Annotated in this window: 200 protein-coding genes, 1 tRNA gene and 1 pseudogene (2 of these 202 cut by a window edge); 93 read left to right on the plus strand and 109 right to left on the minus strand. The window is 36.3% G+C overall.

The window, feature by feature from the left end; all coding sequences use genetic code 11:
• The 11 genes from AC1RNE_RS04735 to AC1RNE_RS04785 form a co-directional block, all read right to left on the minus strand.
• Nucleotides 1-446, minus strand: partial view of an exo-alpha-sialidase gene (locus tag AC1RNE_RS04735; protein WP_492799881.1) — the 5' portion only. It extends 817 nt beyond the left edge of the window; 446 of the gene's 1,263 nt are visible here — the first part of the coding sequence; the start codon lies at nt 444-446; the stop codon falls past the left edge of the window.
• Between the two features lie 100 nt (nt 447-546).
• On the minus strand, nt 547-2,118 hold the full coding sequence (locus tag AC1RNE_RS04740) for an N-acetylneuraminate synthase family protein (protein WP_492799882.1): 1,572 nt from the start codon (nt 2,116-2,118) through the stop codon (nt 547-549).
• A 278-nt stretch (nt 2,119-2,396) separates the two neighbouring features.
• Nucleotides 2,397-3,452: an acyltransferase family protein gene (locus AC1RNE_RS04745; protein ID WP_492799883.1), complete on the minus strand. Its 1,056-nt coding sequence runs from the start codon at nt 3,450-3,452 to the stop codon at nt 2,397-2,399.
• 122 nt (nt 3,453-3,574) lie between these two features.
• Nucleotides 3,575-4,258 carry an inositol monophosphatase family protein gene (locus AC1RNE_RS04750; RefSeq protein WP_492799884.1) on the minus strand — a complete coding sequence of 228 codons (684 nt, stop codon included), beginning with the start codon at nt 4,256-4,258 and terminating at the stop codon, nt 3,575-3,577.
• A 13-nt stretch (nt 4,259-4,271) separates the two neighbouring features.
• The gene (locus AC1RNE_RS04755; protein ID WP_492799885.1) at nt 4,272-4,940 is read right to left on the minus strand and encodes an acylneuraminate cytidylyltransferase family protein; all 669 of its coding nucleotides are present in this window, start codon (nt 4,938-4,940) and stop codon (nt 4,272-4,274) included.
• 38 nt (nt 4,941-4,978) lie between these two features.
• Nucleotides 4,979-7,372 carry a GumC family protein gene (locus AC1RNE_RS04760; protein ID WP_492799886.1) on the minus strand — a complete coding sequence of 798 codons (2,394 nt, stop codon included), beginning with the start codon at nt 7,370-7,372 and terminating at the stop codon, nt 4,979-4,981.
• A gap of 41 nt (nt 7,373-7,413) precedes the next feature.
• Nucleotides 7,414-8,244, minus strand: a complete 831-nt coding sequence (locus tag AC1RNE_RS04765; protein ID WP_492799887.1) for a polysaccharide biosynthesis/export family protein — start codon at nt 8,242-8,244, stop codon at nt 7,414-7,416.
• Nucleotides 8,245-8,314: 70 nt separating this feature from the next.
• On the minus strand, nt 8,315-9,988 hold the full coding sequence (locus AC1RNE_RS04770; protein ID WP_492799888.1) for a capsule assembly Wzi family protein: 1,674 nt from the start codon (nt 9,986-9,988) through the stop codon (nt 8,315-8,317).
• Between the two features lie 206 nt (nt 9,989-10,194).
• A complete protein-coding gene (locus tag AC1RNE_RS04775) occupies nt 10,195-11,769 on the minus strand; it encodes a hypothetical protein (protein ID WP_492799889.1) in 1,575 nt (524 codons plus the stop codon).
• Between the two features lie 72 nt (nt 11,770-11,841).
• Nucleotides 11,842-12,537 carry a hypothetical protein gene (locus tag AC1RNE_RS04780; protein WP_492799890.1) on the minus strand — a complete coding sequence of 232 codons (696 nt, stop codon included), beginning with the start codon at nt 12,535-12,537 and terminating at the stop codon, nt 11,842-11,844.
• Nucleotides 12,538-13,289: 752 nt separating this feature from the next.
• Nucleotides 13,290-14,528 (minus strand): GWxTD domain-containing protein, encoded by a 1,239-nt coding sequence (locus AC1RNE_RS04785; protein WP_492799891.1) that lies wholly within the window; start codon nt 14,526-14,528, stop codon nt 13,290-13,292.
• 334 nt (nt 14,529-14,862) lie between these two features.
• On the opposite strand from AC1RNE_RS04785, the gene AC1RNE_RS04790 reads away from it, so the two are divergent.
• Both AC1RNE_RS04790 and AC1RNE_RS04795 read left to right on the plus strand, forming a co-directional pair.
• Nucleotides 14,863-15,633, plus strand: a complete 771-nt coding sequence (locus AC1RNE_RS04790; protein ID WP_492799892.1) for a class I SAM-dependent methyltransferase — start codon at nt 14,863-14,865, stop codon at nt 15,631-15,633.
• Nucleotides 15,634-15,775: 142 nt separating this feature from the next.
• Nucleotides 15,776-16,915 (plus strand): glucosaminidase domain-containing protein, encoded by a 1,140-nt coding sequence (locus AC1RNE_RS04795; RefSeq protein WP_492799893.1) that lies wholly within the window; start codon nt 15,776-15,778, stop codon nt 16,913-16,915.
• Nucleotides 16,916-16,966: 51 nt separating this feature from the next.
• Here the strand turns inward: AC1RNE_RS04795 and mtgA are convergent, their stop codons facing one another.
• The 3 genes from mtgA to AC1RNE_RS04810 form a co-directional block, all read right to left on the minus strand.
• Nucleotides 16,967-17,770, minus strand: a complete 804-nt coding sequence (gene mtgA / locus AC1RNE_RS04800) for a monofunctional biosynthetic peptidoglycan transglycosylase (RefSeq protein WP_492799894.1) — start codon at nt 17,768-17,770, stop codon at nt 16,967-16,969.
• A 140-nt stretch (nt 17,771-17,910) separates the two neighbouring features.
• Nucleotides 17,911-19,035 (minus strand): radical SAM family heme chaperone HemW, encoded by a 1,125-nt coding sequence (hemW, locus tag AC1RNE_RS04805; protein WP_492799895.1) that lies wholly within the window; start codon nt 19,033-19,035, stop codon nt 17,911-17,913.
• Between the two features lie 221 nt (nt 19,036-19,256).
• Nucleotides 19,257-20,489 (minus strand): M16 family metallopeptidase, encoded by a 1,233-nt coding sequence (locus tag AC1RNE_RS04810; protein ID WP_492803605.1) that lies wholly within the window; start codon nt 20,487-20,489, stop codon nt 19,257-19,259.
• Nucleotides 20,490-20,788: 299 nt separating this feature from the next.
• On the opposite strand from AC1RNE_RS04810, the gene AC1RNE_RS04815 reads away from it, so the two are divergent.
• A complete protein-coding gene (locus AC1RNE_RS04815; RefSeq protein ID WP_492799896.1) occupies nt 20,789-21,916 on the plus strand; it encodes a glycosyltransferase family 4 protein in 1,128 nt (375 codons plus the stop codon).
• Between the two features lie 21 nt (nt 21,917-21,937).
• A complete protein-coding gene (locus AC1RNE_RS04820) occupies nt 21,938-22,585 on the plus strand; it encodes an O-methyltransferase (RefSeq protein ID WP_492799897.1) in 648 nt (215 codons plus the stop codon).
• Nucleotides 22,586-22,767: 182 nt separating this feature from the next.
• Here the strand turns inward: AC1RNE_RS04820 and AC1RNE_RS04825 are convergent, their stop codons facing one another.
• Nucleotides 22,768-25,110, minus strand: coding sequence for a LysM peptidoglycan-binding domain-containing protein (locus AC1RNE_RS04825; protein ID WP_492799898.1), 2,343 nt, complete (start codon nt 25,108-25,110; stop codon nt 22,768-22,770).
• Nucleotides 25,111-25,439: 329 nt separating this feature from the next.
• Here AC1RNE_RS04825 and AC1RNE_RS04830 point away from each other — a divergent pair, with 329 nt between their 5' ends.
• Together AC1RNE_RS04830 and AC1RNE_RS04835 are read left to right on the plus strand one after the other, a co-directional pair.
• Nucleotides 25,440-26,012 carry a DUF3109 family protein gene (locus tag AC1RNE_RS04830; RefSeq protein WP_492799899.1) on the plus strand — a complete coding sequence of 191 codons (573 nt, stop codon included), beginning with the start codon at nt 25,440-25,442 and terminating at the stop codon, nt 26,010-26,012.
• 1 nt (nt 26,013) lies between these two features.
• A complete protein-coding gene (locus AC1RNE_RS04835) occupies nt 26,014-26,334 on the plus strand; it encodes an MGMT family protein (protein ID WP_492799900.1) in 321 nt (106 codons plus the stop codon).
• Between the two features lie 38 nt (nt 26,335-26,372).
• Here the strand turns inward: AC1RNE_RS04835 and AC1RNE_RS04840 are convergent, their stop codons facing one another.
• Nucleotides 26,373-26,960, minus strand: a complete 588-nt coding sequence (locus AC1RNE_RS04840; RefSeq protein ID WP_492799901.1) for a lipocalin family protein — start codon at nt 26,958-26,960, stop codon at nt 26,373-26,375.
• A gap of 533 nt (nt 26,961-27,493) precedes the next feature.
• On the opposite strand from AC1RNE_RS04840, the gene rlmB reads away from it, so the two are divergent.
• Complete coding sequence (gene rlmB, locus AC1RNE_RS04845) at nt 27,494-28,279, plus strand: 23S rRNA (guanosine(2251)-2'-O)-methyltransferase RlmB (protein ID WP_492799902.1); 786 nt, start codon at nt 27,494-27,496, stop codon at nt 28,277-28,279.
• Between the two features lie 858 nt (nt 28,280-29,137).
• Here rlmB and pth read toward each other — a convergent pair.
• A complete protein-coding gene (gene pth / locus AC1RNE_RS04850) occupies nt 29,138-29,698 on the minus strand; it encodes an aminoacyl-tRNA hydrolase (protein WP_492799903.1) in 561 nt (186 codons plus the stop codon).
• Between the two features lie 90 nt (nt 29,699-29,788).
• Between pth and AC1RNE_RS04855 the strand changes: the two genes are divergently transcribed.
• The 3 genes from AC1RNE_RS04855 to AC1RNE_RS04865 all read left to right on the plus strand — a co-directional run bounded on the left by AC1RNE_RS04855 (nt 29,789) and on the right by AC1RNE_RS04865 (nt 33,495).
• Nucleotides 29,789-31,867 carry an OmpA family protein gene (locus tag AC1RNE_RS04855; protein ID WP_492799904.1) on the plus strand — a complete coding sequence of 693 codons (2,079 nt, stop codon included), beginning with the start codon at nt 29,789-29,791 and terminating at the stop codon, nt 31,865-31,867.
• A gap of 69 nt (nt 31,868-31,936) precedes the next feature.
• Nucleotides 31,937-32,701 (plus strand): NIPSNAP family protein, encoded by a 765-nt coding sequence (locus tag AC1RNE_RS04860; protein WP_492799905.1) that lies wholly within the window; start codon nt 31,937-31,939, stop codon nt 32,699-32,701.
• A 32-nt stretch (nt 32,702-32,733) separates the two neighbouring features.
• The gene (locus AC1RNE_RS04865) at nt 32,734-33,495 is read left to right on the plus strand and encodes an SDR family NAD(P)-dependent oxidoreductase (protein WP_492799906.1); all 762 of its coding nucleotides are present in this window, start codon (nt 32,734-32,736) and stop codon (nt 33,493-33,495) included.
• A 390-nt stretch (nt 33,496-33,885) separates the two neighbouring features.
• On the opposite strand, the gene metG is transcribed toward AC1RNE_RS04865, so the two are convergent.
• Nucleotides 33,886-35,919: a methionine--tRNA ligase gene (metG, locus tag AC1RNE_RS04870; RefSeq protein WP_492799907.1), complete on the minus strand. Its 2,034-nt coding sequence runs from the start codon at nt 35,917-35,919 to the stop codon at nt 33,886-33,888.
• 355 nt (nt 35,920-36,274) lie between these two features.
• Nucleotides 36,275-37,885: a beta-N-acetylhexosaminidase gene (locus AC1RNE_RS04875; RefSeq protein WP_492799908.1), complete on the minus strand. Its 1,611-nt coding sequence runs from the start codon at nt 37,883-37,885 to the stop codon at nt 36,275-36,277.
• A 263-nt stretch (nt 37,886-38,148) separates the two neighbouring features.
• On the opposite strand from AC1RNE_RS04875, the gene AC1RNE_RS04880 reads away from it, so the two are divergent.
• From AC1RNE_RS04880 to AC1RNE_RS04920, 9 genes are all read left to right on the plus strand, one after another.
• Nucleotides 38,149-38,514, plus strand: coding sequence for a VanZ family protein (locus tag AC1RNE_RS04880; protein ID WP_492799909.1), 366 nt, complete (start codon nt 38,149-38,151; stop codon nt 38,512-38,514).
• Nucleotides 38,515-38,666: 152 nt separating this feature from the next.
• The gene (locus AC1RNE_RS04885; RefSeq protein ID WP_492799910.1) at nt 38,667-39,323 is read left to right on the plus strand and encodes an RNA polymerase sigma-70 factor; all 657 of its coding nucleotides are present in this window, start codon (nt 38,667-38,669) and stop codon (nt 39,321-39,323) included.
• A gap of 36 nt (nt 39,324-39,359) precedes the next feature.
• Nucleotides 39,360-40,385 carry a FecR family protein gene (locus tag AC1RNE_RS04890; RefSeq protein WP_492799911.1) on the plus strand — a complete coding sequence of 342 codons (1,026 nt, stop codon included), beginning with the start codon at nt 39,360-39,362 and terminating at the stop codon, nt 40,383-40,385.
• Nucleotides 40,386-40,731: 346 nt separating this feature from the next.
• Complete coding sequence (locus AC1RNE_RS04895) at nt 40,732-44,076, plus strand: SusC/RagA family TonB-linked outer membrane protein (RefSeq protein WP_492799912.1); 3,345 nt, start codon at nt 40,732-40,734, stop codon at nt 44,074-44,076.
• Between the two features lie 13 nt (nt 44,077-44,089).
• Complete coding sequence (locus AC1RNE_RS04900; RefSeq protein ID WP_492799913.1) at nt 44,090-45,634, plus strand: RagB/SusD family nutrient uptake outer membrane protein; 1,545 nt, start codon at nt 44,090-44,092, stop codon at nt 45,632-45,634.
• A gap of 103 nt (nt 45,635-45,737) precedes the next feature.
• The gene (locus tag AC1RNE_RS04905; protein WP_492799914.1) at nt 45,738-47,057 is read left to right on the plus strand and encodes a SusE domain-containing protein; all 1,320 of its coding nucleotides are present in this window, start codon (nt 45,738-45,740) and stop codon (nt 47,055-47,057) included.
• A gap of 79 nt (nt 47,058-47,136) precedes the next feature.
• A complete protein-coding gene (locus tag AC1RNE_RS04910) occupies nt 47,137-48,999 on the plus strand; it encodes a glycoside hydrolase family 13 protein (RefSeq protein ID WP_492799915.1) in 1,863 nt (620 codons plus the stop codon).
• A 450-nt stretch (nt 49,000-49,449) separates the two neighbouring features.
• Nucleotides 49,450-51,216, plus strand: a complete 1,767-nt coding sequence (locus tag AC1RNE_RS04915; RefSeq protein ID WP_492799916.1) for a tetratricopeptide repeat-containing sensor histidine kinase — start codon at nt 49,450-49,452, stop codon at nt 51,214-51,216.
• Nucleotides 51,209-52,951 (plus strand): OmpL47-type beta-barrel domain-containing protein, encoded by a 1,743-nt coding sequence (locus AC1RNE_RS04920; RefSeq protein WP_492799917.1) that lies wholly within the window; start codon nt 51,209-51,211, stop codon nt 52,949-52,951. The genes AC1RNE_RS04915 and AC1RNE_RS04920 overlap by 8 nt, the downstream gene beginning before the upstream one ends.
• Nucleotides 52,952-53,053: 102 nt before the next feature.
• Here the strand turns inward: AC1RNE_RS04920 and AC1RNE_RS04925 are convergent, their stop codons facing one another.
• The 5 genes from AC1RNE_RS04925 to thrA form a co-directional block, all read right to left on the minus strand.
• Entirely contained in the window at nt 53,054-53,656 is a 603-nt protein-coding gene (locus tag AC1RNE_RS04925; protein ID WP_492799918.1) for a Uma2 family endonuclease, read from the minus strand.
• Nucleotides 53,657-53,777: 121 nt separating this feature from the next.
• On the minus strand, nt 53,778-54,713 hold the full coding sequence (locus tag AC1RNE_RS04930; protein WP_492799919.1) for a homoserine kinase: 936 nt from the start codon (nt 54,711-54,713) through the stop codon (nt 53,778-53,780).
• A gap of 4 nt (nt 54,714-54,717) precedes the next feature.
• Complete coding sequence (locus AC1RNE_RS04935) at nt 54,718-54,951, minus strand: type II toxin-antitoxin system RelE/ParE family toxin (RefSeq protein WP_492799920.1); 234 nt, start codon at nt 54,949-54,951, stop codon at nt 54,718-54,720.
• An 88-nt stretch (nt 54,952-55,039) separates the two neighbouring features.
• The gene (locus AC1RNE_RS04940) at nt 55,040-55,288 is read right to left on the minus strand and encodes a hypothetical protein (protein WP_492799921.1); all 249 of its coding nucleotides are present in this window, start codon (nt 55,286-55,288) and stop codon (nt 55,040-55,042) included.
• A gap of 22 nt (nt 55,289-55,310) precedes the next feature.
• A complete protein-coding gene (gene thrA, locus AC1RNE_RS04945) occupies nt 55,311-57,767 on the minus strand; it encodes a bifunctional aspartate kinase/homoserine dehydrogenase I (RefSeq protein WP_492799922.1) in 2,457 nt (818 codons plus the stop codon).
• 327 nt (nt 57,768-58,094) lie between these two features.
• Here thrA and AC1RNE_RS04950 point away from each other — a divergent pair, with 327 nt between their 5' ends.
• The 5 genes from AC1RNE_RS04950 to AC1RNE_RS04970 all read left to right on the plus strand — a co-directional run bounded on the left by AC1RNE_RS04950 (nt 58,095) and on the right by AC1RNE_RS04970 (nt 63,600).
• Complete coding sequence (locus AC1RNE_RS04950) at nt 58,095-59,606, plus strand: choice-of-anchor I family protein (protein WP_492799923.1); 1,512 nt, start codon at nt 58,095-58,097, stop codon at nt 59,604-59,606.
• Between the two features lie 184 nt (nt 59,607-59,790).
• The gene (locus tag AC1RNE_RS04955; RefSeq protein ID WP_323248223.1) at nt 59,791-60,909 is read left to right on the plus strand and encodes a vWA domain-containing protein; all 1,119 of its coding nucleotides are present in this window, start codon (nt 59,791-59,793) and stop codon (nt 60,907-60,909) included.
• Nucleotides 60,910-61,043: 134 nt separating this feature from the next.
• Nucleotides 61,044-61,340 (plus strand): hypothetical protein, encoded by a 297-nt coding sequence (locus tag AC1RNE_RS04960; protein ID WP_492799924.1) that lies wholly within the window; start codon nt 61,044-61,046, stop codon nt 61,338-61,340.
• Between the two features lie 30 nt (nt 61,341-61,370).
• Nucleotides 61,371-62,906, plus strand: coding sequence for a P-loop NTPase family protein (locus tag AC1RNE_RS04965; protein ID WP_492799925.1), 1,536 nt, complete (start codon nt 61,371-61,373; stop codon nt 62,904-62,906).
• A 70-nt stretch (nt 62,907-62,976) separates the two neighbouring features.
• A complete protein-coding gene (locus tag AC1RNE_RS04970) occupies nt 62,977-63,600 on the plus strand; it encodes a Uma2 family endonuclease (protein WP_492799926.1) in 624 nt (207 codons plus the stop codon).
• Between the two features lie 48 nt (nt 63,601-63,648).
• Here AC1RNE_RS04970 and AC1RNE_RS04975 read toward each other — a convergent pair whose 3' ends face one another.
• Together AC1RNE_RS04975 and rpsU are read right to left on the minus strand one after the other, a co-directional pair.
• Nucleotides 63,649-64,533 (minus strand): phage lytic cycle repressor MrpR family protein, encoded by an 885-nt coding sequence (locus tag AC1RNE_RS04975; RefSeq protein ID WP_492799927.1) that lies wholly within the window; start codon nt 64,531-64,533, stop codon nt 63,649-63,651.
• Between the two features lie 214 nt (nt 64,534-64,747).
• Nucleotides 64,748-64,942, minus strand: a complete 195-nt coding sequence (gene rpsU / locus AC1RNE_RS04980) for a 30S ribosomal protein S21 (protein WP_309920232.1) — start codon at nt 64,940-64,942, stop codon at nt 64,748-64,750.
• Between the two features lie 428 nt (nt 64,943-65,370).
• On the opposite strand from rpsU, the gene AC1RNE_RS04985 reads away from it, so the two are divergent.
• Entirely contained in the window at nt 65,371-66,684 is a 1,314-nt protein-coding gene (locus AC1RNE_RS04985) for a gluconate:H+ symporter (RefSeq protein ID WP_492799928.1), read from the plus strand.
• A 48-nt stretch (nt 66,685-66,732) separates the two neighbouring features.
• Here the strand turns inward: AC1RNE_RS04985 and AC1RNE_RS04990 are convergent, their stop codons facing one another.
• From AC1RNE_RS04990 to AC1RNE_RS05010, 5 genes are all read right to left on the minus strand, one after another.
• Nucleotides 66,733-67,395 (minus strand): MgtC/SapB family protein, encoded by a 663-nt coding sequence (locus tag AC1RNE_RS04990; RefSeq protein ID WP_492799929.1) that lies wholly within the window; start codon nt 67,393-67,395, stop codon nt 66,733-66,735.
• Nucleotides 67,388-67,894 carry a DUF421 domain-containing protein gene (locus AC1RNE_RS04995; protein WP_492799930.1) on the minus strand — a complete coding sequence of 169 codons (507 nt, stop codon included), beginning with the start codon at nt 67,892-67,894 and terminating at the stop codon, nt 67,388-67,390. Before AC1RNE_RS04995 ends, AC1RNE_RS04990 begins: the two co-directional genes overlap by 8 nt.
• 83 nt (nt 67,895-67,977) lie before the next feature.
• Complete coding sequence (locus AC1RNE_RS05000; protein ID WP_309920244.1) at nt 67,978-68,376, minus strand: ExbD/TolR family protein; 399 nt, start codon at nt 68,374-68,376, stop codon at nt 67,978-67,980.
• A gap of 53 nt (nt 68,377-68,429) precedes the next feature.
• The gene (locus AC1RNE_RS05005; RefSeq protein ID WP_309920246.1) at nt 68,430-69,149 is read right to left on the minus strand and encodes a MotA/TolQ/ExbB proton channel family protein; all 720 of its coding nucleotides are present in this window, start codon (nt 69,147-69,149) and stop codon (nt 68,430-68,432) included.
• 234 nt (nt 69,150-69,383) lie between these two features.
• The gene (locus AC1RNE_RS05010; protein ID WP_492799931.1) at nt 69,384-70,319 is read right to left on the minus strand and encodes a Ppx/GppA phosphatase family protein; all 936 of its coding nucleotides are present in this window, start codon (nt 70,317-70,319) and stop codon (nt 69,384-69,386) included.
• A gap of 76 nt (nt 70,320-70,395) precedes the next feature.
• Here AC1RNE_RS05010 and AC1RNE_RS05015 point away from each other — a divergent pair, with 76 nt between their 5' ends.
• On the plus strand, nt 70,396-71,424 hold the full coding sequence (locus AC1RNE_RS05015) for an SDR family NAD(P)-dependent oxidoreductase (protein ID WP_492799932.1): 1,029 nt from the start codon (nt 70,396-70,398) through the stop codon (nt 71,422-71,424).
• A 257-nt stretch (nt 71,425-71,681) separates the two neighbouring features.
• Nucleotides 71,682-73,085, plus strand: a complete 1,404-nt coding sequence (locus AC1RNE_RS05020) for a tetratricopeptide repeat protein (protein WP_492799933.1) — start codon at nt 71,682-71,684, stop codon at nt 73,083-73,085.
• 70 nt (nt 73,086-73,155) lie between these two features.
• On the opposite strand, the gene AC1RNE_RS05025 is transcribed toward AC1RNE_RS05020, so the two are convergent.
• The 6 genes from AC1RNE_RS05025 to sufC form a co-directional block, all read right to left on the minus strand.
• On the minus strand, nt 73,156-73,572 hold the full coding sequence (locus AC1RNE_RS05025) for a BrxA/BrxB family bacilliredoxin (protein ID WP_309920256.1): 417 nt from the start codon (nt 73,570-73,572) through the stop codon (nt 73,156-73,158).
• Between the two features lie 143 nt (nt 73,573-73,715).
• Nucleotides 73,716-74,027: a DUF59 domain-containing protein gene (locus AC1RNE_RS05030; protein ID WP_309920258.1), complete on the minus strand. Its 312-nt coding sequence runs from the start codon at nt 74,025-74,027 to the stop codon at nt 73,716-73,718.
• Nucleotides 74,028-74,074: 47 nt separating this feature from the next.
• Nucleotides 74,075-74,494, minus strand: a complete 420-nt coding sequence (locus tag AC1RNE_RS05035; RefSeq protein ID WP_492799934.1) for a SufE family protein — start codon at nt 74,492-74,494, stop codon at nt 74,075-74,077.
• A gap of 46 nt (nt 74,495-74,540) precedes the next feature.
• Nucleotides 74,541-75,773 carry a SufS family cysteine desulfurase gene (locus tag AC1RNE_RS05040; protein WP_492799935.1) on the minus strand — a complete coding sequence of 411 codons (1,233 nt, stop codon included), beginning with the start codon at nt 75,771-75,773 and terminating at the stop codon, nt 74,541-74,543.
• A gap of 92 nt (nt 75,774-75,865) precedes the next feature.
• Nucleotides 75,866-77,182: a Fe-S cluster assembly protein SufD gene (gene sufD, locus AC1RNE_RS05045; RefSeq protein WP_492799936.1), complete on the minus strand. Its 1,317-nt coding sequence runs from the start codon at nt 77,180-77,182 to the stop codon at nt 75,866-75,868.
• Between the two features lie 61 nt (nt 77,183-77,243).
• Nucleotides 77,244-78,020 (minus strand): Fe-S cluster assembly ATPase SufC, encoded by a 777-nt coding sequence (gene sufC / locus AC1RNE_RS05050; protein ID WP_309920269.1) that lies wholly within the window; start codon nt 78,018-78,020, stop codon nt 77,244-77,246.
• Nucleotides 78,021-78,422: 402 nt separating this feature from the next.
• Between sufC and AC1RNE_RS05055 the strand changes: the two genes are divergently transcribed.
• The 4 genes from AC1RNE_RS05055 to AC1RNE_RS05070 all read left to right on the plus strand — a co-directional run bounded on the left by AC1RNE_RS05055 (nt 78,423) and on the right by AC1RNE_RS05070 (nt 82,415).
• Nucleotides 78,423-79,868, plus strand: coding sequence for an arginine deiminase family protein (locus AC1RNE_RS05055; RefSeq protein WP_492799937.1), 1,446 nt, complete (start codon nt 78,423-78,425; stop codon nt 79,866-79,868).
• 12 nt (nt 79,869-79,880) lie between these two features.
• Nucleotides 79,881-80,810: a citrulline utilization hydrolase CtlX gene (ctlX, locus tag AC1RNE_RS05060; protein ID WP_492799938.1), complete on the plus strand. Its 930-nt coding sequence runs from the start codon at nt 79,881-79,883 to the stop codon at nt 80,808-80,810.
• A 107-nt stretch (nt 80,811-80,917) separates the two neighbouring features.
• Nucleotides 80,918-81,244 carry a HesB/IscA family protein gene (locus tag AC1RNE_RS05065; protein WP_184131079.1) on the plus strand — a complete coding sequence of 109 codons (327 nt, stop codon included), beginning with the start codon at nt 80,918-80,920 and terminating at the stop codon, nt 81,242-81,244.
• 166 nt (nt 81,245-81,410) lie between these two features.
• A complete protein-coding gene (locus AC1RNE_RS05070; protein WP_492799939.1) occupies nt 81,411-82,415 on the plus strand; it encodes a beta-ketoacyl-ACP synthase III in 1,005 nt (334 codons plus the stop codon).
• 247 nt (nt 82,416-82,662) lie between these two features.
• On the opposite strand, the gene AC1RNE_RS05075 is transcribed toward AC1RNE_RS05070, so the two are convergent.
• The 4 genes from AC1RNE_RS05075 to AC1RNE_RS05090 form a co-directional block, all read right to left on the minus strand.
• Nucleotides 82,663-83,643 (minus strand): UDP-glucuronic acid decarboxylase family protein, encoded by a 981-nt coding sequence (locus AC1RNE_RS05075; RefSeq protein WP_492799940.1) that lies wholly within the window; start codon nt 83,641-83,643, stop codon nt 82,663-82,665.
• Between the two features lie 101 nt (nt 83,644-83,744).
• Nucleotides 83,745-85,058 (minus strand): UDP-glucose dehydrogenase family protein, encoded by a 1,314-nt coding sequence (locus AC1RNE_RS05080; RefSeq protein ID WP_492799941.1) that lies wholly within the window; start codon nt 85,056-85,058, stop codon nt 83,745-83,747.
• Nucleotides 85,059-85,161: 103 nt separating this feature from the next.
• Nucleotides 85,162-86,814: an alkaline phosphatase PafA gene (gene pafA, locus AC1RNE_RS05085; RefSeq protein WP_492799942.1), complete on the minus strand. Its 1,653-nt coding sequence runs from the start codon at nt 86,812-86,814 to the stop codon at nt 85,162-85,164.
• Between the two features lie 65 nt (nt 86,815-86,879).
• Nucleotides 86,880-87,230: a type I restriction enzyme HsdR N-terminal domain-containing protein gene (locus AC1RNE_RS05090; RefSeq protein WP_492799943.1), complete on the minus strand. Its 351-nt coding sequence runs from the start codon at nt 87,228-87,230 to the stop codon at nt 86,880-86,882.
• A 194-nt stretch (nt 87,231-87,424) separates the two neighbouring features.
• Here AC1RNE_RS05090 and AC1RNE_RS05095 point away from each other — a divergent pair, with 194 nt between their 5' ends.
• Nucleotides 87,425-88,198, plus strand: a complete 774-nt coding sequence (locus AC1RNE_RS05095; RefSeq protein ID WP_492799944.1) for an AMP nucleosidase — start codon at nt 87,425-87,427, stop codon at nt 88,196-88,198.
• 125 nt (nt 88,199-88,323) lie between these two features.
• Here AC1RNE_RS05095 and AC1RNE_RS05100 read toward each other — a convergent pair whose 3' ends face one another.
• The 9 genes from AC1RNE_RS05100 to AC1RNE_RS05140 form a co-directional block, all read right to left on the minus strand.
• Nucleotides 88,324-89,346, minus strand: a complete 1,023-nt coding sequence (locus AC1RNE_RS05100; RefSeq protein WP_492799945.1) for a quinone oxidoreductase family protein — start codon at nt 89,344-89,346, stop codon at nt 88,324-88,326.
• Nucleotides 89,347-89,519: 173 nt separating this feature from the next.
• On the minus strand, nt 89,520-89,741 hold the full coding sequence (locus AC1RNE_RS05105) for a hypothetical protein (protein ID WP_492799946.1): 222 nt from the start codon (nt 89,739-89,741) through the stop codon (nt 89,520-89,522).
• A gap of 16 nt (nt 89,742-89,757) precedes the next feature.
• On the minus strand, nt 89,758-90,171 hold the full coding sequence (locus AC1RNE_RS05110; protein WP_492799947.1) for a DUF1801 domain-containing protein: 414 nt from the start codon (nt 90,169-90,171) through the stop codon (nt 89,758-89,760).
• A 76-nt stretch (nt 90,172-90,247) separates the two neighbouring features.
• The gene (locus AC1RNE_RS05115; RefSeq protein ID WP_492799948.1) at nt 90,248-90,631 is read right to left on the minus strand and encodes an iron chaperone; all 384 of its coding nucleotides are present in this window, start codon (nt 90,629-90,631) and stop codon (nt 90,248-90,250) included.
• The gene (locus AC1RNE_RS05120; RefSeq protein WP_492799949.1) at nt 90,618-91,154 is read right to left on the minus strand and encodes an SRPBCC family protein; all 537 of its coding nucleotides are present in this window, start codon (nt 91,152-91,154) and stop codon (nt 90,618-90,620) included. The genes AC1RNE_RS05115 and AC1RNE_RS05120 overlap by 14 nt, the downstream gene beginning before the upstream one ends.
• Nucleotides 91,155-91,165: 11 nt before the next feature.
• A complete protein-coding gene (locus AC1RNE_RS05125; RefSeq protein WP_492799950.1) occupies nt 91,166-91,537 on the minus strand; it encodes a DoxX family protein in 372 nt (123 codons plus the stop codon).
• Between the two features lie 20 nt (nt 91,538-91,557).
• Complete coding sequence (locus tag AC1RNE_RS05130) at nt 91,558-91,968, minus strand: VOC family protein (protein ID WP_492799951.1); 411 nt, start codon at nt 91,966-91,968, stop codon at nt 91,558-91,560.
• A gap of 80 nt (nt 91,969-92,048) precedes the next feature.
• The gene (locus AC1RNE_RS05135) at nt 92,049-92,888 is read right to left on the minus strand and encodes a VOC family protein (protein WP_492799952.1); all 840 of its coding nucleotides are present in this window, start codon (nt 92,886-92,888) and stop codon (nt 92,049-92,051) included.
• An 11-nt stretch (nt 92,889-92,899) separates the two neighbouring features.
• Nucleotides 92,900-93,325, minus strand: a complete 426-nt coding sequence (locus AC1RNE_RS05140) for an SRPBCC family protein (protein WP_492799953.1) — start codon at nt 93,323-93,325, stop codon at nt 92,900-92,902.
• Between the two features lie 122 nt (nt 93,326-93,447).
• Between AC1RNE_RS05140 and AC1RNE_RS05145 the strand changes: the two genes are divergently transcribed.
• The 4 genes from AC1RNE_RS05145 (at nt 93,448) to AC1RNE_RS05160 (ending at nt 97,862) form a co-directional block, all read left to right on the plus strand.
• Nucleotides 93,448-94,425 carry a GlxA family transcriptional regulator gene (locus tag AC1RNE_RS05145; RefSeq protein ID WP_492799954.1) on the plus strand — a complete coding sequence of 326 codons (978 nt, stop codon included), beginning with the start codon at nt 93,448-93,450 and terminating at the stop codon, nt 94,423-94,425.
• A 27-nt stretch (nt 94,426-94,452) separates the two neighbouring features.
• A complete protein-coding gene (locus tag AC1RNE_RS05150) occupies nt 94,453-95,178 on the plus strand; it encodes a hypothetical protein (RefSeq protein ID WP_492799955.1) in 726 nt (241 codons plus the stop codon).
• 113 nt (nt 95,179-95,291) lie between these two features.
• On the plus strand, nt 95,292-95,609 hold the full coding sequence (locus tag AC1RNE_RS05155; RefSeq protein WP_492799956.1) for a DUF6660 family protein: 318 nt from the start codon (nt 95,292-95,294) through the stop codon (nt 95,607-95,609).
• An 81-nt stretch (nt 95,610-95,690) separates the two neighbouring features.
• A complete protein-coding gene (locus AC1RNE_RS05160; protein ID WP_492799957.1) occupies nt 95,691-97,862 on the plus strand; it encodes a TonB-dependent receptor in 2,172 nt (723 codons plus the stop codon).
• A 69-nt stretch (nt 97,863-97,931) separates the two neighbouring features.
• Here AC1RNE_RS05160 and AC1RNE_RS05165 read toward each other — a convergent pair whose 3' ends face one another.
• Nucleotides 97,932-99,446, minus strand: a complete 1,515-nt coding sequence (locus AC1RNE_RS05165; RefSeq protein WP_492799958.1) for a sulfatase family protein — start codon at nt 99,444-99,446, stop codon at nt 97,932-97,934.
• A gap of 412 nt (nt 99,447-99,858) precedes the next feature.
• Between AC1RNE_RS05165 and AC1RNE_RS05170 the strand changes: the two genes are divergently transcribed.
• Nucleotides 99,859-100,506, plus strand: coding sequence for an NAD-dependent epimerase/dehydratase family protein (locus tag AC1RNE_RS05170; RefSeq protein ID WP_492799959.1), 648 nt, complete (start codon nt 99,859-99,861; stop codon nt 100,504-100,506).
• A gap of 129 nt (nt 100,507-100,635) precedes the next feature.
• A pseudogene (locus tag AC1RNE_RS05175) lies at nt 100,636-100,794 on the plus strand (helix-turn-helix domain-containing protein); the annotation flags it as partial.
• A gap of 41 nt (nt 100,795-100,835) precedes the next feature.
• Here the strand turns inward: AC1RNE_RS05175 and AC1RNE_RS05180 are convergent.
• Complete coding sequence (locus AC1RNE_RS05180) at nt 100,836-101,909, minus strand: NAD(P)H-dependent flavin oxidoreductase (RefSeq protein WP_492799960.1); 1,074 nt, start codon at nt 101,907-101,909, stop codon at nt 100,836-100,838.
• A gap of 239 nt (nt 101,910-102,148) precedes the next feature.
• On the opposite strand from AC1RNE_RS05180, the gene AC1RNE_RS05185 reads away from it, so the two are divergent.
• A complete protein-coding gene (locus AC1RNE_RS05185; RefSeq protein ID WP_492799961.1) occupies nt 102,149-103,084 on the plus strand; it encodes a hypothetical protein in 936 nt (311 codons plus the stop codon).
• Nucleotides 103,085-103,141: 57 nt separating this feature from the next.
• Here the strand turns inward: AC1RNE_RS05185 and AC1RNE_RS05190 are convergent, their stop codons facing one another.
• From AC1RNE_RS05190 to AC1RNE_RS05215, 6 genes are all read right to left on the minus strand, one after another.
• Nucleotides 103,142-104,515 carry a PAS domain S-box protein gene (locus tag AC1RNE_RS05190; RefSeq protein WP_492799962.1) on the minus strand — a complete coding sequence of 458 codons (1,374 nt, stop codon included), beginning with the start codon at nt 104,513-104,515 and terminating at the stop codon, nt 103,142-103,144.
• 450 nt (nt 104,516-104,965) lie between these two features.
• Nucleotides 104,966-106,297 carry a tetratricopeptide repeat protein gene (locus AC1RNE_RS05195; RefSeq protein ID WP_492799963.1) on the minus strand — a complete coding sequence of 444 codons (1,332 nt, stop codon included), beginning with the start codon at nt 106,295-106,297 and terminating at the stop codon, nt 104,966-104,968.
• Nucleotides 106,298-106,436: 139 nt separating this feature from the next.
• Entirely contained in the window at nt 106,437-107,420 is a 984-nt protein-coding gene (locus AC1RNE_RS05200; RefSeq protein WP_492799964.1) for a 1,4-dihydroxy-2-naphthoate polyprenyltransferase, read from the minus strand.
• Nucleotides 107,421-107,574: 154 nt separating this feature from the next.
• Nucleotides 107,575-108,156 carry a glutathione peroxidase gene (locus tag AC1RNE_RS05205; protein ID WP_309920350.1) on the minus strand — a complete coding sequence of 194 codons (582 nt, stop codon included), beginning with the start codon at nt 108,154-108,156 and terminating at the stop codon, nt 107,575-107,577.
• A 61-nt stretch (nt 108,157-108,217) separates the two neighbouring features.
• Nucleotides 108,218-109,993 (minus strand): arginine--tRNA ligase, encoded by a 1,776-nt coding sequence (gene argS / locus AC1RNE_RS05210; protein ID WP_492799965.1) that lies wholly within the window; start codon nt 109,991-109,993, stop codon nt 108,218-108,220.
• 89 nt (nt 109,994-110,082) lie between these two features.
• Nucleotides 110,083-110,631 carry a hypothetical protein gene (locus AC1RNE_RS05215; RefSeq protein WP_492799966.1) on the minus strand — a complete coding sequence of 183 codons (549 nt, stop codon included), beginning with the start codon at nt 110,629-110,631 and terminating at the stop codon, nt 110,083-110,085.
• A gap of 169 nt (nt 110,632-110,800) precedes the next feature.
• Between AC1RNE_RS05215 and AC1RNE_RS05220 the strand changes: the two genes are divergently transcribed.
• The 5 genes from AC1RNE_RS05220 to AC1RNE_RS05240 all read left to right on the plus strand — a co-directional run bounded on the left by AC1RNE_RS05220 (nt 110,801) and on the right by AC1RNE_RS05240 (nt 116,439).
• The gene (locus tag AC1RNE_RS05220; RefSeq protein ID WP_492799967.1) at nt 110,801-112,381 is read left to right on the plus strand and encodes a hypothetical protein; all 1,581 of its coding nucleotides are present in this window, start codon (nt 110,801-110,803) and stop codon (nt 112,379-112,381) included.
• Between the two features lie 82 nt (nt 112,382-112,463).
• Nucleotides 112,464-113,018, plus strand: coding sequence for an L-threonylcarbamoyladenylate synthase (locus AC1RNE_RS05225; RefSeq protein ID WP_492799968.1), 555 nt, complete (start codon nt 112,464-112,466; stop codon nt 113,016-113,018).
• Between the two features lie 237 nt (nt 113,019-113,255).
• On the plus strand, nt 113,256-114,686 hold the full coding sequence (locus AC1RNE_RS05230) for a CCA tRNA nucleotidyltransferase (RefSeq protein ID WP_492799969.1): 1,431 nt from the start codon (nt 113,256-113,258) through the stop codon (nt 114,684-114,686).
• A 71-nt stretch (nt 114,687-114,757) separates the two neighbouring features.
• A complete protein-coding gene (locus AC1RNE_RS05235) occupies nt 114,758-115,666 on the plus strand; it encodes a sugar phosphate isomerase/epimerase family protein (RefSeq protein WP_492799970.1) in 909 nt (302 codons plus the stop codon).
• 236 nt (nt 115,667-115,902) lie between these two features.
• A complete protein-coding gene (locus AC1RNE_RS05240; protein ID WP_492799971.1) occupies nt 115,903-116,439 on the plus strand; it encodes a glycosyl-4,4'-diaponeurosporenoate acyltransferase CrtO family protein in 537 nt (178 codons plus the stop codon).
• Nucleotides 116,440-116,614: 175 nt separating this feature from the next.
• Here the strand turns inward: AC1RNE_RS05240 and AC1RNE_RS05245 are convergent, their stop codons facing one another.
• From AC1RNE_RS05245 to AC1RNE_RS05265, 5 genes are all read right to left on the minus strand, one after another.
• Complete coding sequence (locus AC1RNE_RS05245) at nt 116,615-117,505, minus strand: SDR family oxidoreductase (RefSeq protein WP_492799972.1); 891 nt, start codon at nt 117,503-117,505, stop codon at nt 116,615-116,617.
• 176 nt (nt 117,506-117,681) lie between these two features.
• Complete coding sequence (locus tag AC1RNE_RS05250) at nt 117,682-118,281, minus strand: YceI family protein (RefSeq protein WP_492799973.1); 600 nt, start codon at nt 118,279-118,281, stop codon at nt 117,682-117,684.
• A 37-nt stretch (nt 118,282-118,318) separates the two neighbouring features.
• Complete coding sequence (locus AC1RNE_RS05255) at nt 118,319-118,789, minus strand: MarR family winged helix-turn-helix transcriptional regulator (RefSeq protein WP_492799974.1); 471 nt, start codon at nt 118,787-118,789, stop codon at nt 118,319-118,321.
• A 113-nt stretch (nt 118,790-118,902) separates the two neighbouring features.
• Nucleotides 118,903-119,358, minus strand: a complete 456-nt coding sequence (locus AC1RNE_RS05260; protein ID WP_492799975.1) for a MarR family winged helix-turn-helix transcriptional regulator — start codon at nt 119,356-119,358, stop codon at nt 118,903-118,905.
• 112 nt (nt 119,359-119,470) lie between these two features.
• Nucleotides 119,471-121,384, minus strand: a complete 1,914-nt coding sequence (locus tag AC1RNE_RS05265; protein WP_492799976.1) for a hypothetical protein — start codon at nt 121,382-121,384, stop codon at nt 119,471-119,473.
• Between the two features lie 95 nt (nt 121,385-121,479).
• Between AC1RNE_RS05265 and AC1RNE_RS05270 the strand changes: the two genes are divergently transcribed.
• Together AC1RNE_RS05270 and AC1RNE_RS05275 are read left to right on the plus strand one after the other, a co-directional pair.
• Nucleotides 121,480-122,037: a Maf family protein gene (locus AC1RNE_RS05270; RefSeq protein WP_492799977.1), complete on the plus strand. Its 558-nt coding sequence runs from the start codon at nt 121,480-121,482 to the stop codon at nt 122,035-122,037.
• Between the two features lie 224 nt (nt 122,038-122,261).
• Nucleotides 122,262-125,042: an alpha-amylase family glycosyl hydrolase gene (locus AC1RNE_RS05275; RefSeq protein ID WP_492799978.1), complete on the plus strand. Its 2,781-nt coding sequence runs from the start codon at nt 122,262-122,264 to the stop codon at nt 125,040-125,042.
• A 94-nt stretch (nt 125,043-125,136) separates the two neighbouring features.
• Here the strand turns inward: AC1RNE_RS05275 and pssA are convergent, their stop codons facing one another.
• Genes pssA through AC1RNE_RS05295 form a run of 4 tightly spaced genes read right to left on the minus strand, consistent with a single transcriptional unit; the run spans nt 125,137 to nt 128,082 of the window.
• Nucleotides 125,137-125,862, minus strand: a complete 726-nt coding sequence (gene pssA / locus AC1RNE_RS05280) for a CDP-diacylglycerol--serine O-phosphatidyltransferase (protein WP_492799979.1) — start codon at nt 125,860-125,862, stop codon at nt 125,137-125,139.
• Nucleotides 125,863-125,887: 25 nt separating this feature from the next.
• On the minus strand, nt 125,888-126,529 hold the full coding sequence (locus tag AC1RNE_RS05285) for an MBL fold metallo-hydrolase (protein ID WP_323252045.1): 642 nt from the start codon (nt 126,527-126,529) through the stop codon (nt 125,888-125,890).
• 60 nt (nt 126,530-126,589) lie between these two features.
• Nucleotides 126,590-127,282, minus strand: coding sequence for an SAM-dependent methyltransferase (locus tag AC1RNE_RS05290; RefSeq protein ID WP_492799980.1), 693 nt, complete (start codon nt 127,280-127,282; stop codon nt 126,590-126,592).
• Between the two features lie 26 nt (nt 127,283-127,308).
• A complete protein-coding gene (locus AC1RNE_RS05295) occupies nt 127,309-128,082 on the minus strand; it encodes an alpha/beta fold hydrolase (protein WP_492799981.1) in 774 nt (257 codons plus the stop codon).
• 571 nt (nt 128,083-128,653) lie between these two features.
• Between AC1RNE_RS05295 and AC1RNE_RS05300 the strand changes: the two genes are divergently transcribed.
• A complete protein-coding gene (locus AC1RNE_RS05300; RefSeq protein ID WP_492799982.1) occupies nt 128,654-132,001 on the plus strand; it encodes a TonB-dependent receptor in 3,348 nt (1,115 codons plus the stop codon).
• Between the two features lie 62 nt (nt 132,002-132,063).
• Here AC1RNE_RS05300 and AC1RNE_RS05305 read toward each other — a convergent pair whose 3' ends face one another.
• Nucleotides 132,064-132,420: a CoA-binding protein gene (locus AC1RNE_RS05305; protein ID WP_492799983.1), complete on the minus strand. Its 357-nt coding sequence runs from the start codon at nt 132,418-132,420 to the stop codon at nt 132,064-132,066.
• A 103-nt stretch (nt 132,421-132,523) separates the two neighbouring features.
• Here AC1RNE_RS05305 and AC1RNE_RS05310 point away from each other — a divergent pair, with 103 nt between their 5' ends.
• Both AC1RNE_RS05310 and AC1RNE_RS05315 read left to right on the plus strand, forming a co-directional pair.
• A complete protein-coding gene (locus AC1RNE_RS05310; RefSeq protein ID WP_492799984.1) occupies nt 132,524-134,566 on the plus strand; it encodes a hypothetical protein in 2,043 nt (680 codons plus the stop codon).
• A 64-nt stretch (nt 134,567-134,630) separates the two neighbouring features.
• Nucleotides 134,631-135,221, plus strand: a complete 591-nt coding sequence (locus AC1RNE_RS05315) for an HNH endonuclease (protein ID WP_492799985.1) — start codon at nt 134,631-134,633, stop codon at nt 135,219-135,221.
• 89 nt (nt 135,222-135,310) lie between these two features.
• Here the strand turns inward: AC1RNE_RS05315 and AC1RNE_RS05320 are convergent, their stop codons facing one another.
• Nucleotides 135,311-136,666 (minus strand): amidohydrolase family protein, encoded by a 1,356-nt coding sequence (locus AC1RNE_RS05320; protein WP_492799986.1) that lies wholly within the window; start codon nt 136,664-136,666, stop codon nt 135,311-135,313.
• Nucleotides 136,667-137,065: 399 nt separating this feature from the next.
• On the opposite strand from AC1RNE_RS05320, the gene AC1RNE_RS05325 reads away from it, so the two are divergent.
• On the plus strand, nt 137,066-139,363 hold the full coding sequence (locus AC1RNE_RS05325; RefSeq protein ID WP_492799987.1) for a glycoside hydrolase family 3 protein: 2,298 nt from the start codon (nt 137,066-137,068) through the stop codon (nt 139,361-139,363).
• Nucleotides 139,364-139,589: 226 nt separating this feature from the next.
• Here the strand turns inward: AC1RNE_RS05325 and AC1RNE_RS05330 are convergent, their stop codons facing one another.
• The 7 genes from AC1RNE_RS05330 to AC1RNE_RS05360 form a co-directional block, all read right to left on the minus strand.
• The gene (locus AC1RNE_RS05330) at nt 139,590-140,648 is read right to left on the minus strand and encodes an XdhC family protein (RefSeq protein WP_492799988.1); all 1,059 of its coding nucleotides are present in this window, start codon (nt 140,646-140,648) and stop codon (nt 139,590-139,592) included.
• Between the two features lie 140 nt (nt 140,649-140,788).
• Nucleotides 140,789-141,496 carry a LytR/AlgR family response regulator transcription factor gene (locus AC1RNE_RS05335; RefSeq protein ID WP_492799989.1) on the minus strand — a complete coding sequence of 236 codons (708 nt, stop codon included), beginning with the start codon at nt 141,494-141,496 and terminating at the stop codon, nt 140,789-140,791.
• Nucleotides 141,493-142,527: a sensor histidine kinase gene (locus tag AC1RNE_RS05340; RefSeq protein WP_492799990.1), complete on the minus strand. Its 1,035-nt coding sequence runs from the start codon at nt 142,525-142,527 to the stop codon at nt 141,493-141,495. The genes AC1RNE_RS05335 and AC1RNE_RS05340 overlap by 4 nt, the downstream gene beginning before the upstream one ends.
• Before the next feature lie 459 nt (nt 142,528-142,986).
• Complete coding sequence (locus tag AC1RNE_RS05345) at nt 142,987-143,583, minus strand: flavodoxin family protein (RefSeq protein ID WP_492799991.1); 597 nt, start codon at nt 143,581-143,583, stop codon at nt 142,987-142,989.
• 126 nt (nt 143,584-143,709) lie between these two features.
• The gene (locus tag AC1RNE_RS05350) at nt 143,710-144,696 is read right to left on the minus strand and encodes an aldo/keto reductase (protein WP_492799992.1); all 987 of its coding nucleotides are present in this window, start codon (nt 144,694-144,696) and stop codon (nt 143,710-143,712) included.
• A 154-nt stretch (nt 144,697-144,850) separates the two neighbouring features.
• The gene (locus AC1RNE_RS05355) at nt 144,851-145,750 is read right to left on the minus strand and encodes a helix-turn-helix domain-containing protein (protein WP_492799994.1); all 900 of its coding nucleotides are present in this window, start codon (nt 145,748-145,750) and stop codon (nt 144,851-144,853) included.
• Nucleotides 145,751-146,009: 259 nt separating this feature from the next.
• The gene (locus tag AC1RNE_RS05360; protein ID WP_492799995.1) at nt 146,010-147,242 is read right to left on the minus strand and encodes a PQQ-dependent sugar dehydrogenase; all 1,233 of its coding nucleotides are present in this window, start codon (nt 147,240-147,242) and stop codon (nt 146,010-146,012) included.
• Between the two features lie 200 nt (nt 147,243-147,442).
• On the opposite strand from AC1RNE_RS05360, the gene AC1RNE_RS05365 reads away from it, so the two are divergent.
• Complete coding sequence (locus tag AC1RNE_RS05365) at nt 147,443-147,889, plus strand: DoxX family membrane protein (RefSeq protein ID WP_492799996.1); 447 nt, start codon at nt 147,443-147,445, stop codon at nt 147,887-147,889.
• 54 nt (nt 147,890-147,943) lie between these two features.
• Here AC1RNE_RS05365 and AC1RNE_RS05370 read toward each other — a convergent pair whose 3' ends face one another.
• Nucleotides 147,944-148,432 carry a hypothetical protein gene (locus AC1RNE_RS05370; RefSeq protein ID WP_492799997.1) on the minus strand — a complete coding sequence of 163 codons (489 nt, stop codon included), beginning with the start codon at nt 148,430-148,432 and terminating at the stop codon, nt 147,944-147,946.
• 243 nt (nt 148,433-148,675) lie between these two features.
• Between AC1RNE_RS05370 and AC1RNE_RS05375 the strand changes: the two genes are divergently transcribed.
• On the plus strand, nt 148,676-150,832 hold the full coding sequence (locus AC1RNE_RS05375) for a family 1 glycosylhydrolase (protein ID WP_492799998.1): 2,157 nt from the start codon (nt 148,676-148,678) through the stop codon (nt 150,830-150,832).
• Between the two features lie 54 nt (nt 150,833-150,886).
• Here AC1RNE_RS05375 and AC1RNE_RS05380 read toward each other — a convergent pair whose 3' ends face one another.
• A complete protein-coding gene (locus AC1RNE_RS05380) occupies nt 150,887-152,095 on the minus strand; it encodes a glycosyltransferase family 1 protein (protein ID WP_492799999.1) in 1,209 nt (402 codons plus the stop codon).
• 233 nt (nt 152,096-152,328) lie between these two features.
• Between AC1RNE_RS05380 and AC1RNE_RS05385 the strand changes: the two genes are divergently transcribed.
• From AC1RNE_RS05385 to AC1RNE_RS05425, 9 genes are all read left to right on the plus strand, one after another.
• Entirely contained in the window at nt 152,329-153,153 is an 825-nt protein-coding gene (locus tag AC1RNE_RS05385) for a CPBP family intramembrane glutamic endopeptidase (RefSeq protein ID WP_492800000.1), read from the plus strand.
• Nucleotides 153,154-153,674: 521 nt separating this feature from the next.
• A complete protein-coding gene (locus AC1RNE_RS05390) occupies nt 153,675-154,256 on the plus strand; it encodes a Crp/Fnr family transcriptional regulator (RefSeq protein WP_492800001.1) in 582 nt (193 codons plus the stop codon).
• Nucleotides 154,257-154,364: 108 nt separating this feature from the next.
• The gene (locus AC1RNE_RS05395; RefSeq protein WP_492800002.1) at nt 154,365-155,018 is read left to right on the plus strand and encodes an NADPH-dependent F420 reductase; all 654 of its coding nucleotides are present in this window, start codon (nt 154,365-154,367) and stop codon (nt 155,016-155,018) included.
• 133 nt (nt 155,019-155,151) lie between these two features.
• The gene (locus AC1RNE_RS05400; protein WP_492800003.1) at nt 155,152-155,826 is read left to right on the plus strand and encodes a hypothetical protein; all 675 of its coding nucleotides are present in this window, start codon (nt 155,152-155,154) and stop codon (nt 155,824-155,826) included.
• A gap of 28 nt (nt 155,827-155,854) precedes the next feature.
• A complete protein-coding gene (locus AC1RNE_RS05405) occupies nt 155,855-156,739 on the plus strand; it encodes an alpha/beta hydrolase (protein WP_492800004.1) in 885 nt (294 codons plus the stop codon).
• A 283-nt stretch (nt 156,740-157,022) separates the two neighbouring features.
• The gene (locus AC1RNE_RS05410; protein ID WP_323253638.1) at nt 157,023-157,253 is read left to right on the plus strand and encodes a 4a-hydroxytetrahydrobiopterin dehydratase; all 231 of its coding nucleotides are present in this window, start codon (nt 157,023-157,025) and stop codon (nt 157,251-157,253) included.
• A gap of 199 nt (nt 157,254-157,452) precedes the next feature.
• A complete protein-coding gene (rsmI, locus tag AC1RNE_RS05415; protein ID WP_492800005.1) occupies nt 157,453-158,127 on the plus strand; it encodes a 16S rRNA (cytidine(1402)-2'-O)-methyltransferase in 675 nt (224 codons plus the stop codon).
• 49 nt (nt 158,128-158,176) lie between these two features.
• Nucleotides 158,177-159,445, plus strand: coding sequence for a lipoprotein N-acyltransferase Lnb domain-containing protein (locus tag AC1RNE_RS05420; protein ID WP_492800006.1), 1,269 nt, complete (start codon nt 158,177-158,179; stop codon nt 159,443-159,445).
• Nucleotides 159,446-159,660: 215 nt separating this feature from the next.
• Complete coding sequence (locus tag AC1RNE_RS05425) at nt 159,661-161,256, plus strand: Na+/H+ antiporter (RefSeq protein WP_492800007.1); 1,596 nt, start codon at nt 159,661-159,663, stop codon at nt 161,254-161,256.
• An 884-nt stretch (nt 161,257-162,140) separates the two neighbouring features.
• On the opposite strand, the gene AC1RNE_RS05430 is transcribed toward AC1RNE_RS05425, so the two are convergent.
• Together AC1RNE_RS05430 and AC1RNE_RS05435 are read right to left on the minus strand one after the other, a co-directional pair.
• The gene (locus AC1RNE_RS05430; RefSeq protein WP_492800008.1) at nt 162,141-162,881 is read right to left on the minus strand and encodes a LytR/AlgR family response regulator transcription factor; all 741 of its coding nucleotides are present in this window, start codon (nt 162,879-162,881) and stop codon (nt 162,141-162,143) included.
• A 260-nt stretch (nt 162,882-163,141) separates the two neighbouring features.
• Nucleotides 163,142-164,230, minus strand: coding sequence for a sensor histidine kinase (locus AC1RNE_RS05435; RefSeq protein ID WP_492800009.1), 1,089 nt, complete (start codon nt 164,228-164,230; stop codon nt 163,142-163,144).
• A 452-nt stretch (nt 164,231-164,682) separates the two neighbouring features.
• On the opposite strand from AC1RNE_RS05435, the gene AC1RNE_RS05440 reads away from it, so the two are divergent.
• Nucleotides 164,683-166,941, plus strand: coding sequence for a carbohydrate binding family 9 domain-containing protein (locus AC1RNE_RS05440; protein WP_492800010.1), 2,259 nt, complete (start codon nt 164,683-164,685; stop codon nt 166,939-166,941).
• Between the two features lie 268 nt (nt 166,942-167,209).
• Here AC1RNE_RS05440 and AC1RNE_RS05445 read toward each other — a convergent pair whose 3' ends face one another.
• Nucleotides 167,210-167,977 (minus strand): hypothetical protein, encoded by a 768-nt coding sequence (locus AC1RNE_RS05445; protein WP_492800011.1) that lies wholly within the window; start codon nt 167,975-167,977, stop codon nt 167,210-167,212.
• A gap of 188 nt (nt 167,978-168,165) precedes the next feature.
• Between AC1RNE_RS05445 and AC1RNE_RS05450 the strand changes: the two genes are divergently transcribed.
• Together AC1RNE_RS05450 and AC1RNE_RS05455 are read left to right on the plus strand one after the other, a co-directional pair.
• A complete protein-coding gene (locus tag AC1RNE_RS05450; RefSeq protein ID WP_492800012.1) occupies nt 168,166-169,407 on the plus strand; it encodes an IS4 family transposase in 1,242 nt (413 codons plus the stop codon).
• Between the two features lie 400 nt (nt 169,408-169,807).
• Complete coding sequence (locus AC1RNE_RS05455) at nt 169,808-170,194, plus strand: glyoxalase (RefSeq protein WP_492800013.1); 387 nt, start codon at nt 169,808-169,810, stop codon at nt 170,192-170,194.
• On the opposite strand, the gene AC1RNE_RS05460 is transcribed toward AC1RNE_RS05455, so the two are convergent.
• Nucleotides 170,170-171,039 (minus strand): DMT family transporter, encoded by an 870-nt coding sequence (locus tag AC1RNE_RS05460; protein WP_492800014.1) that lies wholly within the window; start codon nt 171,037-171,039, stop codon nt 170,170-170,172. The genes AC1RNE_RS05455 and AC1RNE_RS05460 overlap by 25 nt on opposite strands.
• Before the next feature lie 74 nt (nt 171,040-171,113).
• Here AC1RNE_RS05460 and AC1RNE_RS05465 point away from each other — a divergent pair, with 74 nt between their 5' ends.
• From AC1RNE_RS05465 to AC1RNE_RS05475, 3 genes are all read left to right on the plus strand, one after another.
• On the plus strand, nt 171,114-171,755 hold the full coding sequence (locus tag AC1RNE_RS05465) for an AlbA family DNA-binding domain-containing protein (protein WP_492800015.1): 642 nt from the start codon (nt 171,114-171,116) through the stop codon (nt 171,753-171,755).
• Between the two features lie 191 nt (nt 171,756-171,946).
• Nucleotides 171,947-172,108: a hypothetical protein gene (locus tag AC1RNE_RS05470; RefSeq protein ID WP_492800016.1), complete on the plus strand. Its 162-nt coding sequence runs from the start codon at nt 171,947-171,949 to the stop codon at nt 172,106-172,108.
• Entirely contained in the window at nt 172,099-172,515 is a 417-nt protein-coding gene (locus AC1RNE_RS05475) for a type II toxin-antitoxin system VapC family toxin (RefSeq protein WP_323253694.1), read from the plus strand. The genes AC1RNE_RS05470 and AC1RNE_RS05475 overlap by 10 nt, the downstream gene beginning before the upstream one ends.
• A gap of 398 nt (nt 172,516-172,913) precedes the next feature.
• Here the strand turns inward: AC1RNE_RS05475 and AC1RNE_RS05480 are convergent, their stop codons facing one another.
• Nucleotides 172,914-173,924 carry a LacI family DNA-binding transcriptional regulator gene (locus AC1RNE_RS05480; RefSeq protein ID WP_492800017.1) on the minus strand — a complete coding sequence of 337 codons (1,011 nt, stop codon included), beginning with the start codon at nt 173,922-173,924 and terminating at the stop codon, nt 172,914-172,916.
• A gap of 199 nt (nt 173,925-174,123) precedes the next feature.
• Between AC1RNE_RS05480 and AC1RNE_RS05485 the strand changes: the two genes are divergently transcribed.
• The 7 genes from AC1RNE_RS05485 to AC1RNE_RS05515 all read left to right on the plus strand — a co-directional run bounded on the left by AC1RNE_RS05485 (nt 174,124) and on the right by AC1RNE_RS05515 (nt 181,307).
• Nucleotides 174,124-175,275, plus strand: a complete 1,152-nt coding sequence (locus AC1RNE_RS05485) for a galactokinase (protein WP_492800018.1) — start codon at nt 174,124-174,126, stop codon at nt 175,273-175,275.
• Nucleotides 175,276-175,545: 270 nt separating this feature from the next.
• Complete coding sequence (locus AC1RNE_RS05490; RefSeq protein ID WP_492800019.1) at nt 175,546-176,712, plus strand: UDP-glucose--hexose-1-phosphate uridylyltransferase; 1,167 nt, start codon at nt 175,546-175,548, stop codon at nt 176,710-176,712.
• 854 nt (nt 176,713-177,566) lie between these two features.
• Nucleotides 177,567-179,183, plus strand: a complete 1,617-nt coding sequence (locus AC1RNE_RS05495) for an ABC-F family ATP-binding cassette domain-containing protein (RefSeq protein WP_492800020.1) — start codon at nt 177,567-177,569, stop codon at nt 179,181-179,183.
• A gap of 346 nt (nt 179,184-179,529) precedes the next feature.
• Nucleotides 179,530-179,603: transfer RNA gene (locus AC1RNE_RS05500), tRNA-Arg, on the plus strand.
• A 305-nt stretch (nt 179,604-179,908) separates the two neighbouring features.
• Complete coding sequence (locus tag AC1RNE_RS05505) at nt 179,909-180,055, plus strand: hypothetical protein (protein WP_492800021.1); 147 nt, start codon at nt 179,909-179,911, stop codon at nt 180,053-180,055.
• A gap of 60 nt (nt 180,056-180,115) precedes the next feature.
• Nucleotides 180,116-180,745 carry a hypothetical protein gene (locus AC1RNE_RS05510; protein WP_492800022.1) on the plus strand — a complete coding sequence of 210 codons (630 nt, stop codon included), beginning with the start codon at nt 180,116-180,118 and terminating at the stop codon, nt 180,743-180,745.
• A 190-nt stretch (nt 180,746-180,935) separates the two neighbouring features.
• The gene (locus AC1RNE_RS05515) at nt 180,936-181,307 is read left to right on the plus strand and encodes a hypothetical protein (protein ID WP_492800023.1); all 372 of its coding nucleotides are present in this window, start codon (nt 180,936-180,938) and stop codon (nt 181,305-181,307) included.
• 264 nt (nt 181,308-181,571) lie between these two features.
• Here the strand turns inward: AC1RNE_RS05515 and AC1RNE_RS05520 are convergent, their stop codons facing one another.
• Together AC1RNE_RS05520 and AC1RNE_RS05525 are read right to left on the minus strand one after the other, a co-directional pair.
• Complete coding sequence (locus AC1RNE_RS05520; RefSeq protein WP_492800024.1) at nt 181,572-182,606, minus strand: hypothetical protein; 1,035 nt, start codon at nt 182,604-182,606, stop codon at nt 181,572-181,574.
• Nucleotides 182,607-182,710: 104 nt separating this feature from the next.
• Complete coding sequence (locus AC1RNE_RS05525) at nt 182,711-183,253, minus strand: helix-turn-helix domain-containing protein (RefSeq protein WP_492800025.1); 543 nt, start codon at nt 183,251-183,253, stop codon at nt 182,711-182,713.
• 10 nt (nt 183,254-183,263) lie between these two features.
• On the opposite strand from AC1RNE_RS05525, the gene AC1RNE_RS05530 reads away from it, so the two are divergent.
• From AC1RNE_RS05530 to AC1RNE_RS05540, 3 genes are all read left to right on the plus strand, one after another.
• On the plus strand, nt 183,264-183,554 hold the full coding sequence (locus AC1RNE_RS05530; RefSeq protein ID WP_492800026.1) for a hypothetical protein: 291 nt from the start codon (nt 183,264-183,266) through the stop codon (nt 183,552-183,554).
• A 585-nt stretch (nt 183,555-184,139) separates the two neighbouring features.
• Nucleotides 184,140-184,634, plus strand: coding sequence for a hypothetical protein (locus tag AC1RNE_RS05535; RefSeq protein ID WP_492800027.1), 495 nt, complete (start codon nt 184,140-184,142; stop codon nt 184,632-184,634).
• 12 nt (nt 184,635-184,646) lie between these two features.
• Nucleotides 184,647-184,946 (plus strand): helix-turn-helix domain-containing protein, encoded by a 300-nt coding sequence (locus tag AC1RNE_RS05540; RefSeq protein ID WP_492800028.1) that lies wholly within the window; start codon nt 184,647-184,649, stop codon nt 184,944-184,946.
• A gap of 254 nt (nt 184,947-185,200) precedes the next feature.
• Here the strand turns inward: AC1RNE_RS05540 and AC1RNE_RS05545 are convergent, their stop codons facing one another.
• The 16 genes from AC1RNE_RS05545 to AC1RNE_RS05620 all read right to left on the minus strand — a co-directional run bounded on the left by AC1RNE_RS05545 (nt 185,201) and on the right by AC1RNE_RS05620 (nt 205,546).
• Complete coding sequence (locus AC1RNE_RS05545; protein ID WP_492800029.1) at nt 185,201-187,090, minus strand: hypothetical protein; 1,890 nt, start codon at nt 187,088-187,090, stop codon at nt 185,201-185,203.
• Nucleotides 187,091-187,235: 145 nt separating this feature from the next.
• On the minus strand, nt 187,236-188,183 hold the full coding sequence (locus AC1RNE_RS05550; RefSeq protein ID WP_492800030.1) for a hypothetical protein: 948 nt from the start codon (nt 188,181-188,183) through the stop codon (nt 187,236-187,238).
• Nucleotides 188,184-188,606: 423 nt separating this feature from the next.
• Nucleotides 188,607-192,536 carry a hypothetical protein gene (locus AC1RNE_RS05555; protein ID WP_492800031.1) on the minus strand — a complete coding sequence of 1,310 codons (3,930 nt, stop codon included), beginning with the start codon at nt 192,534-192,536 and terminating at the stop codon, nt 188,607-188,609.
• A complete protein-coding gene (locus AC1RNE_RS05560) occupies nt 192,514-193,716 on the minus strand; it encodes a hypothetical protein (protein ID WP_492800032.1) in 1,203 nt (400 codons plus the stop codon). The genes AC1RNE_RS05555 and AC1RNE_RS05560 overlap by 23 nt, the downstream gene beginning before the upstream one ends.
• Nucleotides 193,717-193,874: 158 nt before the next feature.
• Complete coding sequence (locus AC1RNE_RS05565) at nt 193,875-198,092, minus strand: tape measure protein (protein ID WP_492800033.1); 4,218 nt, start codon at nt 198,090-198,092, stop codon at nt 193,875-193,877.
• A 201-nt stretch (nt 198,093-198,293) separates the two neighbouring features.
• Nucleotides 198,294-198,812: a hypothetical protein gene (locus AC1RNE_RS05570; RefSeq protein ID WP_492800034.1), complete on the minus strand. Its 519-nt coding sequence runs from the start codon at nt 198,810-198,812 to the stop codon at nt 198,294-198,296.
• 261 nt (nt 198,813-199,073) lie between these two features.
• Nucleotides 199,074-199,667, minus strand: a complete 594-nt coding sequence (locus tag AC1RNE_RS05575) for a DUF4468 domain-containing protein (protein ID WP_492800035.1) — start codon at nt 199,665-199,667, stop codon at nt 199,074-199,076.
• A 169-nt stretch (nt 199,668-199,836) separates the two neighbouring features.
• On the minus strand, nt 199,837-200,430 hold the full coding sequence (locus AC1RNE_RS05580; RefSeq protein WP_492800036.1) for a DUF4468 domain-containing protein: 594 nt from the start codon (nt 200,428-200,430) through the stop codon (nt 199,837-199,839).
• 207 nt (nt 200,431-200,637) lie between these two features.
• Nucleotides 200,638-201,129 carry a hypothetical protein gene (locus tag AC1RNE_RS05585; protein ID WP_492800037.1) on the minus strand — a complete coding sequence of 164 codons (492 nt, stop codon included), beginning with the start codon at nt 201,127-201,129 and terminating at the stop codon, nt 200,638-200,640.
• Between the two features lies 1 nt (nt 201,130).
• A complete protein-coding gene (locus AC1RNE_RS05590) occupies nt 201,131-201,538 on the minus strand; it encodes a hypothetical protein (protein ID WP_492800038.1) in 408 nt (135 codons plus the stop codon).
• Nucleotides 201,535-201,999: a hypothetical protein gene (locus AC1RNE_RS05595; protein WP_492800039.1), complete on the minus strand. Its 465-nt coding sequence runs from the start codon at nt 201,997-201,999 to the stop codon at nt 201,535-201,537. Before AC1RNE_RS05595 ends, AC1RNE_RS05590 begins: the two co-directional genes overlap by 4 nt.
• Nucleotides 201,990-202,319, minus strand: coding sequence for a hypothetical protein (locus AC1RNE_RS05600; RefSeq protein ID WP_492800040.1), 330 nt, complete (start codon nt 202,317-202,319; stop codon nt 201,990-201,992). Before AC1RNE_RS05600 ends, AC1RNE_RS05595 begins: the two co-directional genes overlap by 10 nt.
• Complete coding sequence (locus tag AC1RNE_RS05605; protein ID WP_492800041.1) at nt 202,313-202,639, minus strand: DUF6706 family protein; 327 nt, start codon at nt 202,637-202,639, stop codon at nt 202,313-202,315. The genes AC1RNE_RS05600 and AC1RNE_RS05605 overlap by 7 nt, the downstream gene beginning before the upstream one ends.
• 302 nt (nt 202,640-202,941) lie before the next feature.
• Nucleotides 202,942-204,021 (minus strand): major capsid protein, encoded by a 1,080-nt coding sequence (locus tag AC1RNE_RS05610; protein WP_492800042.1) that lies wholly within the window; start codon nt 204,019-204,021, stop codon nt 202,942-202,944.
• Nucleotides 204,022-204,426 (minus strand): hypothetical protein, encoded by a 405-nt coding sequence (locus tag AC1RNE_RS05615; RefSeq protein WP_492800043.1) that lies wholly within the window; start codon nt 204,424-204,426, stop codon nt 204,022-204,024.
• A gap of 490 nt (nt 204,427-204,916) precedes the next feature.
• Nucleotides 204,917-205,546 carry a hypothetical protein gene (locus AC1RNE_RS05620; protein WP_492800045.1) on the minus strand — a complete coding sequence of 210 codons (630 nt, stop codon included), beginning with the start codon at nt 205,544-205,546 and terminating at the stop codon, nt 204,917-204,919.
• Between the two features lie 218 nt (nt 205,547-205,764).
• Between AC1RNE_RS05620 and AC1RNE_RS05625 the strand changes: the two genes are divergently transcribed.
• From AC1RNE_RS05625 to AC1RNE_RS05660, 8 genes are all read left to right on the plus strand, one after another.
• Nucleotides 205,765-206,394, plus strand: a complete 630-nt coding sequence (locus AC1RNE_RS05625) for a glycosyl hydrolase 108 family protein (RefSeq protein WP_492800046.1) — start codon at nt 205,765-205,767, stop codon at nt 206,392-206,394.
• Nucleotides 206,395-206,533: 139 nt separating this feature from the next.
• Nucleotides 206,534-206,782, plus strand: a complete 249-nt coding sequence (locus tag AC1RNE_RS05630) for a hypothetical protein (protein WP_492800047.1) — start codon at nt 206,534-206,536, stop codon at nt 206,780-206,782.
• Complete coding sequence (locus tag AC1RNE_RS05635; RefSeq protein WP_492800048.1) at nt 206,748-207,050, plus strand: hypothetical protein; 303 nt, start codon at nt 206,748-206,750, stop codon at nt 207,048-207,050. The genes AC1RNE_RS05630 and AC1RNE_RS05635 overlap by 35 nt, the downstream gene beginning before the upstream one ends.
• A gap of 61 nt (nt 207,051-207,111) precedes the next feature.
• Nucleotides 207,112-207,360, plus strand: coding sequence for a hypothetical protein (locus AC1RNE_RS05640; RefSeq protein WP_492800050.1), 249 nt, complete (start codon nt 207,112-207,114; stop codon nt 207,358-207,360).
• A 91-nt stretch (nt 207,361-207,451) separates the two neighbouring features.
• Entirely contained in the window at nt 207,452-208,060 is a 609-nt protein-coding gene (locus AC1RNE_RS05645; RefSeq protein WP_492800051.1) for a hypothetical protein, read from the plus strand.
• A 595-nt stretch (nt 208,061-208,655) separates the two neighbouring features.
• Nucleotides 208,656-209,510 carry a hypothetical protein gene (locus tag AC1RNE_RS05650; protein WP_492800052.1) on the plus strand — a complete coding sequence of 285 codons (855 nt, stop codon included), beginning with the start codon at nt 208,656-208,658 and terminating at the stop codon, nt 209,508-209,510.
• Between the two features lie 4 nt (nt 209,511-209,514).
• Nucleotides 209,515-210,882 (plus strand): phage portal protein, encoded by a 1,368-nt coding sequence (locus tag AC1RNE_RS05655; RefSeq protein WP_492800053.1) that lies wholly within the window; start codon nt 209,515-209,517, stop codon nt 210,880-210,882.
• Between the two features lie 470 nt (nt 210,883-211,352).
• A complete protein-coding gene (locus AC1RNE_RS05660; RefSeq protein ID WP_492800054.1) occupies nt 211,353-213,308 on the plus strand; it encodes a DNA cytosine methyltransferase in 1,956 nt (651 codons plus the stop codon).
• A gap of 298 nt (nt 213,309-213,606) precedes the next feature.
• On the opposite strand, the gene AC1RNE_RS05665 is transcribed toward AC1RNE_RS05660, so the two are convergent.
• Nucleotides 213,607-213,738 carry a hypothetical protein gene (locus AC1RNE_RS05665; RefSeq protein ID WP_492800055.1) on the minus strand — a complete coding sequence of 44 codons (132 nt, stop codon included), beginning with the start codon at nt 213,736-213,738 and terminating at the stop codon, nt 213,607-213,609.
• Nucleotides 213,739-214,124: 386 nt separating this feature from the next.
• Between AC1RNE_RS05665 and AC1RNE_RS05670 the strand changes: the two genes are divergently transcribed.
• Complete coding sequence (locus AC1RNE_RS05670) at nt 214,125-214,496, plus strand: hypothetical protein (protein ID WP_492800056.1); 372 nt, start codon at nt 214,125-214,127, stop codon at nt 214,494-214,496.
• Nucleotides 214,497-214,516: 20 nt separating this feature from the next.
• Nucleotides 214,517-215,674 carry a hypothetical protein gene (locus AC1RNE_RS05675; protein ID WP_492800057.1) on the plus strand — a complete coding sequence of 386 codons (1,158 nt, stop codon included), beginning with the start codon at nt 214,517-214,519 and terminating at the stop codon, nt 215,672-215,674.
• Nucleotides 215,675-215,986: 312 nt separating this feature from the next.
• Here the strand turns inward: AC1RNE_RS05675 and AC1RNE_RS05680 are convergent, their stop codons facing one another.
• The 5 genes from AC1RNE_RS05680 to AC1RNE_RS05700 form a co-directional block, all read right to left on the minus strand.
• Nucleotides 215,987-216,277 (minus strand): hypothetical protein, encoded by a 291-nt coding sequence (locus AC1RNE_RS05680; protein WP_492800058.1) that lies wholly within the window; start codon nt 216,275-216,277, stop codon nt 215,987-215,989.
• A 118-nt stretch (nt 216,278-216,395) separates the two neighbouring features.
• Nucleotides 216,396-217,082 carry a hypothetical protein gene (locus AC1RNE_RS05685; protein WP_492800059.1) on the minus strand — a complete coding sequence of 229 codons (687 nt, stop codon included), beginning with the start codon at nt 217,080-217,082 and terminating at the stop codon, nt 216,396-216,398.
• A gap of 324 nt (nt 217,083-217,406) precedes the next feature.
• Complete coding sequence (locus AC1RNE_RS05690) at nt 217,407-218,228, minus strand: DUF7833 domain-containing protein (RefSeq protein WP_492800060.1); 822 nt, start codon at nt 218,226-218,228, stop codon at nt 217,407-217,409.
• Between the two features lie 567 nt (nt 218,229-218,795).
• A complete protein-coding gene (locus tag AC1RNE_RS05695; RefSeq protein ID WP_492800061.1) occupies nt 218,796-219,095 on the minus strand; it encodes an HU family DNA-binding protein in 300 nt (99 codons plus the stop codon).
• 275 nt (nt 219,096-219,370) lie between these two features.
• Nucleotides 219,371-220,246: a hypothetical protein gene (locus AC1RNE_RS05700; protein WP_492800062.1), complete on the minus strand. Its 876-nt coding sequence runs from the start codon at nt 220,244-220,246 to the stop codon at nt 219,371-219,373.
• Nucleotides 220,247-221,478: 1,232 nt separating this feature from the next.
• On the opposite strand from AC1RNE_RS05700, the gene AC1RNE_RS05705 reads away from it, so the two are divergent.
• From AC1RNE_RS05705 to AC1RNE_RS05720, 4 genes are all read left to right on the plus strand, one after another.
• Nucleotides 221,479-222,219, plus strand: coding sequence for a helix-turn-helix domain-containing protein (locus AC1RNE_RS05705; RefSeq protein WP_492800063.1), 741 nt, complete (start codon nt 221,479-221,481; stop codon nt 222,217-222,219).
• Nucleotides 222,220-222,786: 567 nt separating this feature from the next.
• Nucleotides 222,787-223,125 (plus strand): potassium transporter KefB, encoded by a 339-nt coding sequence (locus AC1RNE_RS05710; RefSeq protein ID WP_492800064.1) that lies wholly within the window; start codon nt 222,787-222,789, stop codon nt 223,123-223,125.
• Nucleotides 223,126-223,626: 501 nt separating this feature from the next.
• Complete coding sequence (locus tag AC1RNE_RS05715) at nt 223,627-223,776, plus strand: hypothetical protein (protein WP_492800065.1); 150 nt, start codon at nt 223,627-223,629, stop codon at nt 223,774-223,776.
• 468 nt (nt 223,777-224,244) lie between these two features.
• Complete coding sequence (locus tag AC1RNE_RS05720; protein ID WP_492800066.1) at nt 224,245-225,228, plus strand: pyruvate dehydrogenase complex E1 component subunit beta; 984 nt, start codon at nt 224,245-224,247, stop codon at nt 225,226-225,228.
• Nucleotides 225,229-225,800: 572 nt separating this feature from the next.
• Here the strand turns inward: AC1RNE_RS05720 and AC1RNE_RS05725 are convergent.
• Complete coding sequence (locus tag AC1RNE_RS05725) at nt 225,801-227,060, minus strand: Fic family protein (RefSeq protein ID WP_492800067.1); 1,260 nt, start codon at nt 227,058-227,060, stop codon at nt 225,801-225,803.
• A 293-nt stretch (nt 227,061-227,353) separates the two neighbouring features.
• Nucleotides 227,354-227,614: a hypothetical protein gene (locus AC1RNE_RS05730; RefSeq protein ID WP_492800068.1), complete on the minus strand. Its 261-nt coding sequence runs from the start codon at nt 227,612-227,614 to the stop codon at nt 227,354-227,356.
• A 723-nt stretch (nt 227,615-228,337) separates the two neighbouring features.
• Here AC1RNE_RS05730 and AC1RNE_RS05735 point away from each other — a divergent pair.
• Together AC1RNE_RS05735 and AC1RNE_RS05740 are read left to right on the plus strand one after the other, a co-directional pair.
• Complete coding sequence (locus AC1RNE_RS05735) at nt 228,338-229,549, plus strand: trans-sulfuration enzyme family protein (protein ID WP_492800069.1); 1,212 nt, start codon at nt 228,338-228,340, stop codon at nt 229,547-229,549.
• 180 nt (nt 229,550-229,729) lie between these two features.
• Nucleotides 229,730-230,686: the 5' portion of a complex I subunit 1/NuoH family protein gene (locus AC1RNE_RS05740; protein WP_492800070.1), read on the plus strand. It continues 132 nt past the right edge of the window; 957 of the gene's 1,089 nt are visible here — the first part of the coding sequence; its start codon is at nt 229,730-229,732; its stop codon lies beyond the right edge, outside the window.

The following is a 230,686-nucleotide window of genomic DNA, read 5'->3' on the forward strand; positions in this document are numbered from 1 at the left end:
ACATATATTTTAGATAAAATACGAATTTTGCCATCTGCTGTTTTAAACAAAACAGGTGTATAACAAGGTCTATTTTTATCTAATTTTACAGTAGAATATACGTGGCTTTCTTGAAATACATCATATATTTTTTTACTAGCACTAGGGTTATTAATATCAAAAACGGATAGTCTAACTGATTGGTTACCTGATCCTTCTTGAGTATTTGAATCATTGCTATAATACGCACAATAACCCACTCCATTGTGAATCAAAAGCTTGGAATCATGGGCATATACCTCTGTTTCAAGTTTCGAAATAGTCTTTTGGCTTTTGATTATTTCATTACCAATGTAGATAGCCATGCTTGGCTCTACCTTAGTATCCAAAAGAGATTGACTTAGTAATAAATCTTCAGTACAGCTTAGTAATAAGGCACTGGTTAGGATTACAAATAAAAATTTCATATATAATATTTAATTAGCAGTTAGTAAGATTAATAAATGTATAGATTGCTATCAATCTATACATCTATGTTATTTGAAATAAAGAGAACCCTCTTTATGTTTAATTACTTTTATCATTAGGGACATATTTGTGGTGTTCTTTAGCATGAACTTTCTTTTCTTTTTCTCCACATATAATAGTCGCTTTTTTAACATCTTCAACAAATTGTCTTAACTCTCCTTTAGTAATATCCAATGCAACGCTATCAAAGTGTACCCAATCAAGGTTCCCTAATTTAACGTGTTTTTCAATCATCAAAGCCCCAGCACTTATTGCCATCTGAGAAGCCAATGCTCCCACATCATGACTAGAGTAACCTGGAATAATGTTAGGGAAACGTTCGTGACGTATTTCGTTATAATGACGAATTACCGCAATATTACAAGCATCTGGTGGTGCAGGATAAGAAGAAGTACATTGCAAAAGATAAAGCAATCTGTTGTTTGTAGTAAATTCATTTAATACAAATTCCTCATATTCTTTATCCGTAAACCCTGTTGATACAACAATATCACCATCAAAAGTATCTGCCACGTGCTTAAGGTAATTTCTATGGTTAGAAATTGTACTTGGAAGCTTGATTAACGGTAGATTATACTGCAATATATATTCGTAAGAATTTTTATCTAAAACAGATGTAAACCAGAAAATCTCATTCTTTCTACATTCATCAATCAGTACCTTAAATAAATCATCTGTTAATTCAACTGATCTACGATAATGACCTAATGTATTACCAAAAGGAGATTTATAAGGTTTTGCCAATTCAGCTTCACTGTAAAACGAATCAACATCTCTTCTTTGTACTTTAATAATGTCTGCTCCTTCATCCTTCGCCATTCTAATCATTGTTCTCAGACGCTTCTCATCACCAATATGATTATTAGTAAGCTCAGCCACAACCATTGGAATACCAGCAAAAATCTTTTCTTTTACGCCTAAATAAAGGTCATTGTTACTTTTATGTTCAGCGAAATCACTAAAGTTTCCTTGGTTAAACAATCCTATAGAAATATCACTATAAGGTTTTCTTCCAACATGAAGAAGATTGATTGAAGGAACATCAGTCTCTATATAAGATTTGATTCTGATAAAAGTATCTTCTTGTGTACGAAGAACCGCATCTCTGAATTGCTGACTATGCCCTGAATAATCTTCAATTAGCGTAGTGTTAGAATCGTTACCAAAATCAAAACCTAGGAAATATATGTCAAGTTTTTTATTCAATTCTTTTGCCATCACCACTCCTAGACGGATAGCTGAAAGGAACAAGAAATCTGAAATAAAAAGCTCTTCGCCATGTGCTGAAAACAAATAACTTTCTGTTGTTTCATAAGTATCTGGGAAATAAGACACTTGCATACTAGCTACAGAATCTGGCATTTGCTTATCAGAGATATAATAAGAAGCCTTAAAGCCATTTTCTTTGATACTTTGATAAGCCCATAAACTATGTACTAAAGCGATATCTCCTGCATAAAAACGCTCTGAATCATTAATATTGATAACAACTCCATCTTCTAATTGAGATTTGGCAATTTTTCCTAAACTTGCTCCTTTACCAAGTACATAAACTCTATCGGTCTTAGATTTTGAAAATATATTTCTGATTTGGGTCGAGAATGCCTCCATAATTTTACTTTTTGAAGAATTTATAATTTGTTATAATGTGTTATATCGTACGTCTATTACTTCTTTTGCCAAATCGCATGAATTAAATTATCATCTTATTGGCAATTCTTATGATTGAATCATAGTTATAGAAGTAATAAAATCTTACCTATTTTTTTAAACAATAGTTAAAAATGAATGTTAACTAAACGGTACACAATTCCTTCTGCATATCTCTAGCAAAATTAGTACCATAATTTCAAAATAAATTTATACCGATATTTATACTATCTCCGAGCTTACTTCTTTGAAAGATAAGCTAGTACCTTTTTTTCCACAAAAAAATGGAATAAGAAACCTGCGAAAACAGTTAAAATAAAAATAATCAAGAACAACATATTATTAATTGCAGAAGAATACGCTGTTTGAAATTTAAATTTTGCAAACACTCTGCATAATGTAGAAAGGACAATTGGATGTATTAAATACAATGAATAGGAAGCATCACCTATAATGACTAACAATTTAATTTTGGCTGCATTATATATTTTTTGATAATCTATAGATGCACATGCCCAAATTATTAACGCTGATAATGACCCTAAAAACAATTTTGATATCAACATATTCGAGCTCAAATCAAAATAGTTTAAATAAAGAACGAATAGTAATAAAATCACACCGAACGCTATTAAGGCTTTTGTGACACTTATAAATTGTTTTTTATAAAAAAGATATCCTACTACACATCCTAGTAAAAATTCATAATTAGCAGGTGAGAACACAAAACTAGAAAATATGGGTGCATTAGTAATAGATTTTAAAGCTATCGTAATAATCCATATTGCAACAATATATTTAGCTATTCTGAGTCCTAAAAAAATACACAAAGCAAATATTAAATAGAATAATATTTCATAAGTCAATGACCAAGCAACAGAAACGAAATATGTTTTTTGATAAACCAATAAATATTGTTTAACTAAATATATCCAATGGTCAACAGAATGAATATTGAAGATAAATTCATCTCTCATATTCCCATGCATTAAAAGCATATACATGGCAAAGGTTATTGTAGCTACTATCCAATAAATCGGGTAAACTCTAATAGCTCGTTTCTTTAGAAAAAGAAGCCAATTGCCTTTGTTAGCAATATCACCGTAGTGAATAAACATGATAATAAACCCGCTTAACACAAAAAAAAAATCGACTCCAACCCAACCAAATTCAAAGAAACCATTAAAAGGCTTTGTAGAAAAATATTTTTCACCAGTAGATACTAAGTGATATAATACAACTAACATTGCAGCTAAGCCTCTAAAAACTTGAATTAAGTCTAACCTTTTTTTCATAATAATGTGTGTTAGTAACTAATATTTGTAATTAATATTAAATTTTTCACGAGTAAACTATCTTAATATTATGCTTTTATAACTGTAGTATATCTCTTTGAGCAAACAGGTAATTTATATCCCTATTTGTTGTTTAAGATTTTGAAAATATATTTCTCGTTTGGACTAAGAAGTTCGCCTTTATATTCTTTGTTATTGACTACTACTGATAACCCATTTTCTAAAGCTAAGTTCAAGCCAGGGATAATATCCCAAACTTTTGCTCCTTTAGGGTTTTCAAAACTAAAAAATGAGCCCGTTACTACATTATACATATTGTATACAGCACATCCAATAATTCTATATTCAAAGCCAGGAACAAGTTTTAATATATCTTCTTTGGTCAAACTAGATGAAATCCCACAGATTCTTGATTCAAATCTCTCAAAAGTATCTCCTGTTTTTAGATGACTATTAAGCTCAGGAAGTGCTAGCATAGATTCTTTATGAACTCCATACTCATAAACACAAATTGCTACTCCCCACTCTTTTAATCCTGAAGTAAAATTCTCTGTTCCATCAATTGGATCTAAAATAATTACTTTGTCTTTTGTAGAATTAATTAAGTTTTCTTCTGGTGACTCTTCTGAAACTAAGAAATAATCAGGAAAATTTTCTTTAATAAAATCTTTAACTATTTTCTCACAAAGAATATCTCCCTCAGTAACATAACTATCATCTTCTTTTAAAATTCTAGTATTCCTTTTAGATAAAATCTCAGGTAAATAAAGATTGATTTCATTCAATATTAAACTACATATAGACATATTAAAATTTGTTTTAAAACAACGTTGAATCTTCCTTCATTTTACTATAAACCTGTTCCGCAATGAAAAAATCCAGCGGTGTATCAATATCTAAACCCTCTACATGAGAAACAGTATATATTTGAGGGTTTGGTCCGATTATAGTTCTGTATTTTACAAGCGTTTCTCTACGAAGTAAGCATAAACCAAAATTAATAGCTTGAACATCTGTCAATTCTTGGCTCTTAGGATGTTTATCAAGAGAGAAATTCAAAGGCTTATCTCCTCTCCATAAAAATTCTTTAACAATACTAGCCGTAACGATACTTCTATTAGGAGCATCATCAAATTGATTAATACATTTACTAAAAGTCTCTGGTTTAATAAATGGAGAAGTAACAGGCGTATAGGCAACAATATCACACTCCGTATGTTCCCCTAAGTACCAAAAATAGTCATTAGCAGGACATTCTGATGATGCATAAAATGCCTCTCTTTGATGAAAACCTACGCCATGTTTGATCGCCATTTCTATAGCAGCCTCTGAATCGGTGTTTACTATTATTTCATCTATTTCCTTAACTTGTTTTAGCGCATTTATTTTAAATTCAAGTAAAGAAGTATCTCCTCCAAATGGTTTAACATTTTTATCTTTTACTCTTTCAGATCCTTTTCTAATTGGTATTACGGCAGTTATCTTCATTTTATCTGTGTTCCTTATTTAAATATTTTCAATAAACCCTAGCTTTTAAAGCTATCCTTAATTCTAGCCCAGAACGTTGGTTTTTTTGTATCTCCATGATAGCCATAACCGTAGCCATAACCATAACCATAGCCATAACCGTAGCCATAACCATATTCTTTAGAGTTACGATAATCGACTCCGTTAAAGATAATATTTAGCGATTTGAACTTACCTTTATCTTTTAAGTCTTTTAAAACTCTTAAATATGACTTAGGAGTATGTTGGTATCTCATCAAATAGAATACTGCATCTACATATTCTGCCAATATGGTAGAATCTGTTACTAGCCCTACTGGTGGAGTATCCAATACTACATAATCAAACTTTTTACGAAGCTCTTCAATCAAGATTGCCATTTTTCCATTTGACAATAATTCTGAAGGGTTAGGAGGAATAGGACCCGAAGGCAAAACAAACATATTAGGATGCAATGAACTTTGCTTTATAATATCTTCAATATTCGCCTGACCAATTAAATAATTTGATATACCTACTTCACGGGATACTCCTAAATACTCAGAAACTTTTGGTTTACGTAAATCTAGTTCAAGTACGATAACCTTTTTATCCAGTAAGGCAATACTTGACGTTAGGTTAATACTCACAAAAGATTTACCTTCTCCACCAATTGATGAAGTCAATAATATTGCTTTCCCTCTACCATCAATATTAACACCCCCAGCTGCATATTGTAAATTGGTACGAAGTGTTCTGAATTGTTCTGCTAAGAAACTCGTACTCTTCATATCAACAATATTGTCTTTCATTTCTTTTGGCTTCTTACCAATTTCACCAAAAACTGAAATGCCTGTTGTACTTTCAATCTCGCCCTTCGACTGAATCTTATCATTGAAAGATTCTTTTAGATTAATTGCACCTGCTGGTATGATGATACCTATTAATAATGCAATAAGGTATATAAAATTACCTTTGGGTTTTATCGGTCTTGGGTCACTATAAGGTTCATCCACTAAACGGCTATCCGTCACAGTTGATGCATAAGAAATTGCGGTCTCTTCTTTCTTTTGTAAAAGCATCAAGAAAAGACTTTCTTTGATTCCTTGCTGTCTTTTAATGTTTACAAACTCTCTTTCTTTTTTAGGAATCGTACGGATTGAAGATTCAAAACGATTGTTCAATCCTTTCAAACTACTACGAGTAACTGACAATCCTTGTTTCTGGTTAGAAATACTTTCTCTAATTGCGGCTTTAGTATTAGCAATTTGAGTATTAATAGTTCCTAACAAAGGGTTGGCTGCTTCTGTAGTTCTTGCATATTTTTCTCTTTGAATCTCTAATTCATTTAATTTACCTAGTAATCCAATCAATACAGGGTCATTTACCATCAAAGTTGCTGGAGCAGTACCAGTTTGGCTACTTCTTAAATAGTTTTCAACACCGTCTAATACTTTTAATTGAATATCTACTTCATTCATTTTAGTATCATTCTCTTTCACTTTCTCTAAAAACAAATTAGCCTCAACGCTCAAGTCAGTGATACCTTGTGAACTTTTATAAGTTTCTACATCTTTCTCTACATCCCCTAATTCTCCTGTAATTAATCTTAATCTTTGGTCAATAAACTGTAAGGTAGCCGTAGCCTCCATATTCTTATCAGCCAATGCAGAGAAGGTATATGCTTCAATTAGTTTTGATAATACAGCTTTTCCTTTTGTCGGTGAAGCATCTTCCAACGACAATTTTAAAACTGTACTTTTCAAGTTCAATAACTCTACTTTGATATTGTTCTGATACTGTTCAACTAAATAATTTTTATCATAAAAATTAATTTTAATTAAATCATTATCAGTACGATAAAGAGAATCATTCAAGAAAACACGAAAAGCACCATACTTGCTTCTAATATTCTGGCTATAAGCAAACGTTCCTATTGGTTCGCCTGCCTTATTTTGCAACTCAAATTTTTGTCTATTAAGAATTTTAATAAACAATGGCTCTTGATAAGCTAGCTTAGTCAATTCGCCATGCTGTACCCATAATGGAGAGTTCTTGAAAATCTGATCGTAAGGTCTAATTTCTCCTTTTTGGTAGTAAGCTACCGTTAGGTTTAAGTCATCAACTACTTTTTCAATAAGCGTACGAGACTTTAAGACTTCCATCTCATTTTCAACAATTTTGTTGCCAGAAAACATCTCTAGCTCCTTTAACATATCATTGCCACCTATCCCTTTTTTCTCATCTTTAATCAACAACACTGCACCAACTCTGTAAATAGGCACAGTATAACGAAGATAAAAATACGCACCAGCTAATGCAATCAAACAAGAAAACACGAACCAGTACCAATACCTGATATACATTAAAAAGAACTTTCTTATATCGAAACTGCTTTCATTACTCTCAATAAAATCATTTGAATTATCCATCATAATTTCAAAACTTTAATTATCCTTATTAAAAAAATCTCCTATTATTTAAACAATAAATTTAATAACAATACTAATGTAGTGGTTACTCCAGTAGCAATAGGAATCAACTGCAAAGTCCTGTCTGATGAAGTAATTTTACCTTTAGTTGCTTCTATATACAATACATCACCACTTCTTAGATAAAAGTATGGCGTTTCTAAAACGTCACGTTTCGTCAAATCTAGCTTAATGATTTCTCTTTTACCATCTGTAGTACGCATTAGCATTACATTATCTCTTCTACCAAAAATGGTTAAATCTCCAGCCACCCCTAGTGCTTCAGGTAATGATGTGTGATTATCGAGAAGGTTATAAATACCAGGACGGTTTACTTCACCTATAATCGTAAACTTTTGATTTAAATATCTTACACTCGCTGTAGGCTCTTTCAGATACTTCGTTAATTCACGCTTTATTTTCACGCCAGCTTCTTCTAAGGGCAAATCAGCAACGTGTATTTTTCCGATTAAAGCCATTTCAATATTCCCCGCTGGATCTACTAGATATCCGAGTGGCTGATTTCTGACCATACCATTACTAAGACCTCCTGGGAAGTTAGAAGTAATTAATGGCGTAACATTTTGAAAATTGAATACTTCATTTGATTCTGCACTTAGTGAACTAACCGTAATTGCTAAAATATCATCTGGTTGAATTTTAGGAATCAAGGGCGTAATATCTTTCAATGTTGAATAGCGTACTGAATCTAGAGGATCAGTCCCTTGAAAATAGGTAACGTTCTTTGTGGAAACACAAGAAGCGAAAAATAGCGAAAAGCCAACTGCTGCTAAGAGTAGTTTAAAGTTTTTAACTTTTTTTGTTTTAATAAACATATTCATCATAGAATTGATAGTGAAGATGATATTTTGAAAATTATTATAAGATTGTTTAATTGGATTTGTGCTAGAAACTATAATTTATAGCCATTGATATACTACTATTTTTTTCTGTAGTGGTAACGCTTGGGTTATTGTCACTTTGATAATTTACTCTAAAAAATAAATCATGTATAAATTCATATTGAAGCTGTGCTTGTATATAGCTATACTTATTACCAGTGCCCCATAAAAAAGGGTAACTTGTCTTAAAATCTACCTGCTGTGCTCCTGTTCCTATGGCTCCTTTTCTGATATAGTTATAAATAAACTTAACATCTAATCCTCTTATGACTCTATAATGCAACTGAGCAAAAAGTTGGTCAGCATTAGGTCCAATCCAATGTCCTAAGTTATAATTACTGCTTTCAAAAGTCTGTGCCTGTATAAAGTGGATATACGTAAAAGGCTGTATTTTAGAATATTCAAGTGTTAAGTGTAAATTATTGATAGGGAAATCTGCTACACTTGCTCCTATTTGATAGGCCGTATGGTTTCTATTATTACGTTCTATAGCATTTCCTCCAGTTAATGAAAATTCTATTTCATCAACAAAAAAACTAGCATATAGATGTGTTTTAGGAATATGATTTCTTGAACTAAATTGTAAAAAAAACTGAGAGTTAGATATTGTATTGCTGGCATTTTGTCCACTAGTTGCTTCTCCCAGATAATGATTCATGCCTTGAAATAAAGCAATTGGTATTAAATACCCAATTTTAACATTATCATTATAAATAGCCGATTCTCCTATTGAAAGACTTAATCCTTTTAGTGGTTTAAATGTTAAGGCATGAAAAGCCAAATATTTACCACGATATTCAAATTGATTGCTTCCTTTAACAGATGTTTTGTAAATTGACGATGAGTCAATCAAATTAGAGTTTAACCAAGCATGTGCATAAGTAAACGATAGCCATTTTACTGGATTAATATCTAATCGCACCTGTGGGTATGAGGGAGCTTTATCCGACAAAATTATCTTTCCACCCACTCCATAACCAAAATTCAAAGCGGTTTTACCGAAAGTAGCACTTCCCCATTTCCATTTTGCTGTAATAGCTGCATTAATGGTACTGTAATCGAATCTTTTCCCTCCCACTAATAAATCACCTATTCTACCCGGCTCTGCATTAAAGTTTCTTAGGTAGTCATATCCAGCAAATAAATTATTCAATTGGTTATTACGAAAATCAACACTATAACCAATACTCTTTCCTAAATAACCATACATCCAAGCACCTATCCAACGCTGGTTAATAGTCGTACTATTGATGTTTTCTAATTGATAACCAACAATTGGTTGAAGATTAAATGAGAATTGCTTGTCTTGATAAGCCGCGACCCTAAATCTATCGTTTTCATTCGTATGAAAAATACTTTTAAAGGCTTTATCTGCTTCTATTTCTTTGGTCAGATTGCGTTCAATAGTATATTCTTTCAGATAAAAGACTAATTCTTCTTTTTCCAAACTTGTCAATAACTCATGATGATTATTTAGAGAGTCCAACTTGCCACTAATATAAGTTCTAGGCAAGGGTAGCGTGACGTCGTTTAAATCTATTACTCCTTTTTGAGCCAATCTGGATAGATACCCATAAACTGTTTTATAATTAGGTTCATATACTATCTGTGCTTTTGCTTGAAAAGCAAAAAAGAGTACTAATAACCAGAAGATTGACAGTTTAGTAAAAATTTTCATCAAATCGGATATTTTTTAGAATTGTAAGCGAATTATTTGTATGCTAAATTAATCTTGATTAAATGCTTATTTTATGTAAAAGTACGTATAACTGTATTCAATTAACAATTTGCAAAACCTCTTTTAATAAAACAAATTATTATATTATATAAAATTATATAGATATATTTTATTTTCAATCAAAATACTTAATCCAGCTACCCACACTACTTACAAAATTCTTTGTTATCAATATAGAAACGATAATTTACATCTTTAATCAATGTATCTCTTTTGTAAAATATCCAGCCTTGTGCTGGGTTTGGTGAGGCTCTAATAGAATAAGTACCGCCTACTTTTAATTTATAAGTACTACCAGAGCGTTGAGTTCTGGTTAAGGTCATCAAATCTCTCCAATCATTCGCTGCTGCTCCTTGAGGCTGAAATTGAATATCAATTTTAACTGGTACTGCTGGTTCGTTTACAACTTGTCCTTTAGGGCATTCTATAATCAATTCTACATTGACTGGCTGTGGCGGAGGAGCAACAATGTTAACTGGTATTGTTTTCTCGTCACACAAATCAAATGGCTGAGACTGAAAAATTGGTTTAGATAAATCGCCTCCAAATTGATTATTAAAGTTAAATACTTGCAAATATACTGTATTCTTTCTTCTACCTGCCAAAGGATATACAGCACCATTGTTCAAACTAATATATAAATCTCCAATATTCTTTCCTGAACTAACTTCAATTAAACGACAATAATGATAAATATCTAATCCATTATTGGAACTAGTAACTTTAATTGTTGGTCCTTTAACACAAACTGGAATCATTTCACCTAGTGCATAGTACGTCAAAGCTGTTACGTTTGCACTAACATATAATTTACCATTGCTATTTTTTTTAATGGCTGGATTACCTAACATTCTCCAGACATTATTGATATAACCCCAAAATGGTATGACATCTCCTTCTTTTAGGGCTTGCCCATTAGTATGATAACTATTATTGCTAATCTCAATACTTACGCTAGTACTCTTTGAAAGGTTGCTTCCTTCATCAAACTTTTCGTTCATGGCTTTTAAAGAAAAGAAGCCATAAGGAACTAACTCAAAAGGTGATATCTCTTTATTATCAAGACCAACTGCCTGATAGATAGTGTAATTAGAAGGTACAAAATCTCTTGCTATATTTTCAAAATGGGTTAATGTATACGTTAATTGCCCTGATAATTTTTCAGTATTTGGGGCTAGCAAATTTGTACCTGCATTTAAAACAAGACTAACTTGCTCATTTTTCCCATTCGTTTTTAAAGTAGTGGTAGTAGATTCAACGCTTGAACTTTCTATTTTTTTAATATCAACACTCATCCCTTTAGGTAAGTTACTGATATTGAACATTCTGATAGTTCTATTAATATTAGCTGTATTAGTTAAGGTTATATAATTAATATCGGTTAGATAACCCTCTAAACTAGCAACTACTTTAATATTGGCTGGTCTTTTTGCATAATCTGGTGCAATAGCAATACCTAATAAACCCTCGCGACTAATATTAATTTTTTTATTCCCCACCGAACTCACTATTCCTTCTGCATCGTCACCTAAAAAAGTAAATTTTATTTGTTTAGGTATCAATGTAGTATCAGTCGATACGGCATTTTTATAGGTTAAATTAATAGCAGATGATGTAAGCGGATCTTTTATTTTTATAGACACGTCTTCCAAAGGGTTATTACAAGCATATAATGAGCTTATAATAAAAATCAACATTATGGAATATCCAAAGATTTTCATTTTTGATTTTAGGACTTTGTTTCTATTTCTAAAAGATGAATAAGATGCTTAAAAAGTATAAAATCTGTTAATCTATTGTTTGGTCTTGTTAATTCTGAACTTCAACTTAAAATTAATAAAAGGTAAAAAAGAATAATCTTTTATATTTCTTTCGATAATTGGGATGAGTTCATCAGCATTCGTAGTATCAAGCACACCAAAATAATTGCTAACGATTTTTGGTTTTCCCATGTAATAACACCCCAATTCGAAATTAAATCCAACTCTTCTTCTAGGTACTACTCTACCAATGCCTAATCCTACAAAGGGTACAATTTTATTCCAATCGATTCGTAAATTGATTTCTCCAAAATCCTCCGCATTTACTTCTACGCCATCAATATTAATACCCGTGTCAGTATCTATAAAAGACGATACATTAAACTTGTATATATAACTAGTTCCAAGAAATAGGTGGAAACTACTCTTTTTGAAAGGGTAATAGTCAGCCGCTAAGAAAATTTGGTTGAATTTTAAATCAGGTTCAACATTAATAGTTGATTTACTATTAAGATCTACTTTGAAAAGATTCTGGTATTGTAAATAACTAGTACCAAGCCTACCAAAAAAACGATTATTTTTTGAAATATTAGTAGCGACTTCAATACTAGGACCAATAGTACCTACTGATAATCCTATTGAAACATTATGTTTATGAACGTTTGTTGAATCGTCTATAGCATAAACACCTTCACTCCTGCATAGATAAAATGCAAAAAGAAATAGCATGAAAGTTAGATAGCGTTTAGACATATTAAAGAATTAAAATTACAAGTAATTAGATGAAACTTAGAATTTTTGCATTCTTCTAAGTCAAAAGTAAGAACAAATTTCGATTTTCATATAAAAAAATTATTAAGCGGTATATTTTATCTGAATTATATTATTCAATATCAAAATAGTAATATAAATATTATCTATAACGCACCAAAATAGTCCTATTCGAAATATTATTCGCTATTTTCTATTTAAAACAAAACTTATGCATTGCCTTTAATCAAAATACCTTTAATAAAGTACTCAACTATACAAAAGGTATTCATTAGATTTTGTATAAAACATAAAGTGTTTCATTTAAGACATCCATTTAGATAACATCTATTCGCAAGGGCATTCTCCTTAATCTTAAGTAGCTTTATCAATATTTGTAAAAATTGTACTTCTTCAAGATTCCTTCTAAAGGAGGAGGAACTCTAATGGCAAGCTAAAAAAAATGATTTAGAAAATGAATTTCTATAATTACTGTTAATAATTATAAAATATACGGAGGGGATTTATTCTAGGTAACATTTGGAAGAATATACGGCAGAAACAAAAAGGGAAATGGGTAAATCAAAGAATGTAAAATAAACTAACGAAGAGAAACAATAAACCCACCCAAGGAATAACTTTAGGTGGGGTCATGATAGTATATTAATTGAAGAACTGCATTACTTTACCATTGAAATGATAATTGAGCATTCCTCAAAATGGTTTTATGCTTAAATTTTATCTCCATTTCGCCATTGTTCAACTGTTGGAAACCAGATGGATTGGTACTCTGCATAACGTTGTAGTTCGTAATGGTCGTCAGCAAATTGATTAGCCCTTTTTGTAAAAGTAAAATTTACTTCCGAGTATTGGCTATTACGTGTATATGTCCATACTTCTTTGTCTTTAGTGCGCGTAATTCTGGTTGGGTCGCCCATTACGATATATACCATCCCTTTATCCGTTTTCCAGCCTTCTTTATAGCTTGTAAAAAGCCTATTGGCTTGTTCTACTCTTTGATAAAAAGACTTAATCGTTCTTTTGGCTGTTCCTTGGTTTCCTTGCATGATATTTAACCAATAATTATCTAACGAACGCTTAGGGTCTTTAGAATTATACAAATCGCTTGTTTCAGCATTAGTACTTACATAAATCAAAGGTCTCACTAACTTCTCTGGACGAGTAACTTTCGGGAAACGCTTATCTGACACTACCATCCCTATTCCATAAGATTCTGTGGTATCTCTCGTAAAATAATAAAGTGCATCACTCTTTAGGGTGATGGGCTGATTACTTGCCACCGTAAAAGAAGAATCTACATAAAGGCTTTTGGTAGCCGCTCTTGGTGTAGTAGACATCGGTGAAATGGCCGCCTCAAATTCATAACGATATTTAAAAACCTTAAATGTTTGCTGTTTGCCTGAAAGGCTTTTTAGCATGACAGTATCTTGGACTGTGAAGTAATTTCTTGCAATGGGCGTTTTTCCATTTTTATTGAAAAACATAAAATAATCACTTGATTTTCCCGATTGAAATCTTAGGAAACAATCATTTAAGATTTTATTCCCTGTTCTCAAATCTCTTATTTCAGTAAGAGCCAAGCCTGTTAGTAAATCTTTAGGTTTAGGAATATCAAACCAAACTGTTAATAGCCCTCCTTCCTGACTAGCATTCTCTGTAGTAATAGCTACGTTACCATTCCCCAAACTTGTTTGTTTTGAATTATAGTCTGGATAAAGATTATAGGCAATGGCAAAATCTTTGGTTGCTTCAGCCAACGTAAATGTTCTATCAATATCAATACTTAAAAAAATCCTTACTGAAGTACCATTATCTAAAAATCTACTTTTACTTAGAAATCTCTGTAAAAGCACTTTATTATCACTTTGTTCTTTGCCTTTTTTAGGTGAAGTAGGACTACAACCTGCCAAAAACATTATAATCGGTATAATAAGAAGTATTTTTTTCATCAGTTTAAATGAATAGCTACTAGCTTGAGAGCTAATTGCATTGATAAATATTAGAAATGTTGACACAAATAAAAACGTCAATTAATTAGATGCTATAACGAAGTTTTGAGTTTATAACGAATTCAATTTAACAAGTATTTTCCTCATGTCAAGCAAATGCCTTAAATTTGGAATAAAATTAAAAATTATTTTTAATTAAAAGATTTACAATCGGAAAAGTCATTCACTAAAAACTATTAGTGAGCTATGTAAACAATTGATTACAAGCTTATTATTACTAAAACATAAAAAATTCAAAGATTTTAAAGTACAAATTCCTTTTTTACTCAATATCATGTATAAAACAACCGAGATTGCTTCTTCAGAAATTATTTCAGATAATCCTGTTCATCAACGATTATTATTTCCCTACATTGAAGCCGCTAAAATTGTTTCTGGAAACTTGTTAGAAATTGGCTGTGGAACAGGAAGAGGAGTAGCTGTTTTAGCTCCGTCTGTTTCAAACTATACAGGCGTTGATAAAAATGAGCCTTTGATGAATCAATTGACGGCACAATATCCTTCGTTCAAATTTATTGATATGTTTTTACCCCCATTAAAAGGACTAGCTGACAATACTTTTGATTATATCGTTACTTTTCAGGTAATCGAGCATATTGAAGACGATAATGAATTTATCAAGGAAGCTCATAGAGTATTGAAACCGGGTGGAAAGCTTATTTTGACAACTGTTAATAAGAAGTACTCTCTTTCAAGAAACCCTTGGCATGTTAGAGAATACCTAGCATCGGAACTTAAAAATCTTATTCTTAAGCATTTTGCTAGTATCAAAACACAAGGAGTGCATGGTAATGAGAAGGTAATGAGCTATTATGAAGAAAATAAACGCTCTGTAGAAAAAATTACCCGATTTGATATTTTTAATTTACAGTATCGTCTGCCTAGATGGATGTTGCAGATACCCTATGATATTGCTAACAGAATGAGTAGAAATCTTATTCAACAATCAGATAATCAATTAGTAACAGGTATTACTTATCAAGATTATTTTTTATCTGATGATGCAGAGGAATGTTTTGACTTTTTTTATATCGCAACTAAGTAAAATTTTAAACAAAAGTTTCTATATTGCGTTGTGCTTAATGAGATAAAAAGTTAGGCACAATTCTTTTTTGTTAAGATTAACAAAAGGATTATTCTTATCCGCCGCTGAGTTAAAATCCAAAAAATCTAACAAATCATTAACAATGGTAAAAACCAGTTTTATTAACCAAGTAATAGGCATCTTATTACTGGGTTTTATTTTATTTGCATTTACTCCATCAAATAAAATTAATCGATTTGTATTTAATGTTGACTATGAAAAAAAAGTACAAGTTGGCGATGATGTAAGCTTTATCTTCCGTGTTGGAGATAATGTACATAGAGTAAAAGTATATTCTGATAATAAAAGTTTAGGCACAGCCATGGTTGAATCGAATAAGGCTGTATTCAGGTTCCTTTTCGGCTACCCAGGTGTTAAACAATTAAAATTTGTCGGAATATCTGCTAGGCATGATACGGTCAATGTATCATACGGACAAATCGTAGTCTCTGGTAAAACATTTGATAACAATGTTACCATTCTAGAACGCACTAATACAGGTAGAAATAACAAGTTATATGCCTCGATTGATGAAAATCTATCACGTGATAGAATGCTACCGAAATATCAATATTCAGACAATTTTACTACTTCGTTCAAGTTCCCTCCTACTCCAAATGAAGACCCTCTGGGAACAAACCAAAATGTTTATACGACAGCCATCGGACATCCTACGGCTGACGAAGCTCGTAATTTCATTTCGGACATCAGTCAAGATGCTCAGTATTTATCTCAAAAATATCAAGTTCCTGCCAGCATAATCATTGCGATGTCTGCCTTAGAAAGCGGTTATGGCTTTAGCAGGAATGCAGTATATGCTAACAACTTCTTAGGCATCAAACAATGGTGGGGAAATCCTTCAAATGCATATCAGCTGAAAGGTCAGCCTGATGAACATCAAGGAAAAGTTGGAATTATAAGAGTTACTGACATTGGTCAATATATCTACGATGAAGAGAATCGTCCTGATAACTGGTACAAACGCTTTAATTCTAGAAGAGATTGTATGACTTTTTTGGTAGAAGAAATCTTCTTACACAAAACAGGTCAATGGAAACGTGATTACAGCGATATACCTAAATTTTACAGAGGGCAATTAGCAGCAGGCGTAGAAAAATATTCAGCAGCCTATACTTTTGTTTATTCAATTGGTGAGAAAGGGTATTCTCATAAAGGGGGTAAGTATTATGCCGATAGAGTGATGAAGTTAGTTGATAAATATAATTTAATCGCTTATGATTAATTTAGAAAGTATTTTAAAAATCGACTCTCTAAATTAACCATTTGCTTATCTCTACAACTCAGCGATGTAAGCTTTCCCTCCTAGTCCTCTCATTTGGCGAGTGATAAAGTTAGTTCTTCGTTGAACATACTTTGAAGGATTCGTAATAGAAAACCTATTAGGGCTTGGCAAGACGGCTGCGATTCTGGCAGCTTCTGCTCTGGTGATTGACTTAGCATTGTGCCCATAATATCGCAAAGATGCGGCTTCAACCCCAAAAGTCATTTTCCCCATTTCAGCCACATTCAAATACACTTCTAAAATTCTTTGTTTGCCCCATACGATTTCGATTAGAAATGTAAAATACACTTCTAATACTTTTCTGACATAGCTGCGTCCTTGCCAAAGAAAAACGTTTTTAGCTACTTGTTGCGAAATAGTACTTGCTCCTTTTATTTTTTTTCCCTTTAAATTATAGCGAAAGGCACCCCACATCGCATTGAAATCAAAGCCAAAATGCTGAGGGAATAGCTGGTCTTCAGAAGCTACTACAGCCAAGGCTGCCTCTTTAGAAATATTTTCATAAGGTTCCCAATCTGAATGAATTTCCGAATCTCTTCCATCAAACAATGCTGTTACTTTACGGTCTATCATAGTTGGGGTTACCCAAATCGGAACAAACTTTAATACCAATACCCACGCTAGGGTGATAGAGATAAAGTAAATCAAGAACTTAATAAAAAGGGAAGCTATATATTGAAAAATGGGATGGCGTCTATTAAATATCCCAAAGGTCTTCCATGAAGATTGGAATAAATTGGGGTTTAAATTTGAGTTCTCTTCTGGCGGAGGAGTTCTGAACGTATTTTTTGCCATGTAATATCACGATTAATTTTTATTGACTATTAATTCTTTTCTATTTACGCTTCAATAAACAGTACAAAGAAAGAATTATAATACAAATTTACGATGTTTCGTAGAAACGTATTTCTGATTAATAAAAAAGAGTTAAAAATTTAAGCGATAAATAAATCTGAGGCAATTCTATCTACAAACAATTTTCCTTTTTCTGTAATCAGCAGCGTATCGTCTTTAAGGTAAATCAGTTTTTCAACAAACTGACTTTCAAGAATCTCTTTTTGATAATCAAGGAAATCATTTCCTAACAATTGATTGAGCTTATCTACATCACATCCCCACTTTGTTCTTAGTCCTGTGAGTAAATATTCATTGATTCTATCTTCGTTGGTCAGTAACTCAATGGTCGTTGGAACGAGACCTTTCTCCAATGATTTTAAATATTGAGTGTTATTAGCAATATTATATTGGCGACTTTGATGATTGAAGCTATGAGCCGAAGGCCCAACTCCTAAATATTCTTCCTGTTTCCAATAACTGGTATTATGTCTTGCGTATTGGTCATTTCGAGCGAAATTAGAAATTTCATATTGTTCAAAACCATTATCAGCTAAATGTTTGACTAATATCTCGAATTGTTGACTAGCAAATTCATCATTGATTACTTCAATTTTCCCTTGTTTCAGCCATTTTCCAAAAACAGTTTTGGGTTCTATCGTCAAACAATAAGCAGAAATATGATTAAGCCCAAGGTTAGTAGCTTTCAATAAGTCATTTTCAAAAATAGCGTGACTTTCCGAAGGAATAGCATAGATTAAATCGACCGTCAAATTATGAATACCACTATCTTGAGACAACTTAACACAGGTTTCAGCTTCCTGAGCAGTATGAATCCTATTGATTTTCTTCAGATGATTTTCGTTAAATGATTGAATCCCAATACTCATTCGATTAATACCAAATTGTTGAAAAAGTATTATTTTTCCCTTTGTCAAATCATCTGGATTGGCTTCTAAAGTAATCTCTGCACCTTCATTTACGCTAAAACATTGATAAATTGTTTCAAAAATCAAGGCTAAATCATGCTCATCCAACAATGAAGGCGTACCTCCACCAAAGTAAATAGTGTCTAATTGCTTGTGTTGAAGATAATCCCTTTGAAGTTTTATTTCTTGGCAAATCGCTATGATGATTTCCCTTTTTAACTTTAGCGAAGTGCTAAAATGAAAATCACAATAATGACAAGCTTGTCTGCAAAAAGGAATGTGGATATATAAATGCAAGTGTCTACAGCTTTAAAGATAACAACTTTAAGGCAATTAAATTTTTATATAATATTGAAGCTGTTTAAACTTTCCCTTTCGGGTTAAACTAAGTCTTTTAGAATAGCTTGTTCCAAAATTTACTCTACGTAGCGATGCTATGCTTCCCAAATTTTGAAAAAATCAATTCAAAAATACAATACTTTCACCTAAGAAACGGAAAGTTTAAACAGCTTCATTAATTACTCGGGCAAAAATGTCAAATAGCTCAAGTCTTTTTCTTGAAACATTTCGTTGGCTAAATCTTGTAATTGACTAGCCGATACTTTCTTGATTTGCTCAAATAAATAATCAAGACTATCTATTCTATCAATGTCTAAAAGACTTTTGGCCATCATCAACATGAAACTCATATTCCCTTCTTCCGACATCGCCATTTGCCCCATTAACTGGTCTTTGGTATTTTGTAGTTGCGTTTTAGTCAAGGTAATATCTCTCAACTTTTTCAACTCTTTCAAAATCAAATCGTTTACTTTATTCAATCGTTTTACTTCGGTAGCAAAATAAATTCCCCAATATCCCGTATCAATAAAAGGCGTGTAGCCAGCATCAATGGCATACACCAAGCCATTGCGTTCGCGTACAGCCAGATTCAACCTTGAATTCATCCCAAACCCTCCTAATAAATTGACCAACATAAAGAAGGGTAATCGCTTATCGTCTGCCAATGCGAATGATGTTCTTCCGATAGCAACATGGGCTTGCGTAATACTTCTTGTAATGCTGATATTCTGAGGTTTGTAATCTGCTGGAGGAATCCTGATTAAATTAGAAGATTTAGCAGGAATATCTTTTAAAAACTTCTCAACCAACTGTATTACTTTTTTAAAAGGCAAATTACCGATAGACGAAAAAATAATTCTTTCAGTATCAAGATTCTCAGCGATAAAGTCAAATAAATCTTTTTTATTGAAATTTGAAACGCTTTCCTGATTTCCCAATGTATTTTTTCCCAATTGATGATTAGCAAAGACAATTTCATCAAAATCATCTTGAATAGCATCTTCTGGTGAGTCATAATACATCGCCATTTCTTCTAAAATCACTCCACGCTCACGCTCCACTTGTTTATCTGGAAAACTAGAATGAAAGGTAATATCTGCTAATAATTCTAATGCACGTTCATAATGAGGAGTCAGAATAGAAGCATGAAAACAGATTTTCTCTTTCGTAGTATAGGCATTCAACTCTCCTCCAACTATTTCTAATCGGTTGATAATCTGCAATGACGTACGCTTTTTAGTACCTTTAAAAGCCATGTGTTCCCAAAAGTGAGCCAAGCCTTGCTGATGAGCTTTCTCATCACGGCTCCCCATATCCAACATGATTCCAATGTGTGAAATCGCTGTATGCGTTACTTGTCGATGTACTACTCTAATGCCATTCGATAATCTATATTCTTCTATTTCTAACATGCTTATCATTTACGAGCAATTTTATCAATAATATATTGCTCGTTTTTTATAAAATATAATCTAATTTAAATACAAAGTTAAGTAATTTTAAGCCTTGTTATATCATAAAACAAATAGTGTTAAAATATTCGTCACTAGCATTCTGTGCTAGTGATATTTTCCTATTATTTACGATAACAAATCATTCTCATTTTTATTTAACCCAATTCAAGGTAATTTTGTGCAGAAATCTCTGAAATTTATTTTCATTTGATTCAAAAGTTAAAAACAAATCACTATCCACCAATTATTTAATAAAAATGAAAATCGGGTTTGATGCCAAAAGAGCTTTTAACAATAATACGGGTTTAGGAAATTATAGCCGATTTATCATTGATGCTCTTTTAAAATATAGCGCTGAAAATACTTATTTTGCCTACACTCCTAAGGTAAGCACAGCTCCCTTTACTGAAAAATACCTAACGACACCTTCTCTTAATTTCAATCTCAGAATGCCGACTTTCAAAAAACTGAAATCTTTCTGGAGAAGTTTTTTGATTACTACTGATTTAAAAAAAGATGGTATCGAGGTATTTCATGGACTTAGTAATGAATTGCCTATTGGTTTAAAAAGAAACAACATCAAGGCTATTGTAACCATCCACGATTTGATTTTTGAGCGTTACCCAAACCTATACCCAGCCTTCGATAGGTTTATTTACCAGTTGAAATTCAAGAAAGCTTGTCAATATGCAGATTTGGTTATCGCTATTAGTGAACAAACCAAACGGGATATTATTGAATACTACCAAATTAATCCAGAAAAGATTGCCGTAGTTTATCAAGATTCCGATGATGTTTTTAAGGAAAAACTTAGTGAGGAAGACATTGAAGCGGGTAAAGCTAAATACAATATTCATAAAAAATACCTGCTTTGTGTAGCTACTATTACCGAACGAAAAAATCAGTTATTACTTGTAAAAGCATTTCATAAATTACATCTTTCAGACTATGAATTAATATTAGTAGGAGGAAAATCAGTCTATCAAAAACAGCTTGAGGAGTATATATTGGAACATTCACTTAGCAATATCAAAATATTTAACAAAGTGCCTTTTGCAGACTTACCAGCTTTGTATCAAGGCGCATCCTTGTTTGTTTATCCTTCGCTATTCGAAGGCTTTGGCATTCCTATTCTAGAAGCCCTCCATTCGGGGATTCCTGTTATTGGGGCAACTGGTTCATGCTTGGAAGAAGCAGGTGGAAAAGGTGCTTTATATGCAAACCCAGCAGATGTAAACGATTTGTCGAGCAAGATTTTACAAGTTTTATCCAACAAAACAATGCAGAAACAAATGGTTTTAGATGGACAACAACACGTTGCTCAGTTTTCGGCTGAAAATATTGCCTTACAATTACAATCACTTTATCAGCGAGTTTTATCATAATAATCTTTTAAAATTATCACAATGGACTTTTTACCTAAAAATATCAATGATTATTCGGAAAGTCATACTTCTCCAGAAAGTGAATTATTAGCTAATCTTAACAGAGAAACACACGCTAAAATACTTCAATCTAGAATGCTTTCAGGGCATCTACAGGGAAGAGTGTTATCAATGTTTTCCCATATGTTGCAAGCTAAAACTATCTTGGAGATTGGTACTTATACAGGTTATTCTGCATTATGTTTGGCTGAAGGATTAGTTGAAGGTGGGAAAATTATAACGATTGATATCAATGAAGAATTGGAGAGCTTTACAAAACAATTTTTCTTGTCATCCGACTATTCGGAAAAGATAGATTACAGAATTGGAGATGCGGCTGAAATCATTCCTATGCTTTATGAAACATTTGATCTTGTCTTTATTGATGCTGATAAAATGAGTTATCAAAAATATTACGATTTGGTATTTGATAAAGTACGAAAGGGTGGTTATATCATTGCTGACAATGTACTTTGGAGTGGAAAAGTCGCTAATATTGAGCCTAATAAAAAGATTGATAGGGATACTCAAAACTTATTGGATTTCAATAAGATGTGTCATGAAGACCCGAGAACTGAAAACATCCTGATGCCTATCAGAGATGGATTGATGATTTGTAGGAAGAGATGAGGAGACTTTAGGACTGGAGGACTTTAGGATTTTTAGACTTAAGACGCTAGACAAAAGACAAAAGATGTGCTTGCATATTATATCTTATGTCTAACATCTTAAAGTACTTAGTGTTAAAGTCTAACGTCTCAAAGTCTTGTATCTAGCGTCTTAAAGTCCAGAGTCCTAAAGTCTCCTCCTCCTCACTTCTTAATCAATATCCTCTGCCCTACGCTTACTGAGAAATTCTTGAGGTTATTCCATTTTACAATTTGCTCTACAGTAACACCATATATTTGTGAAACCTTGAATACCGTTTCCCCTACCTTCATAGTATGGTATATATTATTTTCACTAGGCTTTATTACCTTCTTGATAGGCTTAGGCGTAACAGACCCATAATCACTTGTTTCAACGAATTTACTACTATTTTTAGAAAACCATAATTGCTGGTCTATTTCTACAGTGTTAGTAGTTAAATCATTCCATGCTTTAAGGTCGGCAACAGTAACTCCATGTAGTTTAGCAATACTATAAAGTGTCTCTCCAGCATTTACAGTGTGGATATTTCTAGAAGAATTCTTAATTGCTTCTAAATTTTTTCTGTCTACTTCTTCTTTTGTAATTATTCTAGGGATTTCAGTCTTGGTATTTGCGGGGTCATCGTTTGTCAACACCTTACTAGGATTATTGATAATAGTTGGCGTTCTATCAGTCGCTTCTTTAACCTTTACATCCGCAACTTTCTCATCCTTTTTACCATCCAATTTCTTTTCACTTTCATAAGCTCCAGAAATAGGTGTACTCCTCACCTTATACACTTTGATAACTTGTCCTACACGTAGCTTTTCATCAAGCCTTAAATCATTCAAGGTTAAAAGTTCACCTATCTTCATATCATATAGTTGAGCTATTGAAAAATAAGTGTCCTTTGCCAATACTGTATGATTTTTTAACTCTTTAGTTACTATTTTTTCTTCTATAATAATTTTCGGAGGGCCTGCTGGGTCAGTAAAAATTGGTCTTGTTTTATCACTGACCTGAGTATTATCTTTTACTACAGGCACTGTACCCTCTTTGGTAGTAACTTTATTATCAATTACGCCCGACCCTGAAGGCTTATTATCTTTAATAGGAACTTCAGTTGGCTTCTCCTCCTTTGGTTTATCCAGAATTACGACAGATTTAGTCGTATCTACTTGTTTTGGAGGTGTCGATACGATAACTGTTTTTTCAACAGGGTTCACTTTAGGCATCTCCACATATTGAATCGGCGTATCTGGTCTCGTATCAATCAACCATAATAGCCTTCCTTTTTGTAAACGCTGTAAGGATGCTATTCTATTTTTTGCCATTAAGTCTTCTAGATAAATGCCATACATCTGCGAAATAGACCAAAGTGTTTCTATATCCTGAACAGTATGATAAGCCACCATTGCCTTGCGGTCTTTTTTCTTTAGATAATAAACTTCGTTAGGAATAATTCTGCTATCAATATCCAAATCATTGTATTTTAAAAACCTATGCAGATTAACATCTGCTCGGCGTGCTATACTTTCTGGTGTATCCCCTTCGATAGCCATTATTCCCTTTTTCCCATTAATCTCAAAATAAATAGGCTCTGTTTTACTATTCCCTTGTGTGAGACGCACCAATACAGGAAAACCTAAATCATTTGTATTATTTTTATTACCATCATTTTTTTGATTGGCATTGTTCTGACTCAATTCTTTAAACTTCTGTGTAGTCATCGGTACATACACAATATAGTCTTTGTCTTTAGGCACTGATGAGCTTTTTAACCAAACATTATTCACGGCTATCACCGAAGGAGCTACCGATAATTCATTCGCTATTTCAGTAATGCTCTTGCCTCTACTATTACTATACTCATATAAAAAATCACTTTTAGCATTATTTTTTACTTTGTTGTATTCAATCTCTAATAGATAGCGATGAGCCAAAAAACGAAGTAAATACCAATCTGTAGTATTTGTAACCGTAATTTCCTTTTTATTTGCCCAATCTGTAGCAGGGTGGTTTTTGATAGCTCCCTGCCCGATACGATAAGAAAGCACTGTAGTCATCCAATTGTTTAACAACGAATTACTTCTGTTCAGATAAATAGCTGCTGCTTTAGTAGATGCCGCAAGGTGTTTTCTTTCATCTACTATCCCATCTACCCTTAAGCCTATTTCTTTGGCAGTTTCACTTTTAAATTGCCAGTAACCTACTGCCCCAGAAATAGAGATGGCATCTGGGTCAAAAACACTTTCTTGTACACACAAATACTTTATTTCATCGGGGATACCAGCATCAGCTAAAATCTTTTCTATGACTGGAAAATGTATCGCCATTTTATCCACCAGTACATCAAGGTATTTACGGTTATTGTTTAAACTCTGTATTTCTTTTTCAATAATACCCTTAGCATAACTATCATATTTTACGTTGATAGACCCAACTTTAATACTACGAGGCAAAGACTGACCTCTAGATAAAGTGTAAGAAAAAAGCATTAAAACCACCAAAAAATACTTGTTCATAATTTAGAAATTCTAAGAGAAATAACATGAAAAGAGTAAGCTTCCATCCTATTTACCACATAATTGATTTATTTCCTTGAGTTGTAATCCAATAAAAGATTAATAGCTTATATTAAATTAATGAAGATAAAAAATTTACCTAAAGTAATATTAAACCTTCAATATTTAATTATCTCAATAAAGATATCTAAAAATACCTTGTCTTAAATTAGTGGAGTATTAAGGGTTAATTATTGTAATTTCAGTCATTACATTAAAATTTACTGTAATTTTGCGTTATCTAAGGTGCTAAATGCATGCTAAGATATAAACGAAAATAAAAATTTATTATGATATTGATAGAAGACACAGTCATTAGCGACGACATTATCGAAAAGTTCTTCGTTTGTGATCTTATCAAATGTAAGGGCGCTTGTTGTGTGGAAGGTGATTTGGGAGCTCCACTTAATGATGATGAGCTATCTATTATGAATCAAGTCTATCAAGAAGTAAAGCCTTATCTTTCACAAGAAGGAATTAAAACGATTGAAGAAGAAGGCATTTATGTAAAAGATTGGGAAGGCGACTATTCAACACCTGTAATCAAAGGTAGAGAATGTGCCTATGCTATTTATGATGATAGAAATACGTTGAAGTGCGGGATAGAACAGGCTTATTTCGATGGAAAGATTTCATGGAGAAAACCTATTTCTTGCCATTTATACCCTATCAGGATTACGAAGTACGAGCATTATGAAGCCCTCAACTACGACCGCTGGCACATTTGTTCTGATGCTTGTTCTCATGGCGAACAACTGGGCGTTGAACTATATAAGTTTTTGAAAGAACCATTAATCAGAAAATATGGCGAAGCTTGGTATCAAGAGCTTTTGAACGAAGCAAGAGACAGAGAACAATTATAAGATGGAAAACAATTTTGATGATATTTATCAAGTGGTTAAGCTAATTCCATTTGGCAGAGTAAGTTCGTATGGAGCCATTGCTGAATACTTGGGGGGAAAAAGGGGTGCTAGAATAGTGGGTTGGGCAATGAATGCTGCTCATACAGACGATTCAATACCAGCCCATCGGGTAGTAAATCGTAATGGTGTATTAACTGGCAAAGCCTTTTTTGGTGGCAACAAAATGCAAGAGTTACTAGAAGCCGAGGGAATTATTGTAAAAAATGATAAAATCCAACATTTTAAAGAACTCTTCTGGTCTCCTACGAAAGAATTGTTATAAAAAAAGAGCCATTTCTCATGCGAAAAATGGCTCTTTTTTTAGCTTCTCGGCATCATCCGATAGGTTACATTTACTTTCTGGGTATCTTCATCTACAATTCCAGCATAAAAGCCAGCAAAGACAACCGCAGTTGGAATATCAATTTGACTTAAGTCTTGAATATTCCATTTTACTTTTTTGGCATCAATGGCAAGATGTAAATCCAAATGGTTTTTATCGGTTGTAATGATATCCCATTGTATTTCTTCTCCATCTTCAAAAGACATCAATAGTTTGGAATCATCATCCTTCAATGTCCAAGTACCATGGTGAATTTTACCAGCGCCATCCGTATAATCTACTTCTTCATCACTTGTTAATCTGAAAGCCTCCTTTGAATAGTCATGTAAATTAGCGGCGACACCTCGTTCATATAATACATTTCTACGAGCGTCAGCTTGATAATTCACTACATTTATTATCCAACTTTTGGCTAACATTTTTGTAAGTAAAGCATTGCTTTTGTGGGGGAGTACCGCTTGTTGTATTTCGTGTGAAAGGCTACTCTGTTGCTGTTTCACCTTACAAGCATAAAGTACAGAACCCAGTAAAAGAACGGTTACTGTCGATTTAATCAATTTTTTCATATCCTTGATTTGGGATTTAAGTAAACCTCTTTTGGCTTACGTGAACAATAATTAAAGAGTGACTCGAAAAAAGACGAAACTTTAACAAAAAAAAATAATGTTTGAATATTTAAGTAATTAGGATTTTTTCTGTGGAAATTGTTTCCTGGTATTTATCAGGATAATGAAATAACGATAAGTAAGCTACTGAAATACAGCAGTTAAAGAAAGGATTATATTAATGTAAATTCAAAGAACGATTTTGTATATTTCCACAGATACAATGCAAAGATAAGACATTTTTTTGGAAAAATACAACCGTTTAATAAATAAGCACCACTACGGCTAGGTTTAGGGCACAGGCAGAAGCTTATTTTCTGGTAGTAAATCTGTTAAAAGGTTTATCTTAAACTGTACTTATTTACGTAAAAAAGTAGCACTTATTGTGTTTCTTCATCAAAAATTAAAAATAGAATGAAAAGTTTCCGAACTTTACAAAAAATAAGAGGAACTATCGCTCGATAAGAATTAATAATCAATTAAATACAACAACAATGGAAAACCATTCAGATGGACAAAAAAAGCCCTTCAAATATTTCAACCAAGCAAAACCTGAAAATAAAGATATAGTATTTGGTATTCAATCAGTTTTAGAAACAATTCGTTCTGGCAAAGAAATTGACAAAATACTGGTTCAAAGAGAATTAGGCAGCTTAGAAGTACTAGAGTTTGCGCGTTTGAAAGGAATTCCTGTTCAAAAAGTACCAAGTGAAAAACTAGATAGAATTACGCGTAAAAATCACCAAGGCGTTATTGCTTTTGTCTCGGCCATCAATTATGCTAAACTTGAAAATGTAGTAGCAGATGTGTACGAAAAAGGCGAAGTACCATTGATTTTGGTATTAGATAGAATTACTGATGTAAGAAACTTCGGAGCGATTGCTCGTACTGCCGAATGTACTGGGGTTCATGCTATCGTGATTCCAACCAAAGGTGCTGCTCAGATTAATGCTGATGCCATGAAAACATCATCAGGAGCATTAAACTTTTTACCTGTTTGCAGAGAAGATAATTTATTTCACACTGTCAGGTATTTACAAAATTCTGGTATTCAAGTAGTCGCTTGTTCTGAAAAAGTATCAAAAAATATTTATGATATTGATTTTTCGGTTCCTACAGCCATCATCATGGGGTCTGAGGAAGACGGTATTTCAGACGATTTAATGCGCTCTGTAGATGAATTGGCTACGATTCCTTTAGTAGGCCGTGTGGGTTCTTTAAATGTATCCGTAGCAACTGGCGTAATTCTCTATGAGGCAATCCGTAAGCGTTTGGGATAAACTAAGCGTCAGCAATAGCATAATAGTAACTAAGAAAGCCCTTTGTAGATGATACAAAGGGCTTTCTGCATAAAAAAAGGACATAACCAATGGCTATGTCCTTTATTGTCTTACCTCTAAACCTATTTAACTATGAAAAATAACTGCACTTTAATATTTAAAAATTAGAAGAATACTACTCAATCTCTCTCACTACCTCGATTCTCTAATTGTTTTTTAAAAAGAGGCGTCTCTAGAAGAAACGCCCTTTCCCGTCTTACCTCTAAACCTATTTAACTATGAAAAATAACTATTCAAATCAATAAACTAAGTTTTTTCAACTCCTCAATCAACTTCACAAAAAGCTTAGCTTTTTAAAAAGTGGCGTCTCTAGAAGAAACGCCCTTTCCATCTTACCTCTAAACCTATTTAACTATGAAAAATTTTTAATTATATATACTAATCGTTGCTATCAAAATAAATCTTATAAGCAACTAATAATTTTCTCATTTAAAATGATAATCTGTGTATCAGCTTTATCATTGTCTTGTTAGTTATAATACAAATTCTTTGCCAAAAAAGTTCGTTTTTGAAATTATTTTAAAAAAATAATAAAAAAATAATTCGTGGTTTTGTACAAAGACTCATTTTTATAAATAACGTTGCAAAGTTGTGCAATATTATATAAATATACAAATATCATTGCCTATTCCTTGCACAAAATTTAGTAGTAACTACCTAAAAATCAATCAAAAAACACTTAATAGCAAAACTAAACTAAAAATAATCAGAATATTATTCTGCATGCATAACAAAAACATTGCAAATATTTTGTTCTAAATTATTTTAATTTATTTTGAAAATATTAGAATAATACAACTACTGGTTAAACGAGTTCATCGTCTTATCTATTCCTTGTAAACAAAAACTAAAAATAATGTCTATGGCGCGGTCTAGATGTTCTGGCAATTCTGCCAACTGACTTCCATCAAATTTTCCTAAAACATATTCTACTTGTCTTCCTTTACCAAAATCATCTCCAACACCAAATCTTAAACGAGCGTATTGGGAACTACCCAACACTTCCTCAATATTCCTCAATCCGTTGTGTCCACCGTGCGAACCTTTACTTTTTGTTCTTAGCTTTCCATAAGGTAAAGCTATATCATCAGTAATGATTAAAACATTCTCTTTTTCAATTTTCAACTCCTTCATCCAATAGTTAACAGCCTTTCCGCTTAAATTCATGTAGGTGGTAGGCTTTATTAAATGAATTTGTTTTCCTTTATGTTTTATTTCGGTGTGATAGGCCAATCGCTCCATCGAAAATTTCGCTTCTACACTCGCCGCAAGCTTATCTAACACCATAAAACCAACATTATGTCTTGTAAGCAAATATTCTGGTCCAATATTTCCGAGACCAACAATTAGGTATTTCATCTGTAAAATATATTTGAAATTAACTTTGTATTCTTTTTTTCATGAATCAATCATCAAAATTAAGTAATTTTGTATAGTATGTATCCAATCATGAAAAACAAAGCTACTATTAGGATAAGTCCAGCCCTCCTCGCATTAACATTATGCTTGATAAAGGAAGCCGCCTTTTCGAAAAATCCAAGTACTTATCCTACCCTGTTAAATTCAACTAATTTATTGACATCGACAGATATAAATGGAATTAATTATAAACACTCAATTTCAAAGAACAATTTACCTAGTTTATTAAGTAATAAAAATCGTGCCTATTCTATAATATCTACGACTTTTATTGAAAAAAAGTTGATAGATACTTTAAAAAATAATCAAGAAAAACCACAAGTACCTCAAAATCAGATAAATAAATCAAATATTCAGCTTAAAAATATTACTATAAATTTTACGGCTATCAATAAAACTACTAAAGAAAGCATTCTAGCAGACTTTACAGTTACTTCTGAAAGAACGGGAGAAGTATTCAAAGGTAGCACTGACAATAAGAACACTTTTTTCTCATTTTCTTTATCACAACAAGACAATTTGGCAGTATTGGTGCGTGCAGACGGCTATGCAGATGCTCATTCTAATATCTCTATTAAGGATTTAACCTCTACAACGCATCATGATTTTGCGATACCCCTAGTCTTTGAACGTTATCCACTATCCATCAAAGTATTGGATGCAGATACTAAGGAATCTATCAAAAATGCTCAGGTAAAAATTGTTGATTTGAATGCCTCTGAAATTAAAAATGCTTCAAAAAAAGCAAATTCAGAAGAATATGCCGCCAATTTGAAACTTTCAAGCAAATATGAGTTTATCATCAATGCCGAAGATTATATTGAACTAAAAGAGAAAGTAGTAAAAGCCCCTCAGGGAAATTCTGTCAACTTTTTACTGTATAAAAATAGCCTTCCTGTAAATTTTGAGGTAGTAGATGCCGAAACAGAAAAGCCTATTAAATCGCTTATCAATATTAAACTTGAGCGATTAAAAAGGAATATAGTATTTAGAAATGAATCTAAAGCAAGTGTGAGGGTAACAACTCAAGAGATTTTTACGATTGAAACTGCTGCCGAACATTATATTTCTAAGCAAAGTACTTTTAACATGGCAGATTTTAACCCTACCAAAAAGTATAATTACACCATTCGGTTAGAGAAAAACTTGGTACACTTAACTATCAAGGCAAAAAATAAGCTCAACGGAGAAGTAGTTATTGCTGACAAAGTAGAAGTTGTAAATCTTAGTAATAAAGCAAATCACCCGAAAATAGAACGACTGAAAAATGGCGATGCTTTAGTAAGCTTGGCTCCTGACGATACTTATCAGTTAGAAATCAATACGAATGGGTTTGAAAAGTATCAACAGGAGTTATCAAAAATTAAACAAACTGACTTAGAGTGTTTTTTAATGCCTAAACAAAAAATAAAAGGTTTGGTGTTATCGGCAATTGATTCTACAAGTGGGAAAGTATTGCGTGCTACGTTTAAGGTAACTGCTAACAAAAGTAAAAAATCATTTACTGTCAATACCTCAGATGACATTACCGAATATTACTTAGCGTTAGCAGACAAAGACCTGTATCAGATTGAGACCTTTGCGAAAGACTATGAGCTGAAAGTAGAACAGGTAAAATATGCATCTTCTAAAAAAGCCGTTTTTTATACTGTTTTATTAAAAAAGATACCTTCGTTAAATAATACAAAGAATACTCCTCCTTCTAGCGTAGCTACCACGAAAGCTCCTATTGAAAGTTCAAAAATTAAAGATTTGGCTAACATAGAAACTGGGCAAGCAATTACCCTTGATAATGTGTATTTTGAACAAAGTAGTTTTGTGTTGCAATCAATTTCGTATGAAGAGCTTAATAAAATGGCGGAACTCTTGAAGAGTGCCCCACAAGTCAAGATTGAAATTAGTGGACATACTGATAATATTGGAGATACAAGACTAAACCTTGCTCTTTCAGAAAACCGAGCACGCGTTGTTTATAATTATTTAGTAAGCAAAGGAATTGAAGAAAGGAGATTGCATTACAAAGGTTATGGAAGCAACAGACCGCTTTTCCCGAATGATTCAGAAGAAAATAAAAAGAAAAATAGACGAGTAGAACTAACAATTTTATAAGTTTTAGTATCTTACTTATCGTTAAAAATCATAAATTACAGGACTCAAAAATTAACCATTTAAAAAACTATGAAAAGCCCAATTTTAGCCTTCCTTGTGTGTTTGTTAACAAGTTTTTCGATATTAGCTGCCAACAAAGGTGATGATGCCAATACCCGTGTGTATGAATTAAGAGTATATTATGCAAGCGAGGGCAAATTTGATGTGTTGATGAATAGGTTTAAGGAACATACTTTACACTATTTTAAAAAACATAAAATGCGCTTAGAAGGTTTTTGGTTGCCTTTGGATAACAAAGACAATAAAATGGTGTATGTGCTATCATATCCATCACGTGAAGCCCGTGAGAAATCATGGAAAGACTTTTCTAATGATAAAGGTTGGATAAAAGTAGCGAAAGAAACCAATGCCAATGGTGAAATAGTAGCCAAAGTAGAAAGCACCTTTTTGAAAACTACTGATTTTTCACCCAATAATTTAAAAAGTGTGGGTGACAGAGTGTTTGAATTGAGAACCTACAAAACTACTCCCAATAATTTATCGGGTTTGTTAGAAAGATTCAGAAACCATACCTTGAAATTATTTGAAAAGCATGGCATGACTAATATCATTTATTGGACGCCTACAGACAAAGAACAAGGTGCTGATGATATTTTAATTTACTTCTTAGCCCATAAAACCAAAGAGGCAGGCTTGGCTTCATTCAAATCGTTTGGAGCAGACCCAGAGTGGCAAGCTGTTAGAAAGGCTTCCGAAGAGAAAGCTGGAAGTTCTCTAACGTTAACAGTCACCTCTGAATATTTAACGCCTGTAGACTTTTCTCCGCTAAAATAATCAGCGACTTTACTTCATTCAAATAAATAAAAATGTCAAAATTAGCCCTTATTACTGGCGCAAGCTCTGGTATTGGTAAAGCAACTGCCGAAGCGCTTGCGGAATTAGGAATCAATTTAATTATATGTGGAAGGCGTATCGAAAAGCTTGAAGCTTTAAAAGAAAGTCTTTCAGGAAAAGTTGACGTACAAATACTAACTTTTGATGTAAGAAATAAAGAACAAGTAGAAAATGCGTTGAACTCGCTTTCTGAATCAGCAAAGAATATAGATATTCTTGTGAACAATGCGGGTAATGCCCATGGCATGGGGCCTATTCAAGATGGTTCAACAGACGACTGGGATGCCATGATTGATGGTAATGTAAAAGGCTTACTATACGTTTCGAGGGTAATTATGCCTTGGATGAAAGCTAGGAAGCAAGGACACATCGTCAACCTAAGTTCTATTGCAGGCAAAAGTACTTATCCAAACGGAAACGTATATTGTGCTTCTAAAGCAGCAGTAGAGGCTATCTCTGAAGGGATGCGGCTGGACTTAAATCCATTTGGTATCAAAGTAACCAACGTAGCACCGGGGGCTGTTGAAACTGAATTTTCAATGGTTCGTTTTAAAGGAGATGAACAAAAAGCAGATGCTATTTATAAAGGGTTTGAACCCTTGAAGGCCGAAGACATCGCAGATATTATTGCCTTTGCAGTCACTCGACCTCCGCATGTAGTAATGGCAGACATTACCTTATTTCCAGTAGCGCAAGCATCCGCTACGGTCATCAATCGTGAGGCTTTAAAATAGAAATTATCATTCTGATACATTAAAAAGTGAATACTTAAAACTTAAAAATGTCTGTATGTACATCGATTTTCAAGTTTTATCACTTAAAATGCTTTTTTGTCAAAAAATAGTAAAAATTCATGGGACATTTAATGTTTAAATAACCAGAATTTAGCTTATATTTGTATTAATTTTCATAGTTAAATAGGTTTAGAGGTTAAACAGATAAGGGCGGGGGTTTCTCCTGTCCTTATTTTATTTTTAAGTATTTCCTAAATTTATTTTAAATTTAAGAAAGATTAAGTGAGTATATTTCTCTATCAAGTTGCTATAGCATACTTAATAACTCTTCAAAAAAATAGCCCCGATTCAAGAATCGAGGCTAAGTAATATTAAGGTATAAATTTGGGGTTAGGCTACTGTTCCTCCATCCCAAACTTTTTTACTAGGTTGTACAAAAGCCAAAGAACCATCTTTGTCTTCTGCCATCAGAATCATTCCTTCCGATTCCATCCCCATCATTTTTCTAGGCGCAAGGTTTGCCAAAAAGCTTACTTGTTGACCAATGATGTTCTCTGGTTGGAAATGTTCGCCGATACCGCTCAAAATAGTTCTTTGTTTGATACCATCTTCGATTTTCAATTTCAATAACTTTTTACTTTTAGCCACTTTCTCTGCTTCAATGATGGTACCGATACGAATATCCATTTTGGCAAAATCATCGTATTGAATTTCCTCTTTCAAAGCAGTTACTTCTTTGCCTGCTAAAAGATTCAGTTGTTTGGCATCCTCTAATTTTTGTACTTGTGCGGCTACCGTAGCATCTTCTACTTTTTCAAACAAAAGTCCTACGTTGGTTACAGTTTGTCCTTCCGCCAATAAATCTGCACGACCTGCTTCACTCCAAGCAAAGGCTTCGGTATTTAAAATCGTACGAATTTTTTCAGCAGTGAATGGTAAGAAAGGTTCTGCTACAATAGAAAGGTTGGCTGCAATCTGTAAACCAATATTCAATATCGTTCCTGTACGTTCCACATCTGTTTTAATTACCTTCCAAGGTTCTGTATCTGCCAAGTATTTGTTTCCTAAGCGCGCTACATCCATCATCAAAGCCAAAGCCTCACGGAAACGATAATTAGCGATAGAATCACCAATCTTTGCAGGCATCTCCGCTAAAGTGGCTAAGACTTGCTTATCGTAATCATTCAACGCTCCTTGCTTAGGTACTTTACCTTCAAAATTCTTTTCAGTAAGCACTACTGCACGGTTGATGAAGTTCCCAAAAATACCCACTAATTCAGAATTATTACGAATTTGGAAATCGCTCCAAGTAAAATCTGAATCTTTGGTTTCGGGTGCAGACGCTGCCAAAACATAACGAAGAATATCTTGTTTGCCTTCAAACTCACGCAAATATTCATGTAACCAAACTGCCCAGTTGCGTGATGTCGAGATTTTATCGCCTTCCAGATTCATAAATTCATTGGCAGGAACATTGTCGGCTAAAATAAATCTACCATCTGCCATACACATAGCAGGGAAAATTAAACAATGGAATACGATATTATCTTTCCCGATAAAATGTACTAAGCGAGTATCTTCATCTTTCCAATATTTCTCCCAATCTTCTGTTAATTCCTTGGTCATGGAAATATAGCCAATCGGGGCATCAAACCAAACGTACATTACTTTTCCTTCCGTATCTGGCAATGGCACTTTGATACCCCAATCCAAGTCACGAGTCATCGCACGTGGCTTTAAGCCATCATTTAACCATGACTTTACTTGCCCCATTACGTTGGTTTTCCATTCTGGATGACTTTCGACATACTTTTCCAAAGCAGGTTGCATGGCATCCAAAGGCAAATACCAGTTTTTGGTTTCTTTCATGACGGGTTTTTCACCACTTAATGCCGAACGAGGATTGATTAATTCTGTAGGCGAAAGCGTTGAACCACAACGTTCACATTGGTCACCATAAGCATTTTCGTTCCCACATTTAGGACAAGTACCAATGATATAACGGTCAGCTAAGAAAGTCTGTGCCTTTTCGTCATAATATTGTTCTGTCGTTTCCTCCACGAACTGCCCTTTATCATAGATATTTTTAAAAATATCTTGCGACATATCATGGTGTACTTTGTTGGAAGTCCTAGAATAAATATCAAACGAAATCCCAAATTCTTCAAATGAATCTTTGATGATACCGTAATATTTATCGACTACTTCCTGAGGGGTAACGCCTTCTTTTTTGGCTTTAATCGTAATAGGTACTCCATGTTCGTCAGTTCCTGAAATAAACTTTACGTCTTGTCCAGTAGCACGCAAGTAACGCACATAAATATCTGCTGGCAGATAGCAACCAGCGATGTGTCCGATATGAATAGGGCCGTTAGCATAAATTAACGCTGCTGTAACGGTGGTTCTTTTGAATGGTTTGCTCATAAAATTTGTATCAGGTGAACGAAATCGCTCTTTGAAGTTTCATTGTATCTGCTGAAACTTATATTAATATACTAACATTTCTTGTTTGCAATCGCAAAGTTATAAAAATAGCTGTGGGCGTACTAATTTTAGTAAGCGGATTTTGGATGTGGGTAAGAGCTTTCGGACTTCAGCTGTCGACTATCATTTCAAATCGATTTACAAAAATAAATCCGATTATTAAAAGCCAAGGCTAATAACAATCGGATTAGTAATAATCTATGATAAATAAAATTGGATAATATACTCTCTATTATAGTTTTCTAATCAAAAATCTAAACGTCAAATCCGACATCTGAAATCCGATGTCCGAAAGCTATTTTACACTCAAGAATCCTTTAGCATAATTCACTTTTAGTTTACCAAGGCGCTCAACGTGTGTCTTCAAACGTTTTGTAAAATCAGCATAATTTTTTGAAGCACTTGGCGACCATGCTACTTCTGCTACAGCACAAGCTCTTGGGAAAACCATATATTCAATATAATTAGATGTTTCCATGTACTCCGTCCAAACATTTGCCTGAATACCCAAAATAAACTTTTGCTGTTCAGCTGTTAGTTCTTTTGGTGCTGGTTCATAACTATATACCTTTTCTAATGGTAAGAAACCACCAATCGCTAAAGGCTCTGTTTTAGGGTCAGCCTGATAATGATCTAAGTATAAATAAGAACCTGGGGTCATAATTACATCGTGATTTTCTTTAGCAGCAGCAATCCCACCTTCTTCGCCTCTCCAAGACATTACCGTAGCATTTGGCGACAAACCACCTTCCAGAATTTCATCCCAACCAATCATCTTTCTACCTTTCGAAGTAATAAATTTATCAATTCTACGGATGAAATAGCTTTGTAGTTCGTGCTCATCTTTCAAGCCTTCACGTTTCATTAAATCCTGACAAAAACGGCTTACTTTCCATTGCTCTTTCGGGCATTCATCACCCCCTATATGAATATACTGACCCGGAAATAAGGCCATTACTTCTGTAAGTACATTTTCTAAGAAAGTAAATGTTTCTTCTCTTGGTGCAAAAACATCTTCAGAAACACCCCAAGTGGTGTGTACTTGATAAATTTTATCTGGATTACAGCCTAATTCTGGATAAGCAGCCAAAGCAGCTTGTGCATGACCTGGCATTTCAATTTCAGGCACAATGTTAACATACTTAGTTTTAGCGTAAGCTACTACTTCTTTTATCTCTTCTTGTGTATAAAATCCTCCATAAGATTTACCATCGTATTTACCAGAGCCATAACGACCTACTAACGTTTGTTTTCTAACCGAACCAATTTGTGTTAGTTTAGGGTATTTTTTAATTTCTATTCTCCAACCTTGGTCTTCTGTTAAGTGCCAGTGGAATGTATTGAATTTATGCAAAGCAATTAAATCAATGTATTTCTTCACAAAAGAAACAGGGAAAAAATGACGACCTACATCTAAATGCAATCCACGGTAAACATAACGTGGTGCATCTTCAATAGTACAGTTTGGAACGGCTAATTTTATTCCTTCAACCTTCACTTCACTGAAAACTTGTGTTGGTAATAATTGTAATAAAGTTTGTACACCATAGAAGGCACCTTTAGCCGTTTTTGCTGTAATGATTACTTGTTTAGCACTAGCCTTTAAAGTATATGCTTCATCTCCTAATTGGGCATTTTTTACAAATTGAATAGCCGAACTAGCTAACCCACTTTCTTTAATAACTACTTTCTTATTAGAACCAGCTACCAAATTCAATTGCTCATTCAAGAAATTAGCGACATCTTTGAATTCCGTAGTTGAAACAATGCTTGTATTTTTGCCTACTACAAACTCTCCTGTTTGAGGAGTTAGCTTTTGAGGAATAGGAATGATATTGTACTGATTTTGGGCAAAAGTCGTCAATGAGAAAGTCAAAAGCGACAGGTAAATAAAGAGCTTTTTCATCATTAAATTTTATGAGTAAATTTTAAAATCTTATTTCTTTTCAAAAGTAAAGTAAAAAATGACAAAAATAAAAGTATCTATAGGCTAATTGGTTAATTATTTTATTAAAAAAAGTAATATATTTCCGATTTAATGAAAAATATTACATTTTTAATCCTTTCTATTAGCTGGTGACTTAAGTCACCAGCTAATAGAAAGGATTTTTTAAATTTTAAATAGCTCTCCTAAAAAGACCGCAAACGATAGTTTTTGTAAATTTGTGTATGAAAACTATTACAACACTCCTAAATTATAAAGCTTTGCCCATTATCTGGACAATCATCATTTTAATACTTTGCTCGTTACCAAGTAAAAACATTCCGACAGATGTTGTAATGGTAAACGATAAAGCCAATCATTTTATCGCTTTTGCAGGTTTTACTTTTTTCTGGATTTTCCCTACTAAACAATCTTGGAAAGTAATTCTAGTAGCCATTGCTTATGGAATTATCATTGAGTTTTGGCAAGCTATTTTACCAAAAGAATTTAATAGAAGTTTTGATTGGTACGATGTAGTAGCTGATGGAATTGGCGGAATTATTGGATATTTTATTTGGCTGATTTTCAACAAATTAAGCTCAATAAAATAATTTATTTGCAGAATATTAATTTTTTTTTGAATTTAACTAAGGGTATCTACCCTTTTTTTTGTCTATGCTCTTAAATTGAATTATTCTGATAGAATATTATACATTTAAAATACACTTCATCAACAATCTCAAGGAAATTTCCTTTTAAAATTATGCTAGAAAATATATCATCTGAATCAACAAATAATTTTCTCAAAACTCAGGCTTTTCAAGCACCTGAGACTGGGAAAATTATGGATGATGAATTCTTTATCAAACAAGCCTTCAACCAAGACCCTAAAAAAGGGTTTGAGTTGTTATACAATCGTTATTACAAACCGCTTTGTAGCCATGCAGTAAGGTTTGTTTATTCAAAAGATGTGGCGGAGGATATTATTGCAGAAATCTTTTACAACATCTGGAAAAACCAAGTTTTCTTACACATCAGCACTTCTTTTCGTGCCTATTTGTTTACGGCCGTCAGAAATCGCTGTTTTTTATATTTACAACAAGAACAAGGCAATAAATCTTTTGCCTTTGATAATTCCGATTTACAATTTCCAGAGTCGAACGTCTCGCCAGACCAAATGCTCTTTTATGATGACTTGCAAAAACAAATCGAGCAAGCCATCGCACAATTACCGCCACAATGCCAAAAAGTATTTTTGATGAACCGTTTTGAAGGCAAAAAGTACAAAGAAATTGCTGATGAACTACAATTGGCAACGAAGACCATTGAGGCACATATCAACAAAGCACTTGTACATTTAAGAGATGTCGTACTGAATAATCCTTCATTATTCGGACTGATTTTGACATTTTTTATCTAAGAGCCTCAAAACACTACCTTACAAATCATCAACGATATGACAACGCTTAGCAAAAATATTTTATTTGAACACTTCGCAGGAAGAACGAGTCCTTTGCAAAAGAAAATGATTGCAGATTGGCTTAGCAATCCTGAAAATAAAGAGGTGTATTATAAATGGTTAGAAGAATACGAAAACGAATACCCACAAATACTGGCTGATAAAGACAAGGCTAAGGCATTTTTTTTTCAAAAAATATACAGTGACTCAGACATTGATGTTCAAGAAGCCTTAGAAAGCGAATATGATGCGATAGAAGAAAAAAGTATTTGGCAAATGGCTTGGTTTAAATGGGCAAGTGCTGCCGTGATTCTAATGTTTTCGGGTTTGACTTTGTATTTCCAACGTGACCATCTGATTTACCAAGTATACCAAACTGCTTATGGTGAAACGCAATCTATTAGCTTGCCAGATGGTAGCAACGTTACGTTGAATGCGAATTCAACCTTAAAACTAAAACGATTTAGTTTTGAAAATGAGGCCATCAGGGAAGTGTTTTTAGATGGAGAAGCTGAGTTTTCGGTAAAACATACCATCAATAATCAAAAGTTTATCGTAAAGACTTCTCAGAAATTAGAAGTAGAGGTACTAGGAACAGAATTTAGTGTTTTTGCTAGAAATCGTGGTTCAAAAGTAGTTTTGAGCAAAGGTAAAGTAAAAGTGAACTTTTTGAATGGCACTGAAAAACGTTATATCATGATGAAGCCCGGTGACTTGGTGTCATTAGATAAAATGGGGAAGTCGGAAATAAAGGCTGTAAAAAATGTAAATTCTTATACTGCTTGGAAAGTTCACCGCTTTGTTTTTGATGATACTTCTCTGGAAGAAATCTCTTATCAAATCGCTGAAATGTTTGGTGTACAAATTAAAATGAACTCTCAGGAGTTAGCGAATCGTACGGTAACAGGCACTTTTAGTGCCGACAAGGCGGATGATTTAATCTCTATTCTACAAGAATTACTCAATTTACAATATCAGAAAAACAACGACGGAACAGTGGTGCTTTCTGAGATTAATGAGTAAAGGGAGACTTTAGGACTTTAAGACACAAGATTTTTAGACTTTAGACGCAAGACTTAGGACTTTAAGATTGGAGGACTTTAGGACTGGAAGACACAAGACTTTTGACTTGAGGATTGAAAATATAAAAATCAGCGAAAATCAGCGTATTAAATCTCCATAAATCAGCGGGTAAAAAAAGACAAAAGATTTAAAAGAATTTTAAAAGAACATAAACAAAAATCAAAACTATTGAATTGTGGATTAGATAAAAAAACAATCACTAAATCACAATTCCCAACTCACTAAATCACAACTAAAAAACAGTCTTACAAAAGTAATTTCCATTAACCAACATTTTTAAAAACACATGAAAAAACGAGTATTTCGATTAGTGATAATCGGAGGAATGGTAACTGCATTTAGTTACCTACCCCATCCATTATCTGCGCAAGCTTTGGCATACGCCCAAAACAAGCCTAAAGTTGAAAGAAGCCCTGAGACTTCGTCAACAATGAAATTACGTGATGCTATTCTTTCTCTAAAGAATCAATTTAATGTTGATATTCTTTTTGAAGAAAAAACACTTTCGGGCATTTCGGTTTTGCAAGAAAATGTACGTGCCAGTAAAAGTCTGGAGAAATCATTAGAAGCTTTATTAGCTCCCAATGGTTTAGCGTTCAAAAAAGTACGCAAAAATACTTACTTGATTTTTGGAAAAAAGTCAGAGGGCAGTACGCAGACAAAAATCGCTTCAAATGAAAAAAATCTACCTTCCAATATGGAAGGAAATGATTTGAAAGAGAATACCTCCATTTCAGAAGTAAATCTATCTGCTACGGCCGAACAAACAGTTACGGGTAAAGTAGTAGATGACAAAGGTAGTCCGCTTCCAGGAGCATCTGTAGCCATTAAAGGTACAACCAGAGGTGTGACAACCAATACCAATGGCGAGTTTAGTATCACCGTTCCAAACGACCAAGCTGTTTTAGTAGTAAGCTTTATCGGTTTTTTACCTCAAGAAGTTACCGTTGGCAACAAAACGGCTATCAATGTAACGTTGAAAGAAGACCTGAAAACATTGACAGAAGTAGTGGTAGTAGGTTATGGTAGTCAAAAGAAAAAGGATTTAACAGGTTCAATCACCAGCATCACTTCTGCTGATTTTGTAAAAGGAAACATTGCCACCCCTGAACAATTAATTACAGGTAAATTAGCAGGTGTGCAGATTACATCCAACGGTGGAGCGCCAGGTTCAGCTAGTCAGATTCGTATTCGTGGAGGTTCATCTCTAAGTGCTAGTAACGACCCATTAATTGTAATTGATGGTGTACCATTAGACAACGCCGAAGTAAAAGGTTCAGCCAATCCATTGAGTTTTATCAATCCAAATGATATTGAATCATTCAACGTATTGAAGGATGCGTCAGCTACTGCTATTTATGGTTCACGTGCTTCAAACGGTGTAATTATCATTACAACCAAAAAGGGAACGAAGAAAGATAAATTCAATGTGAATTTTAGTTCGATGTTCTCAGCAGGGATAAAAACTAAAAATGTAGACGTACTTACTGCCGATCAATTCAGAGAAGTGGTGAATGCCAGAGGGACAGAATCACAGAAAGCTTTACTGGGAACAGCCAATACTAACTGGCAAGATTTAATCTATCGTACTGCCTTGAGCAACGATAATAATTTAAGTATTACAGGGGTTTTGAAAGATATTCCTTACCGAGTATCAGTGGGGCATACCAATCAAAATGGTATCCTACTTACTTCTGGGTTAGAAAGAACTTCAGGTTCATTTGGTATCAGTCCGATGTTGTTCAATAACAGCTTGAAGATTGATGTAAACGTAAAGGCTTCGTCAACAAAAAGCAATTTCGCTGATGAAGGCGCCATTGGTTCAGCCATTGGTTTTGACCCAACTCAACCTGCTTACGTAGAAAATCAGAAATATGGTGGCTATTTTAACTGGTTGGAAAGCAATGGCAATATTGTGTCGTTAGCACCCTCTAACCCATTGTCTTTATTAAATTTAAAAAGTAATAAAGCTACGGTAAATCGTATTATTGCCAATATCCAGTTTGACTACAAATTCCCATTCTTGCCTGAATTAAAAGCCAATTGGAACTTAGGTTTAGACCGCTCGAATACGGATGGTAAAGAATCAGCGTCAAACTTGGTATCTGCTAACTTATATACCAATAATGGCTCAACGGGTTATTATACCCAAAGCCGTAATAACTTTACTAACCAGTTTTATTTGAACTATGTGAAAGAGTTTACAGACCAGACTGTCAACGTAATGGCGGGGGTTGAAAACCAAGGTTTTGTAAGAGAAGAGGAAAATGGCACAACATTCGGAAACCCTGATGTAACAAGTACTAAGTCATACTTCAAAACAGACTATGCCTTGTTATCATACTTTGGTCGTGTAAATTATGCTTTGGCTAACAAGTATTTAGCAACGTTTACACTTCGTCGTGATGGATCCTCTCGTTTTGCGGAAAATAACCGTTGGGGAACATTCCCGTCGGCTGCTTTAGCTTGGAAAATCAATAACGAATTTAAAGACAGTCAGACTTTCACAGATTTAAAACTTCGTTTAGGTTGGGGTATTACTGGTCAGCAAGATATTTCTTCTGGCGACTATCCGTACTTAAATGCCTATACGCCAAGTCAGGGTATTCAATATCAATTGGGTAATACTTTTTATACATTACTACGCCCGAATGCTTATGACCCTAATATCAAATGGGAACAAACAGAATCTACTAACATTGGGTTAGATTTTGGTTTGAAAAAATCACGTCTTTCTGGTAGCATTGATTTGTACAAAAAAGTTACTTCAGATTTGATTAATGAAATTGATGTAGCGGCTGGAACCAACTTTAGTAATAAAGTAGTGACCAACGTAGGGTCACTAGAAACCAAAGGGATTGAAGTAATTTTAAACTATACGCCTGTGTTGACTGAGAATTTCAATTGGGATATTAGTGCCAACTTTACTTATAATCAGAGAAAAATCACCGCTTTGACTAAAGTAGATAACCCTAGTTATGTAGGTGTATTAGTGGGTGGTATTGAAGGCGGTACGGGAAATACCATACAGGTACATTCTACTGGCTATGTGCCTAATGCTTTCTTTGTTTACAAACAAGTATATGATGCTAACGGCAAACCCTTAGAAGGCGTTTTTGAAGATTTAAACGGAGATGGCAAAATCACAGATTTAGACCGTTATCGTTATAAAGGGGCGTCACCAAACTATTTATTTGGCTTTACATCGCAGATGACCTACAAAAAAGCAAGCTTTGGTTTTGTGTTACGTTCAAATGTAGGCAATTATGCCTACAATAACATTTTCTCAAACAGAGGTATCTATTCTAACCTATTCAATACTGGTTTCAATAGCAATTTATCTACCAATGTATTAGAAACTGGCTTCAAGACTGGTACGGTAGAAACCCGTATGTCTGATTATTACATTCAAAATGCTTCATTCTTGAGAATGGATAATGTCAACTTAGGTTACAATTTAAGTGATATTATCAAAATCAAAAATGTAAGAGCGCAATTATCATTTATCGTACAAAATGTATTTGTTATCACAAATTACAAAGGATTGGATCCAGAATTAAGAGACGGAATTGGCAACCAAGTATATCCAAGACCGCGTACTTATTCTTTGGGCTTAAATGTTAATTTTTAATTAGAAAATCATCATGAAACATATATTTAAAAACGTATTAACCGCAGCAATTCTTTGTTTTTCATTGAATTCTTGCAAAGAGTTGGATACTGTTCCGTATGTAGGACAGGTATCAGAATTAGTATATAAAGACCCTGCCAACTATAAACTTATCTTAGCTAAAATGTACGCTGGTTTAGCGGCATCAGGGTTGAAAAATGGCGATAACGATGTTGATTTAAAAGGATATGACGGCGGTTCGCAAAGTTATATGCGTGCCTATTGGTATTTACAGGAATTTACGACTGACGAATTGGTTTGTAGATGGAATGACCCTGGTGTACCTGATTTACATGCTATGAACTGGACGGCGGCTAACTCTTTTTCTGCTGCATTCTATTCTCGTATTTTGTTTCAAGTAGCCGTTTCTAATGAATTCTTGCGTGAAACTACTGATGCTAAATTGAGTAGCCGTGGCGTAACCAATACACAAGATATTAAGAACTATCGTGCTGAAGCTCGTTTCCTTCGTGCATTGGCTTATTCACATGCGATTGATTTATACGGTAATGTTCCATTGATTACCGAAAATGAGCAAGTGGGTGCTACGTTACCAAAACAAGCTACCCGTGCTGAATTGTTTGCTTACCTAGAATCAGAATTATTGGCTTTAGATAGCGAATTGCCTGCGCCAAAAACCAATGAATATGGTAGAGCCGACAAAGCTGCTGCATGGATGACCCTAGCAAAATTATATTTGAATGCTGACGTATATATCGGTCAAAAGAAATATACAGAGGCGGCTGCTGTTGCCAAAAAAGTAATTGATGCTGGTTATACGCTTGCTAGTAATTACAGAACTAATTTCTTGGCAGATAATAATACTTCTAAAGAGATTATTTTCAGTATCAATTTTGATGGTAACGAAACCCAAACGTATGGCGTAACTACTTTGGCGATTAATGGCTCGATAGGTGGAGGTATGAATCCTGCTGACTATGGTACTGAGCAAAAATGGGCTGGTTTCCGTACTACCAAACAATTGGTGAATCTATTTGATGACAAAGCCGATAAGAGAGCGCTTTTCTATACAAATGGTCAACAATTAGAAATTGATGAGTTCAGTACTTTTGAAAATGGTTATGCGGTAGTGAAGTTTTCAAATTTAACAAGTACAGGGGTAAAAGGTAAAAATGCACTATATGCAGATACTGATTTTCCATTGTTCCGCTTGGCAGATGCCTATTTAATCTATGCAGAGGCTGTTACGCGTGGAGGAACGGGGGATAATTCATTGGCATTGAATTTAGTGAACGAACTTCGTAAACGTGCTGGTGCTGGTAATCTTTCAACTTTAACGGTAAATGACTTATTGAATGAAAGAGGTCGTGAATTATTCTGGGAAGGACATCGTCGTACAGATTTAATTCGTTTCGGAAAATTCACTTCTGGGTATAACTGGGCATGGAAAGGTGGTGTAAAAGAAGGTAAAGATGTGGAGGCGTTCCGTACGTTATTCCCTTTGGCTTCAGGCGATATTATTGCTAACCCAACTTTAAAGCAAAATACTGGATATTAAAAAAGCCATAAGTAGTGAGCTATAAGCTATAAACACATTAACAAAGTTTATAGCCTATGTCTTATAGCCTACAGCACAACATTTAGACAAATAACATCAAACGATGAAAACGATACAAAAATTATTCCTAATGAGCCTTGTTTTTGTACTGGCTTGGGGATGTAAAAAAGACGAAGAGATAGCGGTATTAGATGCCAATGCTATTCCCGTTGTCACTTTATCATCAAGCAATCTTGTCTTGGATAAAGATAAAGCAGATACCGAAGTATTAACTGTTTCATGGGCTAATCCCAACTATGGTTTTAAAGCGGCTCCATCTTATACCATATTAATTGATAAAAAAGGTGGTGACTTTACAAAGGCGGTTTCTGTGGTAACAGGGTCTGATTTGAAAAAAGTGTTCAAAGCTTCTGAATTAAATGCCATATTATTGGGCTTTGGCTTTTTGCCAGGAGCAGCTAGTGATATTGACATTAAAGTACAGTCGTCTTTAGGAGCATCTACAGTATTGAGCTCTACTACGGGCAGCTTGAAAGCTACTCCTTATTCTGCCAAGCTTGACTTGAGTACGACTTGGGGCGTGGTAGGTAGTGCTGCTAACAATTGGGGAGCAACACCAGATTTGCCTTTCTATAAAACGGATGTTGCTAATGTATTAGTGGCGTATGTTACTTTGATTGATGGAGAAATTAAGTTCCGTCAGAATAATGATTGGACTGTTAACTTAGGTGGAAGTGCGGGTGTTTTGAGTGCAGGTGGCGACAATATTGCCGTAAAAGCAGGTACTTATAAAATAACGTTGAACCCAACAGCACTTACTTATAAAATCGAGAAATATTCTTGGGGTATTGCAGGAAGTGCGGCTAATGATTGGGGGGCAACACCAGATTTACCTTTAAGTTATGACCCAACCGTTGACCTATGGACGGGCGTTGTGAATCTAATTGACGGAGAAATTAAAATCCGTAAAGACAGTGACTGGGGAACAAATTACGGTGGTGCAGGTGGTGTATTGAAAGAAGGTGGTGATAATATCGCAGTAAAAAAAGGTACTTACCTTATTACCGTTGATTTCAAAAAATTAACCTATACTATTACGAAATATGCTCCTTGGGGAATTGTGGGTGCTGCTACGGCTACTGGCTGGGGTGATAAACCAGACCAGAAATTCACGTATGATTTGAGCACTGAAACTTGGATATTGAAAGGCGTAGTATTGAAAGCTGACCAATTCAAATTCAGATTAAATGATGATTGGGGTACAAATTATGGTACCACAGCGGCGGCAGCTCAATTAATTGGCACTAGTGGTGCTTTAAAATTGGGTGGAGAGAACTTCATTGCAGTGACTGGTACGTATGATTTTGAGCTTAATCTGAAAGATGCTTCAAATCCTACTTATAAGGCAACTAAAGTAAAATAATTCATAATAAATTTAATACTTAAATCTGCATAGCTTTGCTCATGCAGATTTTTTTTAGCTATTAAATCATACAAATACTATGAAAAAGACATTTCAACTATTTATCTGTTTATGCTTGATGCAAAACGGAGTTTTTGCTCAAGAAAAAATTCAACATATCGAACCCTTGAACTGGTGGGTAGGCATGAAAAATCCTGCTTTGCAATTATTAGTTCATGGAAAAAACATAGCTGAATTTACGCCTCACATCAACTATAAAGGGGTAACTATCAAAAAAGTTAATAAAGTAGAAAACCCAAATTATCTATTTATTGACCTTTTGATTGCCCCTGAAACAGTAGCAGGCAACGTGAAAATCATTTTTAAAAACAGTAAAAAAGAATCATTTACGTATAACTATCAATTGTTGAAGAGACAGAGTAAGTCTGCTGAAAGAATAGGGTTTAATAGTAGTGATGTGATGTACATGATTACGCCTGATAGGTTTGCTAATGGAAATCCGCTGAACGATAATATGCCCTCATTCAAAGATAGTCTAAATCGCAAAAATTTAACAGGCAGGCATGGTGGTGATATTGAGGGAATCATTCAGCATTTAGACTATATTCAAAACTTAGGAATGACAGCCCTTTGGATAAATCCGTTGGTAGAGAATAATCAACCTAAAACTTCGTATCATGGCTATGCCATTACTAATTTCAGTAAAATAGATGCCCGATTCGGAACAAATGAGGATTATGTTCGTCTATCAAAAGAAGCTAAAAAACATGGCATTAAGTTAGTAATGGATATGGTGCTGAATCATTGTGGGTCTGAGCATTGGTGGATGAAAGATTTTCCTGCGAAAGATTGGGTAAATTTTCAAGACTCACCAAAGGTCATCTATTCTAGTCACCGACGTGAAAGTCTTCATGACCCTTATGCCGCTCAATACGACATCACCTCGCACAGCGACGGTTGGTTTGACTCAACCATGCCTGATTTGAATCAAAGAAATTCTTATATGGCAAATTACTTAATCCAAAACTCAATTTGGTGGGTAGAATATGCCGACTTGGGCGGTATCAGAATGGATACTTGGCCTTATCCAGACAAGAATTTTATGAGTATTTGGAGCAAAAGAATGGGCGAAGAATATCCAAATTTTAATATTGTGGGTGAAGAATGGTCATTGAACCCAAGTATTGTGTCAGCATGGCAAAAAGGTAAAGTCAACAAAAATGGATATGTATCGTATCTCAGAAGTTTGATGGATTTTCCGACAAATGCGGCTTTGATTGAAGCCTTGAATACTGACGAAAAAGTTTGGAATCAAGGTTTGGTGAGGCTCTATCAAACCGTTGCTAACGATTTTGTATACGCTAACCCGAATGATTTAGTCATTTTCCCTGATAATCATGACATGAGTCGTTTCTTCACCCAACTTCACGAAGATTATAATAAATTCAAAAATGGAATGGTATTTCTGCTGACTACTAGAGGAATCCCTCAGATTTATTATGGCACAGAAATCTTAATGACCAATCCAAAAAGTGATGAACACGGAGAAATCAGAAGTGATATGCCTGGTGGTTGGGATGGTGACAAAAAAAATGTATTCACCAACACGAATATGAGTACTACTGAAACAAATGCGAAAAACTTTGTCAGTACTTTATTAAAATGGCGTAAAAATACACCCGTGATACATTCAGGAAAATTGAAGCACTTTGCTCCTGAAAATGGATTTTATGTGCAATTCAGGTATAATAATAAGCAAAAAATCATGATTATTCTGAATAAAAATAATGAAGCAAAGACATTAGACATGAGTAAATTCAAAGAAATTATTCAGCCAATATTCCAAGCAAAAGATGTTCTTAATAATCAAACTATTGAAGTAAATAATAGCTTAAGTATTGCCCCGAACAGTCCGATGATTCTAGAAATCATTGAAAAATAATACCCTTCTTTAGTACCTATTATTGTTTAGAACAGCCATTTTAAACAATAATAGGTACCCTTTCAAACGCTCCTCTATTTTTATTATAATTGCTATCGCTAGTACTTATGGCATAAAATTTGCTACTTATTTCAACGTATAAACAATTATAGTATCATCGTTAACTCATGTTATTTTTAATTCAAAAAAACAGGGTGATTATTTGAATTAATTTACATTATCTTTGCAGTTATCAAATATTTTACCAACTAGCCACTATAAGGGTTTTACACTTTGATTTTCAAGAGATTAAGTACAGTCTAATCAATATTTACAACGTTTATTTTTATAATAATAACCTAAAATATAATCCATTTAAACTAATAAAAATTGAATGACTTACTACTCTTTTTTGCTGTATTGAAAGGGCGTTGTTTATTTTAACTTCCCATTAATGACTATTGTTCGAGTATGTATCCACTAAAAATATATTATTGCCTCCTTTCAATTATACTTCTTTCTTTTGGTTTTCAATCGAAGGCGCAAGTATTGCCTTTAAGTCGTTCAGATTCTGGACGTGTTATACAATTCCAAGCTCAATACGAAAATTTTATTGATGTAAATAATTACAAAGAAGCATCAAGAATGATGAATGAAATAGGGTTCATTTATTGGAATTATAACCAATACAAAAGAGCCATTCCTTTCTATGAAAAAAGCTTAAATCTAAATATAAAAATTGAAAACAAAAATGGTAGTGCTATGATTCATAACAACTTGGGTATGCTGTATGCAGATGCCGAAGAATATGACAAAGCGTTGTACCATTTTACCCAAACACTGGCTGCTAGAAGAGTTCAGAAAGAACCTTTCAGTATTATCTCGTCATTAATCAATCGCTCTGTTGTTTATAATAATATAAAAAAATATAATCTTGCCCTAAATGACCTTGACGAAGCACTGAATTTAGCGAGGGAATTGAACGATATTAAACAAATGGCAAGCACTTATGCCATGCTGAGCGAGACTTATGAAAAAGCAGGTAATGTAGATGAATCGCTTAAATATTTCAGTCTCTATAAATCCTTTCATGACCAATTACAAAAAAAGGAAGTAACCAAATTAGCTAGTGATTTAGAAGCCGAAAGTTTGAAAAAACAATTAGCCGAGTCTATGGCTAAAACCAAAGAACTAGAATTAGAAAAAAACGAGATTAAGCTCAAAGAAAGTGGAGAGCAACTTCAGAATGTAAAGACAAAAAACAATAATCTTTATCAAAACCTTACCCGTGCAGAAATTGTAGTTGAATTACAAAAACAACGTTTGAAAGCCGAACAAGCGAATGCCGAAGTAGCACAAGCCCAAAATACTGTACTGGAAAAAGAGAATAAATACATTTTTATTATTACCAGTATTATTATTTTATTTGTGCTTGCTATCGCTACAATTGTATATCTGAATAGTGTAAAAATTAAAAAGCAAAATGAACAGCTCTCTCAGCAAAATCAAGAAATAGCTGAACAAAAAGAGCAATTGACGATTTCAAACGATGTAAAGAACAAGATTTTCTCTATCATCGCGCATGACCTTCGTGGACCGATTGCTTCTTTACAAAGCTTCTTTGTGATTATAGAAGAGGATTATTATGACGATATTCCTGAAGATTTAAGAGAGATTTTGAATCAGTTAAAAACCGATAATGCACAGGTTTCAACCATTTTAGACAATCTTTTGAACTGGGCAAAAACACAAATGGCTGAACTTAAACCAAAAATTCAGACAGTAAATATTCATGATATAGTTGAGGAAAATATTAATTTGCTTCAACGCATTGCTGAAGTAAAAGAGATAATCCTTATTAATGAAGTACCCGCTGAATTAGAGGCTAGTTCAGATATTGAAATGACCAAGATTGTCCTTCGCAACCTGATTCAAAATGCCATCAAATTCACAAAAGCAAAAGGAACTATTAAAGTACAAGCAAAGGATAGCGGTGAACATGTAGAAATAGTAGTGATTGATAGCGGCGTTGGAATGAATGAAGATAAACTAAAAACATTATTTAATCTTAAAAGTAATAAATCAACCTATGGAACTAATAAAGAAAAAGGAACTGGCTTAGGGTTAGTACTTTGTAATGACTTTATTAAGATTTGTGGAGGTAAACTTAAAGTTGAAAGTGAATTAAATGTAGGCACTACTATTACCGTAACCTTGAATAAAACAAAAAATGCGTAAACACATACTAAACACAATTATTTTGATAGTAATGGCTTTTGGTGCCGTTGCTCAGACTAGCAAGCCTAAACATTATACTGATAGTACTTCAGGTAAATTGTATTGGAACAAGAAGTTACCCGTTTATATCTGGGTATCCACCACCCCCGACCATGCCGAAAAGTTATTGAACAAATCTCCTAATCAAAAATATTCATTTCCTTTCTATTTGGATACCGAAGGGGTAAATTATATTCGTTCAAAAAATGCCATTGATCCAGAAACAAGAGCAGTTGTTGAGCCACCACAAGAAGTAAGATTAGAAATCTATGCTGATGGAATTGCACCTGAAACGGGTATTTCTTTATTCAATGGGTCTAAGAAATATGTTAATGCCGAAGGAAAGATTTTCTATGGTCCTTTTGTGAACTTTAGCTTGTCAGCTAACGATAAAACAAGTGGTGTAGAGACAGTTTTTTATGCCATCAACAATACTTCTTTTGAAGCATATAAATCTGAAAAGAAAATAGCGACACAAGGTAACTATGTGTTGAAATACTACGCAACCGATAATGTAGGAAATGCTAGTACAATGCAGCAGGAAACGTTTACAGTTGATAATACGCCTCCTTTTACAAATTTGACGGTAAATGGTGTTACTGATGATAAAGTAATTTCATTCACCAGTAGACTATATTTCAATACTGAAGATAGTATTTCGGGGCTAAAAGGTACTTATTACAAATTCGATGATGGTGCCATCCAGCCTTATGATGGAAAAAGTATTCCTTTTTCAGTTCTATCTGAAGGAAAACATACTCTGTATTACTATTCAACAGATAATGTAAATAACCAAGAGAAAGAAAGAAAATTCGAATTCTTCCTAGATAAAAGCTCTCCTTTGATGGCTACAGATATATTAGGAGATAGATTTATTGCTAACAATACTGTTTATTTCTCTGGAAAAACAAAACTGAAATTAACAGCTATAGATAACAAAGTAGGTATTAAGGAAGTAAAATATTCAATTGATAATCAGCCATTTGTTAATTATACTAATCCATTCTATTTACCAAGTATCTCTGGTATGCACAATATCAGGTATTATTCTGTTGATAATTTAAACAATCAAACTACAAGTTTAAATGGAGCTGGCTATGAAGAATTTAAGCATAATATCAGCAAAGTGTATGTAGATTTAACGGGGCCAAATCTTCAACATGAAGTCATTGGTGATATTGTTACAAGAAGAGATACGATGTTACTTGGACCTAATAATTTTATCCAGTTGAAAGCAAATGACCCTGAGTCTGGTTTACAAAAAATCACGTATAATTTTGATGGCAAGTTAATTGAAAATGATTATATCAAGCCAATCAAAATGACTGAAAAAGGTGTTCATAAATTTGAGTACTATGGCTATGATAATGTAAACAATAGAAATTCTGCTTCATTTGTCTTTGTAAGTGATATTGAAGGCCCAGAGCTTTTCACCTTCTGGACAGTTGGTAGTATTAATACTACTAAACAAGGCCTTGATATTTATCCATCAACAGTGGGCTTTACACTAGCAGGAACCGACGTACTCGCAGGGTTAAAATCGATTACTTATAGTATTAACGGACAAGCGCCAAAAATCTATCTTAATACGATTGGTGGTTTCAAAGCCAATACTAAATACACTGTTAAGATAACAGGTACTGATTATTTGGGTAATCAATCATTTAAGGAAGTAACCTTTATGACAGGGAAATAATTATTATCAAAAATATTAACACAAAAATGCCCTTATCTTAATTGATAAGGGCATTTTTTGTATTCTTCAAACAAATATTTTACCTTTAAAATTGATTTCAATCTATGCTTGAGGGACATTCTCTTCCTCACTAACAAACTGAATACCATCATATATATCATCTAAAGTAATTGATGTTTCTAATGTTGGGAATTGAATTGCATCTGTCAATTTATCAAAAAAGTTAAATTCAAACGTTTGGGAATTTTCTTTTCGTTGATAGCATTCTACCAAAGCAGTATTTTGATGCACCATTAAATAATATTGTAGCGAAGGCAAAGCAGTATATTGTCTGAATTTTTTATTTCTATCTACCTCCTCTGTAATTTCAGAAAGTACTTCAACAATCAGTACGGGTTTTGTTACATGTCGAATATCTTTGATAGTGTCAGAAGCTGTAATCACTAAATCAGGATAACGGTAAATTCTTCTTTCATGAACAATTGTCCGAACATCATGAGTAAAGATACGAAAACCCTTTTTTCGTAACTCTTTTCGTAGAGTTGCTGAAATGTTTCCAGCAATTTCATTGGCATCTAAGGTTTCTCCAGGCATAGGTATTAATATTCCATCTTCATATTCATGACGGATTTCTGAGTGATTTTCGATTTCGAAATACTCTTCAACGCTATATATTCGTGCTGAAACTTCTATTAAATCGCTCATTGTAGATGTTAATTAATGTTTTTAAAACATAAAAAGTTTATGAATAATAAGAATGAGTGAAATTACCTCAAAACTTATCACTCATAAACTAAATTAATACTTTTTATCTATAAAGTCAATATTAGCCCAAAACCACTGGACCAGCTTGATTAATGCCCGACACATAACATTCAGAACCAATGCCTACTTTAGCAAACCCGTCTTGCATGGCTTTGCCTACCCTATTTGCCGTAAATAAATCCTTCGACAATGCAAACATCGAAGGTCCTGAACCAGAAATGGAACAACCTAATGCTCCGTTTTCTAAAGCTGCATTCTTCACGTCGTCAAACTGAGGAATCAAGATAGAACGAATTGGTTCAATAATAACATCTACCAAACTTCTCGAAATTAAGTCATAATCTGGCAACATAAAACCTGCTACTAAACCTGCTACATTTCCCATTTGTGTAATCGTATTTTTCAGAGAAATCTCGCGTTTTAAAATATTACGGGCGTCTTTCGTATTAACTTCTATGTGTGGATGAACAATGGTAGCGTATAATTCTTTTGGCGTACGCAATTGGATAATATCCAATGGGTCATAAGAGCGAATAACAACAAAACCACCCATCAAACTCGGACCAACATTATCAGCATGAGCAGACCCACAGGCGATGAATTCGCCTTCCATGGCGAAGGGCAATAAATCTTTTTGGGCTAAAGGTTTACCAAGTAATTCATTCGCAGCAAAAACACCTGCCACTGCCGAAGCCGCAGAAGAACCTAAGCCAGAACCTAAAGGCATAAGCTTTTTAAGCTCCATCTCAAAACCCTGCCCTTCTTCACCAATCGCTTCTAAGAATTTAATAATAGCAATACCTGCCGTATTTTTTTCAGCCGCTAAAGGCAAACGTCCATCATCACCTTCAATCTTTAAAATTTTGACACCCTTTGTATCAGATTTTCTTAATATAATTTCGTCGCCCGGATTATCTACGGCAAAACCGAAAATATCAAAACCACAGGCCACATTCGCCACCGTAGCAGGGGCAAAAACTTTTATTGAATTTGTCATATAATCAAAGACCTACTTGTGTTAAAAGTTGATCTAATTCTTTTTCATTAATATTCTCTTGCTCACTTTTGTCATAAATCGTCAAGAGATAAATAGTTTCATTTACAATTTTCACACAAGTAATTACTCTTGCTCCACCCGATTTTCCTTTTCTTTTAGCCGAATTGCCATTCTTACTTTGTAGCAATCTCTCCCAATCGAGACGCCTTGAAAAGCATTCTCTTCTAAAGAGTCTCATAGCTTTTCAAAGTCTATATCAATTGATTTGTACTTTTTGAAAAGAGGCTTAAATGCTTTTTTAAACGAAAGTAGAATAACGACTTTCATCAGGCTTCATTTCTAATTTCAGTTAAAAAATCACGAGCAGTCTGCAACTCAATCTTCCCCTGCTGATGCAAATCCACCTGAACCAATGCCTCTTTTAAGTCTTCAACAAATTCTCTTTGTTCAGCAGTAAGTAGCTTTTTGGTTTTCTTAGTACTACTATCTTCCTTTACTTGGAAGTGCAAAGTCTTCGCCAATTCCTGAATTAACGAAATATGTTTGGGCTGAACATTTTCTAAAATAAGGTTCATAATCGTAAAATTTTAACTGTAATTAAGCTAAATAACTCCCAATCGCAACAATATCTGCAAATACGCCTGACGCCGTTACTTCTGCTCCTGCTCCTGGTCCTTTGATAACCAATGGGCGGTCATGATAACGTTTTGTAGTGAATGAAATCACATTGTCAGCACCATCCATCATATAAAATGGATGTGTTTTTCCGATACTTCTTACACCAATCGTAATCTTATTATTTTCTAAAGTAGCGATAAATCTCAATACTTCTCCTTTTGCTTCCGCTTCGTTTACCATTCCTTCAAAATAGCTATTAGATACTTCTAGCTGTTTGAAGAAATCCTCTACGGTAGGTGCCGTTTCACAGTTCTCTGGTAATAATTTCAAGATTTCAACATCTTCTGGTTCAAGACGTAAACCTATTTCTCTACCTAAAATCAAAATCTTACGGGCTACGTCCATTCCACTTAAATCTTCTCGTGGGTCTGGTTCTGTATAACCTTTTACTTTAGCCTCGCGAACGATGTCTGCAAATTTTACACCTGCTTTGAAATTATTGAAGATATAAGATAAAGTACCCGACAATACGCCTTCTATTTTCTCAAATCTATCTCCTGACGAAATCAAGCCTTGTAAAGTATTGATAACGGGTAAACCTGCCCCTACGTTAGTTTCATACAAGAACTTCACTCCTTTTTTCAAGGCTGTTCTATGCAATAATGCATAGTCTTCATAACGACCAGAATTGGCTACTTTATTAGGCGTTACTACTGAAATATTGGCTTCGAATAATCCTAAATAATAATTATGAATCTCTTTATTGGCTGTACAATCTGCAAAGATTGAATTAGGTAAATTTAATCTTTTTGCTTCTTCTACAAATGCCCAAATCTCAGCAGGTTTCCCTTTTCCATCTCGTTCTTCTTCCCAGTTTTCCATCGGAATTCCTTGTGCATCAATCAGCATTTTCTTAGAATTCATTACTCCTACTAAATTAACCTTCAAGGCTTTGTATTTAGAAAGATAATTTTCTTGTCCTTGTATTTGTTCCAAGAGTGCTTTTCCTATCAAACCTGTTCCTACTAAGAAAAGGTTCAATGTTTTTGCTTGCGAGAAGAAGAAAGAATCATGGATAACATTCAATGCTTTTGAAATATCTTTCTTCTCAATTACTACTGAAATATTTAATTCTGAAGACCCTTGGGCTGTCGCTACGATATTAATACCGTTCTTTCCTAATACAGAAAACAGTTTACCGCTTACGCCCGTATGGCGACGCATTCCCTCTCCTACCACAGCTATTACGGAAAGGTTTTCTTGAATATCAATGCCTTCTACATCGCCATCAGCAATTTCTGTTTTGAATTCATCTTCTAATAAAGCTTTTACTGCTACTGATGCAGATGGTTCTATGGCAAAACAGATAGAGTGTTCAGAAGATGCTTGAGAAATCAGGATAACCGAAATTTTGTGTTTTGCTAATACTGTAAATAGCTTAGCAGAAACCCCCGCAACACCAATCATCCCTGAGCCTTGTAGGTTGACCAAAGCCAGATTATCAATCGAGCTGATACCCGTGATGATGTATTCAGACGATTCGGCGGTACGGTTAACAACCGTTCCGATAAAGTCTGTATTAAATGTATTTAAAACCCTGATGGGGATATTTTTTGTAAAAGCAGGTTGCAATGATGGTGGATAAATTACCTTTGCCCCAAAGTGTGTCAATTCCATTGCCTCCGCATAAGTAATGGTTGGAATGGTAAAGGCATTTTTCACCTTTCTTGGGTCAGCAGTCATCATGCCATCTACATCAGTCCAAATTTCAATTTCAGAAGCATTCAATGCCGCTCCGAAAATAGAACCTGTGTAATCAGAACCTCCACGACCTAATGTCGTTGTTTCTCCTTTTTCGGTTGAACCAATAAAGCCCGTAATTAACTGAAGAGACCTTGTTTTTGAAAAATGTTCCTGAATTAGGCGATTGGTAACTTCAAAATTCACAGTTGCCATGCCAAAATTGGCATCAGTTCTTATTACCTTACGGGCATCTAAAAACTGACAGTCAACACCTTGAGCATGAAGAATTTCATGAATTAAGGTGGTTGAAAGTCGCTCTCCAAAACTTACAATCAAGTCGGATGTTCGGGTAGAGATTTCACGAATCAAAGAAACCCCTTTCAGTAAGTCTTCTAATTCATTAATAATGGTACGAATGTTAGCAAATACTTTCGACTGAGATTTTACGTCAATTAATGCACGTACAACTGTGAAATGACGGTCTTCAATTCCCTTTACAATGTCGAAGTAAGATGTATCATTCGTAGAAGCTAAGTCTCCCGCTTTCAACAATTGGTTGGTTACCCCTCCCATTGCCGAAAATACGGCTGCAATTCTTTCCTCTTTAGCTTGCTTGCTTTTAATAATCCCTAATACTGCTTGGATACTTTCAGTAGTACCACAAGAAGTTCCTCCAAATTTTAAAACTTTCATAATGATTTAATTGATTGAGTGATATTGGGTTGAATATTTTTCTCCTATAATCACTCCGACTGCTTTACAACAGCAGGTTTTTTATTTGATAATTTTATGAGCGACAAATATACCAATACTCTACTAGTTTTAAAGAATAAAGGATAGATTCTTACTTAGATTTATTGCTAAAACGCATAATTATTTTTACTATCCCTCAGAAAGCCTTCGTATAAGTAATGCTACAATGCGTTTTTGGGTTAGGAGGAAAAGATAAATTAACTCAGAGTTAACCATTTATTAACAAGCCTCTTTGCTGTCCTACATAGTTTTGCAGAAAAAAAAGAAATGAAAAGAACATTCCTATCCCTTTCCCTTTTACTAACAACCCTATTGATAAGTTGCAGCAAAGATGAAGCAGAGTTTTTTGTAAATGAAGACGCTGCTACTTTTGCAGAAATAGGAAGCATCGATATTGGTGATGTTGGTGCGGCTGAAATTTCAGCCTATGACCCTCAGACAAAACGTTTATTTGTAGTAAATAATGGCACAGTCAATAAAATTGATGTGATTGATTTTGCTGACCCAACCAACATGAAAGTCATCAGCTCAATTAGCATGGCACCTTATGGTGGAGCAGTAAATAGCGTTGCGGTTTCAAACGGTAAATTAGCAGCAGCGATTGAGTCGTTGAATAAGCAAGAAAATGGTAAAGTAGCGGTATTCAATACTGCTGACTATAAAGAAGTAAAAGTAATTACGGTAGGTGCTTTGCCAGATATGATTACTTATTCACCAGATGGTAACCTTATCCTTACAGCCAACGAAGGGGAACCAGATGCTACTTATAAAAATGACCCTGTTGGTTCTATTTCAATTATTTCGGTAAACGATAATTATTCGGTAACGACATTAGATTTTTCTGGTTTTGCAAGTCAGCAAACTGCTTTAATGGCTAAAGGATTAAGAATATTTGGCTTAAATGCTACTTTTGCGAAAGACATCGAGCCTGAATATATCGCAGTAGCTGACGATTCAAAAACGGCTTGGGTGACGCTTCAAGAAAATAATGCAATTGCAAAACTGAATCTTGAAACTAAAACGATTACTACTATCCTTCCTTTAGGTTTCAAAGACTATGGTCTGGATGCTAATGCTATTGACGTTAGTGATAAAGATAATGCCGTAGCACTTAGTAAATGGACTAATATAAAAGGAATGTATCAGCCTGATGCTATCGCTTTTATGCAACATGCAGGAATTCCTTATTTATTTACTGCCAACGAAGGTGATGCTAGAGAGTATGATGCTTTTTCTGAAATCAAAAGAGTAAGTGCTTTAAAGTTGGATGCTACTGCTTTCCCAAATGCTGCTGACCTTATTAAAGCAGAAAAAGCGGGTAGATTAAATGTAACAACTACTTTAGGTGATACAGATGGCGATGGAGACTACGATTTTCTTTATTCTTTAGGCGCTCGTTCTTTCAGTGTTTGGAATGGTAATGACGGAACCTTGGTGTTTGATAGCAAAAACGAACTTGATACTAAAGTAATTGCTGTTCCTAATCTATATGATGATACCAGAAGTGACGATAAATCTGTAGAGCCAGAAGGCATTACAGTGGGAACTGTTGGTAACAAAAAAATTGCCTTTGTAGGGATGGAACGTGTTGATGCAGTAGCGGTTTATGATGTTACGATTCCAACAAGTCCTGTATTTTTACAAATTTTGAAATGTGGAGATGCTCCAGAAGGCGTATTATTTATTCCTGCGAAGAATAGCCCTACCCAAAAAAGTTTGTTAGTTGTAAGTAGCGAAAACGATGGTGTAATCAAGGTTTATAAGCCAAATACCCTATAATTTTACTGAGTCTCTAAATATTTTTTATTAAAACCATACATTTAGTCAAGGCTAAAAGTATGGTTTTTTTTATTTATTATCATTAATATCAACGATAATTAAACCCATTCGCTAAAGTTTTTGTTTTATATTTATACTGTGCAAAAAAAATAGCACTCCATTTTCATCAATCCTATATATAAATATGCTTGGCTATCGTTTTTCAGAATATATTCCTCAGGAAGCCGAAGACGGCAAAAAAGCCAAATTCGACCAACTTTTAGACATTTTTAATCAACTGGTTACCATGACTGCCGGCAATGTTTCGGAGGCTTTAACATGGCTAACTTCGTTAGATAAACAATATAACCTTACTGATAATTCTTATGGAATAGCCGATTTTATTGACGATTTGAAATCAAAGGGCTATATCAAAGAAGAAAAAAATGAAGAAGGTGAAGAAGAACCAATCCTTACGTCAAAGGGGGAGCAAAGTATCAGAAAGCAGTCGCTGGATGAGATTTTTGGTAAATTAAAGAAAACAGGCTCAAACGGAAATCACAGAACGCCGTATCAAGGCACTGGAGACGAAAACAATACCGACCGCCGAGAGTTTCAATTTGGAGATGCGATGGACCAAATCGCGATGACAGAATCTATCAGAAATGCGCAAATCAATAATGGTGTAGAAAACTTTATGTTGACAGAAAACGACCTAGAAATCGTTGATAAGGAATATAAAGCCCAAACTTCTACCGTTTTGATGATTGATATTTCACATTCGATGATTTTGTATGGCGAAGACAGAATTACTCCTGCCAAAAAAGTTGCGATGGCTATGGCAGAGTTGATTATGACAAAATATCCAAAAGACACTTTGGATGTTATTGTTTTTGGGAATGATGCTTGGCAGATTCAAGTAAGAGATTTACCTTATTTAGAAGTTGGCCCATATCATACCAATACCGTAGCAGGTTTGGAACTTGCCATGGATTTATTGAGAAGAAGAAAGAATAAAAACAAACAGATTTTTATGATAACCGACGGCAAACCTACTTGTTTAAAAGAAGGGATTCGCTATTATAAAAATTCATTTGGTTTGGATAAAAAAATACTAAATAAAACGTTAACCTTAGCGGCGCAGTGTCGTCGTTTAAAAATTCCAGTAACAACTTTTATGATTGCTCGTGACCAATATCTAAAGGAATTCGTACAAGAATTCACTAAGATTAATAACGGGCGGGCGTATTATTCTTCATTAAAAGGACTCGGAGAGTTTATTTTTGAAGATTATGAAAAAAACAGAAAGAAAGATGTGAGGTAATTTAGCTATTAGCTTTGAGCGGTAAGCTTTGAGATTGGTTGTCAACTAGTTTGGAAGAGAAGTATTTTCAAATTAGCATATCTTCAAATTTTCAAATCACTAACACGTCCTTAAACCCCAAAACTTCAGAAATCATGAATTTAAAACCTATTTATATAGCCGCTGAAAAGCACGAATCATACCTTCAATGCATAGACCATGAGGCGAAAGCTAAAATTTTGCCCTATAGGGCACAAGGAGAGGCATTTTCAAGAGAATCGTCTGTCGCAAAATCGTATGATGACGAGAATTATGCAGAAGCGTATTCAGAAGTTATTAAATTAAAATTGAAAGGACAAAATATACAAAATAGAGATGTTCTGGGTTTTATTGCTAATCGCAGTTATGGTTCAGCAATTTTAAATAAAAAGAACCTTTCTCACTTAAAATAAATCTCATTTTTCATAAGATACAATAGCATAATGTCATACAAAACAATCGATTCAACAGCACTGTTAAATATTCACACACTCGGTCAATTAAAAGCATCAGGCTACCAACCAAAATCAATAAAAGATGAATTAAGGGATAACTTAATCGTTAAAATTAAAAATAAAGAGAATGTTTTTGAAGGAATCTGGGGCTATGAAGATACCGTGATTCCTGATATTGAAAGAGCTATACTTTCGCAACACCATATTAATTTATTGGGTTTACGTGGACAAGCCAAAACACGTATTGCTAGATTGATGGTGAATTTATTGGACGAGTATATTCCTGTAGTAAAAGGTTCGGAGCTAAATGACGACCCTTTACAGCCACTTTCTCGTTTTGCGAAAGATTTAATCGAAGAACATGGTGATTTAACACCTGTTTCTTGGATGCACAGAAGTGACCGTTATACAGAAAAATTAGCTACGCCAGATGTATCGGTGGCCGATTTGATTGGAGATGCCGACCCAATCAAAGCTGCAACATTGCGTTTGCCGTACTCTGATGAAAGAGTAGTGCATTTTGGGCTAATTCCACGTTCACATCGTTGTATTTTTGTAATTAACGAATTGCCCGATTTACAAGCTCGTATTCAGGTATCGCTTTTTAATATTTTACAAGAAGGAGATATTCAAATTCGTGGTTTCAAAATTCGGTTACCACTTGATTTACAGTTTGTATTTACAGCTAATCCAGAAGATTATACCAATCGTGGTTCAATTGTAACGCCACTAAAAGACCGTATCGATTCTCAGATTGTTACCCATTATCCAAAAACGTTGGAAATTGGCAAAAAGATTACGTTACAAGAAGCAAAATTAAAAGGCGAGCAAGAGGAATTAGTAACGACTAATCATATCATGGACGATTTGATTGAGCAAATTGCCATTGAAGCTCGTTCATCTGAATTCGTTGATGCTAAATCTGGTGTTTCAGCCCGTATGACTATTTCTGCTTATGAAAACTTGATTTCTGCCGCCGAAAGACGTGCATTGCTGAATGATGAAGACAAAACTTATGTGCGTGTAGCCGATTTGGTTGGGGTTATACCTGCTGTTTGTGGCAAAGTTGAGTTGGTGTATGAAGGCGAAGTAGAAGGTCCAGTAATTGTAGCACAAAACCTGATTGGGAAAGCTATCAGAACACAATTCCTGAATTTCTTCCCAGACCCTGAGAAAATCAAGAAAGCTGCTAAAGATAAAGCTGGTAAAAACCCTTATAAACCAATTATTGATTGGTTTATGGATGGTAATGTCATGGATATTTTAAATGATTGCTCTGACAAAGACTATTCAGCTCGTTTACGCACAATAGAAGGTTTGGATGAACTTATCGAAAAAGTATATCCAGCCATGCAAGGCAGAGAAAAACTATTCATGATGGAATTTGTACTCCACGGACTATCAGAGTTTTCTATTATTTCTAAAAAGAGCCTTGAAAAAGGACTTCAATTCAAAGATTTAACAGATTCTCTGTTCGACTTAGACAAGTTCAAATTTGATGATGACGAAGAAGATTATAAATAAGTAACGATAAAAAGACTTGGCAAAATTGTTAAGTCTTTTTAAATTGCATTAATTAAACAAATTGCTATTTATGGTCATAGCAGATAAAATCCCTCAAAAAATAGCGCGCGTACGCAAGCCTAAAGAGATTCCAGACGCTCTCGTTTATGAAATTATAGACGGGCGAAAACTCTATTATAAAGGTTACAAAGAAGTTCTATCCAAAAAGAAAAAAATCGAAGATATTATGGGCAGTAGTACTCTACAAGGTTTTATTATCTTTTACTTATTAAAAATATGTTATCGTTTTTTAGACGATAATCAATATATATTCTTAACAAATGAGTCAGGCTTACATCTCGAAAAATCTAATAACCTTTCTACCGATATCAGTATTTTTGAAAAGGATGTTTTAACATCTAAAGAAATAAATTTAAAATATGCTGATGTATGTCCTAAAGTCGTATTGGAAATAGATATCAGAATTGACCTTTCTGATGAAAAAGACTTTGATTATACTTTTACAAAAACCAATAAACTTTTAGAGTTTGGCACAGAAAAAGTAATCTGGATTTTTACCAAAACACAGAAAGTAGTTATCGCTACCAAAGATGAAGATTGGATTGTTAGAGATTGGAATAAAGACGTTGAATTATTAGACGGACACCTTTTCAACATCGGAAATTACCTTAAAGAACAAGGGGTAACATTATAAAAGATTGATTTTCACTAATCACCAATCACTTATTATCTAATCACTCCATTATGCCTTTGGATGTGCTTGCTCGTAAATCTTCTTAATTTTCTCCATAGAATTATGGGTGTACACTTGTGTAGCTGAAAGCGACGAATGTCCCAATAAATCCTTAATAGCATTCAAATCGGCACCATTATTCAACAGGTGTGTAGCATAGGAATGGCGTAAAATGTGTGGGGACTTCTTGGCAAGGGTAGTAACCAATGACAAATACTTTTTAGTAATCCGCTGAATCATTACAGGGTAACTCTGTTGTCCTTTATCAGTTACAATCAAAAAATCGTTGCCTAAACATTCTGAATTTTTATACGATTGATAAGCTTGTATCAATGATACCAATTGCTGATTAATCGGTATTATCCTTTGCTTGTTCCGTTTCCCTAATACTGTTAGGGTTCTGTTATAAAAATCAATATCTCGGTCTTTTAAATCAATCATTTCTGACAAACGCATTCCTGTGCCATACAATAGCTCTAAAACCAGTTTATCACGTACACCAGCGAAATCTTCTGTAAAGTCCACATCATCCAGCAATGTATCTAATTCTGTTTCACGGACAAAAGAAGGAATTGTTTTCTGGGTTTTCATGGCTGAAACCTTAAACATGGGGTCTTTTTCGATGATTTTCTTCTGCAAAAGAAATTTGTAGAAGGTTCTGAGTGTAGCTATCTTTCTATTAATTGAACGGTTCTCCACTTTTGCCTCCACCAGTGAAACGATCCACGAACGAATCATCTGAAAATCTGCCAATTGAGGATGCTGAAAATCATAAGATTTACTTAAATATTCAGTAAACTGCTTCATATCTGTTCTATAAGCCGTAACTGTATGTTCGCTACTGCGTTTTTCAAACTGAATGTATTTAATGAAAAAATCTATAATTTCTGGCATTGGTTTTCTTGGAGGTTAATAGATTAAAAGCAATTCTTCGTTAGCGATTGCTTTGAGTGAATAATTTACAACAAAGCTAGTCTAAAAACAAAAGCGTCTGAACAAACATTGTTTATTCAGACGCTTTTTTATAATGCTGACGGTTATCGGCTTAATTCACGATTAAATTGATAACAAAATACTTCTGTTATTTGGAAATAAATCAATCTATGAACTATGCTTCTTCGTTACCGTACATTCTTTGTTTGTATGAAGCACGAATGATTTCAGTACGACGACCAACTGATGGTTTTTCGAATGCCGCACGTTTACGAAGTTGCTTTACAACGCCAGTTTTTTCAAATTTTTTCTTGAATCTTTTTAACGCTTTGTCGATTGACTCGTTTTCTTTAATATTGATAATCAGCATATTATTTGTTTGTTTAAAATCTTTTTTTGTAATAGAGGTGCAAAGATAAAACTTACTTCTTTAAATGTCAAGTTATTTAAGCAATAATTGCCTGATTGACGAATAGTTGAATACCCTTTTTGTACTCAAAATACTACTCAATCTTAAAATTTTCACAATTCATTATTTTGTTTTAATTATATTTACCTTATTCATAAAGGTTATATCTTTAAAACACTAAGTATAGAAAACAGCAAATATCCTTTTGATAAAAATGTTTTAGCCTACTTACATAGGGCGTTTAAGGAAAAAAGAGTCTTAGTTTTAATTTTCTAAGTGAGAATATAACCAAATACTGATTTTAAAAAAATTATCTCAAAAAAGGATAAACCATACATGGCAAATGTTTAGGTTTAACCTATTATTTATCTTATCCAATTAATCAAACTATGACATTATTTATTATTTTCTTGTGTATCGGACTTTTGGTACTTCTCATTACTTGGGGAAAACTCAATCCCTTTCTCGCTTTCTTAATTGTTTCTATTATTGCAGGCATCACAACTGGTATTCCACTAAGTAGTATCGGAAAATCTTTACAAAAAGGTGTGGGCGATATGCTAGGCTCATTGATTATGGTCATTGCTTTAGGGGCAATGTTAGGAAAAATTGTTGCCGAAAGTGGCGCCGCTCAGAAAATTGCTTCCGTAATGATGAATATTTTCGGAAGAAAATATATTCAATGGGGGTTGGTTTGTACAGGCTTCATTATCGGGATTCCATTATTTTATAATGTAGGCTTTGTATTGATGATTCCCTTAATCTTTTCTGTGGTTAATCAATATAAGTTACCTGCGGTGTATATTGGTTTACCGATGTTAGCTTCATTATCGGTTGCTCATGGCTTTTTACCTCCACACCCCTCTCCTGCTGCCTTGGTTGCTCAGTTTAATGCAGATATGGGGCTTACCTTGGTTTACGGTATCATCATCGCCATTCCAACGATTATTATTGCAGGGCCTATTTTCTCTTTGACATTGAAAAAAATCCCTTCAACACCTTTAGAGACTTTCCAAAGCAAAACCCTTCCTGAAGACCAATTACCAAGTACTTTAAATAGCTTTTTGACTTCACTTTTACCAGTAATCTTATTAGCCTCTACAACATTGCTATCTACCTTCTGGCAAGGTAGTGAATCAATGAAAGCATTCGGTGTATTTATTGCCGACCCTTCTATCGTAATGCTTATTTCAGTTTTGGTAGCCACTTTTACCTTGGGTAGAAAAATGGGGACTTCTATGAAGACCATTATGTTTATCTATACAGAAGCCGTAAAAGATGTATCGATGATTGTACTGATTATTGGCGGAGCTGGTGCTTTAAAGCAAATTTTGATAGATGGTGGGGTAAGTAATGAAATTGCCGTTATTCTAAAAACATTGCCATTGAATCCATTGATTTTAGGTTGGTTAGTAGCAGCTATCATTAGGGTTTGTTTAGGCTCTGCAACCGTAGCAGGACTAACAACTGCGGGAATTATGGCTCCTTTGGTGGCTCAATCAGGTGTAAACCCTAATCTAATGGTGTTATCAATTGGTGTGGGTAGTTTGATGTTCTCGCACGTTAATGACCCAGGCTTCTGGTTATTTAAAGAATATTTCAACTTGAGCATCAAAAATACAATTAAGTCTTGGTCTATGATGGAAAGTATCGTTGCCGTTGTAGGCTTGGTTGGTGTATTAATTCTCAATGCTATCATTTAATTATCTCCTTACTGGTATTAACAATAAAACTTGTTGATACCAGTAACATTAAAATTCCAGTTCTTTAATCGAAGCATCAGCCATCAACCTTTTTACCAACTTAGCGTGCTTAGTAGAACGCCCTCTGACAGACCAATTACTGATTAAAATATTGTTGCGGATAATCTGTTTTTCTCTTTTAGCAATCAAGTCACAATCTTCAAAAATAGTTTCTAATCTGTTAAAAGCATCAGGGGTATAATCGCAAATGATTCGATAAGCGTGTGTGCGACCATATCTTTCCATGATGACTTCTAACTTCACGAAAAGTCCAAGTACTACATATACTACACTGGTTCCTAAGAAAGACAACAATATGTGTCCATCGCCAATAGCCATTCCTAAAGAGGCAGTTACCCAAATGATTGTTGCCGTAGTAAGACCTTTTACACGGTCGTCCATTTTAAAAATGACTCCCGCTCCCAAAAAACCTATCCCTGTTACTACATTGGCAGCAATACGGTCTGGAGAAGCACCTATGCCCATTTTCTCTGATAAAATTGTAAAAATGGTACAGCCTACCGAAATCAAGGTAAAAGTTCTTAATCCAGCAGATTTACTTCTATATTCTCGTTCAAGACCAATCAAAGCTCCTACTCCAGTAGAGGCTAATATCTTAATGAAATCATCATTGTAAAAAATGTGTTGAAGTAAAATTTCTATATCATTCATTTTTTGATAACATTTTATGCCCTTTCCTTTTTTTAGAGGTCTTATTTTTATAGTCGTTTGATAACACACTAATATTCCCATCTACTTCTAGGATGGCTAAATCTACCTTGTCTATATGTTCGACACCATGTTCACGAATAGCAGCATTCAGTTCGTCTAAAGACAGACCCGACTTATCTAAAGACTCTTCTTTTATCTTTCCCTGATAAACTAACATTAGTGGTTCACCCTGAATTAATCTGCTGATAGCCTCGTGTTTGAACATTACTTTTTTCAAGACAAAGTTCATCACAAATAGGCCTCCTGCGGCAGCAAAGCCTCCTAGCAGAGAGGTATCGTCTCCGACCATCGCATTTTGAACGGCATTAGAAATTAGCAAGATAAAGACTAAATCAATTACGGATAATTGAGAAAGTTCTTTTTTACCAAACAAACGAATAGCCGCTACGATAAACACGTAAACGGCTATTGATTTTAAGGAAATAATAAGAAAATTCATTGTGAAATAGGGCAAGCTGTCAGCTTTGAGCCTTTAATTAATATCATCTAGTACAATAAATATCTCTTAATAAGTTGTTTCATTTATAACTTATCGGTTGCCATTACCATTCCAAGGTTCAAGCGGGCTACAATATCATGGATTTTTGTCAAATCCTGAACTGTTCTATCTTTGGCAATCCTTAAAATTACGGTTTCAGAGCCTTTCTTTTTGGCTTCGTCACCAAGGTATGTTTCCAGTTCTTCAAAAGGAACGGGGTTATCATCTACAAAATAATTGTTGTTTTCATCAACTGTCAATCTGATATTTTCTTTCGTTGCCGTTTGTTGGGCGGTTGACGATTCTGGCAATAACAACTTGATGGCATCTGGACTAGCCAAGGTTGAAATCATCAAGAAGAACATCATCAAGAAAAAAAGTATATCTGCTAATGCGCCAGTTTCTACTTCAGATTGTTCACGAGTACGTTTTCTTATATTCATATATTTTCAACAATGAAGAATGAATGCTTAATTTTTGCAATCAGCCATTAAAATTATTTAGTTGATGCTGGTTTATGCAAAATGTCTAAGAAATCAATCGCTGTAACTTCCATTTTATTCACAGCACGATCAATCATCGTAGTAAGAATGGTATAGAAAAAGTAAGCGATAATACCCACCATCAAACCTGTTGCTGAAGTAACCATTTTCTCGTAAATACCACTTGCAATCGTGCTAATGTCAATTTTGTTGGCTACTGAAATATTATGGAAAGTACGAATCATCCCTGAAACAGTACCTAAGAAACCAAACATAGGGGCGATTTTAGCAATGGCTGAAAGAAATCCAAGGTTTTTTTCCATGTTATAAATCTCTACTCTTGCCGTATTTTCAATGGCTGTTTCTATATCACGAATAGGCGAGCCTAAACGGTTCAATCCTTTTTCTAATAATCTTGCAATCGGGAATTGTGAGTTTTTACAATAAGCAATAGCCCCTTGTACATTACCTACATACAACATTTCACGGATTGAAAACAAAAAGTTATTATCAAGTTTGGCAGTTTTACGGATATAGAAATATCTTTCCAAAAATAAAAATAAGGCAATAGCAAACAATATAAAAATTGGAATCATTACCCAACCTCCTTTTTCCAAGAGGTTCAAAATATTCATTTCTTGGTCAGCTTTTGTCGCTCCATTAGCAAGCGAAGTAGTTACAGAGTCTGGAGAAATAACGTTAGTTTGCAATAGGATACTTAGAAAGATCTGCATAGCTTTTACGGATTACGAAGAGTCAAGTTTAAAATTTGAGCTTGAATCGTTGAAAAAAAATGTTGGAGATTAATTAATTTTTAACAAGTTTAACGAAAAAAAATGATTTATGTGATATGCCTTATCTGAAAATTATTGGCTGTTCGATAGCTTATAAAAACCTAAAATTCTCAGTATTAAAACATTATACAACTGTATATTAGCTGGTAGCTGTCTCAGATTTTTTCTTTAAAATTAGTGAAGTGCAAGCTGTTTGCTCAGTATTCCCTCCTTTAACGCAAAGTTCGATACTTTTATTTGATGAATATCATAACGTTTTAATACAAACTCTATCAAACAAACTGCCACTACAATCATATCTACCCGAAGCTCAATCATTCCAGCCAGTGCCATTCTTTCGGCATGATTAGCCGAAACTATTTTCAAGAATGAATCGTAAAATTCGGCAATGGGCAATTCAAAAGAAACCTGTTCTGTGGGTGGCAAATGCCCAAAGGTCTTCATGAAATATAAGTCAACGAGGGTTTCAAACGACCCTGCCGAGCCAATGACACAAATCGGAGCGTATTGATGCACAGCATTGGTCAATGGCAATAATTTTTCTTCTAAATATTGCTTCAATAATTGTACTGAACGCGGTGTGATAGGGTCTGAAAGGAAAAACTTATCCATCAATCTTTGTCCGCCTATTTCAAAACTCTGTTTCCAAAAAACCCTGTCATGATTACAAATAATAAATTCAACCGAACCACCGCCAATATCCATAATCAAGGAAGTTTCCTTCCCAATTTGAATCCCTAACTTTACTCCTTCATAAATCAAGGCGGCCTCTTCTTCTCCAGAAATCACATTGATGCTGATGCCAGTTTCTGTAAATATTTCTTTGCAAAACTCTTCTCCATTCCTAGCATTACGAACAGCGCTAGTAGCCGTAGCAAAAATATTTTCAGTTGTTACTTCTTCATGTGTTAGTTTTTCTTGAAAATACTTTAATGCTACGATGGCTCTTTCAATACCTTCTGGTGTAATGATACCTGATGAAATACCTCCTAAGCCAATTTTAGCAGCATAACTGTCTTCATGTATTTTTTGGTAAGAACTGCCTTCTTGGGCTACAATCAGTAGCTGAAAAGTATTTGTCCCTAAATCTATAAACGCTTTCTTTATCACTTTGTAATTGATTCTGATGATTTGGATTTACCTTTGTAACACAAATGTACATGAATGTTTTTATGTTAAAATTATTGTGATTCAAGAACCTAAAAATATCCTAATCACTGGCATTACTGGCTTGGTGGGTAGTTTTGTAGCTAAGCGATTCTTAGAAGCTGGCTATCAAGTAATTGGCTTAAAAAGAAGTACAAGCGACTTATCACTCATCAAAGAAATAGCTTCTAAAATCACTTGGAAAGATGGTGATATTTTGGATGTAATGTTTTTGGATGAATTAATGCGAGAAGTTGATTTGGTTGTACATGCGGCGGCTATTGTATCTTTTGCACCCAAAGACCGCGACATTATGTTTAAAACCAATATTGAAGGTACGGCCAATATTGTGAATAGTTGTATTACGCATGGTGTAGCAAAAATATGTTTCGTTAGTTCAGTAGCAGCTTTAGGCAGAAAAATACCCGTTGAAGCCAAGCATGAGTCTATCATCACGATTGATGAAAAAGCAACTTGGGAAGAAAGTCCGCTGAATTCTAATTATGCTAAATCTAAATACTTGGCTGAGATGGAAGTCTGGCGAGGTTTTTCGGAAGGTTTGGCATCAGTGATTGTAAATCCTTCACTGATTTTAGGAGAAGCCGACTGGGGTAAAAGTAGTACGCAATTATTCAAATATGCGCATGAAGAACACTCTTTCTATCCTAAAGGTACCCTAAATTACGTAGATATAGTAGATGTAACAGAGAGTATTTTTCAGTTGATGACTTCAGATATTTCTGGAGAAAGGTTTATTTTAAACAGTGGTTATGTTTCCTACAAAGATTTCTTTGAAAAAGTAGCCACATTACTCAATAAAAAGCCTCCTAGAAAGTTAATAAGTAAATTTTTAACTGCTATTATTTGGCGGGTAGAAGCAGTAAGAAGCTATTTTACAGGAAAGGCTCCGTTAATTACCAAAGAAACGGTTTTGACGTCAAGTCATCACTTTTATTATGCCAATGATAAAGTAAAAAATCAATTAGGTTTGAAATTCAATGACTTGGATGAAACCTTAAACCGTATTTGTTTTGTTTTAAAAGCTAAATACATAGATAATACTAAATAGTTGTTTAATTAATAGTGTAGTAACAATGCTAGAAAGTATCATAAAAATGTTTTATAAAAAGCTAAAATTATCCTAGGATACATGCTGGCTAAATATTGAAACTGAGATGAATGTTACTATTTCAATTTTGGTAAATTAAAAGTTTTTTTATTATCTTAGCAATAAAGAGAGTTTGGCATAACCTAAAACATTTATCAATAATGTTGATAAATATTTTTCCAGCCACTGATAAACATCACCTCACCCCCTGCAATCAAATGATGGAACAAGATTTTGAAGACCGCCAAGAAGAGACACTGCATTCAGTGAGGCGTTTTGAGTCTATGCTCAAACGTAGGGAGAATTCTTTCTTTGACCTTGATACTTACGAGCAAATCGTAGAGCATTATATGGAAGAAGGTAAGATAGAAGATGCCATGCAAGCCTGTGACATTGCCCTTGAACAATATCCATATTCCTTAGAATTGATGCTCTGTAAGGCAGAACTACTAGCCAACCAAGGCAAGCATGATGAGGCCTTGGAAGTAATAACGCAAGCTGAGATTTTCAATCCTTCGGATAGCGATACCATTTACCTGAAGAGTACTATTTATAACCTGAAAGGTGATTACCAAACTGCCATAGAACTCTTAACTGAGATTTTGGACATTGCCGAAGAGCGAGACGAAGTATATTTCCATATCGGCTTGGCTTATCAAAGCTGGGGTAAACATCATAATGCTGTAGCAGCTTTTAAGCAAGCTATTGAAGCCAACATCAAGAATGAAAATGCGCTATATGAACTAGCCAATAGTTTGGACGAGATTGGTAAATTAGAAGAATCGCTACCTTACTATCAGCAGTTTATTGATACAGACCCATTCTCTGAAAATGCTTGGTACAATATCGGAATCGCTTATTCTAAGCTTGCTAAGTTTGAAGAAGCAGCCGATGCTTATGAATATGCTATTGCAATCAATGACAAATTTTCATCTGCTTATTTCAATCTAGGAAATTCGTACATGAATTTGAGCAATTGGCAAAAAGCTGAAGAGAATTATCGTTATTGTCTGGAACATGAAGACATCAGTCCCGAAGTGTATTGTTGCTTAGGGGCTAGTATTGAACGTCAGGAACGATTTTCAGAAGCCATACACTATTACAAATATGCTATCCAGCTTGATGCTGAATGGGATGATGGGTATTTTGGTGTAGGCATTTGCTTGTGCGAAATGAAAAGATGGATAGAGGCTATTCATTTTATCAAAAAAGCATTGAGCCTTGATGACCAAAATGCTTATTACTGGTTAGCTTTGGCTGATGCTGAGACAAACTTAGGAAATATAACTTCTGGGATGGAAGCCTATCAAAAATCAGCTGAGTTAGAGCCTATTAATCCAGAAGCATGGATTAAATGGTCGGCATTGGTTCATGAACAAGGTGATTTTGATTTAGCGGCTGAACTAATGGTATCTGCTATTGATATTATGCCCGAAGAAGCCGAATTGTATTATAGAGCATCCATCTATTTAATTAAGGCAGGAAAATATCAAGAAGCCTTTAATTATTTAGAAACAGCTTTGGTACTTAGCTATGAAGGGCATGAATTAATGTTTGAATATTTCAAAAGTTTAGAAACGCAAAAAACAATATTCAGGATTATTGAGCAATACAAAAAATAAACAGCTAATCAACAAAAAAGCAGGCTTTCAATAGTTGAAAGCCTGCTTTTTTGTTGGAAAGTATCTGATACTATGCACAAAATTCGTCAAAAACCATTTCCAAATGTCCTGCAATCATTTCAGCTGAACGACCTTCGATGTGATGACGTTCTACAAAATGAACCAATTCGCCATCTTTAAACAATGCTACTGATGGAGAAGATGGAGGATAAGGTAAATGATACTCACGAACTTTTTGAGTTGCTTCTTGGTCAACACCTGCAAAAACAGTCACTAAATGTTCTGGTTTTTTAGCAGAGTTCCAAACAGCTTCTTTTACACCTGGACGAGCAGTACGAGCTGAACAACCACAAACCGAGTTGATAAACACCAACGTCGTTCCTTTTTCAGCCAATACTTGATCAACTTCTGTAGCTGATTTTAATTCTGTAAATCCTCCTTCTACGATGTCAGCACGCATTGGAGCTACTAAATGTTCTGGGTACATAATATAAAGTTTGAAAATTTGAAAAATAGTCAATTTGAAAATTGTCCTTCAAAGAAACACTTCAAATATGATTTTGTCTTGTAATAAAAAAATATACCTAATGATTAATAATCATTAGTGGGGCAATCTGATTCAAAACACAATTACATAAAACCGAGTTCCAATTTGGCCGACTCAGACATCATGTCTTGTGAATATGGGGGGTCAAAAGTTAATTCAACACTTACATCTGTTACCCCTTCAATCTCACGAATTTTCTGCTCGATTTCAACAGGAATCGCTTCAGCCGATGGGCATGAAGGTGATGTTAAAGTCATCAAAATATAAATGTTGTTTACTGGAAAAATTTTAATATCGTAAATCAATCCTAGTTCATATACATCCACAGGAATTTCTGGGTCATATACGCCCTTTAATGCTCTGATTACCTCTTCTTTTAAATCTACTTCCGACATGATTTCTATCAATGATTATGAATTTCTACTATTTATTTTCTGAAAAACTAAGCCTTCAATCCGTAGGCAATAGCATAATTTTTCATTTGCTTTACCATTGAAGCCAACCCATTTGAACGGGTTTGAGCTAAATGCGAAGTCATTCCAATTTTATCAATAAAATACAAATTAGCAGCAGTAATTTCTTCGGGGGTATGGCCAGATAATACTCTGATTAACATATTCACCAACCCTTTTACGATAATTGCTTCAGAATCTGCTTCAAACAATAATTTATTATCTTCAAGTTTAGCATTCAGCCAAACCCTACTTTGGCAACCCTTGATGATATTATCTTCTGTTTTTTGCTCTTCTGGCAAACCTTTTAACTTTTTACCCAAATCAATGATGTATTCGTATTTATCTGCCCAATCGTCAAAAAGTGCAAACTCATCAATGATTTCGTCTTGTGTTTCGTTGATAGTCATAAATTATTTTGAATAATTTGTAAATCAGCTAATCCTCGTTTACAAACTACAATAACATTTTCTTTACTCGATGAATACCTGCCACTAATCTATCAATCTCCTCTATCGTGTTATAAACGGCAAAAGAGGCTCTTGAAGTTCCAAGTAAATTAAATCTTTGCATCAAAGGTTGTGTACAGTGATGTCCCGTTCTTACGGCTATTCCTTGGTTATCAAGCAATACACCGATATCTTGGTGATGTATGCCATCAATCACAAAGCTCAATACAGATACTTTTTTCTTAGCTTGACCGATGATTCTCAATCCTTCAATCTCAGATAATTGCTCGGTTGCATAGCTCAACAGCATATCTTCATGTGCTGCGATGTTCTCTCTTCCAAGCGCATTTGCATATTCTAATGCTGTTTTTAACGCTACTACATCTGCAATATTAGGCGTACCAGCTTCAAACTTATAAGGCAATTCGTTATAAGTAGTTTTTTCGAAGGTAACATCCTTTATCATTTCACCACCACCCATGTATGGAGGCATAGCATTCAACAATTCTTTTTTGCCATACAAAGCACCCATACCAGTTGGCCCGTATAATTTATGCGCCGAAAACGCATAAAAATCAGCATCCAAATCCTGCACATCTATGTTAAAGTGTGAGGTAGCCTGAGCGCCATCAATTAATACTTTAGCACCATATTCGTGGGCTAAAGCAATAATTTCTTTTACAGGATTGATTGTTCCCAATGAATTAGACACGTGGTTTACCGCTACTAATTTTACTTTCTCTGAAAGTAAGTTTTCATAGGCTTCCATATCTAATTCACCTTGTTCTGTTACAGGAATTACTTTTAGTATTATTCCTTTTTCTTCACAAAGCATCTGCCAAGGCACAATATTGGAATGATGTTCCATGCCCGACACAATAATTTCATCGCCTTCTTTGATAAATTTCCTACCAAAAGTACTTGCTACCAAATTGATTCCTTGAGTAGTACCAGACGTAAAAATAATCTCTTCAGTAGAAGACGCACCCAAAAATTCACGAACGGCTTCTCTCGAAGCTTCAAAGTCACGCGTAGCTCTTTCTGCTAGTGTGTGAATCCCTCTGTGAATATTGGCATTATCAAAATTATAATAATGAGCAATGGCATCAATAACGGCTGTTGGCTTTTGCGTAGTAGCGGCGTTATCAAAATAAACCAATTTCTTCCCGTTGATTTCTTGTTCAAGAATAGGGAAATCAGCTCTTATTTTTTGTATATCTAAAATATCGGTCGTTATCATGGTTTCAATGGTGCTTTTTTTGCTTTAGCAAATCATCTTTCTAGCATTTTACATCAACAAGGTTGTCGTAAAATACTGCTCTACTGCGTATATTATCCCTGATAAATCTTATCAATAATCAATTCCTGTAAATACTCTTTAATCGCAGGAATTTGCATTTTATCAATCACTTCCTGAGCAAAAGCCAACATCAATAATGCTCTTGCTGAATCTTTTGAAATACCACGTGCTTGCATATAGAACAAAGCATCTTCGTTCAATTGACCAGTGGTAGTACCATGCGAACATTTTACATCATCAGCCCAGATTTCCAATTGTGGCTTAGTGTTCATCGAAGCATTTTCAGACATTAATACGTTTTTACAAGATTGAAAAGCGTTTGTTTTCTGTGCATCTTCACGAACAAATATTTTACCGTTGAAAACGCCCACTGAATTGTCTTTTAAAATACCTTTATACAATTCGTGCGATTCTGAATTTGGCTTAGCGTGGTCTACAACAGTATGATTATCAATATGCTGTTTTTTGTTTGGAATGTATAAGCCAAACATATTTGCTTCAGCGTATTCACCATCAATTTTAATATTCAAGTTATTACGTACAAAACCACCATTGGCAGTTACTGTATTGGCCGTAAAAACTGATTTACCAGCTTGAAGTACCGATGTAGTACCGATGTGATAAGCTTTATCAGATTCGTTCTGAACTTTGTAATAATGAACGTTTGCTTCTTCTTCTACCACAAATTCAGTTACAGCATTTGTAAACGAAGAATTATCACCTAATGAACGATAAGCTTCTGCAATTTGTACTTGTGAACGTTTGCCTACAACAATCAAATTTCTTGGTTGCGATGCCACATTTACATTACGGGCATCAGCGATGAATCTTAAAATGACAGGTTGTTCTACTATTTTATTAGCAGGAACATGCACAAAAATTCCGTTGTGAGCAAAAGCAGTATTCAATGCCGTGAAAGCATTGCTTGCTGAATCAGAATATTTATTAAAATACTGTTCTACTAATGCAGGCTCTTGTTTAACAGCTTCTGCAAAAGTTAAAATTTGTAATTCTGAACTTGGACTTACAATTGACGAAAGTTCGGCATTGTAAACACCATTTACAAAGTAAAGTATATTACCTTCAAGATTAGGAATAGAAGAATCCGCTACATCTTGCGCTGAAAAATCAGAAGGAGCATTGAATTCAAATGCTTGATTAATCAAGTTTTTGACATTAGAATACTTCCATTCTTCGTGTTTTATCGTCGGAAAACCCAAGGTTTCAAACGTTTTCAAGGCTTCTTGACGAACCTGATGAACAGGAGATTTTGCTTCTCCGTTCATGCGTCCTTCAATGGCTTGAAAGTCTGAAATCAATTGAGCCTTTAATGAATCTTTATTATCCATGTTAATAATTGATATTGATGCAGTATCAGTTGCCCAATACGCAATAAAAATCTCTACTCAATTAAGCGATTGTTTCACCCAATTCTTCAGCATCTACTTCTGCCTTAATCCAGTCGTAACCTCTTTCTTCTAGTTCTAAAGCTAATTCTTTAGTGCCAGACTTCACGATACGTCCTTTGTATAATACGTGAACAAAATCAGGAACGATATAATCTAACAAACGCTGATAGTGAGTAACTACGATAACAGCATTGTCTGGAGATTTCAATTTGTTTACTCCTTCTGCTACGATACGAAGTGCATCAATATCAAGTCCTGAATCTGTTTCATCCAAAATGGCTAATTTAGGTTCAAGTACCGCCATTTGGAAAATTTCATTTTTCTTTTTCTCACCACCAGAAAAACCTTCGTTCAAAGCACGGTTCAACAAAGATTGGTCAATATTTACATAAGCCATTTTCTGTTTGAACATCTTTAAAAACTGTACGGCATCCATTGGTTCTTCACCACGATATTTACGAATTTCGTTAACAGCCGTTTTCAAAAAGTTGGTTGTTGAAACCCCAGGAATTTCAACTGGATATTGGAAAGCCAAGAAAACACCTTCTGCTGCACGTTCTTCAGCTGCTAATTCTAATAAATCTGTTCCGTTAAAATCTACGCTTCCAGCAGTTACTTCGTAATCTTCGCGTCCTGCTAATACTGAAGCTAAAGTACTTTTACCAGAACCGTTTGGTCCCATGATTGCGTGTACTTCTCCCGCTTTAACTTCAAGATTAATTCCTCTGAGGATTTGCTTCTCCCCAATTTTCGCCTGTAAATTGTCTATTTTGAGCATTTTATCTATTAATTTCTAAACCTTGATTGATGGGATACAATTGTTTAGTTAGTTGAATAATTCCTAAATGGAGAAATCAAACACAATTTTCCCAATCACGATACAAAATTAAATATTGTATTTTTTAAATACTACACTTTATTTAGAACAACTCTAAGTAATTGAAAAAAGTTTGGTTAATACTATATTTTTAGCCTCTTATTAAGAATAAAATCTCAAGATGAACTTTAAAATCAAGATGAAGGCTTCAAAACCCATATTATTTTCTAAAAAAATTATTGATTAAAAACAGGGTTTAAATTCAATACGGTATGTTTTCAAAATTACCTTTCAAAACAGGCTTGACATTGCTGAAAAATTATAAGTACTTGCGAGAAATCAGATTTTATTAATCATTTTTTTATGGAAAATCTCATCCAAGTTTCTTCTGAAGTAGGCACACTTAGGCGATTGCTCATTCATAGTCCAGACAGCGGTTTAGGGAAAGTCGTGCCTTCAAAAGCACAAGACTGGCTTTTTGAAGACATTGTGCATTTAGATACGATGCGTCGTCAGGAATATGATTTTTATGTAAAAACCCTACTCTATTTTCTTGACCCTGATAAAATTAAAGGAAAGTTAGCTACTATTGATGCAGATAAAGACCGTAATTTCTTCAAACCCGACCATCCTGATTATTTCAATTCAGATAAAGTAATAGAACTTCAAAAATTATTATCTGATATTTTAGAGGATGACTTAGTAAGGATGAAACTGGTAGCGGCGGCCTGTGCGATAGAGAAAGAATGGTATAGTACGCATGATGAGCTTTACAACCTCCCTCCTATCGAATTAGCGAAAACTTTGATTTCGGGTAGTACGCCATCTGGAGAAATGCTTTTCCCACCTATTCCTAATTTTATTTTTACACGCGATATTGGCATTACCATCAACAATCATATTTTACTGAATCGTCCCAAAAAACAAGCGCGTACCCGCGAGGCCTTACTGGTTCAGTATATCTTTTTCAATCATCCTATTTTTGAGACTGTTCGTAAAAATCTGATAGAAATACCCGATAACGAAACGCTTTTCTTGTTACCTGAATATGAAGCCAACGAAGCACAAACGACGTTGGAAGGTGGCGATGTAATGATGGTCGCAAAAAACCATTTATTGATTGGTATTTCTGAAAGAACGACTGTAAATGCAGCCAAACAAGTCATTAAAATTCTGTTTGAAAAGAAAATAGTCGATAAAATCACATTAGTAAAAATCCCGAACAAACGTGATTATATGCACATTGATACGGTTTTTACGCAAGTAAAACGCAATATGTGGGTATTGTTGGGTTCGTTGGCAAAACCACAATTACAAGCAGAAGATGAGGTGTTGATTAAAGCAGGCTTGTTACCTTCCAAGAAAGCAGAACAAGTACATATTGTTCAGTTCCGTCGTGGAGAGGCACATGAACCTCGTGAAATAGCTAGTTTAGAAGAATTACTCACCGAAATTTCTATTTACGACCTTGGCGTTCAACCATTAGATGTGAAATTTATCTATTCTGGTAATAATGAATTTCCTTTTGGTGCCCGAGAACAATGGACAGACTCTTGTAATTTACTCGCGGTGAAAGAAGGGGTGGTCATTGGTTATGACAGGAATGATAAAACCCTTGAGGCTTTCAGAGAAATGGGGTTTGAAACCATCAAAATGGAGGATTTATTAAATGATTTTGAATCAGGTAAGCGTTTGCCTGAAACGGTTCAAAATACCTTTATTATGCTTCCGTCAGCCGAGTTATCTAGAGCAAGGGGTGGCTCACATTGTATGTCGATGCCCATTTTAAGAAGTGAACTATCATCGTAAATTTATTAAGCCATGCAAAATCAGACTACCGCTCATATTTTAATGATTCGTCCTGTTCGTTTTGGTTTTAATGAACAAACTGCCACATCCAATGCTTTTCAAAACCAAGCTTTTGGCAAAGAAACGCAAGCAACTTCACAAGCAATTGCCCTGAAAGAATTTGACGAAATGGTGGCACAGCTCCGAAAAGCTGGTGTAGATATTATCGTTGTGGAGGATACATCAACCCCACATACGCCTGATTCAATTTTCCCTAATAATTGGATTTCATTTCATAGCGACGGTACGGTTATTTTGTATCCCATGCAGGCTGAAAACAGACGTTTAGAACGCAGAGAGGATATTATCGATAGCCTTCAAGAGAAATTTTATGTAAACAAAAGAATCGATTTATCTTCTTTTGAAGAGGATGATAAATTCTTGGAAGGAACAGGTTCAATGGTACTCGACCGCAAGAATAAGATTGCTTATGCCTGTATTTCGCCGAGAACTAATCAGGATGTATTGTCAGAATTTAGTGCTAAAACGAATTATAAAATAGTGTCCTTTGAGGCTGTAGATGGCAATGGAAAGCAAATTTATCATACCAATGTATTGATGTGTGTAGGCGATATGTTTTCGGTGGTGTGTTTAGATGCTGTCAAAAATTTAGATGAGCGACTTACTTTACGAAATGCCTTGGAGCAACACGGTAAAAGAATGATAGAAATATCGTTGGAACAGATGAACAACTTCGCTGGTAATATGTTGGAAATAAGGAGCGTACAAGGTGATAAAATCTTAGTAATGTCTGACGCAGCTTATTATTCATTAACGCCTAAGCAAATTGCTACACTCGAAGATTACACCACCATTCACCATTTTGACTTATCGATGATAGAAGGGAATGGCGGAGGGTCTGCTCGTTGTATGATGGCAGAAGTACATTTGCCTTTGAAATAAATTGTATTTTATCTAAATATTGGATTCAATACAGCATGCTTTCTATGAACTTTCCGATTAACTTTGCCGTTATAAAGATTAAAATAGGATATAATTTTCATAAAGATATGGTAACCATCACAGAAATAGCAGCCAACAAAATCATAGAATTGCGTCAGAAAGAAGGACTTACGAGCGACTTTAACGTTAGAGTTGCTGTGGAAGGCGGAGGGTGTTCTGGATTAATGTATAATCTTGATTTTGCATCTCAACCGCAAACAACTGATATGGTGTTTGAAGACAAAGGTGTAAAAATCATGGTTGATAAAAAATCAATTTTATACTTAGCAGGTACAGAACTTGACTTTTCAGACGGCTTGAACGGTAAAGGTTTTCAATTCAAAAACCCGAATGCTACCCGTACTTGTGGATGTGGCGAAAGTTTTTCAGTATAATTCTTGTTTAGACTTTTATAACAGAGTGTCATTTAAGGAAAACTTAGGTGACACTTTTTTGTTGGGCATCATATTTGCTTTTATTAAAACATCAATTCATTTTCTGGAAATAATCTAACATTTTCACGAAAATTCATAATTTTGCCTTGCATTTAAAAATTTGTTTATGATTTACTCAAGAATCGTAGGTATCGGACATTACGTACCTGAAAATATTATCAGCAATCAATATTTAGAAACTTTAATGGATACCTCCGACGCTTGGATTACCGAACGCACTGGCATTAAAGAACGTAGATATTTTACAGCTGGCAAAGATACCAATGCTTCAATGGCCACTGAAGCGGCCAAAATAGCCATAGAACGGGCTGGAATTACGCCAGAAGAGATTGATTTTATCGTGTATGCTACCATCACGCCCGATTATTATTTCCCAGGCCCAGGGTTTGTGATGCAAAGAGAATTAGGGATACAAAGTGTGGGAGTGCTGGACATCCGCGACCAATGTTCTGGTTTTATTTATGCCTTATCGACTGCTGATCAATTCATTCGTTCAGGAATGTATAAAAATATCTTGGTGATTGGTGCTGAGGTGCAATCTACTTTCTTGAACCCAACTAATGAAGGCAGAGGAGTTGCTGTAATTTTTGGTGATGGAGCGGGTGCGGTAGTATTACAAGCCACAGAGGATGAAAACCATAGAATACTTTCAACGCATTTGCACGCAGATGGCAGATATGCGGAGGATTTATATGTAAAAGAACCAAGCAGTAGTAGCAGTGGTGGCAGATTTTTTGACAATCTAGTGAATGACAAAAACTCAGGTGATGTTATCATGAACGGCAATGCTGTTTTCAAGCACGCCATTGTGCGTTTTCCAGAAGTAATTCGTGAGACCTTAGATAAAAACGGACTTCAACCAAACGAGATAGATTTATTAGTACCGCATCAAGCTAATTTAAGAATTTCAGAATATGTTCGCCAACAGATGGGTCTTTCGGAAGATAAAGTAATGAACAATATCCAAAAATATGGCAATACTACGGCAGCTTCTATTCCAATAGCCCTTTGTGAGGCATGGGAAACTGGGCGGGTAAAGGATGGAGACTTAATTTGTCTGGCTGCCTTTGGTAGTGGCTTTACTTGGGGTTCAGCTTTAATCAGATGGTAATAAACATGAGTGATCCCAAATTTTCTGATAAAATAGTGAATTTTGGAGGCTTTATAAGTATTATTGTCTTGTCCTTACTTTTCTTTTCTTGATAAAAGAAAAGTAACAAAAGAAAATCAAGAATTCCTAAACTCGCTCCGCTCAAACAGTAGGAATTCGTTGCCTATCAATCATAAAAAAGCGGTCGAAAAATTAATTTCGACCGCTTTTTTATGATTTTAAAATTCGGAATGACTCATGTTTATGCTTATTTCTTTTCGAATTCTCTGTGATTTGCCATTTTGAATAAATCCTCTTTAGATAAAGATTTGAAATATTCATAGGTAATCTTCAAGCCTTCTGAACGACTCACTTTTGGTTCCCAACCTAAGATAGCCTTTGCTTTTGTAATATCTGGTTTACGTTGCTTAGGGTCATCAGTTGGCAATGGTAAAGAGATTAATTTCTGTTCAGTACCTGTCAATTTGATGATTTCTTCACCAAATTCTTTGATAGTGATTTCATCTGGATTACCAATGTTTACTGGCTGTGCATAACTGCTTAGCAACAAACGGTAAATTCCTTCTACTAAATCATCTACGTAACAGAATGCTCTAGTTTGCGAACCATCTCCAAACATTGTCAAATCTTCTCCTCTTAAAGCTTGTCCAATGAATGCAGGCAATACACGTCCATCATTCAGACGCATTCTTGGTCCATAAGTATTGAATATACGTACAATTCTGGTTTCTAAACCATGAAAAGTATGGTATGCCATCGTCATTGCTTCTTGGAAACGCTTAGCTTCGTCATAAACACCACGAGGGCCTACTGGATTCACATTTCCCCAGTATTCTTCTGGTTGTGGGTGAACTGTAGGGTCGCCGTATACTTCCGAAGTAGAAGCAATCAAGACTCTTGCATTCTTTACTCTGGCTAATCCTAAGCAATTATGAATACCCAATGAACCAACTTTTAATGTTTGGATAGGGATTTTCAAATAGTCAATCGGAGAGGCTGGAGAAGCAAAGTGAAGGATATAATCTAATTCACCCGGAACATGGATAAATTTAGAAACATCATGGTGATAAAATTCAAAATTCGGCAATTTGAACAAGTGTTCGATATTCTTCAAATCACCTGTAATCAAATTATCCATGGCTATTACATGGAATCCTTCTTTGATAAATCTATCACAAAGGTGTGAACCCAAAAACCCTGCTCCACCTGTTATTAATACTCGTTTCATATTTTTATATAGTTAGTGATTTGTGAATTAGTGATTGAGTGATTTTATACAAAGCATTAATTTTCTAAAAAATCACTCAATCACAACTCACTCAATCACAATTATTTTACTGTATCTCTACCAATTGAATAGTAAGTATATCCTAATTCTTTCATCTGGTCTAATTCATACAAATTACGACCATCGAAGATTACTTTATCCTTCAACAACACTTCCATTATTTCAAATTCTGGCGTACGGAACTGCGGCCATTCTGTCATAATCAATAACGCATCTACATCTTTGATAGCTTCATAAGGACCTTTGGTGTAAGTAATCGTATCACCAATTACTCCCTTCACATTCTCCATCGCTTCTGGGTCAAAAGCTTTGATGATGGCTCCTTCTGCTAGCAATTCTTTGATATTATACAACGCTGGTGCTTCACGAATATCATCAGTATATGGTTTAAAGGCTAAGCCCCACATCCCAAATACTTTTCCTTTCAAATCTCCACCAAAATGTGCTTTGATATGCGGTATCAATCTTGTCTTTTGGTCTTCATTTACGGTCATTACGGCTTTTAAGATTTGGAAGTCATAGCCCGAGTCTTTTGAAGTTTTCTCTAAAGCCTGAACATCTTTAGGAAAACAGCTTCCGCCATAACCAATTCCTGCGAATAAGAAACGCTTACCAATTCTTGAATCCGTACCGATTCCTCTACGAATATCATCTACGTTTGCTCCTACCATTTCGCATAGGTTAGCAATTTCATTCATAAACGTAATCTTAGTTGCCAAGAATGCATTCGCAGCATATTTGGTCATTTCCGCTGAACGTTCGTCCATGAAAATAACAGGGTTACCTTGGCGTACTAACGGAGCATATAATTTTGTCATTACTGCTTTAGCCTTTTCTGAACTCGTACCGATTACTACACGGTCAGGCTTCATAAAGTCTTCTACAGCAACACCTTCACGTAAGAATTCTGGATTTGACACTACATCAAACAAATCTGCTGAAGCATTTTTAGCAATAGCAGCATGTACTTTCTCTGCTGTTCCTACAGGTACTGTACTTTTATCAATTACAACTACGTATTGGTCTAAAATCGGACCTAAATCATTAGCAACTTTTAAAATGTACTTTAAATCGGCAGAACCATCTTCACCTGGAGGTGTTGGTAATGCTAAGAAAATCACTTTGGCATCTTTGATTCCTTCGGCTAAATCAGTCGTGAATTTCAAACGACCTTCTGCTGTATTCCTATTAAACAAAACATCAAGACCTGGCTCATAAATAGGAATGATACCATTTTTCATCTTTTCAATTTTCTTTGCATCTATGTCTACGCAAACAACCTGATTTCCTGTCTCTGCAAAACAAGTGCCTGTTACTAAGCCTACATATCCAGTTCCGACTACTGCTATCTTCATACGTTTTTGTATTTTTTATTTAGATTGGTAATTTAGTTTATTTTCATCAAATTCTACAAACTAAACTAACTAAAAGTGTGCCATTTTTGTTCAAAAACATTTTTTATTGTTTTACACCCAAAATTACACCTCCAACACTGCCATTAGGTTCAAGAATGCTTAGTATATCTGCTACGGTTGGTGCAATATCAGAAATATTGGTTCTTGTAGTGGTTTCTCCAGCCTTTACACCCCAGCCAAAAAACAATAATGGTACGTGTGTATCGTATCGATAAGGGGTGCCGTGTGTCGTGCCTGTTTTATAGCCACTAAACCAACTTGGGTTTAACACGACTGAAATATCACCACTACGTTTGGTATTGTAGCCATTCTTAATGAATTTCAGCTGATAGTCTGGCAATGTGCTATTCCCGATGTTATGGAAGTCAACAACATCAGCTACTTCATCATGCTTCAACAAAGTTTCTCTTACTACTTCATATACTTGTGAAAATGATAATTTCTTTTCGCTTAATAAAGCATGATTCAAATATAATTGAGAATTGTCCTCTGCTTTTATAAAATCGCCTTCGCCAAAAGCCACTTTCAATGCCGCTTTTATTTCAGTTGTTGCTTTTGAACGCTCATATATCCCCGCAGGTAATTTATTGGCTTGCCAAAACCCCGGAATATCTGCTACACCATGATCTGCACTTAAAAATACTAAATAATTGTTCTTACCAAGTGTTTTATCTAAAGTCGTTAAGATTTCAGCAATATCCTTGTCTAATCTCAAATAAGTATCTTCTGCTTCTATCGAATTGGGTCCGAATGAATGCCCTACGTAATCTGTTGACGAAAAACTAACTGTTAAGAAGTCGGTTTTAGCACCTTTCCCTAGGTTTTCGTTTGCTAACGCTGCCAAAGCAAAATCTTTCGTCAGGGTATTTCCAAAAGGCGTTGTTCTAAGCACTTCTAATAGATTTACACCTGCTCTACCTACTAATTCATGTGGGAAAACTGGACTAGTTTCACCAGCCAATTTACTTTCAAAAGGCTGATTATCGATTGAACTCTCTGTATATTGCTCAATTGGCAAAAGTGTTTTCCAGCCCTCAGCCATGTATTTTAATGGCATTTTTTTAGCATTAAAATCTTTCGCCCATTGTGGTAAATCATTCATATAGAAGGTAGATGTAATCCATGAACCGTCTTTAGAATCAAACCAATAAGCAGCATTGGCTGTATGTCCAGCTGGTAAGATTGCCCCTCTGTCTTTCAATGAAACACCTATCGTTTTTGATTGATATGCATTGGCAATTTTTAATTGGTCGGTAATGGTTGAAACTAATAAGTTTTTCGGAGACATCAATCCTGCTTTAGAGTCCGCTCCTACTGTTTTTACCGTTGAGTCCTCCACGCAATATACTGTACGATTATATTTTTGGTCATACCATTCATTCCCTACGATACCATCAACTGCTGGAACAGAACCTGTAAAAATAGCTGCATGACCTGCCGCTGTAACGGTCGGAGCATAGTCGTAATGGTTGTTTCGACAGTTAAACCCTTCATTCATTAATCTTTTGAAACCACCCGCAGAATATTTATCATAATAGCGATATAAATAGTCATAACGCATCTGGTCTACTACAATACCTACTACTAATTTGGGTTTTGCTAAAGTTGCTGACGTTGTTTGAGTTTTTGGTTTCTGAGCAAAAGAAGCTGTCAGAGCGAAGAAAAGTACAATGGACAAGATATTTTTTGATGCCATGATGAAGGTTTTTTTCACAAAGGTAGTGATGTGAATGATGAATGAAATTATAGAAACATGAAATTTTAGACAAATAAGGGTAAATCTTTTAGAAACTCAAGATTCATATTTTCCCAATCTGTTTTACAACAATGATACACCATTCCGTTAGTAATTGTTAAAAACTCTGCTTTTAATACTTGGTTATACTGCGCTACCTGACTAAAAACTTGTTGACTAAGCGGAATATAGGGCGCTTTGCACTCGATAATCATCTTTAATTTACCGTCTCTTCCAAACACTTGGATATCTGTTCGTTTGAGTAGCGTATTATATTTTAAAGAACTTTCTAATTTGATTAAACTTTTAGGATACTGATAATGGTTGATTAAGAAATGAACGAAGTGCTGGCGAACCCATTCTTCGGGTGTTAGCATAATATATTTGCGTCTGAGGATATCATATATATAGATTTTTTCATCAACTTTCCTTAATTTGTAATCGTATGATGGGATGTTTAGATTTTCCAAGACTGTTGACTGATTTTTTATTTAAAAAAAATAAGGATAATGCAATGCTACAAATAAATTGACTAACCGCTCATTTTTAATCACAAATTAAAACCAAATTTATGAAAACAAAACAAGAAATAGTAGAAAATTGGCTTCCTCGGTATACAGGAATGAAACTGAATGAATTTGGTCAGTATATTTTATTGACTAATTTCAGTAATTATGTAACGATGTTTTCGGAACAATTTTCTGTGGAAATCAGAGGGAAAGATAGACCAATGTTAACTGCTACTGCTAATAACATTACAATTATCAATTTTGGAATGGGTTCACCGATGGCGGCTACCGTGATGGATTTACTTTCAGCCATTGAGCCTAAAGCCGTTTTGTTTTTAGGGAAATGCGGAGGTTTAAAGAAAAACCTTGGCTTGGGAGATTTAATTTTGCCTATCGCTGCTGTACGCGGAGAGGGAACATCTGACGAATATATGCCTAAAGAAGTGCCCGCTTTGCCATCTTTCCGTTTGCAACGTTCAGTTTCATCGATGATTAAAAAACATGAACTAGATTACTGGACAGGCTTGGTATATACTACCAACAGGCGCGTATGGGAACACGATGAAGCTTTTAAACAGTACCTGACTGATATTCGTGCTATGGCAATTGATATGGAAACCGCTACTATTTTTACGGCTGGTTTTGCCAACAAAATTCCTCATGGAGCATTATTATTAGTTTCGGACAATCCAATGACACCCGAAGGTGTAAAAACGGAAGAAAGTGATAAAAAAGTAACTACCAATTTTGTAGAAAAACACTTACAAATTGGCATAGATTCTTTGGTAGAATTAGCAGTCTCTGGTGAATCAGTAAAACATTTAAGGTTTGAGTAAAGGTTTGAGTTTTTGCTGTTGATACAGAAAAATTACCTCCACAAGCGTTTAAAACGCTTGCGGAGATTCTTGACTCAAATCCCCTAAATTTGACAGCCTACTTAATATGCTTTTATTGTGGTTGATTAAGCATTCCACTCATTAATCATTACTAATTTCTTTCCTCTAGTTTCATTCCTCTCCATCATTTCATGTCCTTTTTGAACAGTTTCTACACTCAAATTACCTATGATATTAATATCTATGGGTGAAATAATTTTATCGGTTATTTTATTAAATATTTCCTTTAGTGCATTGCCATAAAATACCGTATCATCGCTATTTCCTGTTAAACTATACGCAAAGTTAGCAACATTAATGATAGTGGTGGCTTTGTCAAATAATGTTTCTCTAGCTTGTTCAGTAGCCAAAAATGTCACATCAACGTATACACCATGAACTTTCAAAAGGTTGGCACATACTTCCGACATTTTGCCTCCTACTAAATCGATGCAATACTCAAATTTACCATTAACGCCCTTTGATTGTATTTTTTTTAAAAAATCTGGCTCATGATAATTGATAATATTATCAGGGTTCAGTCCCAATGAGATTAATTGGTTTTTACTATCTTCATTTCCTGCGGTTGTAATCAATTCATTATTCCCATTTGCTAAAAGAAGTTTTATCAATAGCGTACCTACTCCACCCGCACCGCCACTGATAAACACAGGTTTTTCTTTGGGAATATTTGCTCGCTGAAAACATTGCAGGGCTGTCATACTTATCATTGGCAGGGCAGTTGCTTGAGCAAATGACAATAAGATTGGAGTTTTAGCAACCAACTGTTGAGGAATACTGATAAACTCGGCATAAGTACCATTTGAGGCTAAACTTCCAACATAAGCAGTTACACTATCCCCAATGGCAAATCCAGTGACTTGCTCGCCTATTTGGCTAACAATTCCTGATAATTCACGTCCTAGAATGGCAGATTTCAGCAATTTACTTTCTGTTGCTCCTTGACGCATCTGATAATCAATTGGATTAAACGCTGTAGCCTTAATCTTTACCAAGATATCATTTGAAGTAACTATTGGGGTATCAACCTCGGACAATTCAAAATTATCAATACTTCCAAAACCTTTTAAAACGATTGCTTTCATCATCCAAAGTCAATATTTTCAATGTAATTTAATAATAGATAGTAGTTAAACGGCAATCTTAATTTTGGCGTTCCATGATGATAAAATCCTCAATACATTTTTAAATCAAAAAAGCAACAGAATTAGTTTCTCGGTCGCTTTTTTATGATATTAAAGTTCGGTCAGCACGCAAAAGTTTATTCAATACGCTCGCAGTGATGCCCCATATTGCTTAATATCTCTATGATACTGGTTGAACAAAAACTATGTCCTTGAATTCTTAAAATCTTGTCGCAATCGTCAAGGTCAAAATTAATTTTCAGATGAGGAAATGATATATTCAATAAGTTTAATATCTCCTCTGATGCTCGCTGATTGCTCACACTGGTTTTGAATATTTCTATTGAAATGTAGGTCATCCTTAATAAAAGTTTATTAATCAATTTGGTTTAGCCACGCTTTTATGACTGTTTTCAAAGCGTTTTCTTTCTTTTTTACTTCTTCAATCGTTGTGAATTTAGCAATTTTTCTAGTATCAGCAAACTTTCCTTCCAGTAATGCTGATGAATCATTAATCGTTGAACCCGTCGGAAATACTAATAATACACTATCATTTTTATGCAGATTAAACACCACGATATCTCTTTTATATTCCTTAGGGTCAAACGGTTGCATCTTTCCCGAATAATAAAAGCTTGGTGAGTTCCATTTTATTTGTTCAGCAATTTCCTTGTCGGTCGACAAAACGATTGTTCTTAATAGTTGAACTACTTCTTTCAAAGGATGTTCAAGTGCCTCAAAATATGCTATTACTAGTTCAGCCTCTGAAAGCTTTGGTCTTTTTGCCATCGTCTTACTTAAAGTTTAGCCCTTGTTGATAGAAGCATTCCGTATCGATTATGCCTGCTATTACAACCCTGTAGACTCATTTCTTCGTTACTTTTTCCAGATTTTCTTTTACCCTGAATTGAACAATTTTAGTAATCAAATCATTGGGCAAAGGTTGGTCAAGGGGAAACTGCACTGCTCCTTTTGAGCTTTTATAACCTGCAATTTCTTCTTGAAAATTGCTAATGCCCGAAGATGCCGGATAAAACCCTATGTGATTTTTATAGCCTGCAAAATGCACTACATTCCCTTTCAAATAAAAAGTAGGCATGGCATAACTAATTTTTTCTGTAGCTTCAGGAGCAGCCATGCTGATTGTTTGGCGGATTTCCCTTAAAAGTGCTTGGGTTTCTTCAGGGAAATCCGCAATGTATTCATCAATGTTGTTTACGGCTTTCATGGATGTTTTATTTACTTTCAAGAATCCTTTTTAAGTTACCAAGACTTATGTCAATATCTTTCTCGAGGTTCTTTTCTATACCTATTAATAAAAAAATATTCATAGGATATTTCATTTCGCTACTCGCTCCCCATGTTACTTTTGTTTCATTGGCATCTATCGCCTCAGTAACGAAGGGAGTATTAGCAATTGCTTCAAATGGCTTTTTAAAGCGTACTTCTAAATCCAACCTTTGGTTTTCCTCAATACTCGTTATTTCCTGTTCACCCATTCCCGCTTTTTTGTTCCCTTCCCAAGCATAGATAAAACCAACGGTTCCATCAATTCCAGTAAAGGTTTTTTTCATATTAGGGTCTGTCATTACCCATTTACTGAAAAAGTCTTGGTTTTTGATATGCCTCAAGTAATAAAATACTTCGTCGATGGGTCTATTAATAACAATGGTTCTACTTATTGCATAACCCTTTTTAGTAAATAAGCCGATAATCAACAATAAAGCGATGAAGCCAAAAATGATATACAGAATAATAAACAATATGCTCATGGGGCTATAGGTTAAAGTTGTGGACTTTGTAATTTATGGTAGCTGAAATACGACACAAGCAATATTACCATTACAACTACTGGCATCAAAAGCATACCACTAACGCCATCAACAGCCCATAAGCTAATAGCAGCAAAAATAATATCGAACACAAAACCTGCATAAGCCCATTCTTTAAGTGTTTTAGGAACCTGAGGAATTATTAATATCAATGAACCTATTATTTTAAAGATATTCAAGGCCACTCCGAAATATTGCGGGTACCCTAAATGCTTTATGCCTTCTTTTGCCATTTCAGTGTGGCCAGTCAAAGCAGGCATCACGCCAAAAAACAAGAATATTAGTGCTGTACTAATCCAAAAGGTAATTTTTGTGCTTTTCATAATGTTAGTATGTTTAATTGTTAGTTCTTTTTGTAATGTAGTAACCATTGGTTACCAAACTTATCTGTTAAATCACCAAATAATGTACCCCAAAAACTTTGGGCGATGGGGTAAGTTTGTGCACCTCCTCGAGAGAGCTTTTGATAACATTCCTTCATTTCTGTTTCACTATCACAATGCAACATTAATGACACGGCATTGCCTTTTTTTAATCCTTCTTCCCCCAACATATCAGACCCCATAATGACCAACCCATTTCTTGTAAGGGTACCATGTAGAATACAAGCCTTCATACGGTCGGGCATTTTTTCAGCATTAGGGTGCTCACCTAATGTTTGAAAAAAAAGTTCTCCACCCAAACAGCGCTGATAAAAAGTCATGGCTTCCCTACAATTACCGTTAAAACTTAAATAAACACTAATCGTTGACATTTAAGATACTTCATTTAAAAAATGGAAGTTGTGCTAATATAATAACAAACAGCCCAAAACACAACATAATCAACTACATATCAAGCATTTAATAATACATCAATATCAAGTTTTCGCATTTTGAACACTTCTTGCATTACTCTTTGTCCTTTTTCGGGGTCACTCATCAATTTCCCAATCATTGAAGGAACTACTTGCCACGACACCCCGAACTGGTCTTTCAACCAACCACACATGCTTTCTTCTCCTCCTTTGGTAAGGTTGTTCCAATAGTAATCAATTTCACTTTGTGTATCACAGTTAATCACCAAGGACACTCCTTCATTAAAGGTATATTGATGATCGCCCGGTCCATCCATCGCAATCATTGGACTTTTTCCGAGAGTAAACTCCGAATACAATACTTTCCCTGCATTAGCATCTTGCTCTCCATAAGGCAAAAGTAGGTCTATCGTCCCCCCTTCAAAAACTGAAGTATAAAACTTAATGGCCTCCTCGGCTTTACCAAACTGTTTATTAGTAAATAAAAACGATGGTCTTATTGTCTGCTCAGTTTGTCCTCCATTTCCCATACTCACTTGCCATGTTACACCAAATTTGTCTTGCAACCAACCATATCGTTGACTCCAAGGATAAGTATCAATAGGCATCAGTGCTTTGCCTCCTTCTATCAATTTACTCCATACTTCATCTACTTCTTCAATAGTCGTACAAGTCACAAAAAATGAAATAGAGGGGTTAATCTTAAACATTGGTCCACCGTTTAGACCCATGAATTTTGTTCCATCCAACTCAAAAGTCACCACCATCGGATTTTCAGCCGTGATTTTGCTACTTTTAAAAATTGAACTATAAAAAGTTGCGGCAGCTTTAGCTTGTCCGTCAAACCATAAGCATGAAATAAGAGCGTCAGTGTACATTATAATGCTGTTTAGTTTTGTTCAACATATTTTTTAAAGTTATCAAGAATCGCTTGCCATCCGCCTTTTTGCATTTCTACAGGATTTTGATTTTCAGGGTCAAACGTTTCTGTTACTTTTACTCCTTCTGCCGTTTCTTCAAATTGTACACTTACTTCTCTACCATCTCCCAAAGCATATTCTACGGTTTCTAAGTCTTTTATTTTTGTATAAATCCATTCAAAATCAAACGAAAAGCTACCATCTTTTGCAGCCATTACGGTTTTGCTTTTGCCACCTTCTCTAAAATCACTTTCAGCAGCTGGTGCATGCCAATCGTCTGAAGCAAAACACCAATTGATTACATGCTTAGGGTCATTAAATGCTACCCACACTTTTTCTAATGGAGCATTTACGGTAACTTCTACGGTGATTTTTGCTTTTGTTGCACTTTCCATGTTACGAGGTTTTTATGTGAAATATTTATGATACAAATGTGCAAAAGCTTTTTCTAAATTAACTATACAAAAACGACAAATGAAGGGTAATTTACGACAAACTATTTTTCTATATTTGTGTTATGAAAAAAGTCGCCATTTTAGTTCCTGATCATGCCGCTATTCATGTAATAGCTATTTCACGCTTTATGTTTGAAACTGTAAATCAGTTTCTTATCAGTTCGGGCAAAGACAAACTGTTTGACGTTAAGCTGGTAGGTCAACGCAAACAAATGAAATTAATTGATGGGCCTTTTATGGTTGACCCTGACTTGCTCATGAAAGATGTCAGTGAGACAGATTTAATCATTATTCCACCCCTATCAGGGAGTATACATGAAGGTATTTCGGCTAATCAAAACACGATAAACTGGATTATCTCCCAACATCAAAAAGGCTCTGAAGTAGCTTCGCTTTGTGTGGGTGCTTTTTTGTTAGCGGCTACGGGCTTGGTAGATGGCAAAAAATGTTCTACGCACTGGGGATTTACAGATGAATTTAGGAATATGTTTCCGTCAGTCATTTTGCAGGACGGCAAAATTGTGACGGACGAAGATGGTATTTATTCAAGCGGAGGTGCGAATTCTTGTTGGAATTTATTACTGTATCTTATTGAAAAATATACTGACCGTGAAACAGCCATTCTTACTTCAAAGTTTTTTGCGATAGATATTGACCGCACCAGTCAATCATCCTTTGCGATGTTCAAAGGGCAAAAAGGACATAATGATGATGCTATCAGAACAGTGCAAGAGTATATCGAACAGAATATTGAAGAAAAACTTACGGTAGAAGAATTAGCCGAGAAAGTATCCATGGGAAGGAGAAGTTTTGAGCGAAGATTTAAATTGGCTACTAATAATTCTGTACTGGAATATATCCAAAGGGTTAAGATTGAAGCGGCCAAAAGAAGCATAGAAAGTAGCCGTAAAAATATTAATGAAGTAATGTTTGACGTTGGGTATACAGATACTAAAGCATTTAGAACTACCTTTAAAAAAATAACGGGGCTTAGTCCTGTTGAATACAAGAATAAATATAATAAAATTGGGGTAGATTAACACCCGTAAACCTTTAACCGATAAGTAATGAATAGATTTATTAAAATAGTGCCAATTGCTACTATTCTCACTGGTGCATTATTCACCATGCAAAGTTGTAATTACGCAAAGTCTAACCAACAAGTGGTAGTCTCTGATGACTGCGGTATGAATTGGAGCCTTATTAAAGCAGGCGACGCTGTGCCAAAAGGGGGATTAAATGCCTGTTATATGAAAGTAGTTATTCCGAACTATCCCATGCAGGGCGAGAGCAAATTCATCAGTAATTTAAAAGACAGGGTGCGTGCTTCTATCCACATTGATTATGATTACTCGATTATTAACCCCCTTGCATTTATCAAACAAGCAAAATATTTGGGGAAAGCCAATTCGGATGCTGACGACGATGATGCCTTGAATAATTCTGCATTTGAGGGTGCCGAAAATATGGTCATTGACAAAAGAATAAAGGATGTAGCTAAGGATATTTTTTTAGACCAAGATATTGTAGAACTTGACCAAGCTGAAATAGAAAATCAATTATTGATTGCGAGTAATAAAGTACTAGAACCTTTAGGCGTTCATTTGAACTTTATTACGTTGACATTTGATTTAGACGAGCAGACACGCCAAGCCATTGATGTATCAACAGCCATGAAAATTTATGAAAGCAAGTCTTTACAAGAACTTGGCAAACAAGTAATGATTCAACGAGCGGGAGCAACCAAAATAACGATTGAAAATAAATCTGATATTCCTCCAGTAAAAGAATAAAATATTTGCTTAGAGCTTTTCTCGGTTATAAAGGATAACCGAGAAAAGTTTAAGTTATTAAACCAAGCAGGTTAAATCTTGGTAATTCAGTGACGTTAATTAACTTTGCATGGATGAAAATACTCTGTTTTATATTATCCATGTATGTGCTTCTGCTTTCTACAGTCCCTTGCTGTACAGAAGACAAATGCGAGGATGATATAGCAACAGCGCAATTAACCAATCAATCTCAGGAAAAACATGACGATTGTGAGGGCTGTTCGCCCTTTATGACTTGTGGTTCTTGTACAGGATTTACTTTTTCAACGCAAGTTTTTAGTTTCGAGCCTACTACAAAGTTTATTGAAAACAATAGCTTAACTCCTTCTTTCAAAGTCCTTTTTGTAGACTACTTCATCGCTACCATTTGGCAACCACCAAAAATAAGTTAATGTAACGTTAAGACGAATTCCTTATTAAAAACAAGGAATCAATCCCTCTTTTACCATTCATTCACTTAAAAATTTATCAAAATGCAAAAATTAATTTTGCCTTTCTTGGCAATCTTATGCCCCTATATAGCCATTAGTCAAAATAGCTTCAAAGCCACGATAAAAGATGCTGAAACCAAAGAACCTTTGTTTGGTGCAACAGCCACTTTGCAAGGCACCACAAACGGAGCAAGTTCAGACGAAAGTGGGCTTATTACTATCAAAAATATTCCTAATGGCAAGCAAGTAGTTAGGTTTTACTTTGTAGGTTATCAAGAAAGAATAGACACGTTAAACTTCCCCTATTCTCAAACCGAGCCTTTAGAGGTTTTATTAATGACAGAAAATGAAGAAATGGAAGAAGTAATCGTTACTTCAACACGTTCTAACAAAAATATTGAAGATATTCCGACAAGAATAGAAACCATTTCAGGAGAAGAATTAGAGGAGAAAGGCAACATGAAGCCGGGGGATATTAGGATGATGCTCAATGAAACGACAGGTATCCAAACGCAACAGACCTCCGCTACTTCGTATAATTCTAGTATCAGGATTCAAGGGCTCGACGGGAAATATACACAGATTTTAAGAGATGGATTTCCTTTATACGCAGGTTTTTCAGGAGGATTAGGTTTATTGCAGATAGCCCCACTTGATTTATCGCAAGTAGAGGTTATCAAAGGAGCCTCCTCGACCCTCTATGGTGGAGGAGCCATTGCGGGCTTGGTGAATTTGATTTCCAAAAAACCACAAGAAAAAAGAGAATTGAGCTTTTTGTTTAATGGAACATCAGCATTAGGGCTGGATGCAAGCGGATTTTATAGTCAAAAGTTTAAAAAAGTGGGAACAACGGTATTTATTTCATACAATGCTGGAACACCTTACGACCCTGCCAATATTGGATTGACAGCGATTCCGAAGTTCAAAAGATACACTGTCAATCCTAAATTATTTGTGTATTTCAACGATAAAACAACGTTAAATATTGGCGTAAATACTACCATTGAAGACCGTATAGGTGGAGATATAGCCTATATCAAGCACAACAGCAATAAGGCAAACAGCTTTTTTGAAATCAATAAAACCAATCGTGTTAGTACCCAACTTGGACTTGATCATCAATTGAATGAAAAATCAAAAATTTCATTCAAAAATAGCATAAGCTATTACGATAGAAGTATAGAAATTCCAACGTTTAAATTTTCAGGGGTACAAATTGCTTCATTTAGTGAGGCAACGTATAGTCATAGACAAGAAAAACAAGAATGGATTACGGGGCTAAACCTTTGGACAGATAAATTTAGCCAACATAAATTTGACACCCAACAATTAGTTGATTATCAACACACAACCTTAGCAGCATTTGTGCAAAACACTTGGAATGCTACTGAAAAATTGACCCTAGAAACAGGTCTGCGAGGTGATTATCAAACGGAATATGGCTTTTTCCTGTTACCAAGAATTTCGGCACTTTTAAAAGTTAATCCAAAGTTCACTATGCGTTTAGGCGGAGGAATGGGTTATAAAACGCCTACTGTTTTTACGGAAGATGCTGAACGAATACAATTTAAAAATGTGTTACCCATTGATGTTTCTAAAACAAAAGCGGAGGAATCTATCGGTGGTAATTTTGATTTTAATTACAAAACGCCCATTACAGAAGACTTATTCTTATCAATCAATACCTTGTTTTTTTATACACAAGTAAAAAGCCCGTTAGTGCTTGTGCCTACTACTACTGGCTTTTATGAATTTCAACAGCCGAACGGTTTTATCGATACGAAAGGAATAGAAACAAATGTAAAGTTGACGTATAATGACTTCAAGCTTTTTATAGGCTATACGTTGGCAGATGTAAAACAACATTACAACGGAAATACTACTCAATTTCCATTAGTCGCTCAACACCGTTTAAACAATGTGTTGATGTATGAGATAGAAGACAAATTGAAAATCGGGTTGGAAGGATATTATTTTAGTCCCCAAAAACTAAATGATGGAACAACAGGAAAAGCCTATTGGATTACTGGCTTAATGGTTGAAAAACTTTGGGAAAACTTCTCTGTTTTCGTGAATTTTGAAAACTTTTTAAATACCCGACAGACAAAGTTTGATACTATTTATACTGGCTCAATTAGCAACCCTACCTTTAGAGATATTTATGCTCCTGTAGATGGATTTGTAATCAATGGAGGATTAAAAATAAGGTTATAATTTTTTTTCTATTAGCCAGTGACTTAAGTCACTGGCTAATAGAAAAAAATAGTATTTAACAATCCTATCTCATTCAGAGAAAATCTTAAGTGCCTCATCATCTTTCAATTGGATAATCTGCTCTTTTAGCTTTTTCTTTAAATCGATTATTATTTTAGCATATTGCTTATCGTCATACAGGTTTTTTAAATTCTTAGGGTCATTTTTGATGTCATATAATTCCCAGAAGTTTTTCTCGCCATAGAATCTAGCCAATGTATAGCGTTCGGTACGAAGACCAAAATGAGGATACACATGATGCGGTTGTGGGTATTCATAATAATGGTAATACGATTCGCTTTTCCAACCGCTGGTTTTACCTGTCAGAAGTGGTAAAAACGAATGCCCTTGAAATTCATTTGGAATCTTCGTCTTCATGATATTTAACAAAGTTGGCGCCCAATCTACATTTGATACCACTTGGTTTACTTTCGTTCCTGCTTTCACTACCCCAGGATAGCGTATGACAAAGGGTGTTTTGAGCGATTCTTCATAAATAAAACGCTTATCAAACCAGCCGTGTTCGCCTAAATAAAAGCCTTGGTCTGACGTATAAATTACTACTGTATTTTTAGATAAACCTGTTTTATCAAGGTAATCGAGCAATTCACCAATATTACGGTCTAGCGATTTGCCAGTTGAAAGATAGTCACGCATATAGCGTTGATATTTCCATTCGGTTAAAGCCTTGCCTGTCAATTTTTTGGCTGCAAATTCAGCACCGATTTTATCATAGTATGCCTTGAACTGACTTTTTTGTTCAGGGGTAAAACGATTATACGACGACCACGCACCCTTACTATCATAATCAGCATCGACTTTTAAATCTTCTTTAAGCAACATCGTTTTCTCGATACTCATATCTTGGTCTTGTGCAGCAATACGTCCTTTGTAGGTATCATAAAAAGTACTTGGCACAGGGAAAGTTACGTTATCAAAAGCACCCAAATCTTGCAAAGAAGGCAACCACGAGCGATGTGTAGCTTTGTGACCAACCACCATAAAAAATGGTTTATTCTTATCTCTTCCCTCAAGCCATTGTTTTGAAAGTTGGGTTATTACATCCGTCACATAACCTTCGTGTCGGTGTGTTTCATTTTTTGAATTAACAAAATCTGAATTGTAATAACTGCCATGACCTGGTAAAATATTGAGATAGTCGAATCCATGGGGAAGGGTGCCAAGGTGCATTTTACCAATCCATGCAGTCTGATAACCATTTTTCTGAAGTTCTTCTGGGAAAACATGCTGACTAATATCAAATTGTTTTTCATTGAATTTATAACCGTTAATATGGCTATACTTACCTGTCAGCAAAGTAGCTCTGCTAGGACCACAGATTGAATTTGATACCACATTATTATACAGAATTGCACCTTCGCGCGCAATGCGGTCTATATTGGGTGTTTTTGCTAATTTACTCCCATACGCACTGATAGCCTGAGATGTATGGTCATCTGAAATAATAAATATTACATTGGGTTGATTTTGTGCCAATGCGACATTGGAAAAAAAACATATTATAACGAACAAAACAATTTTCATAATATTAAGATACAATATTGAACATAATTTAGATTTATTACGAATATACCATTTTTGTTTAGCACAATAATTATATCGTTAATTTTTCATGACCTGTTCAGTCTAGCCTATTGAACTTTTAACTCAATTTAATTTTTATACCACTGCAAGCAGACAATTGCTGAACTTTTCAGCAAAGTAATTTTGGACTTTTCAACAAAATAATCATGGTATTTTATTGAGAAATTTGTCTTGTAAATTTCAAATGCCATGACAAATCAACACAATAATAAATTAGTATTAGTAACGGGTGGAACAGGTTTGGTAGGAGTACATTGTATCTCCCAGCTTTAGTTAAACTGGAAACCCCAAAGCAATAAAGAAGCAGTATTATCAGCAGCAGAAAGTCTAATAAAATTTAATATCATATAATATGAAAATTATCATAACAGGTGCCACAGGCATGGTAGGTGAAGGTGTACTACTAGAATGTCTACAAAATCCTATCGTAGAAAAAATACTTATCGTCAATCGTAAGCATTATGAATTGAGTCATCCTAAACTTACAGAATTAATCGTTCCTGATTTTTTAAAACTAGATGCCTTTACTGACGAGTTGAAAGGTTATGATGCCTGTTTTTATTGTGCAGGAATCAGTTCTCTAGGAATGAGCGAAGAAAAATACACCGTTATTACCTACGACACTACTTTGCATTTTGCCAAAGCATTGCTTACTCAAAACCCTGAAATGGTGTTTAATTTTGTGTCGGGTAGCCATACAGATAGCTCTGAAAAAGGAAAAATAATGTGGGCAAGAGTAAAAGGTAAAACCGAAAACGACTTGATACAACTACCTTTTAAGGCAGTGTACAATTTCCGACCAGGCGGTATGAAAGAAATAGAGGGACAAAAAAACGGAAGGGCTATTTATAAATATATCGTGACTATCCTAGGTTGGTTTGTTCCTAAACAGATTATAACGCTTCAAGAACTTGGTGAAGCCATGATTAAAACAGTAACAAAAGGGTATGAAAAATCAATCTTAGAAATAGCAGACATCAAGAAATTAGCAAAATTGTAGCTGTGAAAGTAAATTCAATTACTACTTGTTATGTAGGGCCTGAAATATCTCCTGAACAATTTATTTCAGAGCATTTCTTTTTATATCTCATCAAAGGGAAAATAGAAGGTTATGATGGTTACAAACATAGCTTACTTTTTGATTGAAAAGAAAAACAAAAAGCCTTCAGATATTTACCTTGAATTAGGTTTTGAAGACCTCTCTCATTTCTCTTTTGCCTTTAAAAAACTATTTGGCAAAGCACCGACTGAGCTTTACCAAAGAAATACTAGTGTTAGTAATGCCTAAGAAATTCGTTATAGTATTAACAAAATAGCCAAACTTAACATTTAATAGTCTTTATCATACTTTTCTACTTTTGTGATTAGGTCTGATATTATATCAGTGGTAGAAGCGCCACTAAACGAATTGAGTGATTGCCCAACCCAAATACTGACAAAATCAGCATTGTTATTCATTTTTGCACTTTTTCTCAGTTCGGCTGTAAGTTTATTCTGGTATGGATACGGCAATATATATGCTGAATTGTCTAGCGCCTCGGTAAATAGGTTTTTAATACCCCTTGCATATCTCCCTGAAAAACTTTTGGTTAATATAATTTCACTTTCTTTCGTCTTTCTTAACCTTGATTTTTCAAAGGCTGTCAACTCGCTCTCAACCGACCCTAATAATAAACTGCCTATTTGAAAACCTTGAGCTCCCAAGGTTTTAGCAGCCAATAAAGTCTTAGCATCATAAATACCTCCTCCATAAATCAAAGGGGTTTTTACTTTATCATAGACTTGTGCCAACAAAGACATCCCACCTATTTTAGGAATATTCTCTGGTGCAAAACTTCCCCGATGTCCACCAGCTTCAATTCCTTGTACACATATTATATCAATTCCTAAGTTTTCTAATACAATTGCTTCTTCAATTGACGTACACGTACCTATCAAAATGACGTTGTTATCTTTCAATTTTTGTATGCTTTGTTCATCAGGAACTCCGAAGGTGAAACTTACAATTTTACATTTTTCTATAATAATGGCATCTATCTGGTCGTGGTAGTCAGTTAGCTTTATTACATCAAAATCTGATAATACAGTCTCTAATTGATGTTGTTTAGCAAGGTTTTCTATGAAAAGCTTTGTTTCGTTGTATTGGATTTTCAGTTCGTCAGAAATCGCTGGAATGGAATGAAGAAAAATATTGACAGCAAAAGGTCTGTTCGTTAGTGTTTTGGTGTTGCGAATGAGCTGAACGCATTTGTCATAAGATACATCCCCTAGCGCTAAACTACCCAAGGCATTTGCATTGTTAGCAGCCATAACCATTTCAGAAGTTGATACTCCAAACATAGGTGCCTGAATAATAGGATATTGAATAGTTAACAAACGGGTTATTTCATTTGTCCATTTCATCATCGTAATCTTTTAAGGGTCGAAACTTAATGATTTAACATACAAAAGTATGTTTATTTTTAAATCGATAAAACAAAATACTCATTCATCATTATTTATGATGAACAGTATACGTTTATCAAGAAAATTTATCACTTTTATATCTCTATTAATTGCTATTGTTAGCTTGTACTTATACGTAAGTATATACTATTTGAAATGTTTTTTAACTAAGATAACAACCTTTAAATTAAAGCATTATGAAAACTATTAAATTGTTATCGCGCTATTCATTCTTTTTGATATGCTTATTTTTTTATCGCTCAGAGGCTCAGGGCTTACCTACTAATACCGACATTACACTTGTTGCAAGTACACCTGGTGACGAACAAATTAAAGCAATATTAGGCATACCGAGCGAAACCAAAATTGATTTTATAAAGTGGAGCTTGGTTTTGAACTCTTTCACTCATCCCCAACATAAATTTTCTTTGAATATTGTTTTTGGAGAATCACAACCAAATACACTTGGCTTTAAAAAAGAGGGAGAAACAAAACTGGCTATTGAAGGAGAATACGTTGTTTCTCGAAAAAGTGGAAGTATAAATGGAGAAATCTATCATTTGAAAAGCAGTAAGCTTTCCAATGAAATACTCATGCTTAAATTGAGTGAAAATGTTTTTCATTTAATTACAGCAGAAACAAAACTTATGGTTGGCAACGGTGGCTGGAGCTATACCCTTAACAGAAAGGAACCCATTAAGGATATTCCTACAAACTTAACAACATTGCTAGTATCATCTGATTTACCATCAGATACTTCTAAACAAATTATATTTGATGGTAGAACCCCTTGTATGGGTTTTGCTGAAGAAAACGTTTTCGCTGTTGTAGCAGATTGTTTTAAACTAAAATGGAAATTAGTACTCAATAAAGACCCTAAAACATTATTACCAACCACTTATAGTCTTCGTAGAGTATTTGGTAAAGAAAGAGAAGTAGTGGGTAAATGGAGCATCATCAAAGGTATTACATCCAACAAAAATGCTATTATTTATCAGCTTGACCCTGACCAACCCCACAAATCAATTTCTTTATTATTGGGCGATGAAAATGTGGCTTTTTTCCTTAATAAAAACAATCAATTGTATACTGGTAATGAGCATTTTAGCTATACCCTCAATAAAAGAAAGTAATATAATAGATAATCAGTTTAGTTAGCTACTCTTGCATTGCTTGGCTACTTATATCATTTACTCTTGTTTAAATATTTTACTCTCACAAGTATAATTTACTATCCTATGAATTACTTGGTCTAATTCTTCTGTTGACTGAAAAAGTAAATCGATGTATTGTTCTTTTTCTTCTGGTGTAATATCTTTATCTGTTTTAAGCAAATGGCATATTCCTAAAATATTAGCCACTGGCTTTCTCACGCCATGCGACTGTTGCCAAGCAATGGCTTTTAAGCGACTTAATTGATCCAGAATTTGCTTTTCGTTATTTACTCTTTGGGTTACATCTTGAATAATAATGAGTACATGTTTTTTATCATCCAATTCAAAACTGTTCAGGCTAGTATCTACAATAATTTCACTTCCATCTTTCTTAATCGCAGGAGTAAACTTATTGTCTGCTATTTTTGAACAATCTTTCTGGTTACCGTCTTTCCCAAAGATTTCAGGTATCAACATCTGAATATTTTGTTTTTTCAACTCATCAAAGGTGTAGCCAAATACTTTCTCTACCTCAGGATTTGAAAGAATAATATTCATGTTTTCATCCACTATCAACATAGAAGTAGGTGCTGCTTCAACAATACTTCTAAATTTTGCCTCACTGTCTTGTAAAGATACTTCTGCCCTTTTTCTATCAGTAATATTCAAGGCAAAAAGCGATACTCCCATCAATTCACCATTGCGTTTATAAACAGGAAACATCCTAGACTGAAACCAATATTTCTCTTTTTGATTATCAATTACTAAAACCTCAACCTCATAATTCTTACCATTCATTGCTTCTTCAAACGATTTGAAAAATACTTCTTTCTGGTCTTGATAAATAAATTCCCTGAAATCATCGCCAATTTTCATCTCAAGACCAATGTTCCTCAAAATCCTCTCTTTAGCTGGCTTGTTAAATTGTATTATTTTATAATCGATTCCAAGTAGTATTACAGATTCAGTATTGTTTTCAATAATGGCCTCAAAAGTCTCAACCATATTTTCAAGTTCTAATTCTACTTTTTTCTGCTTATCTATATTTTTGGCAATAAGTGTTACACCCAATAAACCACCTGAGGAATTGTATACAGGTTTTATGGCATATTCAAACCACATAGATGCATTTTTTGATACTGTTTGATGTTGTACAATAACAGTTTCTCCATTTACAGCTCTCTCAAAAGTATCATTGTATAATTCCATAATACTTTCAAGTACAAACAACCTATAATCGTCTCCAACCTGTATTTGTCTTTCAAAATAAAGCATCAGAAGTTCTCCTATTGCTTTATTGAAAGCCAAAACTTTATGCTCGGGTGATATTAAGACAATGCTTACAGGGGCATTATCTAAAATTGCGCTTAAAGCCTCAGTAATATCCAAAGATTCTTCAAATTTATTCATCAGTAGCATTATTGGAAATTCAAAACATTCCACCATTTACAAAGCTAAATCTAAGTGTTATTTACTTCAAATTTATCTCTAAACTAACTATTTTTTTATACATTTATTACCCTATTCTGCATTGAATGTTTTTTATGTCCACTCACTGAAATTAATAATTTATATTTTTCCAGCATCTGTAAAAAAATTTATTAGCCATTTTAACCTACTGCATAAAAAAAGATTCAAAACTTAAACTTTGTCTCCAAAGCCCAAATCTTGAATCTCTTTATAAATTAAAGTTTAAAGTAGAAAGTGCTAAAGCCTTCAAATCCTAAAACCCAATATCCTAAAGTCTTAAATCTAATGTCTAAAGTACAAAGTCCTAAAGCCACCAAATCCTAAAACCCAACATCCTAAAGTCCTCTAGTCTAATGTCTTAAATCTAATGTCTTAAAGTCTCCAAAAATCCTAGTTACAATAATCACGAATAGCTGCATAAGCTGCCGTAAAACCTAATTCGCCCGCCTTACTCAAATCGTTACAGCCATCAGTATCACCTAGTGAATGACGAATGATACCTCTAACATAATAAGCCTCAGAATATTTAGGATTTAAAATAATAGCATTGTTACAATCCTGAATAGCACCTCTTTGGTCGCCCATTTGTGATTTAACCATTCCGCGAGTGAAATATGCTTCCGAATAAGTAGGGTTCAACGCAATAGCCTTGTTATAATCCTCAATAGCAGCTCTGCTATCGCCCGAACGAGCTTTCGCCAACCCTCTGTTATAATACACTTCAGAACGCTGTGCCGTAATTTCAGACATTTTCAAACGCTCTTGAACATTATTACGAAGTTCATCTAAAATCGTTTTTGTGATTGCCCCTACATGAACCACTTTCGTTCCTTCAGTATTGCCAATTGCAATTGCCTTGTTATAGTCTTCAATAGCACTTTTTGTATTTCCTAATCTGCTTTTCGCAAAACCTCTTCCGTAATAAGCACTTGCACTTTCAGGGTCTTGCGTAAGCGCTTGGTCAAAATCAACCAAAGCACCTTGAAAATCTTCTAGTTGACATTTGCTAAAACCTCTATAGTATAACGATTCAGCATCCTCTGGCACTAATTCTAATGCTTTTCCATAATCAGCAATGGCTCCTTTAAAGTCGCTCATCTTCATTTTACTATAAGCTCTTCCAGAATAAGAATTTGCTCTTTTAGGGCTAATCTCAATGGCCCTGGTAAAATCCTCTAAACTCCCTTTATAGTCTTCCAATCTTTGTTTAATAGTCCCACGAGAAGCAAGTCCTTGTGCATTATCAGGCGTTAAATCAAGTGTTTTATTGAAGTCAGATAACGCACCTCTGTAGTTTTCTAATTTTGCTTTACTGATACCACGGATAAAATACGCATTAGCATCTACTGGATTTAAATCGATGCTTCTGTTATAATCTTGTAGGGCTCCTTTATGGTCATCTTGGCGCGCTTTGCTTTGTCCTCTGCCACTATACGCCTCCGCATATTTTGGGTTTAATTCAATCGCTTTATCAAAATCGTTAATAGCCCCTCTGTTGTCTTTTAGGTTTGCCTTCGTTACTCCGCGGTCATAATAGGCAATAGCATCATCAGGCTTAATAGCAATCGCTTGTGAAAAATAGCTTTGAGCCGCAGCATGATTGCCAAGGCGACTTTGAGTAACCCCTAAATCCATCAATTCTTGGAAACTCTGACTCTGTGAATAACTAAAGTGGCTGTTTAGCAAAAAAGCTAAGGATAAAAAAAGTAGACTCTTCTTCATAAGTAAGAATGTATTATTTTGTGATAGTGATTTAAGCATACAATATTACAAATTTAACGGGATGTTTTTAAAGCTTATTATCTGTTCCTTCAAATTTGCAAAACAGCACTAATAAATTCACATAAAGGTAAATAGATTATTAAAGCAATTGACCAATACCAAAAGTAATGACAAATAAAAGCGTAGTTAATGCCATAACTTTTAAGAAAGGGTCTATTTGTGCAGGCGTTTTTCCTTTGGATACTCCTCTACAAATTCTGATTAAAAGCGGAATCGTTACTACAAAAAGCCAATTTAGCCATAGCAGATTGAAATTCTGTTCGCCCGTACCCAGCTTCATATGAAGGTCAGTATTTGTATAACTTAAGTTAAGATTAAACTGTGAGTGTTCTTTTAAAGTAATGACTGTTGCATAAATTACCGCACACAAAAAGCCTGTGCCTAATAAAAACCAATGATAGATAACGGCTTTCGCTTTGCCTAAACGTACTGGTATTGAATTTTTTCCCGTTTTGGTATCGGATTCTATGTCACGGATATTATTGATGTTCAATACTCCCACAGCAAACAATCCGCAAGAAGTAGCAGGTAACACATTTAGCCAAACGAATTCATGGGCAAACAAATAATAAGTACCCAATACGCCTACCCAACCAAAGAAAATCAATACAGAAATATCACCAAGCCCCATGTATCCGTAGGGACGTTTGCCAACAGTATAAGTAATAGAGGCAATAATAGCCAAAATTCCTAAGCCAAAAAAAGTAAGAATTGCTTGTGTAGAAGTATCTTTTAATCCTTCATAAATTAACCATGAGCCTGTAATGAAGGATAGCACTGACATGATAATCATGGCTTTTGTCATCTGTTCACGAGTAATAGCCCCTGTTTGTACGGCACGGGTAGCTACAGTTCTTTCTACCGTGTCAACTCCACTAACGGTATCACCATAATCGTTTGCAAAATTTGACAATACTTGCAAAAAAATGGTTGTAAGAACGGCTAAGATAAAGGTAGTCCAAGAGAAAGCATGAGCGCCCGCAGCTAAGAAACTTCCCATAAAGATGCTGGAAAGAGCTAGGGGTAAAGTACGAGGTCTGGCAGCAGAAATCCAGTGTTTCATATTGATTAGATTCTGAATGTTTTTTAAAAACCTCATCCCCCACCCCCTTCTCCTTCAGAGAAGGGGATCAAACCTTGGGGCTTAAAGCTCCCCTCTCTGAAGGAGAGCGAGACGCGTAGTCAGGTTGGGGGTGAGGTTTTGCTTAAAAAATCTATTATAATTTAATAGCTTCTAAAAACTCTGGACTATCAGGTTTGATTTTTGAAGCAAAGAAATGGGTAAGTTCTCCTTTTTCGTTGATAACGTATTTACAGAAGTTCCAAGATGGTTCTTTGTCATTCCAACCGTTCAACGACTTAGTAGTTAACCATTGATACAAGGGACATTTACCTTCTCCTTTGACCACTACTTTAGAAAACATTGGGAAAGAAACACCGTAGTTTTTCTTGCAAAAAGTAGAGATTTCTTCATCAGAACCAGGCTCTTGACCGCCAAATTCGTTGGCAGGGAAACCCAATACTACTACTTTACCTTTGTTTTCAGTATAAAATTTCTCCCAGTCTGCATATTGTGGCGTAAATCCACATTTTGAAGCTGTATTTAAAATAATTACTTTTTTGCCTTTATACATAGATAAGTCAACATTCTTTCCATCTAAAGATTTCACTTTGAAATCATACAGACTTTGTTTAGCAGGAGCTTCCATATTTTCTGGGCGACTAGCAACATCATTTTGAGTAAAAGGTAAGGCTAACGCACCTACCAAAGAGCCAATTTTCAATAGTTTGAGTAACATAATTGTTATGAAGATTAAGATGAAAGTTAAAATAATTTTCTTTTTCATGAAATTGAAAATGCTACATTCTGCTTGGAACATTTATCCCTAACAACGCCATTGCCTTCTTAATGGTTTCTCCTACTACACTAGAAAAAGCAATTCTAAATTGTTGGGCATCCAAATCTGTCTCATTAAAGATACTTACCTCATTATAAAAGCGATTATAAGCCTTGGCTAAATCATAAGCATATTGAGCAATTAATGATGGTGAGAGCTCTCTGCCAGCATCAGCAACTTTTTTTGGATACTCGCTTAATAAATATATTACTTCTTGTTCAGATTCCTGTAAGGCTTTATAATTACCCGCTACACCAATGATGCCTTGTTCGTGTGCTTTTCTTAGAATTGAACAAATACGTGCATGCGTATATTGAATAAAAGGCCCTGTGTTTCCTTGAAAATCAATTGATTCTTCAGGGTTGAACAGCATTCTTTTCTTAGGGTCAACTTTTAGTAAGAAGTATTTTAAAGCTCCCATCGCTAAGGTATGATAAAGTTCTTCTGCCTCCTCTTTCGAGAAACCATCTATTTTACCAAGCTCCAATGTGCGTTCGCGAGCTGTATCAGTCATTTCTTGCATCAAGTCGTCAGCATCCACGACTGTTCCTTCACGAGACTTCATTTTACCCGAAGGTAAATCCACCATTCCATAGCTTAAATGGTAAGTACCGTCTGCATAAGGGCGACCTAATTTTTTAAGAATCTTAAACAATACTTCAAAATGATAGTCTTGTTCGTTTCCCACTACATACACCGATTTCGACATTTTAAAGTCATTATACTTTAAATCTGCCGTGCCTATATCTTGGGTAATGTATACCGAAGTACCGTCTTTACGCAAAACCAATTTTTGGTCAAGTCCTTCGTCTGTTAAATCAATCCAAACCGATGAATCTTCTTTCTGGAAGAATACGCCTGATTTTAATCCTTCTTCAACTGACTTTTTACCTAACAAATAAGTATTTGATTCACGATAAATTTTATCAAAGCTTACCCCCATTTTCTGGTAAGTCTTATTAAAACCATCAAATACCCAATCGTTCATTTTGTTCCAAAGGGCTAGCGTTTCAGCGTCGCCTTCCTCCCATTTCAATAGCATTTCTTGGGCTTCTACCAAAAGTGGTGCTTGTTTTTTAGCATCATCTTCCGATAAGCCTTTTTCTTTCAATGCCTCAATTTCTACTTTATAATGCTTATCAAATTCAACGTAATACTTTCCAACCAAGTGGTCGCCTTTTATTCCTGTTGATTCAGGCGTTTCTCCTTGTCCAAATTTTTGATAAGCCAACATCGACTTACAAATATGAATACCACGGTCGTTTACCAAGTTAGCTTTCACTACGTCGTACCCATTGGCTAATAAAATCTGTGAAACCGAAAACCCTAGGAAATTATTACGAAGGTGTCCTAAATGTAAAGGTTTATTAGTATTTGGCGAAGAGTATTCTACCATTACCACTTCGTTTTTATCCGCTAATTGTCCGAATTTTTTATCTTTAAAAATTCCTCCAAACATCGTAAGCCAAGCTGTATCAGCAATGGAAAGATTCAAGAACCCTTGCACCACATTGAAACCTTTCACAACACCCGAGTTAGCCACTAAATAATTCCCGATAGCATTTCCAAGTTCTACAGGCGATTTACGTAAAGCTTTTACATAAGGGAATACCACAAAGGTAAAAGAGCCTTCAAAATCTTTACGAGTAGGTTGAAGGGCAATATTGGTTTCTTCTACGTCAAATTCAGCCTTTAATGCCGCTGCGATGTGGTCTTGTAATATTTTTTCTAAATTCATTATATATATTCTATAACTTAATTTTTAACTAGACTTTATTTAATAAAATCTGAAAACTTTGATTTATACTGGCTTAAATCCAGTTTCTATTATTTAATTATATACTCCCCATTAATATCTTTCTCAAATTCATGTTGTTGTATTGCAGAAAAAGCGGTTGATAAAAATGCAAATAAAGCAACAATCAGCAGGCTAAAGACAACATTAACTATTATTGGTGTTATATCTTCCTTATTTTTAGCTTCAAATAGCAGATGTACACATGACAATAAGATAATCTTGATAGCATTGCCATAGTCACTAACCCTAAATTTAAAAACAACATATGCAAAATAGATATTAAGCATGGGTATAAGAATAACAAATAGATACTCATGTAAATTCTGTGCAAATGCCGCTCCAAACCCTAATTTAAAAATTGCAGATAATACCAATAAGATAAAAAGGATATTATTCAATGTTCTATATTCATCTTTTTGTTCTTTAGTAAGTGTTTTTGCTATTAGTTTAGCTATTGCATCTTTATTAGTGTATGCTTTAGTTAATTCACCATAAATTTCCTGATTAGACTTTCCTTCGTTACGCCTTTTATCAATCCAAATAATAGCAGTATCAATATGTAGTTTTTTAAGAGCCATATGTAGAAAAAATTGGGTTAAAAGTTAGTATTGTCTTTACAATACTCTGCCAAAAAGGACAATCCTGCTTCAACAGATTCAAAATATTTTAATTTTCTACAAAGTTAGCCAATTTTATCTTGAGTAAACATCGGATTTTGTAACTTGTTATTCTAAATGTATTTAAGCTATGGAATATCTACTAACTAAACTTTCGTTACTGTTGAGTTTTAGAACAAAGCCCCGTTTTTGTTCAGTCCATAAAAACATTTCATTGGCAATAGTTTTGCCTTTGTTATTGCTTTCCCAAAACATTTTATGGGCGCAGTTAAAACAAGTTGCGGCCATCGAAATCCCTAAAAACAATAAATCAGAGGAATCTGTTTCGGTTTTGCCGCTTGGAAAAGACGGTCTGTTATTTACCATTGAAAAATATGGTATGTTCAATCGTGACGGTATGCAATGGACATTCCAGAAATATAATACCGACCTCCATTTAGAGTGGAATACCAATCTTAGTATCTCGCATGAGTATGAACTACAGATGAGTTTCCAGAACAAAGAATATCTATTTTGGCTTTTTACTGTTCCTGAGTCACCTAAAATAAATATTGTCCGTTTGGATATTGTCAGAGGAGAAATTGATGAATTCAAAGGCGAGCTACCAAGTATTATTGATGTTTCTTTTTTTAAGGTATTGAGCAATACAGCATTTGTAGGAGGTAATTATTTTGACAAACCTGTTGTTGCTTCATTCACTTTTTTCAACCAAAAATCTAAAGTTTTACATGGGTTGTATGACGACCGTCTAGAAATTAGTGCCTTGGAAATAGACGAAAAAAGAACCGAACTGAATGTTATTGTAAAAGAAAGACGCAAAGGGAAATGTGGATTAGTTATTCAAACATATTCGTATGAAGGAAAATCTTTGCGTACCATCCACGTACCAGACAAAGAAGGCAATAGCCTAAGTTTTATCAGTGGAAAAATGCTGTCTTTGAATGAAAAAGAATCGCTTTTAGTAGGGAATTTTTCCAATAATTGTAATGAATTTTCAAAAGGGTTATACCTCACACGCTTAGAAGAAGGCATTGAGAAGAATACTAATATTATCAAATTTGCCGATTTCAAAAACTTTTTCAGCTTTATGTCTCCTAAGCGACAAGAGAAATTGAAAGAAAAAATAGAGCAAAAAAAGAAAGAGGGAAAAGACCCTAATTTTAGCTATAAACTACTGGTCCATAATTTATTAGAAACAGACAAAGGGGCAGTGTTAGTCGCAGAAATATATTATACCTTACCCAAGAATTATAATGCTTTTAATACAGCGTTAAGAAGTAGGTTCAAAAATGGTGAAAACAAAGATGATTATCGTTTTACCCATGCTGTCATTTGTGAGTTTGATAAAGAGGGCAATCTGCTATGGGATAACGCCTTGGTTATGGATAATATAGAAAGTGGCGAATTGGTAGAACAAGTACAGGTATCTACTTTACAAGACCGCTGGCTGATGGCATATTTCAAAAAAGGCGAAGTGCATTTACAGCAAATAAAGGGCAATCAGACAATAAGCGAAATGGAAATTTTTGAAATCAAGAGTGATAGTACTTCTAAACCCGACGAAGATGCTAGTGTTGCTGCATGGTATAATCAGAATTTTTTGGTTTGGGGTACAAGAAGAATAGAGACTCGCTTTGAAGAAACTCCCCGAGAAGTTTTTTATATTCGCAAACTTAGTTATTCCTCTCAAAAAGACGAAAAAGGTCAGTAAAAAAACAAGTTCAAAGTTACATTCATGAGGCTTGTGAAGGCAGAGCGAAGCTTTTTTCTTACCTTTGCAAAAAATATTTAAAATGTATCACGACGCCCTTCAACATTTACGAAAAGGAGACACGCTTCTTTATCCATCTGATACCATTTGGGGTTTAGGATGCGATGCCCGCAACGAAAAAGCCGTTGAAAAACTGTATCAACTAAAACAACGACCTGATAATAAAGCTTTTATCATCTTGATTTCCAAAATAGAACAGCTCTCTGAATATGTGTTAGAAGTGCCTGAAATTGCTTGGAATCTGGTTGAGTTTGCAGAGAAACCCCTTACCGTAATTTACCCTCAAGGTAAAAATATTGCGCCTAATCTTTTAGGCGAGGATGGTTCTATTGCCATCAGATTGGTCAAAGATGAATTTTGCAAAGGACTGGTTTACAAGTTTGAAAGAGCCATTGTTTCTACTTCTGCCAATATTTCAGGAGAGCTTTCACCACAAAAATTTGAGGATATTTCTCCAAAAATTATCGAAAATGTAGATTTCATTTTGAAGAATCCTAAAGGAGAAAATAAAAATGTACAGCCTTCACAAATTGTGAAATTAGGGATTGGTGGTGACTTTAAATTCATCAGAAAATAAATTACATAGTGATTAGTCAATAGTGATGTTATAAGCTATAGGCATTAGGCAAAATATTTATTTAATTGAAAAAAGATAGTTTTATGCTTATTGCATACAGCTTAAAGCCTATAGCCCAAAGCAAGTAAAATCAAACAACATAATACAAAGGGTAATTTGTGAGCGGTCAGCCGCTGCGGTTTAAATGTAGTAATCACTAAATCACTCATTCATTAAATCGCTCAATTACTTAACAATATGAATTTCGCAGAAACTTTACATACAAATCCAATTTTTAAAATTGTGGCAGATGCCGCAAAAACCTTAAATGTACCAGCTTATGTAGTAGGTGGATTTGTGCGTGATTTGATATTAAACCGACCTTCCAAAGACATTGATATTGTTTGCGTAGGCTCGGGCATTGAATTAGCTGAATTGGTTGCCAAAAACTCTGGCAGAGAAGACACCTATCTTTCTGTTTTCAAGAATTTTGGCACAGCCATGATTAAATTAGACGATTGGGAAGTAGAATTTGTAGGAGCCAGAAGGGAATCCTATCAACGCGATTCACGCAAGCCCATCGTGGAAGATGGCACACTTGAGGACGACCAAAATCGCAGAGATTTTACCATCAATGCGATGGCAATTTCTTTGAATGAGAATAACTTCGGAGAATTAATCGACCCTTTTGATGGCTTGGCAGACATTCGCAGGAAAATCATCAAAACGCCTTTAGAGCCTAGCATTACTTTTTCAGATGACCCGCTCAGAATGATGCGTGCTATTCGTTTTGCAACGCAACTTAATTTCGATATTCATCCTGATACTTTTGATGCCCTTATCAAAGAAAAAGATAGAATAGATATTATCTCGAAAGAGCGTATTACGGATGAATTGAATAAAATTATTCTGGCTAAAAAACCGTCTTATGGCTTTTTACTATTAGATTCTTGCGGACTATTAGAGAAAATTTTCCCTGAGTTTGTCAAACTAAAAGGGGTAGAAACCGAAGAAGGCAAAGGACATAAAGATAATTTTTATCATACGCTTCAAGTGCTAGATAATGCTTCCACCAAAACGGATGATTTATGGATTCGTTGGGCAGCTATTTTGCACGATATAGCCAAACCTGCTACCAAACGTTTTGATAAAAAAAGAGGGTGGACTTTCCACGGGCATGAAGAGATGGGAGCAAAATGGGTAAAAGGTATTTTCACCGAAATGCGTTTACCGTTGAATGAGAAAATGCGTTATGTAAAAAAACTAGTGCGTTTGCATTTACGTCCGATTGCTCTTTCAAAAGAAGCCATTACTGATTCTGCTCTCAGACGGTTACTATACGAAGCAGGTGAAGATTTAGAAGGCTTAATGATATTGTGTAGAGCCGATATTACTTCTAAAAATGGTGAGAAAGTAAAAAAATACCTCCGCAATTTCGACATCGTTGAACAGAAGCTAAAAGAAGTAGAAGAAAGCGACAAACTTCGTCAGTTTCAACCCGTAGTCACTGGTGAAATCATCATGGAATTGTTTGGGATTAAGCCCTCTAAAGAAGTAGGCATTATCAAAATAGCCGTTCGTGAAGCCATTTTAGAAGGACAAATTGAAAATACATTAGCATCGGGTATTCCATTTGTGTTGGAAGAAGGTGCTAAGTTGGGATTGGTGGCTGTTGAGAAAGAACAATAGCCACACAGCACCTTATAAACAAAGATAGCACTCATTACAAATTCAGATATATTGTTGAAAAAAAATCAGCAATGAACCAATCACACTCTCGACGTAAATTTCTCCAAACAACTGCTGCTTTGGCTGGAACAGCTTTATTAGTGCCAGATACGCTTTGGGCTAGTAAACCTTCTAAAAAGAATATTGGCCTACAATTGTATTCCCTTCGTGATGACATGAAGAAAGACCCTCTTTCTACGCTTGAAGCGGTGAAAGAAATGGGTTATAAAAATGTAGAACATGCCAATTATGTTGACCATAAGTTTTATGGATTTGAAGCCAAAGAATTTCGTAAAATTCTTGATGAATTAGATTTATCTATGCGAAGTGGTCACGTAGTGATGAAAGGGGAAGATTGGGATGCTTCAAAGCAAGATTTTACTGATTCTTGGAAACAAACGGTAGAGGATGCGGCTATTTTGGGACAAAAATATTTAATTAGTCCTTGGCTAGATATTAGCCTCCGCCGAAACTTTGAAGATTGTAAACGCTTTATGGAGGTATTTAATAAAGCAGGCGAGCTTTGTCAGAAATCGGGTGTGAAGTTTGGGTATCATAATCATGACTTTGAATTTAGCCTTCGTTTAACGAGTGTAAAAGTGTACGATATCATTATGCAGTACACCGACCCTAAATTGGTTTGTCAACAATTAGATATTGGTAATATGTATGGCGGAGGTGCTCGTCCGATGGAATTATTAAAACAATATCCAGGACGTTTTGAACTCCTACACGTAAAAGATGAAGTAAAAGGCGAAAAAGAACCTTGGGAAAGCTCGATGCTTGGCAAAGGCGTAATGAATGTAGCCGAAGTATTAAAGTTAGCTGCTAAAATCGGTGGAACGACTGAATATATTATAGAACAAGAATCCTATCAAGGGCATACTCCACTGGAATCTATGAAATATGATTTGGACTGGATTAAGAAAGTGCAGTTTTAATAGAACTTATGAGTTAAAAGTTGATGAGTTTAGGGTTTATGAGTTAAAACAGTATTTGTTTGCTCATAAATGCTAAACTCATATTTTTTTGGTATTATCAAAACAATACATTTAAGTATTTGACAATTAGGCAAAGTAATAATTGGTTTATTTACTTTAATATTAAAGGAAAAAACACAAACATGTCTATATTTACGAGTTATATAACCTCTCAAAAACCAAAACAAAATTAATCAATGAAAAGAATCTTAATGTTAGTTTTTATTACAATCGTTACAATTGGCTTAGTTTATGCCTTAGTGTATTATACGGGGATGAAGGGCTTTTCGTTCGCATTTGCGCTAAACTTCTTGTTGATGGCATGTGTACTTTCTTTTACTGAAGCATTGAAAAGCGAACTAAATTATCCGTATTTTAATGAAAAGTCTTGGGAAAAGAGAGGGAAAATATATGAGTCTCTTGGAGTAAATTTTTATAGAAAATTATTAGTTTGGATTGGTTGGGAAAAACTGAACAAAAAAACCAAACCTGTAGAAAAGAATACAAAAGCGCTAATGAATCTACATTATCGAACAAAACAAGATGAATTAGGACACACAATCATTATGTTGATAGTATTAGGATTTAATATTTTCGTAGCATTCAAATTTGGGTTTCTCAAATCGTTGTCACTACTAATATTAAATATCTTACTGAATATATACCCAATTTTTCTTCAACGATACAACCGACCAAGAATAGCAAGAGCCATTAAATTAATTAACCGCAGATAATAAGTTTATGACTTGAAGGTTTATGAGAAAATATATACACTTTTGACTCATAAACTTTCAACTCATAACCTTTATTATTTTTTACATCCGTGGCTGGGCTTCCGAACAGCAATGGTCAGGAGACCAGCCACGGAAACAAACCTTCAACTCATAAACTTTCAACTCATACCCACTATTACTTTTTCCCTCGAACTGCCTGAGCAATGGCTATCCATTTTTCCTCAGACACTTCGTTTAAATCTGAAAATTCCCCTGCTCCCATTAACCATTCTCCGCCATCAATCGTGATTACTTCACCATTGATATAGGCCGAAAATTCTGACATTAAATAGGCAGCCAAATTAGCTAGCTCTTGGTGTTCTCCTACCCTTTTTAATGGAATCCTATTTTCGGGTGCTAACTTGCTTGCCAATTCTTCTCCCATGGCTTCAGCAGGAAAAAGTCGTTCCCAAGCTCCTTGGGTAGGAAATGGCCCTGGGGCAATTGCATTAAAACGAATACCATACTTTGCTCCCCACTCTACTGCCAAAGAACGTGTTAATGCCAAAACACCTGCTTTTGCTGTTGCCGATGGCACTACGTAAGCCGAGCCCGTCCATGCATAAGTAGTCACAATTGACATCACTGTGCCTTTTATTTTTTGCTCAATCCAATATTTCCCGACTGCTAAACTAAAATTATAAGAACCTTTCAATACAATATCCACAACAATATCAAATGCTTTATGCGATAGCTTTTCGGTAGGACTAATAAAATTACCCGCAGCATTATTCACCAAGCCATGTACTGCACCAAAGTATTCTACCGAGGTTTTCAGTACATTTTCTACTTCTTCATAATTACGTGCATCACAGGCTATGGCTAATACTTTGCCTCCTGTTTCAGCTATTAGTTCTGCTGCGGTTTCATCCAATACTGCTTTCTTGCGTGAAGCAATCACCACATTGGCGCCAAGTTCTAAAAAATATTTCGACATCGACCGCCCCAGCCCTGTTCCTCCTCCTGTTACAATAATCGTTTTTCCTCTCAGGGCTCCATCCCTTAGCATTGGTTCATTAAAATTCATAACAATAGATTTTATACAATTTCAAGATAAAATATAATGCAATATGAATTAAATAATATTATTATGCAAGCATACCATTTTAATTTAGCATGATAAATAAAAAAAGCTTCCCAAGCATTCTTGAATAGAATACTTGGGAAGCTTTTAATAGTCCTTTAGTAAAAGGCTTGGAAAGATTATTTTCCAGCTACTAAAGTAACGTCTAAGTTGAATACATCGTCGATAGCTTTGTCACCGATTGATTCAAAGAATTTTTTAGAACCATATTTCACGTTGAAATCTGTTCTGTCAACTGGAATAGAAGCCGTTGCAGTAACTTTTCCACCAGCAGAAGTAATTTTTGCAGGGAAAGTGATAGATTTTGTTACACCGTGTAAAGTTAAATCACCTGTGATGTTCGCACCAGCAACTTTAGTGATTTTGAAAGTAGAAGTTGGGAATTTTTCTACTTCGAAGAAATCACCAGTTGTAATGTGACCAATGAATTTTTTGTTGTATTCAGCATCTGTAATATCAGTACATACGATAGATTTCATATCGATTACAAAAGTACCACCAGTTACTTTAGCACCTGAAGTTAATAATGAACCTGAAGAGATACCTACAGTTCCTTCGTGCTGACCTGTTACTTTTTTAGCTAACCAGTGAATTTTGCTAGCTTTAGTGTCTACTGGTAAAGCTGTTTCTTTTTTACCGTTGTTTGGAGTACCTGCAACTGCTACATTTACAAATAAAGCTGCTGCGAAAATGCTAAGAATAGATTTGATAGATTTCATTACTTTGATTTTTATTTAATTATTATTTATTACTTTTTTATTGTTCTGATTCTGGTGGCGATTGTCTTAATTTATCTAATAAATCGCTTAATTGTAGGGCTTCGCTTTCGGTTAAACCATACATTTGTTGCTCCCATTGTTTTTGCAAAATATCTAATTCTGCCAATAGGTCTAAACCTTTTTGAGTGATAAGAATATCAACCGCACGACGGTCATTCGGGCATTCACGCCTTATTACCATCTCTTTTAATAAAAGCTTATCAACTAACCTAGAAGCATTAGACATCTTATCAAGCATTCTTTCTATAATGCCTATTACGGTGATAGGCTCTGGATAGTGCCCCCTCAAAATTCTAAGCACATTATACTGCTGAAGTGTTAAATCATAAGGTTTAAAAACTTCCATTTGCAGCGTTGACAGCCAATTGTTCGTATAAACAATATTGACCATTGCTTTGGCATGGGCTGATTTAAAGCTTGCTTGTTTTATGTCTTTTTCGATGCTCATAATTTTAATACGCTACAAATTTAATGTAAAAACATTTAATGTTAATACATTTATTTGTTAATTTTTTGTTAATATATTTAAATTGCTGAATTTCAACCAATTAAAAAATACTATTACGCCGATTTTCTCATTTTATTAAGTAAATCGTGTAGATTATTAATCTCATCTTTGCTTAGTCTGGAATAATTCCCCTCCCATTCAGCTACCTTTTGGTCTAATTCGTCTATCAATAATAAGCCTTTATCCGTAATCGCTACATCCATCGACCGTTTATCCGTTTTAGAACGTACTTTTAAAACCAATCCTTTTTCAATTAATTTATCTACCAAACGAGAACCGTTCGACATTTTATTTAGCATTCGCTCGATGATAAAATTTACTGAAACAGGATTTGGCGAACTTTCAAGAAGGATTTTTAACACAAAATATTGTTTGTCTGATAAATTATATGACTTTAAAAGTTGTGAATAGTGATTAAGCAACCAACTATCTGTGTACATCAAATTCACAGCAACTTTTTCATAAACATTCTTAAACGACTTCTGTTTAATGTCTTTTTCAATGGACATAGGCAAATGTATTATTTTAATTTATAGGATATTTTTTCATTGTTTAAAAAAACGTAAGCTAACTTGATATTGTTTCAACAATACGTTAAAAGTTAGTTAACGGTCATTTTTATTATTTAAATGGAACTATCTCGGGTGCAGAAATATCAAAATCTTTCAATCTGAGGTTATAAGTCGTATTAAACGACGCATCTAATAAATTAACATTCGGCAAATTGGGGAAGTATGAAAACTTTATTTGGAACGTATTAAATGTTAGATTTTCATTCCTTAATCGTATCCCAATGCCAATACTGGTATAAGGCGTTTTGTTAAGCAAAAACTGGTTTTTAGGATTAATAAAAGCAAAATCTGTTTGGAAAAAAGGAGCAATCCTAAATCCAACAAAGTTTAGCCTTGAAAAAAATACTATTTGATAACCTATCCCCAGTTTTTTAGTTCCCCATAGCTTATCACTATTTACATCCAAAATACCATTTTCACGGTTAATATTGACGAACTCACCTGTATATCGGTCTGTACCAAATGCATATTTTATGTTGACAAAATGCCTAATCTGAGTACGTCTTCTAAAGGCATGAAGGGTACTAAAATAGTTAGATTCTATACTCAAACCTGTTGTGCCATTAGAATATCCACCAAAATTCACTAATCCATAAAGATAACCCGCCTTACCAATGTATTCTCCTTTGGCTAATTTCAAGCCCGCATACATCCTACTCCCGTATGCGTCTGAATTTTCTAAGCCAGTTACAAAAGTGGCTAAGGATCCATAAGGGACGTCTTCTGTTAATCCAAAACCATAAATCAAAATATCTCTTTTATATTTTCTGTTTGAAAAACCTATGCCAATTAAATAATCAGTATGATTTCTAAATAACTGATTGGTATCGGCGGTTACTATGGGGCGTTTATCAAACCTGACATCACTAAATCGAAGTCCGACTACAAACCTAGAACGATTGTCTTTCCCTTTGTTCAAAAAATTAACTTTGAAGGCCCTGGCTAGCCAAAAATCTACAAAATTCTTTTGTATCGGAAAAGTGTAATAGGTGGTATCGTTAAGTAGATAAGTTGTGCCATCATACCCTCTGAAGGTGGTCAAATCATTATCGTCTTTACTTACTACAAAACCACCAGCCACTTTCATTTCTGGAGTAAGAAAAGGACGGTAGAATCGAAGGGCATAATGAGCAACATCCCTTTTTAGCTCGAGTTCGGCCTGACCAGTAATAAACGAACGACCAATATATGGAATAGTATAAGTGCTGGCATATTCCAAAGCAGGACGCCGCTGGGTATTCAAAAAAAATGTATTGCTCCATGAATGCCCTATTCCTCTAAAATTAACCTGACGTACTCTGAGTGTATAATTTTGAAAACCATTTATCTCTCCGTCAGCCAAAAATGACCAAACATCTTGGGTAAGCACCAGTAAATCTACTAAATTAGGAAACTCAGGGTCAGGAATAATCAATATTCTGGCATCATGCAAAATAGCACTTTGACGCATTACCCTTTCGTTGTCTCGTAGTCTATCTGCATCAATAATATCGCCCACATTAAACATCAAAAACGATTTCCTGATGACACTCTCCTGCGTGTTGACATGTAATGAACTCAGAAATTTATCTAACCCTTGGGCTTTTCTAGCAGTATCGGCGATACTTTCTCCAAAAACTTTCAAACGCTTCACATATATTTTGCGAATTACCCTTCCTTCATATTGTGTATAAGGGTCTTCGTCAATTTTTACTACTTCTTGCCCTTGGTTGTTTACATTATAAACATCTCTAAACAAAAACCCGTGGATTTCTCTGAGTATTTTATTTTTTGAAAATCTTTTTTTCAGATTGGCATACGTGATGCTATCCTTAGCAGACTTCATACTGACAGAAACTGGTATTATTTTAGCGGGTACGGGTATCTCTGGAGGAGCTTGTTTCAGAAGTGAGTCTAGGTTTTGTGCAATTAGATTGATGGGAGTAATAAAAAGCAAAAGCATCATGAAGAAAAGAAACTTCATGAATTGATTCACTGAATTTAAGTAAATTTGTCGAGCTTTATTCATTACTTTTTAATTTCCCAAAAGAAAAAATGCTTCAATTAACTAAACCACTTATGCTGGCATCAAACTCGCCACGTCGCCAACAATTATTACGTGACGCTGGTTTTGAGTTTACAGTAAGGGTAAAAGATACCAACGAGGATTTCCCAGCTACCATGCCTGCTACTGAAGTTCCTGCTTTTTTAGCCTTAAAAAAAGCGGAGGCTTTCAGACAAGAACTTGATAATCAGATTATCCTTACAGCCGATACTATCGTTGTTGTGGATGATGAAATCCTAAATAAACCTCAAGATGCTACCGAAGCAAGCTTGATGCTTAAAAAATTATCTGGTCGCCAGCACCAAGTAATTACTGGCGTTTGTGTAATGACAAAGGAAAGTACACAAAATTTCATTGATGTTGCTAATGTTTTCTTCCGTGAGTTAACGAACCAAGAAATTGAATATTACATTAAAACCTGTAAGCCTTTCGATAAAGCAGGTGCCTATGGTGTTCAAGATTTTATTGGTATGGTTGGTATTCCGCGCATGGAAGGCTCATATTTTACCGTAATGGGCTTACCTGTCCATCGTGTTTATGATGCCCTTAAACCTTTCTTTGTAATTGACTAAAATTTCGTACCAGCATTTACCTAGTTTCTGATTCTACAAAACGCTTTTTTGATAGAATCAGAAGCTAAAAGCTTATACAATAGCACATTCCCTTGCTGACCTTCGCAACATAATACTATTTATCAAAAAAATATTTCTACAATATACCTGTATAGCACTCTTCCCGACTACTCATCTATTTCTATTACCTTAGCATTTCCATTAACCAATCTTTTGTAAATATCATGAAAAAAATAATTTTACTATTCACCTTATGCTGGGTGACTAACCTTTGCTCGTTGGCACAGGTCGTCACCACAACGCCAGCATTACCTAATGGAGACCAAGACGTTACACTCATCTTCGACCTCAAACTAGCTAAAGATTCACGTGCAAAAGCATTATTAGGAAAAACATCCGACGTTTATTTATGGTCGGGTGCAGGTACAACCGATACGGGCGATGCCTTCCAGTATCAACCTAGTGGACAAACCAATTTTGCACTTCCTTTTGAAAAAGGCAAAATGACATCACTAGGGAATGATGTGTGGAGTATCAAACTAAAACCTAGAGATTATTTTGCTGTACCCGCTGCTTTAACCATCAAACGCTTAGGAGTACTTTTAAAAAGTGGTGACGGTAAAGCTCAAACAGAAGATTTAATTGTAACGATGTACGATACAAAGCTAAATGTAGCTTTTATTAAACCCCAAGAAAAATCATTTTTTGCTACTGCTGGAAGCTCAATTCCAATTTTAGCGGTAGCCTCTAAAAAAGCCACTTTGAATTTAAGTATTAATAATACGAATGTTTTAACAATGATTGACAAAGATTCTTTAACGTATTCGCTTAATGTTGGTAATGTTTCGGGCGAAAGTCAAACAGTAAAATTTACAGCTACTACTACAAGTGAAACTTCAACCACTGAATTTACCATTACAGTAAAACCAACTCCTAAGACTGAAATCCTACCTACAGGGTTTAAAAATGGTATTAATTATATTTCCGATACAAAGGTTGCTTTAGTACTTTTTGCGCCTAAAAAAGATTTTGTTTATCTCATCGGTGATTTTAACCAATGGAAAACTGATGCTAAATACCTAATGAAACGTACTCCCGATGGGAATACTTATTGGCTAGAAGTTGAAGGTTTAAACAAAGGTGAAGAATATGCTTTTCAGTATTTGGTAAACGGTACACTAGCAGTGGGTGACCCTTATGCTGAAAAAATACTTGACCCAAACAACGACCAATATATTTCAAGTACTACTTATCCTAATCTGAAAAAACTTCCTGATGCTGTAAAAAGTATCGCTTCTATTTTTCAGACTGGACAAAGTGCCTATCCGTGGAAAACTACTACCTTCAAACGTCCTTCACAGGATAATCTAATCGTGTACGAATTGCATATTCGTGATTTTGATGTAGATGGTTCCTACAAAAATGCTATTAATAGAATTCCTTATCTTAAAACATTAGGCATCAATTGTATTGAATTAATGCCTGTGAATGAGTTCTCGGGGAATGACTCTTGGGGGTATAATCCTATTTATTACTTTGCCCCTGATAAAGCATACGGTACTAAAGAGGATTTAAAAAAATTCATTGATACTTGTCACGAAAATGGCATTGCTGTCGTGCTTGATATTGTGTTCAATCAGGCTGATTATGAATTTCCTTATGTGAAAATGTATTGGGATGGCACACAACCATCAACGGATTCGCCTTTTTTCAATCAGCAAGCTACGCACCCATTCAGCGTGTTTTTTGACTTTAATCATGAAAATAGCGATACGAAAGAATATGTGAATCGTGCCAATGAGTTTTGGTTGAAAGAATATAAAATTGATGGATATAGGGTTGACTTAGCCAAAGGATTTACTCAAAAAAGTTCTTCAAATGATAGTCAGTTCAGGGTTTATGACCAAAGTAGGGTTGATATTATCAAGGGGTATTATGATAATATCAGAAGTTTTGACAAAGATGCCTATTTCATTTTAGAATTATTTTCGGAAGACAAAGAAGAACAAACCTTTACCGATTTGGGGATGATGGTTTGGACAAACTTGAATGGCGATTTTAGAAATGCTGTAAAAGGTAATGCTAGTGATTTTACCCGACTTTCATACAAAGCTCATGGCTTCAAAAATCCTGGGGCTATTGGTTATATGGAAAGTCACGATGAAGAAAGAGTGGCTTATGATGCTTTGAAAAACAGCAAAGCCATCTTTAGTGTGGCTACTGTGATGGAAAGAACGAAAGCGGCAGCAGCTATGTTTTTTGCGATACCAGGGCCAAAAATGATTTGGCAATTTGGGGAATTAGGCTACGATGTTTCAATCGACCAAAATGGTAGAACAGGCAAAAAGCCTATTCACTGGGAATATAAAGATGATGCGGATAGGTTAAAACTTTACAAAGTGTTTTCTGAACTGATTAAATTAAAGACCAATCAGGCAATATTTAAAAGTACAGATACACAAACGGATTTGGGTAATACGGTAAAAAAAATCATCTTAAATTCAGCCACTCAGCAAGTAATTATAGTGGGCAATTTTGATTTAGAACAGAAAACAATTACGGACATTTTCCCGAATACAGGCAAATGGTATGACTTCTTTAGCAATGCCGAAATTAATGTAAGCGACTTAAAAGCAAAATACCCGTTTGCTCCTGGTCAATTTCATGTATTAAGCACTACTGCCTTTCCTCAACCAGAAGCAAATTTGGTTCCTTGGAAGTTAGAACAAGAAAGAGTGTTGGCAAGTGAACAAGAATTGGACGCGGATATAAAAATATATCCTAACCCAAGTGAAGAAATCATCAATATTGAAGTGAACGGAAATCAAAGGGAAAATCTAGTATTCAAGATTCATGATTTGATGGGAAGAACGATTTTTGAAAGTGAGCAAAAAGATGCAAGTAAGCCTTATACAATAGATGTGCATAAGTTTCAACAGGGTATTTATTTGTTGAATGTGACGCAGGGACAAAAACAATTTAACCAGAAGTTTATTAAGAAATAGACTTCTGGTTGCTTATTTGGTAGTTTATAAAAAACTGGCTTCCTAACAAGCAAATATGCGGATTAGGAAGCCAGTTTTTGTGTAAGCTATATTATCAACTTTCTTTCTTCTGAATCATATTCTGAATAATAGACAGCGCGATATACATTAAAATAATGATAGGAACTGCTACAAACTTCAGTAAGATGATTAGTAAGATGGAGAGAATCAAAAAGATATATTTGATTTGATTTGATTTCCATCCAAAATCCTTGAATTTCAAGGCAAACAATGGTAATTCAGCAACCAATAGATAAGACATCACGATTGAATAGATAATCAAAACATTATAATTGATAAAAATCGATTTGTATTCGGGCTGATAGATGGCGATTAATGGTAAAGCTGCTACTACCAATCCATTTGCAGGCGTTGGTACACCAATAAAAGAATCACTTTGGCGAGTATCAACATTAAATCTGGCCAAACGCAAAGCCGAGAATACAGCCAGTGACAATGCTATATAAGGTTTATGAAAACCAAAAAGCCCCGTAGTACAGAATCCATCGCAACTACCCTCTATCAAATGTAGCATGATAAATGCAGGCAAGGCTCCGAAACTAACCATATCTGCCAGAGAATCTAATTCTTTTCCGATAGGTGAAGTTACGTGTAATAATCTAGCGACAAAACCATCGAACCAATCGCACACCAATGCGATACACATTAAATAAGAAGCAATCTCTAAATTACCGTCAAAAACATTTAAAATGCCAAAGCATCCGCAGAGTAAATTGGCACAAGTTAGTGTGTTAGGAATGTGTTTTTTAATTTCAATCATTAGTTATTCGAATGAGAAGTGGTTTTTACAGTTTGATAAATGGATTATTTACTTTTTCGTATCCAATAGTGGTGGTCTCTCCATGTCCTGGGTAAATAACCATATCATCATCAAGCGTGTAAAGTTTGGTTCTAATACTTTTTTCTAACGCTTCAAAACTAGATAAAGGGAAGTCGGTTCTGCCAATGCTTCCTTTGAATAGCACATCTCCACTTACACAAATCTTCTGGGCTTTATTTAAAAAAGCAACATGACCAGGAGCATGACCTGGCACAAAAATTACTTCTAACGTAGATTTCCCGAAAGTAATGATATCCCCTTCTTCAATAAAAACATCTACCGTGGAAGCCTCATAGTTTGGAAAGCCATAATATTCAGCTCTACTTTCAACATTTGATAAGACAGGTAAATCTTCTTTATGCAAATGCAATTTCACGCCATAGGTTCTTTTAATAAACTCATTGCCAAGTACATGGTCAATATGAGCATGCGTATTGAGCAAATGAACCACCTTTAAACCTTGGTCTTCGATATAGTTTTTTAAAGCACTGCGTTCTTCATAAACATGACAGCCTGGGTCAATAATGACACATTCTTTGCTTTCGTCAAAAAGAACATAAGTATTTTCGCCAAAAGGGTTAAATCTGAATGTCTGTACCTGAATCATTTTATATTGTAATTAGTAAAGTTAAAGAGTGCACAAAGATGAAGATAAATACTCGAATTTTTAAATTGACAATAAAAACATCGTCGGTTTTTTGTGCAAATCAGGTTTCTGTTTTTTCCAGTCAGCAATTGATTTTGTGTGAATAAACTCATCAGAACCAGTTACATTACAGGCAATACATAAGAATGTATTTGGGGCCAGACTACTTAGCAAGTCATCCAAAAGTTGATTATTCCGAAAGGGCGTTTCCATAAAAATCTGAGTTTGTCCTTTCTTAGAGTCGTTCTCCAATACTTTTATTTTTTTACTTCTTTCTACCTTATCAATGGGCAAGTAGCCATGAAAAACAAACGATTGTCCTGAAAAACCAGAGGCCATCAATCCCAATAAAATAGACGAAGGCCCCACCAAGGGTACCACTTTCATGCCTAACTGATGGGCTATTTGTACAGCCAAAGCACCAGGGTCGGCTACTCCAGGGCAACCAGCTTCTGAAACAACACCAATAGATTTACCCGCTGGAATTGCTTTAAAATATTGCTTTATTTTAGCAAGCGGCGTATCCTTGTCTAATTCAAAAAAATGAAGCTGGTCAATTATTTTCCCTACTTTCAACTCACTGATAAAACGGCGAGTTGTACGAATATTTTCAACAAAATAATAATCTGTCTCTTTGATTACCTCCTTTATTTGAGGCGAAAGCACAGATTCAGACGTATCAGGCGCAAGTATTGAAGGAATTAAAAAAAGCATTTTAAGTACGATTTGTATGTTATAAATTATGAATTTACAAATCGAGAAACGATTTCAATAAATTCCTGTGGCTTATCGGCTTGTACCCAATGCCCTGCTCCTTCAATGCTTTGTATTTCATAATTTGGGAACAATTCCCAGATTTTACGCTCATCCTCAGGCTGAATATAATGAGATTCCGCACCACGCAAAAATAATACTGGCTGTTGTACAGTATGTTCATTTTCAAGCTCATGTCCTACTACATCAATGTTTTTAGCAATCACAGGCACATTAATACGCCAGTCAAATTCATTATTTTTTTCAGGATTTCTCCAAAGATTTTTCAATAAAAACTGACGTACTCCTTCGCTTTCTTCAAAGCGTTTTAGAGTTTCGTTGGCTTCCGTTCTACTTTTAAGGGTTTTCAAATCTACGGCAGCCAACCCTTGCAAAATCATAGAATGGTGTACAGGGTAAAATTTAGGAGCAATATCTACCACCACCATTTTAGCAAATGCCTCAGGATAATTCATGGCAAACTGCATGACGGTCTTCCCTCCCATCGAATGCCCGATTAAAATGGGGTTTTCGATGCTGTTTTCGTCTATAAATTCTTTTAAATCATCAGCCATTACTTTATAATTGAACTCCTCACTTCTAGGCGACTGACCATGATTTCGTTGGTCAAGCATGTATACAGTAAAATGCTCTCCGAGTACCTTTCCTATGGTAAGCCAATTATCAGACGAACCAAAAATACCATGTAAAATGATGATTGTTGTAGGGCTATCTCCTGATTTTCTAAAAAATAATTTCATTTAAATTGTTTAATTTCCCAAAATTTCTAAAAGTATTATTTATTACACTTAATATAGCTAAACCTTTAAATTTGGTAATTAATTTTATAGTTTCTGATAATTATAATTTCTATATTATTTGAGACTAAAACATTTTTTTGATAATTTTAGTTATCTCAAATAAAGTATTGATAAATTGCTTTTTCAAAGTTCCTCTTTCTTTTCCAATATTACAAATCGCTCTCAAAGTCATTTTAGGGCAAATTTATCCATCTAATATCCTTTTAGAGGGTCTCCAAAAACAACATTTAGCATATAAATAATAATATTACTTATATTGTATAATCTTAAAAAAATACTAAACTAATAGAGTTTTCTCTCACTTGTATTGTATTTAAAACAATATCATAAATAAAATAAAACACAAATAAACTTTTCAAATATTTAATTGCACTATATCTATAAATCAAGCAATTAGGGCAATCTTGTTTACAGTTTCTTAATAGTAGTATATTGTTCATACTAAAAAAAAGTTGTTATTTTGCATTCAAATTCACCAATTCAAATTCTAACTAAATTCCAAATTTTCAACATGAAAAAATTCTTTACAACAAAGGTAGTTTTCGGTTTCTTACTGATTTTTACTGCTTTTTTTTCAGGAAATACTTTTGGTCAAGTAACAAGCTCACAAATTACGGGTATCGTTACGGATGACAAAGGTTCTGGGCTTCCAGGAGCTACAGTAATTGCTGTCCATACTCCTTCTGGTACTCGCTACGGAGTAATCACAAATGCTGCTGGTCGTTATACCTTGCCAGCCGTTCGTGTGGGTGGTCCTTACACAGTTAAAGCTTCTTTTGTTGGTTTTAAAGACCAAATCCAAGAAGACGTTAGCGCTAACTTAGGAGCTGCATCAAATGTAAATTTCAAATTAGCTGAAACAGAAAATGTACTTAATGAAGTAAAGGTAACTGGTAGTCGTTCTGATATCATGTCTTCAAACCGTACAGGTGCGGCAGCTTCATTTGGAACAAACACTATCAACAGCCTTCCAACTATCGGCCGTACTATCAGTGATATTACTAAGTACAACGCTTATAGCAATGGTCGTTCTTTCGCTGGTCAAGATAGCCGTTTCAATAACTTTACGATTGATGGTTCTGTATTCAACAACGGTTTTGGTTTAGGTAGTTCTGCACAAGCGGGTGGTCGTACTGGTACAACTGCTGTTTCTTTAGACGCTATCGAACAAGTACAAGTAAACATTGCACCATTTGACGTTCGTCAGTCTGGTTTTGCTGGAGCAGGTATCAACGCCGTTACGCGTTCAGGTACAAACGAATTCACAGGTTCAGCTTATCACATTTTCAGAAATAGTGATTTAGTAGGAAAAAAAGCTGATGGAAGAAAATTATCAACTGTTAACATCGATGAAAAAACGTATGGTTTCCGTGTTGGTGGTCCAATCATCAAAGATAAATTATTTTTCTTTGCTAACTACGAGCAATTTAAAAGCTCAAACCCTGCTTTAGACTGGGTAGCTAACCGTCCAGGTGCTACAGGAGGTAACGTATCTCGTGTATTAGCTTCAGATATTGAAGATTTAGGAAATTTCATGAGAACTAACTTCGGTTATGAAATTGGTGCAATTGATGGCTTCAACAATGAAGTAAACAGTAAAAAAGGTTTGTTACGTTTAGATTATAACATTAATAACAACCATAAATTAAGTGTTCGTTATTCTCACCACGATTCTGAAACTGGTTCAATCATCAGTAACAGTAACAGTAGTAGTACTGCTGGTAATGGTAACCGTACAAACTCTTCTTTGGCTTTGTCTCCTCAAAATTCAGGATATAAAATTCAAGATAACACTCGTTCAATTGTTGCTGAATTAAGTTCAACATTCAACAGTAAGTTTGCCAATAGCTTCATCGCTACATACAACAAACAAATTGAAGACAGAGCTCAAGTATCTCTTTTCCCAACAGTTGATATTTTGAAAGATGGTTCTACTTATACTACAATGGGTATGGATCCATTTACGCCAAATAACAAATTGAATTATTCAACGTTAAACTTCACGGATAATTTAAGTTACTTCGCAGGTGCACACACATTCACATTAGGTCTAAGCTACGAATACTTTACTTCTAATAACGTATTCTTCCCTTCTTCAAACGGTGTTTGGGTATTCAACTCAATTGCTGATTTCAAAACTGCCGCTTTAGCTTACAAAGCTAACCCTGCTTTAACGGTTTCTCCAGTTACAATCAACCGTTTCAACTATCGTTATTCATTATTACCTGACGGGGTAGAACCTCTTCAAACATTGAAAGTTTCTAACTACGCTGCTTATATCCAAGATGAATTCCAAGTGAACGATAAATTAAAAGTTACTGGTGGTCTTCGTTTTGATATCTTTAGTTATGATAACTCAACATCTGAGGCATTCTATAACCCAGTTGTTGGTGCTTTGACTTACAAAGACGAAAATAATAATAATTTAAGAGTAAACACTGGTGCTTTCCCAACTGCTAAAGTATTAGTTTCTCCAAGAATTGGTTTCAATTATGATGTTAAAGGAGATAGATCTGTTCAAGTAAGAGGTGGTACTGGTATTTTCGTATCTCGTATTCCTCAAGTATTGGTATCAAACCAATTGGGTAACAACGGTGTGAATACTGCTGTAATTAACCAAACTGCTACAACAGCTTATCCATTTACATTGAATCCTACAGTTTACAAGCCAGCTACAACAGACATCACTAAATTGCCTGCTTACGTTGTAAACGCTTCAACAGAAGATTTGAAAAACCCAATGATTTGGAAATCAAACCTTGCAATTGATTATAAATTGCCATTTGGTTTAATCGGTACTTTAGAAGCTCTTTATAACAAAAACATCAATGCTTTACGTTATATCGATGCTAACTTAAAAGGTGCTTCTGCTAAATTTGACGGTGCTGATGCACGTGGACGTTTCCCTGCTTCTGGTCTTTCTGGTACAGCAGTAAACACTGCTCGTTATTATAACGCTGCTACTACAAACGTATTCGTATTAACAAATACTAACAAAGGTGAATCTTATTCATTCACTGCTAAAATTGAAAAACCAACTGTTAATGGTTTAGGTGGTATGTTAGGTTATACGTATGCTGTTGCTAAAGATATCCAATCGGTAGGTAGTACAGTACAAGCAAACATTCCTACAGTAGACGGACAAAACTATTTGACAGCTTCTTATTCAGATAACGACTTACGTCACCGTTTTGTAGGTTATGTAAATTACCGTATCAACTATGGTGGTGAATTTGGTGGATCAACAATGTTTACGTTAGGTGCTGTTTCTAACAGTGGTTTCAAACAATCATATACATTCGGTAGTGATTTCAACGGAGATGGTCAAATCAACGACTTAATCTATGTTCCTAACAAAGCTTCTGATTTAAGCTTTATTCCATTAACAGTGGGTACTGGTGCAACAGCTAAAACATATACTGCTGCTGAACAAGCTACAGCGTTTGATGCTTATATCGAAGGTAACCCATACTTGAAAACTCGTCGTGGACAATATGCAGAACGTAATGGTGGTTATTCTCCATGGTTAACACGTTTTGACTTCACAGTTGAACAAGATTTCTATGTTAAAACATCTGCTAAAGGAAAGAAAAACACTATCCGTTTACGTGCTGATATCTTAAACATTGGTAACTTATTAAACAATGCTTGGGGTGTAGGTAATGTTTCAACAAGCAGTAACCCATTGAACGTTACTATCAGTTCTACTGGTGTACCAACATATAGAATCGGAACACAAGTTATTCAAGATGCTGATGGCAACAACCAAACAATCTTATTACGTGATTCATTTGTAAAAAGTATCACAGTTGATAACGTTTGGCAAATGCAATTGGGTATCCGTTATATCTTCAACTAATACTTGAAAGATATCATAAACAAAAAAGCTCAGAGAGATTCTCTGAGCTTTTTTGTTTATGATCAATACTGCTTAATAGATAATAATACTAATGTACAGGCCTCTTCTACAATTACTCCCTGTTTCTGAGCCATTTCTTCAAAGGCATCATTTTCTGTCCCTGGATTAAAAATAATTCTTCTTGGTTTTAACCCTAATAAATAATCATATAAATTTGGCTGATTTCTGGGTGCTACATACATCGTGATGGTATCAATATCTTCAAGAGGTAACTGATCCGTTTTTATGGGGTGTCCAGCAATCTGCCCCTTCTCCTTTCCCAATAATTCTACTTCATGACCATTCGCCAATAACATTTGGGTGGCTTTAAATGAATATCTTCCGGGGTTGCTCGATGCTCCTACTACTAATGTTTTCATAACTGTATCAATTTTTCAATAATTTATTTTACTTTTAAACATTTTTCTGATGGCTTTTAGTTCTTTAGAAAATTCAAGACCATTTTTATACAACATATAATCTATGCACATTCCTGATTCTTATGATGAATTGAGTCAATTCTGGACGAATCATCAACAAGAGGCTATTTTGGACTACACAAGCCAAAAAGATTCTTTTATTGTAGGGCTACTGCCTGAACATTCAATATCCATGCCTGCTATTCAATTATTTTATATTTTAGAAAAACGTTTCGGTCAGGCAGGATTATATCAAGCACTCAATACATCGTTCACCGTTCAAAGCCCAATTGCTCATCATACAGATACTACATGGATAAAAACCGTCAACATGGTGGGCATCAATGTTCGCACCATTAGTAGTTTCTTTAACGTAGTAAAATATGCATTAACCCTACCTTCGTCTCAGTCTTCTATTCATTTACTGCCTATTTGGGAATGTGGTGTGGTAGCTAGTTTGTATGGAATGGCAAGCTGGAATATCAATCCAGAGTTTTTTGATGAAGATTTAGCCAGAACATATCCTCATCTGGATACCGTAGAAAAACAGTTGAAGGTAGTGACTAATCTTTTACACCTGATGGGCAAAACAGTGGGGATGGATGTGATTCCCCACACCGACAGGTATTCAGAAATAGCATTAGCCAATCCTCAGTTTTTTGAATGGTTACAAAGAAAAGACTTTGAAATTATCAACCATGATGCCGACTTACACAAAAAAGTTCAGGAGCAAATTCTAGCTTTTATTCATCAACATGGACCAGCTACTGAAACACAGTATCCTCAAGAAACAGAGACTTTTTTTAATAATGCTTACTTTCCAGAAGAGCAACGGTTAAAAGTGCTGTTTGGGGAAAAAGACAATCTTTGGGATAGGAATAAAAAACGCAATCAATTAATAAGTCATTTGTATCATGAAGGGTTTGAGCCTGTGCCTGCTACGATGGCTCCGCCTTACAGAGGGTTGGAGGTAGATAAACGTGATGAAGCCAAAACGATTGATGAAGATGGGCGTGTATGGAGAGATTATTGCATAACAAACCCTGAAGAGATGTCTAGGGTTTTTGGACCGCTTGCCAGATTTAAACTATACGAGAGTTTAGATAACAACCAACATTGGGAAATTGATTTTTCGAAACCAAGAAAAGAAGTTTGGGAATATGCAGCACACAAGTATTTAGGCTTCGCCCAACATTATAATTTTGACTTCATGCGTGGTGATATGTCGCATGTGCAGTTAAGGAAAGAAGGCACTCCTGCTGACCTAGACCAATATTATGATATCCACAAATATATCAAAAAGATTATTTGTGAAATAAAACCAACTTTTTCGTATTTTGCAGAGAGTTTTTTAGCTCCGCCCAATACAATGGCTTATGGTGTGGAAGAAGAACACCTAGAAGGGTCTGATGCAGATAGTACTTTAGGCGATTTACAATCGATGGTACTGGGTTCTGAAAAATTTGTTACCTCTTTTGCTCGTTATCATTCATTATTAGAACGCTGTACTTTTGCTCCCAACTTTACAATTATTACAGCAGACAAAGACGATCCGAGATTTGATGAATTTTATTTGCAAGGAAATGACATTAGAATTTTCATGGCATTATTTTTGAGTGATATGCCTTCGTATATGAGTTTGGGCTTTGAACAGAGAGATTTACACAATACTCCCCTACCAAACGAGTATTATACTAAATTATATGTGTTTCAGCTTACAGAAGGGCCTAAAGCAACTCATACAAAATATCAGTGGGGTAAAAATGGGGCATTTTTTAAGGCATTGACTATTTTAAGGAAAATTTCGGAAGAAATAACTTTATTGATAGGAAATCAGAAAACCAAATGGCTTATTCCACCAGATTTTGAAGGGAAAAATAAGGTAATCATTTGGACTCAGGCAGAGAACCCTCTTTATCTATTTATCGTAAATTTAGATACAGAGAACAAAAGCGCTGAAATATCTTTTGAAGATATATTAGTTACAAAGCATTTAGAACTTATTTATAGTAATAATCAGCAAGCAAATTTATCTTATAATACAGGCAACATCAGGATTAACTCATTAGAAAAAGGAGAATATAGTATTTACCGTTATCTTTTTTAAAACATTTGAGTAATCTCATAGTTTTAACATAGAAAATAACCACAAAAATCTTTAAACAAAACAAATGATAGACAAAAAAACCAATTTAGGAACCAAAAAAAGCGCTAGTTTTTGGAATGAAAAATGGGTAGATATTCCTTTTCAAGAAGTAGAGAACCCTCCTGTTTATAAAGTTTCCAACTATGGACGCTTGAAAAGTTTTCAGAATGACCCCGTTCAAGGAGATATCATCAATGGCTCAAAAATTCAAGGATACAGATCGCTTAATATCAGAGCCAAAGGAAATAAATCCCTTAATAGGTATGTTCACAAACTTGTTGCAGAATTCTTTGTAGAGAAACAAAACGAAGAACAAAAATTTGTTATTCATCTTGATCACGACAAGCTAAATAACTATTGGGAAAACTTAAAATGGGTAACTCGCGATGAGATGACAATCCATAATCGCGAAAACCCAGCCGTGAAAGACAGGGTTATTCCAAAGCGTACTAAAAATTACAAGCTGACTGAAAGCAAAGTAATTATGATTAAAAAAATGCTAAGGTCAGATAAAAACAGATTAAAAATGATTGCCAAGCAATTTGGCATCACTCATACGCAGCTCAACAGAATTCGTTCTGGTGAAAACTGGGGACATGTTAAGTTAGAAGATTAAGCAAAATTGTTAAGTGCTTACCCTTATCTGTAGCGAGGGACTTAAGTCTCTCGCTAAGGATAAAGGATACTATAGATGATATCAAGACATTATTTCTCTAGCTTTTTCATGATAATATCAATGTCTTTTTTATCCAGCCATTTGCCTTTTAACATCACTCCGCTGATAGCTTCTGTGGCACTAATATCTTTCAATGGGTTGGCATCTACTAATAGCAAGTCGGCAATAGCTCCCACTTGTACAATCCCCAAGTTAGGTTCTTTCAAGAATTTACCAATATTATAAGTACCTGTACGGAGGGCTTGATAAGGAGTAAGTCCTGCCCCTACGTAATATCTTAGTTCTTTGTGTGCCGAAAAGCCTGGCACACTAAATACTTGTGGAGCATCAGAGCCGAGCAAAACATTAACGCCTTGCTGTTGAAAGGCATGAATAATTTGCTTCCTAACATCAATGTATTTCAAGACCGACACCGAGTCGTAATATTTATCATTCAAGGTTCTAGTTTTCATATCTGCCCAACTATCGAGTACCTTTTTATCGATAAATTTCATAGTAGGTTCATTTAACAAGCTCTTTACAGAATTGTTCGGCGAATGCCAATGTTCAGTTAAACTCTGCGTTGGTACTATCCACACATTATTTTTTTTCAGGGCATTGATTATATTAGCTAGTCGCGACATATCTGCATGTTGTCCTTGAAACATCCCAAATGTTCCTGCTTCGGACTCTGTAAGGGTATCTAAACGAGGGATTAATCCTTGGACGATGCCATCTAAATGGTCGATCGTTGTATAGCCTGATTCGGCTGCGTGCATAATGCCTACATGGGTTGACACATGACCACCAAAGTTGATGCCTACTCCTTTGGCTGTTTTAGCCATGGCGTCAAAGCTTTCTCTGGATAAACCTGGGTGCATCTTTAAGAAATCATACCCCTCTTGCTGTTGGCTTTTTACCTTGGCGATTGCTTCGGCGGGTGTTTTTACGCTGACACTACTGAAAGATGGTCCAGAGATATAAAGCCTTGGACCAAGCATTTCGCCTGATTGGACTTTAGAGCGTACTTCCAAATGCACAGGACTCCCTAACATACTTCGTACGGTAGTAATACCCTTTACTGCAAAAAGTAACAGTACATCTTGCATAGCTTGGAGAGAGCCTTCTGTCGGTAAATGTCCGTGCATTTCGGATAAACCAGGCATCAAGTATTTTCCTTTACCATCAATAATCAAAGCATTTTTATCATAATTTACTTTTGTACCTATGGCTTTTATTAACCCGTCTTTTATCACAACTGTCTGGTTAGGCAATACAGTTTCAACATTCATTGGTACAACTGACACATTTTTAAAGACAATTTCTTGTGTATGAGCATCACGGGGCTGTTGAGCTTTCGTAAATAACGAAATCGTTAACGTAAAGAGGAGGAAGTAGTTTTTCATAGTGCATTTGTTGAATAAGTTGTGAAGGATTTTTTCTTTTATTAATTGCTTATATCGAAACTTACTAAGGGCAACATTTAGTGCCTCCGCATCAATACATTTCACTAAGTAATCTATACTATTTTAAAGAAATACCCCAAATATATTATTTTATTTAACCTGCTGACACATAAATATCAACGAACCTCTAAAATTAAGTCTTGCTGTACTGTATCAATTCCTAACAGGTATCTAAATCAGCTATAATTTATCATAAAAGCCCATAAAAAGTATTTTTTTCATATTTAATCAACAAAAAAGTAAATTTTTAAACCTTTATGATAGGACGTTAGAAAAAAAATAAGCATTATTGTATCAAAATGATTAAATAATGCTTGTCAATTTATTCCAAAACATTCTATGAAAAAAACAATACTTGCAGGAGGGCTTGTATTAGGGCTTATTTCAACTGCAACCGCACAAAAAAAATGGTCGGAAAGCCCAATGGCGGGTTTTAATATCATTAAAAATCAAGGAGGACAAAGTATAGCCTATTCGCCATCGGTGGGTACGAAAATATTAACGGTTGATGGCTTTGCCTTTAAGGATTTGAATAAAAATGGCAAGCTAGATAAGTATGAAGACTGGCGTTTGTCGAGTGATGTTCGTGCAAAAGACTTAGCATCGAAATTAAGCATAGAACAGATTGCAGGCTTGATGCTTTATTCTTCGCATCAATCTATTCCTGCCCGTGCAGGAGGTTACTTTGCAGGTACTTATAATGGTAAACCTTATAATGAAGGTGAAACTGACCCTACAGACTTAACTGACCAACAAAAGAAGTTTTTAGCCGAAGATAACCTTCGTCATGTATTGATTACGACGGTAAAATCACCTGAGATTGCAGCTCAATGGAACAACAAAATGCAGGCGTTTTGTGAAAGCGTTGGTTTAGGGATTCCTGCTAACAATAGTACTGACCCTCGCCATGGCACATCAGCTAAGGCAGAATACGATGCGGCATCGGGCGGAGAGATTTCTATGTGGCCAAGTTCATTGGGCATGGCGGCTACTTTCAATCCTGCATTGATAGAAACTTTTGGTAAAATTGCCGCTGCAGAATACCGTGCTTTAGGCATCACTACGGCACTTTCGCCACAGGTGGATATTGCTACAGAGCCACGTTGGGCACGTTTTAATGGTACTTTTGGCGAAAGTCCTTGGCTGTCAGCAGCGATGGGACAAGCCTATTGCGATGGCTTTCAGTCGACTGCTTGGGGCATGAAAAGTGTCAATGCGATGGTAAAACACTGGCCTGGCGGTGGTGCTGGCGAGGCTGGACGTGATGCACATTATGCCAATGGAAAATTTGCCGTGTATCCTGGTAAGAATTTTGAAGAACATTTTATTCCATTCACACAAGGAGCATTTAAGCTAAAAGGACAAACGAAGATGGCTTCGGCGGTGATGCCGTACTATACCATTTCATGGAATCAGGACAAGAAAAATCATGAGAATGTAGCTAACAATTATAATAAGTATATTATCTCTGATTTATTAAGAACAAAATACGGATACGATGGCGTGGTGTGTACCGACTGGCTTGTGACGGGCGACCATAAGGCGATGGACGTATTTATTGATGGCAAGTCGTGGGGAGTAGAAAACCTTAGTCTGGCCGAAAGACACTATAAAGTATTGATGGCGGGTGTAGACCAATTTGGGGGTAATAACGACATGAAGCCTGTATTGGAAGCCTATCAAATGGGTATCAAAGAACATGGTGAAGCCAAAATGAGAGCCCGCATGGAACAATCAGCAGTGAGACTTTTGAAGAATATTTTCAGAGTAGGAGTATTTGAAAATCCGTACTTGAACCCAGCAGAAACAAAAGCGATTGTGGGAAAACCTGCCTATATGAAAGCTGGATATGAAGCACAGTTGAAGTCTATCGTGATGCTTAAAAATCATGCTAAAACACTACCTATTACTACTAGAAAAACGGTATATGTACCCAAACGATATGTACCAGCTAGTCGTAATTTCTTAGGTATGGAAACGCCTTCTTCAGAAGACTATCCAGTAAATATGGACATCGTGAAGAAACATTTTAATGTAACTGACAATCCCAAAGAAGCAGATTTTGCCTTAGTTTTCATCGAAAATCCAAAGGCTACGATTGGCTATGACAAAGAGGACTTGAAAAACGGTGGCAATGGTTATATCCCGATTAGTTTGCAATACTTCGACTATACCGCTACAGAAGCCCGTGAAACCAGTATAGCTGGTGGCGACCCGATGGAAAACTTCACGAACCGTTCTTATAAAGGTAAAATGGCCAAAACTGCTAACGTTACAGATGCGGCATTGGTCAACAATACCAAAATATTAATGAAAGATAAGCCCGTGATAGTATCAGTAAGCACTACCAATCCAATGATATTCTCTGAAATAGAGACGTCTGCATCGGCCATTTTATTGAGCTTTGGCGTACAAGACCAAGCCATTATTGAAACCATTATTGGCAAATCTGAGCCCTCGGCGTTATTGCCTATGCAAATGCCTGCCAATATGCAAACAGTAGAAAAACAAGCCGAAGACTTACCGTATGACTTAACCTGTTATAAAGACGCTAACGGAAATACCTACAATTTTGGCTTTGGACTTAATTGGAAAGGAGTTATTAAAGATGGTAGAGTGTTGAAGTATAAGAAGTAGGTTATTATCGAGAGGATAATTAAATCATATATTTCTATTAGTTGGTAACTTAAGTCGTTCTAATTACCCACATATCCATAAGTGTCTGATATTCTTATCTCTAGTGAGGGACTTAAGTCCCTCGCTAGAGATAAGAATGAAAACTCGCTCGCTTCATAAGTCGGGATGCCAATGCGAAGAACATTTATAGCCGAAATCCGACTACCGACTACCAATAGCCTTTCAATCAATGAATCCCCTGCATTCGATAGATTAGCTTCCCACCTTCTCTTTGTGCAAAAAATGCCTTGATTTCGGCGATAATTGAGAGTGCTACCTCCTCAGGTGTTTCTGCTCCGATGTCTAAGCCTACGGGATAATGTATTTTACTCAGGATATCTTCATCCTGAATATTTAATTCATCTAACATCATTTGCCCTCTTTTTTTAGGACCTAGTATACCAATATACGCTACATCCGTACCAATTAGGTAAGTAAGGGCGTCTTTATCATAACCATAGTTATGCGATAGCAGTACTGCCGCAGTGTATTTATTGACAGGTAGTTTTTCAACAAAATCTGTTCTTCTGCTATAGATCAAACAGCTAGCTTCATGAAAACGTTTTGGAGTGATATGTGCTACACAGTCGTCGGTTATCGTAATTGTCAGCCCTACTTGTTGAGCTAAACTTACCAAAGGTACGGCATCGTATCCTGCCCCAACTACTAGCAATTGTATATCGGGCTTAATTGTTTCATAAAATAAAGTGCAGTCGGTATGTTCTATTAGACCTTCTTGTATCGAAAGCTCAAAAGGTATCATAGGAAAATAAGCTGCTAGCTGGTCATTAACGGCAAAACGTTTGCCAATCGGCATGGTTTCGGGCGATTGTGTTGCTATTACTGTGGCATACTTAATGGTCTCGGTGTTGTGCACATAGTTGGCTAAAATCTCCACTAAATTTGATGAATCCTTAGGAACGAGCGGTTCTATCAAGATGTCAATAATTCCGTTGCACCCTAGTCCAATCCCAAAGGCATTTTGGGAATCGTCCATGGTATCATAAACTACTATTCGGGGTATGCCATCTTGCATTACCTGACGGGCTTTGCGTAATACATCGCCTTCTAAACATCCTCCGCTGACTGCCCCAAACCAAGTACCATTATCTACGATAAGCATTTTTGCTCCTGGACGACGATATCCTGACCCGTGTAGTTTTACAACGGTAGCAAGGGCTAGTCGACGTTCAGCAAAATTAATTTGTTGATAGGCTGTTATTATTTTCCTTAATTCGTACCTCATATAATATTTGTGATTGAGCGAGTTAGTGATTGAGTGAGTAATTGAGCGATTGAGTGAGTTGTGATTGAGTGATTTTTTTAACAATAGTCACTAATACATAATTAAAAAAATCACTCAATCACTAACTCGCTCAATCACAATTATGTGCCCGCTGAAATCTTATTCAAAAACGATTGCTTATAAATTCTTCCAACGGGAATTTCATAATCTTGTACTTTCACTAGCTCGCTTGAAAAAGCACTTATTCTATCCATTGCCACAATGTAGGATTTATGCAAGCGTACAAACTTTGATTCAGGCAGTTTTGCTTCCATATACCTCAAACGTTCATAAACCACGAATTTACCTTGGGTCGTAAAAACTTTGATATAGTCTTTCAGTCCTTCGATATAAAGTATTTCATTTAAATATACTTTTTTCTGTTCTTTATTTACTTTCAAGAAAATATAAGCATCCTCAAACGTCGATACATCTAATGCATTTTGTTGGGTAATCTCTCTGAAATATAAATATTTTGAAATGGCTTTTAAAAATCTTTCTTGGCTGATGGGTTTTACTAAATAATCAAACACATCTAAATCGAATCCTTCGGCGGCATATTCTCTAAAAGCCGTTGTCAGGATTACCTTAGGATGTTTCTGTAACGATTTTAGTAATTCCAAGCCAGTCATTCTAGGCATTTGAATATCTAAAAACAATAAATCAACCGTATTATTTTGTAAATAAACAAAACCTTCCAGCGCATTATCGAACATTTTCACTACTTCAAAATCGGGCAATGCCTCAAGGTAAGTTTGAATTAGCTGTCGTGCAGGAAGCTCATCATCAATAATTAAACAATGATTCATCTATTGATTTGTAGTTTTAGTACGACTAAAAAGCTGTTTTTTTCTCGATAAGTTTTAAATTCATGCACAGTCGGGTACAAAATTTCCAAACGTCTTTTCACATTGTTTAGCCCTAATCCTCCATTCTGACTAGCAATTACTTCAATCTCCTCTTCAATGCTGTTCTCTACTTTAACGATGAGTTCGTTATTCTTGTTCTCGATGTCTACGCGTATCCATGAGGCATTGATAGATTTATTCACGCCATGTTTAAAACAATTTTCGATGATTGGTAACAATAGCAAAGGGGGAATTTGTATTCCCTCGATGGCATTATACACATTAAAGGAAACATCCAGTTTATCACCAAATCTGATTTTTTGTAGTGCTATATAATTCTGAATATATTCTAGTTCTTCTGTCAAGGTAACCTTTTCTTTTTTAGAATCATAAAGGCTGTATTCTATAAAATTTGACAACTTCAATATCTGTTGAGCCGTTTCGGGACTCTTCTTGAAAGCTCCTGAATAGATATTATTCAGCATATTGAAGATAAAATGTGGCTGTACTTGCGACTTCAGCAACTCTAGTTCAGCCGCTGTTTTTTCTTGTTTAAGTTCAATCAAGGTTTGTCGCTGTTGGTACCAGCTACGTATAAAGAAGAACGTTCCATATAGAAAAACAATCAGGTAAAGATTGACAAATTCTATGATTATTTTTGGAAAGAAAATCAAAGGCTTTAGCATCCCTTGAGGGTAATACATCTGGTATAAATAGTGATAATTGATGTATCTTTTGAGCATCACAAACACTACAGCTACTACGATTTGCCCCAACCAAAAAGTTGTTTTTTTATCCGATAAATAGAAATTACTAAACAGGTAATGAACAGATAAGCAAGACACCACAAAGGCAATGGGTACGGAGGTACAAGCTTTGATAAAATAAACATAATATTGATCTGTGGCTGCACCCATTCCCAGCCACTCGTATAAAAAATAGAGTGTCCAAAAAATAAGGTTAAATCGGATTGTATCAAATCGCTCGTTCATCAATCATTACCAATTATAGGTATGTAAAAGTATAGAAAGTATAAGAATAATGATAAATAATTCAGCAATAATAGTTCCGTTTAGAACGCCTTTAGAATAGCCAAAATCAACAAAAGCCTTCTTTATAGAACAGGCTTGCCATAAAACAGCAAACCTTTCTTCTTTTCAATCAAAAACACAATTTTACATGTGTTTTAAATTGATTATATTGATGAAGGATGTAATACCTTTCTTTTATTTTCTATTGACCCATCTCTACCATGCTTATTGCTTTGCTTCAAAGAGAAGGAGTCTTAAGTTCTTATTATTTTACGTAAAAGTAGAGAATGCCAAAGCATAATGAAGAAAAACAAACTTAATTTAGACCAACAGCTTTTATACACGACCAACATCCTTTATGATAACTTGATATTGGCTGAAAATTCTTTTTAATAAGGCAAAATACCTAGTCTAGCGTGGTTAGTTGAATTTTATTTTTGCTAACCATTTTTTAACTTCTTTTTCAGCTTCTATTCTTTTGTTATCTTTAATTACGAGGAGCTGTCCATCTCGTTCTATTCCTCCTTTTATTTCAAAACCTTCTAGTACTGTACTTTGTGGACATAGATTTTTTACTGTCTGAAAGCAACTTCCAACACCATAGCCTGCGTTCGTATTAAAGGGGATGACTGTTTTACCTTCTAAAGAATATTGCTTTAAAAAGCTCTTCATAGGCGGAGGTAATTGCATTCCCCACGTAGGAAAACCCACGAAGACAACATCATATTTTTTGATATTATCTATCTTGGTTTTCAGTGGTGGCAAATAGCCCGTTTCGTTTTCTTTAGATACCCGTGCTACCGTTGCTTGATAATTCTCTGGATACGGCGTTGCTAATTCAAGGGCAACCAACGTACCTCCTACATTTTTATGGATGATTTCGGCAATAGCTTTTGTGTTGTTTGTTCTGGATAAATACACAATCAATATTTCTTTCTTGGCTAACTGAGCATGCAAGCAACTCGAAAAAACAGTACATGTCATCAATACCAATAAGCTTATTTTAGAAAAACTCATATTTATTATTCAGTTTTAGTACTAATGGAATGAAAGACTGTAGCACGAGTTTTCAACTCGTGCGTAAATAATATACGAGTTGAAAACTCGTACTACAGTCTTGATACGAGTGTATTAAAGTCTTTTTTACAATCCTGTAGACTTCTCCATAGCCTCTGTATACCGCGAACCTACAATTTGTATTTGCTTAGATGCCTCTTCTATTTCCTGAAGTTCCGAAGCAGTAAGTTCTATCGATACAGCATCATTGTTTTCAGCTAAGCGATGAAGTTTTGTCGTGCCAGGGATGGGTACTATCCAAGGTTTTTGTGCTAAAACCCATGCTAAAGCTATTTGTGCACTCGTAGCGTCTCTACTAGCTGCTAACTTGTTCAGCAAATCCAGTAATACTTTATTAACCGCACGTGCTTCTTCGGTGTATCGTGGTAGAATATTACGAATATCGCCTTCTGCAAATTTGGTATTTTCATCAATTTTACCTGCCAAAAACCCCTTTCCTAGCGGACTAAAGGCTACTAACCCAATGCCCAATTCCTCGATTGTAGGGATAATCTCTTCTTCGTGCTGTCTTGTCCACAACGAATATTCACTTTGCAATGCCGTAACAGGCTGTACAGTATGGGCACGACGAATAGTACTGGCACCTGCCTCAGACAAACCAAAATATTTCACTTTCCCTTCTTGAATCAAATCTTTAACCGTTCCCGCTACCTCCTCAATAGGCACGTTAGGGTCTACACGGTGTTGATACAAAAGGTCTATTACATCCACTCTTAATCTTTTCAAAGATGCTTCCGCTACCTTTCTGATATTTTCTGGGCGACTATTTACCCCAAACATTTTGCCATCTTGAATATTAAAACCAAACTTTGTAGCAATCGTCACTTTTCCTTTAAAAGGCTCAAGGGCCTCTCCTACCAATTCTTCGTTAGTATATGGACCATATACCTCCGCAGTGTCAAAGAAAGTAATTCCTTGTTCTACGGCGGCGTGTATTAACGTAATCATTTCATTTTTATCTGCCACGGGGCCATACCCAAAATTCATTCCCATACAACCTAATCCTAAGGCTGAGACTTCCAAGCCTGCATTACCTAATTTACGTGTTTTCATATTATTATAAGTTGATTGTTTTGCTAATGTATTATCCTATTTATCCACATTATTATGTAAGCTTTACTTATGTAATAAAGACTAATTTCTAATAACAAAATTACGAGGGACTAATGAAACGAAACAATGAAAAACAAACAATAGATTACGAAAATCAAATATTTCTAAACCTTACAGGATTGAGGTCGGTATGCTTCTTGAAGAAATTATTAAAATGTGTTACTTCCGTAAAACCTAGTGAGAATGCTATCTCTGCAATATTCCAGTTGCTATGCTTCAACATAATTTTTGCCTCTTGTAGGACACGCTCGGCAATAATCTGAGTGGTAGTTTTCAGGGTAGTTTCTTTGACAACTCTATTGAGGTGATTTACGTGTACATTCAACTGATTGGCAAAATCTGATGCCGACCGTAAACTAATATTGGGGTGGTTTTCGTCAATGGGGAACTGCCTTTCTAACAACTCTAAAAACAAAGTAGCAATTCTTTGAGAGGCATTGATAGGCTGTTTATCCAACTTATCAGAAGGTTGTATCTTCATGGCAAAATGCAATAATTCAAACACCAAATTGCGGAGTACATCATATTTATGAATGTATTCTGAATTGATTTCATCAAACATTTTTTGATAAATGCCTTTGATGTGTTCTACCTGTTCATCTTCTAAATCAAACACATGATTACCAGTAGGCTCAAAAACAGAGTACTGGTTTAAGTTACCAAACTGATGAAAAAAGTATTGATTAAAAATACAATAGAAGCCCCCTTTGATGTTTTCGAGGTGGTCGCACAGATACGGTATTTGTGGGTTGGAGAATACTAAAGCCTGTTTTCTGATAGGCATTATCCTGTCGGCATAATGTATCTCTATATCACCAATCACCAGCATGATTTTATAATAATCTCTTCTTTTATAAGGAATAGGTACTACTTTGTCTTTCGGGATGGGTTCTAAAGGAAACACATTAAAATGACCGACCTCATTTTTAAGGTTTTCAGGTAACCAATCAAATTTGCGTTGATATAACTGTTCTAATGTTTCAACATTTGCCATTTCCGAAATATAAATAAAGCTTCAAAAACCAGTGACCATTAATTAAACGCCAAAAGTAAATATACTATAAAGGTATAAATAACAATCATCAAACCAATAGTTACGATTTTCAAATAGTTGATAGTTAGCTACTATCTATTTATTCCCTAAACTGTGTTCAGTGTGAAGCAGACCACGGTTGCAAAAGTAAGGCGAAGAGCATCTTTTCTATTAGGGCGTGACTTAAGTCACACCCTAATAGAAATAAAAAAACAACTAACTATTTCTTATCAATGCGATACAGCCTTCCTTGGTCAGTAATGGCATATAAAGCACCGTCTTTGCCTTGTGTTATATCTCTAAAACGTTGTGATTCGCTAGCCAATAATCGTTCTTCACCCACTACTTTATTGTTTTCAATGACTAACCTTACAATGTGCATTCCGCTTAATGCGCCAGCAAATAAGTTATTTTTCCATTCAGGAATGCGGTCACTACTATAGAAAGTAATACCACTTGGCGAAACCACTGGATCCCAATAATAAACAGGTTGTTCAAGTCCTGCTTGTTGTTGAATACCACTTCCTACTTTTTCTCCGCTATATTCAATGCCATAAGTGATAGTTGGCCAACCATAGTTAGCACCAGCCCGAACTCGATTGATTTCGTCTCCACCTCGAGGGCCATGCTCACTTTCCCACAACTCTCCCGTTACGGGATGAATAGCCAAACCTTGTGGATTACGAAAACCATAAGCATACAATTCGGTTCTAGCACCTACTTGACCTACAAAGGGGTTTCCTGAGGGCTCTGTACCATCTTTCGTAATTCTGATAATCTTGCCCAGCCCTGAATTTAAGGCCTGTGCTTGTGGACGAGTGGCTAAATCCGACCGCTCGCCCGTACTAACTAATAAATTACCCGCCTGATCAAAGACGATTCTGCCTCCATAATGCAATGTACCATTATAGGCAGGCGTAGCACGATAAATAACCGTGGGCGATTCTATGGTTCTTTCATTAGCAGATAATTTACCTTTGCCCACTGCCGTCAGGTTGCCATCGGCATTTGGTTGCGAAAACACCCAATATACCATTCTATTAGTGGCAAAGTCGGGGTCAACACGAACGCCCAATAACCCACCCTGTCCGCTAGCATTTACTGCTTGAACACCTGTGATGGTCTGACTCACCTGACCATCTGTGGTAACGATTCTCATGGTACCAGCCTTTTCGGTAATTAATAATCTTCCGTCAGGCAGACTAGTTATTCCCCACGGGCTCTGGAGCGCTGTTGTTAATATCTTACTTTCGTAGCTAGTAGTTGTCTTCACTCCTTTTATTCTAGTCTGTCCTGCAAAGGCAGGCTTGTAAGTCGCATTAGGCGAATTGGTCTCTACTGGGGGTAGACTATCCGTTTTTGTTTCGGTCTCATGCTTCGCATTTAAATCACATTTACATGACCCAAAGGCAATACCAGCCCCTATCATTAATGTTAAGATGGAATTTTTCATGTCTTTTAAATTTTTGAAGAGTTTTAGTATGTGGAGTAATCATAAATGACAAAATATACTGAGTAATTGATAGTTAATCATTATGATGATTAAAAGATAATTAATCGTTGCCTAAATACAGCTTTTCTTAAACCTGTTTAAGTTTTTAAAAATTAACTTCTCTTAGTTTTATACGTTACTTTAACCTAAAAAATTATACCATGGAATCAAACAAGGTTTTATACTCACAGTTATTTTTAAGAATTGCCATTTCGTTTTCATTTCTATCGGCTGTAGCAGACCGTCTCGGTCTGTGGGGAGCTCCCAATACTCAATATGTAAATTGGGGCAACTGGCAAAATTTTGTCGATTATTCCAATAGCGTTAATTCATTCGTGCCTACTCCGTTAGGCAATATCTTGGCAGTGATAGCTACTGCGCTGGAAATCATCATTCCCTTATTTTTATTGATTGGCTACAAGACTAAATTAGCATCAATAGCCTCAGGAACGCTATTATTGCTATTTGGCTTGATGATGACGATTAGTTTTGGGATAAAACCATCCTTGGATTATTCTGTATGGACGTCTGCAGGAGCGAGTTTTTTATTAAGCCAATGTAATACCTATTGGCTTAGTATGGATAATGTGATGGAGAACAGAGGATAGTTTTCTTCTTGCTGGCTGAACTAGGTAGGGACGAATTGCATTCGTCCCCGATATTCAAATCTGTATAAATGTATTCACCAATATAAAAATCCATGTCGCAATAAATACAAGTGGTAAAACCCATACCGCAAAGATTTCCATTCTTTTAACTGTTATACTTACATCAATGGAAGGATAGTTGTCGTCCATTTCTCCGTATGAATAAAACTTTTTATACAGCGTCTGAATATGAATACTTCGGGCAATTATGCCAAAAAATATACATATACATCCTAATAATGCTGCTATCGGAATAAGCCACAATAAAAGGTCTTGCTGATTGGATAAGATAGAATTTTTGGATTCTTTCGGAGCATTGACAATAGTAGCATATCCTCCAAAGAAAAACGACTGAGATATGGCTAACCAGATAGTTCTTTGGTTTAAAATATTGTGATTATCTACGATATGTTGCCTATACAATTGGTAGAAATCTTCCCAAGGAATTTTGCCATTGGTAGGCGGATTTATCCTAGATTTATCGAGATGGATAGTTTCTTTCATGATGATGAGAATAGTGTGTTTTATAGTGTTCAAAATCACGAGCGGATTTACTGTGATTGTCTTTCATGCATGAGAAAAGAATTATTCCTGACCATATAACGCAACGAAATACCTAAAGTTAGCGCTATGAAAGCCTTTAATATGAGCAATTTAATTCGCACAAACAGAACATTTTTATCGAAAATAGAAGGTATGGTTTTTTGATTAATCTTTTGTAATCCCATTAACTTAACCCGCCTATAGATGATTCAAAATAATACACTTTCCTCTATCCCCGAACTATGGGGTGGTATAGAATGTAGTTTTAACAGAGTAGAAAACGAATTCTTTGATCAATTGTCTTTTAATGGTCACTACGAGCGAATAGAAGACATAGACCGCTTTGCTCAATTGGGCATTAAAGCCTTGCATTATCCTGTATTATGGGAATACCATCAACCCCATCAAGAAAGTATTATTCAGTGGGACTGGACCGCTGAACGACTGGAGAGAATTAGGGCAAATAATATGACCCCTATTGTAAGCTTACTACACCACGGAAGTGGCCCATCATTTACAAATTTGCTCGACGATGACTTTGCCGTTGGTCTTAGCAATTTTGCCAGAACAGTAGCTGAAAGATTCCCGTGGATTACTTGGTACAAGCCCGTTAACGAACCCCTCACTACAGCGCGGTTTTCAGGTTTATATGGCTTTTGGCATCCGCACCTGAAAAGTGATGAGGCATTTTGTAGGATTTTTTTAAATCAACTAAAAGCCGTTGTATTATCGATGAAGGAAATACGGAAGGTAAACCCTTCTGCTAAATTTATTCAAACGGAAGATTTGGCAAAAACCTACAGTACTCCTTTAATACAATATCAGGCTGATTTTGAAAACCACAGACGATGGCTTACTTATGATGTGCTTTATGGCAGGTTGAATCATCATCACCCGCTCTGGGAGTATTTTATACAGTCGGGCATTGAGGAAGAAACCCTTTATTTCTTTCAGGATAACCCGTGTCCTCCTGATTTGCTAGGAGCTAATCATTATGTTACCTCAGAACGTTTCCTCGACGATAATATTGGTGCTTATCCTCTATCCACGCACGGCGGAAATGGCAAGCATACCTATGCCGACGTTGAGGCCATTCGCATAAACTTAGGGTTTGAAACGGGACTAAAAGTGCTTTTAAAAGAGCTTCAAAACCGATATTCTTGTGACATAGCGTTAACAGAAGTTCATCTGCACTGTACAAGAGAAGAACAGCTCAGATGGCTAAAATATGCTTGGGAAATTAGCTTATCATTAATCCAAGAAGGTGTCAGTATTAAAGCAGTTACAGTTTGGGCATTGTTAGGAGCTTATGGTTGGAACAAACTTTTAACCAAAAAAGATGGTGACTATGAATCAGGCGTTTTTGACCTCCGCTCTCCTACCCCACGCTCTACGGCACTAGCTGATATGATGAAGTCTTTTAGTGAAGGCAAGCATTTTAGTCACCCACTTCTTAACCAAAAAGGTTGGTGGGAAAAGCCTGCTAGATTTATCTATCAATCTATGCCAACAATCATTTCTCAAACACTGCCCGCTTCACAACCTTTGTTGATAATCGGTAAAAATGGCTTATTAGGAAGAAGCTTTAGTAAGTTCTGTGACCAAAGAGGGATTCGTTATCATGCCCTCGATCCTGAGGACATGGATTTTTGCGATACCCAATCAATTGAAAGGGTATTCAAACATTTTAATCCTTGGGCTATCGTAAATGCAGCAAGTTATTCAACATTTGACCAAGCTGAATCAGCACCTCATAAATGTTTCGACGAGTATGTCAATGGCATAGAAGACTTAATACAGTTTTGTAAGATGGGGGGCGTTAAATTACTTACTTTCTCGTCAAATAGGGTATTTGACGGATTGAAAAATACGGCGTATATCGAAAGCGACGGCGTGTCGCCACTTACCACTTATGGACGAAGTAAAGCAAAAGCCGAACAATTGGTATTAGAAGCAGACTGTAATGCGTTGATTATCAGAACAAGCCTTTTGTTTAACAAGGAAGAGCCATTCTGTTTTATCAAAAGTGTCATGTCGGGTGCTTATGCACAATATTATCCACACAATGTGTTTATCTCTCCTACCTATGTGCCTGATTTGGTAAATATGTCCTTAGACTTATTGATTGATAATGAAAGTGGAATATGGCATCTGACCAATCAGGGAAAAACTACGTGGGCTTCTTTTGTATCTGAAATTTTCCAAAGGTCAGGGCATACAGTGAAATTACCAGACTACCAGATTTATGACTTTAGCCATGTGAAAGAAGAAAGTCCCAGATTCAGTGGGCTTACCAGTGAAAAAGGAACCTTCTTACCTCCCTTATCTCAGGCGCTTGATCAGTATTTTGCTACTTACTGACCAAGCCCCTAGTATTTTCTATTGTTGGCACTGGATGCAACTTTGAGAGGACATTTAGCTTATTAAAATTTTCTCATTGATAAGCACCATCATTTTTTGCCATGTAATGTCCCACGAATTTGTTTTTAGATAAGCATCTACTTTCTCTTTCCAGTCATTATTGATTTCCATTTGAAGTGCTTCCTCTATCGCCCCTTCAAACGCTTCCGCATCCCGCGCTATAGATACCAACCCTAGTGCTTCATAAGGGTCGACAACATCCTGAATAGGTGTAGATACAACTGGTTTGAGTGCTGCGAGGTACTCAGGCGTTTTTGTTGGGCTAATGAAACGAGTAGATTCATTAAGCGCAAAAAGAAGTAGAGCCACATTCCAACCACTCAGATAAGTAGGAAGTTCTTTATAGCTTTTCATGCCTAAATAATGGATATTTTTTCTTTGAGGTAGTGTAGCAGGATCAATTTTGACTACTGGCCCGATAATGATGAATTGCCAGTCAGGACGACTAAAAGAGAGTTCTCTTAATAATTCTACGTCAAACCTTTCGTCTATCACACCATAGAAACCCATCCGAGGATACGGAATTTCTTCCTGATCTTTCGGCTCTGGCAAAGCATCTCGTGCCTCCATAAAGTGATTTACATCGATACTGCTAGGGAAAAAATGAACTTCAGGATGCTTATGACATTTAGCCTCAAAAAGACTTTTTCCACCTGTAAAAACTAGGTCGGTTTTCTGATACAATTCTTTCTCCAGACTGAGTAATTCTGTAGGAGCTCCTTTAAAAGCTGAAAGCTCATCCATGCTGTCAAAAATCACGACGTTTGGTAGTAAATGCTTTGTGAATTTTAAAGCCATAGGCGTATAGTACCATAATCCATAATTTTCAATCTGATAGCTAGAAATAAGCGCAGAGAGCAATTCTTTCATGGCCTGATTAACCTCGGCATCATTAAAGCCGAAAGGCATACAGGGTGTTACAACCATCAGGTTAGGATGTATGATAGAAGGCCTTTTTATCTGGACTTCTGGGACAGTAACATCCCCTGAAAAAATAGGTTCTTCAATATAAAAAACCCTCCATCCCAAGGCTGCCCTTGTCATGAGGTGTTGCGGACGCTGAAATACAAAGTCCCATCTGAGATGAGAAAAACACAATAGTGTTTCTAAGGTGTCTCTTTTTTTAGTCTTTGTATTACTGTTAAAATCCTGATTTGTATGGCTGATAAAGTCTTGTGATAAAGATGTAATATAATTATTCATGTAGTATTTAGTTTATTTTAAGGTTTGCGATTAATAATATGGTAAAGTATTTACTATTAATTAAATAAGCATTCCTTTATTTGCTTGATGATTATTGAGAAATTTTTCTACAAACAATATACTAATGTGGAAAAATGAGGAAGAAAGCTATCTTTGAATCATAATTGCTTTTTCTTCTCTGACGTAATAACCTATGTAGGGACAAATTGCATTCGTCCTAACCGTCGATGTAAATGAGGCTGATTACATGTAAAAACCAAGGCATCCCTGAAAAAACCATCATACCAATAACCCTTGTGGTTATCTTTCTATACCACTATAGTACGCCCATTAAGCAACCCACCAGTAAGAATCTTAACTATTTAAATAATCCTATGATTGGACTACTGATTGAACTGATAATTTCGTGGCTCTTGCTTTGGCTTTTTGACAAAACAAATTTGTCAGTTTTAGGCATTGCCCCAATACAAAGCAGGGTGTATTACTTCATACTAGGCTTTGTTGTAGCATCCGCTTTTTGTGCTTTATATTATGGAAGTATAGCAAGTTTGACGGGGAATTATTTTATCATCAATAAGAACTTTACTTTTACACTATTTCTAAAAAGTTCGTGGTGGACATTGAAATCAGTTTTATTTGAAGAGTTGATTTTTAGAGGAGCTTTATTATACATTGCCATTAAAAAATTAGGCATTAGCAAAGCTTGTATGATATCAGCCATAGCTTTTGGTATCTATCATTGGTTTTCATTTGGGGCATTCGGCAATCCTGTACAAATGCTTATCATCTTTGGGATGACGGGTATTTGGGGACTAATGTTTGCCTTTACTTATGCCAAAACCAACTCATTGTATTTGCCCATTGGTATCCATTTGGGTTGGAACTTGATATTCAATGTTGTTTTTTCAAAAGGCCCATTAGGACATCAATTATTGATAAGTACGAGCGATAAGAAATTAGAAGGAATAATATCTTTAGTGTTTTACATTACACAGATAGTTTTCTTACCCATTTTAACCTATTTCTTTTTAAAGAATAAATCGAAGAGCACACAGTAGGGATTGATTTTTTTCTATTAGCGGGTGACTTAAGTCCTATTGATTACCCACAAGTATATAAATAGCTAATAATCAATCTCTCATCTCTAGCGAGGGACTTAAGTTCTTCAAAAATACCGTAAGAAAGGTTTTCAGTCCCGATCCCTCATCTCTAGCGAGGGACTTAAGTCCCTCGCTAGAGATGAGGGCTTCAACGGTTGGTTTTAAAGACTATTTATGTACATTTAAGCTAATTTAATCAATAATAACATTTCCATTTCAACTTTTTAAAAGATGTGGGTAATCAGTAGGACTTAAGTCACCCGCTACGCTAATAGAAAAAGTGTTTAATAATCTTTTAATGAAGTCATCACTATTCGCAACATGTGGTAGCAACACGGTAGGGACGTATTGCATACGTCCACATGGCTTTCGTCCGAAACGTCCAAAAACAACGTCCCAATGAAATACAAAAGCCTGTAGACAAAAAAGCAAAGTAAAATGTGTAAGTTCGTAACATCTATGACTAATCGTTTAAAAGTTTGGAAACACAATTATTGATTGACTATTTTTTAAATTATCTTCCTTTTACCGAAGAAGAACAACAGCTAGTAATATCAAAAACTATCTTACGAAACATCAAACGTAGGCAGATGATTTTGCAAGAAGGCTTCGTCTGCAAGCATTATACCTTTGTAGTAAAAGGCTGTTTCAAAATGTATGGAATAGATAACAAAGGCACTGAACACAACATTCAATTTGCGGCTGAAAACGACTGGATTACTGACATTGGTAGCTTTCATTCTAGCAAACCAAGCAAGTTATTTCTTGAAGCCATCGAGCCTTCGGTAATAATACAAATCGAGAAAAACGATTTATACTTTTTATACCTTTCTATTCCCAAGCTCGATAGAATCTTTAAGGTAATTATCGAAAACAAGTACGTTGAATTACAAAATCATGTATTGCAAAATATTAGTTCAACTGCTCAGGAACGTTACTTAACCTTTTTGGAGCAATACCCTACCCTCGCCTTACGTTTACCGAACACGCAAATCGCTTCTTATCTGGGCATTACACCTGAATTCCTCAGTAAAATCCGTAAAGATTTAGCCACAAAATAGTCCATACCCTTAAACTATCTTAAGGCTATTTCTTACGATAGTTTATAGGCTGGCGTAGCCTATTCCCTGCAACTTTGCACTGTTATTCAACTAAAGCAAATGAGAGCAATGGAAAATACAACAAAACCTAAAGTAGCTATTATCGGACTTGGTAATATTGGCCAAGTAGTAGCGAAAAACCTAGTAGCGGGCAATCGTCCTGTGATATTAGCCACCAAAGACATCACGAAGGCTGAAAGCCTTGCCGAACAATTAGGCAGTTTGGCACAAGCCATGGAAATTGACAAGGCTATTCAAGAAGCCGACATCATCATTATGGCCGTTTGGTTTAGCACTATCAAAGAATTGTTCAGTCAGCATGAAGCAATATTGGCAGGAAAAATCATCGTTGACCCTTCAAACCCAATTGTTCCCAATGATAAAGGAGGCTTTGATAAAATCATCGGCGAAAACGAGTCGGCAGGACAAATCAATGCTGCAATATTACCTAAAGGGGCGGTATTGGCTAAGGCATTAGGCACGTTGGGTGTAGCTTCGTTAACTAATACTGCTCATCAACAACCTGCTTCAGTATTATTTTATGCTACGGATGATAGCAGTATCAATGCGACGATTGAGCAACTGATTCTTGACAATGGCTTTGTGCCTTTGCGTGTGGGCGGTTTAGACCAGTCTATCCGAATAGAAGTTTTTGGTGATTTACACGAATTTGGTGCGTTGGGGAAACCTGTTACTTTAACAGAGGCTACAGAAAAATTATAGACATTCTAAAGACTTGAAAATTATCAAGAAATAGCTAAATAAAATCAAAAAAAGTTATATTTGATATTGAAAACGATGAGATACCGAGTTTTTCTTGGTATCTCATCGTTTTTTATAAACTGACTCTCAGCCAATGAAAATATTCCAATTTTTCTTAATCATCAGTATTTTTATTATTCCACAAGGACTTTATGCACAAAAAGTTAAACTAACATCAAACAACCTTGTTGCCAATCAAGTATATATGTCTCTGGAAAAATTTCAGGGTAAAGATGTTGTCAAGGTTATCAAAGATTCCACCATCTTGGCAGCTGATGAAGCCACTTTTGTCCGAATCAAAGATGTTGATTTTAAAGATGGCATCATTGAAGTAAAGGTATTGAGCCGATTAACAAAGAATGCCACTCCTACTGCTCGTGGATTCATCGGCGTGGCATTCAGAGCTAGCGAAGACAACTCCAAATTTGAATGTATCTATATACGTCCTACTAATGGCAGAACCGACGACCAAGTACGCCGTAATCATTCCATTCAATACTTTTCCTTTCCCGACTTCAAGTTTTCCCGACTCAGAAAAGAGCGTCCCGAAATGTATGAATCCTATGCAGATATGGGCTTGAATGAATGGATAACCCTCAAGATTATAGTGAAAGGCAAGCAAGCAAAACTGTTTTTAAACGAAAACAAACAACCCTCGTTGATAGTAAACGATTTGAAACTTGGCGAAAATATCAGTGGTGCCTTAGGCCTATTTGTAGATGTTGGCACAGAAGGATATTTCACTGATTTAAAGGTTATTAAAAATTAATCATCCATAAACTTAAATATTTTTAACGATGAAATTATCCAAATTAAGCATTCTTATTTTTACAATCCTAACACTATCATTTTGCTATTCAAAAGCAGCGACTGTTGATACGCTCGACATACAGAGTCCTGCGATGAATAAAACGTACAAAGCGGCTGTAGTACTGCCAGCTTCGTATGCCAAAAATAAAACTACTAAATACCCTGTATTGTATTTATTGCATGGAGGTTCAGGGCATTTCAGAGATTGGCTAACGTCTACGCCCGACAAAATGCTAGTAAAAAATCTAGCTGACCAGTACAATCTTATCATCGTAATGCCAGAAGGCGAAACTTTTGGTTGGTATATGGATAGCCCTTATGACCAAACCAATAAGTTTGAAACGCATATTATCAAGGAGGTTATTCCTACAATTGATTATACTTACCGTACTGTACAAAGTAAAAATGGCAGGGTAATCACAGGGCTTTCGATGGGCGGACATGGTGCGATGTATCTTTCTAACCGTCACCCTGATATGTTTTGTGCAGTAGGTACAATGAGCGGTGCGATGGATATGAATTATACAAAATTCCGTGTGAACGATGATTTTTTAAAATCTCTCAAAGATCGTTTTCAAAAGTTATTGGGTAGCTCAGACCCTACTAGTGAGGTATTCGTTAATAATTCTATCATCAACATGACTGATGCCATCAAAAAGAATAATTTAGCGGTATTGATTGAATGTGGCGTAGATGATTTTCTCATTGAGGCTAACAGAGAATTACACCGTCGATTGGTATATAATGGTATGCCACATGATTACATAGAAAGACCAGGCGGACATACATGGGATTATTGGCAAAACGCTTTACCTTATCACCTGCTTTTCTTTCAAAAAGTATTGAAAAAGAATGGTGTGACGGTAGAATAAGTAATAAAAACCATTCTCTTCGAGATACCCCAAAGTGCATCTCGAAGAGAATGGTAGGGACGAATTGCATTCGTCCTAAGCGTCCGAAAACAAAATTTGTATTGTTCGGACTATCGCCGATTAAAAGAGTATATTATAATAATTTTATCTAACTAATACCCTCTCCTCCTCCCTCAAAATCTCCCTATTCCTTCCCCAATTCTGGTAAAATGCCTAAACTATTGTACTTTTACAATGTATTCAGGTATTTTGAATGCTTCACACATTTTTAAACAACTTTGTTATGTGGATAGAAGAAGATAATAAATTGAAAAGAAGTTTTCTTTTCGATGACTTTTCAGCAGCTTTTGCCTTTATGACTAGGGTGGCTTTATTGGCTGAAAAACAAAATCATCACCCTTTTTGGACGAATGTTTATAATAAAGTGAGTATTGAATTGAATACGCACGATAAAGGAGATGTCGTGACTGAGAAAGACCATAAATTAGCGAAAGCGATTGACTCACTGGTCTAAAATTAAAGGTAAGGACTAATCTTTTCTATTAGCAGGTGACTTAAGTCACCTGCTAATAGAAAAGATTTTTTGAGGGTTATATAATCTAAAATGGTCAACAAAATAAGAAATAAATAACACTTCAATCTCTAGCGAGGGACTTAAGTCCCTCGCTAGAGATTGAGGATTGTTAAAGACTGATTGAATAAAAAAAAACATTATGAAATTGTACCTTGTTCCAACGCCCATTGGCAATCTGGATGATATTACTTACAGAGCAGTAAAAGTTTTACAATCTGTTGATGCTATATTGGCTGAGGACACCCGAAATTCTGGCATATTGCTAAAGCATTTGAATATCTCAAAGCCTTTGTATGCACACCATGCCCATAACGAGCATCACGGCACCAATGGCATTATTAAATTATTAAAGGAAGGCAAAGTACTAGCCTTGATATCAGATGCGGGAACACCTGCTATTTCTGACCCTGGCTTTTTGTTAGTGAGAGAATGTCTAAAACAAGGCATTGAGGTTGAATGTTTACCAGGGGCTACGGCTTTTGTGCCTGCTTTGGTAAACTCGGGCTTACCTGCCGACCGTTTTACGTTTGAAGGGTTTCTACCCCATAAAAAAGGAAGGCAAACCAGACTAAAAAATTTAGCAGAAGAAGAACGAACAATTATCTTTTATGAGTCGCCACACCGCTTGTTAAAAACCCTTGAACAACTAGCAGAATACCTCAATCCTGAGCGTCAGGCATGTGTTTCTCGTGAATTGACTAAGGTGTTTGAGGAAAACATCAGAGGAACTTTGGCTGAAATTTTGTTGCATTATCAGACCAATCCAAATACTATTAAAGGTGAAATTGTGATTGTAGTTGGTGGTAAAGCATAAAAAAATTACTATTTTAGAGGGAAAATTCATCCCAAATCCAAACTAATCAATGAAATACCTCTCTTATTTTAAACATTTAATACTTGTTTTTGCCATCCTCATTTCTACAAATGTGTTGGTAAAAGCTCAAACATTATCTGAAAACAGTAAAGTAAGTTTGATTACCGTAGAGCCTGGAAATGAGCTAAATGATGCTTTTGGGCATACGCTTTTATGGATTTACGATCCCGTTAATCAAATAGATAAGGCTTATAATTTTGGCATATATGATTTCGAAACGGAGAACTTCTACTGGAAATTTGTAAAAGGACAGCTCCCTTACAAGATGTCGTATGCGCCAATGCCAGCCTACCAACGGTATTATCTGGAACAGCACCGTAATATGACTGAGCAGGTACTGGACTTATCGCTTGCACAAAAGCAAACTGTGTACAATAATCTTGAAGAAACCTACAATAATCCTGCAACGCGGACTTATATGTACAAGTTCTTTTATGATAACTGTGCAACCCGTGTCCGCGATGCCATGATGGTGGCTTGTACTGATAGCGTGCATTTACAGAATATTCCCGAAATGAACGACAGTACTTATCGTCAGTGGATGAATAAGTGTTTAATTAGAAAACATCATTACTGGTCTGCCTTAGGGATGAACATTGCGTTGGGGGCTCCTGCCGACGAAAGAATATTACAGTTTAAATCTTGTTACTTGCCTGAAAACTTGCAAAAAAGTATGCGTGCTGCCAAAAGGATGACACACCACGTTTTGCGTTTTTTGGTTCGTTCCGAGAACCCCATGTATAGTACCACACCTATCAATGAAGAGCCTCTTTTCATCTTAACGCCTCGATTCTGGTTATTGTTGGTATTGCTATTGACAGGCTATAAAACATATCAGCATTGGCAACGTCGACAAAAAGGATATGCTTTCGATAAAGTACTTTTTTCGATAGCAGGACTCATCGGTTGGTTATTACTTTTCTTGTGGTTTGGTACCGACCACGGCGTAACTAACGATAACAGAAACCTTTTGTGGGCTTTTCCATTCCATATTCCTATTATTTTACTGACTCACGAGCGTAACGGTAGCTACTGGTATGGATATTATTTTATGTTTATCGGCTTGCTCCTAGCAATGGGCTTATTTTTTGCCGTACAATACTCGTGGGATATTACTTTACTGGTACTAATCCTTATCATAAGAGCATTTTATCATGCTGGTTTCGAAAGAGAACATAGAATGACCCAAACTAAATTCCGTAAAATCATAAAAGGACGCCGTTTGGAAGTGATTCATAAAGAGCATACTTTGGAGTAAATTCTTGCTTGTGTGAGCCTCCTCAAAACCCATTCTATTAGCATGTGCCTTACATCACACGTTAATAGAATGGGTTAGTATTTAATGACATTTTGGTCATAAGTTATCTTTTCTCTAAAGCAAAGCTGTTAAATTCAATCCTTTATTCCTAGCGAGGGACTTATGTCCCTCGCTAGGAATATTTTACTATAGATTCACTTTCACCCAACATTGGTATGCAGCATTTATTCTTTGATTATATTTATCTTATCCTGATAATTTTAGCATTGGTGATGGTTGCGAATAAACTTCGTTTGGCCTACCCCATCGTGCTAGTATTGGGTGGACTGGTACTTAGTTTTATTCCAGAATTTTCTACTATAACGATTGAGCCCGACCTCGTCTTTTTTATCTTCCTACCACCATTACTTTATGATGCTGCTTGGCAAATATCATGGAAAGAGTTTTGGAAATGGCGACGCGTCATCACAAGTTTTGCTTTTCCGATAGTCATCATCACATCATGTGTAATTGCTGTTGTATCAAATGCCATCATTCCTGAATTTAGCCTAGCCTTTGGTTTCTTATTAGGAGGAATCATCTCTCCTCCCGACGCTATTTCTGCATCAACCATTCTAAGGCAAGTAAAAGCTCCCAAAATGCTCATAAGCATTTGTGAAGGCGAAAGCTTGATGAATGATGCCTCGTCGTTGATTGTATTTCGTTTTGCTTTGGCAACTATTATCACAGGACAATTTCATATTAAGGAGGCTACTCAAAGCTTTTTTATGGTCGTTGTGATGGGCTTGCTAATTGGTGTGTTGATAGGGCTTATCTTTTATGGTATCTACAAATGGTTGCCCACTACATCCAATATCGAAATAGTTATGACTTTCGTTACACCCTATTGCATGTATTATTTTGCTGAAAGCTTTCATTACTCAGGGGTACTTGCTGTAGTAAGTGGTGGACTTTTTTTATCTAGCAAACGCCAAAAAACGCTTACTTACATGAGTAGGATTCAAGGCGAGAATGTATGGACAAACTTAGTATTTGTACTAAATTGTTTTGTTTTTTTATTGATCGGTCTTCAGTTACCTACTGTCGTTAACCAACTTGGCGAAGTAAGTCTAGGTAAAGCGATTGGGTATGGCATTATTATTTCGGTAGTGATAATTTTTACTCGATTAATATGTACAATGGGGGCTGCACTCACTACTCGTTTTATGAGTAGGTTTATTACCGTAGCAGACTCAAATCCTGGATGGAGGATACCTTTTATTTTTGGCTGGGCTGGCATGCGAGGCGTAGTATCGTTGGCATCTGCCCTTTCGATACCTTTACTTATTAACGAAGAGCTGCCTTTTCCGCATCGTAACTTAATTCTATTCATAACTTTTATTGTTATTTTAGTAACCTTGGTGTTTCAAGGACTTACTCTCCCGTGGATAATAAAAAAAGTATATATCAGCGATCACAACATCAATGAAGATGATCAAGAAGTAATTATTCAAAAGAAAATTGCTAAAAACTCTTTATTATTTTTAGAAGAAAAGTACGGTGAGGGCTGTTTACAAAATGTACATTTAAATAATTTGTATGAAAAATTTAAGATTGAACTAAGTTTTTTGACCCAAAGAATAGAACATAGCGAAAGTGATGAAGTTTTTGCAGGAACAAATAGTCAGACGATTTACCTTGAGATGCTCGAAGACCAACGCACACTGCTAAATACATTAAACCTAAAAGATGAATTTGACGAAGAATTAATCCGAAAATACCAGTCTTTGATTGATATAGAGGAGTTTAAGGTTAGGGCTAAAATGGTGTAGTAAGAGGGATTTTAGGAGGACCTTTACTGGTCTTAGGTTCTCCTAAGACCCAAAACATGGAAGAGCGTCTCGCTCGAAATTTTCAGCCTTTTAGCGTTTGTTAGTGTTATTGTCAACATTCAAGCGTAAGCAAAAAAAAGTAGTTTTAAACTTATTAATGATAACACCAATATGAATTTCAATAAAATAATTAGGCTACTAGCTATTTTCAATACAATGTCATTCTTATATATTTATATTAGTGTTGCCTATAATATGAGACTTTTACTTATTGACGATTATACTGGTGTAATGTTTTAGGGAATAATATTTTTAAGTTCATTGTCAAATTTACTAATATTTTTATTTGCTGTCTTGTTTAAAAAGACCTTTAAATTGTCATTAAATATTGATGATGCATCCAAATATATATTAATAAATATTATATCATTTTCGGTTTATACATATTGGGGACTTGGATATTACCCCTAACCTCCTTTACTGGTCTTAGGTTCTCCTAAGACCCAAAACACGGAAGAGCGTCTCGCTCGAAATTGTTTAAGAAGATTGTTAAGTATTCGAGCGTGACGCTCTTTTATCTTTGAGGTCGTAGGAGAGCCTACGACCAGATGTGGATTTTAGGATGTCTTGACTTGAAGGCTTAAGCCCTTGTTGGAGTTAATACTAATAAGGCTTCAAAAGAGTTTCAAGGTTGTTAAGTTCTAGGCTCTTATCCCTATCGAGGGACTTAAGTCCCTCGATAGGGATAAGAATGAGCATTTATTTATAAGATTTCGAACGTGACGCTTTATCTTTAGAGTCGTAGGAGAGCCTAAGACCAGATGTGAGCCTATTTTAGCCAAACACAAAAAAGCTCATTGCTTATAGCTCACAGCTCAAATCTTCTACTTCACCGCCAAAACCCCTGTTTTATAAATTTTCTCCAAAATACCATCTCTAAAGCTTCTGCCAACAGGTAGGCTTTTGCCACAAACGATTAAATCGCCTGCTTCGATAGATGTCACCTTTGAAATAGATACAATAAATGACTTATGGATGCGAGCAAATTGCTCGACAGGTAAAATATCCCCTATCCCATTCATGGTTTGATAGGTTACAAATGTTCCTGCCAATGTATGAATCCTAATATAGTCTTTCAGCGACTCTATAAATAGAATATCGGCAAAATTAATCTTTACAATGCGTTTGTCTACTTTAATAAACATAGCCTCGGGACGTTCGCTGACATTAGTCTGAGGATTGCTCGTCGTGACTGGCTGACTACCTTCGTTTTCCTGAGGAACTACTTTATTGACAGCTTTTACAAAACGCTGAAAAGGAATAGGTTTTAGTAAATAATCGACCACACTAAGCTCAAAACTTTCAACGGCATAATCCCGATAGGCGGTAGTAATAATTACCTTAGGGGGATTTTGAAGGCTTTTTAATAGCTCCATCCCGTCTAAAGTAGGCATTTCAATATCCAGAAAAAGTAAATCTATATCACCTTTTTTGAGGTAATTAAATGCTTGAATACCATTTTCACAACGCCCCACTAGTTCAAGGCTATCTATGCGTTCGATAAATGTTTCTAAGACATCCAAAGCCAGTGGCTCGTCATCTACTATTAGCGTTTTTAATTTCATATTTTGTGAAGCGAAGTGGTCATCTCAAATAAAAATATCCCCAAATATTATTCTGCAAAAAACCTCTTATGTAATGTGCTAAACTTTTGCAAACCTTCTTTTGATAATATAACCCTAAAAATCACTTTCTATTAACGGGTGACTTAAGTCACCCGTTAATAGAAAGGAGTTGAATGCTGGTTGTGTTCTGTGTGCCACAGTCCACGGTTTTAGTTTCATATTTTTTGAATGAAAACTTGACTTACCTTTACCGATATGTCTTACTTCAAAGGAATAAACAAAGAAATAACATATTGATTTTCAGTAGGCTGTATATTCAGTTCGTAATTATTCCCATAAAGCAGGGCCAATCGTCGCTGAACATTCTTAAGTCCTAATCCTTTGTGTTTTTTTCGATTAGTGTTATTATCAAACCTTGGATTTACTACGACAAAAAGCAATTTTCCGTTGATGATTTTTAGCGTTATTTTTAAATCTAAAATCCCTGTTTCGTGTGACGTACCGTGTTTAAAGGCGTTCTCGATAAACGGTAATAACAACAATGGTGGTAGTTTTCGCTGTTCGGTACTGCCCTCTATTTCAAACTCAAGGTTCAGGCGTTTGCCGAAACGTAGACTTTCTAAGTCCAGATAATTCTGGATATGCTCTATTTCTTTTTTGAGAGTTGTTTCATGGCTGTCAGACTCATACAACATATAGCTCATCAATCCCGATAGTTTTACTACTACCTCTGGGGCTAAATCAGATTTTTTAATCGTAAGCGAATACAAATTGTTTAACGTATTAAAAAAGAAATGCGGTTGTATCTGTGACTTCAAAAACTCTAATTCATTTTTTACACTTTGCCCTTCCAACTCCTTTATTTTTTCCTGATTATCAATCCAGTCTTTCGTCAATTTAATACCGCTAGTAACTCCCAACACAGAAAACGTATCAAACATTCTTTTGGCAGTAGGCTTAGGGTCGAATAAAGCATTGGGGCGATAGCCCACTGGACAGTAATTAATCAGTATCAAATGGTTGATGAGCGTCTGGATAATAGCCACCGACACAAGGGTTGCTAGCACCAAAAACACAAAATATTGGACGTATTTACCTGTTAATAGAAATCGAGGAATCAGATAATATATATTACCATAGACCAATATAAAATAAAACGGAAACTTCATGGAATACTCAAAAATAGCCTGAGTATAGTTGTTCATCAAAAAGCCGAAATACAAAATATTGTATAAACTCAGCACTATCCAGAAAAGAGAATGATAAGCCCAACGATGGCTAAGGACTCCTCTTCCGGAAAGATCCGTAAAAAAAGCGGTTCTATGGGGTAATGAAGCTGTTGTCTGCACGGTTTTTAGATATTGATTGAGAAGATGGTTTATCAAATTTATACAAAAAATTAGTAAAAAGATATTCTTTTCGATAAACAGTATCACAATATTGCTATGCTGAATCTTCCTTTTTTCACGTTATTGGTCGAATATTTGGAGTTTTTTGGCGAATTTATCTAAATTTATACCATAATTTCAACTTAATTGCAGGATGTAATTTTTGAATTACAATTCATCAACCCATTATAAATAGTAGAAAAGTTTAAAAAACTCCGTATAGAAACGCTATAAAAACGTTTTTCTTGCGGAGTTTTATTGCAATATTCTTCTCAAAAAGATACTTTTTATAAGTAAGATAATAATTAATTTGGTTAAGGGGTATAGGGACGTGGCTTTGCTGTGTCCCTAATTTTTGTGTACCTTACACCTTTACTAGAAAATTACGAACCTCTTTATTTTCAATCATTTTTATGCGCTATTTTTACGCTTTATTACTATTTTTTTGGGGTAGTTGCTTCCTAAAAGCCCAAGATATTTTCTTACCTGATTCTATCAAAAAACAAACTCAGGCTACATTTATCAATTATCCTATCAAGGTTGATGGCAAACTAGACGAATCTGTCTGGAAAAATGCTCAATCTATCACAGACTTTGTTCAAGTAGAACCTCTTCAGAAACAACCAGCTTCGCAAAAGTCTGTTTTCAAGCTTGTGTACAATGCTGATTATTTATATGTCGCGGCTATCCTGCACGAGCCTCTGGGCAAACAGGCATTACGTGTGACTAACCTTCAGCGTGACTTTACTTTTGGTCGAAGCGACCAAGTAGGTATTTCTATTGATGGGTTTAATGACGAACGCAATGCAATGATTTTTATGACCAATCCGTATGGTTCGCAAAAAGACTTGCTGGCATTCGACGATCAAGTGTTTGACGACGACTGGGACGGGCTTTGGCGTGTGCGTACTTCCCGAAATGATACCGCGTGGATTGCTGAGTTTGCGATACCTTGGCAAACTTTACGCTATCAGCGTACCACTGAAGCGAATACATGGGGTATTAACTTTTTTAGAATGCGACGCATGAGTAACGAGCAAACCATTTGGTCAGCTCTGCCACGTGCGTTTTCGCCTGCTAGGATGCAGTATGCAGGAAAACTGTCTGGAATATTGCCTCCGCCTCCTAAACCTAATATCAGATTCCAACCCTATTTATTGATTTCGGAAGATAGATACAATGGCTCGGAGTTTTATGACCAAAGCAATGGCTCTAAAGTAAAATTGGGTGGTGAAATAAAATGGGCCATTACGCCCAACACCGTACTGGATTTGACCTATAATACGGATTTTGCCCAAGCCGATGCCGACCGACAGGTAAATAATTTATCTAGGCTTTCGGTTTTCTTTCCAGAACGCCGACAGTTTTTCTTAGAAAATGCCTCTCTTTTTGCTGCGGGACTTAGCCCTATTGAAGAGTTTTATGGCGGTCAGCAACGTATCCAGCCCTTTTTCAGTAGAAGAATAGGGTTAGATAATGATGGAAATCCTGTGCCGATTGAGGTAGGTGCTAGGTTGGTAAACCGTTCTACCAAAAGCAATACGGGTTTTATGTATGTTCGCCAGAAAGGGAATGATGCCTATTCTGCTACGGATTTTGTCGTTGGGAGGTACTCGCAAAATATAGGCAAACAAAATAGAATTGGGGGTATTGCTACTTTGAAAAACGATAGTGACCATGCCAATATCACGGCCTCGGCCGATGGTTTCTTCCGTATCAACGAAAGTACCAACGTGAATACGATGGCGATGCTGTCTAAATCTAGTCACGAAAGTCAAACAGGGTTGGCAGGGCATTATCAATTGGTACACAAGGGCATATCGTGGATATATTGGCTTACGCAAAACATTAACAACAAGGCCTTTAACCCTGAGATGGGTTTTGTGGCTCGTCCAGATGTGGTTGAAAATTCGGCAGGTTTTTACTGGCTGAATCGGGGGAAATGGCTGCCTAGTTTTATCAGGGCATTTGAACCAGGCGGATATTACTTGAATTATTATTCGGCCACGACAGGCAAATTGGTTGAAGAACAATGGAGTACTAACCCTGTATGGTTTACCTTCCAAAATGGCGGAGGTATCGGGCTTTTCAGCAACCACTTTTATCAGTTGATTGACTATAGCGATGGAAGCGATACGCTGTCGTTTTTTAAAGTAGCTATTCCAAGCGGGAAATTTAGGTACAATCGCTACATGATATTTGGAGAAACGGATGGTTCTAAAAAAGTATCAATCTCGGGAAATGTGGAAATTGGTAAATATTACGATGGTTCATTAACTACTTTTTCCTCAACATTTAGATTTGCCCCGATTCCGCATATTTCTATGGAAGCGCGCTTTACCAACAATAGTTATAGCAATTTGGGGACAGAAAAGGCTTCTGGGAGTACTCAATTATATACCCTTTCTGGGCGTTTTGCCTTGAACCCTCGGGTACAATTAATTGGGTTTTACCAGCACAATTCTACGAATGATTTTGATGTCTGGAATATCCGTTTTTCATGGGAATACCAACCGTTGTCATTCTTGTATTTGGTGTTCAATCAGCGTGGTTTCAACGACTACCGTACCCAATTATCAAACGATGGGCTAACCAGAATCACGACAAACGAACTGGCACGTCAGCATGAGCTACATTTGATAGCGAAGCTTTCTTATTTGAAGCAGTTTTGATGATAAGTTATCTGCTGTTTATGGTGATAATAATACCAATAATTGCTATAATGCGAGCGTGACGCTCTTTTTCCTTTTGGGTCTTAGGAGAACCTACGACCAGTGTTAGAATACCTTCATACGCTAATGTTTGAAATAAACGCCAAGCGAGATATTGAAACTAGACAACCTACTTTCCCTCGCTTGGCGTAGTGTTTTTCACTACGTCAGGGTGTACTGCAATGTTACATTGCAAAAAGGCGAAATAACCTAACACTAGACACTGCTCTCAAATTGAGGATTTTTTTAGTTTTTTACATATTAAATCGCTTTTTAAATACCAAGAATTTTGATTTACCTTATCTATTAAAAATACTATTTTAACGCTCTCTCGTTTCTTGGGTAAAATATCATTTCTGCCTAATCCATACTCTAAGCCTTCACAATATTGATTTATTTGCCCTGTAAAGCAAATGTCTAACAATCCATCTTTATTAATATCTTCTTGAGATAATCGAAATAAAAATGGAGAATAACTTATGCAGTCTGTACTATTGTTGTAGATGGGTATTCCGTCAGAGCAAAATCTATCTGAGGAAGTATCTAAAATGGGCGTTAACTCTTTAGTATCAGCCTTGTATATAATGAAATATCCTCTACTTTTTACCTTGTGTAGCCCTCCTATAAAACCTTCTTTGTCAGTCTTCTTTACCTTAATCATTTGCAAGGTTTCTATCCATAATAGGGATGCTTTATTTTTATTGGTAATAATATGGCATCTTTTAGGAATAACTGAGGGAAGTTTATCAGATAAATTAATTTGATAAACTTCTACTATTCCAATACCTTTAATAGAAACTGGGGATAATTTTTCTATTGTCTTAAAATCAATAACCTTTACACCTTGGAAATCACTAGTAAAACTTTTAAGCAACGCCTCACAAAAATTTGATTTATTTGAAAAATTCCCATCAAAACTTTCAAAATCTCTGCTCTTATCTAATTGCCCCTGACAAAAAAAGTAAGATAGTAAAAGAATAACTATTGTTTTTTTCATGGCAGAAAATTGAATGGTCTCATGGGTGTCATTCCCCCCTTGTTGGAATTATCTCCAACAAGGGCGGCGACAGCAATGCACCAGCTTAATAATTTGTGTTTTATCTTTATTCTAGTGTTGCTGTCGCACTAGTTATTGGAGATAACTCCATAGCCGTCAGGCTAAGTAAAAAATATTATCTTTGCTGAATGAAAAAACATGATTTCAATGATATAGACTTATCATCAACTTGTTTCAGGGATTTATGTAATTTTTTTGAAGCAGAAAGTATTGAGCGATTAGGCAGGGAAGTGAAATTTATAGAAAGAAGTACATCACGTTTAAGTGCTTGGATGTTTTTACAATTGAATACTTGTTTGGTCAATAATGGTAAAATGGATAGTCTAAATGATTTAGGGACAGCATTATTTAAGATTTTTGGAGTTAAACTGACTAAGCAATCTCTAGATGAGCGTTTTAATATTCATGGAGTTAGCCTTATGCGAAAGTGCTTTGAAATGGTTTTTGAAACGATTTTGTCAGCTTCAAGGAATAAAGAACATTTTGCTAGTGGGTTTAAACGTATTATTTTACGAGATGCTACAAGTTTTCAATTGCCTCCTGATTTAGCAACTTACTATCAAGGCAATGCGGGAGATACCACAGGTAGTGTTATTAAAATCCAACACGATTTTGATTTATTAAGTGGTAAGATACTTAAGTTAGATTTTCGCAATGGGAGAGAAACAGATACCGATTGGTTGAATCAAAAAGGTATAGATGTTTCTGCTAACGATTTACATCTAATGGACTTAGGCTATTACAAATTAGCTCATTTTACAAGCATTGCTCAAAAAGGAGGCTTCTTTATTAGTAGATACAAAGTAGGAACCTGTCTCTATACCAAAGATATTCAAGGAGAATATGTAGCATTAGATTGGGCTGATGTTTTCAATCAAATACAAGGAGATGATTTTGATAAAGAGGTATATTTAGGTAGTGCTAAGGATAAACTCAAAGTGCGTTTACATTTACAAAAAATACCAGAAGAGATTGCTCAAAAACGTCTAAAGAAGTATGAAAGTAAAGAGAAATACCAGTCAAAAAATAAGAAAAGGCTCTATGAAAACTCTGATTTCAAAAAGGAATTGGCGTATTATAATATTTTTATCACAAATGCACCACAGGAATTACTGAAAACAAAACAGATATATCCTTTTTATAGGCTTAGATGGCAAATTGAGCTACTTTTTAAAATTTGGAAGAGTGTTTTTGAAATTAATAAAATAGGAAAAATGAGCATTGCTCGATTTGAATGCTACCTCTATGGAAAGCTAATCTCTATTCTATTAAGTGGATATATTCAAACCCTTTTTAATGATTTCATTGAAGAGAAGATAGACTTTGAACTTAGCGAATGGAAAGCTTACAAAATTGTAAAAAAAACTTAAATGTATTGTGGGGCTATCTCCGAAAACAAATGTCAGGACTGAAGAAATGGTTGAAATGTATTTTTGAAGAATTATGGATAAGAGCTAAAAAAGAGAAAAAAAAGATTCAGCCAAAACTATACAAACCTTACACAAAAGACATTATCAACTCTTAGCCTGACGGTTATGGAGATAACTCCAACAAAGGCGAAAAATTAAATCATTTCTTCTATTTTACCTTCCTTTAGCTTATTTTACTCTTCTTGATGTGCAACGCAATATACTAAGCGATGGGATTAAAACATTTTCAAATCAATACTGTTTACTTAAAAGTACCTGATAGGCAATACCTCCACGAGTAAAAAGCCATAGAAAATAAACCTTTGCCTTCTTTGAAAAGGTTAAGTAATAAAATTAATATATGTATAGAGAGCCAGAATTACTAAAGTTAAGACCCATTATTACATTTGAAGTTGAGGCAAATAGTGAAGTAGAAAAATTTCAAAATGAGGTATTAAGACCTATCCTGAAATTACAGAACGACTTATTGGTTCAGATTTTTATACAATATAGTCATCAACGCAAAGGTGGATTCTTTAAATTAGCTGATAAAGACAAGCTGCTATATATCGACCAGACAATCAGAAAAGACATGAAGTTCAAGCATTATCTGGAAGGTGTAATTGCTGGGCATTTTACCTTGGATGAGTACCAACGTTTCTTAGAAAATGAAGATGAACTTACCAAAAGGATGATTCATTTATTGATACAAAGGCTACAAAGTCAGCTCTTTTTATTAACCAAATAAATACCACATAACACAACCAGTCCGCCAATAATTTGTTCGGTTCTTAGGATTTCGCCCAACAGGAAAAAAGAGATAATCGACGTAAGTACTGGCTGAATTAGTAAGGTGGGCGACACGATGGCGGCTGGGATAAATCCCAAGGCATAGTTTATAGAAAGCCAACCAGCCAAATGGCAGATTAAACCCGAACCCACAAAGGCTATCCATGTAGTTTGATTGAAATGTGTCATCTCTAAATCCTGTTGCCAACAGGTAAGAAATGAGAAAATCAAACAGGCTATTAGCGACCATGCCATAAAATTAACGGTATCGACCTTCCCTCTGATACGTTGGGTAATGAGCATATACCCTGCATAAAATACAGCGGCACCTATAGCCATAAAATGCCCGAAACCCACACTTGGATTTTGCAAAATATCTTTGCCCGCTACCAGAAAAACCCCTACCATAGCCACTGCCAGCCCAAGCCAATAGATTTTAGGTAATTTTTGTTTGAAGAAAAGCAATGTTCCTAAACCAACAAATACCGAGGCATTGTTGGCTAACAGGGTTGACACCGACGCAGAAGTGCGGAGGATAGAGAGATTCCAGAGACTCATATCGGCTACAAACAAAAAGCCTGCTATAGTGATTAAAAGGGCAGTGTTCGCATCTGGAATTTTGATGCCTTTGTATAGCCAAATTGGCACCAGACCAATAAAGCAAAAAAAGTAACGATAAAAACCAGAAGTAAGGGCTGGGGCATCGGCCATTTTGACAAAAATAGCAGACCAAGCGATACAAAAAACGCCCAACAGGAGGTATAGATAAGCCTTTAAAGGAATGTCGGAATCTTGTGTTTTCAAAATATTGTTGATAACATATAAAGTATAATCCAAAATTACCGAAATTGTTCATTATTTACTCATAAGCGAAACGAATGACAGAAAAACAATTATTTGAAATCCTTAAACAAAAAGAATCTACCACATTAGAATTTAAAAGTAGAATTGATAGTCCTTATAAAATAGCACGCACCTTGGCAGCCTTTGCCAATACTTCTGGCGGACAGTTGATTATTGGTGTAAACGACGATAAGTCGATAAAAGGCTGTTCGGAAGTAGAAGAAATGACGAAAGTAATCTATGCGGCTAGCGAGCTAGTAGTCCCTCCTATTGATATTGTTTATTCATCGGTAAAGGTGGAAGACAAACACAATATTATGATTGTGAATATTACTGAGGCTGTCAATAAACCGCATGAAGCCATAGACGAACACGAACACCGCACGGTATATGTTCGGGCAAATGATGAGACTACGCCCGTAACGAAGGAGATGACCCAAGTAATGATAAAGGCTGGGGACAAGGACATCAACAAGCAAATCTTGGAACAACCCAACGTAAAGTATTTAATTACTTACCTGAAAAAGAACACCAAAATTACGGCTAAGGAATATGCTAAACTGGTGAATATTTCTGCCTATAGGGCTACCAAATTGTTAGAGGCTCTTACGTACGAAAGTATTCTGCTGATGTTATCACGACAAAAACCTACGCAGTTTGTGCTTCGGAAATGGTGATAGTTTTTGGCTGTCGGATGTTGGTCTTCGGGTTTCGGATTTGGGCGATAGGCATGTACAGTCGCTTGGCTAAAGCCAAGCGACTGCGAAAACCAGAAATCCAATAGCCATAGTTATTAACAATAAAAATTAACACTTCATCCTTAAATTAATCAACATTAAGTATATTTACATAGTAAAAGTTTAAAACTATGGTAGTCGCAAAACAAAAATCTGAAAAACTTCAAAAAAGAGTTAAACTCGATAATGGTAAAACTATTATTGTTGAAACTGCACAGCAGAAATCTAAAGACCCTTTTGCTGAGGTTGCGAGTTTATTAAGCGATGTGCCTAACTTAAAACCATGCGATTGATTATAGTTGACACAGGAGTATTAAGCAGAAGGTTATCAAATAAAGAGGAATATATCAAAGCTTTTGACTACATCGGTAATGAAAGAATTGTTATTACATCAATTACTAAAATCGAATTATTTAACTGGGTTCGTGCATACAGGTCTCATTTAGGTGAGAAGAAGTATAAAATCATTTTTGCCTCAATTGATAAATTCCCTACGATTCACATTGACAGAAAGACTTCAACTTTGGCGGTTGAGCTTTCGCAAAGATACTTTACCAAAATTGGCGATTTGTTAATAGCAAGTGTTGCGATACAATATGAAATCGAAATTTTCACAAATAATACTAAAGACTTTAAGAACATCAAGGGTGTAAAGTTATATACTCCACCAAATTACGAGGAGATAGCTAAAACGCTTTAAAAATAGCATACCGTAAGCCGAAGACTAATGCCCTAAACTCGTAGGGGCAATCCCTTGCGGTTGCCCTCTGTAAGCATAATAAAGCAAAAGGTAACCTTGCTCCCGCAGTCGCTCGTATTGACGAGTGACGACTATCCGCAGAAGCCCTCTGGGCGAACTTTGAATCAGGAAACAAATTGTAATTCTGCGTTTATGTCACCCCGTCGGGGTTTCGTTTAAAAAACATGGTTGTTTTTCTATAATCCTGTTATCCCTTCGGGATTACGCTCTCTTGGTGGTTGTCTGAACTTTATTTTTTATCCACCCGCAGTCGCTCGTCTTTGACAAGTGACTGCCTAGCTGAAATCCGAAAGCCGAAGACCAAAAGCCGACACCCGACGACCGAAACCCGAAAGCCCCTAATGCACCACCAACTCAGTATCAATAATAATCTCCTCAGGCATTAGTTTTTCGGCGGGTTTGGCATCTATTATCTTTAAAAGCAACAAGGCAGCCTGTTCGCCCATTTTGTAAGCAAATTGCTCTACTGATGCCAGCGGTGGGTTATCTAAATATGCCGTAATGGGCAAATTGGCAAAACTTACAAAGTGAATATCGCTATTGGGTACAATGCCATTTTGCCGACAGCTTTGCATGGCATACAGGGCTACGTAGTCGTTGAAACATAAAACCGCTTCGGGCTTTTCTTGCAAAGCCATCAACTCTTCCATTTTCTTGAAGGTATCTTCTTTGCTCAAATCTGTCGATTTAATGTAATGCTGAACGATGGGCAATCCTAACGATTTTAGAGCTTTCCAATAACCCTCTAAGCGTTCATTTGAAATCTCCAGATTCGATGGACCATTCAAAATGGCAATCTTGGTGATGCCTTTGTTGGCTAAAAAAGAGGTAGCCTCAAAGGCGGCTTCAAGGATGTTCCCCCTCACTTTGTTGACAGCCACATCTTTGGGTACTCTATCAAAAAACACCAAAGGGATACCATAATTTTCTAGCTCCCTGAAAGAGTAATATTGGGTAGTCTCGGCTGAAATGGAGGCTATTACGCCATCTACCCTACTACTGATAAACGACTTTATAGCCCTGTTTTCGCGTGCTAATTTATCCCTCGACTGGCTGATTACTACGTTATATCCTTTTTCGCTAATAACATCCTCTATACCTGTAATGGCTTGCGAAAAAAACTCTTCTTGCAAATGCGGGAAAACTACGCCGACGGTATAGGTTTTGTTTTTCCTTAATAATATTGCCGCTGGATTTGGCACATAGTTTAGCCGTTTGGCTACTTCAAAAACCTGCTCTTTGGTTTTAAGCCCAATCCTTGGATGATTCTGCAATGCCCTCGACACCGTAGAAATAGCAATGCCTAATTCTTGTGCGATATGTTTAATAGTAACCTGACTTTTCTGCATGATACATCTTTGAGATTGGATTTGTAAAATTAGGAAGATTTTTGAGGTTTGTGCAAAATTTGCGCAAATGTTTGTAATGCCTTTTCAATGGGTTTTATGGTACTTTTTCAATTAATTTCATTGCCTAGCGTAGATGATGGCAATGAGTATTTCTAAAAAATATCGTCCTTTGATTTAAAATTTAATTTTACGCTCAGAGATGTACCCAGAAAATATTATTGCCAAATTTCAAGAACAATTTTCAAAACAAGCTTCCCTAGTGGTTCGTGCGCCAGGACGCATCAATCTTATCGGCGAACATACCGATTATAATGATGGTTTTGTGTTGCCTGCTGCTATCAATAAAGCCATTTATTTTGCCATTGCTCCTCGTCAGGATAACACCTGTAATGTATATGCCTACGATTTAGAAAGTAGCGATTCTTTCAGCATCAGCGATATTCAAAAGTCTACTAACAGTTGGGCGAATTATTTAATTGGCGTGGTGGATGAAATCCAAAAAGCGGGACAGACTATCAAGGGTTTTGATTTAGTTTTTGGTGGAGATATTCCTTTGGGGGCTGGCGTATCGTCGTCGGCTGCGGTAGAAACGGGCTTGGCTTTTGCCTTGAACGAAATCTATGGTTTAGGTTTAGCAACTATGCAAATGGTAAAAATCGGGAAGGCTGCCGAAAACAATTTTGTAGGCGTAAACTGTGGTATCATGGATCAGTTTGCTTCGATGTTTGGCAAAAAAGATGCGGTAATTCGATTGGATTGTAGAAGTCTTGATTACCAACATTTTCCGTTGTCATTGCCAAACCATACCATTATTCTTTGCAATTCTGGGGTTAAACACTCTTTGGGTGACTCGGAATACAATACCCGTAGATTGGAATGTGAAGAAGGGCTTAGGATTTTAGGAGGTATTTATCCAGCCGTAAAAAGCTTTAGAGACCTGACGCTTACGATGGTAGAAAATGCCAAAGATAGTCTTTCTGAAAATGTGTATAAACGTTGTGTATATGTGGTGGGCGAAATAGACCGCGTAGTAGTGGCGTGCGAAGCCTTGGAACAAAACGATTTGGCGACTTTCGGCAAAAAAATGTATGAAACGCATGACGGTCTGCAACATAATTATGCAGTATCGTGCGAAGAACTAGATTTTTTGGTGGACGAAACCCGTGAGGAGAGTGCCGTAGTAGGTTCAAGAATGATGGGAGGAGGCTTTGGTGGTTGTACTGTAAACATCGTTGAGAAAAGTAATGTAGCAGCATTTTTACAAAGAATCAAAAGAGCGTATCAGTCTAAATACCAAAAAGATTTAGTGACTTACGAGGTGGCTTTGACAAATGGAACGGAAGTGATTTAGAGGTAAGACGTTAGACACTAGACTAAAGGACTTTAGGATATAAGATTGAAGATTTTTGGATTATAGAATTATAAAAAAATCTCCAAAATCAGCGAATCAAATCAGCGAAAATCTGCGGGTAAAAAAACAATTTTAGACACAAGACTAAAGACTAGAAGACTTTAGAATATAAGATTAAAATACAAGATTGAAGATTTTTGGATTATAAAATTATAAAAATCTCCAAAATCAGCGAATCAAATCAGCGAAAATCTGCGGGTAAAAAAACAATTGAAACTAGATTTTAAAAAGCTTTTACCCGCAGATTTACAGAGATTTAATCCGCTGATTTACGCAGATAAAAAAAACGATACCCGAAAGCCGACATCCGAAAGCAAAAAAGCTCAAAGCATAAATATGAACTCAATTTTTGAAGAACATCCACATAAAAGATATAACCCACTGACAGACAGTTGGGTATTAGTATCGCCGCATCGTGCCAAACGTCCGTGGCAAGGGCAGGTAGAAAAAGTAGCTGGCGACGACCGTCCCGCGTATGACGAAACCTGCTATCTGTGTCCGACAAACACACGGATGAATGGCGAAGTAAACCCTGATTATCAAGACGTTTATATTTTCAATAACGACTTTGCGGCTTTGTTAGAAGACACCCCTCCGCATAGTTTTGAAGAAGACGAATTGTTCAGAGCAGAGACCGAAAGAGGATTGGGCAGAGTAATTTGTTTCTCCCCTCGCCACGACCTTACCGTTCCAGAAATGGAAGAAACGGCTATCAGAAAAGTAGTGGATGCATGGGTAGATGAATACCTAACCCTTGGCGGAAAAGACTTTATTAACTACGTTCAGATTTTCGAGAATAAAGGTTTTGTAATGGGCTGTTCGAACCCACACCCACATGGACAAATCTGGGCATCGTCGTCGATTCCAGATGAACCCATGAAAAAGCAAATCTCACAACTGAAATATTGGCAGAAAAATCAACGCTCTTTGCTAGCAGACTATCTGGAAAAAGAGTTAGTAAAACAAGAAAGAGTATTATTTGAAAACGAACATTTTGTGGCATTAGTGCCTTATTGGGCAGTTTGGCCGTTTGAGACCATGATTGTACCGAAGCGTAAAATGGCAAGAATCTCGGACATGACTGGTGCTGAAAGAGACGCTTTTGCAAATGCCTACAAAAGGTTGACTGTACGTTACGACAATCTTTTTGAGACCTCCTTCCCCTACTCGGCTGGTGTACACCAAGCCCCAACCGATGGCGAAGCGCATGACGAATGGCATTGGCATTTTGTATTTTATCCTCCGCTTTTGCGTTCTGCAACGGTCAAAAAATTCATGGTAGGCTACGAAATGTTAGCCAATCCACAAAGAGACATCACCGCTGAAAAAAGTGCGGCAGTATTGCGTGCTTTATCAGAAGTGCATTATAAGCTTTGAGCGATGAGATGTAAGCTTTAGTTTTGGCGTTGTCATTTCCTAGTCATTGTATAAACAGAATTTAGATTACAAAATCACTTAACCATTAAATATTATCATTTTTATCCCTAACGGGTTTTTGATTCGTATTTAAAAAGGCTTCACTTTGTGGGGTCTTTTTTTGTTTAGTGAGTTAGGGATTGAATGGTTATATTTTTATTACAAAATACTGCCTTACAATTATTTATCACTAGCGAGGGACTTAAGTCCCTCGCTAGTGATAACGTTCAATATTCTACAGGAGTGAGTAGTCAACAATAAATTCACGATTTGCAAATTGCGAATTTAAAGCTGTGGCTTTATCTTTCGGCCTTTATTATTAAATACCCTCGCTTGGCGTAGTGTTTTCACTACGTCAGTGTGTATTGCATTCTTAGAAGGCATCGGCTCCTCTAATCGTAGGTTCTCCTACGATTCCAAACACTAAAGAGCGTCTCGCTCAAGTAATAATACTCAGCCAAATTAAAGACAGCACAACCTAGGTAGTCATCGTGTCAGACATCCCATTCATCAATAAATGCGAGCGTGACGCTCTTCGTCATTTGGAGTCTTAGGAAAACCTACGACTAGCGGGTGTTTTGTGTGCCACAAACCACGGGATTACAACCAAGCATCAAGAATAATTTTTGAATATCAGCTTTTTATCGTGTCAATTCAGCACATTGTCGTAATTTTGTATGATTTTTTATACAAAGCTGTTGATTATTGATTTTTTGATAAGAAAAACGGAGCAAAACCTTCATAATCAACCTAAAAACAGATGACAAAACGATTTTTTTAGTCGGTGTCTATATCCAGCAATAATACTTACAATAATGCTAAACGTATCAAATGTATCACTCCGTTTTGGTAAACGGGTACTTTTTGAAGAAGTAAATATCAAATTTGTAGAAGGCAACTGCTATGGTCTTATCGGGGCCAATGGTGCAGGAAAATCTACGTTTTTAAAGATTTTATCAGGTGAAATCGACTCGCAGACTGGCTCAGTAACCATGAACCCAGGCGAACGTATGTCGATGTTGAAACAGAACCACTTTGAATACGAAGAAGTGCCTGTTTTACAAGCCGTTATCATGGGTAACAAACGTCTGTACGATATCATGATCGAGAAAGATGCTATTTACCTAAAAGAAGATTTTACCGAAGAAGATGGAAACCGTGCGGCTGATTTAGAGGCTGAATTTGCCGAAATGAACGGTTGGGAAGCTGAATCAGAGGCGGCTTCGTTGTTAAGTGGACTAGGCATTAAAGAAGATTTGCACTATACTTTGCTAAAAGATGTATCTGGTTCTGAGAAAGTAAAGGTACTTTTGGCACAGGCGTTGTTTGGTTCGCCAGATATTTTGTTATTGGATGAACCTACCAACAACTTAGACATCGAGTCTATCTTGTGGTTGGAAAACTTCTTGACAAACTTCAAAAATACGGTCATTGTCGTTTCTCACGACCGTCACTTCTTGGATAACGTTTGTACACACATAGCCGATTTAGATTTCGGAAAAATCCAACTATACGGTGGTACATATACGTTCTGGTACGAATCATCACAATTGGCGGCTCGTCAGCGTGCTGACCAGAACAAGAAGACTGATGAGAAGCGTAAAGAATTAGAAGAATTTATCCGTCGTTTCTCGGCCAACGTTGCCAAATCGAAACAGGCTACTTCTCGTCAGAAAATGTTGGATAAATTGCAGGTTGATGACATCAAGCCATCGTCAAGACGTTATCCATTTATCAACTTCAAACCAGAACGCGAAGCGGGCGACCAGTTGCTTTCGGTTGAAGGGCTAACCGTGAAAAACCAAGAAGGTGGTTATTTATTCAAAGATGTGTCGTTCACATTGACCAAGGGTGATAAACTGGCAGTACTCTCACGTGATTCTTTGGCAGTAAGTGCCTTATTCGACGTATTGATGGGCGAACGTGTTGCCGACTCAGGAACGTATAAATGGGGGGTAACTACTACACAGGCTTATTTACCAAACGATAACGCTGAATACTTCAAAGATGGTTCGTTAAATTTGGTAGACTGGTTACGCCAATATTCTGCTGAAAAAGATGAATCGTTTATTCGCGGATTCTTGGGCAGGATGTTGTTCTCAGGCGATGAAGCCTTGAAGAAATGTACCGTAATCTCAGGAGGTGAAAAACAGCGTTGTATGTTCTCAAGAATGATGCTTTCGGGTGCGAATGTTGCCATCTTTGATGAGCCAACCAACCACTTAGACTTAGAGTCTATCACGGCATTAAACAACGGTATGGTAGATTTTACAGGTACAATTCTTTTCACTTGTCATGACCACCAACTTACGCAAACAGTAGCCAACCGTATCTTAGAACTAGGGCCAAAAGGCTATTTAGATAAACTAATGAGCTTCGATGATTATATCACAGATGCCAAAGTAAAAGAGCAGAAGGAGAAGATATATTAAGCTGTGAGAGTTGAGCTATCAGCTGTGAGCTATCGGTATTCGGCTTTCGGCTTTCGGATGTCAGCTATCAGTTTTTTGGTATTCAGTTTTAATAAATTAGCGTAAATCTGCGTATTCAATCAGCGGGTAAAACTTTAGGCTGTAGGCGATAAGCTTTAGGCAAGCATAACAAAAAGCTCATTGCTTATAGCTTACAGCTTATTGCCTCAAAAATCTTTCAATTTTAATTTCCTAAAAATCAGAAACTTACAAAAAAGTTTAATTTTTTCGTCTTTTTTGTTTTGGATTAGAAAAATAACCTACTACCTTTGCAGTCCGAAACAACGGGTAAACATTACCACAAGATGGTTTCGTAGCTCAATTGGATAGAGCACCTGACTACGGATCAGGAGGTTTGGGGTTCGAATCCCTACGAGACCACTAAAAAAAACTTCAAGCATTTGCTTGGAGTTTTTTTTATTTAAGGCATATCCTTCACATTCCTAATTAAATACTCCTTCAAAAACTATTCGAAATAATACAAGTGAGTATTAAGGTAAATCATTAAATTATTTCTTGCTTACTGCTTACACAAAAGTTATTAGTAAAATACCAACAAGGACTCAATTGCGAACGTAGTGCGTTCGCAATTATACTGAACATAGTAGCAGGGTAAGCAAACTGTTTTGTTTTTTCTAAAGTTTTTAGCGAAATTGCGACATCTTACTTTATATCAAAATCTACAAATGACCACACAGCTATACATCAGAAAGTTCAACTTAGGCAATACTACCAACCATACTTTCCAAAGAAATTTAGAACACCCTATTGAATCGCTACTAATGAGCCTACTCGCCACTAATGCAGCTATCCCGACACTCTTCTCAGTTTGATAAGATACCACAAACAGCCATTAATATTAGTAGGCATAGTATAAAATCATTCATTAAACCATGAAAAATAAAATGACATTAGGGATTACACTGATAATTATTGGCGTATTGGCTATTATTGTAGGGATTATAGTTATCAATCAAAAAGAAACTCCTTTGGCTGAAACACATAAAATAATCAATGAGCCAACACCCACCCAACAAGAAAAACCGCATAAAGACACCCAAAGTGATTTACAAAAAGGGCATGATTTTGAGGGATATGTAATACAGAAATTTGCAAAAAAATATTTTACGCTTGCTGATTGGACAAGTGATAAATCTGTCAATGGCGTGTATCCTGAAAGTAATTCAAATCCGGATTTTACCATGCGTTTTCAATGGCACGATGTTAACACAACTTTTGCAGTGGAATGTAAATACAGAAGTGATTACTATAAAAATGGCATAGAATGGTGTACCGAGCGACAGTTAGAAAAGTATAGAAAATACGAAAGCAATAAAAACCAAAAAGTATTTATCATCATCGGTATCGGAGGGGTAGCATCTGACCCGTCAGAACTTTTCATTATCCCTTTAAATAAAATTGCCAGTACATTTGTAGGTAAAGACTTTTTGAATAAATACAAAAAAGAAAATTTCAAAGAGGCTAATATGTATTTTGATTCTCATACGGGGGTCCTTAAGTAGGTTTTGTCCTTGTGACACATACCGCTTAATAAAAAATCACTTATTAATATTCTTATCTTATTGAAAAACCATGACGATAAAGTATTTTTGATAAGTTTATAGTAAATAAATTACATCTATAAAGACATATTCAGTAGAATATGCACATTCAATCACCGAAAACTTAACAATAAATAAATACACTACAAAAATGAAAAAAACACTAATTGCCTCACTATCTATTATCTTATTATTTGCCTGTAAAAAGGAAGAAGTTGTGTCAGATAAAGATGAATTAACTGGTACGAGTTGGATAAGATTTGCTATTAAAAGTCCTGTTAATAACAAGGATATGTACTATTATTTAGATTTTAAAGACGACAATAAAATTGATAGTTATTTAAAGTATAATAAAATTGAATTAGAAAGCTCTACTTTTAAGACATTATCATTTAAGAGAATTTCTTCAACAAAATTATTAGTACTAACTACAAACCCGCAACCAGATACAATTACAATTGATAAGAATACACTCACTTATGTAAACAGCCTTAAAGCGAAAGCTTATTATACTAAACAATAATGCTGGTTTTGCACTAAAATTGTACATTCTTTATTTTATTAGTGAACTTAGTATTCACACATGCTATTCGATTTGTTCCGCAAGGGCAAATCGAATGAATGATAAAAACGTTCTCTGAACGTTTAATGGATTAAAATCCTTTTTATCAAAACTTCCACTTGTCTTTCAGAACAAGTGGAAGAGCGTTGTCAAAATAACTCATGGCACGACTTACAGTAATCTGTCTATTATCAAGATGATTCTGAGTCATGCCATGAGTAAGTTTTATCTTTCCAACACTATCACCAAAGTATCTTTACCCATTACTCCCGAAAGTATTCGACGATTTTCTTCAATTTTTATATTGCCTATAAATGGAGGAATATCCTTTCGGGGATAATGCCATTTGGCGATAATTTTACCTTCTTTCAACTCATAAGTACCTATAAATCGAGTATTGGTGGTGTTGAAATCAAATACAATATCATTGACTACGTCAAAATAAACCCTTGTTAAGGTACTGTCATAGACTGATTTTGCTTTTTTATCAATACCATTAATTGCTAATTTTTGTACCTGATACTTCCCTGTAAGTTCAGGGTTTTTATCTCTTGGAAGACGCGATAAGACCAAGAACAAGGGTGAAAATAAAATAATTAATCGTAACGATGTTTTAATCATGGGGCTTGTTGAAAGCAAATGAGAGGTATTCCAGTTCTGAGAAAAAAAGAAATCTCTTAATTTTTCAAAATCTTGAAAGAGCAGATAAAACAACGCAAGGACGTGCATGATGGCATGACTAAGCACCCCAAAGTCTAAATGGTAAAAAATATCGATACTTAGAATAGTTAACATGATCGGCAAGAGCGTAAAAATCCCCAAACTTCTGGTTTTTGAGAAAAGTAGCAATAATGAACCCGTCATTTGCAATAAACCAATGGTTACAATAAATGGGAATGACCTTCCGAAAAATGCCCACATCAACGAAACATCATCAATTTCGTTAAAAGGCAGGTCTAACATTCCTAATGGTACATTAAACTGAAAATGGAAAAATTTTTGCCAACAGAAACTAATCAAATCAAGAGCAATAGCGCCACATAGTATTGCGATGTTGGTTTTGTAAATTTTCGTAAAATCCTTTTCTCTTTTTACCCACCACAATGAGTATCCAACATAACAAACCAAAATGATAAGACTAGGAATAATTAGGAATAATAGGGGAATTGGCTTTAAAACGAAGTAGCATAACCTACTTAATACTTTTACGAAGACTAATCCTGTCAAGATAATTAGACCAATTTTTTTAAAATAATTCATTTCTTTTTCAGATTTTAAAGTTTCAAAATTTTTAATTTTCAAAACACAAATCTATCGGTGAAGCCGTAGCCAAAAGTTCAGAATTATCCAATTGAACTAAAAAGCTAGGTTATTTCCTGATTTTTCTTGAATTCTAAAGGAGAACAACCAACAACTTTTTTGAAACAAGTAAAAAATGCGGACTTTGAGCTAAAACCAGCTTCATAGCCAATTCCTTCAATGCTTAAAAACGTGTGTTTATTAGACATTAAAAGTCTTTTGGCCTCATTTATTCTGTAATTATTAATAAAACTATTAAAACTTATTGAAAGACTAGCATTAAGTAAAAAGGATAAATCGTGGGTGGAGATGGATAGTTTTTCAGCCAGTTGATACAAGTTAATATCACTCTGTAAGTATGGTTTTTCGCTTTCCATAATAGACTCCAATTTCAATTTCAATAAGACAGCCTCTTGCTCATTTAACCGTGGAACCGTATTCTTTTTTGAATGATTGTTTTCAATTATTTCTTGAATCTCTGTTTTTATTGTATCAGGGAATGGATAGATTTCTTTTTGTTGTAAAATGTAATAGGCAATTGCACCACAAGCAACACTGTAAAAGACAGGTAAATAATCAAACCCTAGAAAGGATTTGAATTTCAACATTCCAATAAGGATGACGGCCAAAATAACAAACAGTAGCCTCAATAGCCAATTAAGATTTATCGAGGTATCTTCAGAGGAAAATAACCTAATATCCTTTTGGTGTCTTCTTAATAAGACAAATGACATCGTCCAATACACGATTATTTGTAGCCTTAATGTAAGTAATACGGCTGTACCAAGGTATCTGCTCAATTGGGGTGGAGATATGATGGGATATTTATGTTGTATCAAAAAACTAACAGCGAAAAAAGTAAATATCGTAAACGGGATAAAATGCAGTAAATCGTACTTAGAAAAGTGATACTTAGGGTGTGTAAAATATACAATGCTAAAATATAAACATGGTGCGATTAAAAAACGGCTACATTCGCTTAACGCCACAAAATTTGGATATTTGTCATACAAATCCCGCTCTATTAATGCTAAACCAACACAAATCAAAAAGCTACTAAACCAAGTTTTAGCATTTTTAATGTTATGTTGTAGGTTTATATAAACAACAAACGCTAGAAAAATAAAGCAACCAGCAGCAAAAGAGTAATTCATGTTTTATTTCTTCAAATCTTAAAAACTATCACAATATATGTAGAAAAGCTAATTTAATACTCTAGCTAATCGATTTGTTGCGGAAGGACAAATGGAAGAGCATTAGAATTCACTTTGCTGGATGAGGTTTGGTGAAGACACTAGCCTTGGGTAAAATATTGTCTTAAACTTCTTTCTATTAGCGGGTGACTTAAGTCACCCGCTAATAGAAAGAAGTTTAACTTAACGTCACGCTATTCGATTTGTTCCGCAAGGGCTAGATAAAAACGTTCTCCGTTATTTTTAATAATAATTTGGTATTTATAAAGATTGAACTATCTTTAATAAATTTTAGTTATAAGTGAAATTAAGACTCGTAAAACTAGATAAGCTAAGCGGGCAAAAGACCCAAGTTTATTCCATCATTATTGATGATGATGACAAAAATTTATTTGAACATTTTTTGGAAGAAAACAGCCAAAATCATCGCAACGAACTTTTAGAAATATTAACACGAATCAATAATATTGCTAATAAGGAAGGGGCTAAAGAATACTTCTTCAAAAAAGCAGAAGGAAAACTTGGTGACGGTGTCGAAGCTCTTTTTGATGAATCAAAGCGTAAATTAAGATTGTATTGTATTCGTTATGGTACTGTAATGCTGGTATTAGGAGGTGGTGGAGTAAAAAACGTCAGAGCTTTACAAGACGACCCCAAATTAAAACGTGAAAATTATTTACTTAGAGATATATCTAAACGCTTAAGTCAGGCAATGCAAGAGGGTGATATTAAATGGAATAATAATTTTACCGATTTTACAGGTGATTTCACTTTTGATGACAACGACGATTTTTAAAGAAACAATATCATGACACTCTTAGATGAATTATTAGCAGAAATTACACCTGAACAACAGGCTCGTACAGACCGTAAAATGCGAATCGCTGTGATTATCGCTGAGGCTATGCAAGCAAAAGGTTTAGGTAAAAAACAATTTGCTGAAAAAGTTGGTCGTAAGCCTTCTGAAATAACAAAGTGGCTTAGTGGTACGCATAATTTTACCATTGAAACCATCGCTGATATTGAAAGAACCTTAAATGTTAGGATTCTTAATTTATCCAACAAAAGCAAAGGCACTACTACAAAGAGAACTCATGTAACCATTTAGGCACATGAGTATCACGCTATTCGATTTGTTCTGCAAGGGCTAGATAAAAACGTTCTCTGAATGTTTAATGGATTAAAAATCTTTTTGTCAAAGCTTGTACTTGTCTTTGAGCACAAATGGTGGAGCGTTAGGTGATAGCTATTCACTTTGCTGGATGAGGTCTGGTGAAGACACCAGCCTTGTTGTATTCGTAGCGAGGGACTTAAGTCCCTCGCTACGAATACAACAAGATAATATAGAATTTACCATTGTTCTTACACCAACTCCTTAATAAAATTAGCATAAATCCTGGTCAATAATTTCGAGGCATTCTTATCCGCTCCTTCCGTATGGGGATGGATGCCGTCGGGTAGATAGATGCGTTGTCTGTTCATATCGAGGGTGGTGTTTTGTCCGTTTGTGTAATTGCTCCAAGGCTCTTGTGTCCACAGAGATTTTGAACCTTGCACAATCTGTTGTGAAAAACCTGTCTTTTCCCACATTCGCAGTAACGGAAATCCCCAATAATCGGCGAGTACCTCTTGTGCCTGCGAAACTGGTGTGAGCAAATCGTTTTCATAATGCCCAACAAAGGCTATACGGGCGAATTTGTTGTATTTTAAAATCAAGTCTATTAAATAATTCATCGCTCCGATAAAGTAACGTCTGTCGTCACGTTGTGCAGGAATAACGCTTAGGTCGTTACTATAACCATCGTTTCGCCCGTGGTCGAAGATGAAGAAATCGGGCATTGGTTTGGTACCGTCTAAGTAAGGTAACAGCCTATGCTCATAGCTACACGATAGCATTTTTGTCTTCTCGGCATCGGTTAAAACATCAGGTGGATTATTACTTAAAGAGCCTTTAATAGTATCCCAAGTATCGATTAAAGTTTGTATTTCCGACTTTTTACGCGCCAAGGAATACATAAAATTCTGATATGCTAATTGGTTGTATGAACCATCTGCTCGACTAATCCGTGCCGTAGAACTCCCCACAGCCATATTAATTCCAAATCCACCAAGAGATGCTGGCCCATCTGTCGGGTATCTGCCTCCCTCGGGAATCGAGGTTCCGAAATGCAGAAAGACTTTGCCAGATAATAAATTCGATGAGCCGTTTTCTAGCTTCGTAATCCGTTCTTGCTCTGTCGATAATTGTGCCGTCGATACCGCCTTCGTAAAGACTGTGTATTTCGTCAGACTGTAATTTTGCCCCACAACGCCACTCAAGTACATTTTTGTTGCCTGAACGGGTATCGTAAGCTGATAATCATTAATAAAGTCTACAAAACCATCTCGTCCCCTATTTTCATAGCCTACTACTTGGTTTGCCGAATTTAAATAGATTATCGCCCACATCGCCGACCCGCCGATGGCTGTGCTAATCCTCAGAATGTCGGTTGGCAAAATATTGTAGGTAGCGTATTTTTTGGTCGCATCATCATGAATGCTGGCGTTATTCCAAGGGTATTTTCCCTCAATGTCGCTTGTCGGTGTTTGTACGATATTGCTCGATAACACATTACCCAGATAAGAGAACATATTCTGCTTTTTCTTCAAGATAACGCCTCCAGACGCCACAAAACCGTTTACTTTATAGTACGCACAGTTGTTAGGAAACTGTATTTCCAAATCTGTAAACGATGTGTTTACCCCTGTATCATTTCCTTGATACTGGGTCGAGATAAGGTTGTTGTTGGTATCATAAAAAAACAATAACTTCATCGCCGACCCGCCGATAGAGGAGGTGATAAAATGCTTGCTTCCGTCGTTGATGATGGTGGTGTAACATCTGCTGGACGAGGTGGCTTCGCCTGTCCCTGCAAAATTGATGTATTTTCCATTAACCATCGTTAGCGGATAGGTAATATACTGATTGATGGTGCTTACAGATGTTTTGTCTGTATCGTCATAATCATTCTTGGTTAACTTTTTACCTGTATCAAAACTTGTCCCGTTCCAGAAATATAGCAGGTCTGTATCTGCAACGTATACTAGTGTACCGACAGTAAGTCTTTCCGTAGGAATGGTATTGCGTTCGGTGATTGATTGACAGGTCTTTAGGCCTCCTAATATCTCATTTCCGTATGCCGTCGGAAATTTGTCTGCTTCAGAGAACGGCCTTACCGCTGCGGTAACTAATGTTCCTGTATTGTTTGCCATTTTTTTTAGTTATGAGGTGTGAGCTTTGAGCTATGAGCTTTAAGTGATGAGCTGATAGTTTTAAATATTGATAGATACTACGCAGTCGCTCGCTTCAAGCGAGTGACGACTATTAGCAGTCCTCTGGACAAATGCTATAAACTACTTAATTAATTTGTATTTGAATACCCGTACCGTTTTGGATGTTGTTAGTCCTGTAAACGTTGTAGCTCGCTACATTCCCAAACGAATTTGTTACATTCTGAACAGATTTTGTCCAAGCCGTACTTGCCAAACCGCTGATGCTAAAACTGGCATCGCCAAAGCTGGCTGGGTAACAATAATAGATGTATTCGCCATTGCCATTCAGCGTAAGGGTGCGGTTGCGTGTGGTGGCCAAGGTATTGTTGGCTAGCCCTAATACCTCCTCATTGGTTAATGTAGCATTGGCATTAGTACCCCAATAGGCTTTGTTCAAAAAGCTGACGGCACTATTGGTGGTAACGGCATTCCGACCGTCGGATACTGTGAGGGTGTAGGTAGTGTTTGTGGTTACGCTAACGGTCTTGGTTATACTACTGCCCGTTACTACGCCAATGCCATTGTTGATGTTGATGGCGTTCACACTTTTGTTGAACGTATAACTAAACGTAATGCTGGTGACAGTACTGCCTTTCTCAACATTGTTGACGTTATTAATAAACGAGTAGATGACGATAGGAACATATTCCAAGGCTTCTATCCTACTCAAAATCGTTTTAGACAGGTTGCTTATTAATGCACTGCCATCAAAAAAATACTTTGCCGTGTCGCCTTCGTTGTTTTCGTCTTCTATTACCATGATTTCCCTGCACCTGCCCAAGTACTTACTGGTATCGATGTCGGCAAATTTTGCATAATAGTCCCTGAAATAATCTGAGACGGCCTTGATGTCATCCTCACGGTCGGAGGCATTGGCAAAAAATGCTCCGTTCCAGTATTTCAGATACGAGTTGTTGTCATTGATGATAAAATAGCAATCGCCAAAATCGCCCACAGAAGGCAGGTTTAGCTCGTTGCTAAAATACACAATGCGCTTGTCTTTAAATCCGTTTACGCCTAGTAGAACTCCCATTGTTGTTTTTTTATGTGGTTAGGTTTTTGAAAAAAATCGTGGTCTGTGGCACACAGAACACAAAGTGATTTGTCCGAAATTACTCATGGACTGTCTTAGTTGCATGATAATTATTAAATAATTGGAAGGGGCTGTTTGTGTTCTGTGTGCCACAAACCACGGTTGGAAAACCTCATCCCCCAGCCCGACTACGCGTCCCGCTCTCCTTCAGAGAAGGGGAGCAGATTATCGAGCTTAAAGCTCCCCTCTCTGAAAAGAGCGGGACGCGTAGTCGGGCTGGGGGTGAGGTTGTTATACTTTGATTATCAGTTATTTATATACTCGTGGATAATCAATAACACTTAAGTCCCCCACTAAGAATATTGTTATTGCATTTCCCCTTTCTATTAGCGGGTGACTTAAGTCACCCGCTAATAGAAACTACTAAAAATCATTATCATACCTAGATTTCACGTACCAATGCCCGCTTGAATAAATCATCGTAACTACCTCTCCTCCTGCTACTTCCACAGTACCAGCCCTTGCCGTACTGTACAAAAAGTAAGGAGAACTGTCGTTCGTATTGATTAAGGTTACCTCTTTGCCATTATACACTGTCCCGACAAAATGCACGCCGCAAGGAAAAGCCAAAGGTGTGCCTTCGATAACATCGTATTTGGAAACATCTACTTCATAGTTATATCCAAACATATTGAATGTCAAACACGACCGCCCCTGCAAGGTTGCCTCATTTAATAAAGCCTCTCCATCTTCTGCATAAATGGCAATATTCCTGCTTGTGCTATTATTTACCCTTAGATTAATGCCTATATTCCAAGCAGTTGAATTGTATTTATTTTGCTCAACATTTGCCGAAATATTATTTCCAGAACTACCTACATTAGTACCAATTTCAATTCTTTGGCTCTCAGTATCATTTCTTAGAGCAATCTGTGCCAATGAATTGAAATCATTTTTTATCGTTTGTCCAAATATCTCTAAAACACCAAATTTACCCTTCGTCGCTATCATCGTCCCATCCGCAAAAAACCGACACGGGGCTATTGCCCTGTTGGCATACGTTTCTCCAAACCATGCCCGAATCGACCCGTCTCTTGAATTATCTGACCCACAAATACCTGCTTGCTCCTGATTACTGTCGTCCGTCAAGACCAATTTTTCTCTGAAATACGTCGAGCCATCTTGCAAAACCCTGAACGGGGCTATCCCACGATTTTCGTAAGACGTTCCTGCCCAAAACCTTACCGAGGCGTCGCTCGTTCCCTGCCCTGTGATGCCTGCCTTGATGTTCGTGTCGTCGCCTGCTAACTGGATTCTCCCTGAGGTTACCACACCTCCGTCGATGGTCGTTTTGGTGTTGTCATAAAAGGTAGCCATGTTCCAGTCTAAGGCGTTGTAGCTACTCCCTGCCAATTTTTGGGTAATGCATCTACGTAAATCCGTGCCGTCTGTCCAGAGGTCGCCCACATCATAAGGCGGATAGGGCGTATCTACAAAAATCCTCCTTTTCCCATCAGCCGTATCCTGCGCGCGACTCGCTAATTCATACGCCGCCAAGGCATCGGTATCCTGTATACGTTCCCACGAATTGGTACTAGCTTTATAGCGGTAGAGCTTCTTATCCGTCAAATGATACCACATATCCTTGTCGTGCTTGGCTCGGTCGGCTACCTCCCAAATGTTCGGGTCGGCATCCTGAAACCATGCTTCTATCTTGCCGTCTAGCTGTGTTTGGGTGGCTGTTTGTGTCGGATAAAAAATGTCATCTACAAAACTTATCAAGCTGGCATCATCCGTATATTTACTAGCCTTTTCCCAATCAGTAGATACATAATCCCCACCTCCACGAGCGGTCTTGCAAACCATTATTTCGCCTGACACACCTTGCGTCCAAAGGTCGCCTACATCATACGGCGGATATGGCTGAACGGCAAAAACTCTCCGCTTATGGTCTGCTGTATCTTGGGCGATGCTCGCATTGTTTAGTGCTTGAGTCACACCATTATCCCTTACTTCGTCCCAACTATAAACGCCACCTTCGTGTTTATACCGATACGCTATCCCTGTGGATGTATTGAAAAATAAATCATCAATGTGCTTATACCTTTCCATTCCCCAACTAACGGCGGGCTCATTGTCAATCGTCGGCACGTAATCATAAAACCACGTTTCTACCTTGCCATCTATTTGGTCTTTGATGTCAATTACATCCGTCGGATAGGTCGAATCAATAAAGTTGGTGGTGCTATCTACAAAATCTTCCAAATCTTGATTCAGTTCCTCCAGATTTTTATAGTCGCCATTGGCATTGATAAAACTTATCTTGCCTGCTATTTCGTTGGTGTCTAAATCAAAATACGTTTGCCCATCGAACGACTGGATGCGTCCTGTTTTGATAAACCTCCCATTGATGGCCGTTGCACCATACGTCAGCGAAATCCACCGCACGCCGTTCGTGACTGAATGAAGAGTGCCGACAAGGAAATGAAAATGCGACGAATCATCGTCTACCCTGATTTGCTCCGTCGAGAATATCAGCAGACCATCATTGTACTCGGTCTTATGACATTTGGCGTAAATATACCGTGCGTTATCGTCTGGCAAGGTATAGTTTCCCCCTGCTATTTGCCAGGTCACGTTGTTTTCAAAAATGGCATAATGTACCAATGTGCCGTTGGATACTTGTACGACATTTTTATGCCCTTGAAAATTGGGTTCTATCACTACCTGCAACACAAACTGCTGTGATTTTACGCCCACCACCAACATAGAAGTATTGATGCTCAACGGTTTAATATTGCCCGTATCAAAAAAACCGTCGGTATCAAACACCATGTTCAACAGTTCTTGCGTATTTCTCCAACCCATTCTCGCACGGGTAGCATCATACAACCTGTTCAGTTTGATGATTTGCTTGGTGGTCTTTATCTCGCTAAATACCTTTTCTACGATGGATACTTGTACGGAATCGCCTACTTCAAGGCTGTATCGATAGGGATACTGACAGTCGCGGGTGATGCCCGTAATCCGTGTACTGCCGTTGATTTGCATATCGGCATCAATAATATTGATGTAGTCACCAAGGTTGAAAAAATTCAGCATAGCCCCTCCGCCCGATACGCTTTTGAGGTAATATTCATAAATCTCCAACCCATATTGCACCCTTGGCGACTTGTTTTGGTTCAACAGCGTTATGCCCTCTGCCAATAGTTTAGCTTCGGCGGTGGCAATGTAACTGCTTGGCAAATTGATGTCGGTCAACACATAAGTATCGCCAACGCCTATCTGAAAGGCGGTGTCGGTGGCATTCGGGAAGATGTACCCTCGGTCGTCTTGATAGGTATTTACCGTAAAGGTCTGCGTGGCGTGGTCATAGTTTGAGATTTCAAGGGCAATGCCCGACAAGCCTCCTGTATTAAAATTGATTTTGGGACTAACCCCTGCTACCAAATTGGCATTGACATCAAAGTCCATCGAGGCATCCGTAAATATCAATTCCGAACTACCCAAGCTGGTTACCGTCCCCAAGCGTTTGGGATAAATGTCTTCCAAGGTGACGGTATTTTCAATCAATCCGAAGGAGGCAATACTGGCGTCATCTTGCAAATAGGCATTTTCCGTCCTCAGCCTCAGCGAGTTATTGCGATAGCCCGCAGGAATGTTTTTATTCCCTCCGAACAAATACAAACGGTTGTACACATTTTTATCCAACAACGTATTGCGGTTGAGTTTATACAACCCTCCCGACTGCCCATATTCGTAAGTATGCGCGAGTATCGTACCAATTTTACCCAGATTCAACACCTTATTGCCGTGACCGTCTTCGATGATTTCAAACTCTGTGTCAAACTCCTTGCAGATTTTCTGGAGAACCGCCAAACAGCTTTCGTCGTTGAAGCTAATCGTTTTTTCTTCGGTACTGACACACGACCCGATGCTCCACTGACCCGCAAAAACCCTTGCAATATTATTGATGACCAAATCCGCAAAATCTCGCAGGTTACCCGTGAGCGTAAAGTCGGGACTGGTGTTAAAACCACTGACATCGGTATCAAAATAAATCGCCCTGAGCAAATCGTACTGCACCGACTCAAAGGTGGCTTTAATCTTGAAAATGTGCTGAGAAATCTTTTCGGGCGAAGGCAGGTAATTACACGTATAACGCTCGCCAAACATCAAAATGCTATCGCCAATTTCAATCACCACAGGCACGCTCGCATCTATCTCGATGCTCAATTCATTGATACCCAATAATTGCTTGCGTTGTTCGGCTTTCGTAATGCTGATAACGGGATTGATGCTCTGGAGCAACACTTGAGTGCCATTGGCTTTAGATAAAACTATTTGCTGCATTTTGTATGATTCCGTTGGTTGAAAAACTAGTAATTTCCTCAATCACCCCTGCCACAATGATATAATAATAGCCGTTAGTGGCATAAGTATGGGTTTTGGTGACTTCCCCAAACACATTATCAGTTTTAGTGCCATCGCCCCAGTAGATGGTCACCAATTTCGGACTATTCAGCGTTATCGACGCCGTCGTGTTGTCATCATTGCGGATAAACAAAATGCTTCTTTTGATGGGCTGAGGCTCGTTTAAGGTCAGTTTAAAACTACCAATCATCTGCGAAGGCCGCCATTTTTTCTCTATTTTCAGCCCCGTAGCCAGATAGACCTCATACACAAACACCTTGATGCCATTATCAAAATGCAAGCGTTTCGTCCCAGAACCATAAAACTGATTGATAAAATTGGTACATTTCTGGACAAAATCCTCCGCAGAGCTTGCATACAGCCAACAGTCTAGCTCAATCACTTTTGATTTATAGCGAACGTCGTTCAAATCAACAAAATCGCCGTGATAATCCTGCCATTCTATCGTAACAGGAGGTTTTATTTCTGGGGCATCAAACATCCCCGTCGAGGCTTGAACCCGCACGCCATAGTTTTTAAAACTATTGCCATTTATTTTATAAGTTATATCCATTTCTTTGATAATAGGAGGATTAATGGTGCCACTTTGATAAACCACGCCATCGTATATTTTCAGTTCGTCGATGGCAAAAAAGCCCGTCGTATTGTTGTTATCGTTCATTAACGAAAAGCCCGTAGGCATTCCCCAGTCGTCAGGGAAATCCTGTTCTGCCACCAAGTGGGTATTCACAAGCAACCTTACCTTTCGTCCTTCTTGAATAATTTCAATCAACGTCCAGTCAGTACACTTCGTCTTGGCATCCAAGTACAGGAAATCAAACACGCCGTGGAATTGATAAAAAAGCCAAGTGCTATGTGGATATTCCCCCGAGGCCTCCGCTTTAAACCAACATGACAGCGAGAAATCTTGACTGAAATCAATCATTTCATAGCCCACCGTTTGGGCAAGACCTTCGCCTGTAAAATAGAGGGCATGGTCTTCTTTGCCCTCCAGCCATTGCCCGCCCTCGATGCTTAAATCATAATGATATTGCGCAATATCGAGAGCAATATCTCCGCTAGTTTCATTAAACGGTACGTATAGTTGTAGTTCATTCATTTATGAGTTTAGGGTTTAGGAGTTGAAGGTTTATGAGTTTAAAGTTTATGAGTTTAAGGGTTGAAGGTTTAAGGGTCAGGGGCTAAAGGTTATGTGTTTAGAAGTTGAATATTAATAAAATGACGAATCAATATTCCTAAACTTTCAACTCATGAACTCTAAAATTTAACACGTAGAATATTATCTCCAGAATTGAGTTTATCTAAATTATTATCTATTCTTTCCAGAAAAGGCAGGAACTTGGCTTGTAAAGTAAGTTGCTGACTAGCAATCACTTCCACATTCCGAAGTGAGATAAGCTGACTAGTAGCCACCACCCTCAGTTGTGTCATATTTCCTGCCAAAAGCCCTGCCGTATCTTCAGTGATACTTTTTACCGAGCCTGTTAATGAATTAGGACTTGCAGGTTTATTTTTCTGAAAAATATCTAAACCATAGCTTTTTGCAGATGCCGAAGCAGCATCTAATTGATCATAGAATTGTTGCCAAAGCCCATTCGCTTGTGAGAAGAACACGCTAAAATCATCAATAAAATTATTATCACCGCCATTATCCAAGTCGGCACTAATCATCATTTGTTCCTGCAAATCATCAAATGCTTTAGAAAACACTTGGTTAAATAACAATTGACTAAGCATATCTTCCAGAATACCACTTACAGATTTTCCAAAAGCTTCCGCCGCCGAAGTTCCATCTTTAAAAGCATTCACTAATCCATCTCTTAGGTTATTCCCTAAGTTGCCCGCCAAATCTGCGATAACTTCTTTAATTTGTCCTTTGGCTTTCTCCATTTGCTCAGACCAAGTGATGGAATCTTGCAGAAGTTGCTTCGTCGCATCATCCACCTGGTTATTGCTAATCAAGGTTTCGGCTAATTCTTTATTAAAAATCTCTTGCCCGTTAGCAGCCTTTTGTATTAATTCTGGATATTCCTTCAACAGCCCCGTAAACTCATCCTTCTTTTTCTTTCCTCCAAACCACCCAATAATCCCCCCAACAACCGCACCGATAGCAGTACCGATTACTGGCACAATGGCTGTTCCCAAGGCTGCACCCATTGCCACACCACTACCCACTTTGCCCCAATCTACAGCATTTCGTTGTCCTACCTTCGCTTTCCCCTGTTCTAGCTTTTTTAATGATTCTTGATATTTTGCACTCGCATCATTATACATCTTGAAGCCGTCTTTGAGCCTACCAGCGTAATCTTTGACAAAAACATTCTCTTTTGTTTTCGTCTCTGCCCCGATTCTCTCATTGATGGCTACTTTATAATCTTGTTCAAACTGTAAGGCATTTTTACGATACTCCTCTTCCGCTTTTTCCCTTTCATTGGCTGAACTAGCAACCAAATCAATCAAGCCAATCGTAGCCGAAATGCCAGTCATCCATTTATCCGTAGGAGTAGCTCCTTTTTTAAAAGCATTGACAACGTTATCCGCATTTTGTGCTAAGCCCGACAACAATTGACCAGTATCGCCAATCGCTCCATTCATTTTGGACATTACACCGCCTAATTGTCCTCCTAAACTAGCGAACTTGGAAACTACACTTAATAGATGGTCGTTGAGATTTTTTTCTGCATCTTGTACTTTTTTTAGTTGCTGAGTGTAATCATCAGTATTTTCTTTTCCTTTCAGACTATCAAGTTTGTTTTTCTCTGTTTCAACCTTTTCTTTTAAATACTTAAGGTCAATTATTCGTAAAGAATCTTGAAGAGATTTAAGATAAGCTATTTTCTCTTCATTCGTTTTTTCAATTATATCAAGTTCTTCCTTTTTTCCTTTTTTTAATTTCTCTAGGTTCTTAAGATATTCAGCATTTGTTTTGTCTGTATATTGGCTCTCTAAGGCTTCTCTTAATCCTATATGTTTCTTGATGATGTTGTCCTTTTGCTCTTCATAAGTTTCATGATTGCGTAAATACTCTTGCAGATTAGCAGCAATTTGCTCATTAGTCTGGTTGGTTTCCTCTACAAGGGTATTGGTTTGAGCGATGCCTTCCGTAGAAGTATCGCCTTTCAATTTCTCTTTTAGCTTTTCAATATACTCAAGATACTCTACCAAACTTTTGGCTTCTTTTTTAGCCTTCAACATATCCTCCTTGAGTAACTCCACACCAGATTTTTTCCCAGTGACTATCTGATATTCAATCTTATACTTTACTAAATTGCCTTGTGCTTCGGTTTTTGCGGTAGGGTCAAGATTGACGTCATGCTGTTTTCCTTCAAGACTTGTAATCTGCTTACTTAAATAATCAGTATAGTTATTTCCTTTGGTAAGTAAGTCTTTAAACTGAATATCTGCTGTTTTCTTGTCGATATTTTTTACCCAATTTTCATACAAAACATATTGCTTCTTTTTCTCCTCAATCTCTTCCTCAAAAGTTTTAATCTTACCCTTTGAAAGCTCTTCTTCCAGTTGCTTACGTCCTTCAGCTACTTTTTTTTCTGCGTCAAGTACTACTGCTATTTGTGTGGTTTTTTCACTCGGGTTATTACTATGCTCATAAATATACTGTGCTTTAGAAGATATTTCTTGCCAATAAGCAATACTACCATAGGGGGCTGGAGCGGTTGGTGCAGGGGTTTTAGGTGCAGGGGTATTATGAGGTTTATCTTCTTCACTATCAGACACTTCATAACTTTTCAGTTCCTTTTTAACTTTCTTAATAGTAGCTTTTAATTCCAAAAACTTTTTTGTGTTTTTTTCCTGCTTATCAAATTCCGTTTGAAGTTGTTTTAACTCTTTGTCCCAATACTCTTTATTCTTTACGCTTCCTTCGTTTTCTAATTCCTTCCTTTCGTTAATCTGTGTTTTTCTAAGATTTACATATCCTTTGGCCAATGCATTCCTTAAAGCTTTATCTGCATTTATTTGATTATCTAAGTAAACTTGCATAGAGGTAACACCCCCACTAACACCTAGTTGGGGCTTTGTAAATAAATCAGATTTTCTCTTTTGATTATCTGCAATTCGCTTATCAACTTCTGCAATTTTATTTTTTGTGTCTCCAATCTTTATTCCAGTAAGAGCAGCATTGAATTCTTTTTGACTCTTTGTCGCATCCATCGTCTTGTATTTATACAAGTCAATGTTTTTAAGCATATCTGGATACAATTCTTGTAGTCTCTTATAAGCTTTTATTTGCTCTCCCTGTGCAGAGCTATTATTTCTTATAATATTATTAAGCTTATTTGTTTCGTCTTTTAGATTGTTTATTTTTTTATTAGATTCTGCTAGTTCTGTATTATATCTATTTTGTGCCCTTTCGGCGATTGCTGTATTTGTATTGAATAAATATACCGCACTTGCTAAACCAATAATCAATGTTGTCACAGCCACATAAGGATTCGCCAATATAGTAGCATTAAGCACCTTTTGAGCTCCTTCTACCAATAACAAAGCTTGATACTCTGCTAGTGTTGCAATCGTCCAGCCTCCTTTTATAGCAATTGCAGCAGCCTCAGTCGCATTAACCACTAATAAAGCTGCTTTGTAGGCACCATACGCAATAGCTAATACTTCAAGTATTTTAGCAATGCTCTTGTAGTTTTCAAGCATCGAAACACCCATCTGAAGCGTACCTGCAACCAAACCGTCAGTATCTTTTCCTATTTCATTATATACCCTATTGATAGACTCCTCCAAGTTGGTCATTAATGCATCAACAGATTTAGCCTGTTCCTTCATTACCCCTGAAAACATCCCTCCCGTAGAAGTCATGCTCTGGAAAGCTAGCTCTATTTGAGGTAACCCTACTTTACTAGCTTCAACCATTTTTTCCACTCCATCACGGTTGGTATTCAGCACATTCCCTAATACTTCAAAGATAGGGATACCTTTTCCAGCCATCCCTTCAATGTCGCTCAAGCTTGCCACTCCGTTTGTACGGATTGCTCCAAAGGTATTCACAAGGTCTTCAATAGGCATATTCACTCCATGCGCTACATCGCCCAACATTTGGAGATGCCCTATCACAGTGTCTGTCGAAAAACCATAAGCCACCATCAACTTCGCAGATTCTCCTACTTGCGTCAGTGACAGTGGCGTTTTGGCAGCCAAATCGGCTACTTGTGCCATTAGCTCATCTGCCTTTTCCTTTGACCCCAACATTACCTTCAGCGAACCTTCAAGTGCTTGAAATTCGCCTCGCACTTTAATGATTTGCTGTGCTACTTCCCTAAGATTATCGCTCGTAAAAGTATTTTCAATGGCTTTCCCCAATTTTGAAAATACTGTATCTGTCTTTTTTGCTTCCTGTGTTGCACTCGTCGTAAAACTTCTGATTCGTGCCTCCATCTCTTGAAATGACTTCAAGAAATCAGAATTATTGATATAAGCATCAAAGCTTATGGCACCACCGTTATTGTTCATTTTTCTTTACTTTATGAATGGTCTTTAGGTAATCTTCGAACTTCATTGTCTTTTCTTCAATACTTTCTTTTTTGGGCAGATTATACCTTGGTTGATCGGCCAAAATCTTTTGGATTGTTACCCACGGAATTTGCCACATCAGTTCGTGCCAACTCCAGCCAAATTCTTTTGAAATAATGCCTATACTGCCATAGATTGATTTTAGTCCAGTATTACTTCTTCCTCCTCCGTCGCTATTTTCTCTATCAAATGTGGAGGCTTGATTATCATCTGATGAATCGAAAGAAATTTGATAGAGAGTATAAAATCCGTTGGATTGCACATTTGATTGATAATCATCGCCAACTCCAAAAGCTGTTTGGGTTCTACCCTATTCAGAAAATAGTTGGCTACAAAACCGCCAAAGTATTTAATCAACACTTTATTCCTTAACACGGCTATCATAATGATGCGCGAAAGGGGCTCTGGGGCGGTTGCCATCAGGTTTTTTGATTCCGACATCCAGTTGTCATCAATCTTCTGCGGATTAAAATTTATTTTTTTAAACTCCGCACTTAGCATCAGGATTAAGCCTAAGCTAAAGGGTTTGATGATAAATTCACGGGTTTCGGAACCTACAAATCGTAGGATGGAGCTTTTCTTGCAGTTCCATTTTAGACCTCGTTCTATCAGAGCGTCTATCTCTTTTTTTTCAAGGTTGTTTATTTCTTGTTCAGACATGGGGTGTAGGTGATAAAAATTTTATACAATCGCAGCAGTCGCTCGCTTCCAAGCGAGTGACTATTATTACAAGGCTTCAAGCCGAAAAACTATTAAATTTCAAACATGACAACCGCACAAATTCGAGCGAGATGCTTTTTCATATTTACGGTCTATTGGATAATCTATCATTAGCGAGGGACTTAAGTCCCTCGCTAGGAATACAAACAAATCGAATATTATAACCCTAATAAATATACGTAAAAGAATAATCACTAAACTTTAAAAATCATCATTACTTTTCATGGCTGTTTTAAAAGAATTAGAAATACTATCCAAGATATCTTTTACATTTGATACTCTAGAAAAATAACTATTATAGGCTGTTTTTAAGCTATTAACCTCTTCCTGATGTTTTTTAAATTCTTTTTTAGACATATTACTAGTTGATAATGCAGTTATATTATCTAATTTTAATTTAATCTTTTTAAGATGATCAGCCTCCTCTTCAATCGGATAATATGAACTTGCGAAATTACTAGTACTTGCAAATCCAACACTTATCTCAGTAATTGAATACCTATACTTATTCTCTTTTACATCAATGGTAATGGTATATCTAAAATTGGGATAAAATTCTACATTCAAATCAGACAACCCCTTAATAATCAACCTCCCCTGCTCCTTATCTTCAAATTGAATCACAGCTTTATAGTCGCCAAAGGTCTTGGCTATCCATGTTTGGGCGTTGGCATACAGTTTGGCTTTCGTATTTTTTACTTCCACTACCTCTTCTCTATCAAAACTACTACTCGTTTGGCAAAAGGTGTAACTACTGATTAATAAGCTTAGGGCAATAATTAAGGTCTTTTTCATTTTATTATCTTAATGTCTTTTTATGTGATTCAGCTATAAAATTAGCTAAAAAGAATTAATAAAATTTAAACTAGTACTGTTTATCATTAGCGAGGGACTTAAGTCCCTCGCTAGGAATACAAACAAATCGAACATTATAACGCTAATCAATATACGTGAAAGAAAAACTTTAAAAATCATCATTGCTTTTCATAGCTGTTTTTAAAGAATTAGAAATGCTATCCAGAATTTCTCTTACTTTTAATATAGTAAAAGAAACGTTACTATAGTTTTCCTTTAAACTACGAATCTCTTCCTCATGTTTTTTTAACTGTTTTTTAGACATACTGCTAGTTGGTACTGCAATTGTACTGTCTAAATTAGATTTAACTTTATTAAGAGCAAGAAATGTTCTTTCAAATGGAGAATATGAACTAGCGAAGTTACTAGTTCCGCCAAATCCAATACTTATCTCATTAATTGAATACCTATACTTATTCTCCTTTACATCAATCGTAATAGTATATTTAAACGTGGGATAGTATTTTACATTCAAATCCGACAACCCTTTAATAATCAACCTCCCCTGTTCCTTATCTTCAAATTGAATCACAGCTTTATAGTCGCCAAAGGTTTTGGCTATCCATGTTTGGGCATTGGCATACAGCTTGGCTTTCGTATTTTTCACTTCCACTACCTCTTCTCTATCAAAACTACTAGGCGTTTGGCAAAAGGTGTAAGTACTGATTAATAAGCTTAGGGCAATAATTAAGGTCTTTTTCATTTAATTATCTTAAGGTCTTTTTATGTGATTCAGCTATAAAATTAGCTAAAAAGAATTAATAAAATTAAAAACGAAGCCGTTTTTTAGGGGAGTCTTGTGATGCATAACACTTATACAAATATAGCGGTTTTTGCGATAATTTTGTAAAAAAAGCCTATAAAAATTACAGGCTTTTTAACAATTATTTCATTACTCAAATCTTACTGATTATGATGGGTCTTCCCACGTCTCGGCATATACGCCTGCCTTTTGTGGCTTCATTACCGTCAGCGTAACCTCGATGGTTGCCAAGGCTTTTTTACTGAATTCACCCGCACGTTTTGCCGATACTAAGGCACGGTTTATCGTGATGATATGCCCTGTTTTGGTTTCAATCTGAACAGATTTCTGAATTTTGGAAGTAGTGTCGGGTGAGTTCCAAACACCTGAGGCTACCGTGCCTCCTAACAAAAATCCTGCAATGTCTGCGTCGGCATTCATTACCGTATATTTATACTGCTTCTTGCCCATCGTGATGATGGATTCCTCGGGATAGTCGTTTTCTTCCGACATAAATTCCTGCACTTCGTTGTCGCCCGTTTCAATCTTGAAGGTGTCTGAAAGGGTCAATCCTTTTGAAGCAAAGGTTGTTGCTGTTCCACCGTCGCTGGCGATGTCGCCATATTTAATGCTTTTTAATCCGTAGGTTACTGTTGCCATTTTATGTGTTATAAAAAGTGAAAATTAATCGTATGTTTTGAAAATGAGCATTGATGGCTCTCTCTTCGATAATCGTGGATGATTGAATAAAAATCGAGTAAGTATTGGTGCTTACTTCTGCTAAAATATCATGTGCAAGGCTACTCAATTCGCCTAAACGCTTGATATTGGGTTGGTTCTGAACTTCGCCATTGAGCTTCACGACGAGGTCGGGCACATGGATGTTGACGTTGACGATGCCGCGTTGTAAATTGCCTTCGCCGATGCTGAGGCTGTTGATGACTACGTCTTCTTGGCTACTGTTGACAGGTCGACGTAATTTGTACAGTCCTCCGCTGATGGCAGTTTTCAGGTTCGAATCGTTCAGGATGGCGTAAAGCGTGGCGATTTGGTCGAATTGTGTTTTCATGGCTCTTCATTCATTTCTTGTTGCACTTTATTAAGTACTTTCAGTATCTCTTTTTTTGCCAATTCTTCTGAAGAGGTCAACACATCCTTCCCTTTGGCTTCCTCTGCGGCGGCATTTTCCATGCCTGCTACTACGATAAGCACAAAGCCTTCGCTATGGTTGCCCGCCAGTTCTTCTGCCAAATCTTTCCCCTTCTGCGAACCATACTTGATGCCTAACGAGCCTTCTATTTGCTTGAATCCTCCTGAGTTGACTTCCTCGCCATTATCCAGCACCACGTAGCCTATTGAACTACGGAGGTTTCCCATGGGGTCGTCATAGTCTGCATTTTCTAGGGCGGTATCCACACATTCGGCGCCTATCTCGTCAAGACTTTTGATTACTTTTTCCCTAAACTTTACGTTTACTTTCTCAAGCTTTTTATGGATACCGAAGAGGTCGAATGTTTTTATTAAACCCATAGTCTGCAATGAAAGGTATCTTTTGAAAATCCTCGGCAAGTTCCTTCTAGCCTGATGCTACCGTCGGGGTTCCTTACCTGTACCTTTGACCCAACATTTATCACTTCGCAAGCTACCTCGCAATATACTACCGCATCAGGTATATACGCAATGCCATCATCAACAGCAGGTATCCGTTGGGCGGAAGTCGTTTCGTCACGACATTTTGCCATCAACACCCATTCGGCTCCGTTGCTGACAAAATCGCCTGTAGCATCTTGACTCGAGGCCAGTATCTGATACTGGTATAGGCTATAAGGATATTGCTTTGATACTACCATTGGTTTGATTTATCGGTGATGGATGGTACTGGATTCAGCGTATCAGGAAGACCAAGCTCTAAGCAAAGCGATTGGTAATAGGCTTTGATATTGGCGATAGCGTATTCTCGTGAGTACTGTCCTTCCGACACTTTGGGTACTAACAATAACATCGGCACAATGGCATACATCAGCTTGTCGGCATCAATGGCATTGTCTGTGCTGTATTCTCGACTGCCATCTATGCCTGTCTTGGTGATGTATGCATCCAGCGTGATGTCAGAAAGTGTAAACCCAAATTCCAAAATCCGTGATTGAATGATTTGCTTGATGGAAGGCATATTTATTGAGTGAATTAGTGATTGGTGATTTAGTGATTTTTTAGTTGTGAGGTGTTCCATTGAGTGATTTGTGAGTTAGTGATTTTCTTGCATTACTCTTCGAGATGCCCCAATCCCGTGGTCTGTGGCACACAGAACACTATTTCTATTGCTTTTTTTGCTCTTCGAGATGCCCTTCAGAACAAGTCGAGTAGCGAGTGTATTTTCAAACCATTTTGTGTTCTGTGTGCCACAGACCACGGAAGTAAAAAACAATCACTCATTCACTAAATCACAAATCACTCAATGGAACACCTCACAAATCACCCAATACTTTTCGAGTCCAGCGTATAAATCCCCTCCACATTTGAAATCACAGGAATTACTCTTGCTTGGGAAGTCGTAAATTCTGATAGCGACGGGCGGTTGGTTCTGAACTTCGATACCAAGATAAAATCATCCGTCACCGAATACGTCACGCCCGCAGTTGGGTGGTTTTGTTCCGCCAACTTAGCATAGAACAACGAGCCGATTGGTCCCGCTGGTGTAAATACCACCATGCCGTCTTGCCAAGGTTTGAAGGTCGTCTGCACCCCGTTTTTCTCGTAACGCACCGCTCTGTCGATAATCTGGAGGTTTACCCCAAAGCGTGAGAGAATCACCTGACGTGCCTGTTCGATGGATGGCGAAGGAATAGACCCTCCCGAGAAGCCCGCATTAAAAGCAAACATCTCCTTGAACGACGTCGCCTTGGTCATGTTATTAAAGGCCGTTTTGTCCATGTAAATAGTGCCTAACACATTGCCATCCAGACTTGCCTTTGTAAACACATTTTCGATGTCGTCGATAGGCTTGGCTGTCGATGCCGACGACCATAATACCGAGGCAACAAACTTATTATCAGCCTTATAGCCATAGTCTATTCTGATGCCCGTCCCTACGTTGTCGCTGTCTACCAAGGCTACACCCGTTGAAAGTCCCTGCAAAAACACCTGCTCGTTGCGTTCCCAGATACCCGTAATTACTTTGGGCGTATCGTTGAAGATGGCACTAATAATTTGGCTTTCAGTGGCGTTTTGGGCGATGGTTACGTCCAAGTTCGTCAACTGCTGTTCGTTCATTTTCAGCTCCATGCCAAACTTAGGGATGTCGCCGTTGGCTTTGGAGATGGAGTCACGCTTTTTCAAGGGCAATTCGCTATCCATCGCCACGACGTCGGCCATGATAGCAGTATTCGCCACGCTGATTGACTCCCATTTACCCGTCGCAGAGAATTGTTTTCTCAGCAAGGCTCGGTGTAAATAGGTCAATTCATTTTTAGCGTCGTTCAACTCTTGCACCACGCGTGTAGTGATACCGGGAAACCATTTGTTTACCCATTCAATAAATAATGATTGTTCCATTTATTCGTCTGCTGTGAAAATCAATTGTGGCAAGGCTGTTTTTACTGCCGACAAAATTGAGGTTAAAGAAAAAGGTGAGGCTACTGTATTAACAGTGCCGCGAATCATGATACCTGCAAAGGGTTTTGCGGTTCTGATGGTGGCTACCAAAATGCCCGCATAGGTATGCCCCGAAGGCAATGATCCGTAGACGGTATCGTTGGTGGCGAGTGGCATAGGCTTAAAAAGTCCCGTGGCTGTTTCACGGATGATTACATGCCCCGCTTTGATGATTGTAGGGCCAAAGCCCGTAATATCAAGCGTTTTGCCACCTTTGATGGATTCAAGGTTATTCATGATAACGATTGAATCTTTCTCTGATAAAATGCTTTCATCAGTATTTGAAAGGTTTGCGTATCCTGCCATTTTAATTAATTGTGATTTAGTGATTGATTGAGTGAGTCAGTTGTGATTGAGTGAGTTAGTGATTGAGTGATTTTTTTTAACCATCACCGTGGTCTGTGGCACACAGAACACAATATTCTGCCCTTGTTGGAATTATTTCCAACAAGCTAGGCGTGTTATATTACCCGCAGATTTTCGCTGATTTGAAACGCTGATTTTTGCTTCACCCGTGGTCTGTGGCACACAGACCACAATATTTGGACTCTTCATGGCATGACTGTATTTGTTTTATCCTAATTGACAAGCAATTGAAAGTCAAGCCATAAGGGGAAAATCTTTTATAACTCAGTTTCTCTTTTCCTCTTAGCGGGTGACTTAAGTCACCCACTAAGAGGAAGCGTTATATTATATTATGAGTGAAAATATTGTGGTCTGTGTGCCACAGACCACGGTTGAAAACCACGGGCGAAAAAAATCACTCAATCACAACTCACTAACTCACAACTAAAAACTACATAATATTCCCCATCACACTATCCAATTCCGCCTTTGAAGGTTCTTTGGCTTTGCTCCCACTGCCCGCTATCGGTACGGGGCGTGCTAAAAGGCCAACGTTGGCAATCTCTTGGGTAACAGCCGAAAGGTCTGTTTGGGTGTCGGTTAGGTAATTCGTGAAGTCATCGTCTGTGCCAAAGTTCATTCTTTCAAAGTCTTTTAAAACCTTGTTCTTAAAAGCCCTTGGGGCATCTTTCAATGTTTCTTCGAGTAAGCTTTTGCGTGTTTCAGTTGTCTTTCCAGACTCCAACGCCGTCAACTTTTCAGTCAATTGTCTGTTGGCATCCATCAACCCCTTTGCCCACGCAGGCATGTCTGTGGTGTCGGGTTCGGTAGTGCCCCCTTTTTTGTTTTCATCCTCTTTTCGCAAGGCGTCGGCTTTGGCTTTGGTGGCTTCCGTTCTGATGCGGTCGGTTTCCGACTGAAAACTTTTGGCTAATGTTTCGACCCCACCTACGGCGGTTTCAATCGCTGATTCTTCGGGAGTAGTGCTTGCCAACATATCGGCAATTCCGTCGAGAATCTTTTCACTCAAACCCAAATTTTTGTACCTGTTTTTGAGCGAGGCTAAGATTTTTTCTTTCATAATTTTCAGAAGAATTGTAGATTTCTTTCACAAAGATATATGAAAAAAAAGTACCGTTGTATGCCCTTTTTGAATAAATTTGTATAATCCTTTTAGCCCAAAAGTTAACCTTCGTATTATCCGAATACTAGAAAATTTAGCTGGAAAAATTAATTTTATTTTTTTTCCAAAAGGCAAAAAAACTACACTTGAACACCCGAAAAAACACCTTTTTTTAAATGAACAAAAAAAAATTCATCCTTACAATGGGCATTGTATTGAAGTCGGCTATTGCTTTTCCAGCAGACTTCAACCGCTATTTCCCGCATCTCCTCAAAGCCGAGGGTGTCTTGTTTACCGTCACCCAATACGACCGCGGAGGTGCCACCAAATACGGCGTGACCCTCAGCACTTACAAACGTGCCTGTCTGCGGGCCATCGCCCTTGCGTGCGACAAAGATGCCGACGGCAAGGTTTCGGCTTTCGACCTTGCCCTCACGACCCAGCACGACATCAAACCGATTTACAAAGCCATGTACTGGAACTACGCCAACGCCCAAATCATCCACAATCAAGCCATCGCTGAAACCATCGTGGACATCCTCGTGAACTGTGGCCCCGGCAAAGACAAAGCCAATGTAAAGGCCATTCAGCGCATCGTAGGTGCCACGCCCGACGGCGTATTTGGGACAGCAACCATCCGCAAAATCAACAAGGCGAACCCTAGAAAGCTTTACAGCAAAATCTACCAATACCGCACCCACTACTACCAAGCCATAGGCGTGGGCACTCAACGAAAATTCTTGCGGGGATGGCTTAACCGCATCGAAAACTTAAAAAAAATCCACCTACATGAAAAGTACATTTAACACCATTTCCTCGCTGATTATCTGGTCAGGCCTTATCATCAGCGGACTAACGAGCTGTCAGGAATCGACGGCTACGACAGTTCACCATGCACCCACAGACTTGGCTGTACAGCTCCAAAAAACCAACCAGATAGCATTGATGCGCAAGGAAGTCGAGAACGTTGCTCAGAACCAATTTGGGGTGTGCGACACTTGCGTAACGGGCTTTAAGTCGGTGATTATCGAAAACCGATTGCTGGCAAACGAGCTGGCAAAACAGAACCTCAGGATGAAGCAAATCCTTGATAGCAATGAAGTTGAACTCCAGAAAATCCAGACATTACATACCGCAAACCGCAAAATCAGACACGATTATGAACTTCGCTACGCTTTGGCAAACAATCAATAAACTAAAAACTGAACTCACCGCCGACAAGGTTTCCCTGCTCTTTGCCTTCCTGATTGTGGTGCTGATTGTAGTTTTTCTACAATGCTCAAAGTCTCCTAAACCACAGGAAAGTCGGTCACAAATAATGATTAAACCCTCTAAAAATGATAGCCTTATCCAACAAAAGTTTCATAAGATTGACAGCACTATTGATGCTAACAGCACCTATATCAACAACTTGCAAGGCGAACGCCTCCAAAGTTATATCGACAGTGTGTTTAAACAATAGCGACACTACCATTGCCCACTACCGCAAATTGTTGCCCAAGGGTTACTACATTTTCACAGAATTGGCGGCAAAAGATGCGCTGGCAAGTAAAATTAATGCCGAGGCATTTCAGCAAAAACTAAGCATTATGGAAAAGAGTTTGGAGCAAACATCAAGCGATTTAACCCTCAGGACCATCGAGCGAGATTTTTACCAGAATAGTTTAGTTGACAAAGAAAAGGCAGTGGCAAAACTCACCAGAAAGCTATTTTTTGCTAAGGTGCTTAATTATGTAGGCGGGGTGGTGATGGTGGTTGTTTTGATAAAATGATGATGCTAACACTAAAGTAGCACGAGTTTCCAACTCGTGAAGTCATACGAGTTGGAAACTCGTACTACATATATACCTTTTTCTACAACACATGAAAAAACAACATCGCCTTCAAATCGTAGCCGATTTATACAAAAAGGGCTATTCCGTCAGGAAGATAGCCGAGTTGGCACAGCAACGGATGGCCTCCGACAAAGCCATCAGCCCCCAAACCATTCGGGCGGATATTGCTTTGCTAGTCGAGGAATGGCGACGGCAGAGAATGGGCAATATCGATGCAGCCATTCAATTAGAACTCGAACGCATAGACATGGCGATTGCTGAACTGTGGGAAGCTTGGGAGAAATCCAAAACCGACTATCAACAGCATTCGGCGAAGCAGAAAGGGAAAATATCGGTCAGCAAAAAAGAAAAAGAGCAAATCAGCCTGTTCGACGATGAAACGTTTATTAGCCTGACCGACACCGAGCAAGCCACCAAAGATGTAAAGGAATACGGCAACCCTCGGTACATCTCCGAAATCCGTTATCAGCTCATGGAACGCAGGAAACTCTTAGGTCTATACGCAACCGAACGAAATTTGAATAATGCCAAAAACAGCGAACTTCCCACCCCTACTGGCAGGATGGTGAACCTTGACGATTTTACCGAAGTCGAAAAAAAACAACTCTTATTAATCGCCCGAAAAATTGAAAACTAATATCGACATACCCGATAGCCTGCTGATTGCTATTGAGCGGGAAGCCTGTAAAAACTCGTTCTTCGAGTTCGTGCAGTCGTTTTGGGACGTCGTCATCAAAGAAGAACCTGTGTACAACTGGCACATTCCTTTGCTGTGCGACGAACTCCAGACCCTCGCAAAGTCCATTATCAGTCGTGAAAAGAAGCCTTATGACCTGATCATTAATATTCCGCCAGGCACGACTAAGTCGACCATCAGCACGATTATGTTTCCTGCATGGCTCTGGACGCAAGACCCCAGTATCCGCATCATCACCAATTCGTATTCCAACGATTTGTCGATAGAACATTCCGTGAAAAGTCGGGACATTATTACGGCAGAGAAGTACAAAAGATTGTTTCCTGAGGTGGTTATCAGGCGAGATAAATCGTCCAAAGGGGCTTATGAAAACACCCAGACAGGCGCACGCTACACCACCAGCACGGGCGGAACCATCACAGGGAAACACGCCCATGTGATTATCTCTGACGACCCGCTGAACCCCTCGCAGGCGGCCTCTGATGCCGACCGCAAGACGGCGAACGAACATACCAAGACGTTGTCGTCACGAAAGGTGAATAAGGAAAACACGCCCGTGATAACCATCATGCAACGCCTCCACGACAAGGACGTCACGGGGTATTTGTTGGATAAAAAAGGCGAAAGCATCAGGCATCTTTGCTTACCTGCGGAGGTCTCCACAAAGGTAAGTCCGCCCGAACTAAAGGAATTTTACACCAATGGTTTGTTGGACATCAACCGTTTGAACAGGACTGTCTTAGAAGAAGCGAAGGTAGATTTGGGCAGTCGTGGCTACGCCAACCAGTACGAACAGTCGCCAAGCGAAGACGGCGGGAACATCATCAAAAAAGAATGGTTTCAGTATATTTCCAACAATGAGTTTGAACGTATACACACCACCGAACCCATCATTTTCTTTGCCGATACTGCCTATACGAACCGTTCGGAAGAAAACGACCCAAGCGGGATAATAGCCACCTGCCGAATCGGGAATGCCTTGTATATCACCAAGGCCAAAAAGGTATATTATAAATTTCCAGAGTTGTTGCGGTTCTTGAGCGACTTTGCCCTAGCCAATGGCTACACCCACAACAGCAGTATCAGGATAGAACCCAAGGCAAACGGGCTTTCCATCATCCAAGTATTATCGGCACAAACGTCCTTGAATATCACCAAAACGCCCTCGCCCAAGGACGACAAAACCACCCGTTTGAACGCCCAAAGTCCGAAGATAGAATGTGGCAGGGTATACTTGGTTTCGGACAATTGGAACGACGATTTTGTGGATGAAGTCTGCGGATTTCCCGTCAAAGAACACGACGAATACGTTGATTTAATCGCCTATGCCCTTGATTATCACCTCCCTAATTTCAATAAAACTGCTAATGATTTAGCAAAATTTTTCTAACCACATGAAAGTAATAGACATCACCAAAACCGAATCGATTGCCGATTCCATCCAAATTCTACAGTCGAACATCGACGACGTCAATATTGCAACCTATCAAAAACAGTATAAAATAGACGGCCACAGCGTGTTGGACAAAACCAAACGCCCCGACAAGATAGTGCGCACCGACAACGAAGAGCAACGGGTAGAGAAAGTAGGGCGTATTCCGATAGCGTTTCAGAACAAAATCGTATCCACTGCCACGTCGTTTGCCTTTGGCAACCCCGTAGTATTACACGCCCAACCTAGTACCGACAACGAAAAGGCAGTCGTGTCGGCATTGCATAAAATACTGGAAGACAACAAGATAGACTCCTTCAATCGCAGGATGTGCAAGGATATCCTCCGCACCACACAGTTTGCCGAAATTTGGTACATCACCGAACTCGCCAAGCCTAGCAACGAGTACGGATTCTCGTCGAAATTCAAGCTAAAAGTACTGCCTATTTCGCCTTGGGACGGCAACCGTTTGTATCCATTCTTCAACAAAAACCAAGACTTGGTGGCGTTCTCGCGACAGTTTTCCTTCAAAGACATCGACAACAAAACGACAGAATACTTTGAAACGTATACGGATGAAGAAACCCTGATTTGGGCAAAACCACAAGGCGGAACTTGGGCAGAAGTGAGCCGTACCACCAACATCATCGGCAAAATCCCCGTGGTGTTCGGGCAAGCAGAACAAACCGACTGGCACGATGTTCAGCACATCATCGAGCGATTGGAAACGCTATTATCCAACTTTGCCGACACCAACGACTACCACGGCGCACCCAAGATTTTTGTGCAAGGCGAAATACAGGGCTTTGCCAAAAAGGGCGAAACCGGCGCCATCATCCAAGGGTCGGTTGGTGCCACGGCACAGTACCTTTCATGGGACCACGCCCCCGAGAGCGTAAAGCTAGAAATCGACACGCTTTTCAAGCTAATCTACTCGCTGACGCAGACGCCCGATATTAGTTTTGAGTCGGTAAAAGGGCTGAACCAAATATCGGGCATTGCCCTAGAAATGCTGTTTCTGGATGCCCATTTGAAGGTACAAGACAAGCGAGAAATCTTCGACGAATACCTTCAGCGACGCATCAACATCATCAAAGCCTTCGTCGGCACGCTCAACACCAGCCTAGCCAACGACGCCCAACATGTGCGTATCAAGCCCGAGATAGTACCCTTCACCCTCCGCGACAACAAAGAGATAATTAGCAACCTATTAGCCGCCAACGGCAACCAACCCCTCCTATCACAAAAAACCGCCATCGCCCAATCAGGTCTAGTTTCTGATGCAGAGTTGGAGTATGAGTCTATTTTGGGGGAAGCGCGTAGAGGGTAGGCTTTCGGTCGTCGGCTTTCGGTCGTCGGATGTCGGCTTGCGGTCTTCGGGGTTCGGATGTCAGTTATCGGGGTTATTGATTTGGCGTTTGGTAGTGGGGAACGCCAAATCCCGAAGGGATGAAAGGATTATAGCAAGCCGTGAAATCAGGAAACATTTAACCCCGAAGGGGTGATAGAAAGCTAAAACTCTCTGTCACCCCTTCGGGGTTTTGGTGGTGCAATCATTTTTGTTTGCTATAATCCTTTCATCCCTTCGGGATTGGTTTCCGCAATCGCTCGCTTCCAAGCGAGTGACTGTTATTATTTGGCTTCTAGCCTAACGAAGGCAATTGATCGATTGTCTTCGTTTTTTGTTTATAATGTTTGGTAGTTTGGAATAGTTTATTGGGTTCGTTAATTATAAACTTTAACAACAAGTTACTATTATTTGTTATTTAGAAAATTTAGTATCTTTGCAATAAAAAGAAATTGGAAAACAAATTTACATTTATTGATTTATTTGCAGGAATAGGAGGATTTCACTTAGCAATGCACAAATTAGGGGGAGAATGTGTTTTCGCATCTGAAATTGATGAATTTGCACGATTAACTTATGAAGCTAATTATAAAAAAATAAGTCCCCAATTATTTACTAATAATGCCTTCAACAAAGATATAAGAACCATTTCACCAAAGGATATTCCTGATTTTGATATACTTTGTGCAGGTTTTCCTTGTCAACCTTTTAGCCAAGCTGGACACAAAAGGGGATTTGACGATAATCATAATTCAGAAAGGGGTAATTTATTTTTTAACATTGCCGAAATTATAGAAGCTAAAAAACCAAAAGCATTCTTTTTAGAAAATGTGCGTGGTATTGTATCACACGATGGTGGAAATACTTTTAAAGTAATAAGAAATATTCTTGAAAAGGAATTGGGCTATTCTTTTTATTTTAAAGTAGTTCATGCTTCCGATTATGGGTTACCTCAACTCAGACCTAGGGCTTTTATGGTTGGATTTAGAGACGAAGATTTTATGAAGGGTTTTTCTTTCCCTCAACCTTTACCATTAAATTTTACAATGAGTGATGTATGGGGAGGTAATTGTAGTAGGGATATAGGTTTTACTATTAGAGTTGGTGGTCGTGGCTCAGAAATAACTGATAGGCGTAATTGGGATGCTTACTTAGTTGATGGTGTAGTTAGAAAATTATCCTATGTCGAAGCAAGAAAAATGCAAGGATTTCCAGAAGATTTTGAGTTCCCTGTCAGTCCAACCCAAGCTATTAAACAATTAGGAAATAGTGTAGCTATAAACGCTATTTATGCTGTAGGTGTTTCAATTTTGAAGCATTTAAAAAATTTAACCCCAAAATCTACTCAATTGAAAACAACAAAAAATAAAGGCGAATGGACTGAAATTCTTGTTTTTATAAAATTATTATTAGAGAGAAAGCTGTTATTAGCCAATGAGAAAATGATTCCTAATGGCAATTACTTTAAAATAAATAAAATTACAACACACAATCTAAATCTTAGTTTTTTATTATCAAATCATTCTACAATAATAATCAAAAATAAAAAAAATGGAGATACAAAAGAAATTAATATCTCAGAAGTAATAAATCATGATATTTTAGCCTTACTTATTGCTAAAATAAGAAATAGCATACAAACCTTTGAAATTCCTGATTTTAATATTATTCAGGATACTTTAGGGTTTAATGTTATAAAAGGTGGCAATAGCAATCAAAAAGCAGATATTTTATTAGACATTGAAAATGAACTAATTCAAAAAGAAGATGAAGGGTTCGGCATTAAATCTTATTTAGGTAGCAAACCTACCTTATTAAACGCATCTGGAAACACTAATTTTATCTTTAAAATTAATGGGCTTAATAAATCGTTTATAGATGATATAAATTCGATTGATAGTGCCACAAAATTGAAAGATAGAATTATAGCTATTGAAGAGTTAGGAGGTAACTTTGAATATATCCGAGCTGAAAAAGAAACAATGGATTTCAATCTTAAGATGGTCGATGGTGATATGCCTGAAATTATTGGCAAACTTTTACTCTGTTTTTATAAAGAAAGAATAAGCTCTTTATCTAAAATTACAGATAAATTGCTAGAAGGAAGTAGCCAAGATGAAAGAGTATTAATGCAAAGCAAAATAAAAAAATTATTACTTGATATTTTATTAGGTTTTTTTGCAGGTTCAAAATGGGATGGTTCATATGAATCTAATGGAACAATTGTCATGAAACGCAATGGTGATTGTATAGGTTTTCATATCATTGAAATGGAAAATTTAAAAAACTATTTATTTAACGTAATTAAACTAGACACTCCTTCTTCAACTAGACACCGGTTTGGAAAATTATATTTAGAAAAAAATGGTGAATTGTATTTTAAGCTAAATCTTCAATTGCGTTTTTAGGTTAATCCCCCGCTTGGCATAGTCTTAGACTACGTCAGTGTGTACGCAATGTTACATTGCAAAAATACAACGCATCTTACAAGGTTGTGGACTAGGCATCGCCTTCTAAACCATACTCTAATCTAAGGCTACAGAAAGCGAGCGTAGAGAGTAAGTTTTATCCAAATCAATCCCGAAGGGATGAAATGTTTATAGAAAAATAAACGATCATCATTCTACGCTGTGCGACTCCTATGGAGAATGCTATAAACATTTCATCCCTTCGGGATTACTACCCACTATAAGATAAAGAATACCCCTATTTTATCAACAAACAATGCTTCATTAAATCCATGGCATATTTAATATACCCCGTTTCTACAGTCTTCTTACCATTAATAATGGCATAGAAAGTATTCACCTGCGATTCTTGCAAGGATAAATGTTTCATCATTGAATCGCGGAACCGCCCAGACCTAAATTTTGCATTACGACCCCGCTGGAGGGTCTTCCATTGTGCAGTAAGCATAGCGGGTACAAAATCTTTGTCTTCCATCAGTTAAATATTAGTATCGAAGGCAAAATTAAGGAAGAGTTTTTGAATTATTGATGGGGATAGCGAGAATTCAGTTGGTAGGGACGTATGGCATACGTCCTTCGCAGCATAAACCGATACAGCATTAGGACGTATGCAATACGTCCCTACTGTTTGTTGGGTTACGGCTCTACCGTATAATAAGTTTTTTGATGGAAAACTTTATGGTTTTTATCATTCAATACTGAGTTTTAATACTTTTGAAATGTACATTTTAAAGTAATAATCTAAACTATAAAACGATGGTAAAGAAAGTTAAAATTGACCCAGCAGGACAAATGGTTGCTGTTAAGATAACCTTTGAAGGTTTGATTGTAGCCTCGTATCAGTACGTGCTTTGGGAAGCCCAAAGTAACCAAATACTAGAAAAGAAAGATGGAAATAACCAAAATCCGTTTGATGATACTTATTCATTGCCTTTGCCAGTAGCAAGGAATGTTGGAAGAATAATAGATGTAAGAACAAGATTTGTAGGGTTAGATACAAATATATCTAAAGAATACACTATCAGCGTAGCTATTTTTCAAAATGGAGCAATGATTGGTGAGGCTGTTGATAAAGGAGAAATAACGGGTAATAGTCAATTGTCTCAGATATATATAATACTTGTTTGAAAGCTAAACCAAATAATGAGATGAAAAAGAAACTATTACTTTTCATGATACTTGTCTTGCCAATTATTGGCTTTTCTCAAATAAAAGAACATTCTTTGCTAGTCAAAGATTTTAAAACCAATTTTGCAATTCCTGACTTGCCCGCTTTTAATATTTTAGGCAATTCGCCGAGTGATATATTACGACCAAGTGATGTAAAAGCATTATCTATTTTAGCTTCTGAATTTTATAATGGTTCGTCTATTATTGTTCCTAAATCATTTTCAATGGAAGTCGCTCCATTTTTATTAGCCAAAAGTAACAGCCTTACGCTTCATGATTATGAAAAGAATAAAGTATGGTATAGCTTTCGGGTTTCGTTAGGAACAAATACGACAACATCCAACGATATGAAATATTCAAATTTAGCAATCGGAGCCAGACTTACTTTAATTGATAAGGGTGATTTGAAAAATGATGAAAAGTTTAAAGATAAGCTATTTGAGAGTACCAAGATTGAGGTGGAAGTAGAAAATATATTGAAACAAGAATTTCTTAAAATTAATAATAAATTGATTATTGAGGTTATAAGTGATTCATCCTTAAACAATAAAATGGATGCCTATATTTCTATTAATAAGTTACAAAGGGCTAAAGAACTCAAATTATCTTACATTGAAGATATATCAAAACTTAGAGAAGAGTTTAAGCAACAGAACTGGAATAAAGAAAAACTGGAATTTGCCTATGCCTATTTAGGTGCTTCGCCAGATAGTTTAATTAAAAATATACAAACTAAAAAGCACGTGGCTTGGCTCACTGGCGCATTACCGCTAGGAAGATGGGGACAATTATTGGGGGGCTTAAACTATTCATATATCTATGCTGATAGTTTAAATAAACAAACGGACAAAACGGTGAATTATGAATTCAATACCTTTTCAGCATCATCACGTTTATATTTTGGCTCAAACCGTATTAAAGGGTTTGTAGAAGGTCAGTACAAATTTATTAGTTTAAATAGTAAAAAAGATGCATTTCTTAATGCGGGCGGAGAGTTTAATATAAGAGACGGGATATGGTTAGTAGTAAATGCAGGCATCAATTGGCATGACCTTGGTAGTTCAAATAGCAAGTCAGGATTTTATTCAAGTCTAAATCTAAGGTTTACTTTACCAGAAAATTTTAAGATGAATTAAACGCAGTCGCTCGTTTCTAACGAGTGGCGACTATTACAAGGCTTCCAGGCTAAAAAAAACTTCTATAACATAATGTCTTACAATACGTAGGGGCAATCCCTTGCGGTTGCCCTTTATTTGTCGAAAATATAATGCTAATGAACGGTAACCGCAAGGGTTACCGTTACAATAATCTCCGCCCCGCAGTCGCTCGTTTCTAACGAGTGACGACTATTACAAGGCTTCCAGCCTAAAAAAACAAATCTTCTATAACATGATGTCTCATAATTCAACGGGCATCTTGGAAATTGCCAAATCGAAGAGATGGTGTCACTACCTCAAATTCAAAATCCTATTATAAAGTCGCCAATCATGGTAGCCTGTACGTTGATGATAGTTTCCTATCCATCTGTCAAATACCTTGCTGACGGTATCTTTGATTTTCTGGTTGAGTGCCACGGTTTCGGTCGCTAGCTTTTCCTTACTTTTCTTAGGGTCTATCAAGACGACGCGACACTGCTCTATTACATACGCCTTGAATTTCTCGTGTTGAATCATACCGTTTTCCATAAAACGTACATAGTGGTGTTCGCAAATACAGTTGATTTCATAAGGTGTTTTCATGGTGTTTGAGGGGTTATGGTTGTGTTAAATGATGTGGTTACGTATATTATTAGTGGTAACGGACTGTAATGTCCTTTGATGAGTGAGCGAGGACTTATACTGATAGCATGACTTGAAGTCATGCCATCAGTTTTTCTTTGGCAACTTCCGCTATAAACCGATTATAGGCTATGTTTTTAGCTATCAGCACGAGTTCTTGATGGGTAGCGTTTGTATATTTCCTTTGTAGTTTTTCAAACAACTCTTTCTTCTCATTCGCTTCCATTTTCCAGATACCAAACCGCTCAAGGTCGTCGTAGAGACTAGAGGCTACTTGTACTTCAAAGTCGGGATGTGTGCGCTTGATGTCGGCATATTGTTGGGCTATTTGCCTACAAAGTTCCTTTTGTTCGGCTTCTGTAGGGACTATTTTCACGTTTTCTTTGGCTTGCTCAAGGGCGGTATATTGTTTCATGACGGGCTGTTTTTTGTCGGCTATCCATCTACGAAGCCACTGCACAAAGTTGGAGGAGGAAAAGAATACTTTGCCATCAGGAGAAAACTCGCCATTAAGTCCAGCCTTCAACGCTAGTTGAACTTCCATCTGTGTAAGTCCTTGATACTCTCGCAAATCATTTATGATCAATCTTATTTCCGCCTTCAATTCATCTCCTTGCGACTGGCTATATCCTAGTCTCATTTTGGCGGTAAAAATAACTTCTCCTGCCAGTTTGGTAACCTCCGCGTTGGTCATCTGCCCAATGCGTGTGCCGTGGGTTGCTTTCACAATTTCGTGCTGACGTTCGGTGAGCTTCTCAAGGGCCACGGTAGGCACACCAGCTTGCAGTGTTTTTTGGCTTAGTTGAATGGTATTCATCGCTTGATTTAATAATGTTTTTTTAAAGAGAACTTTTACCAACCCCAATCCCGAAGGGATGGTATATTTATAGAAAAACAAATGAACACCATTCTATCCTGTGCGACTCCTAGGGAGTCGAATTAGTGCGTGGTTGGCATCTTTGATGCTATAAATATTTCATCCCTTCGGGATTATTGTTGTGCTTTGGCTTAATATAACTTATTGACAGAGAGTGCTTTCCTATTAGCGGGTGACTTAAGTCACCCGCTAATAGGAAGGATGACAACTTACCTACCCCGACTCCTCACTAAGCTCCAAAATCGCCTGCGTGATTGAGTCATAATTATGTTGAATTTTCCCTTTTTGGGGCATCATGCCATGCCGATCTCTGTTTTGACATTGAATCCTAATCCAATTCAGAAAATGCCGTTTATGGTCCGACTCACTTGAAATTTTTTTATCAGTAGCACGCGTTTCGATAAAAAAGTTTTCTAACAATTGGTAATAATCCCCCTCATTGATATTATTTTTCCTTTTCGCCGACTCTTTCAGCAAGGCAGCATTGCGCATATTGGCCTCAATCTCCTCCAAGGTCGTCATCGGTGCCGTCGCCACCCCCTCTTTAATTTCTTTTTGTTCTTCTTTTACAAAATCAGGTACTTCATTTTCAACAACATCATCATTTGTTGTTATTGTTGTTGTTGTTTTTACTGTTTCTAAGTTTTCTAAGTTTTTATTAGTTTTATTATACTCGCTTTGCTTTGGTACTGCTTTGGTAAATGCTTTGGTACTGCTTTGGCATTGCTTTGGTAGTGCTTTGGTAAATTTTACCAAAGCAATTATGTTGGCAGTATACTGATTTTTGGATCTTTGACACATGGTTATAAAGCCAAAACTAATCAATTCTTCTAGTGTTTTTATGTACGTTTTATAAGAGGTCATTCCTAAATGATGCATGGCCTCCTCGCTTGGTAAACTATAGCTTGCTGGCCAGTCTAAACGATTGCATTTCTCAACACACCAAAAATATAAGGCATGATGATTAGGTCTGACAATTTCGATATTGTCTCTGCACCACTCATACCATTTTTTTGTTAATTCATAACCACTCATTTGTCAACGTTGTTTTATATACGTTTGAAGAAATATTTAATAATGTTGTACCCTGATTTGCTATCTACACGGCTAACCGTTAGCAAATAGGCTTAGGTGGGGTTTAAATTGTACTGATTAACCACAAGTGTATAATCTATTGATAATCAACGCATAACAACCCCATCCCCCAACCCGACTACGCGTCCCGCTCTTTTCAGACAGGGGAGCTTTAAACTCGAAGGTCTGCTCCCCTTCTCTGAAGGAGCTACGGTTTATACATAAGTATGTAAGTAATTTGTAATCAAAGCCTAACAACCTCATCCCCCAGCCCCTTCTCCTTCAGAGAAGGGGAGCAGATTTTGGGGTCGGGGGTGAGGTTGTTAGACGTTGATTTAAACCTATTTCTATCAGCTTTACATTTTCATCTAAAGATTTAAAGAGAGCCTAAAACTTATGTATAAACCGTAGCTCTGAAGGAGAGGGATCGGGGCGGCCGCCGCTGCGGGTGAGGTTTGAAAGGCGATAATCCTCCCCTCCTCATTTTAAATTAGCTACTCTCTTCTCGGTTTTTCGGCTGGAAGCCTTTTAATAGTCGTCACTCGCTTGAAGCGAGCGACTGCGTTCTACCTTAAACTCCTTGGAAGGCACAAATTTCACAATCGTCCGTTCGGGCAGTTCGACTATTTCCTTCGATTGTATCTTCCTCAATACCTTAGCCTTACGTGTTACAGATTTGAATGTCCCGAATCTTCTGATGGTTATCTGGTTGCCCGACGATACCTGTTGCATCACCTCGCTTTTGAATGCCTCGATAATCTCCGAGACTAGCCCTTCAGGATGATGTGTTTTTACAGCAATTGCTTCGATTAATTCGTGTTTGGTCATAGTTTTGTACTGGTTTTCGGATTTCGGTCGTCGGATTTCGGCTTTTGGCTTTCAGTCGTCGGATGTTGGTCGTCGGGTTTCGGATTTCGGTCGTCGGATGTCGGATTTTAGTTTTTGGCTGTTCACTTTCTGGTTTCTGATATTAGTTCGGCTTTGATTTTAGTAATTATAAGATGACTGACTACCGACAGCCAATAGCCTAAAATCGATAGCTGGTTCCCCAAAACACACGACCAACATCCGAAAGCCGACGACCGACGACCGAAAGCCGAAAGCTAATACCTAAAATCTGACATCCGAAAGCCGATATCCGACGACCCAAAGCCGACTTCCGAAAGCTGACGACCGAAATCTGAAACCCCAAAGCCAATATCCGAAAGCCCATTCCCCTTAACCACCTCAAGGGTTTTTAGTGCTGCATTTAGCACACTCCGATTACTTTTATAAATCCTCAAGAGTCGAACATCCTCCGCATTCACCAGCTCCAACTGCTTGATAGCATACTTCAATGCCTTCAATTTTTTTTTAATGATTCGTCTTTTGTCAGTCTTATCTTTCTCAAAAACCTTCACCATCTTTTGTTTCATCGCCTCAACATTGGTAGGTTCATGCACGCGTTTGCAGGCGGGACAAACAAAACTTTCAGCACCCCATTTCACCCGACTGTCGGCTAGGTTCACTAAGGCTTGCTGTTCTACTACCAAAGCTTTATTCAGCCTCTTTAACTCTGTATTCCTTTGAATAATCTGTTCCTGTAAGTATGCCCATTGATATTCTTGTTCTGTCAACTGGAGCTTTATTGCTTCTATATTACTGGCACGTTGCAGGGCATCGTCCTTAACATCATTTTCTTTTTGATAATTCCTCAACATTGTGTCATCATGCTCACCTCCACGTTTTTCTTTGCCACAATGTTTACTTCCATTCATTTGCCCATCCCTTTCTACTACACCCTCCCTCTCTAAGCTCAATACTCCAGATGCGCTATTCGACTCGCAAAGACCTTTCCTAGACAACAACATATAGGTATCGGAGGTGGTTTTATCTGTATCGTCGGCTCCGTAAATGTTGTGCATATCAGTAAAAAGGGGTGTATTTTTCCCTGAGGTATTGAAGTTATTAAGGCTTAATTCTTCTAAAATTACGTTCATTAGGACGGCGTTTAAAAATTAACGGTTTTCATTATACGACACTTGAGTCATTGAGTGATTGAATGAATGAGTGATTTAGTGGTTAGTTTTTTTTTAAACTGTGTTCTGTGTGGGTTTAAGAGATAAATAACTCCAACAAAGGCAAAAACCTCACCCCCGACCCCTCTCCTTTAGAGAGGGGAGCCTACACCATGGTCTGTGGCACACAGAACACTAAGCTAAATGTTAATATCGATGGTTTTATAAACCAAAATAGTCAATTATTGTGTTCTGTGTGCCACAGACCACGGTGTAGGCATCCATAACAACCTCACCCCCAGCCCCTCTCCTTCAGAGAGGGGAGCTTTAAGCTAGATAATCTGCTCCCCTCTCTGAAGGAGAGGGGCTGGGGCGGCCGCCGCTGCGGGTGAGGTTTTTTTAAACCGTGTTCAAGTATGCCACAGACCATGGTTAAAAAATTCAAATTCCCTTTCTATTAGCGGGTGACTTAAGTCACCCGCTAATAGAAAGGTTAGGTGTTGAACATTGTTTTTTTCATAAACTTATATCTTTTGCCCCTAGTACCTCCAGCGAGAAAATCAAAATCTCCTCGCCAGAGATACATAGGGGGCTACTTTAATATCGGTATAGGCGTAAAAGGTCGCATCTCTCGTTATGCTCCAGAGATGAGGCAATAATTGGTTTGTGCTAGAGATTTTCTAACACAAACCAACAGGTATTCAATAATAAGAAAAAGGTGTACTACTACTGGTTTTAAAATTGAGTATAGGTGATTCAACGGTGTAAAAGATATTCATTAAAAGGCTAAGAACTAATTCGTTTATAGAGCTAGGTGTAGGTATAAAAAATTAATCAACATAAAGCCCCCAAGGGGCATTTTACCTCCCATTGAAAGAGAAGAAGGCGCGTATGATATATCGACGGTCGTCGATACAGGTGAAGTAGCACGCAATGCAATATTGAGGAAACAAATTCCTTTGGGTGTGTTAATGATAAAGAAAAACAAATCATAGATAATTAAAAAGATTTAGTGCTTGTTCATGCCTCTTCCATGAAGGTTTGTTGCTAAACCTCCCTTAAAAAAACTTCAACAAAACTTGTTTCTATTAAATACTTTTTCGTTACTTTGTTTATTATTAATACAAATATAGGAATAAATGTTTCAAAAAACTAATATTTTGAAACAAATTATTGAAAATTTCTGAAACATTTTTGAAACAAATTATAATTTCGTGAACATCAAGGAATTAAGAATCCAGTTTGGTTTATCCCAACAAGAGCTTGCTGAAAAAGTAGGCATTCCCCGTGGCCGTATCAATGGTTGGGAACAACGTGGCTCTAAACCCAAGGTGGATGATCATAAAAAATTGGAAGATTTTTTCATCCATCTCTCCAAACAAAAGCTTACAGATATTCAAAAAGAGGAAGCCGAAATCATTGGTAATCTTGAGGGGCTACTAGAAACTGAAAATGTTTATAAAACAAAATCTGGCAACGAGTTTGTCGACATTGGCAATGGGAAAATTCAAATGAATATCCCCTTGGTAGAACACTATGCCTATGCGGGATACCTAACAGGCTGGGGCGATTCTGTTTTTTTAGAAGAGTTACCAAAACATTCTATTATAGTAGATAAACATTATAGGGGTATCTACAGGGCATTTCAGGTGCGGGGCGATAGCATGGATAATAATTCTAGGGATTCTATCTGTTCGGGGGATGTGGTAGTGGGCAGGAGTGTCGATAAAAAATACTGGAAGAATAAGTTTTACCTCCACAAATGGGAAGACTATGTCATTATTCACGAAGGGGGCATTTTGGTAAAACGCATCACTGATCATTGGGTTGAGCAAGGTATTATTATATGTATGTCGCTGAATACGGATAAATCTACGTATCCTAACCTTGAATTACATCTTTCTGAGGTGTATGAGATTTATAATGTAGTGGAGGTTTCTAGGAAACGGGGTTGATAAAAAGTAGGGACGTATTGCATACGTCCACGATGTACGTCCCCTATTGTTCTGCGACACGGCCGAATGCAATTCGGCCCTACTGATGATTGTTGTGTACTATTAAAATATGTGCCCTATCTTTCCTGCAATACGGCTGAATGCAATTCAGCCCTACTGATGACTGATTTGTACTATTGTAAAAAATACGTCCTGCATATTTGCTACAACATGGGGCTGTCTAAAAAGGAAAATATAGCCAAATATTATTTGGTTTGTAACCTCACCCCTAACGGCAGCGGCCGACCGCCCCTCTCCTTCAGAGAGGGGAACTTTTAGGCTCAAAAAGCCCCTTCTCCTTCAGAGAAGGGGTTGGGGATGAGGTCTTTCACGGAATAATATTTGGCTGTAAAAACTTTTTAGACAGCCTCCTACAGTTTTTTTCATGAATCTTTTTTTTTTACTCTGTAAACTGGTCCCGAAGGGAATTTTATCAGTATAAATATTTTTCTCAAAATACTTTGAAACACAAAGTACTTTATATTATCTTTGAGCAAAGATTTATTACTTAACTACTTTACAATCATCATGACACTAACAAACGATTTAACAAAACCATCGATTCATCCAGTTGCATTATGGAAATTAATGTCATTAGGAGCAGTAATCGCATTAGCCTTGATTATATTTTTCCTACTACAGGTAAAACACCCCGACCCTAGCTGGCCAAAATATTGGATGGTACGCCCCCTCATCATCGTTCCCTTTGCTGGAGCAATGGGTGGTTTATGTTTTTATCTCTTAGATTTCCTTCGTATCCAAGGAGGTTGGAAAAAAATAGTAGCCAACGTTCTTAGCTTTTTTATCTGTCTGGTTGGACTATGGCTTGGCTTCGTTTTAGGATTAGACGGTACCCTTTGGGATTAATCTTCCAAGATATTATCTCCACAATCAACTATTATAGTTCCTGAAAATAGATTTACTCACTTTAAAAGATGAATCAATTACCATCACAGGGATGACTTAAAGGGAGAGTAAGTGGCGAAAAACTTAACACTTTTTACAAGTACAGAATAATATTGTAGCTAAAACATCTTTTTTTATAGAAATAGAAAAAAAAATTACATAAAATTTTGTTATTTAATTTCTATTATACTAATTTTGAGTAATAGGTGTAGAACTATTAATCAAATAGCTCAGACGATTTTCGTCTGAGTTATTTTCTTTTAGGGCTATCCCAAAATTTTTACACCTTAATCTACTTTCTTCAAGCATTATTTAGTTGACACCCTATTAATCTACCATGAGCAAATTACCAAAGAAATACATTTTTATAGATGAAAGTGGCGACCCTGATTTTTATGGTTCAAAAAAAGCGTTTATTAGTAGGTACTGAAGGTTTTCAACCTTATTTAATTATTGGGATGATTGAGACTACCAATAGATATGCCTGAACTTAGCATTATTGATTATATGATTTGGGCAGTTCAACGAAAGTTATTAAAAGGAGAAGCTCGCTTTTATGAAGCATTAAAGGATAAATATGAAACAATAGTAACCTTATACCCAGAAACATAAAAAAGCCAAAAAATCCATTCGCCCTCGTACCAATACTGGTATCACCCATCAGGAGATGAGATATATAAGCGATAAACTTTTTAGCTCCTTACAAAAATACAACATATTACCTCAAAATCCAACTACATTGTCGCATTGATAGCCAAAAGGCATGATAATTATGTAATAGCCCAACCGTAGCTTAGTAACATCTTAATATCCCCTCGGCTTTGCTTTAATAAAACACAGGGCAACCTATTTTAGGCAAGGACACACTCATAAACTTTAAACTCAAAACTCACAGCTCAAAACTCACAGCTCATCCCTCTCATATAGGACTAAAACGATAAAAAAATCATTTCAAACAATTTAAGTCATAATTTAGGCATTTCGCCGTTGGCAGTCTGAGGTTTGTTATCTAATTTTACGCAGATTTTGAAGACAGAATCGTTTCAACGATTCTCAACCTCACAACGATAAAAATAACCAATGAGAGAAATACAATTCAGAGAGGCACTTCGTGAAGCATTAAACGAAGAAATGCGTAGAGACCAGTCGGTGTTTTTGATGGGCGAAGAAGTAGCCGAATACAATGGTGCTTATAAAGTATCACAGGGAATGTTGGATGAATTTGGTCCAGACCGTGTGATTGACACACCTATCGCAGAATTAGGTTTTGCAGGTATCGCTGTTGGTGCGGCCGCTAATGGGTTGCGTCCAGTAGTTGAGTTTATGACTTTTAACTTCTCGTTGGTAGCCATCGACCAAGTAATCAACTCGGCTTCCAAAATGATGTCAATGTCGGGTGGACAATACTCTTGCCCAATCGTTTTCCGTGGTCCTACTGGAAACGCTGGACAGTTATCATCGCAACACTCTTCAAACTTTGAAAACTGGTTTGCCAACACTCCTGGTTTAAAAGTTGTAGTTCCTTCAAACCCTGCTGATGCAAAAGGCTTATTGAAATCTTCTATCCGTGATAACGACCCTGTTATTTTCATGGAGTCTGAATTGATGTATGGCGACAAAGGTCCTGTGCCAGATGGCGAATACCTAACACCAATCGGCAAAGCAAATATTGTAAAAGAAGGTACTGACGTAACGATTGTTACTTTTGGTAAAATGCTTTCTAGAGTAGTAATGCCTGCGGTAGCTGAATTAACTAAAATGGGTATCAATGCGGAGGTTATTGATTTAAGAACTGTTAGACCGATAGATTACGAAACAGTGCTTACTTCTGTAAAGAAAACAAACCGTTGTGTGGTAGTTGAAGAGGCTAACCCAATTGCAGCATTATCATCTGAAATCGCTTATAACGTACAGCGTTGGGCATTTGATTTCATGGATGCTCCAGTTATCCGTGTGAACTCGTTAGACTTACCACTTCCGTACGCACCGACATTGTTAGAAGCTATTCTTCCAAGCGTTGCTCGTACTATCGAAGCTGTTAAATCTGTTACTTATAAGAAATAATCGTTTCTTGTTATTATACAATACTAAAAGCCTTTTGGATTCGTTCAGAGGGCTTTTTTTGTATTTAAATTATTGGATATAAGATAATCCTCAGAATTCTTCCTATTAGCGGGTGACTTAAGTCACCCGCTAATAGGAACGATTGGAGTTTAGCACTCAATAACTACCTCCCTCAGAATTCATTTTGAATAAAAAAGCCCCTTCTCCTTCTAAGAAAGAGTCGGGGCGGCGGCGATAGGCTCGGTTAGAACCAAATAGCATTGGGCAAATTACCAAGCCTATTCACAAAAAACATCAGGTCTCGAAGTTGTCATTTTATGCTAGGCTTTCGCTTGTCAAGTTTATTTATAGTAGTGTGTCGTTGTTTCTGCTGCTAAACTATACATAAGAAGCAATACGATACAAACTAAAGTATTTGAACCGTGGATTTATTGATGTAAAATGCAGTTTTATGTATGCTAAATAAATGAGGGGATTGCTGTATTTAGTATTTGATGATGTAGTGATAAAAGCTTATAGATATTGCGAATAATGTGTATCGAAGTTATACTTTTGTCAAGTAATCCATAAGATTAATGTACCTGATATTTTTCAAGAATAGCATCAAAATTATGGGATTTAATATAATTTTGCTTGATTTTATTGACATGCACTATGGTCAAAAAACCTAATTCTACAAGGGTTTTTAAATCTGCTCTCGCAGTGAAGTTTGAAATATTAAACCTTTTTTCTATTTCTTTAATACTCATTACCCTGTCTGAATCTTCGCTAAAAATTTTTAATACTTGTGCCATTCGCTCATTTACACTTGGAATCTTTATAAACTTAGCCGCCTGCACTACCTCTTTTTGCTTGATGGCTATATAGGCTTTCAGAGCGTCAAAAGCCTTTTCCATCGTTTTGATATGATAAGTAATAAAATAGCCTAAATCATTGTCATCTATTTCTGTATATAAATATGCCTTTTCGTATTGTATTTTAGAATCTTTGATGATTCTGGAAATAGAAAGATATTCAGTAAGCCAATAGCCTTTTTTAAGCATATACCAATAGAATAACGTTCGGGCTGTCCGTCCATTGCCATCTGCAAAAGGATGTATCCAACCAATCATAAAGTGAATGATAATACCTTTGATAATAGGATGAATAAAAGTGTCGTCATTATCATGATTGAAAAAGTTACAGAGCATTGTTATTAACTCAGGTAATTCATCTTTTGGTGGAGGTGTATGAACGATTTCACTATTGATATGATTGATGACATGAATATCATCATTATCTCTAAATACTCCTTCTTCAGCTTTATCAAGGGTATCGTGTGAGATTAGCTGATGGATATACAAAAGGCTTTCAGGTGTTATGTCATCATTTTTATGGGCAATAATATGTTTCATTGTAACATAATTATTGTAAATCATCTGTTCCGATTTATTTTTAGGCTTTAAATCTTTCTGAATCATCTCTTTTGCCTGCTTTCTGGTGGTGTTAGCCCCTTCCATTTGGCTACTCGAGATGGCCTCCTCCATGATAGAACTTATCACATACTTATTTTTATCTGTTTCAGCAATTCCAATGTTACTTCCTAAGGTACCACCAATATTCAAATCAAAATGATGAAGTGCTTGTTGGATATAATCTGTCAGGAAGTAAGTAAACTCATACTCTCCAAAGGATAGTCTTTTGCTTTTTAAGTACCTATCCAGTTTTATAGCTTTCCAAAAGTCTGTCGGTGAGACATCTTTTGATTTATACTTGGCTTTATCCCAATACAAATAATCATCCTGAATATTTTTTAATGTACCATTCATTTCTAACGATATCATTAAATCCATAGAATCTTCAAACGGTTTAATTATGGGAGCTTTCTCTATCATATCAAAAGATTAATTATACACAATATTAGTTAAATATTGCGAGATTCTTCGAGAATCTCGCAATATCTCGAAGATTTTCATTCTTCGACTGGGCATGTAGCACGAGTTTTCAACTCGTAAAATAATACACGAGTTTAAAACTCGTGCTACATGAACAATCGAAGAGCAATACAAAAAAAATTGCCCGTGAGAACCACGGGCAATTCATAAAGCGTTATAATCTTTTGAGAAGTGTTGTACATAGATACCGCCTAGTCTATATCACGTGGACGGCTTTTTCCAACAGAATAGATTTTTTTGATGAGGTATTCCGTATTTACCTCGTCTTCCCAACTCCCGAATGACTTGTGGTAAGCTTGCTCGACTTCGTCCTGATGTTCCTTCGTTTCTTTGGGCTTCTTTTCAGAAGAAATCGTTATCGTAAGTTCCTCTTCATTTTTGAAGAGGTCTTTAATAGTTTTCAGTAAACTATCATTTATTTCGGTAGGTTTGATATAGTAAGTTGCATGCATAATTTTAATACTTTTTCCGATTTTTATTATTACTATTTTAGATTTACGCTACGTAAGAATTGACGGTAATTTTATAAATGCTGAGATTGGATAAAGTATTGAATAAGCTATACTATTTTATCACAAATATATCATCCGTGGGGAATTTTCAAACAAAAAATTGAAAAAATTACATATTTTAAAGCCTATAAAATGATTTTATTGCAGAAATACTGATAATTATAGAAATTTTCAATATAACGTAATGAGATATAGTATATGTCCATGATGTATATCTTTTCTATCGTCATCTACAACGGTTGTGTGCTATTCAGTTTTACTGGGAGTTATTTAATACCCTAATAAAATGTAGGGACATATTGCATATGTCCACGATGTATGTCCCCTGATGTTACCTACAACGGCTGAATGCAATTCAGCCCTACTGATAATTATCCGATACCATAATAAAATGTAGGGGCATATTGTATATGTCCGCAATGGATGTCCCCTATCGTTACCTACATTACCTATCAATGGCCGAATGAAATTCAGCCCTACTGGGGGAATAAACGTAATTAATTACCTACTTATAAAATTCATCATTAATCTAACACTTAACTAGCCTACTAAATCTATGATTTAGTAGCTTTTTTGTTTTATCTTTACGGCTATTATTAGCTTCTGACGATTATAATGAAGCCACTAATCATTCCATGTTGAAATTATTTTACTGAGGACACGATGAAAAAACAGACAAAAGCCATCAGAATTCAAGCAGAACGTTCACAAAACCGTGAGCACTCTGTTCCATTATATCTTACTTCAAGCTTTACGTTTGAAGATGCTGAACAAGGACGTGCCATTTTCGCAGATGAAATGGAAGGCAATATCTATTCTCGCTATATGAACCCGAACGTAGATGAGTTCGTAGAAAAAATGTGTATGCTTGAAAACACCGAGGACGGTATCGCTTTTGCTACTGGTATGGCTGCCAACTTTGCTGCTATGGCGGGTTTATTAAAATCTGGCGACCATGTGGTGGCTTCAAAAGCCCTTTTTGGTTCATGTATCCAGATTCTAAGTAAAATCCTTCCTAAATGGGGTATCACTACTACTTTTGTGGATGGACACGACTTACAGGCTTGGGAGTCTGCTATTCAAGAAAATACTAAATTCTTGTTCTGCGAAAGTCCTTCAAACCCGGGCTTGGATTTAATCGACCTTGAGGCGATTTGTCAGCTAAAAGCGAAACATAACTTGATTTTGGCTGTAGATAACTGCTTTGCTACACCAGTGATTCAAACACCAGCCGACTGGGGTGCTGACTTGGTAATTCACTCGGCTACAAAATATATCGACGGACAAGGTCGTGTGTTGGGTGGTGTAATATGTGGTAGAGAGTCGTTGATTAATGAAATCCGTTTCTTTTCACGCCACACAGGACCGTCGATGTCGCCTTTCAATGCTTGGATTTTATCTAAAAGCTTAGAAACCATTCATTTACGCATAGAGAAACATTCAGAAAATGCATTCAAACTGGCGCAAGCATTAGAGAAAAACCCTGCGTTGAATGCTGTAAAATATCCATTCCTTACTTCGCATCCGCAGTTTGAATTAGCTAAAAAGCAAATGAGAATGGGTGGTGCTATCTTGACGATTGACATCAAAGGTGGTTTTGAAATGGTCAATGAAGTATCGAAACATATCAAAATTGCGTCTATTTCACCAAACTTAGGCGATACTAGAACTATCATTACGCACCCTGCTTCAACAACGCACTCTAAACTAAGCCCTGAGCAAAGAGCCGAAGTGGGTATCACCGACGGCTTGGTAAGAATAGCAGTAGGCCTAGAAGCCGTTGAAGATTTGATAGAAGATTTTGAACAAGCATTAGAAAAAGCAACGCAGCTCCAACTTGAAGAAGAGGAAGAAGAAACAGCTGTGGCAGAATAGTCATCAAAAATACCTCACCCCCAACCCCCTCTCCTTCAGAGAGGGGACTTTTTAGACGCTTTCGTTATTCCTGTCTAACTTTATAAAATACGTTTTCTCTTTCTTTGAAGAAGAAAACGTAGAGTTTAAAGTCCCCTCTCTGAAGGAGAGGGGGTTGGGGGCGAGGTAAATCTCACAACAATGTATATAGCCTTACTTATTTGTCTGAGTTTAGTATTAGCCAATGTCGTAGTTGGTGTATATGCCGAACGTAAAGTTTCTGCTTTTATGCAAGACCGCCTCGGTCCTATGGAAGTAGGGAAGTATGGTTTGCTCCAAGTAATAGCCGACTTGGTTAAATTACTTCAAAAAGAGGACATCGTTCCTGCCTTGGCCAATAGAAAACTCTTCTTGGTTGCCCCATGTATTATTTTCGTGGCTATTTTTGCGGGCTTCGCCGTGTTGCCTTTGGGTCCTAGCGAATACCTTCAAGGTTCACAAGCGGAGGTGGGGCTGTTCTATTTATTAGCGGTAATTTCTATCGACATCATCGGTATCCTGATGGCAGGCTGGGCTTCTAACAACAAATATTCTTTGTTTGGTGCGATGCGCTCGGTAGCACAGATTGTTTCTTACGAAGTACCTTTGGGGCTAACCGTAATCTGTGTAGCGATGATTTCTCAAAGCCTTAATTTACAGGAAATTAGCTTACAACAAGGGATTTATACCGAAGAAACCAACTATTTATTTGGCTTGAAGTTTCTGGATATTGATGTTTCAAAAGTAGGGGGATTTCTTTCATGGAATATCGTTCGTGTTCCGTTTTTCTTCCCTATTTATGTCATCTTTTTTATTGCTACGTTGGCGGAATGTAACCGTGCTCCTTTTGATTTGCCCGAGGCCGAATCTGAATTGGTAGGTGGCTTTCATACAGAATATTCGGGGATGCGTTGGGCGTTGGTGTTTTTGTCGGAATACGGTATGATGTTACTGGTAAGTATCCTTGGGGCAATTTTATTTTGGGGTAGCTGGAATACGCCTTTCCCAAACATTGGCTTTTTAAGGTTGGCAGACTGGACTTCTGGCGAGCCTAATACTTGGGCTGGTGCGTTGTGGGGCTTTTTCTGGCTGATTGCTAAATCGTATATAGGGGTATTT

The sequence above is a fragment of the Arcicella sp. GW822-FHT02H01 genome, assembly GCF_058802005.1.

Coding starts and splice junctions, on each gene's coding strand:
- AC1RNE_RS04740 (WP_492799882.1), bottom strand. CDS start 2,118: ATGGAGGCATTCTCGACCCAAATCAGAAATATATTTTCAAAATCTAAG.
- AC1RNE_RS04745 (WP_492799883.1), bottom strand. CDS start 3,452: ATGAAAAAAAGGTTAGACTTAATTCAAGTTTTTAGAGGCTTAGCTGCA.
- AC1RNE_RS04750 (WP_492799884.1), bottom strand. CDS start 4,258: ATGTCTATATGTAGTTTAATATTGAATGAAATCAATCTTTATTTACCT.
- AC1RNE_RS04755 (WP_492799885.1), bottom strand. CDS start 4,940: ATGAAGATAACTGCCGTAATACCAATTAGAAAAGGATCTGAAAGAGTA.
- AC1RNE_RS04760 (WP_492799886.1), bottom strand. CDS start 7,372: ATGATGGATAATTCAAATGATTTTATTGAGAGTAATGAAAGCAGTTTC.
- AC1RNE_RS04765 (WP_492799887.1), bottom strand. CDS start 8,244: ATGTTTATTAAAACAAAAAAAGTTAAAAACTTTAAACTACTCTTAGCA.
- AC1RNE_RS04770 (WP_492799888.1), bottom strand. CDS start 9,988: ATGAAAATTTTTACTAAACTGTCAATCTTCTGGTTATTAGTACTCTTT.
- AC1RNE_RS04775 (WP_492799889.1), bottom strand. CDS start 11,769: ATGAAAATCTTTGGATATTCCATAATGTTGATTTTTATTATAAGCTCA.
- AC1RNE_RS04780 (WP_492799890.1), bottom strand. CDS start 12,537: ATGCTATTTCTTTTTGCATTTTATCTATGCAGGAGTGAAGGTGTTTAT.
- AC1RNE_RS04785 (WP_492799891.1), bottom strand. CDS start 14,528: ATGAAAAAAATACTTCTTATTATACCGATTATAATGTTTTTGGCAGGT.
- AC1RNE_RS04790 (WP_492799892.1), top strand. CDS start 14,863: ATGTATAAAACAACCGAGATTGCTTCTTCAGAAATTATTTCAGATAAT.
- AC1RNE_RS04795 (WP_492799893.1), top strand. CDS start 15,776: ATGGTAAAAACCAGTTTTATTAACCAAGTAATAGGCATCTTATTACTG.
- mtgA (WP_492799894.1), bottom strand. CDS start 17,770: ATGGCAAAAAATACGTTCAGAACTCCTCCGCCAGAAGAGAACTCAAAT.
- AC1RNE_RS04810 (WP_492803605.1), bottom strand. CDS start 20,489: ATGTTAGAAATAGAAGAATATAGATTATCGAATGGCATTAGAGTAGTA.
- AC1RNE_RS04815 (WP_492799896.1), top strand. CDS start 20,789: ATGAAAATCGGGTTTGATGCCAAAAGAGCTTTTAACAATAATACGGGT.
- AC1RNE_RS04820 (WP_492799897.1), top strand. CDS start 21,938: ATGGACTTTTTACCTAAAAATATCAATGATTATTCGGAAAGTCATACT.
- AC1RNE_RS04825 (WP_492799898.1), bottom strand. CDS start 25,110: ATGAACAAGTATTTTTTGGTGGTTTTAATGCTTTTTTCTTACACTTTA.
- AC1RNE_RS04830 (WP_492799899.1), top strand. CDS start 25,440: ATGATATTGATAGAAGACACAGTCATTAGCGACGACATTATCGAAAAG.
- AC1RNE_RS04835 (WP_492799900.1), top strand. CDS start 26,014: ATGGAAAACAATTTTGATGATATTTATCAAGTGGTTAAGCTAATTCCA.
- AC1RNE_RS04840 (WP_492799901.1), bottom strand. CDS start 26,960: ATGAAAAAATTGATTAAATCGACAGTAACCGTTCTTTTACTGGGTTCT.
- rlmB (WP_492799902.1), top strand. CDS start 27,494: ATGGAAAACCATTCAGATGGACAAAAAAAGCCCTTCAAATATTTCAAC.
- pth (WP_492799903.1), bottom strand. CDS start 29,698: ATGAAATACCTAATTGTTGGTCTCGGAAATATTGGACCAGAATATTTG.
- AC1RNE_RS04855 (WP_492799904.1), top strand. CDS start 29,789: ATGAAAAACAAAGCTACTATTAGGATAAGTCCAGCCCTCCTCGCATTA.
- AC1RNE_RS04860 (WP_492799905.1), top strand. CDS start 31,937: ATGAAAAGCCCAATTTTAGCCTTCCTTGTGTGTTTGTTAACAAGTTTT.
- AC1RNE_RS04865 (WP_492799906.1), top strand. CDS start 32,734: ATGTCAAAATTAGCCCTTATTACTGGCGCAAGCTCTGGTATTGGTAAA.
- metG (WP_492799907.1), bottom strand. CDS start 35,919: ATGAGCAAACCATTCAAAAGAACCACCGTTACAGCAGCGTTAATTTAT.
- AC1RNE_RS04875 (WP_492799908.1), bottom strand. CDS start 37,885: ATGAAAAAGCTCTTTATTTACCTGTCGCTTTTGACTTTCTCATTGACG.
- AC1RNE_RS04880 (WP_492799909.1), top strand. CDS start 38,149: ATGAAAACTATTACAACACTCCTAAATTATAAAGCTTTGCCCATTATC.
- AC1RNE_RS04885 (WP_492799910.1), top strand. CDS start 38,667: ATGCTAGAAAATATATCATCTGAATCAACAAATAATTTTCTCAAAACT.
- AC1RNE_RS04890 (WP_492799911.1), top strand. CDS start 39,360: ATGACAACGCTTAGCAAAAATATTTTATTTGAACACTTCGCAGGAAGA.
- AC1RNE_RS04895 (WP_492799912.1), top strand. CDS start 40,732: ATGAAAAAACGAGTATTTCGATTAGTGATAATCGGAGGAATGGTAACT.
- AC1RNE_RS04900 (WP_492799913.1), top strand. CDS start 44,090: ATGAAACATATATTTAAAAACGTATTAACCGCAGCAATTCTTTGTTTT.
- AC1RNE_RS04905 (WP_492799914.1), top strand. CDS start 45,738: ATGAAAACGATACAAAAATTATTCCTAATGAGCCTTGTTTTTGTACTG.
- AC1RNE_RS04910 (WP_492799915.1), top strand. CDS start 47,137: ATGAAAAAGACATTTCAACTATTTATCTGTTTATGCTTGATGCAAAAC.
- AC1RNE_RS04915 (WP_492799916.1), top strand. CDS start 49,450: ATGTATCCACTAAAAATATATTATTGCCTCCTTTCAATTATACTTCTT.
- AC1RNE_RS04920 (WP_492799917.1), top strand. CDS start 51,209: ATGCGTAAACACATACTAAACACAATTATTTTGATAGTAATGGCTTTT.
- AC1RNE_RS04925 (WP_492799918.1), bottom strand. CDS start 53,656: ATGAGCGATTTAATAGAAGTTTCAGCACGAATATATAGCGTTGAAGAG.
- AC1RNE_RS04930 (WP_492799919.1), bottom strand. CDS start 54,713: ATGACAAATTCAATAAAAGTTTTTGCCCCTGCTACGGTGGCGAATGTG.
- AC1RNE_RS04935 (WP_492799920.1), bottom strand. CDS start 54,951: ATGAGACTCTTTAGAAGAGAATGCTTTTCAAGGCGTCTCGATTGGGAG.
- AC1RNE_RS04940 (WP_492799921.1), bottom strand. CDS start 55,288: ATGAACCTTATTTTAGAAAATGTTCAGCCCAAACATATTTCGTTAATT.
- thrA (WP_492799922.1), bottom strand. CDS start 57,767: ATGAAAGTTTTAAAATTTGGAGGAACTTCTTGTGGTACTACTGAAAGT.
- AC1RNE_RS04950 (WP_492799923.1), top strand. CDS start 58,095: ATGAAAAGAACATTCCTATCCCTTTCCCTTTTACTAACAACCCTATTG.
- AC1RNE_RS04955 (WP_323248223.1), top strand. CDS start 59,791: ATGCTTGGCTATCGTTTTTCAGAATATATTCCTCAGGAAGCCGAAGAC.
- AC1RNE_RS04960 (WP_492799924.1), top strand. CDS start 61,044: ATGAATTTAAAACCTATTTATATAGCCGCTGAAAAGCACGAATCATAC.
- AC1RNE_RS04965 (WP_492799925.1), top strand. CDS start 61,371: ATGTCATACAAAACAATCGATTCAACAGCACTGTTAAATATTCACACA.
- AC1RNE_RS04970 (WP_492799926.1), top strand. CDS start 62,977: ATGGTCATAGCAGATAAAATCCCTCAAAAAATAGCGCGCGTACGCAAG.
- AC1RNE_RS04975 (WP_492799927.1), bottom strand. CDS start 64,533: ATGCCAGAAATTATAGATTTTTTCATTAAATACATTCAGTTTGAAAAA.
- rpsU (WP_309920232.1), bottom strand. CDS start 64,942: ATGCTGATTATCAATATTAAAGAAAACGAGTCAATCGACAAAGCGTTA.
- AC1RNE_RS04985 (WP_492799928.1), top strand. CDS start 65,371: ATGACATTATTTATTATTTTCTTGTGTATCGGACTTTTGGTACTTCTC.
- AC1RNE_RS04990 (WP_492799929.1), bottom strand. CDS start 67,395: ATGAATGATATAGAAATTTTACTTCAACACATTTTTTACAATGATGAT.
- AC1RNE_RS04995 (WP_492799930.1), bottom strand. CDS start 67,894: ATGAATTTTCTTATTATTTCCTTAAAATCAATAGCCGTTTACGTGTTT.
- AC1RNE_RS05000 (WP_309920244.1), bottom strand. CDS start 68,376: ATGAATATAAGAAAACGTACTCGTGAACAATCTGAAGTAGAAACTGGC.
- AC1RNE_RS05005 (WP_309920246.1), bottom strand. CDS start 69,149: ATGCAGATCTTTCTAAGTATCCTATTGCAAACTAACGTTATTTCTCCA.
- AC1RNE_RS05020 (WP_492799933.1), top strand. CDS start 71,682: ATGATGGAACAAGATTTTGAAGACCGCCAAGAAGAGACACTGCATTCA.
- AC1RNE_RS05025 (WP_309920256.1), bottom strand. CDS start 73,572: ATGTACCCAGAACATTTAGTAGCTCCAATGCGTGCTGACATCGTAGAA.
- AC1RNE_RS05030 (WP_309920258.1), bottom strand. CDS start 74,027: ATGTCGGAAGTAGATTTAAAAGAAGAGGTAATCAGAGCATTAAAGGGC.
- AC1RNE_RS05035 (WP_492799934.1), bottom strand. CDS start 74,494: ATGACTATCAACGAAACACAAGACGAAATCATTGATGAGTTTGCACTT.
- AC1RNE_RS05040 (WP_492799935.1), bottom strand. CDS start 75,773: ATGATAACGACCGATATTTTAGATATACAAAAAATAAGAGCTGATTTC.
- sufD (WP_492799936.1), bottom strand. CDS start 77,182: ATGGATAATAAAGATTCATTAAAGGCTCAATTGATTTCAGACTTTCAA.
- sufC (WP_309920269.1), bottom strand. CDS start 78,020: ATGCTCAAAATAGACAATTTACAGGCGAAAATTGGGGAGAAGCAAATC.
- AC1RNE_RS05055 (WP_492799937.1), top strand. CDS start 78,423: ATGGAAAATCTCATCCAAGTTTCTTCTGAAGTAGGCACACTTAGGCGA.
- ctlX (WP_492799938.1), top strand. CDS start 79,881: ATGCAAAATCAGACTACCGCTCATATTTTAATGATTCGTCCTGTTCGT.
- AC1RNE_RS05065 (WP_184131079.1), top strand. CDS start 80,918: ATGGTAACCATCACAGAAATAGCAGCCAACAAAATCATAGAATTGCGT.
- AC1RNE_RS05070 (WP_492799939.1), top strand. CDS start 81,411: ATGATTTACTCAAGAATCGTAGGTATCGGACATTACGTACCTGAAAAT.
- AC1RNE_RS05075 (WP_492799940.1), bottom strand. CDS start 83,643: ATGAAACGAGTATTAATAACAGGTGGAGCAGGGTTTTTGGGTTCACAC.
- AC1RNE_RS05080 (WP_492799941.1), bottom strand. CDS start 85,058: ATGAAGATAGCAGTAGTCGGAACTGGATATGTAGGCTTAGTAACAGGC.
- pafA (WP_492799942.1), bottom strand. CDS start 86,814: ATGGCATCAAAAAATATCTTGTCCATTGTACTTTTCTTCGCTCTGACA.
- AC1RNE_RS05090 (WP_492799943.1), bottom strand. CDS start 87,230: ATGCTAACACCCGAAGAATGGGTTCGCCAGCACTTCGTTCATTTCTTA.
- AC1RNE_RS05095 (WP_492799944.1), top strand. CDS start 87,425: ATGAAAACAAAACAAGAAATAGTAGAAAATTGGCTTCCTCGGTATACA.
- AC1RNE_RS05100 (WP_492799945.1), bottom strand. CDS start 89,346: ATGATGAAAGCAATCGTTTTAAAAGGTTTTGGAAGTATTGATAATTTT.
- AC1RNE_RS05105 (WP_492799946.1), bottom strand. CDS start 89,741: ATGACCTACATTTCAATAGAAATATTCAAAACCAGTGTGAGCAATCAG.
- AC1RNE_RS05110 (WP_492799947.1), bottom strand. CDS start 90,171: ATGGCAAAAAGACCAAAGCTTTCAGAGGCTGAACTAGTAATAGCATAT.
- AC1RNE_RS05120 (WP_492799949.1), bottom strand. CDS start 91,154: ATGAGCATATTGTTTATTATTCTGTATATCATTTTTGGCTTCATCGCT.
- AC1RNE_RS05125 (WP_492799950.1), bottom strand. CDS start 91,537: ATGAAAAGCACAAAAATTACCTTTTGGATTAGTACAGCACTAATATTC.
- AC1RNE_RS05130 (WP_492799951.1), bottom strand. CDS start 91,968: ATGTCAACGATTAGTGTTTATTTAAGTTTTAACGGTAATTGTAGGGAA.
- AC1RNE_RS05135 (WP_492799952.1), bottom strand. CDS start 92,888: ATGTACACTGACGCTCTTATTTCATGCTTATGGTTTGACGGACAAGCT.
- AC1RNE_RS05140 (WP_492799953.1), bottom strand. CDS start 93,325: ATGGAAAGTGCAACAAAAGCAAAAATCACCGTAGAAGTTACCGTAAAT.
- AC1RNE_RS05145 (WP_492799954.1), top strand. CDS start 93,448: ATGAAAAAAGTCGCCATTTTAGTTCCTGATCATGCCGCTATTCATGTA.
- AC1RNE_RS05150 (WP_492799955.1), top strand. CDS start 94,453: ATGAATAGATTTATTAAAATAGTGCCAATTGCTACTATTCTCACTGGT.
- AC1RNE_RS05155 (WP_492799956.1), top strand. CDS start 95,292: ATGAAAATACTCTGTTTTATATTATCCATGTATGTGCTTCTGCTTTCT.
- AC1RNE_RS05160 (WP_492799957.1), top strand. CDS start 95,691: ATGCAAAAATTAATTTTGCCTTTCTTGGCAATCTTATGCCCCTATATA.
- AC1RNE_RS05165 (WP_492799958.1), bottom strand. CDS start 99,446: ATGAAAATTGTTTTGTTCGTTATAATATGTTTTTTTTCCAATGTCGCA.
- AC1RNE_RS05170 (WP_492799959.1), top strand. CDS start 99,859: ATGAAAATTATCATAACAGGTGCCACAGGCATGGTAGGTGAAGGTGTA.
- AC1RNE_RS05180 (WP_492799960.1), bottom strand. CDS start 101,909: ATGAAATGGACAAATGAAATAACCCGTTTGTTAACTATTCAATATCCT.
- AC1RNE_RS05185 (WP_492799961.1), top strand. CDS start 102,149: ATGAAAACTATTAAATTGTTATCGCGCTATTCATTCTTTTTGATATGC.
- AC1RNE_RS05190 (WP_492799962.1), bottom strand. CDS start 104,515: ATGAATAAATTTGAAGAATCTTTGGATATTACTGAGGCTTTAAGCGCA.
- AC1RNE_RS05195 (WP_492799963.1), bottom strand. CDS start 106,297: ATGAAGAAGAGTCTACTTTTTTTATCCTTAGCTTTTTTGCTAAACAGC.
- AC1RNE_RS05200 (WP_492799964.1), bottom strand. CDS start 107,420: ATGAAACACTGGATTTCTGCTGCCAGACCTCGTACTTTACCCCTAGCT.
- AC1RNE_RS05205 (WP_309920350.1), bottom strand. CDS start 108,156: ATGTTACTCAAACTATTGAAAATTGGCTCTTTGGTAGGTGCGTTAGCC.
- argS (WP_492799965.1), bottom strand. CDS start 109,993: ATGAATTTAGAAAAAATATTACAAGACCACATCGCAGCGGCATTAAAG.
- AC1RNE_RS05215 (WP_492799966.1), bottom strand. CDS start 110,631: ATGGCTCTTAAAAAACTACATATTGATACTGCTATTATTTGGATTGAT.
- AC1RNE_RS05220 (WP_492799967.1), top strand. CDS start 110,801: ATGGAATATCTACTAACTAAACTTTCGTTACTGTTGAGTTTTAGAACA.
- AC1RNE_RS05225 (WP_492799968.1), top strand. CDS start 112,464: ATGTATCACGACGCCCTTCAACATTTACGAAAAGGAGACACGCTTCTT.
- AC1RNE_RS05230 (WP_492799969.1), top strand. CDS start 113,256: ATGAATTTCGCAGAAACTTTACATACAAATCCAATTTTTAAAATTGTG.
- AC1RNE_RS05235 (WP_492799970.1), top strand. CDS start 114,758: ATGAACCAATCACACTCTCGACGTAAATTTCTCCAAACAACTGCTGCT.
- AC1RNE_RS05240 (WP_492799971.1), top strand. CDS start 115,903: ATGAAAAGAATCTTAATGTTAGTTTTTATTACAATCGTTACAATTGGC.
- AC1RNE_RS05245 (WP_492799972.1), bottom strand. CDS start 117,505: ATGAATTTTAATGAACCAATGCTAAGGGATGGAGCCCTGAGAGGAAAA.
- AC1RNE_RS05250 (WP_492799973.1), bottom strand. CDS start 118,281: ATGAAATCTATCAAATCTATTCTTAGCATTTTCGCAGCAGCTTTATTT.
- AC1RNE_RS05255 (WP_492799974.1), bottom strand. CDS start 118,789: ATGAGCATCGAAAAAGACATAAAACAAGCAAGCTTTAAATCAGCCCAT.
- AC1RNE_RS05260 (WP_492799975.1), bottom strand. CDS start 119,358: ATGTCCATTGAAAAAGACATTAAACAGAAGTCGTTTAAGAATGTTTAT.
- AC1RNE_RS05265 (WP_492799976.1), bottom strand. CDS start 121,384: ATGAAGTTTCTTTTCTTCATGATGCTTTTGCTTTTTATTACTCCCATC.
- AC1RNE_RS05270 (WP_492799977.1), top strand. CDS start 121,480: ATGCTGGCATCAAACTCGCCACGTCGCCAACAATTATTACGTGACGCT.
- AC1RNE_RS05275 (WP_492799978.1), top strand. CDS start 122,262: ATGAAAAAAATAATTTTACTATTCACCTTATGCTGGGTGACTAACCTT.
- pssA (WP_492799979.1), bottom strand. CDS start 125,862: ATGATTGAAATTAAAAAACACATTCCTAACACACTAACTTGTGCCAAT.
- AC1RNE_RS05285 (WP_323252045.1), bottom strand. CDS start 126,529: ATGATTCAGGTACAGACATTCAGATTTAACCCTTTTGGCGAAAATACT.
- AC1RNE_RS05290 (WP_492799980.1), bottom strand. CDS start 127,282: ATGCTTTTTTTAATTCCTTCAATACTTGCGCCTGATACGTCTGAATCT.
- AC1RNE_RS05295 (WP_492799981.1), bottom strand. CDS start 128,082: ATGAAATTATTTTTTAGAAAATCAGGAGATAGCCCTACAACAATCATC.
- AC1RNE_RS05300 (WP_492799982.1), top strand. CDS start 128,654: ATGAAAAAATTCTTTACAACAAAGGTAGTTTTCGGTTTCTTACTGATT.
- AC1RNE_RS05305 (WP_492799983.1), bottom strand. CDS start 132,420: ATGAAAACATTAGTAGTAGGAGCATCGAGCAACCCCGGAAGATATTCA.
- AC1RNE_RS05310 (WP_492799984.1), top strand. CDS start 132,524: ATGCACATTCCTGATTCTTATGATGAATTGAGTCAATTCTGGACGAAT.
- AC1RNE_RS05315 (WP_492799985.1), top strand. CDS start 134,631: ATGATAGACAAAAAAACCAATTTAGGAACCAAAAAAAGCGCTAGTTTT.
- AC1RNE_RS05320 (WP_492799986.1), bottom strand. CDS start 136,666: ATGAAAAACTACTTCCTCCTCTTTACGTTAACGATTTCGTTATTTACG.
- AC1RNE_RS05325 (WP_492799987.1), top strand. CDS start 137,066: ATGAAAAAAACAATACTTGCAGGAGGGCTTGTATTAGGGCTTATTTCA.
- AC1RNE_RS05330 (WP_492799988.1), bottom strand. CDS start 140,648: ATGAGGTACGAATTAAGGAAAATAATAACAGCCTATCAACAAATTAAT.
- AC1RNE_RS05335 (WP_492799989.1), bottom strand. CDS start 141,496: ATGAATCATTGTTTAATTATTGATGATGAGCTTCCTGCACGACAGCTA.
- AC1RNE_RS05340 (WP_492799990.1), bottom strand. CDS start 142,527: ATGAACGAGCGATTTGATACAATCCGATTTAACCTTATTTTTTGGACA.
- AC1RNE_RS05345 (WP_492799991.1), bottom strand. CDS start 143,583: ATGAGTTTTTCTAAAATAAGCTTATTGGTATTGATGACATGTACTGTT.
- AC1RNE_RS05350 (WP_492799992.1), bottom strand. CDS start 144,696: ATGAAAACACGTAAATTAGGTAATGCAGGCTTGGAAGTCTCAGCCTTA.
- AC1RNE_RS05355 (WP_492799994.1), bottom strand. CDS start 145,750: ATGGCAAATGTTGAAACATTAGAACAGTTATATCAACGCAAATTTGAT.
- AC1RNE_RS05360 (WP_492799995.1), bottom strand. CDS start 147,242: ATGAAAAATTCCATCTTAACATTAATGATAGGGGCTGGTATTGCCTTT.
- AC1RNE_RS05365 (WP_492799996.1), top strand. CDS start 147,443: ATGGAATCAAACAAGGTTTTATACTCACAGTTATTTTTAAGAATTGCC.
- AC1RNE_RS05370 (WP_492799997.1), bottom strand. CDS start 148,432: ATGAAAGAAACTATCCATCTCGATAAATCTAGGATAAATCCGCCTACC.
- AC1RNE_RS05375 (WP_492799998.1), top strand. CDS start 148,676: ATGATTCAAAATAATACACTTTCCTCTATCCCCGAACTATGGGGTGGT.
- AC1RNE_RS05380 (WP_492799999.1), bottom strand. CDS start 152,095: ATGAATAATTATATTACATCTTTATCACAAGACTTTATCAGCCATACA.
- AC1RNE_RS05385 (WP_492800000.1), top strand. CDS start 152,329: ATGAGGCTGATTACATGTAAAAACCAAGGCATCCCTGAAAAAACCATC.
- AC1RNE_RS05395 (WP_492800002.1), top strand. CDS start 154,365: ATGGAAAATACAACAAAACCTAAAGTAGCTATTATCGGACTTGGTAAT.
- AC1RNE_RS05400 (WP_492800003.1), top strand. CDS start 155,152: ATGAAAATATTCCAATTTTTCTTAATCATCAGTATTTTTATTATTCCA.
- AC1RNE_RS05405 (WP_492800004.1), top strand. CDS start 155,855: ATGAAATTATCCAAATTAAGCATTCTTATTTTTACAATCCTAACACTA.
- AC1RNE_RS05410 (WP_323253638.1), top strand. CDS start 157,023: ATGTGGATAGAAGAAGATAATAAATTGAAAAGAAGTTTTCTTTTCGAT.
- rsmI (WP_492800005.1), top strand. CDS start 157,453: ATGAAATTGTACCTTGTTCCAACGCCCATTGGCAATCTGGATGATATT.
- AC1RNE_RS05420 (WP_492800006.1), top strand. CDS start 158,177: ATGAAATACCTCTCTTATTTTAAACATTTAATACTTGTTTTTGCCATC.
- AC1RNE_RS05425 (WP_492800007.1), top strand. CDS start 159,661: ATGCAGCATTTATTCTTTGATTATATTTATCTTATCCTGATAATTTTA.
- AC1RNE_RS05430 (WP_492800008.1), bottom strand. CDS start 162,881: ATGAAATTAAAAACGCTAATAGTAGATGACGAGCCACTGGCTTTGGAT.
- AC1RNE_RS05440 (WP_492800010.1), top strand. CDS start 164,683: ATGCGCTATTTTTACGCTTTATTACTATTTTTTTGGGGTAGTTGCTTC.
- AC1RNE_RS05445 (WP_492800011.1), bottom strand. CDS start 167,977: ATGAAAAAAACAATAGTTATTCTTTTACTATCTTACTTTTTTTGTCAG.
- AC1RNE_RS05450 (WP_492800012.1), top strand. CDS start 168,166: ATGAAAAAACATGATTTCAATGATATAGACTTATCATCAACTTGTTTC.
- AC1RNE_RS05455 (WP_492800013.1), top strand. CDS start 169,808: ATGTATAGAGAGCCAGAATTACTAAAGTTAAGACCCATTATTACATTT.
- AC1RNE_RS05465 (WP_492800015.1), top strand. CDS start 171,114: ATGACAGAAAAACAATTATTTGAAATCCTTAAACAAAAAGAATCTACC.
- AC1RNE_RS05470 (WP_492800016.1), top strand. CDS start 171,947: ATGGTAGTCGCAAAACAAAAATCTGAAAAACTTCAAAAAAGAGTTAAA.
- AC1RNE_RS05475 (WP_323253694.1), top strand. CDS start 172,099: ATGCGATTGATTATAGTTGACACAGGAGTATTAAGCAGAAGGTTATCA.
- AC1RNE_RS05480 (WP_492800017.1), bottom strand. CDS start 173,924: ATGCAGAAAAGTCAGGTTACTATTAAACATATCGCACAAGAATTAGGC.
- AC1RNE_RS05485 (WP_492800018.1), top strand. CDS start 174,124: ATGTACCCAGAAAATATTATTGCCAAATTTCAAGAACAATTTTCAAAA.
- AC1RNE_RS05495 (WP_492800020.1), top strand. CDS start 177,567: ATGCTAAACGTATCAAATGTATCACTCCGTTTTGGTAAACGGGTACTT.
- AC1RNE_RS05505 (WP_492800021.1), top strand. CDS start 179,909: ATGACCACACAGCTATACATCAGAAAGTTCAACTTAGGCAATACTACC.
- AC1RNE_RS05510 (WP_492800022.1), top strand. CDS start 180,116: ATGAAAAATAAAATGACATTAGGGATTACACTGATAATTATTGGCGTA.
- AC1RNE_RS05515 (WP_492800023.1), top strand. CDS start 180,936: ATGAAAAAAACACTAATTGCCTCACTATCTATTATCTTATTATTTGCC.
- AC1RNE_RS05520 (WP_492800024.1), bottom strand. CDS start 182,606: ATGAATTATTTTAAAAAAATTGGTCTAATTATCTTGACAGGATTAGTC.
- AC1RNE_RS05525 (WP_492800025.1), bottom strand. CDS start 183,253: ATGTTGAAATTCAAATCCTTTCTAGGGTTTGATTATTTACCTGTCTTT.
- AC1RNE_RS05530 (WP_492800026.1), top strand. CDS start 183,264: ATGACGGCCAAAATAACAAACAGTAGCCTCAATAGCCAATTAAGATTT.
- AC1RNE_RS05540 (WP_492800028.1), top strand. CDS start 184,647: ATGACACTCTTAGATGAATTATTAGCAGAAATTACACCTGAACAACAG.
- AC1RNE_RS05545 (WP_492800029.1), bottom strand. CDS start 187,090: ATGGCAAACAATACAGGAACATTAGTTACCGCAGCGGTAAGGCCGTTC.
- AC1RNE_RS05550 (WP_492800030.1), bottom strand. CDS start 188,183: ATGGGAGTTCTACTAGGCGTAAACGGATTTAAAGACAAGCGCATTGTG.
- AC1RNE_RS05555 (WP_492800031.1), bottom strand. CDS start 192,536: ATGCAGCAAATAGTTTTATCTAAAGCCAATGGCACTCAAGTGTTGCTC.
- AC1RNE_RS05560 (WP_492800032.1), bottom strand. CDS start 193,716: ATGAATGAACTACAACTATACGTACCGTTTAATGAAACTAGCGGAGAT.
- AC1RNE_RS05565 (WP_492800033.1), bottom strand. CDS start 198,092: ATGAACAATAACGGTGGTGCCATAAGCTTTGATGCTTATATCAATAAT.
- AC1RNE_RS05570 (WP_492800034.1), bottom strand. CDS start 198,812: ATGTCTGAACAAGAAATAAACAACCTTGAAAAAAAAGAGATAGACGCT.
- AC1RNE_RS05575 (WP_492800035.1), bottom strand. CDS start 199,667: ATGAAAAAGACCTTAATTATTGCCCTAAGCTTATTAATCAGTAGTTAC.
- AC1RNE_RS05580 (WP_492800036.1), bottom strand. CDS start 200,430: ATGAAAAAGACCTTAATTATTGCCCTAAGCTTATTAATCAGTACTTAC.
- AC1RNE_RS05585 (WP_492800037.1), bottom strand. CDS start 201,129: ATGGCAACAGTAACCTACGGATTAAAAAGCATTAAATATGGCGACATC.
- AC1RNE_RS05590 (WP_492800038.1), bottom strand. CDS start 201,538: ATGAAAACACAATTCGACCAAATCGCCACGCTTTACGCCATCCTGAAC.
- AC1RNE_RS05595 (WP_492800039.1), bottom strand. CDS start 201,999: ATGGGTTTAATAAAAACATTCGACCTCTTCGGTATCCATAAAAAGCTT.
- AC1RNE_RS05600 (WP_492800040.1), bottom strand. CDS start 202,319: ATGGTAGTATCAAAGCAATATCCTTATAGCCTATACCAGTATCAGATA.
- AC1RNE_RS05605 (WP_492800041.1), bottom strand. CDS start 202,639: ATGCCTTCCATCAAGCAAATCATTCAATCACGGATTTTGGAATTTGGG.
- AC1RNE_RS05610 (WP_492800042.1), bottom strand. CDS start 204,021: ATGGAACAATCATTATTTATTGAATGGGTAAACAAATGGTTTCCCGGT.
- AC1RNE_RS05615 (WP_492800043.1), bottom strand. CDS start 204,426: ATGGCAGGATACGCAAACCTTTCAAATACTGATGAAAGCATTTTATCA.
- AC1RNE_RS05620 (WP_492800045.1), bottom strand. CDS start 205,546: ATGAAAGAAAAAATCTTAGCCTCGCTCAAAAACAGGTACAAAAATTTG.
- AC1RNE_RS05625 (WP_492800046.1), top strand. CDS start 205,765: ATGAACAAAAAAAAATTCATCCTTACAATGGGCATTGTATTGAAGTCG.
- AC1RNE_RS05630 (WP_492800047.1), top strand. CDS start 206,534: ATGCGCAAGGAAGTCGAGAACGTTGCTCAGAACCAATTTGGGGTGTGC.
- AC1RNE_RS05635 (WP_492800048.1), top strand. CDS start 206,748: ATGAACTTCGCTACGCTTTGGCAAACAATCAATAAACTAAAAACTGAA.
- AC1RNE_RS05645 (WP_492800051.1), top strand. CDS start 207,452: ATGAAAAAACAACATCGCCTTCAAATCGTAGCCGATTTATACAAAAAG.
- AC1RNE_RS05655 (WP_492800053.1), top strand. CDS start 209,515: ATGAAAGTAATAGACATCACCAAAACCGAATCGATTGCCGATTCCATC.
- AC1RNE_RS05665 (WP_492800055.1), bottom strand. CDS start 213,738: ATGAAACATTTATCCTTGCAAGAATCGCAGGTGAATACTTTCTATGCC.
- AC1RNE_RS05670 (WP_492800056.1), top strand. CDS start 214,125: ATGGTAAAGAAAGTTAAAATTGACCCAGCAGGACAAATGGTTGCTGTT.
- AC1RNE_RS05675 (WP_492800057.1), top strand. CDS start 214,517: ATGAAAAAGAAACTATTACTTTTCATGATACTTGTCTTGCCAATTATT.
- AC1RNE_RS05680 (WP_492800058.1), bottom strand. CDS start 216,277: ATGAAAACACCTTATGAAATCAACTGTATTTGCGAACACCACTATGTA.
- AC1RNE_RS05690 (WP_492800060.1), bottom strand. CDS start 218,228: ATGAGTGGTTATGAATTAACAAAAAAATGGTATGAGTGGTGCAGAGAC.
- AC1RNE_RS05695 (WP_492800061.1), bottom strand. CDS start 219,095: ATGACCAAACACGAATTAATCGAAGCAATTGCTGTAAAAACACATCAT.
- AC1RNE_RS05700 (WP_492800062.1), bottom strand. CDS start 220,246: ATGAACGTAATTTTAGAAGAATTAAGCCTTAATAACTTCAATACCTCA.
- AC1RNE_RS05710 (WP_492800064.1), top strand. CDS start 222,787: ATGACACTAACAAACGATTTAACAAAACCATCGATTCATCCAGTTGCA.
- AC1RNE_RS05720 (WP_492800066.1), top strand. CDS start 224,245: ATGAGAGAAATACAATTCAGAGAGGCACTTCGTGAAGCATTAAACGAA.
- AC1RNE_RS05725 (WP_492800067.1), bottom strand. CDS start 227,060: ATGGATTTAATGATATCGTTAGAAATGAATGGTACATTAAAAAATATT.
- AC1RNE_RS05730 (WP_492800068.1), bottom strand. CDS start 227,614: ATGCATGCAACTTACTATATCAAACCTACCGAAATAAATGATAGTTTA.
- AC1RNE_RS05735 (WP_492800069.1), top strand. CDS start 228,338: ATGAAAAAACAGACAAAAGCCATCAGAATTCAAGCAGAACGTTCACAA.